This is a genomic window from Halomonas salsilacus (assembly GCF_051216275.1).
Lineage (GTDB): Bacteria > Pseudomonadota > Gammaproteobacteria > Pseudomonadales > Halomonadaceae > Halomonas.
The window spans coordinates 57,672-248,579 of sequence record NZ_JBPKAQ010000006.1; the positions used below are offsets into that span (position 1 = coordinate 57,672).

Here is a 190,908-nt window from a genome sequence, read left to right on the forward strand (position 1 = left end):
GGCGCCGAGGCGGGCAGCAAGAAGCGCTACGCGGGACTGGTGCAGGAAGCCGATGGCAGCGAGCGGCTGGTGTTCAAGGGGCTCGAGACGGTGCGCACCGACTGGACGGAGCTGGCCAAGGTGTTCCAGCAGGAGCTCTACCGGCGCGTTTTCACCGGTGAGCCCTGGCGGGACTTCGTGCGTGACTATGTGCAGGCCTTCCTTGAGCGCGCCCGGTCGGGAAAGTTCGACGAACGGCTGGTCTATCGCAAGCGCCTGCGGCGGCACCTGGACGACTACCGACGCAATGTGCCGCCCCATGTGCGCGCGGCGCGGCTGGCCGACGCGGAGAACGACCGGCTGGGCCGGCCGCGCCAGTACCAGCACGGCGGCTGGATTCGCTATGTGATGACCTTGGCTGGCCCCGAGCCTCTGGAGGCGAATCCGTCGCCCATCGATACCGACCACTACCTGACCCGTCAGCTGCAGCCGGTGGCCGACGCCATCCTGCCCTTTGTGGGCGACGACTTCGCGACCCTGATCGACCGCCAACTGGGGCTGTTTTGAGCGGGCTTGCGGTGTTAGTAGGCTGAGTGGGTCTCGGCCTCCGAGTCCGCATGGTGCCGCCCGAACTGCAGCTCGGCCAGGTGGCGGTAGAGCGGGCTGGTCGCCATCAGCTCGACGTGGGACCCAGCGGCCACCAGCCGCCCCTCGTCAAGCACCAGCAGGCGGTCGGCGGCCACCACCGTGGCCAGGCGGTGGGCGATCACCAGGCTGGTGCGCCCCACCATCAGCCGGTCCAGGGCCTGCTGCACCATTCTCTCGCTCTCGGCGTCCAGGGCGCTGGTCGCCTCGTCCAGCAGCAGCACCCGCGGATCCTTGAGCAGCGCACGGGCAATCGCCAGGCGCTGGCGCTGGCCGCCGGAGAGCTGCACGCCGCCGGGTCCCAGCGGGGTATCGAAGCCTTGGGGCAGGGCCTCGATAAAGGCCAGGGCGTTGGCATCCCGCGCGGCGTCACGCAGTGCTTCAAGGCTGGCATCGGCGTCGCCATAGCGAAGGTTGTCGGCCACGCTGCCGGTGAAGAGTACCGGCTCCTGAGCCACCAGGCCCAGCGCCGCGCGCAGCTCGCCGGGGTCCAGCTCCCGAAGATCGATGCCGTCCAGCAGCAGGGTGCCGGCGTTGGGGTCGTGGAAGCGCAGTAGCAGCGCGAGCACGGTACTCTTGCCGGCTCCGGAGGGTCCCACCAATGCGACCCGCTCCCCCGGGCGAATCGTCAGGTCGAATGCCTCCAACGCTGGGGTTTCCCGTCCCGGATAGGTGAAGCTCACCCCCTCCAGGCGGATCTCGCCGGTGAGCGGCCTGGGCAGCGGCACGGGCTCGGCCGGTGGCGCAATGCTCGGCCGAGTATCCAGCAGTTCCAGCAGACGCTCCGCGGCACCCGCCGCACGCTGCACGTCGCCGGCCACCTCGGCAAGGGTCGCGACGGCGCCGGCCGCCAGCACTGCGTAGAAGACGAAGGCCGAGAGCTCGCCGGCGGTCATGGTCCCGGCCAGCACCGCCTGGCCGCCCTGCCACAGCATGATGCCCACCGCCCCGAACACCGCCAGCATGGCGATACCGGTCAGCCAGGCGCGTTGGCGGGTGCGGTCGATGGCGCTGACGAAGGCCTCCTCGACGCGACCCGCGTAGTCGCGACGGTCGATCGCCTCGTGGGTGAATGCCTGGACGGTGCGAATGCCGGAGAGCGCCTCGTCGGCATAGCGACCGAGTTCGGCCACCCGGTCTTGACTGGTGCGCGACAGCCGTCGCACCCGCCGCCCGAACCACAGGATCGGCAGCACCGTGGCGGGAATGCCCAGCAGGACGATGGCCGAGAGCCACGGCTGGGTCACCAGCATCAGCGCCACGGCACCAATCAGCATCAGCAGGTTGCGCAGGGCCAGCGAGACCGAGGAGCCGAACAGGCTCTGCAGCACGCTCGTGTCGGCGGTGAGCCTCGAGACGATCTCGCCGGCTGCCTGACCGGGCGCCTGGGCGCTTTCGAAGAAGCCGGGCTCCAGGGTCAGCAGGTGGTCGAAGACTCGGCGGCGCAGGTCGGCGGCCAGGCGCTCGCCGATCCAGGTCACCAGGTAGTAGCGCAGCGCCGAGGCCATGGCCAGCACCGTCACCACGGCGAGCATCAGCCCCAGGGCGTGGCCCAGGGCGGCACTGTCGGCGGCCATGAAACCGCGGTCGATCACCAGGCGCAGCCCCTGGCCGAGCAGGAGCACGCTGCCCGAGGCCACCAGCAGAACCAGGGCCGCCAGGGCCAGGCGCCATCGATAGGGGGCCAGCAGGCCCAGCAGGCGCAGCAGCACGCGCGGGTCGGGGCGTGAACTCATCGCGGATCTCGGCAGACAGGAAAGTAAGGGAGCATGCGCCGACGATAGCAGCCCGGCAAGGCCGCCGCCTGGCAGGGAGGAAAGCGAAGGGGGTGGCGCGTCGCGATGTCGCTTGAAGGGCGAGTGATCAAGCGCCATATTCGGCTTCAGACAACGCTACCCTGAGAGACCCCCATGACCGACTCCCTGACCCTTGGCTGCCCACACTGTGGCGCCGTCAACCGTGTTAGTCAGGCCCGCCTGAACGACGGCCCGAAGTGCGGGAAGTGCAAACATTCGCTGTTCACCGGCGAGCCTGTGGCGCTGACGGAAGCCAGCTTTCATGCCCTGGTGGAGCGCAGCGAACTGCCAGTGGTGGTGGACTTCTGGGCCGGCTGGTGCGGCCCCTGCAAGATGATGGCGCCGATCTTCGCCGAGGCGGCCCGCGAGTTGGAGCCCCGCATGCGCTTTGCAAAGATCGATACCGAGGCGGAGCAGGCTCTGGCCGGGCGCTTCGGCATCCGCAGCATTCCCACCCTGATCGTGTTCAGGAACGGCCGGGAGGTAGCCCGACAGCCAGGGGTGCTGCAAGTGACCCAGCTGCGTCAGTGGCTGCGTCCGCATCTGGCATCGTCATGAGACAGGAGGCCCAGTCGGGCCTGCCGATCGGCGAATGGGCATCCGGCAATGGCCGGGGGGATATCACCACGCGGTTGCGACCCCGTGCCTTTCCCTCGTAGAGCGCCCGATCGGCGCGAAGCAGGGCCGGGTCGAGCCGCGACTCGCCTTCCTCGACACGGCTGACGCCCACGGTGACGGTCAGCGAAGTCGCGTCTCCGAGCATCGGCAGTGTTAGAGAACTGACCCTCTCGCGCAACCGCTCGGCGATGGTCGTCGCGGTATCCAGGTCAGCCAGCGGCAGAGCGATCACGAACTCCTCGCCCCCATAGCGACCCAGCACGTCGGACTCCCGCAGTACCGACTGGCAGCAGCCGGCCACCGTGGCGAGCACCAGGTCGCCCAGCGCATGACCGTGACGGTCATTGAGCTGCTTGAAGAGGTCCACGTCGACCATGCATAGCGCCAGGGGGGTCCCGTCTCGACGGGCGCGGCGCAGTTCCTGCTCGGCCAGCTCGAAGAAGTGTCGACGGTTGGCAATGCCGGTCAGGCCGTCGGTGCAGGCCATGTGGCGCAGCCGTGCCTCCAATTCCTCGCGTTCGTGGATCTCCTCCTTGAGTCGGCGATTCGTCGAGCGCTCCTCCAGCAGCAGGGCAAACTGCTCGCGCTTGAGGCGCTTGATCCGCGTGATGGTCATCCAGCCGAGGAGGTTGACGAAAATCAGCAGCAGCAGGCTGGTCATCACCAGCACCGGCGGCAGGTTGGAACCAATGAGTGACGCCGTCAGGAAACCCGCGATCAGGTAGGCATTGCCGGCCAGCATCCAGGGCAGGCGGTTGGGCAGGAAGAGATAGAGCGCCATGCTGGCCACCACCAGCGAAGCGACGTGGATGCCCTCATGCAGGGGGCGCAGCAGGATGGTCAGCAGCATCACGGACAGGCACAGCAGGCAGACCAGGTTGACGGGCAGTATCATCTGGGCCACCGCCGGCCGTCGCCAGACTGCCAGAGCCACGACTAGGCAGGCCACCACGGTGACCAGGCGAAAGGCAAGCAAGGTGGCAAAGCTATCGCCGAATCCGAGAAGTACATAGTCGGCCAGAACAAAGGCCAGGAAGAGCCCCGCAATCAGGCCAAGTGCCAGGCGCAGTTGGCAGGCGTGATGCGCCAGTATCGAGCGCTTGAACAGCGCCTCCATGGCCGGGTCCCTGAACTCAGCCTGCCAGTTCAGGAGCTCAGCCTCTCCAATCAGTTGCCGCATGCCAGATCCCTCGGGTACCGGGCTCATGACGAGCGCGGGACGCTTTTCGCTTGGGTATCTGATGCATCTTGGTCGGGAATCTGGCGGGGCGCCAGCCCCTTAAATGGGCTGTCCTTTATTGCCTACATTTCTTGTAAGCCAAGGCTTACGTTATTAGATAATCCTTGATAATCAGGCTGCTAGCCTGAGTTATCTCATTCTTTCTGGATCAGTTCTTTCCTTTGAGTTGTTCTTTCAACTGCTTGGGCACCTGCTTGATGATCAGCCGATCGGCGTTCTCGTCGTACTCGACGCTGGAGCCGAGCAGGTGGGAGTCGAAGCTGATCGATACCCCCCCGGCGCGGCCGGCGAAGCGTCGAAACTGGCTGAGGGCCTTTCGGTCCGGCGGGATCTCCGGCGAAAGGCCGTAGTCGGCGTTGCGGATATGCTCGAAGAAGGCTCTGGGCTGCTGATCGTCGAGCACCTCCGAGAGCTCCTCCAGGGTGATCGGCTCGCCGCGGCTTGCCTGGTCGCTGGCATAGTTGATCAGCGCGTCGGTCTTCTCGCGACTCGCTTCCTCGGGGAGATCCTCTTTCTCGACGTAATCGCTGAAGGCCCTGAGCAGGGTACGTGTCTCGCCGGTGGCATCCACCCCTTCCACGGCGCCGAGCAAGGCGGCGAAGCCTTCGGCAAGCGCCTTGCCGCCGCGGTCGCGGATCCATGAGAGGTACTGGCGGGAGTCGCCGGTACGCCACTGGGTCAGGTCGATGCGCGCGGCGAGGCTCATCTGGGCCAGGTTGAGCTGACGCGCCGGCACCACCGCGAGGTACTCGTCTACCGCGAAGCCCTCGCGATGGTGCAGCAGGGCCAGGGTGAGGAAGTGTCCGTCCCCGAAGCGGGTCTCCAGTACAATCATGTCGCCGGACACCGACAGGTGGGTGTCGAGCAGGGCGGTCAGGCGCTCGGCGATGCCGCGGGTCAGGGACGTGAAATCGCGGCCCTCGGCGAGGTAGTCGGCCAGTTCCCCGGGCAGCGGCGAGGTACGCTTGCTTCCCTCTTCGGCCCCCTCGGCGCTCTCCGTAGCGTCCGGAAAGTGGCCCCACGCCTTGCTCTTGCCGTGGTAGGCCCTGTTGAGCCCCTCCAACAGGGCGTCCAGGCTATCGGCCTGGGGAAGTGGCGCCTCGGCCGGCACCAGCCTGGCCGGGGCGTCGCCATTCTTCTCGATGCGGTGAACGATGGCGTTGAGGATCGGCATGGGGGCCTCCCGGGGTGGTGGACGAGGGCGGCGATGATACCTGCCTCGGTGCCATGCCAACAGTCATCTAGGGTCTGAGCCGGTACCCCGTGCGGAAGATCCGCTCCACCACCACCAGTGCCACGGTCAAAAACAGCAGGATCATGCCGAGGCTGACCACCGGGCTGACGTCGCTGATGCCGTAGAAGCTCCAGCGAAAGCCGCTCACCAGGTAGACCACCGGGTTGACCAGGGTTACCGCCTGCCAGAAGGGTGGCAGCATGTCGATGGAGTAGAAGGTGCCGCCGAGGAAGGTCAGCGGGGTGATCACCAGCAACGGCACCAGTTGCAGCTTCTCGAAGCCGTCGGCCCAGATGCCGATGATGAAGCCCAGCAGGCTGAAGGTCACCGCGGTGAGCAGCAGGAACAGCACCATCATCAGCGGGTGCTCGATGGAGTAGGGCACGAACAGCCGGGCGGTGACCAGCACGATCAGCCCCAGAATGATCGACTTGGTGGCCGCCGCCCCCACGTAGCCGATCACGATCTCCCAGTAGGAGATGGGCGCCGACAGGATCTCGTAGATCGAGCCCGAGAAGCGCGGGAAGAAGATGCCGAAGGAGGCGTTGGAGACGCTCTGGGTCAGCAGCATCAGCATGATCAGCCCCGGCACGATGAAGGCGCCGTAGCTGACCCCGTTCACCTCGCTGATCCGCGTGCCGATGGCCGCGCCGAACACCACGAAGTAGAGTGAGGTGGAGATCACCGGGGAGACGATGCTCTGAAGCACGGTGCGCAGGCTGCGGGCCATCTCGGCTTGATAGAGGGTCTTCACGGACTGCAGGTTCATGCCGTCTCCTTGACCAGGCTGACGAAGATCTCCTCGAGGGAGCTCTGGCGGGTGTGCAGGTCCTTGAAGCCGATGCCGGCGGCCTCCAGGTCGGCGAGCAGCTCGGCGATGCCGGCCTGGTCCTCGCCCGGTACGTTGGCGTCGTAGGTGTAGACCAGCGCGTGGCCCTCCTCGGCCAGGGCCAGCTTATGGCGGGCGAGGGAGTCCGGCACCGCCTCCAGCGGCTCGCGCAGGTGCAGGGTCAACTCCTTGCTGCCCAGCTTGCGCATCAGGGCCTGCTTCTCCTCCACCAGCACCAGCTCACCGCGGCGGATCACCCCGATGCGGTCGGCCATCTCCTCGGCCTCCTCGATGTAGTGGGTGGTGAGGATGATGGTCACGCCGCTGTTGCGCAGCTGCCGCACCACCTCCCACATGTCGCGACGCAGCTCCACGTCGACCCCCGCGGTGGGCTCGTCCAGGAACAGGATCTCCGGCTCGTGGGCCAGTGCCTTGGCGATCAGCACCCGGCGTTTCATGCCGCCGGAGAGGGTGATCAGGCGGTTGTTGCGCTTGTCCCACAGTGACAGCGAGCGCAGTACCTTCTCGATATGGGCCGGATTCTTGCCCTTGCCGAACAGCCCGCGGCTGAAGCTCACCGTATCCCACACCGTGGTGAAGGCCTCGTTGGTCAGCTCCTGGGGGACCAGGCCGATCCGCTCGCGAGCAGCGCGGAATTCGCGCACGTTGTCGTGACCGTCCACCAGCACTCGGCCGGAGGTGGCGTTGACCAGGCCACAGATCACGCTGATCAGGGTGGTCTTGCCCGCCCCGTTGGGGCCCAGCAGGGCGAAGATCTCGCCGTGGCGGATCTCCAGGCTAATCTCCTTGAGTGCCTCGAAGCCCCCTGCATAGGACTTCGAGAGCCGCTCGACGGCGATGACCGGGGCGTCACTCAAGGGTGATGTCTCCGTCGAAGTCCAGGGCCAGGCTGAGGCCATCCACCTCCACGGTGACCCGGGCCGGCAGCGTTTCGTCGCCGTTGAGATGACCCTCGGCCAAGCCCTGCTGCACCGCTTTCTCTATTTCCTGCTGGGTGGTAACGCCCACGGTCTTCAGCAGTTTGCGGATGCTCGCCTTAAAGGTCTCGTCGTTCATTTTGTCCGTCTCCCGATATGTTCGATGGTGTCTCCCATCCTAACGCGACTCGACGAATGATACAGGGGGTGTGGGATCTACCGTATATGTACAAGAAAAAAGCCGCTCAGGGGGCTACCCTGGGCGGCTTTAACCAGCGGGGCAGGCGATCAGCTGCGGCTGGTGATCTCGAGCAGGTGATAGCCGAACTGGGTCTTGACCGGGCCGTGCACCTTATTCAACTCGCCGGAGAACACCACCTCATCGAACTCAGGAACCATCTGGCCTGGGCCGAAACTGCCCAGGTCGCCGCCCTGGCGGCTGGAGGGGCAGCTGGAGTTCTCGCGGGCCACCTCGGCGAAGTCGCGGCCGCCCTCGATCTCGGCCTTGAGGGCCTCACACTTCTCCTTGCTGTCTACCAAAATATGTCGCGCGGTTGCCTTGGCCATGGAAGTCTCCTGTTAAGGTTGGCTCTCGGGTGCCGGCAAGACTGCCGGCGGGTCACGGCGAGGATAGCATGCCCCTGCCCGAGGGGCAGGGCCGGCACCACGGCTCAGCCACCCAACCCGATGCTGAGCCGCAGGGCCTGCAGGCCGTCGAGCTCCAGGCGAACCTCATCCGAGAAGACTGGATGGCCCATCACGCGGACATCCAGCGTGGCATCAACGCCGCGATAGCGGATTCTGACGGCGATATCCGCCTCCTGGCTCACCGGGGCAAGCAGTCCGTAGTCGAGGCTTTCCACCTCGACGGCGGTGAGCCCGCGGGCCTCCAGCTGCTCCTTGATGGCCTGACGTGCGGCGTGGCCGTAGTAGACATAGAGCCCGCCGTAGACCAGGCCGGCGAGTACCGCGAGAGTGACGACGAAACGACCCATGGCATTCTCCCTGTGGGCAATAATGAAAGTCCGGTGCCGGGTTATACCATACCGATCCGAGCGGCGGCGCGTGGCGCGCCTGTGCCGCCCGCCATGTCACAATGGCGGTCAGGGGGCTCACCCCGGGCTGCGAGAGTACGTTCATGCGAACCGACCGATGACCCACACCGAGCGCTTTACCCAGCTTGCCCAGCGGCTGGCCGAATGGCAGCCGCTGTGGCGCTGCCTGCCCTTCCAGCATCCGCGGCTGCCCTGGCAAAGTCGCTGGCCGGGGCTTGCCGAGGCCCTTCTGGCGCTGCCGGACGTCGAGGTGGTGCGCCTGCAGGAGGCCCCCTTCATTGACTCTCCCCTGGCCGGCTGGCTGCCGGTGGGGGAGCTGGCTCGGCTGGTGACCCTGACGTCGCTGGCGGGGCAGGGCGAGGCACTTGCCGAAGGATTTGCCGAGGGGCTGCCCGAGGCCTGGGCAGAGGGCGTTGGCGAGCGCAAGTGGTGCCAGATCCAGGCCTTTCTGCCTCGGGTCGAGGTTACGGGGGGCGAGTCCCTGGTGGAGTGGTGCGCCGGTAAGGGGCATCTGGCCCGGGCGCTGTCGCACCGCCATGCCATGGAGGTGACCGCCCTGGAGTGGCAGCCGGCGCTGTGCGAGGCGGGCCAAGCGATGGCCGAGCGGCAGGGCGCGCGGGTGTTGCTGCAGGAGCAGGACGTGATGGCCAAGGGCGCCGGGCGCTGGCTCGACGCACGCACCCGGGTGGTGGCGCTGCACGCCTGCGGCGACCTGCACCGTCGGCTGCTGGAACTCGTCGTGGAGGCGGGCAGCGCCGTGACCCTGGCGCCCTGCTGCTACCAGCGCACCACGGAGGACATCTACCGGCCGTTCTCCGGGCTTGGTCGCAGCCTGGCCGAGGCCCACGGCCTGGCGCTCGAGCGCGATGACCTGGCGCTGGCCGTGCAGGAGACGGTCACCGCCCCCCGAGCGGTGCAGCGCCACCGCCAACGGGCCGGGGCCTGGCGGCTGGGCTTCGACCGGCTGCAGCGCGACGTGCGTGGCGTCGACGCCTATCTGCCGGTGCCGAGCCTCGCCTACGGGCAGATGCCGGAGACCTTCGAGGGGTTCTGCCGCTGGGCGGCGCAGCAGAAGGGGATCGTGCTGCCGGCGGGGATCGACTGGAGCGGCCTCGAGGCGGCAGGCTGGGAGCGCCAGGCCGAGGTGGCGCGGCTTGAACTGGTGCGCCACCTGTTCCGCCGTCCCCTGGAGATATGGCTGGCGCTGGATCGTCTGGTCTTTCTCGAGGAGGCCGGTTTCACGGCGGAGCTCGGCACCTTCTGCGCCCGAGCGCTGACGCCGCGCAATCTGCTGTTGCGGGCCAGGCCGGCCTGAGTCTGAGCCACGCCGGGCCGATTCTCAGGGCGTTTCGAGTCGGTCTTGGTCCTCCCGGACTGTCCTTCTAGCCGCCGGCTCCCGTTCCTCCAGCCAGGCCGAGAAGTAGTCGTCCAACCGTGACCGAGTGCGAGCGTACCAGTCCTCGTCCTTGACGATGGCGCCTGCGGCATTCAGCGGATGGGTGGGGATGTGCAGGCGCATGTCCAGGTCGCTGTCCGGGTGGGTGGTGACCTGGAGGGTGGCCGAACGGCGCGCCGGGCCATAGGGAATGCGCCGGGCCAGTTCGACGAGGCGCTCGGTGGAGGTGGCGAAGCGGAGGAAGGCCCGGGCCGCCTCCGGGTGGCGGGCGTGGCGAGGAATGGCCCAGGTCTCGTGCTCCTGGACCTGAGCGTCCCAGAGGATCTCGATGCGCTCCCCCTGGTTGACCATGGCATCGAAGAAGCGGCCGTTGTAGCCCGAGGCCATCACCACCTTGCCTTCGGTGAGCAGGCGCGGCGACTCGTCGCCGGCCTCCCACCAGTGCGTCTCCTCGAGTTCACCCAGTCGCTCCAGAGCCAGCCGCAGCCCGCGCGGGGTGCTGAGCAGTCGGTAGAGCTCCTCGCGTGGCACCCCGTAGGAGAGCAACGCCCACTCCAGATTGACCGCCGGGGTGCGCTGCAGGGCACGGGGCCCAGGAAAACGCTGCTGGTCGAAGAGGTCGGCAATGCGCGTGGGGCGCCGCCCCGGGAAGGCGTCGGGGCGATAGGCCACCACGGTGGCGAAGAGCGAGTGGGTGAGCGCGCAGTCGCCGATGGCGCCGGGCAGGAAGTCCCGTTCGGCAGGGGTGCCGTCGGGCGCCGGGGCGGGCAGGTCAAGAGGCAGAGGCTGCAGCAGCCCCTCCTGGCAGGCGGCCATGGCCTCACTGCGGGTCATGTCGATGACATCCCAGGGGGCTTCGCCGGCGGCCTCGGCACGACGCAGTTCCTCGAGGCCGCCATCGTATTGGTGGACGTCTACCGCGAGGCCGGTCTGCTCCGTGAAGGGGGCGAACAGCGCCTCCTGCTGGGCGCCCTCGTAGGCACCACCCCAGCTGAGCACTCGTAGCGGTTCGGCGAATGCGTTCGTTCCCCAGGCGGTCAACCCCAGGAGCAGGGCGATGATCAGGCGCCTAGCCATGGCCGTGCTCCTCGCGACGCAGGGCGTCGCTCTGGTGGAGGTAGGCATGGGCGATATGTACCTCGTAGACCACGCCCCGGAAGACGCCTTCATCCACCACGGCCAGGGCCTCACCGGTCACCTCCTCGAGTAGCGCCATGGCCTCCCAGAGGGTGGAGCCGAGGCGCAGGGTAGGGCGCTCCGGATCCACGCAGCCACGGGTCCGCCGGTGCAATCCCGCCTCCTGCCTGGCCGCTTCCAGCTCGGCCAGCGACACACAGCCGTGATAGCGGCCCCGTTCATCCACCAGATAAGCCTCGCTGTGGCGTTCCCGGGCCAGGGTGGTGATGGCTTCGTCGAGGGTGGCGTCGGGGGAGAGGGTGACGCAGTCCTGGGTCATGAAGTCGATCACCGGCGTGTCCATCAACAGGGCCCGGTCGCGACCCGAGGAGAGGTCCAGGCCACGACCGTGCAGCTGGATGTCGAACAGTGAGCGGCCGAACAGCTGGGCGGCGATGGGGCTGGCCAGTGTCACGCTGGCCAGGGCGGCGGTGGTCAGCGCGTAGTTGCCGGTCAGCTCGAAGACGATCAGCAGGCTGGTCAGCGGGGCGCCGATCACCGGGGCGGTGACGGCGACCATGCCGCAGACCGCATAGAAGATGAAGGTCTCCTGGGACGCGCCGCTGATACTGGCGACCAGGGTGCCGCAGAGCGCCCCGAACAGCGTGCCGATCACCAGGGCGGGACTCAACACGCCACCGCTGAAGCCCATGCCCAGGCACAGGGCAGTGGCCGCCAGCTTGAGGATCAGTACCAGCAGTAGTTCGCCGCCGCCGAAAGCGCCGGGGATGGTGGCGAAGCGCAGGGTCTCCTGGCCCATGCCCAGGATGTCAGGCACCCAGAGTGCCAGGGTGCCGAGCATGGCGCCTGCCAGGGCCGGGCGCAGCTCTGCGCGCAGGGGCAGGCGGCTGGCCAGGCGGCCGACACCGAGGATGGCGTGCATGTAGGCGCCGGCAACCAGGGCGCCGAGCCCGCCAATGGCGACGAAGAGGCCGAATTCCCAGGCCCTTGGCACCGCGGTGTCGGCGACGTGGAAGAGCGCACCCTGGGCCAGTGCCTGGGTGGCGATCACATGGCCGACGATGGCGGCGGCGGCGATGGGCGCGAAGGCACGCAGCGCATAATGGCGCAGCACGACCTCATGGGCGAAGATGATGCCCGCCAGCGGGGCATTGAAGGCGGTGGCAATGGCCGCAGCAACGCCGCAGGCGATGGTGATGTTGTCCTCGGAACGCCCCAGGTGCAGCAATCGGGCCCCCAGCGAGCCCAGGGTCGCGCCCAGGTGGACCAGGGGGCCGTATTGGCCCACCGAAGCGCCGGCGCCCAAGGATATCAAGGCGCTCAGCGCGGTGATGCCCCCGGCGCGGGCCGGCAGTCGACCGCGGCGTGTCTGCACCGCGGCGATGGCATCGGCGGGGGTATGGGGGCGGCGTTCGGGAATGCGGCTGTGAAGGTGGCCGACGATCAGCCCGCCCAGGGATGGTACGGCGATCGTGGCCAGCACCAGAAGCCCCGGGTAGGGGAGCATCACCCGGCTGCGCGGGGATATCAGCAGCAGCTCGTTGAGCCACAGCACGCTGCGCACGAAGCCGGCCGCAAACAGCGCGGCCACCCCGCCGATCACCGCGCCCAGCAGCACCAGCCCCAGGAAGCGAAGCACCGGCAGGGGGCCGCAGCCGGGGAGAGTCGGATCGGGAGTCATGTCCCAAGGTGTAGGCCTCTGTGGCGATCGGGTCCACTGTTGCTGGCCGTCCCACCGGCTGGGTAGCGTTGAAATCCGCCATCCGTCGTGTCTGTCCTTTCGCGCCCCGGCTCGGTCACTGTAGGAGGCCTGAAGCCTTGTCGGGAGCAGGGATGACACCATGAGAGGCGTGGGACTGGGCATCAGTGCTCTACTGCTGGTCGCGGCAGTGACCGTGGCGCTGTGGCCATCGGGTGACAAGCCGGGGTGGCAGAGGCCCGGGAGCGAGTCGCCGCGCCCGGAGGTCGAACTCGACCGGGAGGCCTTGGCCCGGCGCAGCGGGGCGCTGCTCGACGAGATTGTCTTCCTGCGCGAGACCGACCTGGGTCGGGTCACCGGCCTGATCGAGTCGGGCAGCCACCAGCTCTTCAGCCAGGGGATCTCCAGTCCCACGGTGGTCAACCGGCTGCGCGACTCCGTCTGGGCCGACGTTGATCTGGCCTACGGCACCGCAAGCGAGTTGACCCTCAACCCGGCCGGGCCGGAACTCGACGACGGCAGCCTCAACCCCTTCGCCCTGCCGGAGATCCGCGAGGCGCTCAACTGGCTGATCGACCGGCGCCACGTGGCCGAGGAGTTCTATGGCGGCCTTGCCGTGCCGAGAGTGCTACCTCTGTCCACCGCCTTTCCCGACTATGCGCGCCTGGCTGAGGTGGCCCGGGAGTTGGAGCTGCGCTATGCCCACGACCCGGAGCGCGCCCGCGTGGCGATCGATGCCGGCATGCACGAGCTTGGCGCGCGGCGTGAGGGCGGGCGCTGGACCTGGCGTGGCGAGCCGGTGCGCCTGCGCCTGCTGATCCGCTCCGAGGACGAGCGCCGCCGGGTGGGGGACTACCTGGCCAACCTGCTGCAGGAGCTCGGCTTCGAGGTGGAGCGGCGCTACCGCACCGCCGAAGAGGCCTCGCGACTGTGGATCGCCACGGACCCCGCGGCGGGTCACTGGCATCTCTACACCGGCGCCTGGATCTCACTTGCGATCCAGCGCGACCAGGCCGACAACTTCAGCTTCTACTACACGCCTCGTGGGCGCGCCGAGCCACTGTGGCAGGCCTACCGGCCAACGCCTGAGTTCGATGCGCTCGCCGAGCGGCTGTCGCGGCGCGACTACCGGGACTGGGCGGAGCGCCAGGCGATGATGGCCGAGGCCCTCTCGCTGGCCATGGAGGACGCCTCCCGGGTGTGGCTGGTGGACCAGCTCAACGCCTCGGCGCGGGCCGCCAACGTCGAGGTGGCCGTGGACCTCGCCGGCGGGGTCTCCGGCTCGGCGCTGTGGCCCTACACCCTGCGCTACACCGACCGTCTCGGCGGGCGCATGGTGGTGGGGCTGCCGGGCCTGCTGGGCGAGCCCTGGAACCTCGTGGCCGGCAGCAACTGGGCCTTCGACCGCATGATCTCCCGTGCCACCCAGGACCCGATGGTGCTGCCCGACCCCTATACCGGGCTCTACCACCCCCAGCGCATCGCCCGCGCCGAGGTGGCGGTGGAGGAGGGCGTGCCGGTGGAGCGCACCCTCGACTGGCTGGAGGTGACCCGCGAGGCGCGAATTGCGGTGCCCGAGGCGGCGTGGGTCGACTGGGACCCCCTCCATGGACGCTTCATCACCGCAGGGGAGGCCCACCCCGATGGGCTTGCGGCGCGCACCCGGGTGCGGGTCCACTACGACGCCGATCTGTTCGACCGCCGCTGGCATGATAACGCCTGGCTGACGCCGGCGGACTTCGTGCTGCCCTGGATACTCGACTTCGAGCGCGCCAGCGAGACGAGTCCGCTCTTCGACCCCGCCCACCTGGCCACCTTCGAGGCCTTTCGGCGCCACTTTCGCGGCTGGAGGATCGTCTCCACCGAGCCTCTGGTGATCGAGGTCTACAGCGACCAGATCTTCCCCGATGCCGAGAGCATCGTCGCCGCCCGGGCGCCAAGCCCGCTGCCGTGGCACGTGCTGATGCTGGGGATCCTTGGCGAGCGCCGCGGCGAGCTGGCCTTTTCCTCCAACAAGGCCGACCGCCATCGAGTCGACTGGCTGAGCCTGGTGGCCGGCCCCAGCCTGCCGGCGCTGGCGCGGCTGCTGGAGCAGGCCAGGGAGGCCGCGGAGCTGCCTTACGAGGTGGCCCTGGGCGAGTGGCTGGCGCCAGGGGAGCGCGAGCGGCGCTTCGAAGCTCTCACCGCCTGGCATGAGGCCTTCGGCCACTTCTGGGTGGGCAGCGGCCCCTACCGGCTCCACTCGGTGCACCCTGTGGCGGGCAGCGTGGTGCTGCGCCGCTTCGAGGGCTACCGCGACCCGGCGGATCGCTGGCTCGGCCTGAGCAAAGCGCCCATCCCGGAGCTGGTGCTGGATGGCCCCCTGGTGGTGGCGGCGGGCGATCCTCCCGGATCCAACGCCGTGGCCGCGGGCGGCGCCGAGGGGCGCGAGGCCGCGGCGTTTCGCCTTAGTGTCACCGTGGAGGGCGCCCCCTATCCCGAGGAGGCGATTCAGGAGGTGCGCTATCTGCTCTTCGATGGCCGGGGGACGCTGGCACAGCGCGGCGAGGCCAGGTCGCTGGGCGACGGCGAGTGGCGGGTGCTGCTGGATGCCGAGGCGCTTGCATCGCTCGGCAGCGGCGCCAACAGCCTGGAACTGGCGGTAACCAGTTACCGGGTGGCGCTGCCGGCCTTCGCCTCCCATGTGTTCGCCACCGTGCCACCCGGCGAGGAGGTGCTGCGATGAAGCCCGATGCCTCGGCCGAACCGCGGCCGCCCTCCCTGCGCCGCGCCCGCCTGCGCGACCTGAGCCATCTGCTGCTCTTCGCCATCAAGCGCCTGGCGGCGCTGCTGGTCACGGTGCTGGTGGGGGTCTACCTGACCATCCTGGTGGCCAACATGGGCGGCCAGGTGGACGAGCTGCGCCTGGTGCAGATCAGAAGCGAGGTGGTCGAGTCGGTGCGAGCCGATCCGGCCTTCTTCGACATGCCCGGCGAGGAGCGCAACGCCCTGGTGGCCCGCCAGGTGGCCTTGGAGGTGGAGCGGTTGCGACTCGACCAGCCCTTCGTGGTGCGCAGCCTGGACTACCTGCAGCGCGCCATGAGCCTGGACCTGGGTCGCGCCGAGCAGATGCACAGCGATCGCGGCTCCCGGGAGGTGCGCGACATCATCACCGAGCGCCTGCCGGCGACCCTGCTGCTCTTCGGCACCGCCAATCTGCTGGTCTTCTTCACCGCGGTGTTCGCCTCCCTGCGGTTGTCGCGGCATTACGGCAGCGCCCTGGACCGGACGGTGATCGCCCTTGCGCCGAGCTCCGCCGCGCCGGGCTGGTTCTACGGTATCTTCCTGATCCTGCTGCTGGCCTTCCTGTTCCCGCTGTTGCCCGCCGGTGGCATGGTTACGGCACCGCCCCCCGAGAGCCGGCTCGAATACGCCGCCAGCCTGGTGCGGCACATGCTGCTGCCGGTGGCGGCCATGTTCCTCTCCTCGATCTTCGTCTCCATCTACGCCTGGCGGACCTTCTTCCTGATCCATTCGAGTGAAGACTACGTGGAGATGGCGCGCGCCAAAGGGCTGTCGTCCCGTCGCATCGAGCGGCGCTACATCCTGCGCCCGGCCCTGGCGCCGATCATCACCAGCTTCCTGCTGATGCTGATCGGCCTGTGGAGCGGGGCGATCATCCTCGAACAAGTGTTCAACTGGCCCGGGCTCGGCTCGCTGCTGTTCCAGGCCATCGGCCACCGCGACACCCCGGTGATCATCGGCGGGGTGGTGATCTTCGCCTACCTGCTGGCGGGCACGGTGTTCCTGCTTGATATCCTCTATGCGCTGCTCGACCCGCGGGTTCGGATCCAGGGAGGTCGCCGATGAGCATCGTGATGGAGCGCAGGGCCTGGCGGGAGCTGGCGCGCTACCCCTCGGCCCTGGTGGGAATGATGATCATCCTGCTGCTCAGCGGCGTGGCCCTCACCACTCTGGTGGTGATTCCCTACGGCGAGGCCCTGGAGCGCTGGCGGGGCGGCGAGATGTGGCAGCGCCACCCGGTCAACGCCTCACCCGCCTGGGTCGACCGCCTGCGCGGCGGCAACGCCGCCCGTACCCTGGTGGTGGCCAGCCGCGATGCCGAGGTGGAGGAGGCGCCCTTCCCGGGCGGGCGGCGGCTGCAGATTCCGCTGGAGTTCGACTATGCCTATGGCGGCTTCCCCAGCGAAATCAACCTCTTCCTCACTGCCGAGGGCCATGCCCGTACGCCCTTCGTCAGGCTGCTGTGGCAGGCGCCGGACGGCCGCGAGATCGCCCTGGGGGGGTATCGAATCGGCCACCAGGAGCGCATCTCGCTTTCCCAGGACCGCAGCCTGGAGCGTCGCCTGGGCGGTCTGGCGCCGCATATCGGCCTGCTGGCCGACCCCGGCGATCAGGCAAGCACGCCGGCCGAGCCCGAGGTGCGCCAAGGACGCTATCGGCTGCTGCTCGACGCCGTGGTGTTCGACGAGCAGGCCGGGATCGAGGCCGAACTGGTGCTCTATGGGCGGGTTCATGGGATCGCCGGCACTGACCATCAGCGCCGCGATCTCAGCCTGGCGCTGCTGTGGGGTACGCCGGTGGCGCTGGCTTTCGGGCTGATCGCCGCGGTGGGTACCACCCTCACCACCCTGGTGATCGCCGCCGTCGGGGTCTGGTACCGCGGCTGGGTGGACGCGGCGATCCAGCGCCTCACCGAGGTCAACATGATCCTGCCGGTGCTGCCGATTCTGGTGATGGTGGGTACCCTCTACTCCACCAGCATCTGGCTGATGCTCGGGGTCGTGGTGCTGCTGGGCATCTTCAGCGCCGGCATCAAGACCTACCGCGCCATGCTGCTGCCAATCCGCGAGGCATCCTACATCGAGGCGGCGCTGGCCTACGGCGCCTCGGATCTGCGCATCGTATGGCGCTACATGCTGCCGCGCATCCTGCCGGTACTGATTCCCACCTTCGTGACCCTCATCCCCACCTTCGTATTTCTGGAGGCGTCGCTCGCGGTGCTGGGCCTGGGCGATCCCGAGCTGCCCACCTGGGGCAAGGTACTCAACGATGCCCAGTCCCAGAGCGCGCTCTACAACGGCTACGTCTACTGGGTGGTGGCCCCGGCGATCCTGCTGATGCTCACCGGCCTGGGTTTCGCCATGCTCGGTTTCGCACTGGATCGGGTCTTCAATCCACGCCTGAGGAGCCTGTGATGGCGGACACCCTGCTCAAAGTCGAGGATCTGGCCCTACACTACCGCACCCGCGGGGGCGCGGTGCGTGCCGTGGATGGAGTGAGCTTCGACGTGCAGCGTGGCGAGGCGCTGGTGATCCTCGGCGAGTCGGGTTGCGGCAAGAGCTCGCTGGCCCGGGCGCTGATGCGCCTGCTGCCGCGCAACCTGGCCCACCACGGCGGCCGAGTCAGCCTGGGCGATACCCCGATCAGCGAGCTTTCCGACGAGCGCTTTCGTCGCGAGGTGCAGTGGTCGCGCATGGCCCTGGTGATGCAGGCCTCCATGAACGCCCTTAACCCGGTGGTGAAGGTGGGCGAGCAGGTGGCCGAGCCGCTGCGCGAACTGAAGCGCTGGCCCAGGCGCCGGGCGCTCGAGCGTGCCGCCGAGGTGTTCCAGCGGGTGGGGCTGCCGCTGGACTTCATGGCCCGCTACCCCTTCGAGCTTTCCGGCGGCATGCGCCAGCGGGCGGTACTGGCCATGGCGCTGGTGGCGGAGCCGGAGCTGGTGATCCTCGACGAGCCCACCTCGGCGCTGGACGTGCTGACCCAGGCGGCGATCATGAACGTCCTGAAAGCGCTGAAACGTGACCTTGGAACCAGCTTTATCCTGATCACCCACGACGTGGCCACCTCCAGCGAGCTGGCTAACCGGGTGGCGCTGATGTATGCCGGCGAGCTGGTGGAGGCCTGCAGCGCGGCGCGCTTCTTCGGCGAGCCGGCCCACCCCTATTCGCGGCTGCTGATGAAGAGCGTGCCGCGGCTTCATGAACGCGAGCGACCGCGGGCCATTCCCGGGCAGCCGCCGAGCCTGCTCGACCCGCCGAGCGGCTGCCGGTTTGCTGCGCGCTGCCCCGAACGGTTCGTCCGCTGCGCCGAGCCGCCCCCGGCGTTTGATCCGGGAGGGGGCGCCCTCGATGGGGTGGGTGAAGGGGCAACCGAGAGCCGTCATCGGGTGCGCTGCTGGCTGCATGCGCCGAGCGGGGGAGGTGGACATGGCTGATACGCCGCTGGTGGAGGCACGTGGCCTGCACACCTGGTTCGAGCTGCGCCAGTGGGGCTTCCTGCGGGTGGGAGCGGTGCGCGCCGTGGACGACGTGAGCTTTACCCTGGCCCGGGGCGAGGCGGTGGCCTTCGTCGGCGAGAGCGGCTGCGGCAAGAGCTCCCTGGTGCGCACCCTGCTGGGCCTGCATCGCCCGACTCTGGGCGAGGTGCGCTTCGAGGGGATGTCTCTTGCCGGCCTGACGGGTGGCGCGCTCAAGGCGTACCGGGCCCGGGTGGGCTACGTGCAGCAGGACCCCTTCGGCGCGCTGCCGCCCTTCCTGGACGTGCGGGACATCCTGGCCGAGCCGCTCAAGGTGCACGGCGTCAAGAATCGCGCCGAGCGCGAACGGCGCATCCGTGCGGCCCTCGCGGAGGTGCGGCTGACGCCGGTGGAGGAGGTCCTGGGCAAGTTTCCTCACATGCTCAGCGGCGGCCAGCAGCAGCGGGTGGTGATCGCCCGGGCGCTGATCCTCGAACCGGTGCTGGTGATCGCCGACGAGCCGGTGTCGATGCTCGACGCCTCGGTGCGGGTGGAGATCCTGGAGCTGCTGCGGGGCATTCAGCGCGAGCGGGGGCTGACCCTGGCCTTCGTCACCCACGACCTGGCCACGGTGCGCCACTACGCCGAGCGCATCTTCGTGCTCTACGCCGGCAAGGTGGTGGAGCGCGCCCCGGTGGACGAACTGCTCGACGCGCCCCGGCACCCCTATACCCGGGCACTACTGGCCGCACTCTCCGACCCGGACGCCGCCAACGCCACCCGCCTGCGCGAAGTGCCCGGCGGCGAGCCGCCGAGCCTGATCGACCCGCCGGCCGGCTGCCGTTTTCACCCGCGCTGCGACTGGGCCATGGAGGGGCTATGCGATCGGGAGATGCCCCCGGACTTCACGCCGCGCCCGGGCCACAGCGCCGCCTGCTGGCTGGTCGACCCGAGCCGCCAGGGCGGATAACCGATTCGTTGACGTCTCGAAGCGCCTGCCCCCGGAGACGCAAGAAGCTCGTGCTGTCTCTAGGCTTGGCCGAAGCGCTGGTGCAGCCAGGCGTTGATGGCGTCGGATTCGTAGAGCCACTCCTCGCGGCCGTCGTCCTGGGTGATCTTCAGGCAAGGAACCTTGACGCGCCCACCGCCCTCGGCCAGGGCCTTGCGATGCTCGGGGTCGAGCTGGGCGTCGCGCACCTCGATCGGCAGGCCCAGGCGGGCGATCTCCTTGCGCACCTTGACGCAGAAGGGACAGGTGCGGAACTGGTACAGGGCGAGGTTCTCGCAGGCGCGGTCGACCTCGGCCTGCTGCTCGGGAGTGCGTGCGATGGACGTCGGGGTGGAGAGCTTCTCGGCGATCAGCACGACCGGTGCCAGCACCAGGCGCAGGCCGCGAAAGAAGGTGCGGATAATGATTCGCATCGGGTGATTGACCTCGGGAACGTTGCAGGAAACGGCGCCCATGATGCCTGCCTGGGGCGCGACTGGCCATCCCCGGCGTCCCTCACTGGTGGTTGGCCTCTGTCTGACCTAGTCAGTGAACTCCACCCGGAGCGGATTCTCGTCCGTCGGCCAGGTGCCGGCGTCGCGGGTCTCGCCGTCCTCGCCCAGCACCAGGTGGCTGCGCTGGCCGTGGTGGCGCAAGCGGGTGGCGAGCATCGCCAACGCCTCGGAGTCGTCGCCGCTGAGCAGGCCGATGGGGTCATCGGGGTGCATCCAGACCCTTGCCCGGCCGGCCCGCTCCAGTCCTTCCTGCGGCGGGGCGGTGAGGCCCTGGCTCTGGCGCCACTCGATGATCTCGTCGCTGGTGCCGACCACCAGCAGCGGCGCAGCAGCGTCCCGCCCGGTACCCAGTGCCACATCGTCGGACAGTGCCTCGAGCCGGAAGCCCAGGGCGCGCCGGGCCAGCCCTTCCAGCTCCGCTGCCCGGCCCGGCGTCAGGGCCAGGAGCCGCGTCTGGGGGTCGAGCAGCAGCCGGCGCAGCACGCTGGGCCGCGCTACGGGATGGCGCAGCAGATGGGCGTCCGGGTCCACCTCAACGGACAGTGGCCTGGCCGAGAGAAAGACCGCGAAGGGCTGGCGCTCGATGTCCATGCGCTGGATCAGTGTGACCGTCTCCTCGCCCGTCTCCACCACCAGGGGCACGTCCAGCGGCCAGGGGGCATGCGCGCCGCGCTGGACCAGCACGCCGTGCAGCCAGCCGCCGCGGGGGCTGGGCTCGAACCGCACCACTTCCAGGGCGAGCTCGGGGCGGCCGGGGCGGTCGCGCCAAGCGGCGAAGAAGGGGGCGAGGTCCTCGCTGGCCGCCTCGCTGAAGGTGGCCTCCAGCGTTTGCCAGCCCGCGGACCGGTGCATCCAGCGCTCGGCGAAGGTGCCCAGGGCGGCGTCGAAGGTGGTATCTCCCAGCCGCTGGCGCAGCCCATGGAAGAGCAGGGCGCCGTGCTGGTAGCCGATCAGGCGGCCGGCGGGGTCGGGGCCGCCGCGGAAGTCGCGCAGTGCCGCGTCACGGCTGGCGGGCAGTGACGCCAGGTCGAGCAGCCAGCCCCGGCGCAGCGCGGCATCCTCGCCGCTGGCCTCGGCCACGGCGTGGTCGGCCAGGTAGGTGGTCAGCCCCTCGGCCCAGTTCCCGCTCGCTACGTCGACCTGCACCCCGGCGCCCCACCAGGCGTGCATGATCTCGTGGGGCAGGGAGGTGTCGGGGACGAAGGGCAGCGGAATCACGCGCTCTCCCAGAAGGGTGAAGCCGGGAAAGGCGACCCCCACCGGCGCCGGCGAGGCGGCAATGCTGAAGCTGTCGAAGGGAAAGCGCCCCAGCCGGGCCTGGAAGGCAGCCAGGTGGTACGCCGCCCGTTCCAGGTAGGTCTCGCCGAGGGCGGCGTCCAGCGCCTCGGGAAAGAGCACGCGCAGGGTCACGCCGTTCACGTCGCGGTCGCGCAGCGCCCAGGGGCCGGTGGCGACCTCCACCTCCCGGGTGCGGGGATGGTGGAAGCGGGCGAGCCTGCCGTCCGCCGTCGCCTGTTCTTCCACCAGCGAGCCGCTGGCCACCGCCCGCTGGCCCGGCGGGGTGTGAATCTCCAGCCTCAGTGGACCGGCGTCATCCACCAGATGGGGATACCACTCGCCGCGGGTGGGCAGGAAGGTGCCAGCCTCGCCGACGGCATGACGTTGCTCCCGACTCGGCCTCTCGAGCCTGCCCTGCCAGCTCAGGGTGATCGTCGGCGCCGAACAGGCCGGGACCACCCAGCGGCCGTCTGTGTCCCGTGCCAGCTCAAGCGGCTGCTCGCCACAGCGGGCCGCGCTGACCGACAGGCCATCGAGCAGCGCGAAGCGCCCACCTGCGGGCAGCGGTTGGACCAGTTCGCCGGCCAGTAAGCGTTCGGCGGGGTCGAGGTGCAGCGTCATCTGGCGCGCCGAGCCGGGCACCGCCGCCCAGGCGGGAGCGGCCAGCACCGCGGCGAGCAATACCCAGGCCAGGGCCGAACGACGGCGAGGCAGGCGCAGCGTCGCCATGGTGATCAGCGGACCCCGTCGCGCAGTGGGAAGCGGGCCAGCAGCTCCTCGGTAACCCCGTTGCGGGTCACGGTGAGGGGTAGCAGGGTGCCCGGGGTCTGGCGGTGCACCAGGTCGGTCAGTTCGACGGGGCGGCGCACGGGCCGGCCGGCGGCCTCGACGATCAGGTCCCCCTCGACGAGGCCTAGCGCCTCGGCCAGGCTCTGTTCGCCCACCCCGACCACCCGCACGCCGTCCTCGTGGGCGGCAATCAGTATTCCCAGACGCTGGGGTTCGGGGGGCTCGAAGGCGGTTTCGTCGCCAAGGGTAAAGAGGGCGTCGGCGACTCCCTCCGGCGGAGTGCAGTCGTCGTCCCGCTGCCAGGGCAGCAGGCTGACGGCAGCGTCGATCCCCAGATCGGCGAGTTGATGAGGCACGCCGTGGCCGTAGCTGACATGACCCTGGCCCATCAGCCCCACCACCAGCGCCGCCTCCTCCGTGGCCTCGGCCAGGCCCTGGGCCATGGCGCGGTCCCACACCAGCTGGGCGTCGATGAAGCGCTCGAGGCCCGCCTCGTACTCGCCTTCGCTGGGGTGGTTGGCATAGATCGCGGCCAGCGCCTCGCGATAGCCCGCCGAGGCCGCCGCCGGCGGCGTGATGCCGTGGCGCTCCGCCACCGGGACCGCCTCCCAGCCCTCGGCGGTGAGCCGCTGACGCAGCGCCGGGGTGACGTTGAGGGCCAGCAGCGGGATGCGCTGCATCCGTGCGAAGTGCAGGATCGGCAGATAGAACTCGGGGTCGTAGCCCCAGGCGCCCAGCCAGTCGCTCTCGGCCAGGAAGGCGGCCTCGTCGAGCTCGCCGGCGACCCAGGCGTCCAGCGCCGGCTGGGCCTTGCGGGGCAGCATCTCCAGGCCGACGGCCATCCCGGGCTCTCGGGCGTGCAGCCCGGCCAGGGTGTGCAGCTGCCAGCGATGGTGGGCCAGGCGTTCGTGCTGCTCGCCGAGCAGCACCACGCGGTGCTCGGCCAGCTCGGCCATCAGCGTGGCGGTGTCGACGACATTGCCTTCACGCTGCCACTGGCCGGGGGCGGGGCAGTCGCTGGCCAGGGCGGCGGCGGACAGGTCGGCGAGGGTCAGGGCCAGCAGGGGCGCGGCGATGGAAGAGTAATGGGGAAGGGGGCGGGAACGGGGACGGCGATGTGACATGGGAGCTCCTGACGGGCGAGTCGGCGGGCCTCAGGCCGCTACCATAGCGCAGTCGGGTCGCCAGCATGATAAGGCCGCGATCAACGCGGATCGCGGCCCGGCAGGAGGCGCTGGGTGCGCCTGGGTCAGTAGTGGCGGCTGAAGCGCCCGTGGTGGCTGTCGTGCATCAGGCGGTCGAACTCCCGCCCGCTCATGTGAACCAGGGTTTCATGGTCGCCGGCATCGAAGTAGACGTCCGGCTGGTGCCTGAGCATGTCGTCCACATAGACCTGCAGCCCCCAGGCCTGGCCGACCGGGGAGGTGGCACCGGGGTCGCAGTCGCGGAAGTGCTCCATGATCTGATGCTCCGAGGCCAGCGTGACCTTCTCGTGCAACAGATGAGAGAGCTGCTCGAGGTCGGCGTCGCTGCTGCTGGGTACAACCGCGAGGCGATACCCGGAGTCACTGTGGAGCATCACCGCCTTGGCCATGCGCTCGCGGGCCACCTTCGATAGCTCGGCGATTCGGCTGGCGGTGCTCTCGCGGGGATGAGGAAGTTCCTCGTAGTCGATGTCACAGGCCACGAGATACTCCTTGAGGGTCATGGGCATGGTCATGGCGCACTCTCCTTCGGCCGCACGGGCCGGGAGCCATCGATGGTTGCCGCCATTCCTGGCATTGCGGGTATCCTCTCTACAAAATAGTGCTTCACTGTCCCGCTGCAGCATGATCCTTTTCATCCCGCGAGATGGAGTGGCGTCCCACCGATGGAGTTGCCGATACACTTTTTACGGGTCATGTTGTCTGGCATGCGATGAGTCTGATGGCCCCACAGGAGGCGTTATGGCGAATCGGAAAAAAGGCTGCATCCTGCTGATGGCGCTTGCGCTTGCGCTTGCGCTTGCGGGCTGTGGCGGCGATCCGCGCTCCAGCGAGGTGACGCTGGCGGTGCTGGCCGGCAACGCCGAGGCCCATGACGGTAGCCGCGTGGTCACCGAAGGCGTGGTGCGCCATTTCGAGGAGCCGCTGCACTACTGGATCGAGGACGAGGACCTCAATCGGGTCGAGCTCTTCCCACACGACGCCATCGCGCCGTACCTGGGCGAAAGGGTGCGGGTGGAAGGCCAGTTCGCCTTCTCCCGGGAAGAGGGGCGCCGCCTCACCCTAGACAGCGTCGAAACGCTGGACGCCGGGGACTAGCCCCGCGGGTCGCACCGAGGAGGCGGAGAGATGCAAGGGAAGGCAATTTGCCAACGGCTCGCCGAGCGCGCGCAGCTGCCGCGGGCCGAGGGGCGCATCGAGGCCATCGACCTGGCCCGCGGCATCGCCATCGCGCTGATGATCGTGAGCCATGCGGTGAGCGGGCTCTATGGCATTCGTCAGCTGCCCGACTGGGGCCTGGTGCCGATCCACTTGCTCACCAAGTTCTCTTCCTCGCTGTTCATCGTGGTGTTCGGCATCGCGCTCGCCGTGGCCTTCCTGCCCCGGGTCGGCGACGCGGACTGGCCGCGGCGGCGCCTCAAGCTGATGCTGCGTGGCCTCGAGGTGCTGTTCTGGTACAAGGTGCTGACGGTGGTGGAGATGCTGCCGCTCCACGCGTCTGAGGACATCCTCGACGCCCTGCTTTACCAGCGCTTCCCGATCTGGGTCGAGATCCTCGGCTTCTACGCCATTGCCCTGCTGTGGCTGCCCTGGGTGCTGTCGCTGTGGCGGCGCCTGCCGCTCTGGACGCGGCTGCTGTTGCCCGTGGTCATCGCCCTGGTTGCCAGCTGGCTGGAGCGCCACGTCACCTTCTGGGGTATCGAACCGCTCAAGGCGATCCTGGTGGAGGACGCCGAGCACTACACCTGGGGCCAGCTCTCGCGGCTGCCGCTGGTGATGGTTGGCCTGCTGATCGGCGAGGCGCTGCTGCGCGGTTACTGGACGCCGCAGCGCCGCCGACTGGTGCTCGCCATCGCCGGCGCCGGTGGCCTGCTGCTGCTGGCCTTCTTCGTGTTGGCCCTGGTCGCGGCGGAGGGCACTACTCATGACGCCCTAGTGGCGGTGGCGCGCAACGTCGGCAAGCACCCGCCGGAGCTCGCCTTCATGCTGTTCAGCCTGGGCGGTGCCCTGGTGATCCTGGCGCTCTGCCTGCAGGGCGGCTCGGCGGCGGCGCGCTGGCTCAAGCCGTTGACCCTGATCGGCGGCGACGCCCTCAAGGCCTTCGTGTTCCATATCGTGGTGATCTTCGGTGTCTTCCGTTACCTGCTGGAGGCCTGGCAAGTCTACCCCTACCCGCAGGTGCTGGGCATCGGGGTGGCGCTGGTGCTGGCTACTGCCGGGTGGATCGCCCTGACCCGTTGGTTCAAGGAGCAGCGCACATGAGTCGCCGGATGATGGCCATGCTGGTCGGCCTGCTGCTGGCCCTGCCAAACGCTGCCCTGCCGGGCACTTCTCCGTCGGGCACTGCCGCGCCTACCTGGGGCCCGGTGCTGGCGGCGCGTCTGGCCGCACTGGAGGCCGAAGGGAACGACGAGCTGGGCCTGCACCTGAAAGTGCTGGGGGAGGGCGGCGAGCGCTTCAGCTGGCGCGATGACGAGATCTGGTACCTGGCCTCGCTGATCAAGGTGCCGGTGGCCGTGGAGCTGCTGGCGCGGGTCGAGGCGGGCGAGCTCTCGCTGGACGAAACGCTGGTGCTGCGCGAGCGTGACTATGTCGACGGCGCCGGCCCCACCAACTGGGCGGAGCCCGGCACGGCCCTGACCCTGCGCGAGCTGCTCGAGCCGATGCTCACGGTGAGCGACAACACCGCCAGCGACCTGCTGATCGCCCGCCTTGGCCTGGCCGCGGTGAATGACCGGGCCCAGGCCCTGTCGGGGGGCGGCCTCGGCCCCATCACGCCGCTGATCGAGGTGCGCCGCGAAGCCTACGGCCAGTTGCATCCGGCCGCGCGCATCCTGACCGGCATGGACTTTATCCGGCTGCGCCGGGTTGAGGAGGACGCGGCGCGCCTCGATGCCTTGGCCCAGCGGCTCAGAGTGCCGCATGCGGCCCTGGCCTTGCCGAGCCTCGATGACGCCTTCGAGGCCTACTATTCCAGTGGGGCGTCCAGTGGGGGGTCCAGTGGCGCGAGCGTCGGGGCCACTGGACTGAACGCGGGGCGCCTGGACGCCTTCGGCGAGCTGCTGGCGGCCATTGGCGAGGGCCGGGCGCTGGGCGCCGCGGCTACCGCCGATCTGCTGGCCATCATGGAGCAGACCATCAGCGGCGAGGCGCGCCTCAGGGCCGGCCTAGGCCCCGAGATACGATTCGCCCACAAGACCGGCACCCAGCACCGCCGAACCTGCGACGCCGGTATCGCCTCCCGTGGCGAGGGAGCCGCCGAGCGTCGGTTGGTGGTGGTCGCCTGCACCCGGGGCGAACGCGATAGCAAACGCTCCGAGCGGGTGCTGCGCAAGGTCGGCCGGGCGATCCTCGCGTCGGGCGTATTCAGGCTGAAGGAATGACCCGGTTCACGGCCCGAATCCTGCAGGCAGCCTCTACCAAGGTCTGGTTTCCTGGGGCCGCTTTTGCATTGACAGCTTAAGGGTGGGGACCTAGTCTATTTCCGTTAGTTACCGGTAACAGTTACCGGTAACTAATTCCCGGATATCACGACTACACGAGCGAATGCCGCCATGCTCTCCAATCTTGTTCTCGGTGCCGTGCTGATTGCTTTCTCGCTGGTCTTCTCGCTCCAGGTGACGGATCTGCCCAGCCGTTCGGCGATGTTTCCCCAGTTCGTGCTCTGGGGCCTGGGCATCACCGGTGCGCTGATGATCGTCGAGGCCCTGGTCAAGCGCCTGCGCACCCAGCCAGCCGGGGAGGGCGCCGCCGAGGCCGAGCAGGAGGCCCGCAGGCGCTTCATCGACACGCTGCTGTTCCAGATCCTGGTGCCCGGTGGTTTGATGCTGGCCGCCTTTGGCCTGCTCACGGTGGTGGGCTTCTATCCCGCCTCCGCCTTCCTGGTGTTCGTGATCTATTGCTACCACGACTACCGGGTCGACCCCTCCAGCCTCACGCGCCGGGTCTTCGTCAAGGCCGGGGTGTTTGCCCTGGTCATCACCTTGCTGATGTACCTGATCTTCACCCTGTTGCTGGGGCTGCCGGCTCCCTCCGGGGTCTTCTTCTGATCGGATGTCGATCGGAATGCCGTAGGCATCATCCATCGCGCGTGGAGATGATGTGGAATGACACGCCAACCGAGGTAATGACAATGAAAAGCAAGCTTACCCTAATGCTGAGTGCTCCCTTCCTGCTGGCCGGTGCCGTCCAGGCCCAGGATTATCCCACCAAGAACATCCAGATCATCGTGCCCTACAGTGCCGGCGGTGGCGGTGACACCGTGGCGCGAATCGTCGCCGACCGGCTCAGCGATGAGTTGGGACGCCAGATCAACGTGGTCAATCGCGAGGGCGCCGGCGGCGAGATCGGTATCGCCGAGATCGCGCGCAGCGACGCCGATGGCTACACCTTGGGGGTGTTCGGCTACCCGGACAACTTCGTCCTGGAGCACACCCGCGACACCAGCTTCAGCTTCGATAGCCTGGAGTACCTGGCCAGCTTCGACGACATGCCAATGGGCATCTTCGCCTCGCCGAGCAGCCCCCACGATTCCCTGGAATCACTGGTCGAATACGGCCAGGCTAACCCCGGCGCGCTGGTGATCGGCGAGTCCGGCGCCCTGGGCATGCTGCATGCTCTGGCCTTCAGCGAGCAGGCGGGGATGACCACCACGCCGATTCGCTATTCCGGCGGCGGCGAGCTGATGAACGCCCTGCTGGGTAACCATATCGATCTGGCCTCCACCTCCTCCATGAGCCATGACCCGATCACCGATTCCGGCGGGACGCCGATCGGCTTCGCTGCCGAGGAGCGCATGGCGATGTTCCCGGATGTGGCCACCTTCAAGGAGCAGGGACTGGACCTGGTGATGGGTGTTTCCCGGGTGCTGGTGGCCCCGGCCGGCCTGCCCGATGACGTCCGCGATGCCCTGACCGCAGCGCTGGACGCCATCAGCGGCGACGAGGCGATGATGGCGAACTTCGAGAACGCCGCCATTCCCTACCGCTACCTGGATCACGATGCGGTCAACGAGCAGCTCGAGCAATCCAACGCCGTGCTGGCGCCGGTGATCGAGGCCAACCTCGACCAGTTCACCAACTGAACCTGCCCCTCGGCCGGGGACCCGGTCCCCGGCCTCCCTTCACGATGCCCTGGTAGCCCCATGGATATAACCTCGATCCTGCTCAATCTCCTTACCCCCAGCGTCTTCCTGGTGGTCTTTGCCGGTGTGCTGATCGGCATCGTGGTGGGGGCCATACCCGGGCTTAACGGGGCCATCGGCATCTCACTGCTACTGCCCCTGACCTTCGCCATGGAACCCCAGATCGGCTTGCTGCTGCTCGGCGGCATCTACATGGGCGGCATGTACGGCGGCTCGATCACCGCCATCCTGATCAACGTACCGGGGGATGTTGTGGCCGCGCCCGTGGCCATGGAGGGTTATCCCATGACCCAGCAGGGCCGCGCCAAGGAGGCCCTCTACTATTCGATCTTCTCCAGTATGTTCGGCGGCTTCATCGGCGTGCTGATCCTGATCCTCTTCACCCCGCCACTGGCCCGCTTCGCTCTGCAGTTCGGTCCGGCGGAAATGTTCTTCGTCTCCCTCAGCGGCCTGATCATCGTCGGCGCGCTCAGCGGCAGCTTCCTCAAGGCGGCCTTCGCCGTCCTCTTCGGCCTGTTCATCAGCACCATCGGGGTGGACATGATCGCCGGGGCGGAACGCTTCACCTTCGGCAGCTCGGAGCTGCGCTCCGGCATCTCGGTAGTGCCGGTGGTGCTGGGCCTGTTCTGCTTCGCCGAGATGTTTCTCAACATCGGCAAGAAGCCCAGCGAACAGGTGCCGTACCGCGACCAGCAGATCTCTCGCATGACGGTGGTGAAGGATATCCTCCGCCAGCGCTTCCTGGTCTGGAAATCCGGCATCATCGGCACCGTGGTGGGTCTCCTGCCCGGGGTGGGGACGACGCTGGCGGTGTTCATGTCCTATGGCGACGCCAAGCGGGTCTCGAAGCGGGGGATTCCCTTCGAGACGGGCAACCCGGACGGCATCATCGCCGCCGAGAGCGCCAACAACGCCACCGTGGGCAGTTCCATGGTGCCGCTGCTGGCACTGGGTGTGCCGGGCAGCCCCACCAGCGCCATCATCGCCGGGGCCCTGGTCATCCACGGCATCGTCCTCGGCCCCAGCCTGTTCGTGAACCGCCCGGACGTGGCCTTCACCTTCCTCTACGGCATGCTGCTGACGGTGGTGGCCATGACCCTCATCGGCGCCGTGGGCATCAAGTACTTCTCCTACATCCTCAAGATCAAGATGGAGTACATCGTGCCCACTGTGCTGGTGTTCGCGCTGTTCGGCGCCTACAGCCTGCGCAACAGCCTCTTCGATGTCTTCATCGCCATTGCGCTGGGCATCGTCGGCGCCATCTTCAAGAAGATCCAGGTGCCACTGGCCCCGGTGATCATCGGGGTGGTGCTGGGGCCGTTGATCGAGACCAACCTGGCGCGCTCCCTGCGCATCGCCGGTGCCCGGGACATGCCGCTGGTCCAGTACCTGCTCGCCACGCCCCTGTCCATGGGCCTGCTGGCCATGGTGATCGTGCTGCTGCTGGTGGTGATCCGCATGCGTCGCAAGGAACAAGCGGCCAGCAAGGAGACCAACAATGCCTGAGTGGATGACACCGCCCAAGGTGGTGGTCATGGGGGTCTCCGGCTGCGGCAAGAGCCTGATCGGCGCCCGGCTGGCCAGGGAACTCGGCATCGCCTTCTTCGACGCCGATGACTTTCACAGTGCGGCCAATGTGCAGAAGATGGCCGAAGGCATCCCGCTCACCGATGCCGATCGCGCCGACTGGCTGGAGGCACTGGCCGGGCTGCTGGCCCGGGAGCCGGCCCTGGTGCTGGCCTGCTCGGCCCTCAAGCGTCGCTACCGGGAGCAGCTTCGCCAGGCAGTACCGGCGCTGCGCTTCCTCTACCTGGAGGGGGATTTCGCCACTATCCGCGGGCGTCTCGCCGGTCGTCATGACCACTACTTCAAGGGCGATGACATGCTGCGCAGCCAGTTTGCCCAGCTCGAGCCGCCCGGCGTGGACGAGGCCGTTGCCGTGTCCATCGACCAGCCGCCGGTCCGTGTGCTGCAGCGTTGCGTGGATGCCCTGAGCGCCCCGGGCGTCTATGATGGGCACCGCCAATGACCGGGCGGGGTGTCACGGCGCCTTGCCCATGCCTTTGCTAGAGCGCTACCCTCGTGAAGAAGAAACGCCCCACGCTGCAGGACATCGCCGACCGGGTCGGCGCCACCAAGATGACCGTCAGCCGCTGCCTGCGGGAACCCACGTCGGTGTCCAAGGCGCTGCGGGAGCGTATCTTCGAGGTGGCGGAGCAGCTCGGCTATATTCCCAACCGCGCCCCCGACCTGCTCTCGCGCTCCACCAGCCACTCCATCGGGGTGCTGGTGCCCTCGCTCACCAACCAGGTATTCGCCGACGTGCTGGTCGGCATCGAGTCGGTCACCGAGCCTGGCGGCTATCACCTGATGCTCTCTCATTACGGCTACAGCCAGGAGCTCGAGGAGCGCAGCCTGGCGTCACTGCTCTCCTACAACGTCGACGGGGTGATCCTTTCCGACAGCCATCACAGTGCACGCAGCCTGAAGATGCTGGAGACTGCCGGTATTCCCACCGTGGAGATCATGGACAGCCGCACGCTGCCGCTGCAACAGGCGGTAGGCTATGACAACGTGGCCGCGGCCCGTGAGATGATCGAGACGATGATCCGCGGTGGACGGCGCCGGATCCTCTACCTGGCGGTGCGCCTCGACGAGCGGACCCGGCAGCGCGAGCAGGGCTATCGCCAGGCCATGGAGGGTCATGGCCTGGCGCCTCTGACCCTGCAGCGTACCCAGCGCTCCTCCTACAGCGTGGGGGCCGCGCTGATGGCGGAGATCCTCACCGAGCACCCCGAGTGTGATGGGATCTTCTGCACCAACGACGACGTCGCCCTGGGCGCCTACTTCGAGTGCCTGCGTCGCGGGGTGGTCGTGCCGGAGTGTGTCGCCATCGCCGGTTTCCATGGCCACGATGTCGGCCAGGTGATGACCCCGAGACTCGCCAGCGTAATCACCCCGAGGGAGGCGATCGGCCAGCGCGCCGCGGCCGAACTGCTGGCGCGCATCCGCGGCGAGGCGATTGGCGAGCGCGTGATCGACCTCGGCTACCGCATCGAGGCCGGCGGGACGCTCTGACTCCCCCCTATGGGCCAGGTAGGCGCAGCCAATTAGCAAAGGGGGCTCGACGCGGTACCCTAGGGGTAATGTCCATGGGCAGGTTATTCTTCGCCAAGGTTCTGCCCCGCCGGGGTGTCCGCACAAGGAGTCCGAATGTCGTTGCTGCGTCTAGTTGCCTCACTGGCAGCGCTGCTGCCCATCCTGCTGATGTCCCCGGCGCTGGCCGAAGAGGGCCGTCGCCTGCAGCTGGTGGCCACCACCGGCATGGTCGCCGACGTGCTGCGCGAGGTGGGCGGGGATCGGGTGGAGGTACGCGGCCTGATGGGCCCCGGGGTCGACCCTCACCTCTACCGCCAGACCCGCAGCGATATCACGGCCATGACCCGGGCCGATGCGGTGTTCTGGAACGGCCTCTACCTGGAGGCGCAGCTCGAGTCCTTCCTCGAGCGCCTGGGGGAGCGCCAGCCGGTGATTCCGGTGGGGGAGGCGGTGCCCCGTGAGGCGCGCCTGGCCGATGAGGAGTACCCCGACCAGCACGACCCCCACGTCTGGATGGACCCGGGCCGCTGGCGTTTTGCCGTGGAGGCGATCCGCGATGCGCTGACCGAGATGGCCCCCGCCCACGCCGAGGCCTTCGCCGAGCGCGCCGATGCCTATCTCGAGGAGATCGACGCCCTCGACGCCTACGCCCGCGAGGTGCTGGCGAGCGTGCCCGAGGAGGCGCGGGTGCTGGTCACCGCCCATGACGCCTTCGGCTACTTCGGCGACGCCTACGGCTTCGAGGTGCTCGGAATCCAGGGCTTCTCCACCGAGAGCGAGGCGGGCCTGGCGCGCATCGAATCGCTGGTGAACCGGCTGGTGGAGCGCGAGATCGGCGCGCTGTTCGTGGAGACTTCGGTGTCGGATCGCAACGTGCGGGCCCTGGTGGAAGGGGCGGCCGCCCGCGGCCACGAGGTGCGCATCGGCGGCGAGCTCTATTCCGACGCCATGGGGCCCGAGGGCAGCTACGAGGGTACCTGGCTCGGCATGCTCGACCACAACGTCAGCCAGATCGCCATCGCCCTGGGCGGCGAGGTGCCCGAAGGTGGTCGCCTGGGCCGGCTCAGTCATCTCGAGGAGCGTCCCTGATGCCCGATGCCCGGTTCGACAAGGCGATCCTCGCCAGCCCGCTGGCGATCCACGGCCTGACCGTGAGCTACGACCACCGTCCGGTGGTCCATTCGGTGGATTTCGTCACTCCGCCGGGCAGCATGAGCGCCATCATCGGGCCCAATGGGGCCGGCAAGTCGAGCCTGCTCAAGGCCGCACTGGGCATCACCCGACGCCTCACCGGCGACGTGCGGGTCTTCGGCCGCCCCTATGCCCAGATGACCCGTCACGTCGCCTACGTGCCCCAGCGCAACAGCGTCGACTGGGACTTCCCCGCCCGGGTGATCGATGTAGTGGTCATGGGACTGTTCCGCGACCTGCGCTGGTGGCAGTTCGGCGGTCGCGAGCAGCGCCGCCGGGCGATGCAGGCCCTGACCCGGGTGGGCATGGAGGCCTTCGCCGAGCGCCAGATCGGCCAGCTCTCCGGCGGCCAGCAGCAGCGGGTCTTCCTGGCCCGGGCGCTGGTTCAGGAGGCTGACCTGACCATCCTTGACGAGCCCTTCGCCGGGGTCGATGCGGCCACCGAGACGGCCATCGTCGAGGTGCTCAAGTCGCTTCGCGACGAGGGGCGCACCCTGCTCTGCGTTCACCATGACCTGGCCACGGTGCGCGACTACTTCGACCACGTGCTGCTGCTCAATGTCCGGCGCATCGCCGCCGGCCCGGTGGACGAGGCGTTCACCGAGGCCAACCTGCAGGCCACTTACGGCGGGCGTCTCAGCTCGGTGCAGCTGGCGCGGCTGCTGGAACCGGCCCTGGCGGCCAGGGAGCGGTGATGGAGACCTGGTGGCGCGCACTCACCTTCACCCTCGGCTACAACACCGGCGTGGTGACCCTGGGGGCCATGCTGCTGGCGGCGGGCGCCGGCATGGTCGGCACCTTCGTGCTGCTGCGCAAGCGCGCCCTGGTCAGCGACGCGATCAGCCACGCGACCCTGCCAGGCCTGGCGCTGGCCTTCATCCTTGTCGGACTGACCACCGGCGACGGACGCTACCTGCCTGCGCTGCTGCTCGGCGCCGCCGCCAGTGCCGCGGTGGGGCTCTGGGCGGTACAGGCGATCAGTGATCACACCCGACTGGGGGAGGACGCCGCCATCGGCGCCGTGCTCTCCACCTTCTTTGCCTTTGGGGTGGTGCTGATCACCGTGATTCAATCCATGACGGTGGTCGGGCAGTCGGGCCTGACCGGCTATCTGGTAGGTGCCACCGCGGGCATGCTCGCCTCGGAGGCCAAGCTGATTGCCGCCTGCGCCCTGGGGTTGCTGGTGGCGGTTCTGGTGCTTCGCCGCCAGCTGTTGCTGGTCTGCTTCGACGCCGACTTCGCCCGCACCCAGGGACTCGACACCGGTCGTCTGGACCTCGTGCTGCTGATGCTGCTGATGGCGGTGGTGGTGATAGGCCTCAAGGTGACCGGGCTGATCCTGATTGTTGCCCTCACCATCATCCCGCCGGTGGCGGCGCGCTTCTGGACCGATCAGCCAATGCGCATGGTGGCCCTGGCCGCTCTGCTCGGGGCCCTGGCCGGCTATCTGGGCGTGACCCTCTCCAGCGTGCGCGAGGGGCTGCCCACCGGCCCCCTGATCGTGCTCAGCGCCTTCGGACTGTTCATGCTTTCCTTCCTGTTTTCGCCGCGGCGTGGCGTGCTGGCCTCGCTGCTGGCCTACCGTCGGCTGCGCCGCCGGGTCCACCTGCGTCAGGGGCTGCTGGCGCTCGCCCGTGACGAGCCGATCTTCGACGACCTCACCCTGACCCTGCTGCGCCGGCGAGGCCATATCCGCCGCGATGGCGTGGCGACCCCGGCCGGGCTCGCCGCCGCTCGGGACGCCGACCACGAGGAGCGGCTCTGGGCGCTCTACCGGGCGCGCTACCCGGACGATGCCCTGCACCGCGAGCACGCCGGGCTGGTGCCCATCCATGAGGTGCTCTCGGGGGATGCGATCATGGCACTGGAAACCCAGCTGATGGGCCGCGGAGGTGCCGCACGATGAACGAGTTCATGATGTTCAGCCTGGTGCCGCTAACCGTGGCGGTGATCATCTCCATGACCTGTGCGCTGCTCGGCAACTTCCTGGTGCTGCGCCGGCAGAGCCTGATCGGCGACGCCATCAGCCACGTGGCGCTGCCTGGCATCGTGGTCAGCTTCCTGCTCACCGGCGTGCTCTCCTCCTCGGCGATGATGCTCGGCGCCGGGGTCTCGGCGTTGGTCACGGTGGGGATGATCGAGCTGATTCGCCGGCTGGGGCGGGTGGAGGCGAGCGCCGCCATGGGGGTGGTGTTCACCAGCCTGTTCGCGCTGGGGGTGCTCTTGCTGGAGTGGCACGGCGCCAGCGGCGTGCACCTGGACGTGGAGCATGCCCTCTACGGCAACCTGGAGAGCCTGATCTGGTTTGAGGGCACTGGCCCCGCGGCACTGGTCGATCCCGTGGCCCTGGCCGACCTGCCGCCCCAGCTGGGCCGCGCCGCCTGGGTGGGTCTGGTGGTGGTCGCCATTCTGGTCGTGCTGCGTCGCCAACTGGTGCTGGGCAGTTTCGACCCGGAGTTCGCCGCCAGCGTTTCCGCTCGCCCGGCGCTGGTCGACCTGCTGCTGGTCACCCTGGTGGCCATCGCCGCCATCGCCGCCTTCGAGGCGGTGGGCTCGATCATCGTCATCGCCATGTTCATCTGTCCTGCGGCGGCGGCGCGGCTGATGACCAACCGGCTCGGCCGCCAGGTCGCCTGGAGCCAGCTCTTCGCGGTGGTCTCCGCGGTGCTCGGCTATCTGCTGGCCGGCCACGGTCCCGGTTGGCTGGGCTTCGAGGCCTCGGTCAGCGCCGCCGGCATGATCGCCACCGTGGCGGGACTGATCCTGCTGGCGGCCTGCCTGTTCGGCCCTCGCCGCAGGCGCACCGGGGCCGCGGTGGCCTGACATTCTCTCTAGAGAAGAGCGGCCCCTACCAGCGCCAGACTCGTGCCCGCGAGCACGAAGGTGATAAGCGCCAGCAGCCCATCACGTGCCATCAGCGCCAGCTCCAGGATATCCTCGAAGCGGACCCTCCCCGACGGGGCCTCGAGCGCCTCGATGGCCGCCAGCAGCTCCTCGAGGTTCCTCGGGGCACTCGCTTCGTCGTGGGAGCGCTGTCGTGGGGTGTGGCTGACATCCAGGCTCCAGGCAGGGTCGTGAGTTCCGAGGCGTTGCAACTCACCATGAAGTGTACTTGTATAAGTCATGTCGTCCAGAGCGACGGCATGCCGGGGACCCCTCTTCCGCCCACAGGGTCCGCAACGCTGGCTCCTTTCGAGGCTGGTCAGAGATATGAAAACACTCACCGCATGGATCCTGCTGGCGTTGGCCATGACGCTATCTTTGCCGAGCATGGCTCAGGAGGACAAGGAGGAGGAGAGGCTATGGTATTCCGTGGATGCGCTGAATACCGGCCTGGAGGAAGCCCCCGAGGAGGTCAGGCGGGTGACACCGCGAGAAGCGGTGCGGAACTTCATGCAGCTGACCGAGGAGGGGGAGTTCGCGTCGGCGGCGCATTTCCTCAACCTGTCAGATCTGGCGCCCGAGGAGCAGTCAGCCCAGGGGAGTGAACTCGCCAGGCAGTTGGCCGAGGTGCTCCGTCGCGGCGAGTGGCTCAATGTCTCCGACCTTCCGGCACAGCGGGATGCCCTTGTCGAGGATGCCTCGGGCCAGCACCCCCGGGCGGGTCAGCCGCGTCGTGACCTTCCCCTGGTGACACTGGATGCCAAGGGCCAGTCCTATGACGTCCGGCTGGGTCGCTATCGGGCGGGTGAAGACGATGCGGTCTGGCTGTTTACCCCGGAATCCCTCTCGGCGGTGGCCCCACTCTACGAGGCTTACGGTCCTTCCTCGCTGGAGAAGCACATCCCGGCGCGTTACAACAAGTCCTACGGCATGCTCAAGCTCTGGGAGTGGGTCGCCATCCCGATCTTCCTGGTGGTGATCGGGCTGCTGGGTTGGGGCGTCATCGCCCTGGTGGGTTTCGCGGCACACCTGGTACCTGCCGGGGTGGCCCGGGTCTTCATCGGCCAGGTCCGGGTGCCGCTGGCCTTCATCGCCATGTCGCTGATGGCTCGGTTCCTGCTCACTTATGTCGTCTCCTTCTCGGGCGCGGCCACGGCCAGTTTCCGAGTGCTGCTGACGATTATCTTGGCCTGGGGCGTTGGGCTAGTGGCCCTTCGCCTGCTGGATACCTTCCTGCAGAGGATGACGCGGCGAATGGTGGGGGAGATCGACGATACCAAGTACCGCGACGAGCGAATCCTGCTCACCTCGCTGTATGCGCTGCGACGAGGCATCATCCTGGTCACGGTAGTCGCCGTGACGTTGTATATCCTGGCGCAGATCGACCTCTTTGGTACCCTGGGAATGTCGCTGTTGGCGTCGGCCAGTGTCCTGACGGTACTGGTGGGGATCGCGGGCCAGGCGGTGCTGGGGAATATCCTTTCGTCCTTTCAGGTGTCGCTGGCAAAGCCCGTACGGATCGGCGATCTCGTGGTGTTCGAGGACGAGTGGTGCTACGTGGAGAGCATCTTCTACACCTTCATCCGCCTGCGCACCTGGGACGAGCGACGCTTGATCGTACCGGTCAGGTATTTTCTCTCCAAGCCCTTCCAGAATCTCTCGGCCAAGGAGGCGAAGCAGTACCGGAGGCTCGTGCTCAATCTGCACCTGAATGCCGACATCGCCGACCTGAGAGAGCAGTTTCAGACGTTTGCCAAGGCGGAAGACAAGGTCATTGAACACGACAAGTTGACGTGTTTCGTGACGGGCCAGAGTGAGACCTCCATGGAGGTCTCCTTCTACCTCATGGGGTCGGAACCCGTCTGCGCCTGGGAGGCAGAAGCCCATGTCCGGGAGAAGCTGATCGCCTATATTCGCGATTACCATCCAGAGTGGTGGCCCCGCGATGTGGTGGTCCTCAGCCACCGTGACGTGGCCGGAGGTGTTCGACCCGCCACCCGCAATGTGACTCGCCCGGCCACCGTGGAAGACGTGACCAACAGGGAGCCATGAGCATGGCATCGTGGCACCGTCGAGGTGAGTTCAATCCGTGAGCTGCCGCCCCGGGACCCGACGGCCGAGTCTGCCCCGTCCCGGTCCCCCATCGGCGGAGAGCCCCATGCCCTACGACGGCAAGCGACTGATCTTCGGCGGCTTCGAGGTGGTGGTGGACGCATAGGAGGCGCGGCGTCCCTTGCCATGGGCCGATTGGCCGGGGGCAGCCGGCATGGTATTGATAGTGGCTGATTTCATCACCACAAGGACCCCGTGATGACCCATGCCTCCCACACTCCGCAGGCCAACCCAAAACCGGGCCGCCCATGACGGCGATCCGTCCCGCCGCGACCCTCGCCCTGGTGCGCGACGGCGACCGAGGGCTCGAGGTCCTGCTGCTGCAGCGCACCTGGCAGGCGGCCTTCCTGCCCGGCTACTTCGTTTTTCCCGGCGGCGCCGTGGACCCCTGCGACCCGGACGTGCGGGCTTGCGCCTCGGGCTGCGGTGACGCCGCCATCAGCCAGACCCTGAGCCTCGACGAGGGCGGGGCCGACTACATGATCGCCGCCCTGCGCGAGTGCCTGGAAGAAGCGGGCCTGCTGCTGGCCGTGGATGGCCAGGGGCGCCAGCTGCCTGGGGATCATCCGATATTGACCGAGGGCCGCGAGGCGCTGCATCGCGAGGAGAGTGGCTTTCGTGAACTGTGCGAGCGCCATGGCCTTACGCTGCCGCTGGACCGGCTGGCCTACGTGGGCCACTGGGTCACGCCGCCGGGGGCGCCGCGACGATTCGACACGCGCTTCTTCGTGGCCCTGGCGCCGCCGGGCCAGCAGGCGAGCCACGACGGCAGCGAGACCATTACCCATGCCTGGCTGACCCCAGCCGACGCCCTGGACGCGCATCGTCACGGCCGGCTGGCGCTGGGCTATCCCACGCTGCGCACCCTGCGCTTGCTTGCCGATTTCACCACCAGCGAGGCGCTCCTGCGCCATGCCCATGCCAACCCGCCGACGCCGCGCCCCAGCCGCCCCTGGCCGGCTCGCAAGGGCGGCGCCGAGTGGCAGGTGGAGCCGGATGCACCGGCCTATGTGGAGGTCTCCCGCCTGGACCCGCATCGCCAGGGCACGGCCAGCGCCGAGATCGTGCCGGGCAGGGCGGTCGCGCTGGCGCCGGGGGTGACCCGGGTGACCGCGCCCAACCCTGGCGTGATGACCGGCCCCGGCACCAACAGCTACCTGCTGGGCGACGGTCGGGATCACCAGGTGATCGATCCGGGCCCCGAGGACCCCGCCCACCTGGAGAGGCTGCTGGCGCTCGCCGGTGGGCGGATCTCCCGGGTGCTGGTCACCCACACCCATATCGACCACTCCCCGGGGGCGGCCTGGCTCAAGGCGCGCACCGGTGCCCGGCTGGTGGGTCTGCCTTCCCCGGCTGGGGCCAGCCAGGATGCCACCTTCACGCCGGACCATCGGCCGGGCCACGGCGAGCGCCTCGACACGCCCGCCGGCCCGCTGAAGGTACTGCACACCCCGGGGCACGCCTCCAACCACCTCTGCTACCTGCTGGAGCCGGCGCGGCTGCTGTTTTCCGGCGACCAGGTGATGCAAGGCTCCACGGTGGTGATCAACCCCCCGGACGGCGACATGGCGGCCTACCTCGCCGCCCTGCATGCCCTGGGTCAGGAGTCCTTCGACACCATCGCCCCGGGCCACGGCTTCCTGATCGGGCAGGGCCACGCGGCCATCGACTTCCTGATCACCCATCGCCTGGCTCGGGAGCACAAGGTGCGCCGGGCCCTGTCGCGCCATGGGCCGGCCAGCCTCGAGGCGCTGACGCGCCACGCCTACGACGACGTGCCGGAAGTGCGGCTGGGCGTGGCGGAACGCTCGGCCCTGGCCCACCTGCTCAAGCTGGAGGCGGAGGGGCGCGCCGAGCAGCGGGCGGGGCAGTGGGTCTCGCGGGCGGGGCAGTGGGACTCGCGGCAGGGCTGAGGATCGCTGGCTGGCCCGCGGATGGCGAGCCGCGCCACCACCAGGGAGAGGCCCGACATGGCCGCATCGATGGTGGAGAAGACGCCGTCGAAGAGGATCGATCGGGAGCCGGCGAGCAGGCCGAAGGTGCCCCCCAGGCTGGAAACCAACAGGGTAACGGCGATGGAGACCTTGAGGGCGCGCTGTTCAAGGGTGGCCTGCATGATGGTTCTCTGATTCGAAAAGCCTGCCATTCTAGCCCAGCCGTTGAGGCGATCACGATTGCCAAGGTCGCCGGAGCTACTCCAGACTGGGTCTATCACCTCACTTTTGCCAGGAGCCCGTCATGAAACAACCCATCATCGCCGACAACCCACCTAAGCCGGAGCCGCAGGGGTGAGCCCTTTCGCAATGAGGCCGCCGGGTGAGGCCATCGTGACACCCAGGAGCGCGGCCGAGGACGAGGTGCGCCTCGAACGCCTGACCCCCGCCTCCCCCCACGTGCTGAGTCTTGCCCGCTGGGAGTTCCAGCAGTGGAGTTATCTGGACCCGGAGCGGCGGCTGGATGAGGCCCTCTTTGCCTTTCGCGAGCAGTGTGGCCCCGGCGGCGTCCCCTCGGTGTTCGTCGCCCTGTGCGGCGATCTCCCCGTGGGTATGGCCAGCCTGATCGCCGATGACATGCACGACCGCCCGGACCTTACGCCCTGGCTGGCCTCGGTCTATATGCTGCCAGCCTGGCGCGGCCGGGGCATCGCATCGCGTCTGGTGCAGCGCGTGGAGGAGGAGGCCCGGGCCCACGGCATCGAGCATTTCCATCTCTTCACCTCGGACCGGCAGTCGCTCTACCGGCGGCTGGGCTGGGACGAACAGGAGCGCTGCGTCTACCGCGGCGAGGCGGTGACGCTCATGAGCCGAAGGCTGCCGCCCGCCGCCGATGGCCCGGAACCGGCATAGGCCTCAGGGCCGGCAGACGAAGTAGTCGTTCTGGATGTCGTGCTCGAGCTGGCTCACCTCGATATCCCGGAAGCCCGCCTCCTCCAGGTAGGCCAGCGCCCGTTCCCTGCCCCACATGGTGCCCAGCCCCTCACCGCCCTGGGCCAGCGACACCGTCATGCAGTGGCTCACCGACACGGCGTAGAGCAGCGACCCCAACGGGTGCTCGCGGTCAAGATGGTGGTGGCTCGAGGCGTGGATGTCCTGCACCAGGTAGAGGCCATCCGGGGTCAGGCTGCGGTGGATCCCCGCCAGCAGCCGGCGCGGCTGGCCCTGGTCGTGGATGCCGTCGAAGGTGGTGACCAGCTCGAAGGCGCCGGGCTCGGCGGTGGCATCGAAATCGCTCAGATCGCGGATCTCCAAGGTGAGGTTATCCAGCCCCGCGGCGGCGGCCTGCTCCTGCCCCCAGTCGATCGCCTCCGCCGAGAGGTCATAGCCGACGAAGCGGCTGGCCGGATAACGCTCGGCCATGGCCAACAGCGCCCGGCCTCGCCCGCAGGCGCAGTCCATCACGCGGATGCCGGCCTCGAGCCGCTCGGGGAGCCCCGGCGCCAGGGGCAGGATGGCGTCGAACAGCGCCGGCAGCACGGTCTGGCCACTGTCACTGGCCATCACCTCCTGGAAGCGCGGGTAGCGGGAGTAGGGCACGCCGCCCCCCTCGCGAAAGCAGCGCACCACGTCGTCCTCCACGCCGCCGAGCATGGCGATGAACTGGGCATAGACGGCGAGGTTGGCGGGGCCGGCATCGGTGAGCAGCTCGGCGTGTTCGGCCGGCAGCCAGTAGGTGCGGTTCGACGGGGCGGTGTCGACGACGCGGCCGGCCACCATGCCGCCCAGCCACTCGCGCACGTAGCGCTCCTGGAGTCCGGTTTGCTCGGCCAGCGCCTCGGGCGTAACCGGTCCGGCCTCGGCCAGGGCCTCCAACAGGCCGGTCCGGTGGCCGAGGGAGGTCAGCAGCATCAGGCCGCTTTCGTTGAGTGCCGTGACGAGGCGCGCCTCGAAGCCGTCGGTGCTAGCCTTGTGGTCATGAGTCAGGGCGATGTCGCACATGATCGGGTCCTTTTGTTGTTGAAGAGAGGGACGGACTCAGCATATGGCGGCGACATGGCCAATACGCAGGCGCATCGCGCCGCAACCGGGGGTTTCCTGCCATGCGCGAACCCACCGCTACCATCGCACTCCTGGCGGTGCCCGAAACCACCGCCTCCACCCTCTACGGCATGTTCGACCTGTTCGGCGCCGCCGGCCGCGACTGGGAACTGCTGGTGCACGGCCGCAGCGGCCTCTCGCTGCTGCATCCGCGCATCGTCTCCCGGGACGGACGGGGCTTTCGCACCGCCAACGGTGCCTGGATCCAGCCAGACGATACCCTTGAAGATATTCGTGAACCCGTGGCCATCTGCATCCCCGACCTGCTGGTGGCGCCCGAGGAGCCCCTGACCGGGCGCTACGCGGCCGAGATCGCCTGGCTGCGGGCGGCCCACTCCCGGGATATCCTGCTGGCCGCCGCCTGCACCGGCGCGCTGCTGCTGGCAGAAGCCGGGCTGCTCGAAGGGCAGCACGCCACCACCCATTGGGCCTACTGCGATGTGCTGGCCAGGCGTTATCCCGGCGTTCAGGTGCATGCCCACCGCGCGCTGGTGGTGAGCGGCGAGGGGGAGCGCCTGATCATGGCCGGCGGCGGCACCACCTGGATGGACCTAGCGCTGTTCCTGGTGGCGCGGCTGGTGGGCATCGACGAGGCGATGCACCTGGCGCGTATCTATCTGATCGACTGGCACGGGGAGGGGCAGCAGCCCTACGCCGCCCTGACCAGCGCGCGCCAGGCGGAAGACGCCGACATCGCCCGCTGCCAGGTGTGGGTAGCCCGGCACTACGACACTCACTCGCCGGTGGCTGGCATGGTCGAGCAGAGCGGCCTGACCGAGCGCTCCTTCAAGCGCCGCTTCAAGCAGGCCACCGGCATGACGCCGATGGTCTACGTGCACACCCTGCGCCTGGAGGAGGCCAAGCAGATGCTGGAGAGCGGTGATGCGCCCATCGACGAGGTGGCCGAGGAGGTCGGCTACGCCGACCCCAGCTTCTTCCGCGCCCTGTTCCGCCGCCGCGTCGGCCTCACCCCCAGCCACTACCGCAAGCGCTTTCGCAACATGCGGCTGCGATTGGAGTAGCGACGGAGGCAGGAGTCGCGGTGGCCGGTAAGGCGGAGCCGGCCGATTACGCTGAAGGGATGCGAAGAAAGGAAGACGCGAGAGGGAGACAGAGACAAGCCGACAGGCAGGGCCACGGTGCCCATCGGATTGAGGCCGTGGCAAGGAGGTACCCATGAGCGAAAAACCGGATGTTGACTATCAGGCCGTGACCGCGCGGCAGCAGGCGGTGTGGGCCACCGGTGATTTCCACGAGATCGCACGGCAGAACGTGGTCATGGCCGAGGCGCTGTGCGCCGCGGTGGATCCTCACGGCGGCGAGCGCGTGCTGGACATCGCTTGCGGCAGCGGCACCGCCGCCCTGGTCGCCGCGCGGCGCTACTGCGAGATGACGGGCATCGACTATGTTCCGGCGCTGATCGAGCGCGCCAGGCAACGCGCCGCCGCCGAGGGGTTCGACGTGGACTTCCGGGTGGCGGACGCCCAGGCGCTGCCGTTCCAAGATGCCAGTTTCGATGCCGTGCTCTCGGTGTACGGGGTGCAGTTCGCCCCGGACCAGGCCCGCGCCGCCGAAGAGATGCTGCGCGTCTGCCGCCCGGGGGGGCGGATCGGCCTGGCCACGCCGATCCCGAAGGGTTGGAGCGGCGACTTCTTCGCCACCCACGCCAGGTATATGCCGCCTGCGTCCGGCCTTCAGCCGCCGCTGCGCTGGGGGACCGAGGCCGGTCTCATCGAGCTGCTCGGCACCGGCACCAGCGCCATCCACAGCGAGGAGCGCACGGCGCTGCAGTACTACCGATCTATCGACCACGCGGTCGAGGTATTTCTCAACTATTTCGGCCCCGTGATTCGGGCCTTCGATGCGGCAGGAGATGAGTCCCGCGAAGGCTATCGAAGCGACCTTGAGGCGGTGTTCCGCCGCTACAACCGCGCCACGGATGGCACGGCGGTGATCGAGAACGGCTACCTGCTGACCGTCGCCACACGGGCGTAGACGATGACCACGAGCCTCGGCTTGATCGTGATGGTGTCCCTGTCGGCGGTTGTCGGAGTGGCCCTGCTGCGCGGTCACGGGAAGAAGCGTCCAGCCAGTTGGCAGCGCCTGGTGGCGTCTGTGTTGGCCGGAATCGTGATTCTCTTTCTGGTATGGATGGCCATCATGGTGCTGGTGGTGGGCCCCGGCATGCGAACGACCTGACGGGGCCTCACCGCCAGGTGACGTTCGTCGAGTCCTGGCGGTCAGGAGCTATCTTTCTCCATCTTTACCCCTCTCCATCTGTTGCCCCCTCCATCGTTTTTCTGGGCTATATCTTGCCCATTAAAAACAGGATGATCAGGATGATCAACACCAGCCCGAGCCCCCCGCTGGGCCCGTATCCCCATCCCCGGCTGTGGGGCCAGGCAGGTATCACGCCGATCAGAAGCAGAATTACAATTATCAGTAGAATGGTTCCTAGTGACATGTCATTTCTCCCGGAAATGAGGGGCGGGACAGCGTCCAAGCACAAGCTCGCCGTGCAGCGTCCGTTGCGAACAGGAACGATGACCATGCGTTCCAGCACTTGTGGCCATGTCCTTCATTGACACTAGACGACTGGAAGCCAACCGTCCCTACGCGCTACTGCAAGAGGACTATGGTTCCTATCTAATTGAGATAAATGGTCCTCTCAAGGCTGATTCCCTCTGATACGCTACGCATTAGCTGCATGATGTTTTCAGGAAATACGATGGTCGTTACAACCGAGTACAGGAGAGCGATTCCTCAGGAAAGGGTGCCTCGGATCAGCATGAGCCTCCCCGATACGTCTGACTAAGAAGGCATCCCGACAGCCACGCACTATTATTCAATGGCACAAGCCAGCGCCTGCCCCGGGCTGGGCAGTAGACGTTCTGGCGGTTAGCACACGGACGGGGGAAGGGGATATGCGGCATACCGAAAGCCATAGAACCCAGCGGATTGGCTGGCTTCGCGCGGCCGTTCTTGGTGCCAATGACGGTATCGTGTCTACGGCTAGCCTGGTCTTGGGGGTCGCTGCCGCGGGGGCTGATGTTCGGGGCATCCTCGTGGCAGGCACGGCGGGCCTGGTGGCCGGCGCCATGTCAATGGCCGCTGGCGAGTACGTCTCGGTCAGCTCGCAGTCCGATACCGAGCGGGCCGATCTGGTCCGGGAGCGCGATGAGCTGGCCGCCAGTCCCGTCCAGGAGCAGGCAGAACTCACGGCGATCTACGTCAAGCGCGGGCTGAATCCGGACCTGGCGGAAGCCGTGGCGAGGCAATTGATGCATCATGATGCGCTCGGCGCACATGCGCGTGATGAGTTGGGTATTTCCGATACTCTGGCGGCTCGGCCCGTGCAGGCCGCGCTGGCATCCGCCGGCACCTTTTCGGTGGGCGCGGTATTGCCGCTGCTGGTCGTGTTGCTGTTTCCGGCTTCCGCGATGATGTGGGCCGTCTCGGTCAGTTCGCTGCTGTTCCTCACTCTGTTGGGGGTCGTGTCGGCGAGGGCCGGCGGCGCTCCGGTGATCGTTGCCGCTTCGCGTGTCACCTTCTGGGGGGCCCTGGCCATGGCGCTGACCGCCGGGGTGGGGGCTCTCTTCGGAGTGGCGGCATGATGAAGTGGGGAATGGTGAAGGTATACCTACTTCCCGCTTCTTTTTTTACCGATGCGGTTTTATCAGGGTTCGGCAGCGTTTCCCTGATACGGAGGAAAGATCATGAGACTTGCAGGCTCATGCCACTGTGGCGCGGTTGGTTTCTACGTTGAATCAAGGCCCCCCTATCCCTACCAGCGCTGCTACTGCTCGATCTGCCGCAAGACCGCCGGTGGGGGTGGCTACGCCATCAACCTGAGCGGGCGGGCCGAAACCCTCATTGTCGAGGGTGCCGAGAACAAGGCTGTCTACCATGCCGTCATCGACGGTGAGGCGAGCGCCGGCGAGCGCCCTTAATATTGCGATGCCGTATCCTGATTTCGAACAGGCTCCATCGATGGAGGTGGTGATGAATAAAGCCAGAAATCCCATGCTGATTGTAGTTGGAGCGTCCGCGGGTGGCATGGCTGCATTAAAGGTGCTAGTAGCTCAATTTTCTAAGGATTTTCCGGCTCCCATATTTGTTGTCAACCATATGGGCCCGCACACCACCGGCGAAGCGCTTGTCAAGATTTTGAATGAAAGCGGAAGTCTTTCCTGTGTACATGCCCAGCATAATGAAAAATTTAAACGCGGTTATATTTATCTCGCGCCGTCAGATCAACATATGCTGATTGTTAAAGACAAGATTCTCATTACCAAAGGTGCCAGGGAAAACCGTTCAAGGCCAGCTATCGATCCCTTGTTCCGTTCCGCAGCAGTGGCCTATGGAAACCAAGTTATTGGAATCATTCTGACAGGATACCTTGATGATGGCACCAGCGGCATGATGGCCATAAAGAGATGCGGTGGAATCTGTATTGCACAAGATCCTGATGACGCATCTTATCCAGATATGCCGCAGTCAGTTATATCGAATGTTGGTGCCGATTATTGCTTGCCGGTAGCCGAGATGGGGGCATTGCTATCCGATCTTCTAAGCAGAGATCTACCGGAGAGTCAGCCAGTTCCGGAAGACATTGTGATCGAGGCAAAGATCGCTCAGCGGGTTTTGAGTGATTTGCCTTCCGTTGAGGCGCTCGGCGACCAGGTGCCGTACAATTGTCCGGACTGTGGTGGGGTGTTATGGGAAATAGAGGAAGAGAAGCTGCTCAGGTATCGTTGTCATACTGGCCACGCGTTCACCTCATCGGCGCTGCTGGCTCAACAAACTGACAAGATTGAAGAAACCCTTTGGGTCGCGTTGAGGATGTTTGAGGAACGCCAGAATCTGCTCGTAAAAATGAGTAATAATGAAGGAAATCGTTCTTTATCATCGATTTCGCAGCGCGCTCAAGACTCTCAGGTTCACATTGAACGCATTCGGACCATGTTGAAGGCTACTGACAAAGATCTTCACGGATAACGAACTTGGTTACGAAGGCAGCGTCGAAGATGCAGTAATGCCAAAGTGCCATTGAATAATAAGGAATAAGTGCTGTGATTGTTGTGATATTCGAAGTCTGGCCGAAGCCAGATCATCAGCAGGATTATTTCGATATAGCCGCCTATTTGAAGACAATACTGGAAACCATTGATGGCTTCATCTCTGTCGAGCGTTTCGAAAGCGTATCTGAAAAGGGAAAATTTTTGTCGCTGTCATTCTGGCGTGACGAAGAGGCGGTGCACGCCTGGCGTAATGTGGTAGAGCATCGACGTTCCCAGGCCAAAGGGCGGGCAACCATCTTCGACAATTACCGCATACGAATTGGCGATATCATCCGTGATTACGGCATGAACGATCGTGCACAAGCGCCCAGGGACAGTCGTGAAACTCTTGGATAGGACCAATGGTCAACTCAATTCTGGACGCGAACTTATGGCTGCTCGTACAGGCACCTGTTCAGACAATGAGCGAACTAAAACCTATCTAGCCACGCCACCTCCAGCCGAAACGCCCCGGCGGTCTTGTCGGCGATCATCACCCCCAGCTGCTTGATTCCCGCGGGGTCAATAGGCGGAGCATTCTTGAGCAGCCGGCCGCGGAATACGGGCTCGAATTCGTGCCAGGGCAGCTCGACCCGCTGCCATGTATTGTCGGCGGTCTGGAAGGTCGCCCGGTAAGCCGCTCCCTCCGGCAGCTGTTCGGTGTAGAGGCGAAACTGGTAGGAGCGGCCATCGCTGCGCACGTAGAGTGCAACGCCCGGGTGGGCGCTCAGGTCGAAGGCCTCCGGGTCGCGGCGCACCGAGGCGAAGCCACCGTTGTTTTCAAGCGACGTCTCGCCGCTGAACACGCCGACGCCGCCCTCCACCGTTATTCCGCCCCGGGAAATGCCGCCCATCACGTTGTCGTTGATGGCGCACCAGCGGTTCGGCTCGTCGGGGTCATGGAAGTCGATGAGACGTGTCGTCATTGGGGCCTCCAGGGTTGCGTTGCGCTTGGTGACCAGCATGCCTGCTTGGGCGGGCGCTGTCTCCGGTACCTTTTTGACACCCCAGCATGACGCCCGGCGGGAAAAGCTGGATAATGGCGGGTTTTCTGCCCCCGCTTAGCCCAACTCGTCCGGTGCCCCATGGAAATCAAGGTCAACTATCTCGACAACCTCCGCCTGGAGGCCAAGTTCGACGACTTCACGGTCATCTCCGACCAGCCCATCCGTTACAAGGGCGACGGCTCGGCGCCGGGGCCGTTCGACTACTTCCTGGCCTCCTCGGCCATGTGCGCGGCCTACTTCGTGAAGGTTTACTGCAACGCGCGGGACATCCCCACCGAGAACATCCGCCTGTCGCAGAACAACATCGTCGACCCGGAGAACCGCTACCAGCAGATCTTCAAGATCCAGGTGGAGCTGCCCGAGGATATCTCCGAGAAGGACCGTCAGGGCATCCTGCGCTCCATCGACCGCTGCACGGTGAAGAAGGTGGTGCAGGCCGGCCCCGAGTTCCAGATCGAGGTGGTCGAGAACATCGACGAGGACGCCCAGGCCCTATTGATGGGCAAGTCGATGGGCAAGTCGATGGGCAAGTCGATGGGCAAGGCGAGTGGCGAGAACGGCACCTGGATCGAGGGCAAGGACCTGCCGCTGGAGCAGACCATCGCCAACCTCTCCGCCCACCTGGCGGAGCTCGGCATGAAGATCGAGATCGCCTCCTGGCGCAATATCGTGCCCCACGTCTGGTCGCTGCATATCCGCGACGCCGCCTCGCCGATGTGCTTTACCAACGGCAAGGGTTCCACCAAGGAGAGCGCGCTCTGCTCGGCGCTGGGCGAGTTCATCGAGCGGCTGAGCTGCAACTTCTTCTACAACGACCAGTTCTTCGGCGAGGCGATCGCGGCGAGCGACTTCGTCCACTATCCTAACGAGAAGTGGTTCCAACCGGGCCCGAATGACGCGCTGCCGGCGGATATCCTCGATGAGCATTGCCGCGAGATCTATGACCCGGAAGACGAGCTTCGCGGCTCGCACCTGATCGACACCAACTCGGGCCGGGCCGATCGCGGTATCGTCTCGCTGCCCTTCGTGCGCCACTCCGACGGCGAGACGGTCTACTTCCCCTCGAACCTGATCGAGAACCTCTACCTCAGCAACGGCATGAGCGCCGGCAACACCCTGGCCGAGGCCCAGGTGCAGTGCCTGTCGGAGATCTTCGAGCGGGCGGTGAAGAAGCAGATCATCGAGGAGGAGCTGGCGCTGCCCGACGTGCCGAAGGAGGTGCTCGCACGCTACCCCGAGATCGTCGAGGGCATCGAGGCGCTGGAGGCCCAGGGCTTCCCGGTGCTGGTCAAGGATGCCTCGCTGGGCGGCCAGTTCCCGGTGCTGTGCGTGACTCTGATGAACCCCAGGACCGGCGGCGTGTTCGCCTCCTTCGGCGCCCACCCCAGCTTCCACGTGGCGCTGGAACGCAGCCTCACCGAGCTGCTGCAGGGGCGCAGCTTCGAGGGCCTGAACGACTTCCCGCCCCCCACCTTCAACTCCCTGGAGGTCTCGGAGCCCAACAACTTCGTCGAGCACTTCATCGATTCGTCCGGGGTGATCTCCTGGCGCTTCTTCAGCGCCCGCTCGGACCTCGCCTTCAGCGACTGGGACTTCTCCGGCAGCGGCTCTCGCAGCGGTTCCAGCAGTACCGAGGAGGAGGCGGCAACCCTGTTCGGCCTGCTCGAGGAGCTGGGCCTCGAGGCCTACATGGCCGTGCATGAGGACCTGGGGGCGCCGGTGTGCCGCATCCTGGTGCCCGGGTTCTCCGAGGTCTACCCGGTGGACGACCTGGTGTGGGACAACACCAACGTGGCGCTGCAATACCGCGAGGAGATCCTCAGCCTCCACCGCCTGGGTGACGGCCAGCTGGCCGACCTGCTCGAGCGCCTGGAGGAGAGCCAGCTCGACGAGCACATGGACATCATCACCCTGATCGGCATCGAGTTCGACGAGAACACCGCCTGGGGCCAGCTGACCATCCTCGAGCTGAAGCTGCTGATCAACCTGGCGCTGGAGCAGCACGAGGAGGCCCTGGAGCGGGTCGGCATGTTCCTGCAGTTCAACGACAACACCGTCGAGCGCAATCTCTTCTACCGCGCTGTGCAGGCGGTGCTGGAGATCGTGCTGGATGAGGAACTCGAGCTCGACGACTTCCACGTCAATCTCGGGCGCATGTTCGGCGCGGCGACCCTCGAGGCGGTGGTGGGCTCGGTGGAGGGCAGCGTGCGCTTCCATGGCCTCACGCCGACCAGCATGGCGCTGGAGGGCCTGGAGAGGCACCAGCGCCTGATCGACAGCTACCGGAAACTGCACGCCGCGCGGGCCGCCAGAGCGGGGCTGCGCGTGCCGAGGGCCTGAGCTCTCGACGCACCGACTCACAGACGCATCGGCCCCGGGCCATTGTCGCGAGCGGCATCCTCATGAAACCCCGAGCTGGTTTTCCGTCGTCTCGGGGCTTTTCGTTGGCGGTAACGACTCCTACCATGAGCGAACCGCGGGCTTACCCATGTCACAAGGAGGCCACATGGCAAGATTCAGCACCCTGTTCGTGATGCTGGCGGCCCTCTTCTGGGGGCTCTCCGGCGGGATTGCCGGCATGCTCATGGCCGAGGGCTGGGCGCCGCTGGTGGTGTCGTTCTACCGGGGCGCGATCGGGCTGGGGGTCGTGGTCATCTGGTTGTTGCTGCGCCCGCAGGGCAACGGTCTTGCCAATCGCACGCTGTGGGGCTGGTCGGCGCTCGCCGGGCTCGGGGTGGCCGGTAATTTCTCCTTCTATTTCGTGAGCATCTCCGAGGGCAGTGTCGCGGTGGCGGCGACGCTGATGTACTGCGCCCCGGTGTTCGTCTATCTGGTCTCCTTCGCCCTGCGGTTGGAGCGCCCCACGCCGCTCAAGTGGGCGGCCATCGCCATGGTCATGGTGGGGATCGTGCTGTTGACGCGTATCTACGAGGTGGGGGCGGGCGGTGTCACTCCCCTCGGTGTCGCCGCCGGGCTGCTGTCGGGGCTCTCCTATGCGGTGTTCATCTTCGGCTTCAAGTATGCCGCCCCCCACGGCAGCCCCCAGGCGATCCTGGTCATCGCCCTGGCGGTGTTCTCCGTGGTCCTGTTCGCCGTGGGAGATACCGGGCAGATCCTGGCGGTGGTGGGCACGTCGAGCTGGCCGCTGTTCGCCGTGATCGGGATCCTGGGCGCCGGCCTCTCGTTCATCCTCTATATCATCGGGCTGAACTACACCGCGCCGGCCGTGGCCTCCATCGTGGCCATGGTCGAGCCGGTCACGGCATCGCTGTTCGGGGTCGTGGTGCTAAATGAAAGCCTGGTCGCGATCCAGCTGCTCGGCATGGCCTTGATCCTGGTCACGGTGACGGTGCTGAGCGTCTCGTCCAGCGCTTGATAAGTGATTTGATCTTGTTCGGCGGCAAGAACACTTCCGCAATTTCAATTTCAACCGATCCTATCACCCACGAATGGATTTAACGATATGGAAGCCTTGGCGTTCCTGGGGCCGGCGGCGCTCTACATGATCTCCATGACCATCACCCCGGGCCCCAACAACGTGATGCTCACCGCCTCCGGGGCCAACTTCGGCTTCCTGCGGACCCTGCCGCACATGCTGGGCATCCTGGGGGGCTGCTTCCTGCTGTTTGCCGGCATCGCCCTGGGGCTGGGCCTGCTCTTCGAGCGCTACCCGCTGGTGCAGACGATCCTGCGGGTGGTGGGCAGCGGCTACCTGCTCTACCTGGCCTGGCGCATCGCCACGGCGCCGCCGCCGGACCAGCGCCGGCGCGGCGAGGGGCGCCCGCTAGGCTTCTGGCAGGCGGCGGCCTTCCAGTTCGCCAACCCCAAGGCCTGGGTGATGGGGCTGGCGCTGATGGCGGGCTTTCTGCCCGGCGATGGCAATACCCTGGTCAACGCCCTGCTGCTGGCCGGCTTCGCCGAGCTGGTGGCGCTGCCCTGTATCGCACTGTGGGCGGGTTTTGGAGTGGCCATCGGCCGCTGGCTCGACACGCCGCGCGCCTGGCGGATCCTCAACGGCGTGATGGGGGCGCTCACCGCCGCCTGCGTGATCTTTATCCTGGGGTGAGAGGAGGGGAGATGAAGACGATAGGGCTGATCGGCGGCATGAGCTGGGAATCGAGCCAGACCTACTACCGGCACCTGATCCAGGGGGAGGATACGGACGTTCCCCTCTTCGACAGCACCGCCATCCACGCCAAACAGGCGGTGGAGGCCGCCCTTGTGACCCTGGAGTCGTAGCGCATGCCGGCGAAGCCCCGTTGGATCGGCCTCCTTTGAAAACCTGTAATCATGATGGAGGCGCCTATGACGACGATTGCCAAGAACACGATTTGCCTCTGGTACGAACGCGATGCCGAGGAGGCGGCGAGGTTCTACGCCAGGACCTTTCCTGATTCCTCCGTGGGCGCGGTCCATCGCGCGCCGGGAGACTACCCGGCGGGCAAGCAGGGTGACGTCTTGACCGTCGAGTTCACCGTGATGGGCATACCCTGCCTGGGGCTGAACGGTGGGCCAGGCATCCAGCACAACGAGGCCTTCTCGTTCCAGGTGGCCACCGAGGACCAGGCCGAGACCTACACCAGCCCCGACCGTGCAGCCGCCAAGCGGGCGTTCGATGCCATGATGACGATGAAGAAGATCGACATCGCCGTGATCGAAGCGGCGGTTCGTGGCGAGAAGCCTTCGGCCTAACAACGGCATGCGGTTCACTGCGCTGCGTGTCACCGCCGCCGCTGATGCTGAGCGTTGACCCCCAAGCAAGGCCCCCAAGTCATTCACCTGGCTCGGGGGCCTTGCCACCACTGCGACCAATCGGGTGTGGCATCCATCGTCTTTGTTGAATACGCTGGTTTGTTAAGGTCGCTTAGACGATCAGGCGATATGCCACTACACGCAGCGCAGGGATGGCAGTAGCTCAGTCAGCAACCGGTCGGGGCCATAGTGTGTCAAAATATCAACTTTGTGACCGACACGTTCATTATAAATACCTGTTAGCCTGCAATGACTGAGAGGATATGCCGCCCAAAGCGGATAGACCTATGAATTACACCAAATCCAAACAGCGCGTAGCCGATCACGGGGAAGTGTTTACCCCAGCGTGGATGGTGGTAGCCATGCTCGACCTTGTGAAGGGGGAGACGGAACGCATTGATTCCCGCTTCCTGGAGCCAGCCTGTGGAAGCGGCAATTTCCTCGTGCAGATTCTCCAGCGCAAGCTCGCCGTGGTGGAGCTCAAGTACGGTAAGTCTGACTTTGAAAGACGTCACTACGCGCTGCTCGCGCTGATGTGCCTTTACGGCATCGAGTTGCTGCCGGACAACATCGCTGAGTGTCGCGCGAACCTGTTGGAGATTTTCGCGGAGTACCTTGGCGTGGACGCCACGGATGATTTCTATCTTGCGGCGTCCTATGTTCTATCCCAGAACCTTATCCACGGTGATGCACTGAAAATGCGCACCCACTATGATCGACCGATCACCTTTGCCGAATGGGGTTATCTGGGTAAGGGAAAGTTCCAGCGTCGTGACTTTCATCTCGACGTGCTCGCTACGTCGTCACTATTTAGTGCGCAGGATTCGCTCTTCGCCCACCTCGGCAAGCAAGAGATCTTCCAGCCTATCAAGACCTGGCCAACCATGACGGTGAGCGCACTAGCAGCCACAGGGATCGCCGATGAAAACAAGGGGGCACCGGTATGAGCGGACAGGCAGTATTCACGCTGCGCGGCCGAAATCCAGATGTACTGACGTGCATTGCCAACCTCTCGAACGATGAGGTTTTCACGCCACCGGATTTTGCTAACCGGATGCTGGATACGCTGGCTGAGGCTTGGGCGGCCGATCACGGCGGCGCAGACCTGTGGGCAGACGGGACAGTAAAGTTTCTCGATCCGTGTACCAAGTCGGGTGTGTTTCTGCGCGAGATCACCAGTCGCCTCACCAAGGGGCTGGCGGACGAGATTCCGGATCTCGAAGCCCGCGTCGATCATATCTTAACCAAGCAAGTGTTCGGCATCGGTATCACGCAGCTCACGAGCCTGCTGGCGCGCCGCAGCGTGTATTGTTCGAAGCATGCCAACGGCCACCATTCCATCGGCAGGAGCTTTACGAGCGATGCTGGCAACATCTGGTTTGAACGGATGGAACATACCTGGGAGGGCGAGCGGTGCCGATTCTGTGGCGCCAGCAAAATGATACTCGACCGCGGCGAAGGGCTGGAGTCCCATGCCTACTCTTTCATCCACACCAACGACATCAAGGCTCGAATTGCCGAGCTTTTTGGGGGCGACATGCAATTCGATGTGGTTATTGGAAACCCACCATATCAGTTGAGTGATGGCGGATACGGGACAAGTGCGGCACCTATCTACCATATGTTTGTAGAGAAGGCTTTTGATCTTGATCCACGGTATGCAGTCTTCGTTACGCCATCGCGTTGGATGGGTGGCGGCAAAGGCTTGGATAAGTTCAGAGAACACATGCTCTCCGACAAGCGGATGCGACGCATCGTAGACTACCCGAAGCTCTACGAGGGCTTTCCAGGAGTGAAGATTCGCGGAGGGATTTCCTACTTCCTGTGGGATCGAGAGCACAGTGGCCCGTGTGAGGTACAGACGATCTGGGACGGCCAGCCAACTGGGCCGGCGGTGGCTCGCCATCTCGATGCTTACGATATTCTGGTGCGGCGCAATGAAGCCGTGCCGATCCTGGAAAAGGTCAGAGTCAAGGGCGAACCAACCCTCAATACTCGCGTGTCCAGTCGTAAGCCTTTCGGCCTAGCCACGAATTTCAAGGGAAAGTCATCCAAGTCGGGTTTGAAAAGTCCGGTGAAGCTGTTTGAGAACCAGAAGATTGGTTGGGTCGAACGTAACAGCATTCCGACAAATTCTGCATGGATTGATGAGTGGAAAGTTTTGATGACTGCCGTGCAGGGAACTAGCGCCGCTATTGAGACCAAGTTTCTCAGTAAGCCGATTATTGCCGAGCCGGGTAGTGCTTGCACAGAAACCTACCTTGTGGCTGGGTGCTTCAGTGACAAGGATGAGGCGACAAACTTTGCGCTGTACCTTCGCACGCGTTTCGTTCGCTTCCTCGTATCACTTCGTAAGGCTACACAGCACGCTACTCGTGACGTTTATGCCTTTGTGCCTGACTTGCCGCTAAGTCAGGAGTGGACGGACGAAAAGCTCTACAAGCGCTACGGACTGACCACGGACGAGATCGCCTTTATCGAGTCACAGGTTGCGGAACACGACAGAAAACTGTTCGACTAGACATCTACCAAGGAGGGAGATGATGAGTAAAACCATCGAGGAAATCTTCTCGCCCAAGCCGGTAGCTCGACCCCGTATCTACGCCTACTCGATCGATGACGAGGCGCACAGGGGGCTTCTCAAGGTGGGCCAGACTACGAGAGAGGTGAAGCGTCGCGTCGCTGAGCAGCTTAAGACCGCCGCCATCCAAAACTATCGAATCGAGCTCGACGAAGCCGCCGAGCGAGAGGATGGCAGCAGCATATCTGACTTCGAAGTCCGTGCAGTACTCGTGCGCAAGGGTTTCGAGAAGGCGAACCTGGAATGGATGCGCTGTACGTTAGCGGATGTGCAGACGGTGTTGGCCGAGCTACGCTCCGGTCAGCGATTCACCGGCACGCACCACCAGTCCTTCACCATGCGCAACGAGCAGGTAGAGGCGGTCAACAAGGCTTACGATTATTATCAATCCGTCTGGAATGAGCAGAAGCAGACCGTCCCGCGCTTTCTCTGGAACGCGAAGATGCGTTTTGGAAAGACCTTCGCCACCTACCAGCTCGCGAAGAAGTTAGGTGCGAAGCGTTTGCTCATTGTGACGTTTAAGCCTGCTGTCGAGGATGCCTGGCAGACGGATCTCGAAAGCCACGTGGACTTCGACGGTTGGCAGTATATGTCGCGCAACTCGGGCGGCGATCCAACGGAACTCCCTGCCGATCAACCGCTCGTCTATTTCGGCTCCTTCCAGGACCTACTCGGTCGTGACACGGTGGGGAACATCAAGGCCAGAAACGAATGGATTCACACCATCAACTGGGACCTTGTTGTCTTCGATGAATACCACTTTGGCGCCTGGCGTGACAACGCCAAAGAGCTTTTTGAAGGCGAGGAGGAAGTCAGTAAGGAAATAAAAGCCGAGTACGGTACGACCCTATCTGGCCGCTCCGTAAAGAGTGCCAGTATTGAAGATTTCGAGCGAGAGTTTGAGGAGCTCGCAGAGGCCGAGAACGAATTCTTGCCGATCACCACTGAAGCTTATCTCTACTTATCCGGCACGCCGTTTCGGGCACTGGCCTCGGGTGAGTTCATCGAGGAGCAGATTTTCAACTTGACCTACACCGACGAGCAGCGGGCTAAAGAAGCGTATGCTGCGAACCATCCGGACGAGTGGAATCCGTATGGCGCCTTGCCAGAGATGCGGCTGTTGACCTATCAGATGCCCGATGAACTGCTTGGGATCGCTAGCGCCGGGGAGTTCGACGAGTTCGACCTCAATGCGTTCTTCGAGGCGTCCGGCATCGGCAAGGAGGCACGTTTCAAGCACCAGAACGACGTGCAGAAGTGGCTTGACATCATCCGTGGCCAGTACCTGCCAAGGGCGACCGAGTATCTGAAGACCGGCACGCGTCCGCCCTTTCCGTATTCGGATGTGCGTTTGTTACCCTATCTCCAACATTCGTTCTGGTTCTTGCCAAACGTGGCGGCCTGCCACGCGATGGCTAATCTACTGGCCGAAAAGCACAATGTTTTCTGGCACGGCTATAATGTTGTGGTTGCCGCCGGCTCAGCAGCCGGTATCGGTCTCGATGCGCTGCCGCCGGTGCGCAAGGCAATCGGCAGCGGCTTTGACACCAGTACCATCACACTCTCCTGTGGCAAGCTCACCACCGGCGTTACCGTGCCGCAGTGGTCGTCCATCCTAATGCTACGCAACTTGAAGTCGCCTGAGTCCTACTTCCAGGCCGCGTTCCGCGTGCAATCGCCGTGGTTCATCAAGAACCCCGACGGCGACGACCCGAACAAGGAGGAGATCCTCAAGCCGGCTTGCTTCGTTTTCGACTTCGCACCTACGCGTGCGCTACGCCAACTCTCCGAGTACGCGATCGGTCTTTCGCCCAATGAGCCTAACCCGGAAAACGCGGTTAAGGATCTGGTGTCGTTTCTTCCGGTGCTGGCCTATGACGGTGCGAACATGACGCAGATCGATGCCGGCGGCATTCTCGACATCGCCATGGCGGGCACCTCGGCCACGCTGCTCGCTCGCAAGTGGGAGAGTGCGCTGCTAGTGAACGTAGATAACGACACACTGCGTCGTATTATGGATAATACCGAAGCTATGGCTGCCGTGGAGCGTATCGAGGGTTGGCGTGCATTGGGTGACAACATCATCGAGACCATTATCAACAAGAGTGAGAAGGTAAAGAAGCTCAAGAAGAAGGCCAAAGCGGAGGATTTGTCGCCAAAGGAGAACAGAGAACTTACTGAAGAGGAGCGGGAGTACAAGTCCAAGCGCAAGCTAGTGCAGGAGAAACTGATCAAGTTTGCGACGCGGATTCCCGCGTTCATGTACCTGACCGATTTCCGTGAAAATACGCTCCAGGATGTCATCACCAGGCTCGAACCTGACCTCTTCCTCGCGGTTACCGGCCTGACGGTGCAGGACTTTCACCTGCTCGTGCGGCTTAGGGTTTTCAACACTGAGCAAATGAACCAGGCCGTGTTCGCCTTCCGGCGCTATGAAGATGCCTCGCTTCACTACACCGGCATAGAGAGCCACTCGGGCCTGACACATTATGGGCTGTACGACACCGTGGTGGCACGGGAAGAAGAAGCACCATACGAGATCACGGGCTAACAACAGTGTGCAGCGGACGGCGCTTTGCACTACTGCTGATGCTGGGCGCCATCATCCGTAAGCAAAGCCCCGAGTCAGTCACCTGGCTCGGGGCTTTTGCTTGTTGGCGATGCGATTACCTGGCAGCCAGCGCCACCCCCACCCTGGAGCGGTTGGGCCGCCCGATGGTCTGGGTGATCCAGGTGCCGGTGTCGGCCAGCACATCCAGGTCCACGCCGCTCTCGATGCCCAGCCCGTTGAGCAGGTAGACCACGTCTTCGCTGGCGACGTTGCCCGAGGCGCCCTTGGCGTAGGGGCAGCCGCCGAGGCCGGCGACGGAGCTGTCCACCACACTGATGCCTTCCTCCAGCACCGCGTAGAGGTTGGCGAGCGCCTGGCCGTAGGTGTCGTGGAAGTGGGCGGCGAGATGGGCCATGGGCACCTCGTCGCTGACGGCCTCGAGCATCCGCTTGGCCTTGAGCGGGGTGCCGACGCCGATGGTGTCACCCAGCGACACCTCGTAGCAGCCCATCTCGAACAGCGCCTTCGCGACTTCGGCCACCTTGGCGGGGGCGATCTCGCCCTCGTAGGGGCAGCCCAGCACGCAGGAGACATAGCCGCGCACTCGCACACCGGCCTCGCGGGCACGCTCCAGCACCGGGATGAAGCGCTCCAGGGACTCGGCCACGGAGCAGTTGATGTTCTTCTGCGAGAAGGCCTCGGAAGCGGCGCCGAACACGGCGACCTCCTCGACGCCGCACTCCAGCGCCGCCTCCAGCCCCTTGAGGTTGGGGGTCAGCGCCGCGTAAGTGACGCCGTCCAGCCGGGCGAGGTTCTGCATCACCTGGCGGTGGTCGGCCATCTGCGGCACCCACTTGGGCGAGACGAAGCTGGCCGCCTCGATGTAGGAGAGGCCGGCCGCGCCCAGACGGTCGATCAGCTCCAGCTTGGTGTTGGTGGCGATCGGTTCGGGCTCGTTCTGCAGCCCGTCGCGGGGGCCGACCTCGACCAGGCGCACGTGTTGGGGAAATGCCATGGGGTCTCTCCTTACTCGTCCGGGGCGAACTCGAGCAGCACATCGCCCTGGCCCACGGTGTCGCCGGCCTGGAAGTGGAAGCTTGCCACGTGGCCATCGGCGGGGGCGGACATGGTGTGCTCCATCTTCATGGCCTCCATGACCATCAGCGGCATGCCTTTCTCTACCTTCTGGCCTTCTTCCACCAACAGCGCTACCACGGTGCCGTGCATGGGGGCGGTGAGGGTGGATTCCGTCTCGTGCTGGCCGTGGTCGATGGCATCGATGCGGCGCCAGAACAGGCGGGTCTCGCCGCGCGGGTCGACCATCACCACCACGTTGCCGTCGCGGCGTGCCTGCAGGCGGCGGCGGTGGCCGTTGAGGGTGACCGCCACGGCATCGCCTTCCAGGTGCTGGAGCGAGGCGGTGAGGGTCTCGTCGCCGATGGTCAGCTGCCAGAGGGCATCGCCGCGCTCGCGGGTGCCGTCGACCACCACCACGGCGTCGGAGCTGTCGTCGTCCTTGGCGTGGGCCGGGTCGCACAGGGCGATGCGGATGGTGTGCGGGGCGTTGAGGCGGAAGCCGTCATGGCGATCCCAGGGGGAGTCGCTTTCGCACTCGCGGGCCAGCTGGTTGAGGCCCACCAGGGCGGCGCCGGCATACTCCTTGATGCTGTAACGACGGGGCGCGAACAGCGTCTCTTCGTTGCGCTCGATGAAACGGGTATCGAGATCACACGCCTTGAAGGCGGGGTGGGTGGCCAGCCGCTGCAGGAAGGCGCGGTTGGTGACCACGCCCTGCACGTCCAGGGCGGCCAGCGCCCGGTTGAGGGTGGCCAGCGCCTGGTCGCGGTCGTCGCCGTGGACGATCAGCTTGGCGAGCATCGGGTCGTAGTGCATGGAGACTTCGTCGCCGGTCTCCACGCCGCTGTCCAGGCGCACCTTGGCCGGGTCGAGGCCGGCGCCTTCCAGGTCCAGGGCGAAGCGGGTGAGCACCCCGGTGGCGGGCAAGAAGTCCTGCTCCGGGTCCTCGGCATAGAGGCGCGCCTCGAAGCTGTGGCCGGTGATGGTCAATTCATCCTGCGCGAGAGGGAGTCTCTCACCCATGGCCACGCGCAGCTGCCACTCGACCAGGTCCTGGCCGGTGATCATCTCGGTGACCGGGTGCTCCACCTGCAGGCGAGTGTTCATCTCCATGAAGAAGAAGGAGCCGTCGGCATCCAGCAGGAACTCCACGGTGCCGGCGCCCACGTAGCCGATCTCCTTGGCGGCGCGCACGGCGGCCTCGCCCATCTCGCGGCGCAGCGCCGCGCTCATGCCCGGGGCCGGGGCCTCTTCCAACACCTTCTGGTGGCGGCGCTGCACGGAGCAGTCGCGTTCGAACAGGTAGACGCCGTTGCCGTGGCTGTCGCAGAACACCTGGACCTCCACGTGGCGCGGCTGGGTCAGGTACTTCTCGATCAGCATGCGCTGGTCGCCGAAGGCTGACTGGGACTCGCGGCGGCAGCCCTCCAGGGCGGCCTGGAAGCCCTCGGGGGACTCCACCACGCGCATGCCCTTGCCGCCGCCGCCGGCGCTGGCCTTGAGCAGTACCGGGTAGCCGATCTTGTCGGCCTCGGTCTTGAGCAGGGCGTCGTCCTGGTCGTCGCCGTGGTAGCCCGGCACCAGCGGCACGCCGGCGTGGGACATGCGCTCCTTGGCGGCGGACTTGTCGCCCATGGCGGCGATGGCCGAGGCGGGCGGGCCGACGAAGGTGATGCCGGCCTGCTGCAGGGCCTCCACGAAGGCGCCGTTCTCGGAGAGAAAGCCGTAGCCGGGGTGGATGGCGCCGGCGCCGGTGCGCCGTGCCGCCTCGATCACTGCCTCGACCTTGAGGTAGCTCTCCCGGGCCGCGGCGGGGCCGAGGCGGATGGCCTCGTCGGCCTCGCGCACGTGGCGGGCGTTGGCGTCGGCGTCGGAGTAGACGGCCACGGTGCGCAGGCCCATGGCGCGCGCGGTGCGCATCACCCGGCAGGCGATCTCGCCGCGGTTGGCGACCAGCAGGGTATCGAACTTCTTCACTTCAGAGGTCATGAGCGGGGCTCCGCGGCACGGTTGTTGTGACTGACGTCGGCCGGTTGGTGATGATCGGCGGGTGAGTTCCAGTCGGGGCGGCGCTTCTCGAAGAAGCTGGCCAGGCCCTCCTGACCCTCGGCGCTGACGCGCAGTTCGGAGATCACCCGGCAGGTGTGCTCGCGGGTCGCCTGGCTGTCGGGGGCGCGGGCCACCTCGGCGAGCAGCGCCTTGGTGGCGCGCTGGGCCTGGGGCGAGCCGGCCAGCACCACCTCGAGCATGGCCTGCACGGCGGCGTCGAGGGCGTCATGCTCCACCACCTGGTGGGCCAGCCCCAGCGCCAGGGCGGTGGGGGCGTCCATCACCTCGGCGGTCAGCGCGTAGCGGCGCATCTGACGCGAGCCGATGGCGCGCTGCACGTAGGGGCTGATCACTGCCGGCGAGAGGCCGATCTTCACCTCGGAGAGGCAGAACTTCGCCTTCTCGGAGGCGACGACCAGGTCGCAGCAGGCGGCCAGGCCCACGGCGCCGCCGAAGGCGGCACCCTGCACGCGGCAGACGGTGGGGCAGGGCAGGGTATCGAGGCCGTGCATCAGGGCGGCGAGCTTGCGCGAGTCGGCGAGGTTGCCGTCGAAGTCGTATTCGACCATGCGCTTCATCCAGCCGAGGTCGGCCCCGGCGGAGAAGCTCTTGCCCTCGGAGCCCAGCACCACCGCGCGCACCTCGCCGTGGTGGGCGGCCTCATGCAGCCGCTCCAGGTGGGCGTTGAGCTCACTGATCAGGCTGTCGTCGAAGGCGTTGTGGACCTCGGGGCGCTCCAGCGTGAGCCAGGCGATGCCGCGGTCATCCAGTTCCAGCCGTGAGAAGGTCTGTTGTGTTGCCATGGGGAGATCCTTCCTTACATCCGGAATACGCCGAACTTGGTCTCTTCGACCTCGGCATTCATGGCGGCGGCCAGCGACAGGCCGAGCACGTCGCGGGTCTGGGCCGGGTCGATCACGCCGTCGTCCCACAGCCGCGCACTGGCGTAGTAGGGGTGGCCCTGGTGCTCGTACTGCTCGCGGGTGGGCTGCTTGAAGGCCTCTTCCTCCTCCTTGGTCCACTCGCGGCCCTCGCGCTCGATCTGCTCGCGTTTGACCTGGGCCAGTACGCCTGCTGCCTGTTCGCCGCCCATGACGGAAATTCGGGCATTCGGCCACATGAACAGCAGGTTGGGATCGTAGGCGCGGCCGCACATGCCGTAGTTGCCGGCGCCGAAGCTGCCGCCGATCAGCACGGTGAACTTGGGCACCCGGGCGCAGGCCACCGCGGTGACCAGCTTGGCACCGTGCTTGGCGATGCCCTCGTGTTCGTACTTGGAGCCCACCATGAAACCGGTGATGTTCTGCAGGAAGATCAGCGGCACTTTCCTCTGCGCACAAAGCTCGATGAAGTGCGCGCCCTTGACCGCGGATTCCGAGAACAGCACGCCGTTGTTGGCGACGATACCCACCGGGTAGCCGTGGATATGGGCGAAGCCGGTGACCAGGGTGTCGCCGTAGTAGCGCTTGAACTCGTCGAAGTCGGAGTCGTCGACGATGCGCGCGATCACCTCGCGCACGTCGTAGGGCTTCTTGAGGTCGGTGCCGACGATGCCGTAGATCTCGGCCGGGTCGAGCTTGGGCGGCTTGGGCGCCTGCATCTTGAGCTGGCCGCGCTTCTGCCAGTTCAGGCGCGAGATGCAGGCGCGGCAGAGCTGCAGGGCGTGAGCGTCGTTCTCGGCATAGTGGTCGGCCACGCCGCTCTTCTTGGCGTGGACGTCGGCGCCGCCCAGGTCCTCGGCGCTGATGCTCTCGCCGGTGGCGGCCTTCACCAGGGGCGGGCCGCCCAGGAAGATGGTGCCCTGCTCGCGGACGATGATCGACTCGTCGGCCATGGCCGGCACGTAGGCGCCGCCGGCAGTGCAGGAGCCCATCACCACGGCGATCTGCGGGATGCCCTCGGCGGAGAGCGTCGCCTGGTTGTAGAAGATGCGGCCGAAGTGGTCGCGATCCGGGAAGACCTCGTCCTGGCGGGGCAGGAAGGCGCCGCCGGAGTCGACCAGGTAGATGCACGGCAGGCGGTGCTTGCGGGCGATCTCCTGGGCGCGGATGTGCTTGCGCACGGTGAGCGGGAAGTAGGTGCCGCCCTTGACGGTGGCGTCGTTGGCGACGATCACGCACTCGACGCCCGAGACGCGGCCGATGCCGGTGACCACGCCGGCGGCGGGAATCGAGGAGTCGTAGACCTCATGGGCGGCCAGCGCCGAGAACTCGAGGAAGGGCGAGCCCTCGTCGATCAGGTGGTCGATACGGTCGCGCACGAACAGCTTGCCGCGGGACTCGTGGCGGAGGCGGGCCTTCTCGCCGCCGCCCTGGGCGATGGCGGCGGTCAGCTCGCGCAGCTTCAGCACCTCGGCGCGCATCGTTGCCTCGTTGGTCTGGAAGCCGTCGCTGCGCGGATTGATCTGGGTCTGCAGAATTGCCATGGGCCTACCCTTACTTGGATTCGTTGAAGAGTTCGCGGCCGATCAGCATCCGGCGGATCTCGCTGGTGCCGGCGCCGATCTCGTAGAGCTTGGCGTCGCGCAGCAGGCGGCCGGTGGGGTACTCGTTGATGTAGCCGTTGCCGCCGAGCAGCTGGATGGCGTCCAGCGCCACCTGGGTGGCCTTCTCCGCGCAGTAGAGGATGACGCCGGCGGCGTCCTTGCGGGAGGTCTGGCCGCGGTCGCAGCCGGCGGCCACGGCGTAGAGGTAGGCGCGGCAGGCGTTCAGGGTGGTGTACATGTCGGCCACCTTGCCCTGCACCAGCTGGAACTCGCCGATGGACTGGCCGAACTGCTGACGCTCGTGAATGTAGGGCACCACGATGTCCATGGCGGCCTGCATGATGCCGATGGGGCCGGCGGCCAGCACGGTGCGCTCGTAGTCGAGGCCGCTCATCAGCACGCGCACGCCACGGTTCAGCTCACCGAGGATATTCTCTTCCGGCACTTCGCAGTCCTGGAACACCAGCTCACAGGTGTTGGAACCGCGCATGCCGAGCTTGTCGAGCTTCTGTGCGGTGGTAAAGCCTGGCATGCCCTTCTCGATGATGAAGGCGGTGATGCCCTTGGAACCGGCATCGGGGTCGGTCTTGGCGTAGACCACCAGCACGTGGGCGTCGGGGCCGTTGGTGATCCACATCTTGTTGCCGTTGAGGATGTACTTGTCGCCATCCTTCCGGGCGCGCAGCTTCATGGAGACCACGTCGGAGCCGGCGCCCGGCTCGGACATGGCCAGCGCGCCAATGTGTTCGCCGCTCATCAGCTTGGGCAGGTACTTGGCCTTCTGCTCGGCGGTGGCGTTGATCTTGAACTGGTTCACGCAGAGGTTGGAGTGGGCGCCGTAGGAGAGGCCCACGGAGGCGCTGGCCCGGGAGATCTCCTCCAGGGCGATGCAGTGCGCCAGGTAGCCCATGCCGGTGCCGCCATCTTCCTCGGAGACGGTGATGCCGAGCAGGCCCATGTCGCCGAACTTTTGCCACAGATCGTTGGGGAACTCGTTCTTCTCGTCGATCTCGGCGGCGCGCGGGGCGATCTCGTCGCGGGCGAAGGCGTTGACCTGGTCGCGCAGCATGTTCAGTTCGTCGTCGAGGCCGAAGTCGAGGGGCTTGAAGGGCGTGTGCATGGGCGAGGCTCCGGTTCTTGTCGGGTGGTGAAATTCGATGCTGGCACAAGACTAGGCGAGGTTGACGTTAACGTAAAGTGCAGCCGTTGGCGGCTTAGACGAATGTCTCAAACCCAGGGGCAGGCGGCAAGCGAGAAACAGCGAGCCCGAACCAGGAACGCGTAGAAAGGGACGCCAACCAGGAAGGCCAACCAGGAACGCCGACAAGAGGGGCAGCCGGGAAGGCTGCCCCTGGTTGCCTTACCCGGCCAGCCAGGTGATCAGCTGGTGGTAGAGCGGGATGCCCAGGATCACGTTGAGGGGGAAGGTGAACCCCAGGGCGGCGAGCATGGCAAGACCAATGTTGGCCTGGGGAATGGCGGTGCGCATGGCGGCCGGGGCGGCGATGTAGGAGGCGCTGGCGGCAAGCGCGGTGAGGATCAGCAGCGAGCCGGTGGGCAGGCCCAGCGCCAGGCCCACGGCCAGGCCGGCCAGGGCCAGCAGCGGCGGGGCGGCCAGGGCGAAGGTCAGCAGCCGCCAGTGGTACCAGGGGATGGGGCGCAGGGTCTCGGCGGCGGTCAGGCCCATCTGCAGCAGGAAGAGGGCGAGCACGGCGTGGAAGGCGCCGGTGAGCAGGTCGGTAACGTTGGCACCCTCCATGGGGCCGTACATGGCGCCGATTACCGCGCCGCCGGCCAGCAGGATCACCCCCCGGTTGGTCAGCGTCTCGTGCCAGATGCCCTGCATCGCCTCGCCCCGTTCGGCACCCTTGTAGCGACGATAGAGGGCGATGGCCACCATGATCGCCGGCAGCTCCATCATCACGAGATACAGGGTGACCTCGGCGCCGATCGGCAGGCCGCGCCCCTCGGCGAAGGCCAGCGCCACGGCGAAGGTGCCGGCGCTCACCGAGCCGTAGTGGGCGGCCAGGCTGGCACTGTCGGCGGGAGAGAGCCGAACCCACCGGCGCAGCACCGGCATCAGGGCCAGCGGGATCACCGCGCCGAGCGCCGCCACGGCGAGCAGCTCTGGCAGCAGCGACCAGCCCAGGTTGCCGTAGAGCGCCATGCCGCCCTTGAGGCCGATGGTCAGCATCAGCAGCAGGCTCAGGGTGTCATAGGCGGCCTTGGGAATGGCCAGGTCGGACTTCACCACGCCGGCCAGAAGGCCGAGCAGGAAGAACATCACCACGATATCGGGCATCTGGAGACTCTCGCATTGCGGTTGGAGGAACGCCGCGCATTGTGAGAAAGCCGTGCTATTGATACCAATAAAGTCTTTGGTAACTCATCATTGATGATCATCTATGAAGGCGTGGAGACGACCATGAATATTCGCCACCTTACCTTCCGGCTACTGCAGGTCCATGTGGCGGTGATCGGGGCCGGTTCAATCAGCGAGGCGGCGCGCCGCCTGCACCTGACCCAGCCCACCGTCTCCCAGCAGCTCAAGCGGCTGGCCGAGGCGGTAGGCGAGCCCCTGCTCGAGAGCCACCAGGGACGGCTGGTACCTACCGAGGCGGGGGACGAGCTCTACCGGGCCAGCCGCGAGGTGCTGGGGCGCTTCGCCGACTTCGCCGACTACCTGGCCGCGCTGCGCGGTGGCGAGCGGGGGCGCTTCTCCATCGCCCTGGTCAACACCGCCCAGTATGTGCTGCCTCGCCTGCTCGGCCCCTACAGCCAGGCGTTCCCCGATGTCGACGTCACCGTGCATATCGGCAACCGCCGTCAGATGCTGACCCGCTTCGAGCGCCAGGAGGATGACCTCTACGTTTTCAGCCATCCGCCGTCTCTGGCCCACGCCCTTGCCGGGCGTTTCCTGCGCAACCCGCTGGTCGCGGTGGCGCCCCGGGGGCACCGGCTGGCCGAACGCGAGCGCATCGCCATGGGCGAACTGCTGGAGGAGCGCTTCCTGCTGCGCGAGCCCGGCTCGGCTACGCGCATGCTGTTCGAGAGCTGGCTGCAGGAGCAAGGGCTATCGCTGGGGCCGACTCTGCAGATGGCCAGCAACGAGGCGATCCGCGTCGGCGTGGCGGCCGGGATGGGCCTCGCCGTGCTCTCCGAGCACGTGCTGCCGCCGGAGCACTCCGACATCGCCATCCTGCCGGTGGCGGGACTGCCCATCGAGAGCCACTGGCAGTTCATCGTGCGCCGCGACCGCCGCCTCTCCCACGCGGCGCACGGCTTCCTGCGCTTCGCCGAAGGGAACCTGGCGGAGTGCGTGGAGGCCCGCTTCCTGGGCAACGAACTGGCGAGTCTGCTGGGGCGGCTGGATCAATCGGCACCGGGGTGAATATGACGAGAATCGGTCCGGGGGACGACCACAGTCTTGCTGCCTCCTCTATTCAATATGTATTCACTATACGTATTCACTATGCCGTTCAGAGTAATTCCCCCTTCGCTCTCCGCCATGTTTCGAGCCTTGGCCTGCCGCAGTGGAGGCTGTGGCAGGCGGCAGGTATCTCACCTCGTCAGGCAGGCCGGGCTCGACCCTTGCCCTGACCTGAAGGCAACAGCGCTTGGGCTATGCTTGTCTGGCACGATAGACGAGACATCCCAATGCTTTGTGGTAATGTAAAAAACGCCTTGTATTCTGGATAACGGACTTAAGTTTATTGAGCAAGATCATGGTGCCAGTCGAGAGTGAATGGCCGGCCGCTACGGTGTTGATGTTGTGGTAATAAATTGTGGGGTAATGAAAGGCTGGCGATTATGTCATGGTATAAGTCGATATGATTTCCTAAAAGAAAGAATGCTATCCCGTATTTTAGGCAAAGTTTTGGCAAAAAAATGGACCTGGGAAAGAGGGCCGGCCACGGTCAATAATCATATGTACATCGGTGTTCTTATATGGCCAAAATCATTTCGACGACTTCCGGAATCATAGAGGCAGAAGCCTATCAGGAAAAGATCCTGCCCGGGGTGTCGCGCAGCTTCGCCCTCACCATTCCACAGCTTCCGGCCGACCTGAGAAAGGTGGTGACCAACGCTTATTGTCTTTGCAGAATTGTGGATACTCTAGAAGACGAACCATCGCTTTCTTTCTTGCAGAAGGCAATCTTCCATGAACGGTTTCTAGGTGTGCTACGAGGAGAGGAAAAGGCACTTGATTTCGCCAGGCAGGTTACGCCGCTGCTCTCAGACGCCACGTCGTCGCATGAGCGAGAGTTGATGGCCAACACGCCATTGATCGTTCGTTGTACCCGTAGCCTGACGCCATCTCAGCAACAGGTGCTGATCAAGTGTGTGAGCATCATGTGTCGTGGCATGGGCTGCTATCAGGAAAAATCGAGTCTGGAAGGCTTGGCTGACCTGGGCGAAGTGGATCGTTATTGCTATCACGTGGCGGGTGTCGTAGGAGAAATGCTCACCGAGCTGTTTTGCGAATATTCAGGCGAAATACATGAGAAGCGTGCCGAGATGCTGGCGCTGGCGCCCTCCTTTGGAGAAGGTCTTCAGCTCACCAATATACTCAAGGATCTTTGGGACGATTGGCAACGTGGCGTCTGTTGGCTGCCGCGCAAGGAATTCAGGGAGTTTGGTGTGGAATTGTCTGGCATGGCCCCGGGAGGCAGTGCCCCGGCATTTGCAGCGGCACTGCGCTATATGATCGGTATTGCCCATGCCCATTTAGGCAACGCCCTTCGCTACACCTTGATGATTCCTCAGAGTGAACCTGGTATCAGGCGCTTCTGCCTATGGGCGATCGGCCTTGCCGTACTCACACTCAGGCGAATACATGCTCGGCCGACTTATCGCAGCGGCAAGCAGGTCAAGGTGTCACGTCGCATTGTGAAAGCCACCATCGTCAGTACTGGCCTTACGGCACGCCATAACGGAATGCTAAAACTACTGTTCGCTGGCGTGACCACGGGGTTGCCGCTAAGCCCAATTTCGGGCCCAGACTCTGAACTGAGTGCCTGGGCCTTCGAGCCGTCTGCTGGTGGTAGTTTTCCGATGGAACGTGGTGGTCAGCTGCTACGCAACGGCGGACAGTAGGCAGATGGGCTGAGGTGTCTGAATAATTTCTGTACCGTTGGTGTCTGGCACAAAAACAATTTCCTGTGGACAGGCAATCATCGCCTGCTGGAATCAGGCGACGACGACTAGATCATGGAGGTAGCTATTGATTGAAACAGGCGAAAGCGAACGCGACGAGATCGTGTCTTACGAGGATGAAGCGCTAATCCTGGTCGATGACCAGGACAGGGAGCTGGGTCATTTGAGCAAGCTAAAGTGTCACGAAGGCGACGGTGTTTTGCATCGTGCCTTTTCACTTTTTGTGTTCAATGGCCGCGGGGAGCTCCTGCTTCAACAGCGTGCGGCAGGCAAACGCTTGTGGCCACTCTTCTGGTCTAACAGCTGTTGTAGTCATCCGCGTCGAGGCGAGCGTATGACAGAGGCGGTTCACCGGCGGCTTTGGCAAGAGCTCGGCATCGAGGCAGAGCTCGATTACCTTTACAAGTTTCGCTACCAGGCTCGCTACGATGCGAGCGGAGCCGAACACGAGCTGTGCTCTGTATATCTCGGGGTCAGTGACGAGGCGCCGCGCCCCAACCGCCAGGAAATCGCAGACTGGCGCTGGATACCACCCGCAAAGCTTGATGCCGAGCTGGTCTCGCGGGCGGAACACTACACGCCTTGGTTCAAGATGGAGTGGAGGCGACTACGTAGCGAATTTGCAGATGAGATAAAGACATATACCCGATAGGGTAGACGGTGGGTAATCTCTTCTTGGTATTTTGCTTCTCCATCATTTCCACCCCACTCGGAATCCGTCGGTGCGCTGGGCATCGCCGCTGTCGGGGCGCGCGTTGGGAAAGAAGAGCGGCTCGCCATTAACCTTGAACCCAGCGATGGCCTGCTGGCCTTCGGCGGATAGCAGCCACTCGTGCCACTGGTCGGCCAGGTCGTGTTTCAGGTGGGGATAGCGCTCGGGGTCGATCCGCAGGCTGCCGTACTGGTTGAACAGCGCCTCGTCGCCCGCGAAGAGCAGAACCAGGTCCTGTGGGTTCTCGAAGGCGACCCAGGTGGCGCGGTCGCTCATCACGTAGGCGTCCATGGCGGCGGCGGTGTTCAGGGTCGGTCCCATGCCGCTGCCCAGTTCCCGATACCAGGCCCCGCCGGGATCGACGCCGGCGGCCTCCCACAGGCGCTGCTCGGCCCGATTCGTGCCGCTGTCGTCGCCGCGGGAGGCGAAGGGGGACTGGGTCTCGGCAATCAGCGCCAGGGCCTCGGACACCGTTTCGGCGCCGGCGATGCCGGCCGGGTCATTGGCGGGGCCGATGATCACGAAGTCGTTGACCATCACGTTGGCTCGCTCGGTGGCGTAGCCGTCGGCGACGAATCGCTCCTCGCCTTGGGTATCGTGGACCAGCAGGCTGTCGGCATCGCCGCGGCGGGCGATCTCGAATGCCTGGCCGGTGCCGACGGCCACTACCCGCACCTGGATGCCGGTGGCTTCTGCGAAGGCCGGCAGCAGGTGGCCAAAGAGCCCGGACTGCTCGGTGGAGGTGGTGGAGGCCAGGACGATATAGCCGTCGCTGGCCTGGGCCGCTGAGATGCCGGCCAGACCGACGAGGCCGGCCAGCGCCAGAGGGACGAAGGGTAAAGGGACGGGAGAAAGGAAGCGCTTCGTCATCTTGATGTCCACTCCAGGGGGCTACCAGACCAGCTCGCCGCGCAGGAATGCGCGGCCTTCCGGGGTTTGCGGCGCTTCGAAGAAGCGGTCGGCCGGGGTGTGCTCGATGAGCCGGCCACCGTAAAGCAGCACGACGTCGTCGGCGAGGCGGCGCGCCTGGTTCAGGTCATGGGTGGTCATGACGATTCGCGTGCCGCGTCGGTGGAAGTCGACCACGGCGTCTTCCACGGCACGGATCGCGGCCGGGTCCAGCGCCGAGGTGGGCTCGTCCAGGAACAGCACCTCGGGGCGGGTGAGCCAGGCCCGGGCCAGAGCGAGTCGCTGCTGTTCGCCGCCGGAGAGCACCCGGGCCGGGCGCTTTTCCAGCGCGGCCAGGCCGAAGCGCGTCAGCGCCTCGCGCGCCAGTTCGCGGCGTTCGCCGCGGGGCGTGCCGGTGACGGCCAGGGCGTAGGTGAGGTTGTCCAGGGCGGTGCGTCGCAGAAGCACAGGCCGTTGGAAGACCATGGCCTGGCGGGGTGTTGCCCCGTCCCAATGCACCCCCCCGGCGCTGGGCGCGAGCAGGCCGTGGGCCAGGCGCAGCAGCAGGCTCTTGCCGGCACCGTTGGGACCCATCACCAGGGTGCGGCGACAGCCCGACAGGCGCAGGGTCAGCGGGTGCAGGAGCACCTGATTGCGATGGTTAACGCTCCCGCCTTCGAAGACCAGGGGCGCGATCCCGGTCGAGGTGGCAGCGCGTAGCATGTCGTTCATCCCAGCCTCCGGCGTGCGGTCTCGCCGACCAGGTGGGCGGCGGCGTTGACCAGCAGCACCAGCCCCAGCAGCACCAGGCCGAGGCCCAGGGCCAGGGGCAGGTTGCCCTTGCTGGTCTCCAGCACAATGGCGGTGGTCATCACCCGAGTGACGCCGTCGATGTTGCCGCCGACGATCATCACCGCGCCCACCTCGGCGCTGGCGCGGCCGAAGCCGGCCAGTAATACCGTGAGCAGCGAGAAGCGGGCGTCCCACAGCAGGGTGGGCATCATGCGGGGCCGGGAGACCCCCAGCGAGCGGAGCTGGTCGCGGTACTCGCCGTGGAGCTCCTCGATCTGCTGGCGGGTCAGGGCCGCGATGATCGGCAGGATCAGGATCACCTGGGCGATCACCATGGCGGTGGGGGTGAAGAGCAGGCCGAGCGGGCCCAGGGGACCGGCTCGGGAGAGCAGCAGGTAGACGGTGAGACCCGCCACCACCGGCGGCAGGCCCATCAGGGCATTGAGCGCCACCACGATGGCGCTGCGGCCGGGAAAGCGCCACAGGGCCAGGGCCGCGCCCAGTGGCAGCCCGATGAGGGCGGCGATCAGCACCGCGGTCAGCGAGACCTGCAGTGACAGCGCCACGATGCCGAGCAGCACCGGGTCCATGCCCAGGATCAGGGCCAGGGCGGTCTGAAAGGCATTGGCATCACTGGGCATCGCGACCTCCTGTTGTGTCTGGTTGCATGATGGACGTTTGCCGGGTGAATCGCATCCAACGGTGAAAGTCATGCCGTCACGGGCATCCTAAAGCGACTGGCCACGTCGAGGCGCCGATTCAGGGGCTGATGGCCTTACCCGTGAGCCGCGCGTCAGTGAGCGAACCGAGACACTGGGGGGCTACGACGTCAGTGGGCTGGGCGAGGTGGTCTTCAATGCGTGATGGGTCGGAACGAAGCCGGGGGTTCCGCCGTGGCCTTGGAGTCGCTGGCGGATCCGCAAGGATGGGTTCCTGTCACCGGTTCCTGCCGTCAGTCTCTCCCAGCCGGAGCATATGATAAATCGCCCGCCACAGCGTCCAGGCGTCTCGCCAGTGCGACGAGACCTCCACATGCCCGAGCCCGCCGGCCGCAAAGAGTCGCGCCTGGCGGGAGGGGAGGGCATCCCGAAGGCGTCGCGAGTGGCTGATCGGAATCACCCGGTCGTCGGGGCCGTGAACCAGCACCAGCCGCGCCGTCAGGGCATCGAGATCCCGCGAGGCGAGATTCAGGGCGTCGAACTGGAGGAGCAGTGAGGGGGGCAGGGCCTCGAGCAGCGGCGTCACCCGTGCCGGGTCGGTGTTGGTCACCAGCGCGTAGAGCGCCTTTCCCTCGGGACCCAGGCCGGCCACGCCGGAGTCGGGCGCCTCGAAGCTCTCCTCGCTGTTCCCGAGGCGACGCCGCGCGATGATGTCCAGGCGCTGCCGATCCTCGGCATCCGCCAGGTGGTGGAGCTGGCTGCGCAGCAGGGCCCAGCGCAGGTCACTCTGGGGGGGCGGCGCCCGGCGACCGGCGCCACCGCGATCCTCCCCGGTGGTGGCATAGCGCAGCAGGTCGGTCAGGTCGTAATAGCCACCCACGGCGATCACGAAGCGTACCCGGTGGGCGGTGTCCGGCTGCATGGCGGCAAGCAGCGCCGGCCCGGTGGCGAAGCTGATGGCGGCGAGCGCCGGGCCTTCCTCGCCCATGGGTAACTCGGCGGCGGCGTGGCGAATGGCATCGGCGATGCCTTGAGCTTCGCGAGTACCGACCGAGAAGTCACGCAGGCCGTCCAACTCCGGCACCAGCACCGTGAAACCGGCTCGTGCCAGGGTGCGGGCGAAGGCCATCAGGCGCGGGTCCCGTCGGCCCTCGTCGGTGAGGCCATGCACCAGGACCAGGCTTCCCCGGCGTGATATCGCCGGGTGGTAGAGATCCGCCACATAGTCGCGCCCCTCCACGGCGTAGGCGAGTCGCTCACGGTCGGGAGTTTGGGTACGCTGCTTTAGCCGGCTCGGCGCGTCACCGGCTGCCAGGTCGCCGAGCACCAGCAGGGCCTCGTGCTGGCGTTCCAGTGCGCTGCAGCCGGTCAGCAGCAGGCCGAGAAGCAGGCCCGGAATCAGCCGAAGGAGGCCACGCCGGCGGCGTTCATCGTTCTCTCGCAAGCATCTTCCCCTGTCAGGCGCCGCGCTCCATCGACGCCTCGCTGATCCATCGGAGCAGGGCGGCGGTTACCCCGTCAGGGCCGGCCGGCCTTCACGCTACAGCGTAGCTGCCCTGACGGTCATGGATTCAAAATGACCCCACCAGGGTGCCCAGGGTGATCAGGAACACCAGCGAGATGACCGGGATCAGCACGGCCACCACCGCGATATCGAGGTAGGCCTGGCGGTGCGTCAGCCCGCAGATGGAGAGCAGCGTGATTACCGCGCCGTTATGCGGCAAGGCATCCAGCCCGCCGGTGGCCACCGCCGTGACCCGGTGCATCAGTTCCGGGGCGATGCCGGTGGCCTGGCCCATGGCCAGGTAGGTATCGCCCAGCGTGGAGAGGGCGATGCTCATGCCGCCGGAGGCCGAGCCGGTCATGCCGGCCAGCAGGTTGACCGCAATGGCCAGCGAGATCAGCGGATTGTCGCCACCCACCGAGGTGACCCAGAGGCTGATCGTCTCGAAGGCCGCCAGGGACGCAATCACCGAACCGAAGCCGACCAGGCTGGCCGTGTTGAAGATCGGCAGCAGCGAGGCATTGGCGCCGCTGTCCAGGGTGGTGGTGAGGTCCCCCAGGCGCTTCAGATTGGTGGCGATGAGGACCCCGATGGCGATCACCAGGGCGGCGATCACCGACCAGACGCCGCGCACCGACTCGATACTGGTGGCGCCAAAGGTGGGCTCGGCGAGATACCCGGTGTCCATGGCCGGGATCACCACCGCCGTGAACAGCAGGTTCAGGGCGATGACCAGCACGATAGGCAGCAGCGCCAGGGTCATGGGGGGCAGGTCGCTGGCCGGCTCCCGGGCAGTGACCTCGGCCAGATCGAAGCCTTCGCCGGACGCGTGTTCGCGCAGGTGAGTGGCCGGCGGGCCCTCACCCTGGTGGTCGCCGTAGCCCTCGCCGGCCACACGCGCCTGGCTCGCCCGACGGCTCAGCCATACCTGCCCCAGCCCCAGCATGACCAGGCCGGTGAGGATGCCGAGCCCCGGGGCGGCAAACGGCGAGGTGCCGAAGTAGGGCATGGGAATGGCATTCTGGATGGCCGGCGTGCCCGGCAGGGCCGTCATGGTGAAGGTGAAGGCCCCGAGGGCGATGGTGCCGGGAATCAGCCGCTTGGGCAGGTTGGCCTTGCGGAACAGCGCCGCGGCGATCGGGTAGACCGCGAAGGCCACCACGAACAGCGAGACGCCCCCGTAGGTCATCACCGCACAGGAGAGCACCACCGCCAGGATGGCGCGGGTGTCGCCCAGGCGCTCGACGATGGCGCTGGCCAGCACCTCCGCGCTGCCCGAATCTTCCATCAGCTTGCCGAACACCGCCCCCAGCAGGAACAGCGGGAAATAGCGGAAGATGAAATCACTGGCGGCACCCATGAAGACCTGGGTGTAGCTGGCGAGCAAGGGGGTGTCGACCGAGACCAGGGCCACCAGCACGGCCAGCACCGGGGCCAGGATCAACAGGCTGATTCCACGATAGGCCAGATACATCAACAGCAGCAGCGCGATGGCGATCGCCGAGATACCGATCATCGGGCGTTCCCTTCGTCAGTGGCTGGATCGTTCCGTCTGGTGTTGTTCGTTGCCATACCCGCTCCTGGTCATCCGTGAATGCTGCGGTGCAGTGTAGGCGTCCAGGTGGCAGTTGTCTCCTTCACGGCGCCGATCAATGGCAACCGTTTGTGGTGCCGGTCGGTGGTGCCGGTCGGTGGTGACGGTCGGTGGTGACGGTCAATATGGCGTGGCGGGTCGTCGGGGCCGTTCAGCACAGACGGCTGCCAAGCAGCAGCTGCGCGGCGTCAAGGCTCTGCCAGCCCCACCACGTCAGTGCCAGGGCGCTGGCGGTAAGCATAGCGGCGGCGAACGACAGCAGGCTGGAGCGGCTCATGCCTCGACCCCCGTGGGGGCGGGGCGGCTGACCGGCCGCTCGTTGATGAACCAGTGCAGGGCGGCGGCCGCCACCGAGAGCAGGATGGCGATATTCCACACCACGGTGTAGTCGCCGTGGAGGTCGTACAAATAGCCCCCCAGCCAGACGCCCATGAAGGAGCCGAGCTGGTGGAAGAGGAAGACGATACCGCCCAGCATGGAGAGGTGCTGCACGCCGAATACCGAGGCGACGATGCCGTTGGTCAGCGGCACCGTGGAGAGCCACAGCAGCCCCATGGCAATGCCGAACAGGTAGGCGCTGGCAGGGCTAAGCGGGGTGACCAGGAAGAGGGTGATGACCACGCCGCGGATCAGGTAGAGCCAGGTGAGCAGCCGTGGCTTGGAGTAGCGCCCCCCCAGCCAGCCGGCGGCATAGGTGCCGACGATGTTGAACAGGCCGACCAGGGCCAGCACGGTGCTGCCCACTTGCACGGCGATGCCGCTGTCAAACAGGTAGCCGGGCAGGTGAACGCCGATGAACACCACCTGGAAGCCGCAGACGAAGAAGCCCAGGCAGAGCAGCCAGAAGCCGCGATGGTTGGCGGCTTCGTTTAGCGCGGCGCTCAGGCTGATATCGCTGGCCGCCTTGGCCGAGGGACGATCGCGGAGCATGGCCCCCAGGGGCAGCATCAGGGCGGCGATGGCCCCCATGGCCAGCAGCGCCGCCGACCAGCCCAGCCACCCCATCAGGCCCAGGGTGCCGGGCAGCATGGCGAACTGGCCAAAGGAGCCGGCGGCGCTGACGATGCCCATGGCCATGCTGCGCTTCTCCGGGGCCACGGCGCGGCCCACGGCGCCGAGGATGACCGAGAAGGTAGTACCGGATAGGCCCAGGCCGATCAGCACGCCGGCGGAGAGGGTCATGCCCAGCGCCGACTCCGAGATACCCATGAACAGCAGGCCCAGGGCATAGAGGGCGCCGCCCACCACCACCACCCGGGCGGCGCCGTAACGGTCGGCGATTGCCCCGGCGAAGGGCTGGGAGAGTCCCCACAGCAGGTTCTGCAGAGCCAGGGCGAAGGCAAAGACGCCGCGGCCCCAGCCCAGCTCCGAGCTCATGGGCTCGAGGAACAGCCCGAAGCCGTGGCGCAGGCCCATGGCAAGGGTGACCACCAGGCCGCCAAGTATGATAATCAGCAGGGAATGGCGCCGCATGGCATCCATGTCAATCTCTCTATTTGCAGGCTAATGGATATCACTATGGCGCGTCTTGTTTCGATTGGCTAGCGCTTGAGCGCCGCTTCGAGAGTTGCCAGCCGGCCCGGCACCAGGGCGTCTTCCATCGCGGTGATGCGCAGCACATGGCCGAGTGCCGGGTCGGCGGGACGGGCGATCAGCTTGCCCTCGTCGAGCAGTGCCTGGTGCACACGCCCGGCCTGCTCGGCGCTGGCCAGGCGAAGGCCGACGAAATTGGTGCTGCTCGGCAGCACGTCGGCGCCCAGGGCGCGGAAATGCGCCGCCAGCCGCTCCCGTCGCTCGCGCACCGCGGCCACGTGGGCGTCGACCTCGTCGGAGTGGTCGAGCACCACCTCAGCGGCGGCCTGGGTCAGGGTCGACACCGCATAGTGGATCCTCACCTTCATCATCACCGCCAGCGTCTCAGGCTCGGCGATGGCATAGCCGACCCGCAGGCCGGCCAGGCCATGGGCCTTGGAGAGGGTACGCAGGCGTATCACCCCGGGCAGCACCCGCCGGCCGAACTCGCCGTCGGCATCCTCGCGGAAGTCGTGGTAGGCCTCGTCCAGCAGCAGCCAGCAGTCGTCGGGCAGCGCCTCGCGCAGGGCCTGCACGTCGGCGTCGCGGTGCAGGTGGCCGCCGGGGTTGTCCGGGTTGGCCAGGTAGACCAGCTGCGCGCCCTGCTCGCGGGCGGCAGCGGCCAGGGCATCGAGATCCGGCGCCAGACGCCCGGGCCCCTCGTCGTAGGGCACCTCCACCAGCCGGCAGCCCTGGCCCCGGGCGAAGTAGCCGAAGGTGGGGTAGGTGCCGGTGGTGCTCACCACCGGCACGCCGGGTTCGGCCACGGCGCGCAAGGTCAGCGCGATCAGACTGTCGGCGCCGGCGTCCACCAGCATCGCCTCCAGGGGAATGCCCTTCTGCTCGGCCAGGCGCCGCCGGATGCCCAGCGCCTCGGCGTCGCCGTAGCTGTAGACGTGGGCCGCCATGGCGTCGCCGAAGTGCGCGCGCAGGGCGCGGTGGGGCATGTCGAGCCCCTCGTTGGAGCCGAGCTGGTGGGGGATCTCGCGGCCCAGGCGGCGTTCCAGCACACGCACGCCGGGGAAGGGGTTGTGGGGGCCGTCACCGGTCAGGTGGTGGGGAAAGCGGGGCATGCAGAACTCCCGGTCAGTCGTCGTGTAAGGGTGTCAGGTATTGAGCTGGTAGGTCAGCCAATCGGTGCGGGTGGCGTGGCGGTCATAGACGCCGCGGGCCCGGTAATTGTCCTCGCGGGTGATCCAGCGCACGAAGGGCCACCCCTGGCGGCGCGCTTCCTCGCCCAGGGCGGCCAGCATTTCGTCCACGGCGCCGCTGCCGCGATGGGCGGGCTCCAGGAAGAGGTCGTCCAGGAAGCCGATGGTGGTGCCGCGCAGCGGCGATGGCATCGCGCGAAAGTGCATCAGGCCGATGGCCTCGCCGTCTTCGGTGCGGGCCAGCAGGCTCTGCAGCGGGGCGTCCGTGGACTGTATCCATCCCCATACGGTATCAAGGATCGTGTCGTCCATGGGCAAGCCGTAGTACTCGGCATAGCCGCGATAAAGACGCTCCCAGTCGGCGCGATCGGCGCCCTGCGGCACGGTGAGTGTAATGGTCATGGAGTTGTCCTCTTTTGTAGCATCACGATCGCCACGGCGGCCAGCGTCAGCAGCAGGGCGAGGAACACCTTGGCGCTCAACGGCTCACCCAGCAGCAGGATGGCACTGGATACGCCAACGGTCGGGATGATCAGGGTGCTGATGGTGGCCTGGGCGATGGTCAGCCGGTTGACGTTCATGAACCACAGCATCTGGGCCAGGGTGATCGAGAACAGCAGGTGATAGCCCAGGGCCAGCCAGGTGCTTGCCTGCCAGGACGCCGGAGGGGACGGTGACTCCCACGCTACCATCATCACGATCATCGGCACCGCGCAGATCACGAACTGCCAGCCGGTGATCACCACCGCGTGGCTCTGCCAGACGCCGCGCTTCTTGATCAGCACCGTCCCCGCTGCCCAGGAAAGCGCCGCACCCAGCATGATCAAGGGCCCCGTCAGCCCCTGGGGGCCGCCGGCCAGCGCGGCGGGGCCCAGGAGCACCAGCAGGCCCGCCTGGCCGCACGCCAGGCCCAGCCATTGGCGGTGGGTGATGCGCTGGCCCAGCAGCCACCAGCCCAGCAGCAGGGCCCAGCAGGGCATGGTGAAGGCGATGATGGCGGCCTGGGAGGTGGGCATCCTGAGCTGAGCGAAGGCCGTGGCCAGGTTGAAGCCGAGGATGGTGAAGAGCCCAGTGGCGATGAGCCAGGGCCACTCGTCGGCCGGCACGCGCAGTGGCAGGCGCCGCCAGCGGGCCCAGCTCAGCAGCAGCAGCGCCCCCGTCGAGAAGCCGATCGCCCGCAGGGTGAAGGGCGGTACGTCCATCAGGATGAAGCGCACCGCCGGCCAGTTGCCACCCCAGAACAGCCCGATGGTGGCAATCAGCAGCAGCGCCGACAGTCGTCGGCTTTGTCGCAGTCGGACAAGGTGGTCGCGGGCAAGGGTCAGGTTCATGGACTGGCGTCCGGCAGGACCTTGTGACGGTTCAGCAGTCCCTTCGGATCCAGCGCCTCCTCCAGCGCCCGGGAGAACTGGGCCGCGTGGGCCTCCGGGTCGGTACCCAGGGACTCCAGGATCACGTAAAAGGGGGCGTCGGTCTTAAGCGGCGGCGAGTGTCGGCCGCTCTGTTCGGTGAGCAGGCGGTAGTGGCTCTGCCACATGGCCTTGAAGGCCGCCAGGCTGCCGCCCAGTGCACGGCCCATGTGGCCCAACAGCCCGGTCAGCGCCGAGAAGCTCGGGCAGGCGACCAGCGCCATTTGCACATCCGGGGTGGGAGGCTGAAGGCGCAGCAACGCGCGGGTGACGATGTCCAGGGTGCCTTCGCTGCCGATGAAGAGCTGCTTGAGGTCGAAGCCGGCGTTGTTATTGAGCATAGGGTTCATGGAACTCACCACGGTGCCGTCGGCGAGCACGGCCTCGAGCCCCAGCACCTGCTGGCGCATCATGCCGTAGCGAATCACGCGGATTCCACCGGCGTTAGTGGCGATGTTGCCGCCGATGGTGCAGCTGCCCCGTGCGCCCAGGTCGAGGGGAAACTGGAGCCCGGCTTCCTCGGCGGCCTCCTGGACGCGCTGCAGCGGGGCGCCGGCCTGGGCGGTCAGGGTAACGCCCACCGGGTCGACCGCCTCGATGGCGGTCATCCGCTCCAGTGAGATCACCAGCTCCTCCGGGGCGGCCACTGCGCCGTGCACCAGCCCGGTCAGGCCGCCATGGGTTACCACCGGCTGGTTGGACGCATGGCAGGCGCGCATCACCGCGGCCAGCTCCTCGGTGGAGCCGGGGCGCAGGATGGCGCTGGCGCGACAGGGCGTCCCGGTGAGCCAGTCGACCCGGCGTGCCGCCACGTCATCACCGACCAGCACATTGGCCAGGCCGATTCGCTCGGCGATCTCCTTCAGCAGGGCGTCCATTCGTTCCCTCGTCTTTTTGTCGGGCCTCTTGTCGAGCCCCCTGTCAGGCATCGGCGAGCTCGTGCTCGCGACCGGGGATGGCGTCGAGCAGCTGGCGGGTATAGGCCTCTTGCGGGGCCAGGAAGACATCCCGTGCCGGTCCCTGCTCGACGATGCGGCCATGCTGCATGACGATGATGCGGTCGCAGATCTGGGCGGCGACCCGCAGGTCATGGGTGATGAAGAGAAGCGACAGCGACAGCTTCTGCTTGAGGTCCTCGAGCAGCTCGAGGATCTCATCGAGGCCATGGCGGCGTTTCAGCCCGAAGCCCTGGTGATCTCGCTGGGCCTGGACGCCCATCGCCAAGATCCGCTCGCCGGACTGGCGCTGGAAACCGAGGACTTCGAACTGTTAGGGCGGCGTCTGTCGAAGCTTGCCCTACCGACGGTTATCGTTCAGGAAGGTGGCTACCCGACTGACTATCTCGGCAATAACCTGGCAGCCTTCCTATCCGGGTATGGTGTTGGGTGAGAGCGGCTCACTCATCGTCGTCGCGAAGCACCGTGAAGGGCGACCACTGTTGGCACAGCGGGGCGACCTCGAGCCGGGTGATGTTGACGTGGGGCGGTAGCTCGGCGATGTGCAGGGCCTGCTCGGCCACGTCGCGGGGCTGCAGCGCTCGGGTGCCGCGGTAGTAGTCGCCGACCACCGAGGCATCGCCCTTCATGCGCACCAGGGTGAACTCGCTCTCGGTCATGCCCGGGGCCAGGTCGGTGACGCGCACCCCTTCGGCGCTGACGTCGCAGCGCAGGTTGTAGCTGAACTGCTCGACGAAGGCCTTGGTGGCGCCATAGACGTGGCCGCCGGGGTAGGGGGTGTGGCCGGCGATGGAGCCGATGTTGATCACCGTGGCCCCGGGGCCGGCCTCGATCAGGCGCGGCAGCAGCAGGCGGGTCACGTTGATCAGCCCGGTGATGTTGGTATCGATCATGCGGTGCCAGTCGGCGAGGTCGGCCGCCTGGGCCGGCCCCTTGCCCAGGGCCAGGCCGGCGCTGTTGATCAGCACCTTCACGGCGGCGAAGGGGGCCGGCAGGGCGTCGATGGTGCGGGCCACGGCGTCATGGTCGGTGACATCGAGCGCGGCGACATGCACCGGCACCCGCTGGCCGAGGGTCTGCCGAAGGGCATCGAGCCGCTCATGGCGGCGGCCGGTCAGGACCAGCGACCAGCCTGCCTCGGCGAAGCAATGGGCACAGGCCTCGCCGATGCCCGAGGTGGCGCCGGTGATGAAGGCGACGGAACTGGCTTCGTGCATGGTGAAATCTCCAGGCGTTAGACGGGTGACGGTGGGGGTGATTCGAATGAGAGACCCGCACCGGTGAAGGGGCATATCCTCCTTTGGTCGCATCCCTTAAGGCCCTGGCCGACACGCCGCGTCACATCACGCTATCGTTTGACATCGTCACTGACGAAGCCTGCCTTCTCCAACCTCGATTTGAGCAATCTCGGGGCTTGCCCCAGGATCAGGCTTGCGGAGCCGCCGGTCGCGCGGTAGCAACCCATAACGATAATTACTCCGGGAGAACGTCATATGCGCAAGATGCTACTTGCCACTTTCGCCAGCCTGGGTCTGGCCGCGGCCGCCCCCTTTGCGTTGGCCAGCACCATCGAGATCCAGGTCAATAACACCATGAGCGAGGGTGGCTCCGAGAGTGCCGCCGTGGAGCGCTTCGCCGAGTACCTCGAGGAGCAGGCTCCCGGGCGCTTCAACGTCCGGCCCTTCCTGGCCGGCTCTCTGGGCGGGGAGAACGCAGTGCTCGAGCTGCTCAATCTGGGCCAGACCCAGCTCTCTATCACCGGCGGCAACTGGCGCCAGCAGTACGCGCCGGAGTATGACGCCATCACCGTGCCCTTCGTCTTCTCAACCTGGGATGAAGTGGATGCCTACATGGAGAGCCCCTCCGGCCAGAGGCTGGTCGAGATCGCGGAGGAGAAGGGGGGGATCAAGTACTTCGGTACCCAGCACCGTGGCCCCCGCCACATGACCGCCAACAAGGCCATCCATTCGCCCGAGGACCTGCAGGGCTTCCGCCTGCGCCTGCCGTCTCTGCCCGTGTGGCTCCAGGTGTGGGAGGAGATCGGCGCCACGGTGGTGAACGTGCCGGCGCCGGAGATCTACCTGGCCATGCAGACCCGGCAGGTGGACGGCCACGAGAACTCCCTCTCGTCTCCCTACACCCGGCGCCTATGGGAGGTGCAGGACCACATCATCCTTACCAGCCACGTGCAGTTCCCCTGGAACTGGGTGGCCAGCAAGCGCTGGTGGGAAGGTCTCGAGGCCGAGGACCAGGCGCTGATTGCCGAGGCGATCGAGGTGGCTCGCCAGCATGGCACCGAGCGCGAGCGCGAACTCGACGAGTTCTACCTCGAGGAGTTGCAGAAGGAGGGCATGACCATCATCGAGCCTGATGTTGCGGCCTTCCGCGAAGCAGCCATGCCGGCCATCGAACGCATCATGTCCGAGATGGCCGACGGCGTGATGGATGATGCGTTGGGCACCGACGACTGAGTGCATTCGCACAGGTGATATGACGATACCGGCGGCGCCCCCTGGGGCGCCGCCGTGCTGTCCCCGGGAATTGTCGAGGAGTCATTCGTGCTAGAAGAAACCGGGATACCGCAGGGCCTTGTGGACCGCCTGGCCTACTGGCTGCTGCGCGGGCTGACTCTGGTCTGTGATGCGGTGGGCGTGCTGCTGCTGGCCGGCATCCTGCTGCTCATCGTGGCGGCCGTGATCGCCCGTGACTTCATCGGACTCGGGATGCCCTGGACCGAAGAGGTGGCCTCCCTGCTGGCCATCTACGCTGTTGGCATCGGATCGCTCTCGGCCTTGGTGCGCGGCGAGCATTTGCTGGTGGATCTGTTCAGTCATCGCATGTCACGGCTGGCACTGGACATTCAGTATCGCCTCAATGCGCTGCTTTCCTGCGGGTTCTTCGCGCTGGCGGCCTGGGGTGCCTGGGTCATGTCCGAGATGAGCGCCAACAACCGCACAGTGTCGCTGGGCATCAGCTTCAGCTATCTCTACTACGGCATCTTCATCGGCTTTGCCGGGATGACCTTGATCGCCGCCTGGCAGACCTTGCGTGGTCGTGTGGCCTGGGTGCCGGGCGGCAGCCGCGACGATGAGGAGTCTCGCTGATGGTGGAACTGGCAATCTTCGTGGGTGGCCTGCTGGCGCTGATGATCATCGGGCTCCCGGTGGTAGTAGCGATCGGTATCACCTCCTTCATCGCCCTGGCCGTGACCGGCAGCGGCGGCCTGCCGGTGGAGCTGATGTCGCTGCGCATGGTGCAGACCCTCAACAACTTCACCTTGCTGGCGATCCCGCTCTTCATCTTGGCCGCCAACATCATGAACACCGGCTCCACCACCACGCGGATCTTCGACTTCGCGACGGCCCTGGTGGGCTTCACCCGGGGGGGGCTTGGGCATGCCAACGTGGTGGCGAGCTCCATTTTCGCCACCATGTCGGGCACGGCGGTGGCCGATGCGGCCGGGCTCGGTAGCCTCGAGATCAAGGCGATGAAGGAGCGTGGCTATGATCTGGGCTATTCCACTGGGGTAACCGCGGCATCGAGCGTGATCGGCCCGATCCTGCCGCCCTCCATCGCCCTGGTGGTCTATGGCTGGCTGGCCAACGTCAGCATCGGGGCGCTGTTCATGGCCGGGGTCTTGCCGGGTCTGCTGATGGCGCTGTTGCTGATGGGCATGACAGTGTTCCTCGGCGCTAGTCGTCGCGTGGTGATGCCCGAGCCGACGCCCTTCGATGTCGGTGAGGTGCTGCGCACCGGGCGGCGCGCCATCCTGCCGCTGATGATGCCGCTGATCATCGTCGGCGGCATCTGGGGCGGCTTCTTTACGCCCACCGAGGCCGGCGCCGTGGCCTCCTTCTATGCGGTGATCCTGGGTGCGGTGGTCTACCGCGACCTGACCCTGAAGGCGCTCTACTTCTCCTTTCGCCGCACCCTGATGTTCAGCGTGGCGATCCTGCTGATCATCGCGGTGTCGAGCTTCTACGGCTGGATCCTGGTACGCATCGGTATCCCCCAGGCCCTGGCGGGTCAGGTGGCCAGTATCGACATGCCCACCGTCTTTCTGCTGCTGGCCTTCGCGCTCTTCTTCCTGCTGATCGGCTGCTTCATGTCGGTGGTGGAGAGCATCCTGATCTTCACGCCCATCGTGGTGCCGGCGGCCATGGCCGCCGGCCTGGATCCGATCCACTTCGGTATCGTCATGGTGATCACCCTGTCGGTGGGTGTCATCACGCCACCCTTCGGCAACGTGCTGTTCCTGATGGTGGGCATCACCCGGCTGCGCTACGGGCAGGTGGTGGCGGCGGTGCTGCCGTTCCTAATCCCCATCATCCTCTCCATCCTGATCCTGATCGCCGTGCCGCCGGTGGCGACCTGGCTCCCGGACCTGCTGGGTTACTGACGCCTGGGCGTCTTGTCTTGGACGGAGGATGGACCCATGGTAGAACCTCATGGTCACCGTCACGACACTCCGCCCATGCCCCATCTCGACCTGCGAGCCACCACCCTCGACCACGAACACGTGGACCATGCCCACGATTTCGACCAGCTGATCCTGGCCACCTGCGGGGTCACCGAGCTGGCCGTGGAGGGAGCGGGCGAGCGGATCACCGCCAGCCGGGGCTGCCTCATCCCCACCTCCAACCGCCATGAATACCTGGGCGATGGTCGCAACCGGACCCTGGTCCTCGATATTCCCCGCGGAAGCCTGGTCGCGCTGCGCGATGCCGAGCGCATCGAGCGCCTCTTCGAACGGCCGCGGTTCTTCAGCGTACCCCCGCCGCTCCATCAGCTGGCGGGCAGCCTGATGCAGCAGCTCGAGCAGTGCCCGGCCCTGCACAGCGAGATCGCCGCGCTGCTTCTGCGCGCCATCCATCTTCATCTGGTGAGCGAGCCGCTGGCCGGGGATGGGGGCTTTCCCCTGGCCCGGCGACCCTGCGAGCGTCTCGACCTGGCACGTCTGGAGGCCTGGGTGGATCGCCACCTGGCCGACGAGATCCGCGTCGAACAGCTGGCTGCCCTCTGTGCGCTGAGCGTGGGGCACTTCCACAGCCGCTTCCGCGAGATGACCGGTGCCACTCCCCAGGCCTACGTACAGCAGCGCCGGCTGCGCCACGCCCGGACCCTGGTCTGCCACAGCGATCTGAGCCTGGGCCATGTGGCTTCCCTGGTGGGCTTTCGCGACCAGGGAAGCTTCTCGCGGGCTTATCGGTGCCATTTCGGCACCACGCCCTCGGCCGATCGCCGCTCCTGCTGAACCTGTGCCGTAGTCTGGGCCAAAGGCTCCGCAGCCGCGGGCAAGCAGCCTCGCCTCGTTCGTCCTAGGCTTAGCGTCAGGGCGGTGCTTTTGGCATCGCTACTTCGCGAGCCATGCAACGAACAAATCAAAAGAGGCAGGCATCATGCGCAAGAGATCCCTTACCGGGCTGTTCGCCCTGGCGTCACTCCCCCTGGCCATGGCGGCTGCCCAGGCCCAGGCCAACGAGATGGCCATCGCCACCATCCTTCCCGAGAACATGAGCAACAACGAGGTCTATCCGGCGCTGGTGCACTTCAAGAACCTGGTGGAGACGCGCACCGACGGCGAGGTGACGGTATCGATCTTCGGCAACAGTCAGCTGGGCTCCGAGGTGGAGACGGCGCGAGAAGTTCAGGGTGGCCGCACCCTGCAATCCACCATCATCACCACCGGCGCCATGTCCTCCTACTACCCCGACTACCAGATGATGACGGCCCCCTTCATCTTCGATAACTGGCGCCAGGCCTGGGCCTTCTTCGACGGCGAGTGGTTCGCCGATTTCATGTCCGGCACCATCGAACAGACCGACATGCGCTACCTGGGCACCTTCGACGATGGCGGCGGTTTCGTGGCCTTCACCAACAACGAGCGGCTGATCCAGACCGTGGAGGACCTCGAGGGGCTCAATATCCGCACGGAGGAGAACCCGGGCCACGTCTCCATCATGCGCGCGCTGGGCGCTTCCGCCACGCCGCTGCCCTGGGGCGAGGTGATCACCGCCCTGGAGACCGGCCTGGCCGACGGCCAGTTCAACGCGCCGGTGCTCAACACTACTTTCAACTTCCACGAGGTGACCGACTACACCACCCTCACCGGCCACGTGTACAACAGCGCCGCCTGGCTGGTCAGCGAGGAGTGGTTTCAGAGCCTGACCGAGTCGCAGCAGGAGACGGTCGTCACCTCGGCCCGTGAGGCCATCGCCATCGGCCATGGCATGTCCGGTGCGCTGGCTACCGCCAGCTGGGAGGAGTCCTGCGCGACCTTCCAGGAGTGCTACATCATGCCCGCCGAGGAGCGCGCGCGGATGTCCGAGATTGCCACGCCCGCCTGGCGTGACTGGATCGTCAACGACTTCGGCCTCGACGGCGACCGCGTGGATGCCTTCCTCGAGGAGGTCGAGCGCGTTCGCGTCGAGGTGGCCGACTCCGACGTCGCCACCTACGGGCGTTGAACCGGAGGCTTTCATCGTCCTGCGCCCGGCCGGATTCCTGCCGGGCGCTTGCCTGAGGTGACGCCATGACCTTCCTTCACCCCCTGCGCCGCCTGAGCGATATCGTCAATCAGGTGGCGATTATCGTTTGCGTGGCCTGCGTGCTGACCATGCTGGGGATCTCGTTCACGGCCTTCGTCTACAAGCTGGCCACCGGCAGCACGCTGAGTTGGACCTACTCCCTGGCGCGGCTCTTCCTGCCCTGGATCGGCTTCCTGTCGATGACCATCTCCCTGCGCTACGGCGAGCACGTGGCCATGACGCTGCTGGTGCGCAGCCTGCCTCGCGTGCTGACCGTCATTGCCGCCACCCTCTGCATGATGGTCATCGGCCTGTTCGGGGCGCTGCTGCTCTGGTATGGCTGGGACTACTTCCAGGGTACCCGGCAGGTCTACATGGTCTCCGACCAGATTCGGATTCACGGCAAGTTCACTGCCATCGTGGTGCCGATCAGCGGCGCCATCATCCTGCTCCACCTGGTGCAGGGCTTCGACCTGCTGGAACATTTCATCGACGAGCGCGAGATGATCGACGAACTCATCGAGTCCACCGACGGGGAGAACCGCCCATGACGCCCGCGATTGTCGCCTTTATCGTCCTGCTGTTGATCGGTGCCCCGGTGGCAGTGGTGATGGCCCTCTCCGGCCTGGCTGGCGGCTATGCCATGGGCGGTGAGCGCATGCTCGGCATCATCGCCGATCGCATGTTTTCCGGCGTCTCCGGTTTTCTGCTCATCGCCGTGCCCTATTTCATCTTCACCGCCGAGCTGATGAATCAGGGCGGATTGACCCAGAAGCTGATCGCCTTCAACAATGCTCTGTTCGGCCGGATGCGCGGGGCGCTCTCCCACGTCAATATCTCCGTGTCGGTGTTCTTCGCCGGCCTGACCGGGGCGGCGATCACCGATACCGTGGCGATCGGCAAGATCATGATCCCGGAGATGAAGCGCCAGGGCTACGACGCCGAGTATGCCGCGGCCATCACCGCTTGCTCGTCGATCATCGGCCCGATCATCCCCCCCAGCGTGGTGATGGTGGTCTACGCGACCCTTCTGCGCGACATCTCGGTGATCGACCTGTTTGCCGGCGGCATCATCCCCGGCCTGCTGATGGCCCTGGCGCTGCTCGGGGTGAGCTTCTTCCTGGCCTGGAAACGGGGCTACCCCAAGCAGGCGCCCACCCCGCTGAAGATGGCGGCGCTCTCTTTCCTGATGGCGTTGCCGGCGATGATCGTGCCGCTGATCATCCTCGGTGGCATCCTCTCGGGGCTGACCACCATTACCGAGGCGTCGGGCTTCGCCGCCATCTACACGATCTTCATCGGCGTGGTCTTCTACCGCAACCTGACCTGGCGGAAGATCTGGAATGCTCTGGTGATCACGGTGCGCTTCTCAGGGGTGGTGTTCTTCCTGCTGGCCACCTCGGCGGTACTGGGCTGGTTCGTGACCCGTTCCGGCATCGCCCGCGACGCCGCCGGCCTGATCACCACCTTCAGCGACTCGACCTTCCTGCAACTGCTGCTGGTCTGCGTCCTGCTGATCGTGATCGGCACGGTGATGGACGTGCTGCCGGCCCTGGTAGTGGTGGCCCCGGTGCTGGTGCCGGCGATGATCCAACTGGGCGTTGACCCGCTGCACTTCGCCATCCTGATGATCGTGGTGCTCAACATCTCCAACGTCACGCCACCGGTGGGCATGACCTTGATGACGGCGGCGCGCATCGCCAACGTGCCCTTCGAACGGGCGATCATCGCATCGCTGCCGTTCTATGTGGCCTTCATCGTGGTCATCCTGCTGCTGGTCACCTTCCCGTCGCTCTCCACCTGGATTCCCTCGCTGCTGAAATGAAGGCCTGTTGTTATGAGGACTCATTATAAGGACTAGGACACGCTGATGAAGCTCTTCTATCACCCCGACCAGGAGCGCCATGCACCGGCCACCTTCCTGTTGCGAGGGCGGCTGGTGGACTCCCCCGAGGGGCCGGTGCGCGCCGAGCTGCTTTCCCGGGGACTGGCCGACATCGGACTGTCGCTGACGGCCCCCACCGAGCCCGACAGCCCGCGGCTGCGCGAGCGCCTGGCGCGGATCCATTCGCCCCGCTACCTGGCTTTCCTCGAGACCATCCACGCGCGCTGGCAGGCACTGCCCGATGCCGCCGAGGTGGTGGCGCCCAACGTGCATCCCTGCGGCGGTGGCCACCACTATCCACGCCATCCCGTGGGGCAGGTAGGCTGGCACATGCATGACATGGCCTGTCCAATGACCGCCGACAGCTTCGCCGGCATCCTGGCCAGCGCGGCCACCGCGGAGGCGGCGGCCGAGGCGTTGCTGGCGGGCGAGCGCCAGGCCTATGCGCTTTGTCGCCCTCCGGGCCACCATGCCGGGCCGGAGCGTGCGGGGGGCTTCTGCTTCCTCAACAACTCGGGCCTGGCCGCCACGGTGCTGCGCGAACAGCATGCCCGGGTGGCGATCCTCGACGTGGACCTGCACCACGGCAACGGTACCCAGGACCTCTTCTACGACCGCGGCGATGTCTGGACGGGGTCGCTGCACGTCGACCCGTCGGACTTCTATCCCTTCTTCTGGGGCGGCGCCGACGAGCGGGGCGAGGGCGAGGGGCTCGGTGCCAACGTCAACCTGCCGCTGCCGCTGGGCAGTGACGGGGTGGCCTTTCTCGAGACCCTGGAGCGCCTCATCGGGCGGCTGGAGGCCTTCCGGCCCGCTGCCCTGGTGGTGGCTCTGGGCCTGGATGCCCACCGCGACGACCCGCTGGCCGGCATGGCCCTGGAGACCGGTGACTTCACCGAGATCGGGCGGCGTCTGGCGGCCATCGACCTGCCCACGGTGCTGGTCCAGGAGGGGGGCTACCCCACCGAACACCTGAGCCACAACCTGGCCGCCTTCATGGGCGGCTATACCGCTGCCTGAGGGCAGTCCTTCATCGGTGCCATGCCGGCACCCCGCAAGCGAGAGAGACGCCATGACCGTCAGCTATCACGACAGCAATGCCCGCATGAGCCAGATCACCATCCACAACGGTACCGTTTACCTTGCGGGCCAGGTGCCTGGCGACGCCAGCGACATGCGTGGCCAGACCGAGCAGGTATTGGCGCGCATCGACGAACTGCTGGCCAAGGCGGGCACCTCCAAGGAGCACCTGATCGCCGCCCAGATCTGGGTCACCAGCATGGCCGAGTTCGACCAGATGAACGCCGCCTGGGACGCCTGGGTAACACCGGGTCGGCCGCCGGTGCGCGCTGCCATCGAGGCGAAGCTGGCCAAGCCGGAATGGAAGGTCGAGATCATGGTCACCGCGGCGCTTCCGGAGGCCTGACATGCGCATCATCAACGCGGAGCAAGTGGCGGCTTCGCTGCCCTGGAAGGCGCTGGTCGAGCGCCTCGCGGTTACCTTCCGCGAGGGGGTCGAGTCGCCGCCGCGCCACCACCATGCCATGCACCGACCCGACGGCGAGGCCACCATGCTGCTGATGCCGGCCTGGGAGCGAGAGGGCTACATCGGCGTGAAGATGGTCAATGTCTTCCCGCAGAACGCCGTGCATGGCCTGCCCGCCATTGCCGGCGTCTATCTGCTGAGCGAGGGCGCCCACGGGCGCCCCCTGGCCTGCATTGACGGCAGCGAGCTGACCCGCCGACGCACCGCGGCGGCCTCGGCCCTGGCGGCTCGCGAGCTGGCCCGGGAGGATGCCGAGAGCCTGCTGGTGGTGGGTACCGGCAAGCTGGCGCCCATGGTGATCGAGGCCCATGCGGCGGTGCGCCCCATCCGCCGGGTGCGCATCTGGGGGCGCAGCCGCGAGAAGGCCGAGGCACTTGCCGCTGAGTATGCCGACCGCTTCGACACTGCAGCGGTCACCGATCTGGAGGCCGCCAGCCGCGAGGCGGACCTGATCAGCTGCGTGACCCTCTCCACCGCGCCGCTGATTCGCGGTGCCTGGCTCAGCCCCGGCACCCACCTCGATCTGATCGGGGCCTTTCGTCCCTCCATGCGCGAGACTGATGCCGAGTGCCTGGTGCGCAGCGAGGTCTACGTGGACACCCATACCGGGGCCAGGGGCGAGGCGGGGGACCTGCTGCAGGCCGAGGACGAGGGGGTGTTCGCCTTCGACGAGGTCCGCGGTGAGCTCGCCGAATTGCTCAATGGCGAGGTGCCCGGGCGCTCGTCGGATGTGGCGATCACCCTGTTCAAGTCGGTGGGGGCGTCGCTGGAGGACCTGGCGGCCGCCATCGAGGTATGGGAGCAGCAGGAGCCGCATGGATGAGCGAGGCATGTCACGGCGCGGAGGGCAGCGGCTCGTCGGTGACCGGCTTCTTTTGGCATGAGCGCTGCTTCTGGCACGATCCAGGGGCCATCGGTGTCTTCTCGAGGCCGGGCGAGTTCCTGCAGCCGCAGCCGGCCTCGGAGAGCCCCGAGAGCAAGCGCCGGCTGAAGAACCTGCTGGAAGTCTCCGGGCTGATCGACGCGCTGGCGGTGCGCAAGCCCCCGCCGGCGGCCCATGAGGATCTCGAGCGCTTCCACACGGCGCGCTACCTGGCGGCCCTGGAGGCGGGCGACCGCGCCCGCGGCGGTGACGGCGGCGACTGCGCTCCCTATACGCCGGGCAGCCTGGCCGCAGCGCGCCAGTCCACCGGGCTGGCCATCGCCGCCGTGGAGGCGGTGGCCAGCGGCGAGCTGTCCCGCGCCTATGCACTGTGCCGCCCGCCGGGCCACCACGCCGAGGCCGGCCGGGGCCGCGGCTTCTGTCTGCTGGGCAATATCCCGGTGGCGGTGTTGCGAGCCCGAGCGCTCGGGCAGGTGCGGCGCGTGGCGATCCTCGACTGGGACGTGCACCACGGCAACGGCCAACAGTCGGCCTTCTATGCGGACCCGGAGGTGTTCACGGTGTCGCTCCACCAGGCGGGCAACTTTCCGCTGGAGACCGGGGACTTCCAGGAGCAGGGGGAGGGCGAGGGTCTCGGCGCCAACCTCAACCTGCCGCTGCCGCCCGGCTGCGGTCTCGGCGCCTACGACCACGCCATGACCGAGCTGGTGCTGCCGGCCCTGGAGGCCTTCGGCCCCGAGCTGATCGTGGTGGCCTGTGGCTATGACGCCTGCGCCAAGGACCCCCTGGGCAAGATGCTGCTCAACAGCAGCGCCTTCGCCCGCATGACGGCGCAGGTCATGGCGCTGGCCGAACGCATCTGCGGGGGGCGCCTGGTGATGGTTCATGAGGGCGGCTACTCGGAGGGCTATGTGCCGCTGTGCGGGCACGCGGTGATCCAGACCCTCGCCGGCAGCGAAATCCGGGTGCCTGACCCCCAGAACGATGAGATCGCCGCCTGGGCCTACCAGGCCCTGCAGCCCCACCAGCGTGAGCTGATCGACGGCTGGCGCGAGATCTGGGCCGCCGCCGGCCGGCTCTCTCCGACAGGAAACTCCCCTACAAGGAACCCCCGAGCATGACACCTCTCGATGATCGCGACGGCTGGATCTGGATGGACGGCGAGTGGCTGCCGTGGCGCGAGGCCCGGGTCCACGTGCTGACCCACACCCTGCACTATGGCATGGGCTGTTTCGAGGGGGTGCGCGCCTACGCGGGGCCCCACGGTAGCCACCTCTTCCGGGTGGCCGAGCACACCCGGCGGCTGGCCGACAGCGCCTACGCCCTGGACATGCCGCTGCCCTTCGACGAGACGGCACTGATCGACGCTCAGGGCGAGTGCCTGGCCAGGAACGCCCTGACCAATGCCTACCTAAAGCCCACGGTATTCTTCGGCTCGGAGGGGCTGGGGTTACGGGCCAGGGGGCTCTCCGTGCACGTGATGATTGCCGCCTGGGACCTGGGCGACTATATCTCGGCGGAGGCGGCGTCGATCGGCCTGCGCGCGCTGACCGCCTCCTGGGCGCGCCACCATGTGAACATCAGCCTGTGCCGGGCCAAGACCAACGGCCACTACGTCAACGCCATGCTGGCGCTCAACGCGGCGGTGAAGGCGGGCTTTGACGAGACGATCATGCTCGACCCGGAGGGCTATGTGGCCGAGGCCTCGGCGGCCAATGTCTTCCTGCTGCGCGACGGCGTGCTGCATACCCCCGAGGTGACCTCCTGCCTGCAGGGCATCACCCGCGACAGCGTGATCCGTCTGGCCCGCGAGGTGCTCGGCGTAGAGGTGCGCGAGCGGCGCATCACCCGCGACGAGCTCTACACCGCCGACGAGGCCTTCGTGACCGGCACCGCGGCGGAGATCCTGCCGCTGCGCGAGCTGGACGGTCGGCACATCGGTGGCCGGGCCGGCGCACCGCCGCCCGGATGGCCCATCGAAGCGGATTCTCTCACCGCCCGGCTGCAGCGACTCTATCGCCGAGTGGCTCGCGGCGAGCTCGACGGGGAGCTCGAGGCGTTTCGCGGCTGGTTGACGCCCGCCGGGGATTGATGCTGCGTTGAAGGCCTGTCTCACTGGCCGTGCTAGCCTGCGGCGATTCGGCCGGGAAGGGACGCCATGATCGATTCGCTGCTCGCGGGCACGCTGCTGACGTCGCTCCTGCTGGGCACTCTTTGGGGCGGGTTGGCCCTCGGCCACCAGTTGCCGGTCGCACGCGGCGTGCGATGGCTGGCCGTTCTGGTCTGGTTGGGGTCGGGGGGGCTCTGGTGCTTGCTGGTCTGGCAGGGCGCGCGGCTGGCGCCCCTGGCCGGCATGACGATACAGATGGTAACGCTGCTGGCCTGGTGGCGGCAGCTGCAACCCGCCATGGACCTCGACTGGGCCGATGACGTGGCGCACCTGGCCACCGGCGAGGTGGCGGGCCACCGCCTGATCCTCCACCATGTGCGGGACTTCGACTGGCAGACCCCGGACCGGGCGCGGATCGCCTGGGAGCAACGGGATTATGATCTGCGCGCCCTCGACAGCGTGGATCTGTTCGTTTCCGGCTGGGGGCGCCCCGGCATCGCCCATGTGCTGATCTCCTTCGGCTTCCTCGATCCCGGTACCGGTCGGCTTGACTTCTTGGCCTTCTCGGTGGAGGTCCGGCGCGAGCGCAACGAGGCGTTCTCGGAGATCGGCGGCTTCTTCAAGCAGTACGAACTGGCAATCATCGCCGCCGACGAGCGCGATGCCGTACGCCTGCGCAGCAACGTGCGTGGTGAGAGGGTGACCCTCTACCGGGTGTTGCTCAATGCGGCCGACCGGCGCGACCTGCTGCTGGCGCTGGTGGAGGAGGCCAATCGCCTAGAGTCGGCCCCGCGCTTCTATCACACCATCACTGCCAACTGCACCACCCTGGTGTTCGCCATGATGCGCCGGATCATCGAGAGACTACCGATGGACCATCGCCTGCTGCTCACCGGGTTGCTGCCGGGCTACGTGCATGACCACGGTGGCCTGGTCGAAGGTGTCTCACTGAGCGAGCTGAAGCGGCACGGGGACATCACCGAGCGGGCCCGCGTGGCCCACGATGCCGCTGATTTCTCGCGGTGCATTCGCCAGGGCGTGCCGGGCTGGGAGTGACGGCGGTGTGTGACAGGCTGGGAGAGAAAGAGCGCCAGCCACCCACAAGAACGCCACGACAGTTGCCGTGGCGTTCTTCCATGCCTCCGTGGGCACCGTCCCGGTGCCTGACCGGCCCAAAGGCCGGCCCTCCTGCGGTGCCTCCTGCACTCGCGCGTCCCTGGCGGGGCTGGGCAGTATCCCTTGCCGTGGCCGAATCGATCTGGCCACACGCCATCCTCACCGCACTTGATGACGGCATGATCACCGTTGCATGACATCGGCGTGCCGGATCGGGCCGCGGCGGGGTATCAGGCCTCTGGCGGCTGACGTTCCAGCGCGGCGAGCAGGCCGCGCAGCAGCGACAGCTCCTTGCGGCTCGGCTGGGCACGGGCGAACAGCATCTGCAGTTGCGTTTCGGTGTGGGCATGGGGTTGAGTGAGAAAACCACTGGCGGCCATGACCCGCCCCAGGTGGTCATGGAAGTGGCCGAGGTGCTCGCGGGTGGGTTGGCGCTGCTCGGTGGGCAGCGCCCGCCGGTAGCCGCTGTCGGGGCGCCGGCGCCACGCCTTGAATACCTCGTAGGCCAGCACCTGCACCGCCTGGGAGAGGTTGAGGATGCCGTAAGCCGGGTTGGCGGGGATGCTCACCTGGTGGCTGCACAGGCGGATCTCGTCGTTGGTCAGCCCGAAACGCTCGCGACCGAACACCAGGGCCACCGGATCCGTGGCGGCCTGTTCAATCAGCTCGCGGGCCATGGTGTCGGGCTCGTCGAAGTGGGGCAGCGGCAGGCTTCTCAGCCGGGCGCTGGCGCCGATCACCTGCACACAGTCGGCCACTGCCTCGGCCAGCGAGCCCACCACCCGGGCGCTTTCCACCAGGTCCTCGGCCCCGGCGGCCAGTCGCGTGGCTTCGGGGTCGGGGAAGCGACGCGGGTTGACCAGCACCAGGTCGCTGAGCCCCATGGTCTTCATGGCCCGCGCCGAGGCGCCGATATTGCCGGGGTGGTAGGTCTGTACGAGGACGATGCGGATGTTCGAGAGCATGATCAGGTGGTCGGCGGAAGGGGGGAGAACGAGTATCTTACCGAACCCGGCGCCCGTCGCCGAGCCGGTAACAAAAAACCCCGCCGGCTTCCCGGCGGGGTCTGTCTCAGGCAAGGCCTGGGGTAGGGGGGGCTGATTACATCATGCCGCCCATTCCCCCCATGCCACCCATGCCACCCATGTCGCCGCCACCGGCTTCCTTTTCTTCCGGATCGTCGGCGATCATGCACTCGGTGGTGATCATCAAGCCTGCCACGGAGCCGGCAGACTGCAGCGCGCTGCGGGTCACCTTGGCCGGGTCCAGCACGCCCATCTCGAACAGGTCACCGAACTCGCCGGTCTGAGCGTTGTAGCCGTAGTTGCCTTCGCTAGCCTTCACCTGGTTCAGGATGACGGAGGCTTCCTGGCCGGCGTTGGTGACGATCTGGCGCAGCGGGGACTCCATGGCGCGCAGGGCGATGGCGATGCCGTGAGTCTGGTCCTCGTTGTCGCCCTTGAGGTCCTTGATCTTGGTCAGCACGCGCACCAGGGCGGTACCGCCGCCGGGCACGACGCCTTCCTCGACCGCGGCACGGGTGGAGTGCAGTGCGTCCTCGACGCGGGCCTTCTTCTCCTTCATTTCCATCTCGGTAGCTGCACCGACACGGATGACGGCCACGCCGCCCGCCAGCTTGGCGACCCGCTCCTGGAGTTTTTCGCGATCGTAGTCGGAGGAAGTGTCCTCGATCTGGGCGCGGATCTGGCCGACGCGTGCCTCGATGTCGCCCTCGTTACCGGCGCCGTCGATGATGGTGGTGTTCTCCTTGGACATGGTCACGCGCTTGGCGGTGCCCAGGTGGTCCAGGGTGGCTTGCTCGAGGGTCAGACCCACTTCCTCGGAGATCACGGTGCCGTTGGTGAGGATGGCGATATCCTGCAGCATGGACTTGCGACGGTCACCGAAGCCCGGTGCCTTGGCGGCCGCGACCTTGACGATACCGCGCATGGTGTTGACTACCAGGGTGGCCAGCGCCTCGCCCTCGATGTCCTCGGCGATGATCGCCAGCGGCTTGCCCGCCTTGGCGACGGCTTCCAGCACCGGCAGCAGCTCGCGTATGTTGGAGATCTTCTTGTCGACCAGCAGGATGTACGGGTCTTCCAGCTCGACCTGCATGGTGTCCTGGTTGGTCACGAAGTAGGGAGAGAGGTACCCGCGATCGAACTGCATGCCTTCCACGACTTCCAGCTCGTCCTCGAAGCCGCGGCCTTCGTCGACAGTGATGACGCCTTCCTTGCCGACCTTCTCCATCGCCTCGGCGATGATCTCACCAATGCGCTTGTCGCCGTTGGCGGAGATAGTGCCGACCTGGGCGATGGCCTTGGTGTCGGTGCAGGGCACGGACAGGGCCTCGATCTCCTTGACCGCGGCGATCACGGCCTGGTCGATGCCGCGCTTGAGGTCCATCGGGTTCATGCCCGCGATGACGCCCTTGAGCCCCTCGTTGACGATGGACTGGGCCAGCACGGTAGCGGTGGTGGTGCCGTCACCGGCGACGTCGGAGGTCTTGGATGCGACTTCCTTGACCATCTGGGCGCCCATGTTCTCGAAGCGGTCCTTCAGCTCGATCTCCTTGGCCACGGAGACGCCGTCCTTGGTGACGGTCGGGGCGCCGAATGACTTCTCGATCACCACGTTGCGGCCCTTGGGGCCCAGAGTGGCCTTCACGGCGTTGGCCAGGACGTCGACGCCACGGGCCATGCGCTTGCGGGCATCATCGGAGAACTTGACTTGTTTCGCTGCCATTTTCGAAATCTTCCTGTTGTTGCTGGAACGTCAGATGCTTGAACGTCAGACGTGATCGTCAGATGTTGCGCTGGTCGCTTGGGCCTCAGCCCTCGACCACGGCCAGGATGTCGGACTCGCTCATGATCAGGACCTCTTCACCGTCGATTTTCTGCTTCTCGACGCCGAAACCATCCTTGAAAATCACGGTATCGCCGACCTTCACGTCCAGGGGACGGACCTCGCCGTTCTCGAGAATCCGGCCGTTACCGACGGCAAGGACTTCACCGCGAGTCGGTTTTTCCTGGGCGCTGCCCGGAAGCACGATGCCGCCAGCGGTTTTCTGTTCTTCTTCAACGCGACGGATGATGACGCGATCGTGCAAGGGACGGATGTTCATTGCTCACGTTCTCCTGAGGGTTCAGATGGCCGGGAAGCCCGGCAGTTTAGGTCATCGCCTCGCAGACGGTGCCGGCGAGGTGGAGGCGCTGGACGCCTTCCGTGTCAATGGCGCGGCAACCGCGCCGAAGCCTGCTGCTGTCCGTTAAGTGGGGCTCAGCAGAGGGCTTTCAAGGCCCGCGCAGAAATTTTTTTGATTCAGCCCCGCCTGTCATCGCGGGAGATGAAATCGCCCTCGAGCGCACCGTCCCGATCGTCGCCGTGGGACGCCGAGGCGTCCCGGGCGTTACCCGTCCCACGACCCTGCGAGGCCTGCTGCCAGTCGGCGTCGGGCCCGGGTCGGGGGCCACCGCCGGGGCGCCCGCCCACGTGGATACCCTGGGCGCGGACGCCAAGCCGGGCGAGCAGCCTCCCCAGCAGGCGGCGGGCATCGGGAATCAGGCACATGAAGCCCAGGGCATCGGAGACGAAGCCGGGTGCCATCAGCAGGGCGCCGCCGAAGATCAGTGCGGCACCGGTGAGCAGCTCGCCCGAGGGGACCTCGCCCCGCTCCAGACGCTCTCGGGCGCGCGCGAAAGTGGCGGCCCCCTCGCGTCGGATCAGGTGCAGGCCGATGAAGCCGGTGGCCAGCACCATCAGCAGGGTGGTAAGCAGGCCGATCTGGCTGCCAACCGAGAAGAGGATGACGAAGTCGAGCAGGGCGAAGAGGGTAAAGGCAAGCAGAAAGGGCATGGGGACTCCGCGGGTATCGGTTCCTTAGGACGTGGGGGCGGCCACGCCGAAATCAACCGTTGACTGTCAGCGCTAGGCGCGATGGCGTGAGGCACAGGAAATTATCATATGAATAGCATTATGGTGCACTGCACAAACTCTGCTACCATATATGTACTTTGAAATCGCGATGTCCAGGATTGAGCCGAATCGCCGGCCCTGGGTCGCTCCATTTCCCAGGAGGTTTGACGATGAAACTTGATAAGTCCGTGATTGCGATCACCGGTGGCGCCCGTGGTTTGGGTCTGGCTATGGCTCAGCTGCTCGGTAGCCGAGGCGCCCGCCTGGCGTTGCTCGATACCGATGGCGCCACCCTGGACGATGCCGTTACTCGGTTGCATCAGGCGGGTATCGAGGCCCGAGGCTTCGTGGCCAACGTGGCCGACGAGGCGTCGGTCAAGCAGGCCTTCGGTGATATCGCCGCCTCATTGGGCCCGGTGAACGGTCTGGTCAACAACGCCGGCATCCTGCGTGATGCTCTGCTGGTGAAGGCGAAGGAGGGCAAGGTCGAGAAGGTGATGTCCCTGGAGAACTGGCAGGCGGTGGTCGATGTCAATCTGACCGGCGTCTTTCTGTGTGGCCGTGAGGCGGCCAGCCAGATGATCGAGGCGGGCAATGAGGGGGTAATCGTCAATATCTCCAGCATCTCCCGGGCCGGCAACATGGGCCAGAGCAACTATGCGGCCTGCAAGGCCGGGGTCGTGGCGCTGACCACCACCTGGGCGAAGGAGCTGGCGCGCTACGGCATTCGCACCGGCTGCGTGGCTCCGGGCTTCATCGAGACGGACATGACCGCCTCCATGCGTCAGGACATGCTCGACAAGCTGACCTCAGGCGTGCCACTGCGTCGTCTGGGCCAGCCGGAGGACATCGCCCAGAGCGTGGCCTTCATCATGGAGAACGCCTACTTCACCGGGCGAGTCATCGAGTGCGACGGCGGCCTGCGGCTCTAAGCCTTCAAGCGAGTCACCACTCGATGAAACAGGGCGGCCGTCGGGGGAACTCCCCGGCGGCCGCCCTGCGTTCGGTCCGGCTCAGAAGCTGACCTGGTCTTCCAGGTTGGCCACAGTGCCGTCACCGATGCCGCTGACCCGCGTCAGATCCTCGGTGCTCTCGAAGGGGCCGTTGGCCTCGCGATCCTCGACGATGGCTGCCGCCTTGGTCGGTCCGATGCCCGGCAGCTCGGCGAGCAGCTCCGTATCAGCGGTATTGACGTTGATCGGCGCCACTTCCTGTGCCACGGCGCCCAGCGGCGCCAGCCCTAGCAGTAGGGCGAGTAGCGCGCCGGCTAGTGCGTTACGTGTCATTCCCTGCATGATCGTCTCCTCTTGTTGTTGCGCTTGTCGTGAAAGCGTGTCCCGGGGGACACCCTTCAAGTTAGCGGTTGTCGGTGAGCCACAGTGTGGGCCGGGGACGCCAGTCGCCGTAGGTGAGGACAGACAGGCGAGCGTGTCAAAACGCCTAGCCTGCTGTCTCACGAGCAGCGCGTGCCGGGGGTATCTCCTACGCGAGTTGGCGGCTCGGGCTGATATAATGTTGCCCATCCGTCCCTTGCCTGGAGCCCGGCCCGTGTCTACCGATTCGCCTCTGATCATTGCCCTCGACTACGCCTCCCTGGATGCCGCCCTGTGCATGGCCGATAGCCTGGATCCCGCGCGCTGCCGCCTGAAGGTGGGCAAGGAGCTGTTCACCCGCAGCGGCCCGGACGTGGTGGAGGCGCTGCACGGCCGCGGCTTCGAGGTGTTCCTGGACCTCAAGTTTCACGACATTCCCAACACCGTGGCCGGCGCCGTGCAGGCGGCGGCGGAGCAGGGCGTGTGGATGGTCAACGTCCACGCCGGCGGCGGACGCCGCATGATGGAGGCGGCGAAAGAGCGGCTGCAGCGCCACGGCCTGTCGACACACCTGATTGCGGTGACGGTGCTGACCAGCATGGAGGCAGAGGATCTGGCGGAGGTGGGCGTCAGCGTCTCGCCGGCGAAGCAGGTCGAGCGCCTGGCCCTGCTGGCCAGGCAGAGCGGGATGGATGGGGTGGTCTGCTCCGCACAGGAGACGGCGCGGCTGCGTGAGCTGTGCGGGGTGGACTTCTTGAAGGTGACCCCGGGCATTCGGCCGAGCTTCGCTCAGGCCGGCGACCAGCGTCGGGTGATGACTCCGCACGATGCCATGGCGGCGGGCAGCACCCATCTGGTGGTGGGGCGCCCGGTGACCCAGGCCGAGGACCCCATGGCGGCGCTGGCCGCCATCGAGGCGGAGCTGGCGGGGTCCTGAGCGGCTATTCCCCTTCGATGCCGGTGATCGGCTTGGTGGTGCCCCAGCTGCGGCAGCGCGGGCACTGCCAATGGAGTTGTTCGCCGGCGAAGCCGCAGCGCCTGCAGCGGTGCCGCGGGAGGGCCTTCAGCAGGGTGCCGGTGTGGCGCTGTAGCAGCTGGAGTTGCGCCAGGGGTTCGCCGACGCTGTGCTGACGGTAAAGGTCGATCAGATAGTCCAGCGCCCCCAGGCTGGATTCGCGGTTGAGCTGTTCGCTGACCAGGTCGATGGCGGCCTGTAGGCCGTCGCGATGGCGAACCGTCTCGGCCAGCAGGATGATCACGCTGGTGTAGGGCGTGCGCGCCACCAACTGCTGCAGGTGGCGGATCAGCCCGTCTTCGTCATCGAGCAGGCGGTAGGCGGTGGCCAGGGGGGCCAGCAGGGTGGAGGTGAAGGCAGCGTCCTGTTCGGGAAGGCGATCGAGCAGGCGGATCTCCTGGCGATAGTGGCCGGTGTCGTGCTCCAGGGCGGCCAGCAGCAGGTTGGCGCGAACGCAGCGAGGGTCGATGGCCAGCGCCTGTCGCAGGTGCTTGCGGGCGAGTCCCGGGCTTGCCTCGAAGCGTTCCTGCTCGGCCAACTGGCAAAGCCAGTGGGCCGCGGCGCGGCGGACCTCGTCGTTCTGGCGAATCAGTTGAGGCTGGGCTACTTCTAGGGCGGCCTGCCACTCGCCTTCGCGCTCCAGCAGATCTACCAGCAGGCGCTTGGCGGCCAGGCGCCTTTCGTCGTCCTGAGAGTCGCGTACCAGGGCCTGCAGCAGACGTTCGGCACGGTCGAGCAGCCCCAGGGCCAGGAAGTCCCGGGCCAGTTCCAGCTGCACGCGTTCTCCCTGGCCGGCGGAGAGCGTGGGGCGGGCCAGCAGGTTCTGGTGGATCTTCACTGCGCGATCCGCCTCGCCACGGCCCCGGAACAGGTTGCCCAGGGTGATATGGGTGTCGATGGTGTCGCTGTTGACCTCCAGGGCCGCCACGAAGGTCTCGATGGCTCGATCCTGCTGGTCGTTGAGCAGGTAGTCGAGCCCCACGAAATAATCCCGCGGCAGCCCAGATGACGGCGCGTGATCGGAGGGTTTGCTGCGTTCGCGGCGGCCGAGCCACCAGCCGATGGCGACCGCTGCCAACAACAGCGTCAGCAGCAGGACATCGGGCATTCTAGGGAAGTTCCTTCAGCTCCTGGACGCGCAGGCGATCGAGTTCCTTGCGCTGCTGCTGATTGTGGCGCTGGGCGCGGGTCAGCAGGGTACGCAGGCGAAGGTAGACGCCGCTCATGGCCAGCATGCCGAGCAGCACGCCGACGGTCAGGGAGGCCAGCAGCCAGACGGATAGCGAGGCTGCGGGCAGCTCGATCCAGACAAGGTTGAGAGGAAGGGCCTGCTGGTTGTTGACGGCGAAGAGAATGCCGACCAGCAGGACGACCAGCAGGATGATGGCCAGGATCAGGCCTTTTAGCCAACGCATGGGCTTGTGTCCCCTGTAATGGAAGTGCCGGTAGTCAAAGTGTCAGTGGCCGAAGCCGGTCAATAGCCAAGGGCGCGGCTGGCGTCCACCTGTTCGCGCAGCTCCTTGCCGGGCTTGAAGTGTGGCACGAATTTGCCGTCCAGCGCGACAGGTTCACCGGTCTTCGGGTTGCGTCCGACGCGGGGCTCGCGATAGTGAAGCGAGAAGCTGCCGAAGCCACGGATTTCGACGCGCCCCCCCTCTGCCAGGGTGTCGGTGATGTCATCGAGGATCAGGCGAACGGCGGCCTCGACTTCCTTGATCGACAGCTCGGGCTGTCGTGCGGCGATCTGCTCGATCAATTCGGACTTGGTCATCGACGGTCTCCCTAAGCGGTGGGCGCAGGCATTGGCCCGCCCGGCGCTGTTGTTTTTCCAAAGCATACTCGGCAAATTCTGATAAAACAACGCACTACGACCTTTGTAAGATAGCAGTGCCGGCGGCTGCCGTTGCCGGGGGGCTCGGGTATACTGTGGACACTCATCCCACTTGACAGGCGAGGTCGACGTTGAACGAGCAATCCCCCCAGGATGTGGTACTGCGCAAGCGGCTCCACTGGCACTCCCGTCGCGGCATGTGGGAGCTGGACCTGCTGCTTGTCCCCTTCCTCGAGCAGCGCTATGACCACCTCGATGAGGCGGATCAGGCGGCCTTCCGCAAGTTGATCGACGAGGAGGATCAGGATCTCTTCATGTGGCTGATGCGCCGCGAGTTACCGGAGGACCCGCACCGACGCCGCATCGTGCAGCTGATCATCGAACATGCCGAAAGTGCCGACAGCATTGGGCATCGTCCCGTCTAGGCTCTCCCTCCTCCTGCATGCCTTGCTGGCCGCCGCGGTGGTCGGCGTGGCGTTGCTGCATGGCCCGGCCTGGCTGGGCGCTCTGGTCGCTGCCGTCATGTTGGGCGCCTTTCTCTACTCTGCCCGTCGGCGCCCCCGCGGTGACCTGCGCAGCATGACCCTGGCCGATGGCAACCTCCGCTGGGAGTGGCGCGACAGCGTCGAGGTATCCTGGTGCCCGGTCTCCCTTCACTGCGACTATCTCGGCCCCTGGCTGATCGGCCTGCGCGTCAACGGGCGTCGGCTATGGCTCTGGCCGGACAGCAGCGATGCCGCCTCGCTCTGGCGGCTGCGACGCCTGCTGCTGCAGCATCGGTAGGCGGGACTGTCGCATCGCTCTCGTGAAGGTCTCGTGTAGGTCTCACGACGTTCTTGTCAGTCGAGGTCGGCGAGATGAATCCGCGAGGGCCGCGGCACGCCCTGAGCGTGGCCTGGGCAGTCCGGGTTGAAGTGCAGGCCGCGTGACTCGCGGCGGGCGAGGGCACTGGCCACGGTGAGCCGGGCCAGGCGAAGCGCCTGCCACAGGCCGGCCAGCTCCGCGCTGACGGTGCAGGCTGTCAGCAGGGGGGCCAGCTCGCGCTGCAGCGCGTCCAGTTCCTCGGTGGCCTCGGCCAGGCCTGCGTCGCGTCGTACGATGGCCACCCGGGCGCTCATCACGCGGCGCATCCCCTCGCGGATGCCGGCCAGAGCCTGTGGGTCGGCCAGCCGGCTGCCGACGGCTTGGGAAGAGATCAACGGCGCCTGCGCGGCCGCGTCCTCTGGACCGTCCTGACGGTTCAGTGCCGTGGCACAGCTGCGCGCGAACACCAGGCACTCCAGCAGCGAGTTGCTGGCCATGCGGTTGGCGCCGTGCAGGCCGGTGCAGGCCACCTCGCCGATGGCGTAGAGGTGCGGCACCGTGGTCGCGCCGGCCAGGTCGGTGGCCAGGCCCCCGCAGCTGTAGTGGGCGGCGGGCACCACCGGGATCGGCTCCCGGGTGATGTCCAGGCCGCGGCCTGCGCAGTGGGCCTGGATGGTGGGAAAGTGGTGGTGGATCGCCGCCTCGCCCAGGTGGCGGATATCGAGCAGCACATGGTCGCTGCCGGTACGCTGCATCTCGGCGTCGATGGCGCGGGCGACGATATCCCGAGGAGCCAGCTCGGCGCGCGGGTCCAGGGCGGGCATGAAGCGCTCACCATGGACGTTGAGCAGCCGGCCGCCCTCGCCGCGCACCGCCTCGCTGATCAGGAAGGGGCTGCCCTGGGGGTCATAGAGGCAGGTGGGGTGGAACTGCTGGAACTCCAGATTCCTGAGCTCCGCTCCCAGCTCTGCGCCCATCAGCATGCCCTCGCCGCTGGCCGGGTGGGGGCTGGTGGTGTGGCGGTAGAGCCCGCTGGCGCCGCCAGTGGCCAGTGCCGTGTCGCGGGCCAGCAGTTCGTGCAGCTGGCCCCGGCCGTCCAGGCAGCGGGCACCGCGGCAGTCGCCGGCGGTGTCGCCGATCAAGCCGATGGCGGTAAGGTCGTCCAGCACCTGGATGGCCGAATGAGCGGCCACGTGGGCTTGAAGGGTCTCCATCACCGCAAGGCCAGTGGCATCGGCGGCATGGATGATGCGCCGAGCGCCGTGGCCGCCCTCACGGGTCAGGTGGTAGGGGTAGCCGGCATCGGGGCTGGGGTCCGGGGTGAAGGGAACCCCGAGGGAGAGCAGCCACTCGATGGCGGACGGCCCATGTTCGACGGTAAAGCGCACCGCCGCCTCGTCACACAGGCCGTCGCCGGCCACCAGGGTGTCAGCGATGTGGGCGTCGAAGTCATCGCCGGGGGAGAGCACTGCGGCGATGCCGCCCTGGGCCCAGCGGCTAGCGCCCTGGTCGTCGCTGGCCGGACTCAGCAGGGTGACCCGACGCCAGTCGGCGAGCTCCAGCGCCAGCACCAGGCCGGCTACGCCGCCGCCGATGATCAGCACATCATGATTGCCGTGGCTCATCTCGCGCTCCTTTGTCGATCGTGGCGGTGTCGCGTCGTGCCCACTTGCGCCCGGAGGCGCGATGCAGCCGGCGGCTGGGCAGTCGGGTCAGGCCGCCGAGGCGATCGACCAGGTCGCCGGTCAGCCGTGCCAGTTCGCGATTAAGCCAGAGGTAACCGCTGGGGCTGAACAGTGCGCGCCCCTCGTCACTGCGTGCGCTGGTGGCCAGGATGGCATGGCGCTCCAGGTCGAACTGGCTCACCGTGACCGAGATGGGCTGGCCGGTACGCACCTGGAAGGCGAGGGTGCCGAGCTCCCGGGCGAGGCGGTGTTGCTCCTCGCGCAGGCCCGCCATGGCCTCGATGCGGTCATGGCCCGCCCGGGTGGTCCAGTGGGTCTCCAGCAGCAGCTCGATGGTGGAGAGCATGCGCCGCTGCAGGGAGATGATGTCATCGAGTTCGTCGCGATCCAGCCGTCGCTCGCGATGGATGGCGTCGACCAAGCCGCGCTGCTTGACCAGTGCAGAGCTGGTGGCCTTGAGCAGGGCGCGGCTGTCAACGTCCAGGGCGGCCGCGGCGGTGGTGTGAGCGTGGAACAGGCGCGCCATGCGGTCGAGGTTTTCGGCCAGCATGAAGCGCATCATGTCGGTGGCCTTCTGGGGCAGCACCAGCATGGTCACGGTGATGCCCACCAGGGTGCCCAGCAGCACATCGAAGGCGCGCCAAAGGCCGATGTCCAGGGCATGGCTGCCGTCGCCGATGACCAGCAGCAGGCTGATGGCGAACATCAGGCCGCTGTAGCCGTGGCGGTTGCCGAAGGTGAACCAGGTGGCGATGCCGATGGCGGCGAGGCTGCCGGCGGGGATCAGCAGGTGCAGGGCGGGTGGAAACAGGATCAGACCCAGGCCGGTGGCGGCGCCGAGCACGGTGCCGAGTAGCCGCTGTCGACCCTTGTCGAGCACGCCGCCGATATGCGGCAGGTTGCCCATTACCATGACGGTGCTGACGAGCGCCCAGCTGGAGTGGGGAATCTCGAACACGCGAATGATGCCGAAGGTCATCAGCAGGGCGAGCAGCACGCGCAGTACATGCAGGCGGCGGCGATAGCGATAGGTGAAGAAGGGGTCGCGCAAGGGCGGCAGATTCATGAGGCAGGGCCCCGCAGGTGTGCCGCTTTGGTGTCGGCCCAGGCGACGGACGGGGTGACTGGTGCCCGGAGCCGGGGTCGAACCGGCACGGTGTCGCCACCGAGGGATTTTAAGTCCCTTGCGTCTACCAATTTCGCCATCCGGGCGGCACGGTGTCGAGCAGAATAACCAGGGGAAATGGAGGCTGGAGTCGGAATCGAACCGGCGTACACGGAGTTGCAGTCCGCTGCATAACCACTCTGCCATCCAGCCTCATCGAGTCGTGTAGACATCCCCCGAGGGGAGATGGAGCGGGAAACGAGATTCGAACTCGCGACCCCAACCTTGGCAAGGTTGTGCTCTACCACTGAGCTATTCCCGCCTGACTCGAGAGCGAATTATACGGATAAGTCGGTGACTGTCAAACGCTTTTGCAGCCGCCCCTACGTCGAGTTCCGAGCGCTGCCTCACATGGAGTCGCTGAGGTGCGGCCAGGCGGCGCGCAGGTAAAGAATCATCGACCAGAGCGTCAGCACGGCGGCTACGTAGAGGGTGATCACGGCCAGCAGGGCGAGGGGGGAGCCGGGGTCGAAGGCCAGCAGCATGAAGATAGCGACCATCTGTAGGGTGGTCTTGACCTTGCCGACCCAGGAGACCGCCACCTTGCCGCGCTTGCCCATCTCCGCCATCCATTCGCGCAGCGCGGAGATGACGATCTCGCGGCCGATGATCACCAGCGCCGGCAGCGTCAGCCACACCGCCTCGTAGCGTTCGATCATCAGCGCCAGGGCCACGACCACCATCAGCTTGTCTGCCACCGGGTCGAGGAAGGCGCCGAAGGGCGTCGCCTGGTTCCAGCGCCTAGCCAGGTAGCCGTCCAGCCAGTCGGTGATCGAGGCCAGGGCGAACAGGCCGGCGGCCAGCGGCATGCTCCACGAGAAGGGCAGGTAGAAGAGCACCACTAGCAGGGGGATGAAGCCGATGCGGGCCAGGGTGAGGATATTCGGGATGTTCATTGGGTGACGCTGTCCTTGCCGGTGGGGTGGTGCCGAGCGCCCGGCCATTCTATCCCCCTTGGCGGCCTTCATCCATGCAGGGCGCGATGAATCGCCTCGGCCAGGGTGGCACTGATGCCGGGTGCCCGCGAGAGCTCCTCGCGGCTGGCTTGCTTGACCCCCTGCAGCCCGCCGAAGAAGCGCAGCAGTTCGCGCCTGCGCTTGGGTCCCACACCGGGGATGCCCTCCAGGGTGGAGGTCCGGCGCGCCTTGTCGCGGCGATTGCGGTGGCCGGTGATGGCGAAGCGGTGGGCCTCGTCGCGCACGTGCTGGATCAAGTGCAGGGCGGGGGAGGCGGGGTCGAGGTCCAGGGCGCGGTCAACGGTCTCGAGGAACAGGGTCTCCAGACCCGCCTTGCGGGTAGTGCCCTTGGCGACGCCCACCAGTGCGACTCCGTCCACGCCGAACTCGGCGAATACTTCCCGGGCGAGATTGAGCTGCCCCTTGCCGCCGTCCACCAGCAGCACATCAGGGCGCTCCCCTTCGCCGTCGGCCAGGCGGCGGAAGCGGCGCGATAGAGCCTGGCGCATGGCGGCATAGTCGTCGCCGGCGGCCACTCCCTCGATGTTGAAGCGGCGATAGTCGGACTTGCGCGGGCCGTTCTCGTCGAACACCACGCAGGAGGCCACCGTGGCCTCGCCGTGGCTGTGGCTGATGTCGAAGCACTCGAGACGCCTGGGCGTTTCGGCCAGGCCGAGCGCCTCTCGCAGCGCCGTGAAGCGGCGCGTGAGCTGGGCCTGGCTGGCCAGCTGGCCAGCCAGCTGCTGCTCGGCGTTGGTGACGGCCAGCGATTGCCATTGGGCGCGGTGGCCGCGGACCCGGTCGGCCAGGCGCACCCGCTTGCCGGCGCGTTCGCCGAGTGCCGCCTCGATCAGCTCGCGATCCGCCAGGGCGTGGCTGGCAATCACCTCTCGCGGGATCTCCCGATCCTGCCCCAGGTAGTACTGGCTGACGAACTCTCCAAGCAGCTCGTCCGCCGGCAGGTCGAGCCCGTTGACGGGCGCGTGGTGGCGGGCACCCAGCAGTCGGCCGTGGCGTACGCTGAGCACCGAGATGCACAGCGCCCCGGGGCGGGTGGCCAGGGCAAAGATATCGGCATCGCCGTCGCCGGTGTCGACGAACTGGCGCTGCTGGAGCTGGCGCAGCTGCTGGACCTGGTCGCGCAGCCGGGCGGCCTCCTCGAAGGCGAGTTCGCGGCTGGCCGCCTCCATGGCCGATGTCAGTTCCTGGGTCACCTGCTCACTCTTGCCCTCCAGGCACTGCACGGCATGCTCCAGGTCGCGCCGATAGTCCGCCTCGCTGATGTAGCCGACGCAGGGGGCGCTGCAGCGCTCGATCTGGAACTGCAGGCAGGGCCGGGTGCGGTGGGCGAAGACAGTGTCCTCGCAGTTGCGGATGCGAAAGATCTTCTGCATCAGCGACAGGCTCTCGCGAACCGCCAGGCTGCTGGGGTAGGGGCCGAAGTAGCGGCCGTCATCGCGGCGTGCCCGGGCGCGCTTGTACTCCAGCCCCGGGAAGGGATGGCGGTCGGTGACGAAGACGAACGGGTAGGACTTGTCGTCGCGCAGCAGGATGTTATAGGGCGGGCGCAGCTCCTTGATCAGGGTCTGCTCCAGCAACAGCGCCTCGGTCTCGCTGTTGGTTACCGTGATATGGATATCGGCGATGCGCCCCACGAGCGCCTGGGTCTTGGCATTCAGCGCCCCACGAAAATAGCTCGCCAGGCGCGCCTTGAGGCGCCGTGCCTTGCCCACATAGAGGGTCTCGCCCTGGGCGTCGAGCATGCGGTAGATGCCCGGGGATTCGCTGACGGTGACGAGGAAGTGGCGATGATCGAAGCTCATGGAGGCGGTGCGGTCGCGGATGGGAGTGCCATCCTAGCAGATCATACCGGGCGGCAGGCCCGGCGGGCGTTCACTCCACGCTGGCGTAGCCCTCCACCAGGCCGTGGCGCAGCCCCAGGTGCGTCAGTTCCACGTCGGTCTGCACGCCCAGCTTGTCGAAGATACGGTAGCGGTAGGTGTTCACCGTCTTGGGGCTGAGGAAGAGCCGGTCGGAGATGTCGGCCACCTTCTGGCAGTTGACGATCATCATCGCCACCTGCATCTCGCGCTGAGAGAGCTGGTCGAAGGGATTCTCCGACGCATCGATACGCGATAGCACGAGCCGCTGGGCGACCTCGGGGCTGACATAGCGATGGCCGTGGAAGGCGCCGCGAATGGCCGAGACCATCTCGTCGTGCTGGCAGTCTTTGCTGAGGAAGCCGAAGGCCCCGGCGTCGAGCAGGCGCAGGGCGAAGGACTCCTCGAACCAGGCGGTCAACACCAGTACACGGGTGTCGGGCTGGGTGCGGTGGATCTTGCGAGTGGCTTCCAGGCCGCCGATCCCCGGCATGCGAATATCCATCAGCACCACATCGGGGGAGAGGCGGCGGGTCTCGGCGATGGCGGTCTCGCCGTCGGAGGCCTCGCCGACCACGCTGAGATCCTCTTCGGCGTTCAGCAGGTGAGCGATACTGGTCCTCACCAGGTGATGGTCGTCGGCAATCAGTACCCGGATCAAGGCAGCGACTCCTGAGCGTCATGGCTGATAGGGGGTAGGCATCGGGAGGTGAGAGCTCCCATGGCGAAGAGTGGCACAATTTCGGTGAAGGTGGAAAGTATCCTTGGGATTTACCTTTGGGGGGTTGACGCTCTCTGCGGGGCTGCGTAGTATCTGCGTCGTTCTCGCGAGGCGAGACGGCGTGGGGCCTTAGCTCAGCTGGGAGAGCGCAACACTGGCAGTGTTGAGGTCAGCGGTTCGATCCCGCTAGGCTCCACCAACAAGATTAGACAAATCAGCCGCTTGGCGCACCGCGCCAGGCGGCTTTTTCGTCTGCTGCTGACGTTGCAGATGCCAATCCGTCCCGGAATGGGCTTGGACCGAGTACAGCCCCGCCGCGGTCGAATATAGCCCCACAGCGGTAATGCCGGGGAGGCTGAGATCTCTCCCCGTCGCGTCTATTTCTTGTCGCTTCTATGCCTTGGGCGTATTCCGCGACATCAGAGCCGCGTCGCTTTCAGGCGCAGTCGGCGGCGCCTTCACCGAACATGTCGAACAGCAGTTCACGGCCCAACGAGGTGAGGACCAGCCGGTTGTGTTCGTTCCATGAGGCCGCCTCGCTGTTGATCAGGACCCTTTCGCAGGTCTGCCATTCACTGGAGGCGCTTGAGAGCTTCGCCACATCATGGCGTTCGAGGCCCCGATGGGGGATGGAGACGGTCTCCAGCACGTAACCATGGTGATAGAGCAGGGCCGCCATTTTGGAGAGGCACTGGCGTAGGCTGCGCTGCATGCTGGCGAGAGGGGAAGCGTCGATCATCATATGCCGCATTTCCTTTCACGCTGAGGGTGTGCTGCGGCGCAGTATACTACCAAGGTCGGTATTATACAAAGGTCGAATGCCAAGAGCCCCATGTGAAGGTCTGGTGTGAACGGCCTGGCGTGAACGGCCTGACATTGAAGGCCGGACGAGTCCCTGTGCTGGAGCCGCACAGGGACTCGTGGCGATCAGTCCTCGTCGCGACCCAGCAGAAGGAACTCGATCAGTGCCTTCTGGGCGTGAAGGCGGTTGCCCGCTTCCTGCCACACCACGGCCCGTGGGTCGTCGAGCAGGGTCTCGCTGATCTCCTCGCCGCGGTGGGCGGGCAGGCAGTGCAGGAAGAGCGCGTCGAGCTTGGCCCGGTCGAGTAGCGCCTCGGTCACCTGGAAGCCGGCAAAGTCTGCCTCGCGCCTGGCCTGCTCCTCCTCCTGACCCATGGAGGCCCACACATCGGTGGTGATCAGGTCGACATCGACTACCGCCTCGGCGGGGTTATGCAGGAGGGTGACACGGTCACCGGCGGCGGCGAGGATATCCTGGCGGGGCTCGTAGCCCTCGGGACAGCATACGCGCAGCTGGAAGTCGAACTGGCGGGCGGCATTGATCCAGGAGTGGCACATGTTGTTGCCGTCGCCGATCCACACCGCGGTGCGCCCGACGACGCTGCCGCGAAGCTCGGTCCAGGTCATCACGTCGGCCAGCAGCTGGCAGGGGTGGTAGTCGTCGGTCAGCGCATTGATCACCGGCACCGAGCTTGAGGCGGCATATTCCTCCAGACCGGGATGAGAGAAGGTGCGGATCATCACCGCGTCGACCATTTCCGAGAGCACCCGGGCGGTGTCGCCGATGGGTTCGCCGCGGCCGAGCTGGGTGTCGCGGGGCGACAGAAATAGCGCATGGCCCCCGAAGTGTGCCATGGCAGTCTCGAAGGAGACCCGGGTGCGGGTCGAGGACTTCTCGAAGATCATCGCCAGGGTGCGGTTGCGCAAGGGCGTATAGACCGGGCCCTTAGCCTTCAGCTCGTTCTTGATGGTGATGGCGCGCTGAATGAGATAGCGCAACTCGTCCTGGCTCAGGTCCAGCAGGGTCAGGAAGTGGCGGGTGGCCATTGGGCGTGCTCCACGGGAAAAAACGTCCATCCTAGCCAGGCGCCGGGGGATGCGCAACGCGCGCGGGATCAGTAGAATGGACGACCAAGACCTAGCGGCGGGCTCAGGTATTGGCCCGCACCGGCATTCGCGACGAGAACAGGGAGACGCCATGAGCACCACCCTCGAGAACATCCAGCGCCAGATCGGCGAGAACCCCATCCTGATCTACATGAAGGGCACTCCGCAGCTGCCCCAGTGTGGCTTCTCCGCCCAGACCGTCCAGGCGCTGATGGCCTGCGGCGAGCGCTTCGCCTTCGTCAATATCCTGGACAATCCGGACATCCGCACCGAGCTGCCCAAGTTCGCCAATTGGCCCACCTTTCCCCAGCTGTGGGTCGAGGGTGAGCTGGTCGGCGGCTGCGACATCGTGGTGGAGATGCACCAGAGCGGCGAACTCGAGAAGCTGATCAAGGAAACGGCCGCCAAGCATCAGGAGGATCAGCCCGAGGGCTGACCGGGCTTTGCCCCTGGCGGCGAGTCAAGGTTTTCAAGCGGCAAGAAGGGAAACCGCCAAGAAGACAAGCCACTAACAGAAACGCCCATCCGATCTACTGGATGGGCGTTTCTGCGTTTGTCGTCTTCCAGCAGGATCCTGGCCTAGGGCAGTTCGTCCATCCCTTGCTCGCGCTGGGCCTGGGACCAGCCGCCGAGGTCCTTGTAGCGGTTGATCATGGCACAGAACAGCTCGGCGGTGCGTTCGGTATCGTAGCGAGCCGAGTGGGCTTCGCCGTTGTCGAAGGGAATGCCGGCGGCGCCGCAGGCCCTGGCCAGCACCGTCTGGCCGTACATCAGGCCCGCCAGTGACGCGGTATCGAAGCTGGAAAAGGGGTGGAAGGGGTTGCGCTTGATGCCGCAGCGGCTGACGGCGGCGTTCAGGAAACCGTGGTCGAAGGCGGCGTTGTGGCCGACCAGCACGGCGCGGGTGCAGCCATGGGCCTTGATCGCCTTGCGCACCGGCCGGAAGATCTCGCCGAGCGCCTGGGCCTCGGAGAGCGCGACCTGCTGGCGCAGCGGGTCGTCGAGCTTGATGCCGGTGAAGTCCAGCGCCGACTGTTCGACCTCGGCGCCCTCGAAGGGCTTCACATGGAAGGCATAAGTGGATTCGGGCAGCAGGTTGCCCTGGGCATCCATGGTCAGGGTTACCGCGGCAATCTCCAGGATCGCGTTGCGTTCGGCGTTGAAGCCGCCGGTTTCCACGTCTACCACGACCGGCAGGAAGCTGCGGAATCGCTGTGCCAGCAGGTCGCGGGCGATCGCCTCGCTCATTCACCCTCTCCTTGCGTCTTTCGGTCTCGGTCTCCCCGTCCCGAAGGCCCCGGGGCGAATCCGCGCAAGTCTATCAGGTTGGCCTGCGGGCGTCCCGGGGCCGGTATTCGCCGTGCCCGTGGCGCGTTATAATGCATCCCCTGATGCCTACCCCCTAGCTTTCTTCGAGGAGCCCCGAATGTCCGATGTCAAGAAGGTCGTGCTCGCCTACTCCGGTGGCCTGGACACCTCCGTTATCGTCAAGTGGTTGCAGGAGACCTACAACTGCGAGGTGGTGACCTTCACCGCCGACATCGGCCAGGGCGAGGAAGTCGAGCCGGCGCGCGCCAAGGCCGAGGCCCTGGGCGTCAAGGAGATCCACATCGAGGATCTGCGCGAGGAGTTCGTGCGCGACTACGTCTACCCGATGTTCCGTGCCAACACCATTTATGAGGGCGAGTACCTGCTCGGTACTTCCATCGCGCGCCCGCTGATCGCCCGACGCCTGATCGAGATTGCCAACCAGACCGGCGCCGATGCCATCTCCCACGGCGCCACCGGCAAGGGCAACGACCAGGTGCGCTTCGAGATGGGCGCCTATGCCCTCAAGCCCGGCGTCAAGGTGATCGCTCCCTGGCGCGAGTGGGACCTGACCTCCCGCGAGAAGCTGATGGCCTACTGCGACGAGCACAGCATCCCGGTGGACTTCTCTTCCAAGAAGAAGAAGTCGCCCTATTCCATGGACGCCAACCTGCTGCACATTTCCTACGAGGGCGGCATCCTCGAGGATCCCTGGGCCGAGGCCGAGGAGGACATGTGGCGTTGGAGCGTCTCCCCGGAGACCGCCCCGGACCTGCCCACCTACGTGGAACTGACCTATGAGAAGGGCGATATCGTCGCCCTCGACGGCACGCCGATGCGCCCCCACGAGGTGCTCGAGACCCTCAACACACTGGGCGGCGACAACGGTATCGGGCGCCTGGATATCGTCGAAAACCGCTACGTGGGTATGAAGTCTCGCGGCTGCTACGAGACCCCTGGCGGCACCATCATGCTCAAGGCACACCGCGCCATCGAGTCTATCACCTTGGATCGCGAGGAGGCTCATCTCAAGGATGAGCTGATGCCCAGATACGCCAAGGTGATCTACAACGGCTACTGGTGGAGCCCGGAGCGCCGCATGCTGCAGGCCGCCATCGACGAGACCCAGCATAACGTCTCCGGCGTGGTGCGCATGAAGCTCTACAAGGGCAACGCCATCGTGGTGGGACGCAAGTCCGAGCAGTCGCTGTTCGACGAGTCCATCGCCACCTTCGAGGATGACGCCGGCGCCTACGATCAGAAGGATGCCGAGGGCTTCATTAAGCTCAACGCCCTGCGCCTGCGCATCGCCGCCGGCAAGGGCCGCAAGCAGGACTGAGTCCCGCCTGCGTGACCTGCATGTGACGCCGGCGGATGCCGGCGTTGCTGGTTTCGGTCAAGGGGTTTCTCGCCAAGGAGAAGAGACGATGTTGAAGAAACTGCTTTCGGGCCTGCTGGGCGGCGGCGACAGGCCCGCCGCCAATGCGCCGGCCGCCGATTCGGTGGAGTACCGGGGGTATCAGATCATCTCCGAACCCGCCGACCAGGGCGGCCAGTATCGTGTCAGCGGCTGGATTCGCAAGCCGGGTGCGGTCGGCGAGTACCAGGAGCACCGCTTCGAGCGCTCCGACAGGGTGCCCGCACGCGAGGCCTGCGACCAGTTGATGGTGAGCAAGGCGCAACGCTTTATCGACGAGGTGGGCGAGGAGATGTTCAGTCCCCGCTGAGCGGGTCGTGAAACCTGCGTCACCAGGGTGGCTGCCATGCCCCTTTCGCCCAAGTGTGTCCGGGTGGGCGCGCGGCTACACTGGGGCGGTTTCCGTTGTCCGGAGCTGCCATGCGCCTGCTTCACCGTGCCTCCTCGTGGCGTTCGCTGTTCGCCGATGGCGAGCTTTTCGACCCTGGGCGGCTGCCGCCACTGCTTGCCCCGCTTCGCGACGCCCTGGCCGACCTGGGGCCGGCGCCAACCCTCCCCGATGCCCATGCCTGGCAGCCTCGCCTGGTGGAGGCGCTCACACGCCTCGACCTCCCCGCCTGGCGGATCAGCCAGCTGATCAGTGACCACAATGACTGGCTCTATCGCCGCGCCATCCAGCTGGCCCAGAGCGAGATGCAGGGCCAGGGCTGGGGGTCGCCCCCGGTCGCCTTCTGCGTGCTGATCATGGGGTCGGGGGCCCGTCAGGAGAGCCTGCTGGCGCCCGATCAGGACAACGGCATGATCATCGCCGACTACCCGGACAGTCGGCACACCGAGATCGATGGCTACTTCCAAGCGCTGGGCGAGCGCTTCACCGACCGGCTTGACCAGGCCGGCATCCCGCTGTGCAGCGGCCACGTGATGGCACGCTGGCCCATGTGGCGCAAGCGGCTCTCCGAGTGGGGCGAGCAGCTGACGATCTGGACCGCCGAGCGCCGCACCAAGCGCGTGCAGCAGGCCAACATCCTCCTCGATTTCCGGCCGATTTATGGTGAAGGGGCCCTGGCCGAGGCCCTGGCCGACCGCGTGGCCCGCTTGATGCCCCGAGCCGCGCTGTTTCTGGACGAGATGGGGGTGCTGCTCGACGAGCTGCCGATGGCCCTGGACCGCTTCGGGAGGCTGTCGGGCTCGCTAGAGGGGGCGCCCCACGAGCATGCGATCGACCTCAAGCGACAGGGACTGCTGCCGCTGGTGGCCGCCGCCCGGCTGCTCTCACTGCGACATGGGGTGCGCGAGATCGACACTCGGGAGCGGCTGGCGGCCCTGGTGGTGAAGGAAGTGCTGCCTGCCGAGCGCTGCCGCGCCCTGACCGCCGCCCTGGAGCGGCTCCAGGGGCTGCAGCTGGAAGAGCAGTGCCGCGGGCTCAGGACGGGGCGTGGCGCCGACGGCTGGGTGGATGTCTCGCGTCTAGGCGAGGATCAGCGCTTGCTGCTGCGCCATGACCTGCTGCAGATCCGACGGCTCAAGCGGCGAGCGAAGCGGGGGTAGACAGGGTCAGGCCCGATCACCGCCGCCTGGCGAGGCGTCAGCTCTCATCGCCCTGTGCCGGCGCATTGGGCAGCTCCATGGTCAGGCAGGCCCCGCCCAGCACGGGGCCGTCCTCCACCCAGAGTCGCCCACCCAGGTGAGCGACGATGCCGCGGCTGATGGGCAGCCCCAGTCCGCTGCCCCGAGGGCGTCCGCGACTCTTTTCCGGGGTTTCCCCGGGGCGCTGGATCTGGTGGAACTTCTCGAACACCCGCTCGCGCTCCTCCTCGATGATGCCTGGGCCGTTGTCTTCCACCGACAGGCGGTAATGGTTCTTGTAGCGGCCCAGCCGCAGCAGCACCTTCGGGTTGACCTCGTCGGCGAACTTGCCGGCGTTGTCGAGCAGGTTGATGATCACCTGCTCCAGACGGTCCGGGTCGCCCACCACCGGGGCCTGATCGACCTCGATCTGCACCTCCAGCGCCACGCCGCGATTCTCCTGCATGTGGTGGACGGCATCGACGCTGTGGCGGGTCAGCTCCACCAGGTCCAGGCGCTGGGGATTGAGGGTGAGTCGACCGCTCTCCAGGCGGGCCAGGTCGAGGATCTCCTCGATCAGCCGGGAGAGCCGCTGGCTCTCCTTGACCACCACGTTGAGAAAGTGCACCCGCTTCTCCTCGGGAAGATCGCCGCTGTCACGCAGGATCTCGGCGAAGGCGCGGATCGAGGTGAGCGGCGTTCTCAACTCGTGGCTGACCATGGCCACGAACTCGTCCTTGAGGCGGTCGAGCTCGCGCAGGCGCTCGTTGGCGGCGCGAAGGTCCTCGCTGGCCCGGGCCAGTTCCTCGGACTTCTGCTCCAGGCGGCGGTTGACCTCCAGAGTCTCCGAGGTGGTGTCGAGGATACTGAGGATCGACTCCAGGTCCAGCGCCTCGCCGCGCACCACGGAGTTGATCAGCACCCTCGCCGAGGCACTCCCCAGCGCCCCGGAGAGCGCCTGCTCGGCGCGGGCGATCAGCTCCGGCGGGGCGGGCTGGTCATTGCCGGGCCCGTTGTCCGGCTGGCCGATGGCCTGTCCGGCGAAGACGCGGGCGGTGGCCCCCGTGCCCAGATAGCGGTCGAGCAGGGTGCGCAGTTCACCCCGGGTGGTCTGGCCGTGCCACAGGGAGGTCTCCATCAGCCCGGGGTGCATGGCCTCGGTGAACAGCGCCGCCTGGGTCTGCTCGAGCGGGCTCTGGCGGGTGAACAGCGAGACGCCCACCAACAGGCCGACATTGGCGGTCAGGCTCCACAGCAGCGAGTGGGAATAGATGTCCCACTCCTCCAGGCCGAACAAGGCATAGGGTCTGAGCCACTCCAGGCCGAAGGGACCTAGCGTCAGGAAGGTGTCATCCACCCAGCCGGACTGGGCGAAGCCCGGGATCAGCAGGGTCCAGGCCCAGATCAGGGTGCCGGCGATGAGCCCGAGCGCAGCGCCGCGGCGGGTCGCGCCACGCCAGTACATGCCGATCAGCAGGGCGGGGGCAAACTGGCTGGCGGCGGCGAAGGAGACCAGGCCGATGGTCACCAGACTGTAGGAGTCGCCGATCAGCGCGTGGTAGAGGTAGCCCAGCAGCAGGATGAGCACGATGGCCACGCGGCGAATGCCCAGCAGCCAGCCGGCGAGCTCACCGCGGCTGCCCAGGTGCAGGCGCCGGGAGCGCAGCAGCAGCGGCATGATCAGCTGGTTGCTGACCATGGTCGAAAGCGCGATGGTCTCGACGATCACCATGCTGGTGGCCGCCGAGAGCCCGCCGATGAACACCAGCAGCGGCAGCCCCTCGAGCCCCGCCGAGAGCGGCAAGGTCAGCACGAAGCTGTCGGGATCACCGGCCGAGAGCAGCATGCCTGCCATGGCGATGGGGATCACGAACAGGTTGATGGCCAGCAGGTAGAGCGGGAAGAGCCAACTGGCCCGCTTGAGATGGCGCTCGTCGACGTTCTCCACCACCAGCACCTGGAACTGGCGGGGCAGGGTAATGAAGGCCAGGAAGGCCAACACCAGCATGCCGATCCAGCCGCTGGCGCCACCCGGGACGGCGTCCAGCCCCATGGCGCCCACCAGCTCGGGGCTGGCCGCCACCTGGGCGAAGAGATCCCGGGGGCCGTGAAACAGCACGAAGACCACGAAGATCCCCACCGAGAGGAAGGCCACCAGCTTGACCAGCGATTCGAAGGCGATGGCAGCCACCATGCCCTCGTGGCGCTCGCTGGCGTCCAGGTGGCGGGTACCGAAGAGGATGATGAACACTGCCAGCACCAGCGCCACCCAGAACGACTTGTCGACCCAGAAAGCCTCCTCGACCAGGCTCAGCTCCGGGGCCTGGGGGTAGTTGACCAGCACCGCATGGCTCACCGTGATCGCCTTGAGCTGCAGGGTGATGTAGGGGGTGATGCCGATCAGGGCGATCAGCGCCACCAGGGCGCCGAGACTCGAGCTCTTGCCGTAGCGGGCGCTGATGAAGTCGGCGATGGAGGTGATGCGCTGGGCGCTGGCGATACGCACCATCTTGCGGATCAGGAAGGGCGACAGCAGCATGGCCAGGGTCGGCCCCAGGTAGATCAGCAGGAAGCTGGGGCCGTGCTCGGCGGCGCGCCCCACGCTGCCGTAGAAGGTCCAAGCGGTGCAGTAGACGGCGATGGAGAGGGCATAGACGGTGGGCGAGCCGATCAGCGACCGCCCCTGTTCGGCGCGACGATCCCCCCAGGCCGCGATCACGAAAAGCAGCGCCAGGTAGCCGAAGGCGACGCTCAGGACGACCGCATCGGTTCTCATCGCTTCGCGAGCTCCATGGTCACTCCCCCGAGCGCTGCTCGAGCAGCCAGGCGGCGAGGGCGATCACCACTCCCCACACGCCGAACAGGTAGAGTGGCAGCCAGGAAGGGCCGCCGGCCGGGCGGTCGAAGACCAGGACCAGAGGCGGGGTGAACAGCAGCGTGGCCAGCAGCACCAAGGCCACCAGCCGCTCGCCGAGGCGCGGGGTGTTCATGCCGCCTCCCGCCGGAACCTGAGGTGTGGGTTCATGAGGCGCAGGCGTCCTCCTTGTCCAGGGCGCTGGTCTGCAGGGCCAGCGCCTTCTCCAGGGTGTCGATGCCACGGGCCTCCAGGCGCGGCAGCAGGGCCAGCCACAGCTCGGCAGTGACCCGGGCATCGCCCAGGGCGGTATGCCGCGTGCCCGGCGGGAAGTTGAGGCCGTAGCGCTCGGCCAGGCTGTCCAGGTCGTGGCCGTCCAGACTGGCATCCAGGGCCCGTGATATCAGCAGGGTGTCGAGCACCGGCATGTCCAGGGTCACCCCGGCGCCGGGCGGCTGCAGGGCCAGCAGGTCGAAGGCGGCATTGTGGGCGAGGATCACCGCCTCGCCCACGTAATCGCGAAAGCGCGGCAGCACCACCGGCAGCGGCGGGGCGCCTTTGACGTCGGCGTCGGTGATGCCATGAATGGCGGTACTGGCCGGGGGGATCGGCTTGCCGGGATCGACGCGCACGTCGAACACTTCGCTGGCCAGTAGACGGGCATTGACCACTCGGCAGGCGCCGATGCTGATCACGGTGTCGCCGCGGCGCAGTTCGAGGCCGGTGGTCTCGGTATCGAAGGCCACCACTTCCAAGGCGCGCAGCGAACGGGCGGCCAGTGCGGCGTCGGGTGGGGGCAGGTCGGCGATGCCGAAGTCGTGGAACTCGGGGCGCGGCGGAGTGGCCGGCCGCGGTGCGCCGACCCGTTCGGTGGCGGGCAGCGGCAGGCGCAGGCGGGCGTGTACGTCGTCGTCATCGGCCAGGCTCCAGGCGTCGCTGGCGTGCTGGCGCAGCACGTCGGCCACCCGCGGCGAGAGCGGCAGGGCGTCCAGGCGCTGCTGCTGCCACTCGGTGAGCTGGCCTTCGTTGAGCGGCGCACCGCGCCAGATCAGGTCCAGGTAGACCCGCTTGTTGCCGAGGCAGACCTCCCCCTCGAGCTCTTCCGGGGCCCGATGCTCCTGAAGCCCCTCGATCAGCGAGCCGAGCAGCACCAGCAGCGCCGTGGCGTCGCCCTTGAACCACGCGGGCATGCCGACCGGCACCACCCTGACCTGACTGCCCCGGCGCTCGTTGAGGGCCTCCCACAGGTCGTTGGACCACAGCGGCACCAGTCGCTCTCCCTCGTGCTGCATCTGTTCCACCAGGGCGGCGAGCTGCTCTATGTCCTGGCCCAGGGACTGACTCTCCTCGTCGATCACTCGTTCGAGGCGCTGGCGCATCTCTCCCGAGGCGCTGCCCAGGGAAGTCAGGGCATCGGCCGCACTGGTCAGGCTGGCGCTGTGGCGGCGCAGGCGCGGCAGGCTGTCGAGCAGATCGGCTCGGGCGCCCATTTCGCTGGTCCAGGCGGCGGTGGTGTCGCTCAGGGTGAGCAGGGTCTCCCCGTGGCTGCCCGGCACCCGGCGCATCACGGCCCGCAGCCAGCGCTCGTCACAGGGCACCAGCACCTCCCGCGGGGAGCCATCACGAGGCAGCTGGCCCAGGGCGTCCTGCAGGCTGACGGCGGGCAGCAGGCTCTCGAGCCGCTTGCCCAGCCCCAGTCCATGATGGTCCTCGAAGAGGCGTTCGGCCGCCTGGTTGAAGAGCAGCACCCGGCGGTGCTGGTCGCAGAGCAGCAGCGGGGTGTCGAGCACCTGGAGCAGGGTCTCGAGCTCCTGGCGAATGCGGGCGGCGCTGCGCGCGCCCTCTGCGTGGGCGGTGGCCAGGCGACCCCGGTCGGTGCGCCAGGCATCGCGCACCCGCACCAGGTCAGGGCCGAGTGCCCGCAGCCAGCCCTCGGGGGGATAGTCCTCGCGGGCATCGGGATTGGCCACCAGGCGGGCAAGCTGCACCTGCAGGTGGCGCAGCGGGGTGAACAGCTGTCGTTCCAGCAGCAGGCCCACCAGGAAGATGGTGCCGCCCCCGGAGAAGCAGCCCAGCCACAGGACCAGGCGTGCCACTCCCGTTGGCTGGAAGAGGGTGTCGAGCCACAGGGCGAAGGTGGCGCCGCCGAAGATGCTGACGCCGCTGAGCAGCAGCCAGAGACCGATCAGACGCTGACGGCGGGGCAATCCGGAGAGACGTCGCGCCATCAGGAGACCTCGGCGAGCAGCGCCTTGACCTTGTCGACCAGCGCCTGGGTGGAAAAGGGTTTGGTGATGTAATCGTCGGCACCCAGTGCCAGCCCCTTCTCCCGCTCCACTTCACGGCCGTGGGCGGTGAGCATGATGATCGGCAGGCGGGCATGGTCGGGATCGGCACGAAGGCGTTCGAGCACATCGAAGCCGCTGATGCCCGGTAGGCTGATGTCGAGCAGCACCAGATTCGGGGTGCCTTCGGCGACCCGCGCCAGGGCACTCTCGCCATCCTCGGCGGTGACCACCTCGAAACCGGCCTGCTGCATCAGGAACTCCAGCGACAGGACGATGTTGGGTTCATCGTCCACCACCAGGACCTTGGCCATGGCGTTCTCCATCTCGGTTGGGTTGTCGTCATTGTTGTCTTGATGACTCGTTGAAGGTCAGTCTAGTGCCGGACCGGGACCCAGCAAAGGCGACCTTGGCAGGACACCGGGGGTAATCGGCGTTAGGGTGCGTCAAGGATTCGACGCGAGGAAACACCATGATCGAGGTGCATCACTTGGAGAACTCCCGCTCCCAGCGGGTGGTCTGGCTGCTGGAGGAACTGGGGCTCGAGTACGAGTTGGTCACCCACCGGCGTGATCTGGCGACCCTACAGGCACCGGACTCGCTGCGCGCGGTGCACCCGTTGGGCAAGGCGCCGGTGATTCGCGACCTGGCCGACAATGGGCGGGTGGTCGCCGAGTCGGGGGCCATCATCGACTACCTGATCGAGCAACATGACGCCGAGGGGCGACTGGCCCCGCCGAGGGGCAGCGATGCTCGGGAACGCTACCGCTTCTGGCTGCACCATGCCGAGGGCTCGGGGATGGGGCCGCTGGTGATGCGCCTGGTGTTCTCGCGGCTCGGCCAGCCGCCGGTACCCGCACTGGCGCGTCCGCTGGGGCGGCTGTTCGCCCGCGGGGTGGAGCAGCAGTACCTGGGGCCGGAGATTCGGCGGTTGCGGGATTTCTGGGAGAGCGAACTGGCCGCCGGGCCCTGGTTTGCCGGCGAGACGTTCAGCGCCGCCGACATCCAGATGAGCTTCCCGGTGCTGGCGTTGGCCGGGGGCGGAGGCCTTGCGGGCTGTCCGCGCCTACAGGGATTTCTCGCTGCCTGCCGCGAGCGTGAGGCCCATGTGCGCACGGTTGCCCACATCGGCGAGTTTCGCCTGGCGGCTGGATGAGCCTCAGCGGTTAGGGTCGTCCTGCCTGGCGCCCCGGGCGGCCGGGCCGAAGGGGCCGAGCCACAACCACACCTGCAGGACGACCAGCAGCGGCAGCAGCCACAGCGGTGCGCCGGTGGTGACCACCAGCACCCGGTAGATCACGAAACCGAGCGTGCCAGCGATCAGACCAACCAGCGGGAAGAGCAGCGGGCGCTGGTAGCCGGGGCGGCGGGAGAGGCGGTAGAGGGTGCCGACGATGGCGCCGAAGGCACCGGTCATGGCCAGGGGAAGCAGCAGGTCCTGCATGGCGGTCTCGCTTTGCGTCGTGGTCGTTGAGGCGTGAAACATTGAGGCGTGAATCGTTGAGGCGTGAGAGGGTCATACCATCTCCAGTGATCAATCACCAATGCCCCCTTCGACGAGTTGTCGTCGCCTGGCAGAGCTGCGGCGACGACCGGTAGCCGGCCCGTAACGAGCCACCCCGCGGCCAGGGGCCGCGGGGTGGGTGTTCACGACGTCGAGGGCGGCCTGGCCTCGCTCCCCTCGCCTGCTGCTGCTGCTGAGGCTTATTCCAGTCCCAGTTCGTGGGTCGCTTCCTCACGCATCTTGAACTTCTGGATCTTGCCGGTGACGGTCATCGGGAACTCGTCGACGAACTTCACGTAGCGGGGCACCTTGTAGTGGGCGATCTTGCCCTTGCAGAAGGCCTTGAGCTCGTCGGCGGTCAGCGCTTGGCCCTCGGCGAGCTTGACCCAGGCCATCACCTCCTCGCCGTACTTCTCGTCGGGCACGCCGATCACCTGCACGTCGGAGATGGCAGGATGGGTGTAGAGGAAATCCTCGATCTCGCGCGGATAGATGTTCTCGCCGCCGCGGATGATCATGTCCTTGATGCGCCCGACGATCGCCACATAGCCCTCGTCGTCCATGGTGGCCAGGTCGCCGGTGTGCATCCAGCCGGCGCTGTCGATGGCCTTGGTGGTGGCCTCGTCGTTTTTCCAGTAGCCCAGCATCACGCTGTAGCCGCGGGTGCACAGCTCGCCGGTCTCGCCGCGCGCCACCACGGCGCCGGTCTCGGGGCTCACCAGCTTCACCTCCAGGTGGGGGTGGATGGTGCCGACGGTGGTGACGCGCTTCTCCAGCGGGGCATCGGTCTGGGTCTGGAAGCTGACCGGGCTGGTTTCGGTCATGCCGTAGCAGATGGTGACGTCCTTCATGTTCATGCGCTCGATCACCTTGCGCATCACCTCGATGGGGCAGATGGAGCCCGCCATGATGCCGGTGCGCAGGGAGGAGAGGTCGAAGCGCTCGAACTCCGGGTGCTCCAGCTCAGCGATGAACATGGTGGGCACGCCGTAGAGGGTGGTGGCCTTCTCCTCGGAGACGGCGCGCAGGGTCGCCTCCGGGTCGAAGCCGTCGCCCGGGTAGATCATGGTGGCGCCATGGGTCACGCAGCCGAGGTTGCCCATCACCATGCCGAAGCAGTGGTAGAGCGGCACAGGAATCACCATGCGGTCCTCCTCGGTGAGCGCCATGGTGCGTGCCACGAAGAAGCCGTTGTTGAGGATATTGTGATGCGACAGGGTCGCGCCCTTGGGAGCCCCGGTGGTGCCCGAGGTGTACTGGATATTGATCGGGTCGTCGAACTGCAGCGTGGCCTGTACCTCGGCCAGGTGCTCGGGGGAGACTTCATCTGCATGGGCCAGCATCGACGGCCAGCTTAACATGCCGGTCAGCGCGCGGTCGGCGTCCAGGCAGATCACGCGCTCGAGTTCCGGCAGCTTGGTGCTCTTGAAGGTGCCGGGACCACCCTCGCGCAGTTCCGGTGCCAGCTCGGCCAGGGTCGCCACGTAGTCCGAGCCCTTGAACTTGCCCTGCAGGACCAGCGTGGAGGCGGCGGACTGTTTCAGCGCGTATTCCAGCTCGTGGGTGCGGTAGCTGGGATTGATATTGACCAGAATGGCACCGATCTTGGCCGTGGCGAACTGGGTGATGGTCCACTCGGCGCAGTTGGGCGACCAGATGCCGACGCGGTCACTCTTCCTGACGCCCAGGGCGAGCAGGGCGCGGGCGGCCTGGTCGACGGCGGCCTGGAGTTCCTGCCAGGTGTAGCGCAGGTCCTGGTGGAGGCTGATCAGGGCATCGCGATCCGGGAAGCGGGCCACGGTCTCATCGAAGCAGTCGCCGATGGTCTGCCCCTTGAGGGGGGTGTCGCTGATACCGCTGACGTAGCTGATTGGAGTATGTTGGCGTGTCATCGTCTACCGTCTCTTTGTTGTTGCTGGGTGTGCAGTGGGCAACACGGTCATGACCCTGGTCGTGGGGGCTCAGTGCTTCGGGGGTTCGGCGCCCAGACCCGAAAGCACCTCACGAGCGCGGCTCTCCACGTCGTCGAGCTCCTTGTGCATCAGCCGGATATCCTCCAGCTGGCGCTCCAGGTTGGCGCGCTTGTCGGCCAGGATCTCCAGAAGACGCTGCAGCTGGCGGGCGTTACCGTCGGGCATGGCGTCATACATCATCACCACCTCGCGAATCTCTGCCAGCGAGAAGCCGAGGCGCTTGCCGCGCAGGGTCAGCTTGAGGCGCACCCGGTCCTTCTCGCGATAGACGCGCGTCTGGCCGCGTCGCTCGGGGGCCAGCAGCCCCTCCTGCTCGTAGAAGCGGATGGTGCGAGGCGTCACCTCGAACATCTTGGCCAGCTCCCCGATGCTGAAGGTGCGTCGTTGGCGGGGCAGGCCGCCGGGCGGTGCCGCGTCGCTCGCTGTGCGCTGGGTCATGAGCGTCTTCCTTTATTGTGTGGCGGGGCGCACGCCGCCCGCCTGACGGCAACACTAGCCGAGGTTTACGTTAACGTAAAGTGCTTGTTCGACCATGGGTTGATGTGGGATAAACCTAGCAAGTGCTAGGTTGGTGCCATGGCCGTGCGCCAGATGAGCGTCGAGAGAACTCGGCACGCGCCAACTTCTGAATCCAGGCAATGCAGCCAACAACAACGCAACCGATACGCGAGACGAGGATACCACCATGGACTTCTCCCTGAGCGACGACCAGAAGGCGCTGGTCCAGGCCGCCGCCGACTTCTCGAAGGCCGAGCTGGCCGACCACGCCGCCGAGTGGGACGCCACCTCCCACTTTCCGCTGGACGTCATCCGCCGCGCCGGGGAGACCGGCTTTCTTGGCATCTACACCCCGGAGGAGCACGGAGGGCTCGGACTCTCGCGCCTCGACGCCTCGCTGATCTTCGAACAGCTCGCCCAGGGTTGCGTGGCCACCACCGCCTACCTCACCATCCACAACATGGTGACCTGGATGATCGCCAGTTGGGGCGATGACGCCCTGCGCGAGACCTGGGTGCCCGCCATGGTGGCCGGCGAGGCGCTGGGCTCCTACTGCCTCACCGAACCCGGTTCCGGCTCCGACGCCGCCAACCTGCGCACCAAGGCGGTCAGGGAAGGCGATGAGTACGTCATCTCGGGTTCCAAGATGTTCATCTCCGGCGCTGGCGCCACCGAGGTACTGGTGGTGATGGCGCGCACGGGTGAGCCCGATAGCGGCGCAGGTGGGGTCTCGGCCATCGTCATACCGGCCGATGCCGCCGGCGTCGAGTACGGCAAGAACGAGGAGAAGATGGGCTGGAAGAGCCAGCCGACCCGGCTGGTCAGCTTCGACTCCGTGCGCGTGCCGGTCGGCAATCGACTGGGCGCGGAGGGCGAGGGCTTCAGGTTCGCCATGAAGGGCCTCGACGGAGGCCGCCTCAATATCGCCAGCTGCTCCCTGGGGGCCGCTCAGCATGCCCTGACCCTGTCTCGGGACTACATGGCCGAGCGCAAGCAGTTCGGGCGTGAGCTCAACCAGTTCCAGGCGCTGCAGTTCAAGATCGCCGACATGGCCACCGAGCTCACCGCCGCCCGATTGATGGTGCGCCAGGCCGCCTGGCGCCTGGATCAGAACGACCCCGAGGCCACCGCGCATTGCGCCATGGCCAAGCGCTTCGCCACCGATGTGGGTTTCTCCGTCTGCAACGAGGCCCTGCAGCTTCACGGCGGCTATGGTTACATCCGCGAATACCCCCTGGAGCGGCTGGTGCGCGATACCCGGGTCCATCAGATCCTCGAGGGGACCAACGAGATCATGCGGTTGATCGTGGCCCGCCGGCTGATGGCGGATGGCGTGATCGAGTCGATGCAATAAGGAGAGCACAATAGATGTCGGATCTTCCCGTACGCTTCGACGAGCTGCCCACCGGTGACGGTGGGCGGATTGGCGTGGCGACCCTCAATGCCCCGAAATCTCTCAACGCCCTCTCCCTGGAGATGGTGCACCAGATCGAGGCCAAGCTCGATGCCTGGGCGGTGGATCGCAGCGTCGTCGCCGTGTGGCTCGAGGGCAGCGGCGACAAGGCCTTCTGTGCCGGCGGTGACGTGGTGGCCCTCTACCGCTCCCTCACCGAGGAGGGCGAGAATCGCGGCGCCGGCCGTGACAGCCTGCTGGCCGAGACCTACTTCACCGCCGAATACCACCTCGACCATCGCATTCACACCTACCCCAAGCCGCTGATGGTGTGGGGCGACGGCATCGTCATGGGGGGCGGCCTGGGGCTGATGGCCGGCGGCTTCCAGCGCATCGTCACCGAGACCACCCGCATCGCCATGCCGGAGATCACCATCGGCCTCTACCCGGACATCGGCGCCAGCTGGTTCCTCAACCGCATGCCGCCCGGGGTAGGCGCCTATCTGGGCCTGACCGGCGCCCACCTCAACGCCCGCGATGCCCTGGACCTGGGCATGGCGGACCGCTTCATTCCCCGCGAGCGCCGCGCCCGGGTGCTATCCGCGCTGACCGAGGCGGACTACGGCGATCGCAGCGGCCCCGCCCTGCGCGGTGCCGTGCAGCAGGCGCTGGACCTCCACGAGGCCCGCGAGGGCGCACCGGCCGGCCAGGTATGGCCGAACCTCGATCATCTCCAGGCTCTGGTGGGCGCCGTGGATGCCGCGACCGCGGTGAAGCGAATCCTGTCTGATACCCGCGACGACGCCTGGCTGGCCACCAACCGAGCGCGGCTCGCCGACGGCTGCCCGCTGAGCGCCCAGCTGGTCTGGCGAATGCTGGCCCGCCACGCCCACACCAGCCTGGCCGATGCCTTTCGCGACGAGCTGGTGCTGTCGGTGCAGTGTTGCCGCCAGGGCGACTTCGTCGAGGGTGTGCGGGCACTGCTGATCGACAAGGACAAGCGCCCGCGCTGGAGCCACCCGGATGCGGACAGCGTGCCGGAAGAGACGATCCAGGCGCTGTTCGTCTCGCCCTGGGACAGCGAGGACCACCCCCTGCGCGACCTCGGCCTCGGCCACCGCGTCGGCTGACGGCATCAATGCCCCAACAACAACGTCAAAATCTCAAGGAGCCAATCATGAATATCGCTTTTATCGGCCTCGGCAACATGGGTGCGCCCATGGCCAGCAATCTGATCAAGGCCGGCCACAGCGTTACCGTATTCGACCTGGTGGAGAGTGCCATCCAGGCCCTCGAGAGCGAGGGGGCCAAGCGCGGTGAGAGCGCCGAGGCGGCGGCCCGCGGTGCCGAGGTCATCATCTCCATGCTCCCCGCCGGTGCCCACGTCAAGGGGCTCTACCTGGGCCGCAACGGCGAGCCAGGCCTGCTTGATGCGCTGGATGGCAAGCCGCTGGTGATCGATGCTTCCACCATCTCCCCGGACGACGCCCGCGCCGTGGCCGCCGCCGCCGCCGAGCGCGGCATCACCTGGCTGGATGCCCCGGTCTCCGGCGGCGTGGGCGGCGCCAAGGCCGGCACCCTGACGTTTATCGTCGGCGGTGATTCGGCCGCCTTCGACACGGCCAGGCCGGTGCTCGAGGCCATGGGCAAGAACATCTTCCATGCCGGTGAAAACGGCGCGGGGCAGGTGGCCAAGATCTGCAACAACATGCTGCTCGGCATCCTGATGAGCGGCACCGCCGAGGCCCTGGCGCTGGGGGTCAAGAACGGCATGGACCCAACGGTGCTCTCCGAGATCATGAAGCAGAGCAGCGGCGGCAACTGGGCGCTGAACGTCTACAACCCCTGGCCCGGCGTGATGGAGGGCTCCGCCGCCTCCCGCGACTACCAGGGTGGCTTCCTTACCGACCTGATGGCCAAGGATCTGGGCCTCGCCTGGGAGCTGGCGCTGGGCTCGAAGTCCTCGGTGCCCATGGGCTCCCAGGCCCGCAACCTGTTCGCCCTGCACAGCGCCCAGGGCAACGGCGCCCTCGACTTCTCCAGCATCCAGAACCTCTACCGCGCCGGCGAATAACGCCTCGGTGCTGCCCGGGGGGAGCTCCTGCAGGGGGGCTCCCCCTGCTGCGTCTGCTCCCTGGCTCCGACAGGCCCAGCTCCACGCTCCTTGCTGTCGGTGTGGCACAATGTCCGCCCGGTATCGCAACGAAGGGTTCGCCCGATGGCATATGTTCTGGTAATGGGCGGTCTGGCGCTGTCGGTGAGCTTCACCCTGGGGTGGGTGCTGTGGCGCTCAGGACGCTGGGTCTGGGGGCTGGTGGCCGGGCCTCCTGCGCGGCGTCGGGTACAACCCAAACCACGCACTCGCAAGGCTCCGGCACCGGGCAAGGCGGCCGCCAAACCTGCTCGCCAACCCGCCGCGCAACCGACCCCGCGACAGCCCTGGGCCCTGACCCGCTGGCTGTCGCGTCGGCACTCCGCTCTGCCCCTGGCGAGTCTCGCCCTCATTCTCTACGGCCTCACCCGGGTGGTGGAGTTCGGCATGACCCAGCGTCCACTGTCTCCTCCCCCCGGCTATCACAGCCTGGTGGATGTCCTGGGCTGGGCAGCGGCTGCACTGCTGACCCTGGCGCTGCTGAACCTCCTGGCGCGCTGGCGCTGCCGGGAGGGTTGAGGCAAGGACAATAACGAACGAACGCCAGGCCGTGTCACGGGTCATACCCCGAAACAGACACGAGGAGAGTTGCCGTGCTCACAGGCATTCAGCGTTTCTTCCAGCAGGTACTGGCCGACCCCGAGGCGCAGGACGATGAGGGGCCGACCCTGGAACTCGCCGCGGCGGCGCTCTTGTGCGAGGTGATGCGCGCCGATTATCAGGAGGATCCTGCCCAACTGGTGGCGCTGCGTGAGATGCTGCGTGAAAGCCTCGAGCTGGAGGACGAGGCGGTGGATGAGCTAGTGGCCCTGGCACGGGAGGAGGTGGAGAGCTCGGTGGACCATTACCAGTTCGTCAGCCTCATCAAGCAGCACTATGACACCCGCAGGCGCTGTGCGCTGGTGCGCATGATGTGGGACCTGGCGCTGGCCGACGGCGAGCATCACCATCTGGAGGAACACCGCATCCGCCAGCTCGCCGACCTGCTGCACGTGGGGCACGGCGACTTCATTCGCGCCAAGCTGGCGGCCCAGGCGGCGCGCGCTTGAAGGCTTCGTCTCTCGGTGGGGATGAAATTGGAAAGATATCCTGGCTTTGAATATCCAGTCAGAGAAAATATCTTAATTTATCGCGGATTGCCGATGTATTGCAGATGCCTGCTAGACTTCATCCCATGAATGCCCTGCCGAGAGGCGGGGCTTTTTCCTTGGCGGATCAGGGAGACTTCCATGTCCCGCAACATCATCGTTCTCGGCGCAGGAATTGTCGGCGTCTCGGTTGCCTGGCACCTGGCGCGTCGTGGCCACGCCGTCACGTTGGTGGATCGCCGCGAGCCGGGCCGCGAGACCTCCTTCGGCAACGCTGGCATCATCCAGCGTGAGGCGGTGCGCCCCTACGCCTTCCCGCGCGACCTCGGTACCCTGCTGCGCGTGTTGCCCAACCGTGAGGTGGACATTCGCTACCGTCCGACCGGCATGGTCGGCGCGGCGGGGCCCCTGCTGCAGTACTGGATCAACTCGGGCGGTGCGCGCTACGAGCGCATCGTCAACGAGTGGGCCTCGCTGATCGTGCGCTGCCAGGACGCCCACGCAACGATGATCGAGGCCGCAGGCGCCGAGGCGCTGATTCGCCAGGGCGGCTGGCTGGAGCTCTACCGGACCCGCAAGGCTCTGGACGAGCGCCTGGCCCAGGCCCGCGAGAATCACGAGCGTTTCGGGGTGGAGCATGAGCTGCTCGACGCCGAGGCGCTTTATGCCAAGGAGCCGCACCTGGCCAAGGGGCTGGTGGGGGCAATTCACTGGACCCAGCCGTGGATGGTGGCGGACCCCGGCGCCCTGGTGCAGGCCTATGCGAAGAGCTTCGAGGCACTGGGTGGCCACCTGGTGCAGGCCAGCGTCGAGGACGTCAGTCAGGTGGGCACCGGGTGGCGCGTGATGACCAGCGAAGGGGCCCTCGAGGCAGAGCAGGTGGTGGTAGCCATGGGCCCCTGGACCGGAGAATTGCTGTCCCGCCTGGGCCTGGAGGCCCCGTTGTTCGTGAAGCGTGGCTATCACATGCATTACTCGGCAGAACAGGGCGCGAAGCTCAATCACTGGGTGATGGACGCCGAGAGGGGCTTCCTGCTCGAGCCGATGCGGGCTGGTATTCGCCTGACTACCGGGGCCGAGCTGGCCGACCTGGACGCGCCGCCCCAGTACAGGCAATTGGCGGCCGCCGAGAAGGCGGCGCGCAGGCTCTTCCCGCTGGGCAAGCGACGCGATGCCCAGCCGTGGAAGGGCGCACGACCCTGCATGCCGGACATGAAGCCGGTGATCGGTCCCGCGCCCGGCAAGCCTGGGCTGTGGTTGGCCTTCGGTCACGGCCACCAGGGCTTCACCCTGGGGCCGGCCACCGGTGAGCTGCTGGCGCAGATGATGGACGGGGAGACCCCGGCAGTCGACATGACCCCGTTCCGTCTCGATCGCTTCTGATCCAGCTGCCTGCACGCGATGCCAGAACGAGAACGGGCGCCTGGTAACCAGGCGCCCGTTCTCGTTTTCGGGGCTCGTTTCCGGAGCTCTTTATCGGGGCTCGTCAGGAGCCCGCACCGCTCTTGCTGCCGTGGCTCCGGTGGCGCCGCGTCAGGTGCATGGCGAGCTTGATCAACACCGTGACCACGAAGACCAGCCAGCCGGCGGTGGCGAAGACGTTGAACAGCAGCATCTTCTGCTCCCCATTGAGCGGCGCCAGCAGGTTCTCGATGACGATGCCAAAAAGGAAAGCCAGCATCAGCGGTAGCGCCAGGATATGCATCCACATCTCGGTACGCCGCTTGCGCACGTGGTAGCGGCGCAGCAGGACGCGGGTGGGGCGATGCACGAAGCTGACCAGTATCAGGGTCCCCAGCATCAGCAGCGCGGCGAGGGTGGGTTCGATGCTGCCCATCTGCGCCGTGAGGCTGACCGACCAGAACACCACCAGCCACGACAGCCCTGACAGGACGGTGACCAGGTCGGCATAGTGGCGCACCTTCGGCATGTTCACTTCCCTTGTTGGATCTGCGGGCATGATACGGGAATTCAGCGCCGGGTGAAGAGTCGGCGTACCCAGTACCAGCGATTGATCAGCAGCGCGGCGAAGATCAGCGCGCAGCCGGCCAGCTGCAGTGGCGTCATGGTCTCACGGTACCAGGCGGCGGCCAGCAGCGCGGTCCAGACCGCCTCGAGCATCAGGATCACCGCGGCATGGCTGGGCGTGGTGAGCCCCTGGGCGTGCACCTGCAGAAAGAAACGCAGGGTGCTGGCGAGCAGCACGCTGGCGGCCAGCCAGCCGAGGGTTGCTCCACCGATACGCGTCGGCCAGGGTTCCGTGGCCAGGGAGGCGAGCCCCAGCACGATGCCCACCGTGATCAGCTGCAGCACCGTCAGGGGGAGGGCCGGCAGCCGGTGCACCACCCGTGAATTGGTGTTGATCAGCAGCGAGAAGAGCACGGCGGAGCAGGCCATCAGCCACTGCCCCGGCTCGATCCGAAAGCCGGCGTTGAGCGACAGCAGGCCGAAGCCGGCCAGTGCCACGGGGAGGGCGATCCAGGTGGTGCGGGGCGGACGGTCGCCAAACAGCAGGCGGGCCATCACCGGTACCAGCAGGATGCCCAGGCTGTTGATGAAGGCGCTCTCGCCCAGGTGGCGGGAGTGGTACAGGCCCATGATCCACAGCGTGAGCGCTGCGCTGAACAGCACGCCGACGCCGGCCCCGGTCAGGATGTCGTTCCGTGAGAGCCGCCGCAGGGCAGGGCCAGCGAAGGCGGCGAGAATCACCCCGGCCAGCAGGAAGCGGGTGCCGATGAAGAGCAGCGGCGGCAGGCCGTTCAGCGCTTCTTTGGAGAAGATCCATCCCGAGGCGGCCAGCAGCGTCACCAGCAGCAGGAGCAGGTCGGCGCGCAGCGGGGCGCGGACGATGGAATCGGGCATGGGGCACCGGTTGAAGGGGCGTGAAGGGAGGATGTTAGCAGGCAAAGAGCCGGTCGTCTGCGTCGTCCGTCAGCCCCCACGGCAGTCTTACGATAGTCTCGATGGGCAGTCCTTACGATAGCCTCGGCGGGCAGTCTAGATCTGGGGCTTCCGGTATACTGGGCCACTTCTGTGAACGTTCCAGCCGAGACAGGACCCGCCGTGACCTCACTGACCCTGACCCGACCCGATGACTGGCACCTGCACCTGCGCGACGACGAAGCCCTGGCCGCCGTGGTCGGCGCCTCGGCCCGCCAGATGGGGCGCGCCATCATCATGCCCAACCTGCGGCCGCCGCTGACCACCACCGACCAGGCGTTGGCCTACCGCGAGCGCATCCTGGCCGTGCTGCCCGAGGGCAGCCACTTCGAGCCGCTGATGACCCTCTACCTCACGGACAACACGCCGGCCGAGGAGATCGAGCGCGCCCATGCCAGTGGAAGGGTGCACGCGGTGAAGCTCTATCCGGCCGGGGCCACCACCAACTCTGATTCCGGGGTGACCGATCCGGCGCATTGCGATGTGGCGATCGGCGCCATGGCGCGCCTGGGTATCCCGTTGCTGGTGCATGGTGAGGTGACCAGTGCCGACATCGATATCTTCGATCGCGAGGCGGTGTTCATCGAGCGTGTCATGAAGCCGCTGCTCGAGCGTCACCCGGATCTCAGGGTGGTGTTCGAGCACATCACCACGGCCGATGCCGCCGAGTTCGTGGCCGCGGCGCCCGCCAACGTGGCCGCGACCATCACCGTCCACCACCTGCTGTTCAATCGCAACCACATGCTGGTCGGTGGCATTCGCCCTCATTACTACTGCCTGCCAATCCTCAAGCGCGAGCGTCACCGTCAGGCCCTGTTGGCGGCGGCCACCTCCGGCAGCCCGACGTTCTTTCTGGGTACCGACAGCGCGCCCCACGCCCAGGGGGACAAGGAGAGCGCCTGCGGTTGCGCCGGGGCTTATACCGCCCCGGCCGCCATCGAGCTCTACGCCACGGCGTTCGAACAGGCCGGCGCCCTGGACCGCCTGGAAGGTTTCGCCAGTCACTTCGGCCCCGACTTCTATGGCCTGCCTCGCAATGTCGATACCGTCACCCTGGTGCGCGAACCCTGGCAGTTGCCCGAGTCGCTGCCCTATGCCTCCGGCCAACGCATCGTGCCCCTGTGCGCCGGTGAGACGCTGGCCTGGAGGCTTAAGAACTAGCGTCGCGCTAACGCCAAGCGCTACAGGCCGTTCACCTGCCGGTCCAGGAAGTCGAGACCAGCGTCGATGGCGCGGCCGCGGGTCAGGAAACTGAGGAAGTGGCCGCGGCCGTGCTGCAGGAAGAGCTCGTTTTCCACTCCTCTGGCATCGAGCTCGTCGCGAAGGTCGGTGGCATGGTCGAGGGGGACCAGGCGGTCCCAGGTGCCGTGGAACAGGAAGAAGGGCGGGGCATCCGGCCGGACCTGGCGAGCCGGTGATGCGAGCGCGTACTGCTCGGGCACCTCGGCGCGGGTACCGCCGAGGAATTCCACTACCAGACGACCGTCGGGAAACTTGAACAGGTCGCTGGGGATGCCGCCGGCCAGGACTGCGGCGAGCCTGGCGTGCTCGCCACCATGGGGCTCGGCCAGTGATCCTTCCGCGCCGGCCAGGGCCAGCAGGCTCACCAGATGGGCACCCGACGAGAAGCCCACCCCGACGATGCGATCGGTGTCCACCCGCCACACCTCGGCGTTGGCGTGGATCCAGGCCATGGCCTGCTGGAGGTCGTGAAGCTGCGCGGGGAAGCGATGCTCCGGAGCGAAGCGGTGCGCGATGTTGACGGTGACATAGCCGCGGGCGGCCAGCTGCTCGGCGATGCCGGTCATGTCCTCCGGGCCGCGGTTCTGCCAGCCGCCGCCGTGGACCAGCAGGGCGGCGGGTCTCAGTGCGTCGTTCGGTGACTGGGGCAGCAGTACCTCGGCGCTGAGTGACTCTGGCCAGTCGGGAGGCGAGTAAGTGAGGTCGGGGAGCACGTCGAAGGCCAGCGCCGGGGCGTCGGGGGCGGCCGTCACCCCCGGGGCAAGCCGGTCGCTGAGGTGCGTGGTACCGCACCCTGCCAGAAGCGTGCCGACCAGCAGCAGCGCCGGCACCCACCGGCGCGGCGGCCGATGAGTCAGGCGCGGCTCAGGCCTGCTCGGCCAGCGCATCGCTGGTCTGCTCCGCGGGCAGGCTGGCCAGGCGCTTCACCATCGCCTCCACCATGCGGGCGGAATGGGTCGCGGCCTTCACCAGGAACGCCTCGAAGGAGAGGTGGTTGTCGCCGCCGCCGGCGATATCGGAGAGGGCGCGGATGACCACGAAAGGGCAGTCATAGAGCAGACAGGTCTGAGCGATGGCGGCGGCCTCCATCTCGGCGGCGAGCATGGTGGGAAAGCGCCGTCGGGTCTGCTCCACCAGGTTGGGACAGGCCATGAAGACGTCGCCGGTGGCGATCAGGCCCTCCACCACATTGACCTCGCCCAAGGACTCCACGCACTCCCGGGCGATGGCCACCAGGCGCGGGTCGGGCAGGTAGGCGGCCGGCATCTGCGGCACCTGGCCGTGCTCGTAGCCGAACACCACGGCGTCCACGTCGTGATGGCGCACCTCGCTGGAGATCACCACGTCACCGATCGCGAGGCCCTTGCCGAAGCCACCGGCGGAGCCGGTGTTGATCACCGCGTCGGGCCGGTAGATATCCAGCAGCAGGGTAGTGCCCACCGCGGCGTTCACCTTGCCGATGCCGGACTGCAGGATCACCACCTCGACCCCATGCAGCAGGCCGCTGTGGAAGGTGGAGCCTACATGGGTTCGGGATTTTCGCCCCTCAAGCAGCGAAGCCAGGTGCGCCACCTCCTGGGCCATGGCGCCGATGATGCCGATGCGATTCATGCGAATACCTGAGTCCACTCGTTGCGCTTGGCCAGGAATCCCTTGGCGATCTCCTTGGCGCCTTCCAGGCTGTGGCTGGCCGCCCAGCCGCACTGCATCTCGTTGCAGGCCGGCACTTCCTCGGCCACCATTACGTCTTCTAGGGTCTTTTCGAGCAGCGTCAACACGCCATCAAAATCGCCGTGGTTGATCATCGCCACGTAGAATCCGGTCTGGCAGCCCATGGGGCTGATGTCGACCACCTTGTCGGAGTGGTTGCGCGACAGCTCCGCCATCAGGTGCTCCAGGGAGTGCAGCGCCGGCATCTCCATGTGCGCCTGGTTGGGCTGGCAGATGCGCATGTCATACTTGTGGATGGTGTCGCCGTTCTCGCCGGTCTTGATGTCGGCGAGGCGAACATAGGGAGCCTTCACCTTGGTGTGGTCAAGGTTGAAGCTCTCGACGTTCATCTTCTTGTCGCTCATGGCAGAGTCCTTCTGTCAGTTCTTCGTTTCAGTTTTGAAGCCGGCGTCGTGCATGTCGGCGGCCTGCAGGGTGTTCTCCAGCAGGGTGGCGACGGTCATGGGGCCCACGCCCCCCGGTACCGGGGTGATCCAGCTGGCACGCTCGGCGGCGGCAGCGAAATCGACATCGCCCACCAGGCGGCCGTCTTCCAGGCGATTGATCCCGACGTCGATGACGATGGCGCCCTCCTTGACCCACTCACCCTTGACCAGCCCCGGCTTGCCGACGGCCACCACCAGCAGGTCGGCGCGGCGCACGTGCGCTTCAAGGTTGCGGGTGAAGCGGTGGCAGACGGTGGTGGTGCAGCCGGCCAGCATCAGCTCCAGCGCCATGGGACGACCGACGATGTTGGAGGCGCCGACCACGGTGGCGTCCAGGCCCCGCACCCTGATGTCGCACTGCTCAAGCAGGGTCATTACGCCCTTGGGCGTGCAGGGGCGCAGCGTGGGCATGCGCTGGGCCAGGCGACCGAGGTTGTAGGGGTGAAAGCCGTCCACGTCCTTGTCGGGGCGGATGCGCTCGAGAATCGGCCGGGCATCGAGGTGGGCGGGCAGCGGCAGCTGGACGAGGATCCCATCCACGGCCGGATCGGCATTGAGGACATCCACCAGGGTTTCGAGCTCAAGCTGGGTGGTCTCGGCGGGCAGCGTATGACTGAAGGATTCGATGCCGGCCTCGACGCAGGCATGGTGCTTGTTGCGCACGTAGACCGCTGAGGCGGCGTCCTCGGCCACCAGCACCACGGCGAGCCCGGGCACTCGGGCCCCAGCGTCGCGGCGTGCCTGAACCTGGCGTGCGACCTGCTGGCGGACTCGGGCGGCTATGGACTTGCCATCGATCAGTTGAGCGGACATCGCGCTTCCTCGGGTGGCTGGATGGAGAGGGCGGGCTCATGGCCGGCCCGCAGCGAAGGAGGCGTGATTTTCGCATGCCGCGCCGGTGAAACAAAGCACGGTCCCCCAATGAGGATGTTCCAGGTGCTTGACCGCAGGGGAAAGTCACGTAGAATACGCAGCGCTCGACGATGCCCCTGCGGTGGCGTCAGGTGAGTTTGATCGCGGCGGAGTGTAGCGCAGTCTGGTAGCGCGCCTGCTTTGGGAGCAGGATGTCGGGGGTTCGAATCCCTCCACTCCGACCACAACCTCTTGAATGATCTGCAAAAACTTGGATCTGCGGGTTGCGGTTGATCAGCCTGAAGAGTAGAATGCGCCCATAGCTCAACCGGATAGAGCAACGGCCTTCTAAGCCGTAGGTTGCAGGTTCGAGTCCTGCTGGGCGCGCCAGCTTCGGCGCGGTGGCGGGATACAGTTAGAACAGTTGTCGATATGGTGGATGTAGCTCAGTGGTAGAGCCCCGGATTGTGGCTCCGGTGGTCGTGGGTTCGATCCCCATCATCCACCCCATTTCGACAGACGTTGCTTTCGACAGTCGACAGTTGTTTCAAGGCAGTGGTGGATGTAGCTCAGTGGTAGAGCCCCGGATTGTGGCTCCGGTGGTCGTGGGTTCGATCCCCATCATCCACCCCACTCCTTGACGCCTCCCCGATCAATCTTGCTCAGTTTATTGCAATCGACTCTGACGCGGGCTCCCCGAGCCGGCGATTTTGTCGTTTCCGTTCCATGGCGCCCGGTGTTGGATGCCCTGGCCGAATGGCTCTTGCAAAAGCGCGTGACGTCCCCATCTATTGGGCATGGCGCTTGCCAGTGCCGGGCGGGATTCATAAAATCCCTCTTTGATCTTTTCACTCTTCAATACAACGCCCCCAGTCGGTAGAGGACATTTCATGCAAGTTTCCGTCGATACGACCTCCCAGATCGAACGCCGCATCACCCTTCAGGTGCCGGCCGCCGAGATCGACGAGGCCGTCAATGCCCGTCTCAAGGATGCCGCCAAGACTGTTCGCATCGACGGCTTCCGCAAGGGCAAGGTGCCGATGTCGGTGATCCGGCAGCGCTACGGCCACGACGTGCGCAACGAGGTGGTGGGCGAGGTGATGCGGGAGCGCTATGTGCGCGCCCTCACCGAGAACGAACTGAACCCGGCGGGCTTCCCGCAGATCGAGCCCACCGTCAATGAGGCGGGCAAGGACCTCGAGTTCGTGGCGACCCTGGAGGTCTATCCGGAGTTTGAACTGGCTTCCATCGAGGGCACCGAGGTCGAGCGCCCGGTGGTCGAGGTGGTCGAGTCCGACGTCGACGAGATGATCGAGACCCTTCGCAAGCAGAACGCCGGCTGGGAAGAGGTCGAGCGCGCCGCCGAAGAGGGCGACCAGGTGACCCTCGACTTCCAGGGCTTCCTGGGCGACGAGCCCTTCGAGGGCGGCAGCGCCGAGGGTCACAGCCTGGTGCTGGGCTCCGGCAGCTTCATTCCGGGCTTCGAGGAGCAACTGGTGGGTGCCGCGGCCGGCGAGGAGAAGGAGATCAAGGCCACCTTCCCCGAGGACTACCAGGCCGAGCATCTGGCCGGTCAGGAGGCCACCTTCAAGGTCAAGGTCCACGCCGTGAAGGGCCAGGCCCTGCCCGAGGTGGATGCCGAGTTCGTCAAGAACTTCGGTGTCGATGACGGTGATCTCGACAAGTTCCGCGCTGAGGTCAAGAAGAACATGACCCGCGAGGCAGAGCAGGCCGTCGACAACCGCGTCAAGCAGCAGGTGCTGACCGCGCTGCAGAAGGCCAACGAGATCCCGGTGCCGCAGTCGCTGATTCAGCAGGAGACCGATGGCCTCAAGCGTCAGGCGGCACAGCAGTTCGGCCTGGGCGAGGACTTCGACGTCTCCCAGCTGCCCAACGAGCTGTTCGCCGAGCAGGCCAGGAGCCGCGTGCAGGTCGGCCTGCTGCTGGCCGAGGTGATCAAGTCCGGTGAGCTCGATGCCACCGACGACGAGATCCGTGCCAAGGTCGAGGAGCTCGCCGAGCAGTACCAGGAGCCGTCCCAGGTGGTCGAGTACTACATGGGCAACGACCAGATGAAGACTCAGGTCAAGTCTGCCATCCTCGAAGAGAAGGCCGTCGACAAGCTGCTCGAGCAGGCCAGCGTCAAGGATGTCACCATGACCTACCAGGAGGTCCTGGCCGCTGCCCAGCAGCAGGCCGAGGCCGACGCGGAGGAGGATAGCGATGAAGAGGGTCAGGAAGAGAGCAAGGCCTGATCTCCCTCACCTCCGTTTCGGCGGGCGAGCCGGCGATCGGCACGCCCGCCCAGCCGCTTCCATTCTCCGGATGCAAGGACATCACACTGATGAGCAACGAGTTCGAGATCCACAACGCCGGTGGCCTGGTGCCGATGGTGGTCGAGCAGAGCGCACGCGGCGAGCGCGCCTATGACATCTATTCACGCCTGCTCAAGGAGCGTGTGATTTTCCTGGTGGGTCCGGTGGAAGACTACATGGCCAACCTGATCGTCGCCCAGCTGCTGTTCCTGGAATCCGAGAATCCGGACAAGGACATCCACCTCTACATCAACTCGCCTGGAGGGGGTGTCACGGCAGGCATGTCGATCTACGACACCATGCAGTTCATCAAGCCCGACGTCTCCACGGTGTGTATCGGTCAGGCGGCGAGCATGGGGGCCTTCCTGCTGGCAGGCGGCGCCGCGGGCAAGCGCTTTTGCCTGCCCAACTCGCGGATGATGATCCATCAGCCGTTGGGGGGCTACCAGGGCCAGGCCTCGGATATCGAGATCCACACCCGTGAGATCCTCGGCATCCGCGACAAGCTCAACCACATCCTGGCCCACCACACCGGCCAGGACATCGACACCATCGCTCGGGACACCGACCGCGACAACTTCATGAATGGCGTGCAGGCGGCCGAGTATGGCCTGATCGATGCGGTGCTGGATAAGCGGCCCACATCCTGATAGCGTGATTTTCATCACGCCCTGACACCGTTCTCCGGCAGCCTGTGCTGCCGATGTGAGCCCGGCCGGGCGCCACGGGCGCAGGGCCAACTGAGAAGAGGTAAGCGAATGGCCGACGGCAAAGGCAAGGACGAAGGCGGCAAGCTGCTCTACTGCTCGTTCTGCGGCAAGAATCAGAACGAGGTGCGCAAGCTGATTGCCGGCCCGTCCGTCTATATCTGCGATGAGTGTGTCGACCTCTGCAATGACATCATTCGCGAGGAGGTGCTCGATGCCGATGCCGAGACCGACGAGGAGCGTCTGCCGACTCCCCGCGAGATACGTCACACCCTCGACGACTATGTGATCGGCCAGGACCGCGCCAAGATGGTGCTGTCGGTGGCGGTCTACAACCACTACAAGCGCCTGCGCTCCGAGGTCAAGAAGGATGATGTGGAACTCGGCAAGTCCAACATCCTGCTGATCGGCCCCACCGGCAGCGGCAAGACCCTGCTGGCCGAGACCCTGGCGCGGCTGCTCAATGTACCCTTCACCATCGCTGACGCGACCACCCTCACTGAGGCGGGCTACGTGGGTGAGGATGTCGAGAACATCATCCAGAAGCTGCTGCAGAAGTGCGACTACGACGTCGAGAAGGCCGAGCGCGGCATCGTCTACATCGACGAGATCGACAAGATTTCGCGCAAGTCGGATAACCCCTCCATCACACGGGACGTGTCGGGGGAGGGCGTGCAGCAGGCGCTGCTCAAGCTGATCGAGGGCACCACTGCCTCGGTGCCGCCACAGGGGGGCCGCAAGCACCCGCAGCAGGAGTTCCTGCAGGTCAATACCGGCAACATCCTGTTCATCGTCGGCGGCGCCTTCGCCGGCCTGGACCGGGTGATCCGCGACCGCGCCGAGAAGGGGGGCATCGGCTTCAGCGCCGAGGTCAAGAGCAAGGACGAAGCGCGCGGTGTGGGTGAGCTGCTCGCCGACGTCGAGCCCGAGGACCTGGTCAAGTTCGGCCTGATCCCCGAGTTCGTGGGGCGCCTGCCGGTGATCGCGACGCTGACCGAGCTTACCGAGGATGCACTGATCCAGATCCTCACCGAGCCCAAGAACTCTCTGATCAAGCAGTACGCCAAACTGTTCGAGATGGAAGGTGTGGAGCTCGAGTTCCGCGAGGACGCCCTGAGCGCGGTGGCGACCAAGGCCATGGCACGCAAGACCGGCGCCCGCGGCCTGCGCTCCATTCTCGAGTCGGTTCTGCTCGACACCATGTACGAGATCCCCTCCCTGGAAGGGGTCAGCAAGGTGGTGATCGATGCCTCGGTGATTGCCGGTGAAAGCGAGCCGCTGTTGATCTACTCCCAGCAGCAGGAAGTGGCCGCCGACGGTACTGACGGCTAAGTCGTCCGGGCCCGCACCACCTCCCCGGGCCCCGACGCGGGAGCGAGCCTCGCCACTGCCGGTGACTGCCGGTTCGGCGATGTCGCTCCCGCGTCTTTTTGTGGGCGCCGCTCCTTGTGTCGGCCATCGTCGCGCCACCCATCGTCAGGCCTTCCCTTGCAAAGAGGCCGGCATGCCCCCACTCCTGTGACATTCACCCGCTTTGTTCGAGGTACGTCTGCGATGCAGCAGAACGCTGATCAGATCTTGAGTCTGCCCCTATTGCCGCTGCGGGACGTGGTTGTCTACCCGCAGATGGTCATTCCCCTGTTCGTCGGTCGCGAGAAGTCGATCCAGGCCCTCGAGGCGGCCATGGACGCCGACAAGCGGGTACTGCTGGTGGCCCAGCGCGAGGCCAGCAAGGATGATCCGGATCGCGATGACCTGTTTGCCATCGGCACCGTGGCCGAGATCATGCAGCTGCTCAAGCTCCCTGATGGTACCGTCAAGGTGCTGATCGAGGGCGTCTCCCGGGCCGACGTGGGCGAACTCCACGCCGCCGAGGCCTATACCTCCGCCGAGGCGGTGCTGCGCGAGAGCGAGCCGCTCACCGAGCGCGAGCAGGAGGCCCTGGTGCGCGTGCTGCTCAACCAGTTCGAGCAGTACGTGAAGATGTCGAAGAAGGTGCCCAACGAGGTGCTCAATTCGCTCTCCGGCATCGAGGATCCGAGCCGCCTGGTCGACACCATCTGCGCCCACCTGTCGCTGAAGATCGACGACAAGCAACGGCTGCTGGAGATGGACCGGGTTCGCGATCGCATCGAGCACCTGATGGCCCTCATCGAGTCCGAGATCGACCTGCTGCAGGTCGAAAAGCGCATCCGCTCGCGGGTCAAGGACCAGATGGAGAAGTCCCAGCGCGAGTATTACCTCAACGAGCAGATGAAGGCTATCCAGAAGGAGATGGGCGAGCTCGAGAACGTGCCCAACGAGGCCGAGAAGTACGAGCAGGCCATCGAGGAATCCGGGATGCCCAGGGAGGCCCGCGACAAGGCCACCCAGGAACTCGGCAAGCTGAAGATGATGTCGCCCAACTCTGCCGAGGCCACGGTGGTGCGCTCCTACCTCGACTGGCTGGTCTCGGTGCCCTGGAAGAAGCGCACCCGGGTCAAGCACGACCTGGTCCATGCCCAGCAGGTGCTGGACGAGGACCACTACGGTCTCGACGAGGTCAAGGCGCGCATCCTTGAGTACCTGGCCGTGCACAAGCGGGTCAAGAAGCTCAAGGGGCCCGTGCTCTGTCTGGTGGGCCCGCCCGGGGTCGGCAAGACCTCGCTCGGCAAGTCGATCGCCCGGGCCACCAACCGCAAGTACGTGCGACTGGCGCTGGGCGGCGTGCGGGACGAGTCCGAGGTCCGCGGCCACCGTCGCACCTACATCGGCTCGCTGCCCGGCAAGATCATCCAGCGCATGTCCCGGGCCGGGGTCAAGAACCCGCTGTTCCTGCTCGACGAGGTCGACAAGCTCGGTATGGACCACCGTGGTGACCCCGCCTCGGCGCTGCTCGAGGTGCTGGACCCTGAGCAGAACGACACCTTCAGCGATCACTACCTGGAGCTGGATTACGACCTCTCCGAGACGCTGTTTATCTGCACCGCCAACTCCATGAACATTCCCGGGCCGCTGCTCGACCGCATGGAGGTGATCCGCCTGCCGGGTTACACCGAGGACGAGAAGCTGGCCATCGCCAAGCGCTACCTGGCCCCCAAGCAGCTCATCGCCAACGGCTTCAAGGCGGGCGAGTTGGCCTTCTCCGACGAGGCGGTCCTGGAGCTGATCCGCTACTACAGCCGCGAGGCGGGCGTGCGTGAACTTGAACGCCAGATCGCCAAGGTGTGCCGCAAGGTGCTGCGCGAGCGGCTCGAGCAGGAGGCCAAGGAGGGGGCGCTGGCCCCCGTGATGCTGGCCGCCGCGGATATCGAGGCCTATGCCGGTGTGCGCCGCTACAGCTACGGTCTGGCCGACCAGGACGACCAGGTGGGCCGCGTGACCGGCCTGGCCTGGACCTCGGTGGGCGGCGAACTGCTCTACATCGAGTCGGTGGTGACCCCGGGCAAGGGACGCATCAACAAGACCGGCTCGCTGGGCGACGTCATGAAGGAGTCAGTGAGTGCGGCCCAGACCGTGGTGCGTGCGCGAGCCCTGAGCCTGGGCATCGACCCAGAGCGTTTCGAGAAGGAGGACCTGCACATCCACGTGCCCGAGGGTGCCACGCCCAAGGATGGTCCCAGCGCCGGCGTCGCTATGGTCACGGCCATGGTCTCCGCCTATACCGGACGCCCGGTGCGCTGTGATGTGGCGATGACCGGCGAGGTCAACCTGCGCGGCGAGGTGATGCCCATCGGCGGCCTGAAGGAGAAATTGCTGGCCGCCCGGCGCGGTGGTATAAAGACCGTGCTGGTGCCCGAGGAGAATCGCCGTGACCTCAAGGAGGTTCCGGATAATATCAAGGAAGCTCTCGACATCAGGCCGGTTCGCTGGATCGACGAGGTGCTTGAGGTGGCGTTGGCCAAAAGGCCCGAGGCTTCCGCAGAAGATTCTCGATCCGAGGATGCCGCCACATCCCCGTCGATGATCAGCACGCATTGACAATATTTTCTCCATCATATCCTGGCTAAAAGCCTGATATGGTGGGGCCCGTCGCGGTAGTATGCTTGACAGCCCTTTCATCGCATTGCTATAAAATGCGCCATGCTGTGATCGTGACTTCCGGTTGAGTTGCTGCGCCGTTTAGAGCCAAATTCCGAAAAATCAAGGGGTGAAGTGTGAACAAGTCCGAGCTGATCGAAGCCATCGCCGCGTCTGCCGACATTCCCAAGGCAGCCGCTGCCCGGGCCCTGGACGCCATGGTCGATACCGTGACCGAAAGTCTCAAGAAGGGCGACAGCGTCTCCCTGGTGGGCTTCGGTACCTTCCAGGTCAAGGAGCGTGCCGCGCGCACCGGTCGCAACCCCCAGACCGGACAGCCGATCGAGATCAGCGCCGCGAAGGTGCCGAGCTTCAAGGCCGGCAAGGCGCTCAAGGATTCCGTCAACTGAGGCGTGAGCTTTGCCGCGCTGCTGATGGTTGACTCTCCTACAGGCGCATCGCCCACGGCGGTGCGCCTGTCTTGGTTTAAAGACCGTACTTTCCACACAATACGTTGCCGAGGCCTGCATGCTGCAAAGTATTCGTGACCGCTCCCGAAGCTGGGGCGCCAAGATCATTGTCGGGGCCGTGGTCGTGACCATGGCGCTGTTCGGCGTCGAGTCCCTGGTGGGCCTGTTCGGCGGCGGGGGCGATGAGATCGCCAAGGTCAACGGTGAACCGATCACCCGCCAGCAGCTGGAGCTCGAGGTTCAACGGGCGATTCGCAGTGGGCAGGTGCCACCGGAGCAGGAACGCGCCCTGCGCGCCCAAATGCTCGACCAGCTGATCACCGACCGCCTGCTGACCCAGTACGCCGCCGAGGGTGGCCTGCACCTCTCCGAGGAGCAGCTCGACCAGATCATCGTGGCGCTGCCGGAGTTCCAGGACCAGGAGGGTCGCTTCGACAGCGAGCTGTTCCGCAATCGCCTGGCCAGCGCCGGTTACACCCCGGTGGCCTTCCGCGATGAGCTGCGCGTTGACATGAAGCGCCAGCAGCTGCAGCAGGGGCTGGCCTTCAGCGACTTCACCCTGCCCAGCGAACAGGAACGTCTGGCGACCCTGCAGCGCCAGACCCGCAGCCTCCGCTATGCCTCGCTGTCCGCCGAGCAGGTGGAAGACGAGGTGGAGGTGACCCAGGCGGCCCTGGAGGCGTATTACGCCGAGAACGCGGACAACTACCGCCGGCCCGAGCAGGTCCGCCTGGAGTATGTGCTCATCGATCGCCAGGAGTTGGCCGAGGCGGTGGAGGTCGATGAGGCCGAGCTTCGCGACGCCTGGCAGGAGCGCACCGCCGATGCCGATCGCCGCATTTCACATATCATGCTGACCGTCGGCGCCGAGCGCAGCCGCGCCGAGGCCGAGGCGGAACTCGAGACGGTGCGAAAGCGCCTGGCACGGGGAGAGTCCTTTGCCGATCTGGCCGCCGAGATGTCGGACGACACCGTGTCTGCGGAGCAGGGCGGCGATCTGGGCGTGATCAGTCGGGGCTTCTTTGGTGACAGCTTCGATGAGGCGGCCTTCAGTATGGAGGAGGGCGAGGTCTCCGGCATCGTCGAGACCGACAACGGCCTGCACCTGCTCACCGTCACCGGACTTCAACGCGAGCCCTTCGAGGCGGTGCGCGACGAGCTGCGCCGTGAGCTGGCGCTGTCCGACGTCTCCGGTGAGTTCAACCAGCGGGTCCAGCGCCTGATCGACGAGAGCTTCGCCGCCGACGACCTGCAGAGCGTGGCCGACGATATCGGCCTGGAGCTGCAGACCAGCGACTGGGTCTCCCGTGATGGCGCCCAGGGCGTGCTCTCAGAGCCCGGCGTGATGAGCGAGGCGTTCAGCACCGACGTGCTGGAAGAGCGCTTCAACAGCGAGGTTATCGAGCTCGACAATGATCGCCGTCTGGTGCTGCGCGTCGCCGAGCATCGCGAGGCCACCACCCTGCCGCTCGAGGAGGTTCGCGACCAGGTCGAGGCCAGCGTGGCCGCCAATCTTCGCCGTGAGGAGCTGATGGAGTTGGGTCAGCAGCGCCTTCAGGCGCTGCGCGCCGGAGATGAGCAGGGCCTCGACTGGCAGCGGGTCGAGGGTGTGGGTCGCCAGGAGAGCCAGGGCCTCTCCCGCTCGGTGGTCGATGCGGTGTTCCGCCTGCCGGCCCCCGAGGGCGATGCCCCCGTCTATGGCCGCGCCGCCGACGGCGACCGGGTGGTGCTGATCGCCCTAGAGCGGGTCGAGGAGGGTGAGCTCGACGCCCAGGTCGAGCGGTTTGTGGCCAGCATGGCCGAACGCCTGCGTGCCCAGGCCGCCATCCAGGGCCTGTTGGACGACCTGCGCGACAAGGCGGACATTCGGCGGTGATTGGGCTGATGCCCGAGCCCCTGGCCAATGTCCCCGTTCACCTGATCACCGGCTTCCTGGGTAGCGGCAAGAGCACCCTGATCCATCGGCTGATCGACCAGAAACCCGCGGGTGAGCGCTGGGCGGTGCTGGTTAACGAGTTCGGCCAGGTGGGCATCGATCAGGCGATGTTCGAGGCGCGGGACGACGTGATCGTCAAGGGGCTGTCGGGGTGGCGTTGACCATGGTCGACCTGGCAAGCCGCGAGCAGTTGGCGGTGGCGAAGACGTGGCTCGCCGAGCTTTGGCCCGCCAAGCGCTGGATCCTGGAGGCCCCCCATGGTGAGCTGCCGCTGTCGCGTCTGATGGGACAGGGCGAGACGGCGTCGGTGGGCGTGGTGGGCGACAGCGACGCCCATCGGCGGCTGCGTGAGGCAGCCAGCGGCGCCCTCGAGGTGATCGGCGAGGCGGGTAGCCTGCCCGACGCCGAGGCGCTGGAAGAAAGCCTCGACGCCTGCCGGCTGTTGTCGCCTTCAACCGACTATTCATCGCCTTCAATTGACTAGAGGAAACTTCCGCAGCTGTGGCTCGCCATCCCCCCCAATGACGATCTCCCACCCTCGGTCCGGCTGCCAGTCGCCCAGTACGAACCGCTTCGCAGGCTCGCCGCCCACCGCGATCTCGTGCACGGCGGGGCGGTGGGTATGGCCGTGGATCAGGGTGGTCACGCCGTGCTCGGCCATCGCTTTGACCACCTCGTCCGGCGTGACGTCCATGATGTCCTCGGCCTTGTTGGAGTTGGCATCAAAGGACTGGGCGCGCAACTGGGCGGCCAGGGCGATGCGTTCGTCGATCGGCATCGAGAGTACCTGAGCCTGCCACTGCGGATGGCGAGCCTGGGTGCGGAAGGCCTGGTAGGCCGTGTCCAGCGTGCAGAGGCTGTCGCCGTGCATCAGCAACACCCGCCTGCCACCGAGCTCGACCAGGCTGGGGTCGGGGAGCAGGGTGATGCCGGCCTCATCGGCGAAGCGTTCACCGAGCAGGAAGTCACGGTTGCCATGAATCAGGTAGAGCTTGGTGCCGTTGTCGGCCAGGCGCTTGAGCGCTACGGCGATGTCTGCCGCTAGATCGGCGTTGCCTGTAGGATCCACCCCTGCCAGGTCGAGCAGGTCGTCGCCGATCCACGCCTCGAAGATGTCACCCAGCAGATAGAGCGCATCAGAGCCCCGTGCGCGTTCCTCCAGCCAGTGCAGGAACCCTTTGGTGATCTCGGGGGCGCCGGGGTGCAGGTGCAGATCGGAAATCAGCCGAATCGTCATCACTCCCCCTTGACGAAGGCCTTCTGGATCAACACATCCTCGGCGGGCACGTCGGCATGCATGCCGCGACGGGTGGTGGCCACGTTCTTGATCTTCTCGACCACGTCCATGCCGTCGACCACGCGGCCGAACACGCAGTAGCCCCAGCCCTGGATGGACTTGCCGCTGTGGTTCAGGAAGGCGTTGTCGGCGACGTTAATGAAGAACTGGGCGGTGGCAGAGTGCGGGTCCTGGGTGCGTGCCATGGCGAGGGTGCCGGCCTCGTTCAGCATGCCGTTGTCGGCCTCGTTCTCGATGGGGTCGCGGGTGGGCTTCTGGTTGAAGTCGGTGTCGAAGCCGCCGCCCTGGACCATGAAGCCGTCGATCACGCGGTGGAACAGGGTGCCGTCGTAGAAGCCGTCGCGTACATACTGCTCGAAGTTGGCCGCGGTCTTGGGGGCCTTCTCATGGTCCAGCTCGACGCTGATGTCGCCATAGTTGGTCTGCAGAACGATCATCGATAAGTTCCTGTACGGTAAAGGGGCCACGCCTTGGCGTTGCCCGTGGGCGTGGCGCTATAATAGCGGTTTTGCTTCGATGGGCGAAGAGACCCCCGCCCGCACCTTCAAACAGAGGTTGTTTCTCCAACCATGACCACCGATACCTCCAGCGCGCCGAATTTCATCCGCAACCAGATCCGCGACGAGATCGAGGCCGGCCGCACCGGCAAGATCGTGACCCGCTTCCCGCCGGAGCCCAACGGCTACCTGCATATCGGGCACGCCAAGTCGATCTGCCTCAACTTCGGCCTGGCCGAGCAGTTCGGTGGTGACTGTCACCTGCGCTTCGACGATACCAACCCGGCCAAGGAGGAGCAGGCCTATATCGATGCCATCCAGGAAGACGTCAGCTGGCTGGGCTTCGAATGGGCCGGCCAGGTTCGCTTCGCCTCCGACTACTTCGACCAGCTCTATGCCTGGGCCCAGCACCTGATTCGCGAAGGCAAGGCCTACGTCGACGACCTCTCGCCCGACGAGATCCGCGAGTATCGCGGCACCCTCACCGAGCCCGGTCGGCCGAGCCCCTATCGCGAGCGCGCAGCCGACGAGAACCTCGACCTGCTGGAGCGCATGCGCACCGGCGAGTTCGCCGAGGGCGAGAAGGTGCTGCGGGCGACGATCGACATGGCGTCGCCCAACATCAACCTGCGCGACCCGATCCTCTACCGCATCCGCCACGCCCGCCACCATCAGACCGGCGACAAGTGGAAGATCTATCCCTCCTATGACTTCACCCACGGCCAGTCCGATGCCATCGAAGGGGTCTCACACTCCATCTGCACCCTGGAGTTCGAGGACCATCGGCCGCTCTACGAGTGGTTCCTGGACAACCTGCCGGTGCCGGCCAGACCGCGCCAGATCGAGTTCTCTCGACTCAATCTCAACTACACCCTGACGTCCAAGCGTAAGTTGAAGCTGCTGGTGGACGAGAATATCGTCGATGGCTGGGACGATCCGCGCCTGCCGACCATCTCCGGCCTGCGCCGTCGCGGCTACACGCCGGGGTCGATTCGCAAGTTCAGCGACATGATCGGCGTGACCCGTGCCGATGGTGGCCTGGTGGACATCGCCATGCTCTATCACGCCATCCGCGCCGACCTCGAGGACAACGCGCCGCGGGCCATGGCCGTGCTGAAGCCGTTGAAGGTGGTGCTGACCAACGTCCCGGAAGACCATGAAGAGGTTTACGAAGTCCCGGGCCACCCCGCCCGCGAGGACATGGCGGTGCGCAAGGTGCCCTTTGCGCGCGAAATTTTCATCGATCACGACGACTTCATGGAGGAGCCGCCCAAGAAGTTCTTCCGCCTGGCGCCGGGCAAGGAGGTGCGCCTTCGCAACAGCTATGTGATTCGCTGCGATGAGGTGGTCAAGGACGCCGCCGGCGAGATCGAGGCGCTTCACTGCTCCGTGGACTTCGACACCCTGGGCAAGAACCCGGAGGGTCGCAAGGTCAAGGGCGTGATCCACTGGGTCAGCGCCGCCCACGGCGTGCCCATGGAGGTGCGGCTCTACGATAACCTCTTCCTCGAGGAGCAGCCCGATCGCGACAAGGACGCCGACTTCCTCGACCACCTCAACCCCGAGTCGTTGGTGGTGTGCCAGGCGATCGGCGAGCCGAGCCTCGCGGATGCCGTCCCCGAGAGCCGCTTCCAGTTCGAGCGGGTGGGCTACTTCTGCGCCGACCGTCACGCCTGCCGCGATGGCAGGCTGGTGTTCAATCGCACCGTGGGCCTCAAGGACAGCTGGGCCAAGGTCCAGAAGCAGGACGCCCAGCAGAAAGACGAACAGAAGAAGGGGTGACCGTGAGCAACGCGCTGCAGATCTACAACACGCTGACCCGTCGCAAGGAAATCTTCACCCCCATCGTGCCGGGCCGCGTGCGCATGTACGTGTGCGGAATGACCGTCTACGACTACTGCCACCTGGGCCATGCCCGGGTGATGGTGGCCTTCGACGTCATCACTCGTTACCTGCGCTATCGGGGCTATGACGTCACCTATGTGCGCAACGTCACCGATATCGATGACAAGATCCTCCGACGCGCCGAGGAGAACGGCGAGAGCATCGCCTCGCTCACCGAGCGCATGATCGAGGCGATGCATGAGGACGAGGCGCGCCTCTCCGTGCTGCCCCCGGACCGCGAGCCCCGCGCGACTCGCCATATCGACGATATCCTCTCGATGATCGAGACGCTGATCGCCAAGGGCTATGCCTACGCGGCGGACAACGGCGACGTCTACTACCGGGTGCGCCGGTTCGAGGGCTATGGCAAGCTCAACAACCGGGATCTCGACGAGATGCGCTCCGGCGCCCGTGTCGAGGTGGACGAGCACAAGGAGGACCCGCTGGACTTCGTGCTCTGGAAGGCGGCCAAGCCCGGCGAGGCCAGCTGGCCTTCGCCCTGGGGCGAGGGGCGTCCCGGCTGGCATATCGAGTGCTCGGCCATGTCGAAGTGCTGCCTCGGCGATACCTTCGATATCCACGGCGGCGGGCCGGACCTGACCTTCCCCCACCATGAGAACGAGATCGCCCAATCCGAGGCGGCCAACGGCAAGCCCTTCGTCAACGCCTGGATGCACGCCGGGGCGGTGCGGGTGAACCACGAGAAGATGTCCAAGTCCCTGGGCAACTTCTTCACCATCCGCGAGGTGCTCGAGCACCACGACCCCGAGGTGGTGCGCTACCTGCTGCTGGCCAGCCACTACCGCAGCGCGATCAACTATGCGCCGGAGTCGCTGCTCGAGGCGCGCAAATCGCTGGAGCGGTTTTACAATTCTCTGGAGAGGCTGGCTCTAGAAGAAGGGACGATAGACGACCGCTTCGAGTCGCGCTTCGTCGCCGCCATGGACGACGACTTCAATACCCCCGAGGCGCTGTCGGTGCTCTTCGACCTGGCCCGGGAGTTGAACCGCGCCAGGAAGGAATCCCCCGAGCAGGCGCCGGCCCTGGCCGCCGAACTCCGGCGCTTGGGTGGTATTCTCGGGCTGCTGCAGCAGGACCCGGCCAGCTTCCTCAAGGCCGGCGCCAGTGAGCTGCCACTCTCTGAAGAGGAGATCCAGGCGAAGATCGACGCGCGCGCCGCCGCCAAGAAGGCCAGGGACTTCGCCGCCGCCGATGGCCTCCGCGACGAACTGGCCGCCCTGGGCATCATCCTCAAGGACGCCCGCGAGGGCACCACCTGGGTGTTCGAGAAGCCCGAGGGGTAGAACCCCCGCCGGCAAGCCGTCAGTTGACTGACGCCCGGCCCGCCGCAAGGTGAGCCGGGCGTCTTGCCGTCAGGGCGCCACGTAGTTTGAGTGCTATTCTGCTCACTAATTCTGACTTTTTGATTTTCTGTGCGCTAAACTGCTCATACGCTATGTCATGTTGGCATTTTTGAGCAATATACTGCGCAGTGGGTGCCATGGAACTGACGCTGCAGATCCACTTCGACCAGGCTGGGCACGATGCGGTCTTGCTGATGCTGCCGAATCCCGATCATGGGGTGCGGGGGAATCACGGCTACGCTATGCGACCGCTCCCCCTCTCTCTGGCTGCCACGCTTTGACATGCAGTATCTCGACGGAACCTCTGGGTGCGATACGGGCTGGAATCGGTCTATTCGCTGATCGGGGCGGCGCCGGGAAGCTTCCTGTGCCACGGCGATACACTAAGGCGGCTGGTGGCCCTGCTTGAAGCGCAGTACCGAGTAAGGCTGCAGACGCTGGGTCTCAATCTGGAGGGGCTGGACGAAAGGCTGGCCGCGCGCAACGTGCCTTCGCGTATTCTCGAGATGCCAGCCGTAGGGCTCCGTTCGCTAAACGACCGGCTAGGCCGCTGGGGGCTCCTGTGAAGCCACGCAATACGTCCGACCGTGAAGCGGCGCTGCTGGCTCTGCTTCAGCAGCTCTATGTCGACGAGATGACCGAGGGGCAACTGCTGCGGGCGCTGCGGCGCGACGTGCTCGGCCTCTCCCAGACGCGCTATTCTGATCTGGTTGGCATCAGTCGCCGCACACTTTCCGATCTCGAGGGCGACAAGGGTAACGTCACGCTGGAGGTAATGAACCGTGTATTCAAGCCGCTTGGCCTCCAGGTGGGGCTGCTGCCACGCAAGAGACGCCTGCTCGAGCAGGCGCTTAAGAGGTCGGAATAAGCAAAAAATCGCCGGCGCTGCGGCATGTCAGCCCCATGGTGGTGGAAGCGGAATCTGTCGCGGCCAGTCGTCGGCGACCACGAACACCCGCCGCCAGCCCGTGTCGGCCTGCCACAGGGTGATCTGCAGAGGTGAGGCGGGTACATGGAAGTGCTGGGCCAGCTGTGCCTCGAGATCGCGCAGGGGCAACAGGTTTTCTCGGCGGGGCAGGGCGAGCCAGTGGGGCTTGTACAGCCGGGCGCCGTGCGTGCCAGTTGGCAGGCCATCCCGGTAGTCGCGCCACTGCCGCCAGTGAAGCCAGGTTCCGTGCAGGTGCGCCGGGTTCGCTTCCCGGGGTGGCGGCAATGGCTGCTGCCAGTGATAGCGCTGCCAGGGGTAGAAGAGTACCCCCGGCATGGCCAGGCGGCGTTGGATCTCCAGAGGGCGGTCGGCCCCCACGGCATCGCTGGCAAGCGCTTCGCGCAGGGCTTGCCGGGTTTCGGGCAGTTCGGTGAGGCGAATCTGGTGCCGATGGAGGTGCTCGCGCTTGCTGGCCAGGCTGTCGGCGCCGCCAGGGCCGATCCAGCGCGCCTGGTCATGTGGCTCCCCCGGGCCCTCAATCAGGCCCAGGTAGTACTTGATGGCGACCTCGAGATGGACCAGACCCGTCTCGCCGCGTCGGCGATAGAGCAGGTCGAGCTCGCCCAGGGTCTGCTTGCCGCGGAGGATGCGCAGGTTGTGGGCCACCAGCTCGGTGCCGGGGGCCGACGCCAGCAGGAACTGCCAGAGCCGCTCGTGGTACAGCCCCATGCGGCCGGTGAGCGTTCCGCCGATACAGCGCTCAAGCGCTTCCGGCCAGGCATCGAGATCCTCCAGCCAGCCGACGAGACGCGCGTCGTCCCCGAGCCCCAACGCCTCGCGGTCGGGCCGGCCCGGCCAGGGCGTGTGGATCAGGTCCGGTGCCAGCAGCAGCCACGCCAGGTCGCGGACCAGCGGATGATGGCAGCGGTCGAGCAGTGGTGGGGGAGCGGGCGGCATGCGCGGCGTCCTGTGCGTTGGCGGCGGGGTCTGCAACGACTCCTTAGACTCCTTATACTCAGGGTACATTCATGACCCCTCGGGGGGTAATCCGCCATGCGCATCCCGTTCTCTCGTCTGACCCTGCTCACCGCCGCCTGTGCGCTGAGCCTCTCCGCGGCTCAGGCCGATGACCCGGTGGTGGTCTCCTCGAAGATCGACACCGAGGGCTCGGTGCTGGGCCAGCTGATCCTTCAGCGCCTCGAGGCCGGCGGCATCGCGGTCCAGGACCGGCTGCAGCTGGGCGGCACCAGCATCGTGCGCGAGGCTCTGCTGACCGGCGAGATCGACCTCTATCCGGAGTACACCGGCAATGGCGCCTTCTTCTTCGACATGACCGACAGCGACGTCTGGCACGATGCCGAGGGGGCCTATGAGACGGTCCGCGACCGGGACGCCGAGAACGGCCTGGCGTGGTTGGCGCCGGCGTCGGCCAACAACACCTGGGCGATGAGCGTGCGCGGCGATCTGGCCCGAGAACATGGCCTCTCCACCCTGGAGGACCTGGCGGCTTACCTGGAGCAGGGCGGTGAGTTCAAGTTTGCCGCCAGCGCCGAATTCGTGGAGTCCGAGCAGGCGCTGCCGGCCTTCCAGGACGCCTATGGCTTCGAACTCGGCGAGGAGCAGCTGCTGGTGCTCTCCGGCGGCAATACCGCCTCCACCATGCGCGCCGCCGCCCAGCAGACCAGCGGGGTCAATGCGGCCATGACCTACGGCACCGACGGGGGACTCACTGCCCTGGACCTGGTGGTGTTGGAGGACACCCAGGGCGTGCAGCCGGTCTATCAGCCGGCGCCGGTGGTGCGGGCCGAGGTGCTCGAGGCCTATCCGGAGATCGAGTCCCTGCTGGGCCCGCTGTTCCAGGCGCTGGATCTCGAAACCCTGCAGCGGCTGAACGGCGACGTGGCGGTCAACGGCCTGGATCCGCGCCGGGTCGCCGCGGATTTCCTCGATGGCCTGGACGACTGAGGGCGGCGTGCCCAGTGAGGTGTCGACCCCCAATCGTGTGCTGCTGGCGCTGACGCTGGCCGCCGTGGTGGCCTGGCTGGTGCTGCCACTGGCCAGCATTGCCCCCAACCGCATCGTGCCCGGGTCACCGCTGCAAGCCCACGAGGCCTTCGGCTGGGCGGGAGTCCTGGGCGCCGTACTGGCCCTGCTCGGGCCGGCGGCGCTGACCTGTCGCCCCTCGCCGCGCCGGCTGTGGCTGGCACTGGCCCTAGTCATGCTGCTGCTCATGGCGCTGCCGGTGTGCCTGGCCGTGGCGGCGGCCCTGGCGATCGATCCCAGCCAGCCCCAGGCGCGCCTGGGACTGGGGGCGGCCTTCTGGCTGCTGCTCTTCTGTCTCTCGCTGATGGTGATCGAGCTGCGCACCCGCCTCGCCCTGGGAACCGTGGCGGGCTGGCTGTTGGTGGCGGCGGTGCTGGCCGCCTGGTGGCTGGCGGCCCCCTGGCTGGAGCCACTGGCGCTCTCGCGGGAGTATCAGGGCCGCAGCGATCAGTTTGCCGGGGCGGTGGTCGACCACCTGATGCTGGTCGGCGGTGCGGTTGGCGCCAGCCTGTTGCTGGGCACCGGCATCGCCCTGGCCATGCGCCGACACACCGGCGTGGAGAGGGTCGGCTTCGGGGTGCTCAACTTCCTGCAGACCATTCCCAGCCTGGCACTGTTCGGCCTGCTGCTGGCGCCGCTGGCGTGGCTCGCGGCTAACGTGGGCTGGGTGCATGCGCTGGGCGTGCGCGGCATCGGCTGGGCGCCCGCCTTCCTGGCCCTGCTTGGCTACAGCCTGCTGCCCATGGTGCGCAACACCTTCGTGGCCCTCTCCGGGGTGGATGCCGGTGTGCTGGAGTCGGCGCGGGGCATGGGCATGAGCCGTGGCCAGGTGTTCCTGCAGGTACGCCTGCCTCTGGCCCTGCCGGTGGTGCTCGAGGGCGTGCGCATCACCACGGTGCAGGCGATCGGCTTGACCGCAGTAGCCGCGCTGATCGGGGCCGGTGGCCTGGGAACCTTCATCTTCCAGGGGCTGGGTCAGGCCGCCATGGACCTGGTGCTGCTCGGTGCGCTGCCGATCCTGGCCATGGCGCTGGCGGTTGATTCCCTGCTGGGCGCCCTGACGCGCCGCCTGGACCCCCGACGCCCGGACGGAGCCAGCCCATGATCGAACTGATCGGCGTCACCAAGCGTTTCGGCAGCGAGACCGCCGTGGACGCCATTTCCCTGCGCGTCGAGCGCGGCGAGCTGTGCGCCCTGGTAGGTACCTCCGGCTGCGGCAAGTCTACGACCCTGCGCATGATCAACCGGCTGATCGAGCACAGCGAGGGCGAGATCCACCTGGAAGGGCGCCAGGTGCGGGAGTTCGACGAGCAGGTCCTGCGACGGCGCATCGGCTACGTGATCCAGAGCACCGGGCTCTTTCCCCACTGGACGGTGGCGCGCAACATCGGCCTGGTGCCACGCCTGCTCAAGTGGCCCAGGGCCAAGGTCGAAGCGCGGGTCGAGGAGCTGATGGCCCTGCTGGGCTTGCCGCCTGAGCAGTTCGCCGGCAAGTATCCCCACCAGCTCTCCGGCGGCCAGGCCCAGCGGGTCGGCGTGGCCCGGGCGCTGGCAGCGGACCCCGACATCCTGCTGATGGACGAACCCTTCGGCGCCCTGGACCCCATCACTCGCGAGTCGCTGCAGATAGAGCTGCGAGAGCTGCAGTCGCGCCTGCACAAGACCATCGTCTTCGTGACCCACGACATGGACGAGGCGCTGGCCCTGGCCGATCGGCTGGTGGTGATGCGCGCCGGGCGCATCGTGCAGCAGGGTACGCCGCTCGAGCTGCTGCGCGAACCCGCCGACGATTTCGTGGCCTCGCTGCTGGGCGGCAACGACCGTGGCCTCAAGGAGACCACCCTTCTTCGCGTCGCAGAGCGGATGCAGCCCCTGTCGCCGCGGCTGCTGCCCCGGGCCCGCGTCCATCGCGACGCTACCCTGCGCCAGGCGCTGGCGGTGATGTTCCGTGAACACGCCGACCGGCTCGCCGTGGTGGACGACGACGACATGGCGGTGGGGGAGCTCTCCCTGCGCCGCCTTGTCGGGGCCCGGCGCGATGATTGAGCCGAGATCGCAGCGGGCGTCGATCTCGGCCGCCTGGCGCACCTGGCGGGGGCCGCTGATCTGGTGCGTCCTGCTGCTGGCCCTCACGCTCGGCATGGCCTGGCTCGAACCGCTGTTCCGCCGGATCGAACCCGGCACCCGCCAGGTGATCTACCCCCACGCCGATTTCCTGCTGCTGCTGGGTCGCCACCTGCTGGTGGTGGCCGTGGCCTCACTGCTGGCCATCCTGCTGGGGGTGGCCGCGGCAGTGGCGGTGACGCGGGAGGCGGGGCGGGACTTCCTGCCGCTGGTGGCCCAGTTTGCCTCCATGGGGCAGACCTTCCCGCCGGTGGCGGTGCTGGCCCTGGCGGTGCCGGTGCTGGGGTTCGGCACCTGGCCGATCATCGTGGCGCTGCTGCTCTACGGCCTGCTGCCCATTGTGCGCAACACCCTGGCGGGGCTCTCCGGGATCGCGCCCGGCGTCATGGAGTCTGCCCGCGGCATGGGCATGAGCGACTCCCAGCGGCTATGGCAGGTGGAGCTGCCGCTGGCCATGCCGGTGATCCTGGCCGGCATCCGCACCTCGGTCACCGTCAACATCGCCACTGCGGCGTTGGGGGCCACGGTCGGGGCCAGCAACCTCGGCGCGCCGATCATTTCCGGCATCGTCAACGGCAATACCGCCTATCTGCTGCAGGGCGCACTGTTGATCGGCCTGCTGGCGCTGGCCGTGGACAGCGCCTTCGAACGCCTCCAGCGCCGCTGGATACCGGCCGCTTCCGGGTAATGGCAGAAAGAACTACTGGCTCGGTGGATTCTGGCAGCAAGATGCGTGCACCGTTTCGCATTTTACGTTAACGTCAGCTTGGGTTGCGTTGACCCGCCAGGGGCAATCCTTCTGGCGTAGGTCGAGGCGAGCAACAACACTGCCCTCAAAAGGGGTGGAGGACACCGAGATGACAACGACAACAGATAGCCATACGCCCGATTTCCTTCGCGGCGACGAGTTTTCGATTCCCACCTTTCGCCTGCTCCGGCAGGACGGCACCCTCCATGAGGGGGGCGAGGCACCCGAGCTCGAGCGCGAGCAGGCGCTCAGGATCTATCGCACCATGGTGGCGACCCGGGTGCTGGATGAGCGCATGATGGCGGCCCAGCGCCAGGGGCGGCTCTCCTTCTACATGCAGTGCACCGGCGAGGAGGCCGCGGTGATCGGCGCGGCGGCGGCGCTCGACGACGCTGACATGATCATGTCCCAGTACCGCGAGCAGGGGGCGCTGGTCTATCGCGGCTTCAGCTATGACGAGTTCATGAACCAGCTGTTCGGCAACGAGCTCGACTACGGCAAGGGCCGCCAGATGCCGATCCACTATGGCTCGCGCAAGCTGCACTACATGACCATCTCCTCGCCCCTGGCGACCCAGATCCCCCAGGCCGCCGGCTATGCCTATGGCCAGAAACTGGCGGGAGAGGGACACTGCACCCTGGTCTTCTTCGGCGAGGGAGCGGCCTCCGAGGGCGACTTCCACGCCGCTCTCAACATGGCGGCGGTGCACGAGGTGCCGGTGATCTTCTTCTGCCGCAACAACGGCTATGCGATCTCCACCCCCTCCATCGAGCAGTTCGCCGCCGATGGCGTGGCACCGCGGGCCTTCGGCTACCGCATGCACGTGATCAGGGTGGACGGCAATGACATCCTCGCGGTTCTGGCGGCCACCCGCAGGGCGCGCCGCATTGCCGTGGAGGAGAACCAGCCGGTGCTGATCGAGGCGATGACCTACCGCCTGGCGGCCCACTCCTCCTCGGATGATCCCTCCGGCTACCGCTCCAAGAAGGAGGAGGAGGCCTGGCGCGACAAGGACCCCCTCCTGCGCATGCAGAACTGGCTGCTGGCCCGTGAGTGGTGGAGCGACGATGAGGAGAAGGCCCTTCAGGAGTCGCTGCGCCGCGAGGTGCTGGAGACCATGAAGCGCGCCGAGAAGCGCCCCCCGCCCCCGCTCGACAGCCTGGTTACTGACGTCTATGCAGATGTGACCCCGGCGCTGCAGCGCCAGCTCGATGGCCTCAAGACCCATATCCGCAAGTACCCGGACGCCTATCCGAAGGGGGCTCGCTCCCTGGACCCGGACGTGAGTGCCAGCCTCGATGCCAAGGGAGGGGCGTGACATGCCGACCATGAACATGCTGCAGGCCATCAACAACGCCCTCGACATCGCCATGGCCGAGGACGAGAAGGTTATCTGCTTCGGTGAGGACGTGGGCTTCTTCGGTGGGGTCTTCCGCGCCACCAGCCACCTCCAGGAGAAGTACGGCCGCGCCCGCTGCTTCAACACGCCGCTGGTGGAGCAGGGCATCATCGGCTTCGCCAATGGCCTGGCGGCCCAGGGCTCGGTGCCGGTGGCGGAGATCCAGTTCGCCGATTACATCTTTCCGGCGTTCGACCAGATCGTCAACGAGACGGCCAAGTACCGCTACCGTTCCGGCGACCTGTTCAACGTCGGCGGCCTGACCATCCGCGCCCCCTACGGCGGTGGCATCGCCGGCGGCCACTATCACTCCCAGTCGCCGGAAGCCTACTTCGCCCATACGCCGGGCCTCAAGGTCGTAGTGCCGCGAAATCCCTACCAGGCCAAGGGCTTGCTGCTGGCGGCGATCCGCGACCCGGACCCGGTGCTGTTTTTCGAGCCCAAGCGCCTCTATCGCGCCTCCACCGGCGAGGTGCCCGAGGCGGACTACCAACTGCCCATCGGCGAGGCCGAGGTGACCCGCGAGGGCAGCGACATCACCGTGCTCGGCTGGGGCGCCCAGATGGAGGTGATCGAGCGCGCCGTGGAGCTGGCCGAGAAGGAGGGGATCTCCTGTGAGGTGATCGACCTGCGCTCCATCCTGCCCTGGGACGAGGACAGCGTGGTGGAGTCGGTGCTCAAGACCGGGCGCCTGCTGATCACCCACGAGGCGCCACTCACCGGCGGCTTCGCCGGAGAGATCGCCGCCACCCTCCAGGAGCGCTGCTTCCTGTATCTGGAATCGCCCATCGCCCGGGTGACCGGCCTGGATACCCCCTTCCCGCTGACCCTGGAGAAGGAGTATCTGCCGGATCACCTGAAGATCTTCGAAGCGATCAAGGCCTCCGTGGCCTTCTGATTCCCGATAGTCGGCTCGAGCGAGCCTGGACTGGAGCGAGACAATGAGCGATTTCATGCTGCCCGATATCGGCGAAGGTATCGTGGAGTGCGAGGTGGTGGAGTGGCATGTGGCCGAGGGCGACGTGATCGAGGAGGACCAGCCGGTGGTCGAGGTGATGACCGACAAGGCGCTGGTGGAGATCACCGCCCCGGAGGCGGGACGAGTGACCCGGCTCTACGTGAAGAAGGGCGAGATCGCCAAGGTTCATGCGCCGCTGTTCGGCTATGTGGCCGAAGGCGAGGCCGAGTCGGTGGATGCGCTGGCCTCGACGCCTGACGAGCCGGCAACGTCCGATGAGAGGGGCGCGCCCCGGCCCTCCGAGGGTGACGCCCCCCAGGCCGCGGCCCATAGGGGCGCGGCGCCCGAGAACATGGAAAGCGCGGGAGACGAGCCGGGGCGCGGCCCCTATGGACGGATCCCGGCCGCCCCGGCGGTGCGTCGCCTGCTGCGCGAGCACGACCTCCCCCTTGAGGCGGTGCCGGGTTCCGGTCGCCAGGGGCGGGTGCTCAAGGAGGACGTGCTGGGCTATCTCGAGTCGGAAGACTCCCGGCAGGAAAGAGATGAGGATCGCGGTGCCGGCGAGGCGGTCGCCGCCGGCCGGCCGCCCGCCGAACCCGCCAGCGGCGAGGTGCGCATCGAGCCCCTGCGCGGCGTGCGCGCCGTCATGGCGAAGCGCATGGTCGAGGCAGCGAGCACCGTCCCGCACTTCCAGTACGGCGAGGAGATCGACGTGACCGAGCTGCTGGCGCTGCGCGAGCGGTTGAAGCCGCTGGCGGCGGCCGAGGAGACCCGGCTCACGCTGATGCCCTTCTTCATGAAGGCGATGGCGCTGGCGGTACGCGAGGCGCCGGTGGTCAATGCCCGGCTCAATGACGATGCCAGCGAGATCCACTATCTGCCGTCGGTGAATGTGGGCATGGCGGTGGACAGCCGCGCCGGCCTGCTGGTGCCCAACGTCAAGGGCGTCGAGCGGCGCAGCCTGCTGTCAGTGGCTGCCGAGGTGGCGCGCCTCACCGAGGCGGCCCGAGCCGGCAGGGTGAGCCAGGAAGATCTCAAGGGCGGCACCATCAGCATCTCTAACATCGGGGCGCTGGGTGGAACCTACGCGGCGCCGATCATCAACGTCCCGGAGGTGGCGATCGTGGCCATCGGCAAGACCCAGTGGCTGCCGCGGTTCGACGCCCAGGAGTGCGTGGTGAAGCGGGCGATCATGACGGTCACCTGGGCCGGCGATCACCGCATCATCGATGGCGGCACCATCGCGCGCTTCTGCAACGCCTGGAAGGGCTACCTGGAGGCGCCCGAGACGATGCTACTTCACCTGAGCTGATGGCCCTCATCGGGACAGTGCAATGACCCAGGCGCCCCTGCAGCAGTTCTATATCCCGGAAGAGCAGTCGATCTACCTGCTCAGCCACGACGACGCCCGCAAGCTCAAGGCGTGGGTGGCGCTGTGCCAGGCCCAGCTCGAGCAGCTGGGCTACCGGGGGATTGCGCTGATTGGCAAGGGCGCCTACGGGTTCGTCTTCGCGGGCGTAACCGCCTTGGGTGACCAGTACGTCTTCAAGTTCACCCGGATCAACTTGCCCCAGCACCTGCAGGACCGCCTCGAGGAGGAGGCCTTCATGCTGGAGCAGGTGGATCACCCTCGGGTGCCCAGGCTGATCGCCTACCAGCGGGTGCGCAACCAGTCGATCCTGGTGATGCAGCGTGCCCCCGGCCTCAACCTCGAGGAGGTGTCGCTGCGCGAGGGGCGCCTGTCGCCGCGCCTGGTGGTGCATATCGCTGGCCAACTGGCCGATATCCTGGGCGCGTTGCGCCGGGAATCCGGTCCGGCGGGACGGCCCATCGTCCACGGCGACATCAAGCCCTCCAACCTGGTGTTCGACGGTGAGACCGAGGCCATCGCCCTGATCGACTGGGGTTCCTCGGTCTTCGCCCAGCTCGACGCCAACCAGCAGTTTGTGGCGGCCAACGTCATGGAGCTGATGTCCGACAACCTCCAGCAGACCAACGCTCGCCTGGGCGACGTTTATTTTATCGGCGAGGAGCAGCTCAATGGCGCGCTCTCCTCGCCGCGCTTCGACGAGCAGGGGGCCGCCGGAACCCTCTATGCGCTGGCCTCGGCGCAGTCCTGTCGTTTCGGCCACCGGGCGATTCCCGCCATTTCCCTGGGTCTGCCGGTGGAGTTCGCGCGCATGCTCGACGGCATGCTGGACCCCGACCCGCGCCTGCGCATGAAAGCCGGCGACCACTTCCTCCGCGAAATGCCGCGCCTCGCCCGGCTGGTGATGCTCGACCTGCCCGAGCCGTCGCCCCAGGCGCTGGTGCCGGTGTGGGTGCGTCCGGCCGAGCGCGAGATCGATACCGTGGTCTACAGTTCGCGCAAGGCCTTCCTGCGCGAGGAGGGGGCGCCCGAGACCCTCAGCGACGTCAATGACGTCCAACTCGATCGCTACTACAAGAACTTCATGCAGGGCATGGGCGAGACCGAGAAGGCCTTCCTGGCGGCGGTAAGCCGACTGGGGCGCTATCCGGTGGTGGGCGGCCTGGCGGTGCGCTGGGAGGCCGACGGCGTCTATATCGATACCTCGCTCAACCTGCACGACGCCGAGCGACGCCCGGCCTTCATCGCCGCGGTTAACAACATGGTCCACCTGGCCCGGGCGATCTACCGCCAGGGCATCTTCAAGAGCTGCCTGTTCAACGCCCGCGACACCCTGCACCTGGATCGCGAGGAGCCGGAGCAGTCCTTCCAGGTCGACCCCGGCATGCGCCTGGCCTACGAGGTCAGCGCGATGCCGGAGCTGGAAGACCGCAGCCGGCTGCACAGCTACTTCGAGGATGGCCCCGACCCGGAGGAGTTCCTGGTGCTGCCGGAGGCGATCATCACCTCGCTGGAGGCGCTCAACGAGATCCACCACACGGGGATGATCATCTTCGAGGCGCTCCCCCAGCACCTCAAGATCCACAGCTACTATCGCCTGCTGGACCCCTCCCGGGAGGGGGACTTCCGCTGCCGCCTGGAGGAGATCCTCGACGCCGTCGGCCAGATCGAGGGGCTCGGCGTCTCCGGGTTCATGAAGATGCCCTACAAGGACACCCGCTTCTTCCCCCACGTGGAGCGTCAGCCGGAGCGGTTCTACCCCCGCGACCCGCGTGCTGTCCTGCATGCATCTGGGCGAGAGTCTGGAAGAGAGTCCGAGGGGGAATCGGGGCATGGGGCGGCCAGCAAATGACACCCACGCGAATGCCCCCGTTTCAGCGATTCATGGCCTCGGGCAGGTAGAGGGCGATCTCCGGGAACAGGTGCATCAGGGCGATGGCCAGCAGCATCAGCAGGAAGAAGGGCAGGGTGGCCCGGGTGATGGTCAGGATGTCCTTGCCCGTCAGTCCCTGGATCACGAACAGGTTGAAGCCCACCGGCGGGGTGATCTGGGACATCTCCACCACGATCACCAGGTAGATACCGAACCAGATCAGGTCGAAGCCGGCGGCGCTGATCACCGGCATGATGATCGCCGTAACCAGCAGGATCAAGGAGATCCCGTCCAGGAAGCAGCCCATGATCAGCAGCAGCAGGGTCAGCGCCACCAGCAGCAGGGTGGGTGAGAGCCCCATCTCGCCGATGGCCCGGGCGAGCTGCATGGGCACCTGGGTGAAGCCCATCGCGGAGGTGAGGAATGATGCGCCGGCAATGATGAAGGCGATCATGCAGGCGGTGCGGATGGCGGCGAACAGCGAGTCCAGGAAGATGGCCTTCCCGAAGTGCCCGTTCATGCGAGCGATCAGCATCGACAGCACCACGCCCACGGCCGCCGCCTCGGTGGGTGAAGCCAATCCGCCATAGATGCTGAAGATGATCCCACCGATCAGCGCAAGGATGGGCAGCAGCGACCAGGTCTGACGCAGCTTCTGGGCCAGCGGCAACGAGGATTCGTCCTCACCGGTCAGCCCCTGGCGGTTGCCCTTGAGTAGTGCCCAGAGGATCAGGTAGCTCATGAAGAGCCCGAGGATCATCAGCCCAGGGCCGACGCCGGCCATGAACAGCCGGGAGATGGACTGCTCGGTGACCACCCCGTAGACGATCAGCACGATCGAGGGGGGGATCAGGAGCCCCAGGGTGGAGGCGCTGGCCAGGGTGCCGATGGCCATCTGCGGGTCGTAGCCGCGTCGCTCCAGCTCCGGCAGCGTCATCTTGCCGACCGTGGCGCAGGTCGCCGCCGACGAGCCGCAGACGGCGGCGAACATGCCGCTGCCGATGATGTTGGTGTGCAGCAGCCGGCCGGGCAGGCGGTTCAGCCAGGGCGACAGGCCGCGGAACATGTTGTCGGCCAGCCCCGAGCGGAACAGAATCTCGCCCATCCAGATGAACATCGGCAGGGCGGTCAGATCCCAACCGTAGCTGGCCCCCCAGAAGTCCGAGGCCAGGATGGGGCCGGGGGCGAAGGGGGTGAAGAAGGCCAGGGCGACCCAGGCGGTGCCGATCAGGGCGAAGGCGATCCAGACGCCGCTGCCGAGGAGAATCGCCAGGGTGACAATGCTGGCCAGGCTGAGGATCAGCACGGTGGTGACTCCGGTTGGGCTGGGTTCACGGCAGGTCGCTGTCGTCGCCGGCGGTGAACTCGCGGAAGCTGTCGGGGTCCCGGGCCGCGATGCGCAGCGTGATCACCAAGGCCTCGGCCAATGCCAGGCAGAGCAGCCCGACACCGGTTGCCAGCACGGTCTGGGGAATCCACAGTGGAATCGACAGGAACCCCGAGGAGACGTCCCCGTACTGCAGGCTCTCGCGGGCCAGTTCGATGAGGCCGTATCCCAGCAGCAGGCTGATGGCCAGTGCCACGATCAGGCAGGCTACCTCGAACCAGACCCGGATCCGGGAGGGTAGTCGAGAGATGAGCAGGGTCACCCGGATATGGGCGTGATGGACGAAGGTGTAGGCGAGCCCCAGGAAGGTCGCCCCCACCAGCAGGTAGGCGGCGATTTCCGAGACGCCGGTGATACCGAGGCCGAGCCGGCGCGATCCGACCAGGATCAGCAGGGCATCCAGCAACCGGAAGGTCACCTGCAGGGCCACCAGGGTGCAGATCGTCACCATGCAGGCGGCAGCCCCCCAGGCGCCCAGGCGATAGAGCAGCGCAAACTTGAAGGTCATGGCAGGCTCCTGTCGGGCCGCCGCGGCGAAGCGTCGCCGAGACGGCCGGGGCTCACGTCGCTCTTGCTCGTGACGGCTTCATCGCGGGCGCATTGCTCACTCCTCCAACTCGGCGCGGTAGACCTCGAGCAGTTCCAGCGCCTCCTCGCTGGCGCGTTCCTGCCAGTCGGTGAAGAGCCGGTCGCCGGCCGCCTGCAGGGCCTCGGCGACCGCTTCGTTGGGTGCCACTACCGAGACGCCGTTGTCCTGCAGGGCCGCAAGGCTGGTCTCGTTGTTGTCACGGCTCATCTGCCAGCCTCTCTCCTCAGCGCGTCCCGCCGCCTCCAGCAGGGCCTCCTGTGTGGCCTCACCCAGGCGGTCGAAGGCGCGCTGGTTGATGAAGACGATGTTCTTGGGCAGCCACAGATTGGCGTCGGTGTAGAAGGAGAGGTAGTCCCAGGCGGTCATGGCGTTGCCGGTGGCGCTGGAGGTAATCATGGCGTCCACCCGGCCGGTGCTGAAGGCGGTGGGGATGTCCGACTCCTCGGTCTCAGTGGGGCTGCCACCCAGATTCTGCACGAAGCGCTGGGTGTTGATGTTGGGCGCCCGCACGCGTAGGCCCTCGAACTGCTCGGGGTCGGCGATCTCCGTGCGGGTGTACAGGCCTTGGGCCGGCCAGGCCACCGCATAGAGGGGCATCAGGCCCTCCGCCGCGAACAGCTCGCCGATCATCGGCCGCGTGGTCTCCCACAGCGCCATGGCCTCCTCGTAGCTGCCGGCCACGCCGGGCAGGGTATCGATCTCGAAGATCGGATCTTCGTTGGATAGGATCGACAGGAAGATCTCGCCCCCCTCGATGGTGCCGCGGCGCACCGACGGTTTGATCTCGCCGTGGGCCACCAGCGAGCCCCCGCTGTGGACGTTGATACGCAGTTCTCCGTCGGTGGCCTCGGCTACGTCCTCGGCAAACTGCTTGACGTTCTGGGTGTGGAAGCTGGCGTCCCCGTAGGGCGTGGCCATATTCCATTCGGCGGCCTGGGCGGTAGCAGCAATGGCCAGCACGGAGAGGGGGATCAGCAGCGGCTTGAAGCGACATGGACTCATCACGAGGACCTCTTGTGGAATGCCTGTGGCGGGTGTCGGAACACTCCGAAGCCTAGCAGCTGCCCGGCCGGCCGGCCGGCCGGCGTTTCGACAATCTCTAAACGGTGCCCGTCGTTCGGCACCGGATGTGATACGTTTCTCCTATCAATGCGACGGTATCCGTGATCGATATGCCCTGCCGGTGAAGCTCGCCGTCACCGTGATTTCGCGGGTCGAGGAGGAGTCCGATGAACATCAGGACGCTGGAAACCTTCGTGTGGATCGCCCGGCTGGGCAGCTTCCGGGCCACCGCCAAGCGGCTCTATGCCTCCCAGCCCACCATCTCCGCCAGGATTTGCAGCCTGGAAGATGAGCTGCGCACCGAACTGTTCGATCGCACGGGCAGGAAGGCGGTCCTGACGGCCAAGGGCCGCCAGCTGCTGGTCTATGCGGAGAAGATCCTCCAGTTGCACTCCGAGCTCCTGGAAACTGTCGCGAGGCCCGATGCCATCCACGGCACCATCCGCCTGGGCGTCTCGGAGACCATCGCCTACACCTGGCTGCCGCGACTGATCGAGAAGATCAGCGAGGCATACCCGGCCATCAACCTCGAGCTGGATGTGGACATCTCCGTCAACCTGGCCGATAAGCTTACCAGCCGGGAGATCGATATCGCCTTCCTGATCGGTGAGGTCAACCAGCCCGATTTCGTCAGCCGTCCCTTCTGCCGGTACTCCCTGGTCTGGGTGACCAGCCCGATGATCGCCCTGCCGGCGGAGCCGATCAGCCTGGCGAACCTGTCCAGGATCCCGATCATCACCTATCCGCGGCGCAGCGAGCCCTATGCCAATATCCGCTCCCTCGTGACCCCCACGAACCACCCCACGCAGATCCACTCGAGCTCGTCGCTCTCGACCATCATCAGGATGACGGTGGATGGCCTCGGCATCAGTGCCCTGCCGCGCGAGATACTCACCCGGGAGCTCGCCACCGGGGTGCTTCGGGAGTTCCAGGTCGAGGCCGCTCTCCCGGACCTGGTGTTCAGCACGGCCTACAGCGCCTCACCCGGCGCCGGCGTGGTCCGCGCAGTGGCCGAGCTGGCGCTTGCCACGGTGGCGGAAGGGGACGGGACCCACGGTTGGCAGCAGGCTGATCAGCTTTGTTGATCAAAAGTGATCTTAATTATCGATTTGATGTGATCAATTGTTCTGCCCTATCTTGTCATGACCGCATGGAGAGGCATAACAATGACCCCAACAACACTCCCCCATGGCGATGACGGTCCGCGAGCCGTCCGTCTCGCCGCCCGCCACGGCACCCTCGTCGGGCCGACCGCCGGGCTCGCCAAGGGATACGTCCAGGTCAATCTGGTGATCCTTCCCGAGCCCCAGGCCAACGGGTTCCTTCGCTTCTGCCAGTCCAATCCCAAGCCTTGCCCCTTGCTGGCCGTCAGCGAACCAGGCGAGCGCGGCTGTCACGTCCTGGGGGAGGATCTGGATATCGCCCGTGACGTTCCCGCCTACTGTATCTATCGCGACGGTCGCCTCGACGAAACGGTGCATGACGTCTCGGACATCTGGCGTGATGATCTGGTGACCTTTGCGCTGGGCTGTTCCTTCACCTTCGAGCATGCGCTGGCGCTGGATGGTCTTCCGGTGCGTCACATCGATGAGGGACGCAATGTTCCGATGTACAACACCTCCGTGCCGCTGACGTCGGCAGGGGGCTTCGGCGGTCGGCTGGTGGTCTCCATGCGCCCCTACCGGGCGGCCGATGCCATCCGGTCCATCCAGATCACCACCCGCTATCCCCAGGCGCACGGTGCGCCGGTGCACCTGGGCGATCCTGCACTGATCGGGATCAAGGACCTCCGCATACCCGACTACGGCGAGGCGGTGACGGTTGGCGAGGACGAGATTCCGGTGTTCTGGGCCTGCGGGGTGACGCCCCAGCAGGTCCTGATCGAGTCCGGCATCACGTTCGCCATCACCCACAGTCCGGGTCATATGCTGATCACGGATATTCCCGACAGCCGCCTGGCACTGCTGTAACCCCTGGAAAACCAACAACTCCAACAGAGGTACCTCCCATGATGACAACCAAACGCCTTGTGACTGCTGTGGCTGCCGGCATGCTGGTGGCCGCTTCCCAGGCCCCGGCACAGGAGCTGGACGAGACCAGTATCGCCTACGTTGGCAGCTGGAGTAGCCTGTCGCTCTACCAAAACTTCGAGCGTCCCTTCTGGGAGCGTCACCTGCCCGAGGCCTCGGGGGGGCGGATCACGACCAGTGTTACCACCTTCGATCAGATGGGCTTGGGGGGCGGTGAGGTATACCGCCTGATGAGTCGCGATGTGATCGAGGTGGCCTCTACGGTTATCAACTATGCCGTGCAGGATGCGCCGGAGCTGGAGGGCCTGGACATGCCGATGATCGCGCCGGACGTCGAGACGGCGCGAGAGGTAGCCGATGCCTACCGTCCGGTACTGGCCGATGCCTTCGCCAAGCGCTATCGCGATGCGCACCTGCTTGCCGTGGTTCCCTATCCGTCGCAGATGGTCTTCTGCAACGTCGCCATCGATGGACTCGGCGACCTGGCCGGCAAGAAGGTGCGCGCCAGCGGCAGGACCACCGCCGAGTTCCTCGAGGCGCTGGGCGCCGAGGGGATCACGCTGAACTTCAGCGAGGTGCCCGGTGCGCTTCAGCGTGGGGTCATCGACTGCGCCGTAACGGGGTCGCTTTCAGGTTACAGCTCCGGCTGGTATGAGGTATCCACCCATCTCTATCCGCTGCCCGTGGGCGGCTGGGACCATGTGGTCACGGCCATGAACGGCAACAAGTGGGACTCCCTGTCCGCCGAGACCCAGGAGTGGCTGACCGCCGAGATTCGCGACAACTACGAGAATCCGGTGTGGGAATCCGCCGTGGAGGAGACCCGCGAGGGCATCGCCTGCCTGACCGGTGAAGGGGAGTGCACCCGAGGCGACCCCGGCAGCATGGTGCTGGTCGAGGCAACGGATGAGGACTACACCGAGGCGACGCGTCATCTCGAGGAAACCCTGCTGCCCAACTGGGCCAACCGCGTAGACCAGGAGTGGGTGGATCGCTGGAACGAGACCATCGGTGCCGTAACGGGCCTGACCGCGAACAAGTAAGCAGCCACGGACACGCCCTGCTCGACCGGACCGTGTTCGCCCAACCATTGGCGACCGGGCTGCCTGGCGGCCCGGCCTCGCCCTGGAGAGTGACATGTTGCAAACCATCAATACCACTCTCGACCGGGTGCTCGACGGCGTACAGGTGGGCTCGTTATGGATGGCGCGGGCAGGGGGCGTGTTGATCCTCATGACCGTGGTGCTGGTCACCATCGAGGTGTTCTCGCGCCAGCTGGTGGGACGCTCTGCGGTCCATGCCACCGAACTGACCGGCTATGTCATGGCGATCAGTACCAGCTGGGCATTTGCCTACACCCTGATGCGCAAGGCACACATCCGGATCGATGCGCTCTATCTCAACCTCCCCATTCGTGTCCGCGGCGTGCTGGACCTGCTCGCCCTGCTGGCCATGGCGTGGTTCTGCATTCTCGTGGCGGGGGCCGCCTTCGAGGTCGCCAAGGATTCCTACCTCGCGGGTGCCACCGCCAACACGCCGCTGGGGACGCCGATATGGATCCCGCAGTTCCTGTGGGTGATCGGCCTTGGCTGGTTCAGCCTGGCCGTTGGCCTGATGGTGCTGCGTGTCCTGCTGGGGCTCGTGGCGGGGGATGTGGAAGGCGTTCAGCAGCTTGCCGGCAGTCCGACGCTCGATGAGCAGATCAGCGATGAAAACCACGAGGCTACCTCATGATCCTTACGACCTTGCTGATCCTGCTCGTGCTGCTGGTGTTGAGCATTCCGGTGGCGGCCACCCTGATCGTGCTTGGCCTGTTCCTCGATGAAGTCTACTCGCCCTTTCCCCTTTCCCGCGCCATGGGGGATGTCATCTGGTCGGCGTCAGACAGCTTCCTGCTGATCGCCATTCCCCTGTTCATCCTGCTGGGTGAAATCCTGGTGCGCACCGGGATCGCCAAGGGCACCTATCGAGCGCTGGAAAGCTGGCTCTCCTGGCTGCCGGGTGGTCTGCTGCATGCCAATATCGGCACGGCGACGCTGTTCTCGGCGACGTCCGGTTCCAGCGTTGCCACCGCGGCGACCATCGGCACCGTGGCGCTCCCTCAGGGCAAGGCGATGAACTACGATCCCAAGCTGTTCACCGGATCGATCGCGGCCGGGGGCACCCTGGGCATCATGATTCCTCCCTCCATCAACCTGATCGTCTACGGTTTCCTGACCGAGACTTCGATCCCCAAGCTCTTCGCCGCCGGGCTGGTGCCGGGTCTGCTGCTGGCCCTGCTGTTCATGGTGGGCACCGCGTTGCTCTGCATGTGGCGTCCGAGCCTCGGTGGCCCCAGCAGTTCGCACACCTGGTCGGAACGTATTTCAGGCCTCAGGCATCTCGTACCGGTGCTGATCCTGTTCGGCGTGGTGGTCGGGTCGATCTACGCCGGGCTGGCGACCCCGACCGAGGCGGCCTCCCTCGGAGTGATCGGGGCGCTGCTGATTGCGGCGTTCATGCGCAAGCTGTCGCTGTCGATCATCGTCCAGGCGCTCGATGGCACAATGCGCACCACGGGCATGATCATGCTGATCATCATCGCCTCCTACTTCCTCAACTTCGTGCTCGCCTCCACCGGGGTGACCCGTGAGCTGACCGGATTCCTGGAGGCGGCGGGCCTCGGGCCCTATGCCACGCTGATGCTGGTGATCGCGCTCTACATCGTGCTCGGCTTCTTCATCGAGACGTTGTCGCTGATGGTGATCACCATCCCGATCGTTGCCCCTATCATCATCGGCATGGGGTTCGATCCGGTGTGGTTCGGCATCCTGCTGATTCTGCTGATCGAGATGGCGCTGATCACCCCGCCGGTGGGGCTCAACCTCTATGTGGTGCAGGGGGTGAGACAGGGCGGTTCCTTCAACGATGTGATGCTCGGCGCCATGCCCTATGTTGGCTTCATGTTCGTGATGGCCATCTTGCTGATTCTCTTCCCGGCGCTGGCCATGTACCTGCCGAACCTGCTGGGGTGATCGGGACGCGAGGAGCGTTGCACTCTTCCGGGCTGTCTCGACAGGAGACCCTCCGACAGGCGGCTCGGCACATCACAACACACCGAGAGACAGGAGCCACCCCATGACGACATTTCAACTGGCGGACAGCGGCGAGACCCTGGAGGTCGAGACCCGAGAGCTGATCATCGCCGGCTGGGCCGGCCGCGAGCAGGCCGCCATCGACGAGCATATCGAGGAGCTTCGGGAGATCGGGGTCACCCCGCCCTCCAGCACGCCGCTCTTCTACCGCGTCTCCGCCGACCAGCTGACCACCGCCGACACCATCCAAGTGCTGGGCGATGCGAGCAGCGGTGAGGTGGAAGTGGTGCTGATCGGCTCACCCCAGGGCACTCTGGTGGGCATCGGCTCCGACCATACCGACCGGGAGGCGGAGGCCTGGTCGGTGGCGCACTCCAAGCAGGTCTGCGCCAAGCCGGTGGGTCGGCAGGTGTGGCCCCTCGAGGAGGTGATCGACCACTGGGACGAGCTGACGATGTCCTCCTGGGCCACCATCGATGGGCAGGAGGTGCTCTATCAGCAGGGCAGGGTGACCGGGCTGCTGCCGCCAGCCGAGCTGCTGCGGCGATTCGGGCTCGAGCAGACGCGACTGGACCCCGGCCAGGTCATGCTCTGTGGCACCCTGCCGGTGATCGGGGGCGTGCGCGCCGCCGAGGCCTTCTGCATGGTACTCGAGGATCCTCTCCGTGGCCGCACCCTGGCCCATGGTTACCGGGTACAGACGCTGCCGGTGATCGCGTGATAGTCCGGTGCTGATCGTCCTGTTCGCCAAGCTGGTCGCGACGGCGGCCGTGGTGATCGGGGTCTCCCTGGCGGTCGGCAGGCTGGGGCCGCGGCTGGGCGGCATCATCGCCGGGACCCCCATCATCCTGGGGCCCGGCTACTTCTTCATGCTTCAGGAGCATTCGACGGCATTCATCCAGACCGCGGCCCTCTCGACCCTGCACGCCCTGGTCGCCACCCTGCTGTTCAGCATCAGCTTCGTGGTGACGGCCGGGCGCCTGAGTGCCCTGGCCAGCCTGGGCATCGCCACGCTCTTCTGGGTACCCGCGGCGCTGCTGTTCTCGCGGGTGCCAGGGGGCGTCGGGGTCGCGGTGCTGATGTATCTGGGCATGCTGCTGGTGGCCGAGGGGGTCAGGCGGGCGCTGCGGCTGCGTCAGCCGGTCATCGTGGCCCGCTCCGGCTGGTTCGACCTGGTGCTGAGGGGGCTGCTGGCCGGCGTGCTGGTGAGCGTGGCGACCACCCTGGCGGTCAAGTCGGGGCCGCTGCTCTCCGGCATGCTGGTAGGGTTCCCGGTGGGGCTCTTCACCATCGGCTGGACCCTGCATGGGCGCTACGGGCCCGATGTGGCCCGTGCCACCGTTAGCATTGCCCAGAAAGGCATGCTGAGCCTGGTCGCCTTCGGCGTGGTGACCGCCACCCTGGTTGGCCACCTGCCCCCGATGGCGGTCTTCCTGCTTTCGCTGCTGGCCTCCATGAGCGTCAGCGCGACGCTCTTCATGATCAGCCAGCGGCGATTCCGGCGTGCCTATGCCAGCCGTTACGGCGCGGTCGATCGCTGACACGGAATCCGACAACAAGGAGTCATGCCAATGACCGATCACGCCTCGACCCCGACAGAGCCCGGCGCCGTCATCGACTCGCGCTCCGGCGGGGAAGACGAGCGTCGGATACTGCGCCGCGACCCCGACCCCCATCTCTTCCGCCCCGTGCAGTTCCGCTCGGTCAAGGCGCGCAACCGGATCATGCTCTCCCCCATGTGCCAGTACTCGGGAGATGATGGGTTCTCCAACGACTGGCACTTCATGCACCTCGGCGCCAGGGCGGCCGGCGGCGCCGGTTGGGTATTCACCGAGGCGGTGCATATCGAGCCCAGGGGGAGAATCACCCCGCACTGCCTAGGGCTCTGGAACGATGAGCAGCGCGATCGCCTGGCACGCATCGCCACCTTCGTAGAGGCCCAGGGCGCCGTGCCGGGAATTCAGCTGGGCCACGCCGGGCGCAAGGCGTCGGTGGGGCGCCCCTGGGAGGGGGCTCGCCCCCTGACGCCCGCCGAGGGGGGATGGGCAGATCTGGTGTCGGCCTCGCCACTCCCCTATGCCCGGGGATGGGCGACACCCGAGGCGATGTCGCTGGACCGGATCGGCGAGTCTCTCGCTGATCTCGGGGCCAGCGTGCGCCGCGCCCGGGAGGCCGGCTTTAAGGCCCTGGAACTGCACGGTGCCCATGGCTATCTGATCCACCAGTTCCTGTCGCCGCTGAGCAATCGGCGCGATGATGCCTATGGCGGCAGCTTCGAGGGGCGCATCCGCTTCCTGCTCGAATCGATCGAGGCGACCCGGGCGGAGTGGCCGGAGGAGCTGCCGCTGTTCCTGCGTATCTCCTGTACCGACTGGGTCGAGGGGGGCTGGGATCTGGTGCAGACGGTTAGACTGGCCTCGCTGCTCAAGGAGCGTGGCCAGGTCGATCTGATCGACTGCTCCTCGGGCGGTAACGACCCCCGCCAGGCCATCCCCATCCACCCCGGCTACCAGGTGCCCTTGGCCCAGGCGGTGCGCGCCAGATCCGGGATCGCCACCGGCGCCGTGTGCCTGATCCATAGCCCCGACCTCGCCGAATCGGTGCTGGCCAATGGCCAGGCCGATCTGGTGATCCTCGGGCGCGCCCTGCTGGCCGATCCGGTCTGGCCCCTGCGGGCCGCCGAGGCGCTGAAGGCCCGCAACGTGGCGTGGCCGAGGCAGTACGAGCGGTCGAACATCTTCTAGGCTGTCGGGTAGCGATTCGACCGGCCCCGTTTCCCAATCCTGTTCTGCAAGGAGGTCATTCATGACAGCTATTCTGCTCAACGCCGACATGGGGGAGAGCTTCGGCCCCTGGGTGATGGGAATGGATCACGAGGTGATGCCCCACGTCCATCTCGCCAATGTCGCCTGCGGCTTTCACGCCTCCGACCCCGACGTCATCCGCATGACGGTGCGCCTGGCGCGCAAGCACGGGGTGCGGGTGGGCGCCCACCCCGCCTACCCCGACCTGGTCGGCTTCGGGCGTCGCTACCTGGCCTGCACCGCGGAGGAGATCGAGAACCTGGTGCTCTACCAGCTGGGCGCCCTGGCCGGCATCTGTCGGGCGGAGGGGGTCGAGGTCAGCTATGTGAAGCCCCATGGCGCGCTCTACAACGACATGGCCCGCGACCCGGAGATCATGATGGCGGTGATGCGGGCCATCCTGGCCTTCGACCCGTCGCTGCCGCTGATGACCATGGCCACCCGGGATACCGCGGTGGTGAGCCGGCTTGCGGCCGAGCAGGGCGTCACCCTGTGGTTCGAGGCCTTCGCCGACCGCGCCTATGACGGCGAGGGTCGACTGGTCTCACGCCGCGAGGTGGGCGCCGTCCATCACGACCCGGAGGTGATCGTCGACCAGGCGACGCGCATCGCCCGGGGGATTCCCCTGACCGCCAGCGACGGCAGCGAGCTCGTGCTGGCCGCCGACACCCTCTGCGTCCACGGCGACAACCCCGAGTCCATCGCTGCGGTGAGGGCGATTCGAGAGGCCCTGGACGCGCTCGGGGCGGCGACATGAGCGGGGAGGGCGCGCGCCTGCCAAGGCTCGAGTCGGCCGGGCTGGATGGCTGGATGGTGCGTCTGTTCGAACGCATCGAAGAGACCAACCTGGCCTGGATCACCCCCCTGACTCGGCGCTGCGAGGCGGCCTTCGGCGAGGCCCTGGTGGATCTGGTGCCCTCCTATACCACCCTGCTGGTGGTCTTCGATCCGCTCAAGCTCTCCCCCGGGGAGGCGCGCCGCCGGCTGCTTGAACTGCTGGGCGATCTCGCTCCCGATAAGCAGACCGATGACGGCGAGGTGCGTGAGCTGGCCACCTGGTACGACCAGAGCGTAGGGCCCGACCTGGCGCGGGTCGCCGAGCACACGGGGCTCTCGGTGGGGGCGGTGATCGACTGCCATGCGGGCACGCTCTACCGCGTCTTCGCCCTGGGCTTCGCCCCCGGCTTCGCCTTCATGGGGCTGCTGGACGAGCGCCTGGAGGTGCCGCGTCTCGCGACACCGCGACAGCGGGTGCCGGTGAACAGCGTGGCCATCGCCGGGCGGCAGACGGCGGCCTATCCGGCGGTGACGCCGGGCGGCTGGAACCTGCTGGGGCGCACCTCGGCGAGGCTGTTCGATCGCGACCGCGAGGGCTTCAGCCTGCTTTCCGTGGGCGACCGGGTGCGCTTCGTGCCGGTGGATAGGCAGATCTTCGAGGCCCAGGGAGGCGACACCACGCCCATGGAGGCGGGGCGATGAAATGGGCGATTAGGAAAAGAGAGACCGCTATCGGGGTTCGCGTCGAACGCGCCGGCCCCCTGGCGCTGCTGCAAGATGCCGGGCGCTTCGGCGTGAGGCGTCTGGGCGTGACCCAGGGCGGACCGGCCGATCTCCACGGCTGGGCCTGGGCCAACCGCCTGGCGGGCAACCCCTGGGGAACCGCCGCGCTGGAGGTCACCTTCGGTGGGCTGACCCTGGTCGCCGAGCGGGACCTGACGCTTGCCGTGGCCGGCGCCGACCTGGGCGCCACCCTCGAGGGCAAGGCGCTGCCGCTCTGGGAACGCGTCCAATGCCGAGAAGGCCAGCGGCTGGTCTTTGCCGCCCCCGCCAATGGCCTGCGCGCCTACCTGGCGGTGGCCGGCGGCTTCGTCGCCGAGCCGGTGCTAGGCAGCGTGGCCTGCGTGGTGCGTGAGGGGCTGGGCGGCTTCGATGGGCGCGGCAGCAAGTTGGCCGAGGGGGACCGCCTGGGGGTAGGGAAACCGTCGACCGCTGGCGCCTCACCCATTGCCCCTCCCGACGAGGCGCGCCTCGACTACCGAGCCACGGCCAGGCTCTCCCTGCTGCCCGGCGCCCAGGTCGGCGACTTTACCGGCCAGAGCCTGTTCCAGGCCTTCAACGCGGCCTGGCAGGTGGACGACCGCGCCGATCGCATGGGCATACGGCTCATCGGGCCGCGGCTGCAGTGCCGGATCGGCTCGCTGGTCTCGGAGGGGATCGGGCTGGGGGCGGTGCAGGTGCCGCCGGACGGCCAGCCCATCGCGCTGCTCAATGACCGCCAGACCATTGGCGGCTACCCCCGCCTGGGCGCGCTGACGCCGCTGGCCGCCGCGCGACTGGCCCAGTGCCTGCCGGGCCAGGAGGTGCACCTGGTGGCCGTTTCCGGCGAGCGGGCGCTGATGGAGCATCGGCGCTTCTGCGCGTCCTTCGCTAGCTGAGAGGGTAGCTTGACGGCGGGCCGGGCCTGTGGGGTCAAGCGATCGGGTAACGCTATCGAGTCACGCGATCGGCTCAGGCGCCCAGGCCGCTTTCCCGAAGCACCTGGTCGATGCTGCGCTCGGCCAGCGGGGCGCCGCCGCGCTCGACCAGCAGTTGGTGCTCGAGGGCTTGTACACCGACCTCCACACAGCGGGTGATCAGCTCCGTCTTGCCAAGGCCCGTGGCCTCGGCGAGGACATCGAAGCGGGCTTCCAGGTCGCGGGAAAATCTCAGCAGGTGGGGCATCTCGTCTTCTCCAGCATGCCCATCCTCGGGCGGGTGTCTGTCAAGGGTAAATCGATTGTTACATTCTGTCACCTGCCAGTCTGTCAGCGGTTGGTGACGCCCGCGTGACAGCCTGGGCTGGCTTGAAAAGCCCGCCCGAGGTGCTAGCATGCGCGGCTCGAGTTTCGTGGCCGGGACGACCCGGTGCGCGCCTGGCGTTGCGGGGACGGCCCCGACCCGTTTGGAATCTTTGATATGGCGTGGGTGCTGGTGTTGGTGGCCGGTCTTCTCGAGGTGGCCTGGGCATTGGGACTGAAGGCCTCGGCGGGCTTCACCCGTCCCGTGCCGAGCGTATTGACCGTGCTGGCGATGGTGGCCAGCTTCTTCCTGCTGGCTCAGGCGATGAAGGTGCTGCCGGTGGGCACGGCCTATGCCGTTTGGGTGGGCATCGGCGCGGTGGGCACGGTGCTGCTCGGTATCCTGATCTACGGCGACAGCGCCTCGCCGCTGCGCCTGCTCAGCCTGGTGCTGATCCTTGCCGGCCTGGTGGGTCTCAAGCTGGCCGGATGATGCTCATTCCATGAGTTCAGGCCAGCCCCTGGCGCTGCATGGCCTCGATGATGATCGGCACCGGGGTCATCAGGTGCTCGCGCATCATCTCGGCGGCGCGCTCGACGTCGCGGGCCAGGATCACTTCCACCAGGGCGGTATGCTCCTCACGCTTGCGCGCCAGGGCCCGCTCCGAGAACACCGTCGCGCGCAGCCACAGGTGCCGATAGCGTTCCACCTGATCGAACAGGCCCTCGCGCACCTGCAGCAGGTGAGGTGAGCGACAGCCACTGGCGATGGCGGTATGGAAGGCCTTGTGGCGAGCGTCCCAGACGTCGAGCAGCTCGTCGGGGCTGTTCACCTCCATCACCTTGGCGAGAGTGTGGGCCCGGGCCAGGACGCCGGCCTCCCAGGCGTCGTCGCCGCGCTCGATGGCCAGCCTCAGCACCAGCCCCTCGAGCTCGGCGCGGGCGTCATATAGGTCGGCCAGTTCGGCCAGCGACATGGGCGCGACCCGATAGCCGCGCTGGCTGATCGCCACCACCAGGCGTTCGGCCACCAGCTGCGAGAGCGCCTCGCGCAGCGGGCCTACGCCCAGGTCGTAGCGCTCCTTGAGCCGGCTCATCAGCAACTTCTCGCCGGGCTGGAAGGCCCCGCGGATGATGTCCTGCTTGAGCCAGCGGTAGGCGCTGATGCCGAGGTTCTGCCGAGGGGAAGTCGTATCCATGCCGCCTGCGTTCCTTGTCATGTGCCGACATCATAGCCGAACATCGTTGATCTGAATAATCGACGGCATCACGCCGGAATGACGCCATTTGGCCGCCCGGCGTCAGCGCCCCTGAAGCACCTCCTCGCTCCACTCGGCGATCGCTCGGGTCAGGTCGTCGGCGGCGCGGCCGAAGGCCTCCACCACCTGCGTCACTTCGGTTCCCTCGCTGGGTTCGCGCATCTCGAAGCGTCGCTCGGCAAGCAGTCGGCGATCGCTCTCGTCCACCAGGCTGGCGTCCAGGCGAATCACCGCCACCGGCAAGCCCTGTCCCTGCCCCTGTGGATAGACGCTGTGGAAGGCGCGCAGGTCGCTGACCAGGGCGACATCGGCCCCCAGCGGGCTGTTGTCGTCCTGGGCGCTTAGGCGTGCCCGGTCGCGCAGCCCCTCCACCAGGCGGTCACGCAGGAGCAGTGGGGTGCGATCGCTCCAGCGGGCGCCGGTATAGGCCTGCAGGCGGTTGGGCTCCGGCATCACCAGGATCCGCGCCCCGGAGAGCAGCGCCGAGGCCTGGGGCGTCTCGACCCGCAAGCGAACCTCCAGGGGTGGCCCTTCTGAGCGCGCCAGCGAGGCTGCGGGCAGCAGGTGAAGGCTGGCAGGCTCGCTCTCCGGCAGCAGGGTGCAGGCGGCGAGCGTGCCCGCCAGGAGCAGCAGGGCCAGGCGTCTCATGGTGAAAACTCCTCGATCGGTTCGCGACCCAGCAGGAAGTCGGCCGGGTTCTCCTCCAGGCGGCGGGTGATTCGCCCCAGGGCGTCCAGGGTGTTGCGCAGCTCTCGGACGATCGGCCCCAGGTCGCCCAGCCCCTGCATGCCGCGGCCCAGGGCCTCCTCGTTGTTGCCGAGTAGCGTCTCCAGGCGGCGGGTCATGCCCTGCAGGCTGCCCATGGCCTGGCCGGCGCTGTCCAGGGCCTGGCGCCCTTCGGCGTCGACCAGAGTCTCGGCGCTCTGGCTGAGGCTGGCCAGCGCCCGGAGCAGGTCGCTGGCTTCCTCGCCCAGGCGGTCGGCGATGTCGACCACGGCACCGAGTTCGCTGCTGCGGGCGGCCAGCTCGTCGCTGAGCTGCTCGAGGTTGGCCAGTATCCGCTCGACCCGGTCGGTGTTGTCCTCGGCGAGCAGGCGGTTGGCGTTGATCAGCAGCTGGTTGAGGCCGGTGACCAGGGTCTCGCCGTCGGACAGCAGCGAGCTCAGCGGCGAGGGCTCGGCCAGGATCAGCGGCGGGTCCTCGAAGCTGCCCCGCAGGCGGGGTCGCTCCGGGCTGCCACCCTGGAGCTGGATGTTCATGCTGCCGGTGATATTGGCCAGCGCCAGGCCGGCGCTGGTGTCCTCGCGGATGGGGATGTCGGCGTCGATGCGGATCAGCGCGCGGACCAGGCGCGGGTCGTCCGGGTGGAGGCGCAGGTCGGCCACGTCGCCGACGCGGATGCCGCTGAACAGCACGGCGTTTCCGACATCCAGTCCGCCCACTGGGCGGTCGAAACTGACCTCGTAGTAGGTCATTTCACGATCCGTCGCGGCCTTGCCGAGCCACAGGGCGAACCCCAGCGCGGCGACGACGGCGATGACGGTGAACAGGCCGATCACCAGGTGGTGGGCGCGGGTTTCCATCAGGTGTTCTCCCGGGGAGTGGTCGGCGCGGGGTGCGCGGTGGCCTCTGCGGCGCCGGCGGCCGCGCGGCCGCGCGGGCCGTGGAAGTATTCGCGGATCCAGGCGTCATCGCTGGCCTCGACCACGGCCAGGCGGTCGGCGATCAGCACGCGGCGCTGTGAGAGCACGGCGACCCGGTCGCAGGCGGTGTAGAGGGTGTCCAGGTCGTGGGTGACCAGGAAGACGCTGAGCCCCAGGGCGTCACGCAGGGTCATGATCAGCTGGTCGAAGTCCGCTGCACCGATGGGGTCGAGGCCGGCGGTGGGCTCATCCAGGAACAGCACCTCCGGGTCCAGCGCGAGGGCCCGGGCCAGCGCGGCTCGCTTGATCATGCCGCCGGAGAGCTCCGAGGGCATCATCAGCGCCGCGTTGGGCGGCAGCCCGGTCAGGGCCAGCTTCATGCGCGCCAGGTCCTGGGCGTCACGCCGGGTGAGGCCCGCGTGCTCCATCAGCGGCAGGGCGACGTTCTCCTGCAGGTCCAGAGACGAGAACAGCGCGCCGCGCTGAAAGAGCACGCCGAAGCGACGCTCCAGTTCGGAGCGCCGCCGGGCCGTCAGGGCGGTGAGGTCCTCGCCGAACATCTCGACGCTGCCGGCGTCGGGGCGTTTCAGTCCCACGATGCTCCTCAGCAACACCGACTTGCCGGTGCCGGACCCCCCCACCACGCCGAGGATCTCGCCGCGAAGGATGTCCAGGTCCAGGTCCTTGTGGACCACGACGCTGCCGAAGCGGTTGGACAGCCCGCGCACCCTGATGACGACCTCTGCGTCTTTGGCCACCTCGGTTCCTGTCGTGACGCCTGCGTCTGCCATCACCACCCCATCTCCATGAAGAACAGCGCAGCCACGGCGTCGAGCAGGATCACCATGAAGATCGACTGCACCACGCTGGAGGTGGTGTGCTCGCCCACCGACTGGGCGCTGCCGCTGACCTTGAAGCCCTCCAGGCAGCCGATCACAGCGATCAGGAAGGCAAATATCGGCGCCTTTCCCAGACCGACCAGGAAGTGGTTGAGGGGGATGTCGCGCTGCAGGATGCTGAGGAACTGGGTGGCCGAGATATCCAGCATGAAGATGCACACCATGGCGCCGCCGAGGATCCCGCACAGCATGCCGATGAAGGTCAGGATCGGCAGGATCACCATCATTGCCAGCAGCCTCGGCAGCACCAGCAGCTCCATGGGGTCGAGGCCGATGGCGCGGATGGCGTCGATCTCCTCGTTGGCCTTCATGGCGCCGATCTGAGCGGTGAAGGCGCTGGCGGTGCGGCCGGCCAGCAGGATGGCGGCCAGCAGCACCCCGAACTCGCGCAGGAAGGCGAAGGCCACCAGGTTGACGGTAAAGATGGTGGCGCCGAAGTCGCGCAGCACCGTGGCGCCCAGAAAGGCCACCACGGCGCCCACCAGGAAGGTGAGCAGGGCGACGATAGGCACCGCGTTGAGGCCGGTCTGGTGCACATGAGCCACCAGCGCGGTGACCCGCCACCGCCACGGACGCAGCACGGTGGTAAGCAGGGCGGTGAGGGTCAGGCCGATGAAACCCAGCAGCAGTCGCTGCTGGTGCCACAGGCCGCCGACCCGCTCGCCGACATCGACCAGCCAGTCGGTCAGCGGTGCCCGGCGAGGCGGCTCCGGTTCCAGCGGTTCGCGCAGCACCCGGGCCACGGTCTCGAGCAGCGCCTGGCGCGCCTTGGGCAGCTCCGGCGCCCAGCGGGCCACGTCCTCCATTCGCTCGGCGCCGAGCAGCGCCACCAGCAGGCGGGCGCCGGCGGTGTCCAGGCCGGTCAGGCCGGAGAGATCCACCGCCTGGTCGTCCGAGGACTCGCCAGCGCCGCAGCGTTGGGCGGCGACCTGCTCCTTGAGCACGCCATGGTGGGCGAGCACCCAGTCACCGCTGATGTGCAGTCGACCGGCCTTTACGTGGAATCGGCCGGGCGAGGCGTCGGTCGAAGCCATGGTGCGACGTGTCCTTCTCGAAGGAGGGGGCCTTGCGTTTATCTGTATTGGGGTGGTTCCAGCACGCTGATGATATCGCGGGCTATGGCCTTGAGCCTCGGCCCCAGGCTCTCCACTAGCTTGTCATGGGTCAATCTCAGGCTGGAGCCGCCGCAGTTGAGTGCCATGACTTCAGCGCCGCCTTCCAGTACGAGGGGCAGAGCCACGGCGCTGACCTCCGGTTGCCATTCTCCCTCGGAGAGGCAGAACCCATAGTCACGGTATTCGGTCAGGCTCTCTTCAATACCGGCTTCGATCCTGGCCCAGTCACCCTGGTGGATCTCCTTGAGTTGCTCCATGACCTGCTGACGTCGCTCGACGGTAAGGCCACAGAGCCAGGCCCGACCGATCGCCGATGTTGCCATGGGCAGCCGCGATCCCACCTCGAGTCGCATGATCAGGGGGCCGTTGCCATGGCAGGTCTCCAGGTACATCATCGAGGTGCGGTCGGCGGTGCCCAGGCTGACGCTGCAGTCGGTCGCATCGGCGAGGCGTTGCAGATGCGGGCGGGCAATGTCGCGTATGCCCATATTGGCCAGGTAGCGATAGCCCAGGGCGAGCACCCCGGCACCGAGGCGATACTTTTCGATGTCGGAATTGCGCTGCAGATAGCCGAGCTGGGTCAGGGTATAGGTGAGCCGCGAAACTGTCGGGCGCGGAATGCCGGTGCGACTGGAGAGGTCTGCGTTACCGAGGTATTCCTCACCGGCACCGAAGGCGCGCAGTAGCTCCAGACCACGAGCTAGAGCCGTCACGAAGTTGCGATCCTTGCCGGCCTGTTCCGGCTCGTCTTCCTGAAGAATCGTCTGTGTCATTGGCAGCTATCCTGGGCAGGGCCGTGCATTTTGAAATCTATTGTCGCATAACAAACATCGTCTGCCTGCACGATATGCCCTTCGAGCAGGGTAACAACGGTCAGTAACCGAGGAGTACGCAGGTGCACGAGCGACGAGGCGGGCAGGACCCGCCTCGAGGTTCAGCCCTCCATTCGCTCGATCACGCAGGCGATGCCCTGACCCACGCCAATGCACATGGTGACCAGGGCGTAGCGGCCGCCTGTCGCTTCCAGCTGGCGCAGCGCAGTGATCGCGAGTCGTGCGCCGGAGGCGCCCAGGGGGTGGCCGATGGCGATGGCGCCGCCATTGGCGTTGAGCCGCGAGTCGTCGGCGGAGAGTCCGAGGCCCTCCAGACAGCCCAGCACCTGGACGGCAAACGCCTCATTGATCTCGATCACGTCCATCTGTTCCAGGCTCAGCCTGGCCCGCGCGAGGGCCTTTTGAGAGGCGGGCACCGGTCCCAGGCCCATGACACGGGGAGCGACGCCGGCCACGGCTCCGGCCAGGATGCGCGCGCGGGGGCGCGCGCCGGCCCGCTCGCCGGCGGTTCGGCCGCCGACGATCAGGGCGGCGGCACCGTCGTTGAGGCCCGAGGCGTTGCCGGCGGTCACCACCCCCTCCTCGAACAGCGGCTTGAGGCGGCCCAAGGCCTCGACGTCGCTCTGCGGGCGCGGGTGCTCATCGAGACTGACCGGTCGCGGGGGCTGCTTGCGGCCTTGGGGCACCTCGATGGGCAGCAGCTCCTCCGCGTAGAAGCCGCGGGCCAGGGCGGCGGCGTAGCGCGCCTGGGAAGCGGCCGCGAAGTTGTCACACGCCTCGCGATCGATGCCCAGGTCGTGGGCGATGTTATCGGCCGTCTCCGGCATGCTGTGACTGCCGAATTCGCGGGCAATACGCGGATTGGGGAAGCGCGAGCCGATCACGGTGTCGAACATCGGCTGATTGCGGGCGAAGGGTGTCTCGGCCTTGCCCAGCACATAGGGGGCGCGTGACATGGATTCCACGCCACCGGCCAGGAACAGCTCGCCTTCACCGCTGCGGACCGCGCGGGCTGCGTCCATCACCGCGGCCAGGCCGCTGCCGCACAGGCGATTGACCGTCTGGCCGGCTACTTCGATGGGCAGGCCGGCCAGCAGCGCGGCGTGGCGGGCCACGTTGCGCGAATCTTCTCCGGCTTGGTTGGTGCAGCCCGCCAGCACTTCCTCGTAATCCTCTGCGGAAAAGTCATTGCGATTGACCAGAGTGGCCAGTACCTGGCCCAGCAGGTCATCGGGGCGGACCGCCGCCAGGTCACCGCCATGGCGGCCGAAAGGGGTGCGAATGCCATCGTAGAGATAGACGTCTTGCATGGGGATTTCCTCTCAGAAGGGGTCGGGGGTCGTCAGCGGCAGACCCAGGCGGGCGCGACGGCGCAGCCAGGGGCTGGGGCGGTAGCGGGGGTCCCCGGTTGCGGCCAGCAGCGTTTCAAGAATGGTCAGGATGCGCCGGCTGCCATAATGGTCGCCCATCGCCAGGGGGCCTCGGGGATAGCCGAGGCCCAGTTCCACGGCTCGGTCGATGGTGGCCGGGTCGGCCACACGCTGCTGGGCGATCTCGGCGCCCACGTTGACGATGCAGGCGATCACGCGCTGCAGCACGAAGCCGTGGCTGTCGTTGAGTACGCTCACTTCGGTGCCGTCCTGACTCAGCAGGGCCCAGGCCGCGTTGCGGAACTCCTCGACGGTGGCCGGGTTCGCCATCAGGCAACGATGCTTGTCGAGGCCGCTCAGGGTTTCCACCGCCACGCAGCGGGTGGGGTCCAGGCCCTGGCGCAGGGCACAGTCGGTGGTGTCCTCGCCGAGGGGCGTCAGTAGGCAGAGCGATTCCTGGGTGGGGCGATCGCCCTGGTCAAGGGGCCAGCCAGCAGCGCTGACCAGTGCCGCCAGGGCTGCCCTGGTCTCGCCATTTTCAGGACTGATCCACACCGGCAAGGGAGCGCTGGTGGGCGGCGTCTGCAAGGCGGGGCGCTGCGCCTGGCCCTCGACATAGGCGTAGAAGCCACGGCCGCTCTTGCGACCCAGCAGGCCGGCCGTGAGGCGCTGGCCGGTGATCGGCGACGGCCGAAAGCGCGGTTCCTGATAGTACTGGTGGTAAATCGACTCCATCACCGCGTGGGAGACATCGAGCCCGGTGAGGTCGAGCAGGGCGAAGGGCCCCATGCGAAAGCCGCCCAGGTCTTCCAGGATGCGATCGATGGTGGCGATATCGGCGATGCCTTCGCCGAGCAGGCGCAACGCCTCGGTGCCGAAGGCCCGGCCGGCATGATTGACCAGGAAGCCCGGGGTATCGGTTGCCCTGGCAGTGAAGTGCCCCATGGACTGGCCCAAGGCCTCGACCGCCTCGACAACCTCGGGGGCAGTGCGGACGCCGGGAATCACCTCGGCGATCTTCATCAGCGGGACGGGGTTGAAGAAGTGGAAGCCGATCACCCGTTCGGGGTTCCGGCACGTGGACGCGATGGCGGTCACCGACAGGGAGGAGGTGTTGGTAGCAAGCACTGCTTTTTCGTCCAGCCGCTCTTCCAGTTCGGAGAACAGGGTCTGCTTGGCCTCCAGCTTCTCGACAATGGCCTCTACCACGATATCGCAGTCGGCCAGTGCATCGAGGGTGGCTGCCTCATGAAGGCGCCCGCGATACTTGGTGTGCTGGTCGGCGTCTATCCGGCCCTTGGCGACGTTGCGTGTCCAGAGGTTATCGATGAAGGCCTGGGCCTTGGCGACTGCCCCGGAGCTAGCATCGTATAGACGGACCTCGAGACCTGCCTGGGCGGCCAGCTGAGCAATGCCGCGGCCCATGGCACCGGTGCCGACGATGCCCAGTGTGCGGAAGGGATGAGAGGGGGCAGTTGACATGGGATGCATACCTTTCTTGTTTTGCTTGGCGAAATTTGATTCCAAATATTGACTACCATCCTAGGCTATGCAAAAGTGCCTGACAAGCTAGTTTGCGAACATGAATGTTAATTGGCGGAACAGGGTGCCGGTCTGGGCATGCTGCCGTCGCTGCTGCGAGGACTTTTGCATGATTCGTGACCCGGAACTCCTGGATCAGCTGATCGATACTCTCTCTCGTTTCGTTCGGGAACGCCTGATTCCCAATGAAGCACGTCTGGCCGAAGAGGATGCCGTGCCCGCCGAGATTCTCCAGGAGATGAAGGAAATGGGCCTGTTTGGCCTGTCGATCCCGGAGGAATATGGCGGCCTTGGTCTGACCATGGAGGAAGAGGCGCTGGTGGCCATGGAGATCGGCAAGACGTCTCCGGCTTTCCGCTCGGTCTTCGGCACCAACAACGGCATCGGCGCCCAGGGCATTCTCATCGACGGCACGCCGGAGCAGAAAACACGATACGTTCCGCGGCTGGCGACCGGGGAGCTCCTCAGCTCGTTCTGCCTGACCGAGCCCGACGTCGGTTCCGATGCCGCCAGTCTGCGCACCACGGCGGTGCGCGACGGTGATCACTACATCCTCAACGGCACCAAGCGCTACATTACCAATGGTCCCGAAGCGGATCTGTTTACCGTGATGGCACGAACGGATCCCGAGAAGAAAGGGGCCGGTGGCATTTCGGCCTTCATCGTCGAGGGCGACACCCCCGGACTCGAGCGCGGGCCGGCTGACAACAAGATGGGTCAGAAGGGCGCCCATACCTGCGACATCATCTTTACCGACTGCCGGGTACCGGCCGAGAACATCATCGGGGGCCGCGAAGGGCAGGGCTTCAAGACAGCGATGAAGGTACTCGATCGCGGCCGCCTGCATATCTCCGCCGTCTGTGTCGGTGTCGCCGATCGGCTGGTCGAGGAGTCGCTCAGCTACGCCATGGAACGTCAACAGTTCGGGGTGCCGCTCTCCAATCATCAGCTGATCCAGGCGATGCTCGCCGACAGCAAGACCGAAGCCTATGCCGGGCGCACCATGGTCCTCGACGCCGCACGCCGAAAGGACACCGGCGAAGATGTCTCGACCCTGGCCTCCTGCGCCAAGCTGTTCTGTGCCGAGATGGTCGGCCGTGTCGCCGATCGTGCGGTTCAGATCCATGGTGGAGCGGGCTACATGTCGGAGTACGCCGTCGAGCGCTTCTACCGCGACGTGCGGCTGTTCCGCATCTACGAGGGCACCACCCAGATCCAGCAACTGGTGATTGCCCGCAACATGGTGCGGGAGGCGTCCTGATGGCCCTTTCCGTGACGCACCGGGCACCGGACGAGCGCATCTTCGGCCGCCTGGCCAGTGAGCTGGTGGCGGAGCTGCCCGATCGACTGAGTACCCGGGTACTCGACAATGCCCGGCGCATTCCCGACCAGCCGGCTCTGGTCGATGGCGAGGTCCGCTGGAGCTATGCCGACCTGGGCCGCGAGATTCACGAGGCTCGACAATGGCTGGCCTCGCTGGGGATTCGCCCTGGCGACCGCCTGATGACCGTCGGCGAGAACAGCCGTGCCCTGGTGGTGCTGCTGCTGGCGGCCAGCGAACTCGATGCCTGGGTGTCCATCGTCAACTCGCGCCTGTCCCCCAAGGAAGTCGACCTGATCCGCGACAATTGTCTGCCCCGGTGCGTCTTCTATACCAGTGAGGCATCACCCGATGCGGATGCGCACGGTCGTCGGCACGGCGCCGAGCTCCTGGTACATCCCAGTCTGGGCGCGCTCAGGGTCGGGTCTCAGGCCGACAGCGATCTGGAACCGGTAGCGGCCAGTGGCGCCGATCAGGTCGCGGCGATGATCTACACCTCCGGAACTACCGGCACGCCCAAGGGGGTCATGCTCACTCACCGTGCCATCCTCTATATCGCCTCGATCTCCGGTGGCATGCGTCATCTCGGTGAGGGGCAGCGCGTCTATGGGGTATTGCCCATGTCCCATGTCTTCGGGCTCTCTTCCGTTTGCATGGGATCGCTCTATAACGGTGCCTGTCTTTACACGGTGCCGCGCTTCGATGCGGCGATGATGCTCGATGCGCTGAAGCAGGAACGCATCACCGTCCTCCAGGGGGTGCCGGCCATGTACGCGAGAACCCTGGAATTTCTTCGCCAGCGAGGCCAGGCCCTGGAGGCGCCAACGCTGATCTATATTTCCGCGGGTGGCTCGCCCCTGGATGCCGACATCAAGGGGAGGGTCGAGGCGGTATTCGGCCAGACATTGCACAACGGCTATGGGCTGACCGAGGCCAGCCCGACCATCAGCCAGACCCGTATCGATGATCGCCACGTCAGCAATACCGTGGGGCGCGTCCTGCCGCTGCTGGAGTATCGCCTCGAGCCATTGGACGCGAGCGGCGATGTCTCCGACGACGTTGACGAGGTAGGCGAGCTGTGGGTGCGCGGTCCCAACGTGATGAAGGGCTACTTCCGCCAGCCCGAGGCGACGCGTGCCTGCCTCACCGACGATGGCTGGCTTAATACCGGCGACATCGCACGCTTCGATGCGGATGACCAGCTCTATATCGTCGGGCGCAGCAAGGAGCTGATTATTCGCTCCGGGTTCAACATCTACCCACCCGATGTGGAGGCGGTGATCAACGAACATCCCGATGTGACGCTGTCGGCGGTGGTGGGGCGTCAGGTCTTGGGCAACGAGGAGGTGGTGGCCTTCGTTCAGTGTGAGCCTGGCGCGGCCCTGGATGAGACGGCACTGCGGGCGTTCATTGCCGAGCGGCTGGCGCCCTACAAGCGGCCCACGCAAATCGTCCTGATGGAATCGCTACCGGCGACGGCCAGCGGCAAGATCCTCAAGGGAAAGCTCCGCGACCTGGCACAAGGGAAGGAACCGTCATGAGTGATGCGTTGCCGTTGTCATGGCGGATGGTGGGATTTCAGGACTTCCTGGGAGTTCGCGTCGTCCACTGGGAGCCGGATCGGGTGACGCTCGAGCTGGGGGTCGAGCCTCATCATCTCAATCGCAGCGGGATCGTGCATGGTGGCGTGCTCTGCACCTTGTTGGATGTGGCCATGAGTTTTTCGGGCCTGCACTGCGCGGCCCCGGATGGGCTACGCAAGGCGATGACGCTGTCGCTCACCACCACCTTCGTTGCCCCTGCCAAGGGAGAGGCGTTATGCGCTATCGGGCGGTTGGAAGGAGGAGGGCGCAGTACCTTCATGGCCAGCGGCAAGGTACTCGACAGCGAAGGCAACCTCGTGGCGATGGGGGAAGGGGTTTTTCGTCGGCGTCGTGGAAGCGAGGCCGAGGAGGGAGAGGGCCAGTGAGTCGGGATCGCCTGAGGGCTTCCCTGCTGCTGGTCGTGATTCTGGCGACCCTGGCAGATCTAGTGTTCATCAGTCCAGTAGCTCAGTGGTTGGCGATTGTCGCCCTGGGGGGGTATCTGCTCACCCTGCGTGGGTTGTCGACCATGGCCCGCATCCTGTTGGGTGCTGCAGTCATGCTTAGTCTTGCAGTGCTTTGGAAACACACCGCTCCACTGGAATTACTGCGCGAGGCCGCGGGACGCTTCGCCTTCTTCGCCACCTTTCTGATGGTGTTGGGGTTGCTTCGGCTCCCTGCCTACCGCTCTAGGCTGGTGAAGCGCTGTGGCAACGCCATGCTGCTTCAGCCTCCCAGCCGGCGTTACCCGATCCTGTCACTGGGCTCGGCGCTGTTCGGCATCATCCTCAATATCGGCGTGCTCAACCTCTTTGCCGCCATGATAGAGAAGAGCAATACCCTGGCGGCAGCCCAGGGGCGTCTGTGGGTCCAGCAGACGCGACAGCGTCGCATGATGTTGGCGCTGCTGCGTGGCTTTGCACTGGCGCCACTGGTGTCGCCCATGGGTATCGGCATGGCGGTGGTGCTCTCCAGCATGGAGGGACTGCGCTGGATCGAGCTGGCTCCCTACGCCCTGGGTGCGGCGCTGGTGCTGTTCCTGGTCGGCTGGGGAGTCGACCGGGTGACCGGCCCGCAACTGCAGCAGATCAGGCAAGATGATGTTCCCTCGCTGCGGCCTCTGGCTCGTTTCTCGCTGGTGTTGCTCTCGCTCGTGGCATTGATCTTCTTGCTCGCCTGGGGGCTCGACCTGCACTTGCCCACCGCAGTTCTGCTGGGGGCACCCCTGGGGGCTTTTCTGTGGCTCTGCTGGCAGTTTCGTCGCCATGGTATGGCGGGCATTCCGACGGCCGCCGTTGCCCTGCATCGCGGGTTGCCGAGGCTGGTTTCGCCGGCGTCCAACGAGATTGTGGTGCTGGGGGCGGCAGGCTATATAGGGCATCTCTGCGTGGGATTGGTAGATGGGACAGCTTTAGCTGATAGCGTCGGTTTTCTGTCATCGCTTGGGGCGGGCACCGCGGTGGTCGCCATGCTGCTGGTGGCACTGTTGGCTCAGGTTGGCATCAACCCCATCGTCAGCGTCACCCTGCTCGCCGGCATTTTGCCCACCCTGGGCATCGAAGGCCTGACACCGCCCGTGCTGGCGGTTTCCCTGCTGGTGGGCTGGACGCTGGCGCTCATGTCATCACCCATGACCGTCTCGATGCTGATTCTGTCCAGGTTCACTGGCGTTTCGTCGCTGCGTATCGGGTATCGCTGGAACGGCCTTTTTCTCTGTCTTGCCACGCCGCTATTGGCGGCGTGGTTTTTGGTAGCACGCTTTTAAGCAGGGCAACTGCCGCTTGACTGTGTCGCAGGCGTTCAGCATCATGAAATAAATGAAACAAGATTCTGCATGGCAAAATAAAAAGGGCTTGTCATGACAGGCCAACACGTCAAGTACAGGAGATTTCGACATGTCCCATCACCCCGCTTTCCACTGGCAAGACCCGCTGCTGCTCGACCAGCAGCTCACCGACGAAGAGCGCATGGTGCAGCAGAGCGCCGCCCAGTTCGCCGCCGACAAGCTCGCCCCTCGCGTGCTGGAGGCCTTCCGCCATGAGCAGACCGACCCGACCATCTTCCGCGAGATGGGCGACACCGGCCTGCTCGGCGCCACCATCCCCGAGCAGTATGGCGGCAGCGGCCTCAACTACGTCTGCTACGGCCTGATCGCCCGGGAGGTCGAGCGCGTCGACTCTGGCTACCGCTCGATGATGAGCGTGCAGTCCTCCCTGGTGATGGTGCCGATCAATGAATTCGGCAGCGAGGCGACCAAGCAGAAGTACCTGCCCAAGCTCGCCAGTGGCGAGTGGATCGGCTGCTTCGGCCTGACCGAGCCCAACCACGGCTCCGACCCCGGCGGCATGGTGACCCGCGCCCGCAAGGTCGAGGGTGGCTACCGGCTCACCGGCAGCAAGATGTGGATCACCAACAGCCCCATCGCCGACGTCTTCGTGGTGTGGGCCAAGGACGACGAGGGCGACATCCGCGGCTTCGTGCTCGAGAAGGGCTGGGAGGGCCTCTCCGCCCCGACGATCCACGGCAAGGTGGGGCTGCGCGCCTCGATCACCGGCGAGATCGTCATGGACAGCGTCTTCGTACCCGAGGAGAACCTGTTCCCCGAGGTGCGCGGCCTCAAGGGTCCCTTCACCTGCCTCAACTCGGCCCGCTATGGCATCAGCTGGGGGGCGCTGGGCGCCGCCGAGGACTGCTGGCACACCGCCCGCCAGTACACCCTGGACCGCCAGCAGTTCGGCCGGCCGCTGGCCGCCAACCAGCTGATCCAGAAGAAGCTGGCCGACATGCAGACCGATATCTGCCTGGCCCTGCAGGGCTGCCTGCGCCTGGGCCGCATGAAGGACGAGGGCACCGCCGCGGTGGAGATTACCTCGATCATGAAGCGCAACAGCTGCGGCAAGGCGCTGGATATCGCCCGCCTGGCCCGCGACATGCTGGGCGGCAACGGCATCAGCGACGAGTTCGGGGTGGCCCGCCACCTGGTCAACCTCGAGGTGGTGAACACCTACGAGGGCACCCATGACGTCCACGCCCTGATCCTTGGCCGCGCCCAGACCGGCATCCAGGCCTTCTGTTAATAGGAGATACGCCATGAAAGTCCTCGTCGCGGTGAAGCGCGTCACCGACTACAACGTCAAGATCCGGGTCAAGCCGGATCACTCCGACGTTGACCTCACCAACGTCAAGATGGCCATGAACCCCTTCTGCGAGATCGCCGTGGA

The 190,908-nt window shown here is 66.5% G+C and carries 187 protein-coding genes, 8 tRNA genes and 5 pseudogenes (1 of these 200 cut by a window edge); 115 read left to right on the forward strand and 85 right to left on the reverse strand.

Annotation, left to right across the window (positions count from 1 at the left end; translation table 11 throughout):
• Nucleotides 1-546: the 3' portion of a DNA polymerase II gene (locus tag ACR80S_RS10155; RefSeq protein WP_435399165.1), read on the forward strand. The gene continues 1,860 nt to the left of window position 1, outside the view; the window shows 546 of its 2,406 coding nt (coding positions 1,861-2,406); its start codon lies off the left edge, out of view; it ends in the stop codon at nucleotides 544-546.
• A 14-nt stretch (nucleotides 547-560) separates the two neighbouring features.
• Here the strand turns inward: ACR80S_RS10155 and ACR80S_RS10160 are convergent, their stop codons facing one another.
• Complete coding sequence (locus ACR80S_RS10160) at nucleotides 561-2,360, reverse strand: ABC transporter transmembrane domain-containing protein (protein ID WP_435403120.1); 1,800 nt, start codon at nucleotides 2,358-2,360, stop codon at nucleotides 561-563.
• Nucleotides 2,361-2,534: 174 nt separating this feature from the next.
• Here ACR80S_RS10160 and trxC point away from each other — a divergent pair, with 174 nt between their 5' ends.
• Nucleotides 2,535-2,978: a thioredoxin TrxC gene (trxC, locus tag ACR80S_RS10165; RefSeq protein WP_435399163.1), complete on the forward strand. Its 444-nt coding sequence runs from the start codon at nucleotides 2,535-2,537 to the stop codon at nucleotides 2,976-2,978.
• Here the strand turns inward: trxC and ACR80S_RS10170 are convergent.
• From ACR80S_RS10170 to ACR80S_RS10200, 7 genes are all read right to left on the reverse strand, one after another.
• A complete protein-coding gene (locus tag ACR80S_RS10170; RefSeq protein WP_435399162.1) occupies nucleotides 2,887-4,218 on the reverse strand; it encodes a GGDEF domain-containing protein in 1,332 nt (443 codons plus the stop codon). The genes trxC and ACR80S_RS10170 overlap by 92 nt on opposite strands.
• Before the next feature lie 208 nt (nucleotides 4,219-4,426).
• The gene (locus ACR80S_RS10175; protein ID WP_435403121.1) at nucleotides 4,427-5,452 is read right to left on the reverse strand and encodes a nucleoid-associated protein; all 1,026 of its coding nucleotides are present in this window, start codon (nucleotides 5,450-5,452) and stop codon (nucleotides 4,427-4,429) included.
• Between the two features lie 67 nt (nucleotides 5,453-5,519).
• Nucleotides 5,520-6,281 (reverse strand): ABC transporter permease, encoded by a 762-nt coding sequence (locus ACR80S_RS10180; protein WP_290907138.1) that lies wholly within the window; start codon nucleotides 6,279-6,281, stop codon nucleotides 5,520-5,522.
• A complete protein-coding gene (locus ACR80S_RS10185) occupies nucleotides 6,278-7,219 on the reverse strand; it encodes an ABC transporter ATP-binding protein (RefSeq protein ID WP_435403122.1) in 942 nt (313 codons plus the stop codon). The genes ACR80S_RS10180 and ACR80S_RS10185 overlap by 4 nt, the downstream gene beginning before the upstream one ends.
• Nucleotides 7,212-7,418, reverse strand: a complete 207-nt coding sequence (locus ACR80S_RS10190) for a DUF6494 family protein (RefSeq protein WP_435399159.1) — start codon at nucleotides 7,416-7,418, stop codon at nucleotides 7,212-7,214. The genes ACR80S_RS10185 and ACR80S_RS10190 overlap by 8 nt, the downstream gene beginning before the upstream one ends.
• 149 nt (nucleotides 7,419-7,567) lie before the next feature.
• Nucleotides 7,568-7,846 carry a peptidylprolyl isomerase gene (locus ACR80S_RS10195; protein ID WP_435403123.1) on the reverse strand — a complete coding sequence of 93 codons (279 nt, stop codon included), beginning with the start codon at nucleotides 7,844-7,846 and terminating at the stop codon, nucleotides 7,568-7,570.
• A gap of 104 nt (nucleotides 7,847-7,950) precedes the next feature.
• Nucleotides 7,951-8,274: a hypothetical protein gene (locus ACR80S_RS10200; protein WP_435399157.1), complete on the reverse strand. Its 324-nt coding sequence runs from the start codon at nucleotides 8,272-8,274 to the stop codon at nucleotides 7,951-7,953.
• A gap of 157 nt (nucleotides 8,275-8,431) precedes the next feature.
• On the opposite strand from ACR80S_RS10200, the gene ACR80S_RS10205 reads away from it, so the two are divergent.
• Nucleotides 8,432-9,649, forward strand: a complete 1,218-nt coding sequence (locus ACR80S_RS10205; protein WP_435403124.1) for a methyltransferase — start codon at nucleotides 8,432-8,434, stop codon at nucleotides 9,647-9,649.
• Nucleotides 9,650-9,673: 24 nt separating this feature from the next.
• Here the strand turns inward: ACR80S_RS10205 and ACR80S_RS10210 are convergent, their stop codons facing one another.
• A complete protein-coding gene (locus ACR80S_RS10210; protein ID WP_435403125.1) occupies nucleotides 9,674-10,807 on the reverse strand; it encodes an extracellular solute-binding protein in 1,134 nt (377 codons plus the stop codon).
• A complete protein-coding gene (locus tag ACR80S_RS10215; RefSeq protein ID WP_435403126.1) occupies nucleotides 10,800-12,548 on the reverse strand; it encodes a chloride channel protein in 1,749 nt (582 codons plus the stop codon). The genes ACR80S_RS10210 and ACR80S_RS10215 overlap by 8 nt, the downstream gene beginning before the upstream one ends.
• Before the next feature lie 160 nt (nucleotides 12,549-12,708).
• Between ACR80S_RS10215 and ACR80S_RS10220 the strand changes: the two genes are divergently transcribed.
• From ACR80S_RS10220 to ACR80S_RS10240, 5 genes are read left to right on the forward strand one after another with little or no spacing between them, the layout of a single operon-like run.
• Nucleotides 12,709-15,291 (forward strand): ABC transporter substrate-binding protein, encoded by a 2,583-nt coding sequence (locus ACR80S_RS10220; RefSeq protein ID WP_435399153.1) that lies wholly within the window; start codon nucleotides 12,709-12,711, stop codon nucleotides 15,289-15,291.
• Entirely contained in the window at nucleotides 15,288-16,415 is a 1,128-nt protein-coding gene (locus ACR80S_RS10225) for an ABC transporter permease (protein ID WP_435399152.1), read from the forward strand. Before ACR80S_RS10220 ends, ACR80S_RS10225 begins: the two co-directional genes overlap by 4 nt.
• Nucleotides 16,412-17,764, forward strand: a complete 1,353-nt coding sequence (locus ACR80S_RS10230; RefSeq protein WP_435403127.1) for an ABC transporter permease — start codon at nucleotides 16,412-16,414, stop codon at nucleotides 17,762-17,764. Before ACR80S_RS10225 ends, ACR80S_RS10230 begins: the two co-directional genes overlap by 4 nt.
• Nucleotides 17,764-18,783 carry an ABC transporter ATP-binding protein gene (locus tag ACR80S_RS10235; RefSeq protein ID WP_435399150.1) on the forward strand — a complete coding sequence of 340 codons (1,020 nt, stop codon included), beginning with the start codon at nucleotides 17,764-17,766 and terminating at the stop codon, nucleotides 18,781-18,783. Before ACR80S_RS10230 ends, ACR80S_RS10235 begins: the two co-directional genes overlap by 1 nt.
• Nucleotides 18,776-19,774 (forward strand): ABC transporter ATP-binding protein, encoded by a 999-nt coding sequence (locus tag ACR80S_RS10240; RefSeq protein ID WP_435399149.1) that lies wholly within the window; start codon nucleotides 18,776-18,778, stop codon nucleotides 19,772-19,774. The genes ACR80S_RS10235 and ACR80S_RS10240 overlap by 8 nt, the downstream gene beginning before the upstream one ends.
• Nucleotides 19,775-19,833: 59 nt before the next feature.
• Here the strand turns inward: ACR80S_RS10240 and ACR80S_RS10245 are convergent, their stop codons facing one another.
• The 4 genes from ACR80S_RS10245 to ACR80S_RS10260 form a co-directional block, all read right to left on the reverse strand.
• Entirely contained in the window at nucleotides 19,834-20,226 is a 393-nt protein-coding gene (locus ACR80S_RS10245; protein WP_435399538.1) for a glutaredoxin family protein, read from the reverse strand.
• Nucleotides 20,227-20,334: 108 nt separating this feature from the next.
• Nucleotides 20,335-22,314, reverse strand: a complete 1,980-nt coding sequence (locus ACR80S_RS10250) for a M1 family metallopeptidase (protein WP_435399148.1) — start codon at nucleotides 22,312-22,314, stop codon at nucleotides 20,335-20,337.
• A gap of 5 nt (nucleotides 22,315-22,319) precedes the next feature.
• Nucleotides 22,320-23,498, reverse strand: coding sequence for a ChaN family lipoprotein (locus ACR80S_RS10255; RefSeq protein WP_435403128.1), 1,179 nt, complete (start codon nucleotides 23,496-23,498; stop codon nucleotides 22,320-22,322).
• A gap of 125 nt (nucleotides 23,499-23,623) precedes the next feature.
• Nucleotides 23,624-24,094 (reverse strand): aminoacyl-tRNA deacylase, encoded by a 471-nt coding sequence (locus ACR80S_RS10260; protein WP_435399146.1) that lies wholly within the window; start codon nucleotides 24,092-24,094, stop codon nucleotides 23,624-23,626.
• Nucleotides 24,095-24,320: 226 nt separating this feature from the next.
• Between ACR80S_RS10260 and ACR80S_RS10265 the strand changes: the two genes are divergently transcribed.
• The 12 genes from ACR80S_RS10265 (at nucleotide 24,321) to ACR80S_RS10320 (ending at nucleotide 35,835) form a co-directional block, all read left to right on the forward strand.
• A complete protein-coding gene (locus ACR80S_RS10265) occupies nucleotides 24,321-24,677 on the forward strand; it encodes a hypothetical protein (RefSeq protein WP_435403129.1) in 357 nt (118 codons plus the stop codon).
• A 30-nt stretch (nucleotides 24,678-24,707) separates the two neighbouring features.
• A complete protein-coding gene (locus ACR80S_RS10270) occupies nucleotides 24,708-25,841 on the forward strand; it encodes an acyltransferase family protein (protein ID WP_435403130.1) in 1,134 nt (377 codons plus the stop codon).
• Nucleotides 25,838-26,962 (forward strand): serine hydrolase, encoded by a 1,125-nt coding sequence (locus ACR80S_RS10275; protein ID WP_435403131.1) that lies wholly within the window; start codon nucleotides 25,838-25,840, stop codon nucleotides 26,960-26,962. Before ACR80S_RS10270 ends, ACR80S_RS10275 begins: the two co-directional genes overlap by 4 nt.
• Before the next feature lie 171 nt (nucleotides 26,963-27,133).
• Nucleotides 27,134-27,628, forward strand: a complete 495-nt coding sequence (locus tag ACR80S_RS10280) for a tripartite tricarboxylate transporter TctB family protein (RefSeq protein WP_435399142.1) — start codon at nucleotides 27,134-27,136, stop codon at nucleotides 27,626-27,628.
• Nucleotides 27,629-27,711: 83 nt separating this feature from the next.
• A complete protein-coding gene (locus ACR80S_RS10285) occupies nucleotides 27,712-28,662 on the forward strand; it encodes a tripartite tricarboxylate transporter substrate binding protein (RefSeq protein ID WP_435403132.1) in 951 nt (316 codons plus the stop codon).
• Between the two features lie 60 nt (nucleotides 28,663-28,722).
• On the forward strand, nucleotides 28,723-30,228 hold the full coding sequence (locus ACR80S_RS10290) for a tripartite tricarboxylate transporter permease (RefSeq protein WP_435403133.1): 1,506 nt from the start codon (nucleotides 28,723-28,725) through the stop codon (nucleotides 30,226-30,228).
• The gene (locus ACR80S_RS10295; protein WP_435403134.1) at nucleotides 30,221-30,751 is read left to right on the forward strand and encodes a gluconokinase; all 531 of its coding nucleotides are present in this window, start codon (nucleotides 30,221-30,223) and stop codon (nucleotides 30,749-30,751) included. The genes ACR80S_RS10290 and ACR80S_RS10295 overlap by 8 nt, the downstream gene beginning before the upstream one ends.
• A gap of 53 nt (nucleotides 30,752-30,804) precedes the next feature.
• Nucleotides 30,805-31,800, forward strand: a complete 996-nt coding sequence (gene gntR / locus ACR80S_RS10300; RefSeq protein ID WP_435403135.1) for a gluconate operon transcriptional repressor GntR — start codon at nucleotides 30,805-30,807, stop codon at nucleotides 31,798-31,800.
• Nucleotides 31,801-31,935: 135 nt separating this feature from the next.
• The gene (locus tag ACR80S_RS10305; protein WP_435403136.1) at nucleotides 31,936-32,910 is read left to right on the forward strand and encodes a metal ABC transporter solute-binding protein, Zn/Mn family; all 975 of its coding nucleotides are present in this window, start codon (nucleotides 31,936-31,938) and stop codon (nucleotides 32,908-32,910) included.
• A complete protein-coding gene (locus ACR80S_RS10310) occupies nucleotides 32,910-33,707 on the forward strand; it encodes a metal ABC transporter ATP-binding protein (protein ID WP_435399136.1) in 798 nt (265 codons plus the stop codon). Before ACR80S_RS10305 ends, ACR80S_RS10310 begins: the two co-directional genes overlap by 1 nt.
• Nucleotides 33,707-34,918: a metal ABC transporter permease gene (locus ACR80S_RS10315; RefSeq protein WP_435399135.1), complete on the forward strand. Its 1,212-nt coding sequence runs from the start codon at nucleotides 33,707-33,709 to the stop codon at nucleotides 34,916-34,918. The genes ACR80S_RS10310 and ACR80S_RS10315 overlap by 1 nt, the downstream gene beginning before the upstream one ends.
• Nucleotides 34,915-35,835: a metal ABC transporter permease gene (locus ACR80S_RS10320; protein ID WP_435403137.1), complete on the forward strand. Its 921-nt coding sequence runs from the start codon at nucleotides 34,915-34,917 to the stop codon at nucleotides 35,833-35,835. Before ACR80S_RS10315 ends, ACR80S_RS10320 begins: the two co-directional genes overlap by 4 nt.
• Nucleotides 35,836-35,843: 8 nt before the next feature.
• On the opposite strand, the gene ACR80S_RS10325 is transcribed toward ACR80S_RS10320, so the two are convergent.
• Nucleotides 35,844-36,137, reverse strand: a complete 294-nt coding sequence (locus ACR80S_RS10325; protein WP_435403138.1) for a hypothetical protein — start codon at nucleotides 36,135-36,137, stop codon at nucleotides 35,844-35,846.
• Between the two features lie 85 nt (nucleotides 36,138-36,222).
• Between ACR80S_RS10325 and ACR80S_RS10330 the strand changes: the two genes are divergently transcribed.
• From ACR80S_RS10330 to ACR80S_RS10340, 3 genes are all read left to right on the forward strand, one after another.
• Nucleotides 36,223-37,947, forward strand: coding sequence for a mechanosensitive ion channel family protein (locus ACR80S_RS10330; RefSeq protein WP_435403139.1), 1,725 nt, complete (start codon nucleotides 36,223-36,225; stop codon nucleotides 37,945-37,947).
• A 37-nt stretch (nucleotides 37,948-37,984) separates the two neighbouring features.
• Nucleotides 37,985-38,113, forward strand: coding sequence for a DUF1428 domain-containing protein (locus tag ACR80S_RS10335; protein WP_435399131.1), 129 nt, complete (start codon nucleotides 37,985-37,987; stop codon nucleotides 38,111-38,113).
• Nucleotides 38,114-38,255: 142 nt separating this feature from the next.
• Nucleotides 38,256-39,920: an MBL fold metallo-hydrolase gene (locus ACR80S_RS10340; RefSeq protein WP_435403140.1), complete on the forward strand. Its 1,665-nt coding sequence runs from the start codon at nucleotides 38,256-38,258 to the stop codon at nucleotides 39,918-39,920.
• 23 nt (nucleotides 39,921-39,943) lie between these two features.
• On the opposite strand, the pseudogene ACR80S_RS10345 reads toward ACR80S_RS10340, so the two are convergent.
• Nucleotides 39,944-40,153: pseudogene (locus ACR80S_RS10345) on the reverse strand (hypothetical protein); the annotation flags it as partial.
• A 181-nt stretch (nucleotides 40,154-40,334) separates the two neighbouring features.
• Here ACR80S_RS10345 and ACR80S_RS10350 point away from each other — a divergent pair.
• On the forward strand, nucleotides 40,335-40,853 hold the full coding sequence (locus ACR80S_RS10350) for a GNAT family N-acetyltransferase (protein WP_435403141.1): 519 nt from the start codon (nucleotides 40,335-40,337) through the stop codon (nucleotides 40,851-40,853).
• Between the two features lie 3 nt (nucleotides 40,854-40,856).
• Here the strand turns inward: ACR80S_RS10350 and ACR80S_RS10355 are convergent, their stop codons facing one another.
• Nucleotides 40,857-41,942: a class I SAM-dependent methyltransferase gene (locus tag ACR80S_RS10355; RefSeq protein WP_435403142.1), complete on the reverse strand. Its 1,086-nt coding sequence runs from the start codon at nucleotides 41,940-41,942 to the stop codon at nucleotides 40,857-40,859.
• 101 nt (nucleotides 41,943-42,043) lie between these two features.
• Here ACR80S_RS10355 and ACR80S_RS10360 point away from each other — a divergent pair, with 101 nt between their 5' ends.
• The 3 genes from ACR80S_RS10360 to ACR80S_RS10370 all read left to right on the forward strand — a co-directional run bounded on the left by ACR80S_RS10360 (nucleotide 42,044) and on the right by ACR80S_RS10370 (nucleotide 44,240).
• On the forward strand, nucleotides 42,044-43,063 hold the full coding sequence (locus tag ACR80S_RS10360; protein WP_435403143.1) for a GlxA family transcriptional regulator: 1,020 nt from the start codon (nucleotides 42,044-42,046) through the stop codon (nucleotides 43,061-43,063).
• Between the two features lie 154 nt (nucleotides 43,064-43,217).
• The gene (locus tag ACR80S_RS10365; protein WP_435403144.1) at nucleotides 43,218-44,036 is read left to right on the forward strand and encodes a class I SAM-dependent methyltransferase; all 819 of its coding nucleotides are present in this window, start codon (nucleotides 43,218-43,220) and stop codon (nucleotides 44,034-44,036) included.
• A gap of 3 nt (nucleotides 44,037-44,039) precedes the next feature.
• The gene (locus ACR80S_RS10370; protein WP_435399127.1) at nucleotides 44,040-44,240 is read left to right on the forward strand and encodes a DUF1129 domain-containing protein; all 201 of its coding nucleotides are present in this window, start codon (nucleotides 44,040-44,042) and stop codon (nucleotides 44,238-44,240) included.
• A 106-nt stretch (nucleotides 44,241-44,346) separates the two neighbouring features.
• Here ACR80S_RS10370 and ACR80S_RS10375 read toward each other — a convergent pair whose 3' ends face one another.
• Nucleotides 44,347-44,592 (reverse strand): DUF3309 family protein, encoded by a 246-nt coding sequence (locus ACR80S_RS10375; RefSeq protein WP_435403203.1) that lies wholly within the window; start codon nucleotides 44,590-44,592, stop codon nucleotides 44,347-44,349.
• Nucleotides 44,593-44,965: 373 nt separating this feature from the next.
• On the opposite strand from ACR80S_RS10375, the gene ACR80S_RS10380 reads away from it, so the two are divergent.
• The 4 genes and pseudogenes from ACR80S_RS10380 to ACR80S_RS10395 all read left to right on the forward strand — a co-directional run bounded on the left by ACR80S_RS10380 (nucleotide 44,966) and on the right by ACR80S_RS10395 (nucleotide 47,458).
• Nucleotides 44,966-45,655: a VIT1/CCC1 transporter family protein gene (locus ACR80S_RS10380; RefSeq protein ID WP_435399125.1), complete on the forward strand. Its 690-nt coding sequence runs from the start codon at nucleotides 44,966-44,968 to the stop codon at nucleotides 45,653-45,655.
• A gap of 102 nt (nucleotides 45,656-45,757) precedes the next feature.
• A pseudogene (locus ACR80S_RS10385) lies at nucleotides 45,758-45,985 on the forward strand (GFA family protein); the annotation flags it as partial.
• Between the two features lie 58 nt (nucleotides 45,986-46,043).
• A complete protein-coding gene (locus tag ACR80S_RS10390; RefSeq protein WP_435403145.1) occupies nucleotides 46,044-47,039 on the forward strand; it encodes a chemotaxis protein CheB in 996 nt (331 codons plus the stop codon).
• Between the two features lie 74 nt (nucleotides 47,040-47,113).
• Nucleotides 47,114-47,458, forward strand: a complete 345-nt coding sequence (locus ACR80S_RS10395) for an antibiotic biosynthesis monooxygenase family protein (protein WP_435403146.1) — start codon at nucleotides 47,114-47,116, stop codon at nucleotides 47,456-47,458.
• Between the two features lie 74 nt (nucleotides 47,459-47,532).
• On the opposite strand, the gene ACR80S_RS10400 is transcribed toward ACR80S_RS10395, so the two are convergent.
• Complete coding sequence (locus ACR80S_RS10400; protein ID WP_435399122.1) at nucleotides 47,533-48,027, reverse strand: CIA30 family protein; 495 nt, start codon at nucleotides 48,025-48,027, stop codon at nucleotides 47,533-47,535.
• Between the two features lie 159 nt (nucleotides 48,028-48,186).
• Between ACR80S_RS10400 and ACR80S_RS10405 the strand changes: the two genes are divergently transcribed.
• From ACR80S_RS10405 to ACR80S_RS10440, 8 genes are all read left to right on the forward strand, one after another.
• A complete protein-coding gene (locus ACR80S_RS10405) occupies nucleotides 48,187-50,448 on the forward strand; it encodes an OsmC domain/YcaO domain-containing protein (RefSeq protein ID WP_435403147.1) in 2,262 nt (753 codons plus the stop codon).
• 166 nt (nucleotides 50,449-50,614) lie between these two features.
• Entirely contained in the window at nucleotides 50,615-51,484 is an 870-nt protein-coding gene (locus ACR80S_RS10410) for a DMT family transporter (RefSeq protein ID WP_435403148.1), read from the forward strand.
• An 87-nt stretch (nucleotides 51,485-51,571) separates the two neighbouring features.
• The gene (locus tag ACR80S_RS10415) at nucleotides 51,572-52,174 is read left to right on the forward strand and encodes a LysE family translocator (protein ID WP_435403149.1); all 603 of its coding nucleotides are present in this window, start codon (nucleotides 51,572-51,574) and stop codon (nucleotides 52,172-52,174) included.
• 11 nt (nucleotides 52,175-52,185) lie between these two features.
• Complete coding sequence (locus ACR80S_RS10420; RefSeq protein WP_435403150.1) at nucleotides 52,186-52,347, forward strand: hypothetical protein; 162 nt, start codon at nucleotides 52,186-52,188, stop codon at nucleotides 52,345-52,347.
• Between the two features lie 66 nt (nucleotides 52,348-52,413).
• Nucleotides 52,414-52,800, forward strand: a complete 387-nt coding sequence (locus ACR80S_RS10425; RefSeq protein ID WP_435403151.1) for a VOC family protein — start codon at nucleotides 52,414-52,416, stop codon at nucleotides 52,798-52,800.
• A 347-nt stretch (nucleotides 52,801-53,147) separates the two neighbouring features.
• Entirely contained in the window at nucleotides 53,148-53,807 is a 660-nt protein-coding gene (locus ACR80S_RS10430; protein WP_435403152.1) for an N-6 DNA methylase, read from the forward strand.
• Nucleotides 53,804-55,381: an Eco57I restriction-modification methylase domain-containing protein gene (locus ACR80S_RS10435; protein WP_435403153.1), complete on the forward strand. Its 1,578-nt coding sequence runs from the start codon at nucleotides 53,804-53,806 to the stop codon at nucleotides 55,379-55,381. Before ACR80S_RS10430 ends, ACR80S_RS10435 begins: the two co-directional genes overlap by 4 nt.
• Nucleotides 55,382-55,403: 22 nt before the next feature.
• Complete coding sequence (locus tag ACR80S_RS10440) at nucleotides 55,404-57,992, forward strand: DEAD/DEAH box helicase (protein ID WP_435403154.1); 2,589 nt, start codon at nucleotides 55,404-55,406, stop codon at nucleotides 57,990-57,992.
• A gap of 115 nt (nucleotides 57,993-58,107) precedes the next feature.
• On the opposite strand, the gene ACR80S_RS10445 is transcribed toward ACR80S_RS10440, so the two are convergent.
• From ACR80S_RS10445 to ACR80S_RS10470, 6 genes are all read right to left on the reverse strand, one after another.
• Complete coding sequence (locus tag ACR80S_RS10445; RefSeq protein ID WP_435403155.1) at nucleotides 58,108-59,007, reverse strand: hydroxymethylglutaryl-CoA lyase; 900 nt, start codon at nucleotides 59,005-59,007, stop codon at nucleotides 58,108-58,110.
• Nucleotides 59,008-59,018: 11 nt separating this feature from the next.
• The gene (locus ACR80S_RS10450) at nucleotides 59,019-61,058 is read right to left on the reverse strand and encodes an acetyl/propionyl/methylcrotonyl-CoA carboxylase subunit alpha (protein ID WP_435399112.1); all 2,040 of its coding nucleotides are present in this window, start codon (nucleotides 61,056-61,058) and stop codon (nucleotides 59,019-59,021) included.
• Nucleotides 61,055-61,921: an enoyl-CoA hydratase-related protein gene (locus ACR80S_RS10455; protein ID WP_435399111.1), complete on the reverse strand. Its 867-nt coding sequence runs from the start codon at nucleotides 61,919-61,921 to the stop codon at nucleotides 61,055-61,057. The genes ACR80S_RS10450 and ACR80S_RS10455 overlap by 4 nt, the downstream gene beginning before the upstream one ends.
• Nucleotides 61,922-61,935: 14 nt before the next feature.
• Nucleotides 61,936-63,543: a carboxyl transferase domain-containing protein gene (locus ACR80S_RS10460; protein ID WP_435403156.1), complete on the reverse strand. Its 1,608-nt coding sequence runs from the start codon at nucleotides 63,541-63,543 to the stop codon at nucleotides 61,936-61,938.
• Nucleotides 63,544-63,553: 10 nt separating this feature from the next.
• Entirely contained in the window at nucleotides 63,554-64,723 is a 1,170-nt protein-coding gene (locus ACR80S_RS10465) for an isovaleryl-CoA dehydrogenase (protein WP_435399109.1), read from the reverse strand.
• 240 nt (nucleotides 64,724-64,963) lie between these two features.
• The gene (locus tag ACR80S_RS10470) at nucleotides 64,964-65,905 is read right to left on the reverse strand and encodes a sodium-dependent bicarbonate transport family permease (protein WP_435399108.1); all 942 of its coding nucleotides are present in this window, start codon (nucleotides 65,903-65,905) and stop codon (nucleotides 64,964-64,966) included.
• A 123-nt stretch (nucleotides 65,906-66,028) separates the two neighbouring features.
• Here ACR80S_RS10470 and ACR80S_RS10475 point away from each other — a divergent pair, with 123 nt between their 5' ends.
• The 3 genes from ACR80S_RS10475 (at nucleotide 66,029) to idi (ending at nucleotide 69,412) form a co-directional block, all read left to right on the forward strand.
• Nucleotides 66,029-66,994, forward strand: coding sequence for a LysR family transcriptional regulator (locus tag ACR80S_RS10475; RefSeq protein WP_435403157.1), 966 nt, complete (start codon nucleotides 66,029-66,031; stop codon nucleotides 66,992-66,994).
• 557 nt (nucleotides 66,995-67,551) lie between these two features.
• Nucleotides 67,552-68,700: a phytoene/squalene synthase family protein gene (locus tag ACR80S_RS10480; protein WP_435399105.1), complete on the forward strand. Its 1,149-nt coding sequence runs from the start codon at nucleotides 67,552-67,554 to the stop codon at nucleotides 68,698-68,700.
• Between the two features lie 127 nt (nucleotides 68,701-68,827).
• Complete coding sequence (idi, locus tag ACR80S_RS10485; protein ID WP_435399104.1) at nucleotides 68,828-69,412, forward strand: isopentenyl-diphosphate Delta-isomerase; 585 nt, start codon at nucleotides 68,828-68,830, stop codon at nucleotides 69,410-69,412.
• A gap of 42 nt (nucleotides 69,413-69,454) precedes the next feature.
• On the opposite strand, the gene ACR80S_RS10490 is transcribed toward idi, so the two are convergent.
• The 12 genes and pseudogenes from ACR80S_RS10490 to ACR80S_RS10545 form a co-directional block, all read right to left on the reverse strand.
• Nucleotides 69,455-70,342: an ABC transporter substrate-binding protein gene (locus tag ACR80S_RS10490; RefSeq protein WP_463323802.1), complete on the reverse strand. Its 888-nt coding sequence runs from the start codon at nucleotides 70,340-70,342 to the stop codon at nucleotides 69,455-69,457.
• A gap of 21 nt (nucleotides 70,343-70,363) precedes the next feature.
• Nucleotides 70,364-71,092, reverse strand: a complete 729-nt coding sequence (locus tag ACR80S_RS10495) for an ATP-binding cassette domain-containing protein (RefSeq protein ID WP_435399103.1) — start codon at nucleotides 71,090-71,092, stop codon at nucleotides 70,364-70,366.
• Nucleotides 71,089-71,793 carry an ABC transporter permease gene (locus ACR80S_RS10500; protein WP_435399102.1) on the reverse strand — a complete coding sequence of 235 codons (705 nt, stop codon included), beginning with the start codon at nucleotides 71,791-71,793 and terminating at the stop codon, nucleotides 71,089-71,091. The genes ACR80S_RS10495 and ACR80S_RS10500 overlap by 4 nt, the downstream gene beginning before the upstream one ends.
• A 295-nt stretch (nucleotides 71,794-72,088) precedes the next feature.
• Nucleotides 72,089-73,255, reverse strand: a complete 1,167-nt coding sequence (locus ACR80S_RS10505; protein WP_435403158.1) for an alpha/beta hydrolase family protein — start codon at nucleotides 73,253-73,255, stop codon at nucleotides 72,089-72,091.
• Nucleotides 73,256-73,382: 127 nt separating this feature from the next.
• Complete coding sequence (locus ACR80S_RS10510) at nucleotides 73,383-74,831, reverse strand: GntP family permease (protein WP_435403159.1); 1,449 nt, start codon at nucleotides 74,829-74,831, stop codon at nucleotides 73,383-73,385.
• Nucleotides 74,832-75,060: 229 nt separating this feature from the next.
• On the reverse strand, nucleotides 75,061-75,186 hold the full coding sequence (locus ACR80S_RS10515; protein ID WP_435399099.1) for a hypothetical protein: 126 nt from the start codon (nucleotides 75,184-75,186) through the stop codon (nucleotides 75,061-75,063).
• Complete coding sequence (locus ACR80S_RS10520; RefSeq protein WP_435399098.1) at nucleotides 75,183-76,391, reverse strand: MFS transporter; 1,209 nt, start codon at nucleotides 76,389-76,391, stop codon at nucleotides 75,183-75,185. Before ACR80S_RS10520 ends, ACR80S_RS10515 begins: the two co-directional genes overlap by 4 nt.
• A gap of 59 nt (nucleotides 76,392-76,450) precedes the next feature.
• Nucleotides 76,451-77,554: a pyridoxal phosphate-dependent aminotransferase gene (locus ACR80S_RS10525; protein ID WP_435403160.1), complete on the reverse strand. Its 1,104-nt coding sequence runs from the start codon at nucleotides 77,552-77,554 to the stop codon at nucleotides 76,451-76,453.
• 33 nt (nucleotides 77,555-77,587) lie between these two features.
• Nucleotides 77,588-78,034: a GNAT family N-acetyltransferase gene (locus ACR80S_RS10530; protein WP_435399096.1), complete on the reverse strand. Its 447-nt coding sequence runs from the start codon at nucleotides 78,032-78,034 to the stop codon at nucleotides 77,588-77,590.
• On the reverse strand, nucleotides 78,031-78,963 hold the full coding sequence (locus ACR80S_RS10535; protein WP_435403161.1) for a DMT family transporter: 933 nt from the start codon (nucleotides 78,961-78,963) through the stop codon (nucleotides 78,031-78,033). Before ACR80S_RS10535 ends, ACR80S_RS10530 begins: the two co-directional genes overlap by 4 nt.
• Nucleotides 78,964-79,010: 47 nt before the next feature.
• Nucleotides 79,011-79,919 (reverse strand): annotated as a pseudogene (locus ACR80S_RS10540) (FAD-binding oxidoreductase); the annotation flags it as partial.
• A gap of 43 nt (nucleotides 79,920-79,962) precedes the next feature.
• Nucleotides 79,963-80,196 (reverse strand): annotated as a pseudogene (locus ACR80S_RS10545) (microcin ABC transporter ATP-binding protein); the annotation flags it as partial.
• Between the two features lie 9 nt (nucleotides 80,197-80,205).
• Here ACR80S_RS10545 and ACR80S_RS10550 point away from each other — a divergent pair.
• A complete protein-coding gene (locus ACR80S_RS10550) occupies nucleotides 80,206-80,430 on the forward strand; it encodes an arginase family protein (RefSeq protein WP_435403162.1) in 225 nt (74 codons plus the stop codon).
• 7 nt (nucleotides 80,431-80,437) lie between these two features.
• Here the strand turns inward: ACR80S_RS10550 and ACR80S_RS10555 are convergent, their stop codons facing one another.
• Complete coding sequence (locus ACR80S_RS10555; protein WP_435399092.1) at nucleotides 80,438-81,214, reverse strand: SDR family NAD(P)-dependent oxidoreductase; 777 nt, start codon at nucleotides 81,212-81,214, stop codon at nucleotides 80,438-80,440.
• 276 nt (nucleotides 81,215-81,490) lie between these two features.
• Between ACR80S_RS10555 and ACR80S_RS10560 the strand changes: the two genes are divergently transcribed.
• From ACR80S_RS10560 to ACR80S_RS10620, 13 genes are all read left to right on the forward strand, one after another.
• Entirely contained in the window at nucleotides 81,491-82,468 is a 978-nt protein-coding gene (locus ACR80S_RS10560; RefSeq protein ID WP_435399091.1) for a TRAP transporter substrate-binding protein, read from the forward strand.
• 87 nt (nucleotides 82,469-82,555) lie between these two features.
• Nucleotides 82,556-83,101 (forward strand): TRAP transporter small permease, encoded by a 546-nt coding sequence (locus ACR80S_RS10565; protein ID WP_435403163.1) that lies wholly within the window; start codon nucleotides 82,556-82,558, stop codon nucleotides 83,099-83,101.
• On the forward strand, nucleotides 83,101-84,396 hold the full coding sequence (locus ACR80S_RS10570) for a TRAP transporter large permease (RefSeq protein ID WP_435403164.1): 1,296 nt from the start codon (nucleotides 83,101-83,103) through the stop codon (nucleotides 84,394-84,396). The genes ACR80S_RS10565 and ACR80S_RS10570 overlap by 1 nt, the downstream gene beginning before the upstream one ends.
• 75 nt (nucleotides 84,397-84,471) lie before the next feature.
• The gene (locus ACR80S_RS10575; RefSeq protein WP_435403205.1) at nucleotides 84,472-85,251 is read left to right on the forward strand and encodes a helix-turn-helix domain-containing protein; all 780 of its coding nucleotides are present in this window, start codon (nucleotides 84,472-84,474) and stop codon (nucleotides 85,249-85,251) included.
• A 145-nt stretch (nucleotides 85,252-85,396) separates the two neighbouring features.
• Entirely contained in the window at nucleotides 85,397-86,464 is a 1,068-nt protein-coding gene (dctP, locus tag ACR80S_RS10580; RefSeq protein WP_435403165.1) for a TRAP transporter substrate-binding protein DctP, read from the forward strand.
• 65 nt (nucleotides 86,465-86,529) lie between these two features.
• Entirely contained in the window at nucleotides 86,530-87,075 is a 546-nt protein-coding gene (locus tag ACR80S_RS10585; RefSeq protein WP_435403166.1) for a TRAP transporter small permease, read from the forward strand.
• A complete protein-coding gene (locus ACR80S_RS10590; RefSeq protein WP_435399086.1) occupies nucleotides 87,072-88,349 on the forward strand; it encodes a TRAP transporter large permease in 1,278 nt (425 codons plus the stop codon). The genes ACR80S_RS10585 and ACR80S_RS10590 overlap by 4 nt, the downstream gene beginning before the upstream one ends.
• A gap of 45 nt (nucleotides 88,350-88,394) precedes the next feature.
• On the forward strand, nucleotides 88,395-89,429 hold the full coding sequence (locus ACR80S_RS10595) for a histone deacetylase family protein (RefSeq protein ID WP_435403167.1): 1,035 nt from the start codon (nucleotides 88,395-88,397) through the stop codon (nucleotides 89,427-89,429).
• Nucleotides 89,430-89,481: 52 nt separating this feature from the next.
• On the forward strand, nucleotides 89,482-89,835 hold the full coding sequence (locus ACR80S_RS10600; RefSeq protein ID WP_435399084.1) for a RidA family protein: 354 nt from the start codon (nucleotides 89,482-89,484) through the stop codon (nucleotides 89,833-89,835).
• Between the two features lies 1 nt (nucleotide 89,836).
• Nucleotides 89,837-90,778, forward strand: coding sequence for a bifunctional Delta(1)-pyrroline-2-carboxylate/Delta(1)-piperideine-2-carboxylate reductase (gene lhpI, locus ACR80S_RS10605; protein ID WP_435403168.1), 942 nt, complete (start codon nucleotides 89,837-89,839; stop codon nucleotides 90,776-90,778).
• Nucleotides 90,775-91,959 carry a class II histone deacetylase gene (locus tag ACR80S_RS10610; protein ID WP_435403169.1) on the forward strand — a complete coding sequence of 395 codons (1,185 nt, stop codon included), beginning with the start codon at nucleotides 90,775-90,777 and terminating at the stop codon, nucleotides 91,957-91,959. The genes lhpI and ACR80S_RS10610 overlap by 4 nt, the downstream gene beginning before the upstream one ends.
• On the forward strand, nucleotides 91,956-92,930 hold the full coding sequence (locus ACR80S_RS10615; protein ID WP_435399081.1) for a branched-chain amino acid transaminase: 975 nt from the start codon (nucleotides 91,956-91,958) through the stop codon (nucleotides 92,928-92,930). The genes ACR80S_RS10610 and ACR80S_RS10615 overlap by 4 nt, the downstream gene beginning before the upstream one ends.
• Before the next feature lie 66 nt (nucleotides 92,931-92,996).
• Entirely contained in the window at nucleotides 92,997-94,004 is a 1,008-nt protein-coding gene (locus ACR80S_RS10620; RefSeq protein ID WP_435403170.1) for an Lnb N-terminal periplasmic domain-containing protein, read from the forward strand.
• Nucleotides 94,005-94,294: 290 nt separating this feature from the next.
• Here ACR80S_RS10620 and ACR80S_RS10625 read toward each other — a convergent pair whose 3' ends face one another.
• From ACR80S_RS10625 to ACR80S_RS10640, 4 genes are all read right to left on the reverse strand, one after another.
• Nucleotides 94,295-95,029: an RNA methyltransferase gene (locus tag ACR80S_RS10625; protein WP_435399079.1), complete on the reverse strand. Its 735-nt coding sequence runs from the start codon at nucleotides 95,027-95,029 to the stop codon at nucleotides 94,295-94,297.
• 136 nt (nucleotides 95,030-95,165) lie between these two features.
• Entirely contained in the window at nucleotides 95,166-96,812 is a 1,647-nt protein-coding gene (gene groL, locus ACR80S_RS10630) for a chaperonin GroEL (RefSeq protein WP_435399078.1), read from the reverse strand.
• A gap of 85 nt (nucleotides 96,813-96,897) precedes the next feature.
• Nucleotides 96,898-97,191, reverse strand: a complete 294-nt coding sequence (locus ACR80S_RS10635; protein ID WP_435399077.1) for a co-chaperone GroES — start codon at nucleotides 97,189-97,191, stop codon at nucleotides 96,898-96,900.
• 197 nt (nucleotides 97,192-97,388) lie between these two features.
• Complete coding sequence (locus tag ACR80S_RS10640) at nucleotides 97,389-97,922, reverse strand: FxsA family protein (protein WP_435403171.1); 534 nt, start codon at nucleotides 97,920-97,922, stop codon at nucleotides 97,389-97,391.
• A 230-nt stretch (nucleotides 97,923-98,152) separates the two neighbouring features.
• On the opposite strand from ACR80S_RS10640, the gene ACR80S_RS10645 reads away from it, so the two are divergent.
• The gene (locus tag ACR80S_RS10645) at nucleotides 98,153-98,914 is read left to right on the forward strand and encodes an SDR family oxidoreductase (protein WP_435399075.1); all 762 of its coding nucleotides are present in this window, start codon (nucleotides 98,153-98,155) and stop codon (nucleotides 98,912-98,914) included.
• A gap of 81 nt (nucleotides 98,915-98,995) precedes the next feature.
• Here the strand turns inward: ACR80S_RS10645 and ACR80S_RS10650 are convergent, their stop codons facing one another.
• Nucleotides 98,996-99,277, reverse strand: a complete 282-nt coding sequence (locus tag ACR80S_RS10650; RefSeq protein ID WP_435399074.1) for a ComEA family DNA-binding protein — start codon at nucleotides 99,275-99,277, stop codon at nucleotides 98,996-98,998.
• Nucleotides 99,278-99,530: 253 nt separating this feature from the next.
• Between ACR80S_RS10650 and pyrF the strand changes: the two genes are divergently transcribed.
• Entirely contained in the window at nucleotides 99,531-100,232 is a 702-nt protein-coding gene (pyrF, locus tag ACR80S_RS10655) for an orotidine-5'-phosphate decarboxylase (RefSeq protein WP_435399073.1), read from the forward strand.
• A 4-nt stretch (nucleotides 100,233-100,236) separates the two neighbouring features.
• Here pyrF and lapB read toward each other — a convergent pair whose 3' ends face one another.
• Genes lapB through ACR80S_RS10670 form a run of 3 tightly spaced genes read right to left on the reverse strand, consistent with a single transcriptional unit; the run spans nucleotide 100,237 to nucleotide 102,147 of the window.
• Nucleotides 100,237-101,418, reverse strand: coding sequence for a lipopolysaccharide assembly protein LapB (gene lapB, locus ACR80S_RS10660; RefSeq protein ID WP_435403172.1), 1,182 nt, complete (start codon nucleotides 101,416-101,418; stop codon nucleotides 100,237-100,239).
• Nucleotide 101,419: 1 nt separating this feature from the next.
• Complete coding sequence (locus ACR80S_RS10665; protein ID WP_435399071.1) at nucleotides 101,420-101,725, reverse strand: lipopolysaccharide assembly protein LapA domain-containing protein; 306 nt, start codon at nucleotides 101,723-101,725, stop codon at nucleotides 101,420-101,422.
• A gap of 59 nt (nucleotides 101,726-101,784) precedes the next feature.
• A complete protein-coding gene (locus ACR80S_RS10670) occupies nucleotides 101,785-102,147 on the reverse strand; it encodes an integration host factor subunit beta (RefSeq protein ID WP_435399535.1) in 363 nt (120 codons plus the stop codon).
• Nucleotides 102,148-102,272: 125 nt separating this feature from the next.
• On the opposite strand from ACR80S_RS10670, the gene ACR80S_RS10675 reads away from it, so the two are divergent.
• Both ACR80S_RS10675 and ACR80S_RS10680 read left to right on the forward strand, forming a co-directional pair.
• A complete protein-coding gene (locus ACR80S_RS10675; protein WP_435403173.1) occupies nucleotides 102,273-102,566 on the forward strand; it encodes an FAD assembly factor SdhE in 294 nt (97 codons plus the stop codon).
• The gene (locus tag ACR80S_RS10680) at nucleotides 102,535-102,924 is read left to right on the forward strand and encodes a hypothetical protein (protein ID WP_435403174.1); all 390 of its coding nucleotides are present in this window, start codon (nucleotides 102,535-102,537) and stop codon (nucleotides 102,922-102,924) included. The genes ACR80S_RS10675 and ACR80S_RS10680 overlap by 32 nt, the downstream gene beginning before the upstream one ends.
• Before the next feature lie 56 nt (nucleotides 102,925-102,980).
• On the opposite strand, the gene nadB is transcribed toward ACR80S_RS10680, so the two are convergent.
• The 8 genes from nadB to ACR80S_RS10720 all read right to left on the reverse strand — a co-directional run bounded on the left by nadB (nucleotide 102,981) and on the right by ACR80S_RS10720 (nucleotide 109,292).
• Nucleotides 102,981-104,570 carry an L-aspartate oxidase gene (gene nadB / locus ACR80S_RS10685; protein WP_435399069.1) on the reverse strand — a complete coding sequence of 530 codons (1,590 nt, stop codon included), beginning with the start codon at nucleotides 104,568-104,570 and terminating at the stop codon, nucleotides 102,981-102,983.
• On the reverse strand, nucleotides 104,551-105,696 hold the full coding sequence (locus ACR80S_RS10690) for an FUSC family protein (RefSeq protein WP_435399068.1): 1,146 nt from the start codon (nucleotides 105,694-105,696) through the stop codon (nucleotides 104,551-104,553). The genes nadB and ACR80S_RS10690 overlap by 20 nt, the downstream gene beginning before the upstream one ends.
• A gap of 59 nt (nucleotides 105,697-105,755) precedes the next feature.
• A tRNA-Leu gene (locus ACR80S_RS10695) sits at nucleotides 105,756-105,842 on the reverse strand.
• A gap of 32 nt (nucleotides 105,843-105,874) precedes the next feature.
• Nucleotides 105,875-105,948, reverse strand: a tRNA-Cys gene (locus ACR80S_RS10700).
• Nucleotides 105,949-105,982: 34 nt separating this feature from the next.
• Nucleotides 105,983-106,057: transfer RNA gene (locus tag ACR80S_RS10705), tRNA-Gly, on the reverse strand.
• Nucleotides 106,058-106,142: 85 nt separating this feature from the next.
• Nucleotides 106,143-106,691: a CDP-diacylglycerol--glycerol-3-phosphate 3-phosphatidyltransferase gene (pgsA, locus tag ACR80S_RS10710; RefSeq protein WP_435399067.1), complete on the reverse strand. Its 549-nt coding sequence runs from the start codon at nucleotides 106,689-106,691 to the stop codon at nucleotides 106,143-106,145.
• A gap of 68 nt (nucleotides 106,692-106,759) precedes the next feature.
• Nucleotides 106,760-108,574 (reverse strand): excinuclease ABC subunit UvrC, encoded by a 1,815-nt coding sequence (uvrC, locus tag ACR80S_RS10715; protein WP_435399066.1) that lies wholly within the window; start codon nucleotides 108,572-108,574, stop codon nucleotides 106,760-106,762.
• 70 nt (nucleotides 108,575-108,644) lie between these two features.
• Nucleotides 108,645-109,292: a response regulator gene (locus tag ACR80S_RS10720; RefSeq protein WP_435399065.1), complete on the reverse strand. Its 648-nt coding sequence runs from the start codon at nucleotides 109,290-109,292 to the stop codon at nucleotides 108,645-108,647.
• Between the two features lie 183 nt (nucleotides 109,293-109,475).
• Between ACR80S_RS10720 and ACR80S_RS10725 the strand changes: the two genes are divergently transcribed.
• Nucleotides 109,476-109,551, forward strand: a tRNA-Ala gene (locus tag ACR80S_RS10725).
• Nucleotides 109,552-109,788: 237 nt separating this feature from the next.
• Here the strand turns inward: ACR80S_RS10725 and ACR80S_RS10730 are convergent.
• Together ACR80S_RS10730 and argF are read right to left on the reverse strand one after the other, a co-directional pair.
• Nucleotides 109,789-110,091: a hypothetical protein gene (locus ACR80S_RS10730; protein WP_435403175.1), complete on the reverse strand. Its 303-nt coding sequence runs from the start codon at nucleotides 110,089-110,091 to the stop codon at nucleotides 109,789-109,791.
• 188 nt (nucleotides 110,092-110,279) lie between these two features.
• On the reverse strand, nucleotides 110,280-111,200 hold the full coding sequence (gene argF, locus ACR80S_RS10735; RefSeq protein ID WP_435403176.1) for an ornithine carbamoyltransferase: 921 nt from the start codon (nucleotides 111,198-111,200) through the stop codon (nucleotides 110,280-110,282).
• 151 nt (nucleotides 111,201-111,351) lie between these two features.
• On the opposite strand from argF, the gene ACR80S_RS10740 reads away from it, so the two are divergent.
• A complete protein-coding gene (locus ACR80S_RS10740; RefSeq protein WP_435399062.1) occupies nucleotides 111,352-111,696 on the forward strand; it encodes a Grx4 family monothiol glutaredoxin in 345 nt (114 codons plus the stop codon).
• A 143-nt stretch (nucleotides 111,697-111,839) separates the two neighbouring features.
• On the opposite strand, the gene rnt is transcribed toward ACR80S_RS10740, so the two are convergent.
• The gene (gene rnt / locus ACR80S_RS10745) at nucleotides 111,840-112,508 is read right to left on the reverse strand and encodes a ribonuclease T (RefSeq protein ID WP_435399061.1); all 669 of its coding nucleotides are present in this window, start codon (nucleotides 112,506-112,508) and stop codon (nucleotides 111,840-111,842) included.
• 178 nt (nucleotides 112,509-112,686) lie between these two features.
• Here rnt and ACR80S_RS10750 point away from each other — a divergent pair, with 178 nt between their 5' ends.
• From ACR80S_RS10750 to ACR80S_RS10760, 3 genes are all read left to right on the forward strand, one after another.
• On the forward strand, nucleotides 112,687-113,907 hold the full coding sequence (locus tag ACR80S_RS10750) for an argininosuccinate synthase (RefSeq protein WP_435399060.1): 1,221 nt from the start codon (nucleotides 112,687-112,689) through the stop codon (nucleotides 113,905-113,907).
• Nucleotides 113,908-113,995: 88 nt separating this feature from the next.
• Nucleotides 113,996-114,295, forward strand: coding sequence for an HlyU family transcriptional regulator (locus ACR80S_RS10755; protein WP_435403177.1), 300 nt, complete (start codon nucleotides 113,996-113,998; stop codon nucleotides 114,293-114,295).
• A 110-nt stretch (nucleotides 114,296-114,405) separates the two neighbouring features.
• Nucleotides 114,406-115,533, forward strand: coding sequence for a DUF294 nucleotidyltransferase-like domain-containing protein (locus ACR80S_RS10760; RefSeq protein WP_435399058.1), 1,128 nt, complete (start codon nucleotides 114,406-114,408; stop codon nucleotides 115,531-115,533).
• 37 nt (nucleotides 115,534-115,570) lie between these two features.
• On the opposite strand, the gene ACR80S_RS10765 is transcribed toward ACR80S_RS10760, so the two are convergent.
• Genes ACR80S_RS10765 through ACR80S_RS10780 form a run of 4 tightly spaced genes read right to left on the reverse strand, consistent with a single transcriptional unit; the run spans nucleotide 115,571 to nucleotide 121,004 of the window.
• A complete protein-coding gene (locus ACR80S_RS10765; protein WP_435399057.1) occupies nucleotides 115,571-118,327 on the reverse strand; it encodes an ATP-binding protein in 2,757 nt (918 codons plus the stop codon).
• Between the two features lie 19 nt (nucleotides 118,328-118,346).
• Nucleotides 118,347-118,541, reverse strand: coding sequence for a hypothetical protein (locus tag ACR80S_RS10770; protein ID WP_435399056.1), 195 nt, complete (start codon nucleotides 118,539-118,541; stop codon nucleotides 118,347-118,349).
• Between the two features lie 31 nt (nucleotides 118,542-118,572).
• Nucleotides 118,573-120,633, reverse strand: a complete 2,061-nt coding sequence (locus ACR80S_RS10775) for a 3'-5' exonuclease (protein WP_435399055.1) — start codon at nucleotides 120,631-120,633, stop codon at nucleotides 118,573-118,575.
• Nucleotides 120,633-121,004 carry a response regulator transcription factor gene (locus ACR80S_RS10780; protein ID WP_435399054.1) on the reverse strand — a complete coding sequence of 124 codons (372 nt, stop codon included), beginning with the start codon at nucleotides 121,002-121,004 and terminating at the stop codon, nucleotides 120,633-120,635. The genes ACR80S_RS10775 and ACR80S_RS10780 overlap by 1 nt, the downstream gene beginning before the upstream one ends.
• A 158-nt stretch (nucleotides 121,005-121,162) precedes the next feature.
• On the opposite strand from ACR80S_RS10780, the gene ACR80S_RS10785 reads away from it, so the two are divergent.
• The gene (locus tag ACR80S_RS10785) at nucleotides 121,163-121,846 is read left to right on the forward strand and encodes a glutathione S-transferase (protein WP_435403178.1); all 684 of its coding nucleotides are present in this window, start codon (nucleotides 121,163-121,165) and stop codon (nucleotides 121,844-121,846) included.
• Nucleotides 121,847-121,849: 3 nt separating this feature from the next.
• Here ACR80S_RS10785 and ACR80S_RS10790 read toward each other — a convergent pair whose 3' ends face one another.
• The 3 genes from ACR80S_RS10790 to ACR80S_RS10800 form a co-directional block, all read right to left on the reverse strand.
• On the reverse strand, nucleotides 121,850-122,134 hold the full coding sequence (locus ACR80S_RS10790; protein WP_435399052.1) for a hypothetical protein: 285 nt from the start codon (nucleotides 122,132-122,134) through the stop codon (nucleotides 121,850-121,852).
• A gap of 260 nt (nucleotides 122,135-122,394) precedes the next feature.
• On the reverse strand, nucleotides 122,395-124,086 hold the full coding sequence (locus tag ACR80S_RS10795; RefSeq protein ID WP_435403179.1) for an AMP-binding protein: 1,692 nt from the start codon (nucleotides 124,084-124,086) through the stop codon (nucleotides 122,395-122,397).
• Between the two features lie 69 nt (nucleotides 124,087-124,155).
• A complete protein-coding gene (locus ACR80S_RS10800; RefSeq protein ID WP_435399050.1) occupies nucleotides 124,156-124,605 on the reverse strand; it encodes a MerR family transcriptional regulator in 450 nt (149 codons plus the stop codon).
• 247 nt (nucleotides 124,606-124,852) lie between these two features.
• Between ACR80S_RS10800 and ACR80S_RS10805 the strand changes: the two genes are divergently transcribed.
• From ACR80S_RS10805 to ACR80S_RS10830, 6 genes are all read left to right on the forward strand, one after another.
• The gene (locus ACR80S_RS10805) at nucleotides 124,853-126,019 is read left to right on the forward strand and encodes an acyl-CoA dehydrogenase family protein (RefSeq protein WP_435399049.1); all 1,167 of its coding nucleotides are present in this window, start codon (nucleotides 124,853-124,855) and stop codon (nucleotides 126,017-126,019) included.
• Between the two features lie 14 nt (nucleotides 126,020-126,033).
• Nucleotides 126,034-127,188, forward strand: coding sequence for an enoyl-CoA hydratase/isomerase family protein (locus ACR80S_RS10810; protein ID WP_435399048.1), 1,155 nt, complete (start codon nucleotides 126,034-126,036; stop codon nucleotides 127,186-127,188).
• 47 nt (nucleotides 127,189-127,235) lie between these two features.
• Entirely contained in the window at nucleotides 127,236-128,132 is an 897-nt protein-coding gene (gene mmsB, locus ACR80S_RS10815) for a 3-hydroxyisobutyrate dehydrogenase (protein ID WP_435403180.1), read from the forward strand.
• Between the two features lie 144 nt (nucleotides 128,133-128,276).
• A complete protein-coding gene (locus ACR80S_RS10820) occupies nucleotides 128,277-128,729 on the forward strand; it encodes a hypothetical protein (protein ID WP_435399046.1) in 453 nt (150 codons plus the stop codon).
• Between the two features lie 74 nt (nucleotides 128,730-128,803).
• Nucleotides 128,804-129,259 (forward strand): tellurite resistance TerB family protein, encoded by a 456-nt coding sequence (locus ACR80S_RS10825; RefSeq protein ID WP_435399045.1) that lies wholly within the window; start codon nucleotides 128,804-128,806, stop codon nucleotides 129,257-129,259.
• Between the two features lie 180 nt (nucleotides 129,260-129,439).
• The gene (locus ACR80S_RS10830) at nucleotides 129,440-130,681 is read left to right on the forward strand and encodes an NAD(P)/FAD-dependent oxidoreductase (RefSeq protein ID WP_435399044.1); all 1,242 of its coding nucleotides are present in this window, start codon (nucleotides 129,440-129,442) and stop codon (nucleotides 130,679-130,681) included.
• A gap of 103 nt (nucleotides 130,682-130,784) precedes the next feature.
• Here ACR80S_RS10830 and ACR80S_RS10835 read toward each other — a convergent pair whose 3' ends face one another.
• A complete protein-coding gene (locus tag ACR80S_RS10835; protein WP_435399043.1) occupies nucleotides 130,785-131,228 on the reverse strand; it encodes a hypothetical protein in 444 nt (147 codons plus the stop codon).
• Nucleotides 131,229-131,269: 41 nt separating this feature from the next.
• Complete coding sequence (locus ACR80S_RS10840) at nucleotides 131,270-132,160, reverse strand: DMT family transporter (RefSeq protein ID WP_435399042.1); 891 nt, start codon at nucleotides 132,158-132,160, stop codon at nucleotides 131,270-131,272.
• A gap of 201 nt (nucleotides 132,161-132,361) precedes the next feature.
• Between ACR80S_RS10840 and pyrC the strand changes: the two genes are divergently transcribed.
• On the forward strand, nucleotides 132,362-133,399 hold the full coding sequence (gene pyrC, locus ACR80S_RS10845) for a dihydroorotase (RefSeq protein ID WP_435399041.1): 1,038 nt from the start codon (nucleotides 132,362-132,364) through the stop codon (nucleotides 133,397-133,399).
• A 20-nt stretch (nucleotides 133,400-133,419) separates the two neighbouring features.
• Here the strand turns inward: pyrC and ACR80S_RS10850 are convergent, their stop codons facing one another.
• The 4 genes from ACR80S_RS10850 to folD are packed head-to-tail and all read right to left on the reverse strand — an operon-like array spanning nucleotide 133,420 to nucleotide 136,449.
• Entirely contained in the window at nucleotides 133,420-134,367 is a 948-nt protein-coding gene (locus ACR80S_RS10850) for an alpha/beta hydrolase fold domain-containing protein (protein ID WP_435399040.1), read from the reverse strand.
• Nucleotides 134,345-135,091, reverse strand: coding sequence for a 5'-methylthioadenosine/S-adenosylhomocysteine nucleosidase (gene mtnN, locus ACR80S_RS10855; protein ID WP_435399039.1), 747 nt, complete (start codon nucleotides 135,089-135,091; stop codon nucleotides 134,345-134,347). Before mtnN ends, ACR80S_RS10850 begins: the two co-directional genes overlap by 23 nt.
• The gene (locus ACR80S_RS10860; protein WP_435399038.1) at nucleotides 135,088-135,555 is read right to left on the reverse strand and encodes an S-ribosylhomocysteine lyase; all 468 of its coding nucleotides are present in this window, start codon (nucleotides 135,553-135,555) and stop codon (nucleotides 135,088-135,090) included. The genes mtnN and ACR80S_RS10860 overlap by 4 nt, the downstream gene beginning before the upstream one ends.
• A 15-nt stretch (nucleotides 135,556-135,570) precedes the next feature.
• Nucleotides 135,571-136,449, reverse strand: coding sequence for a bifunctional methylenetetrahydrofolate dehydrogenase/methenyltetrahydrofolate cyclohydrolase FolD (folD, locus tag ACR80S_RS10865; protein WP_435403181.1), 879 nt, complete (start codon nucleotides 136,447-136,449; stop codon nucleotides 135,571-135,573).
• Between the two features lie 207 nt (nucleotides 136,450-136,656).
• On the opposite strand from folD, the gene ACR80S_RS10870 reads away from it, so the two are divergent.
• The 12 genes from ACR80S_RS10870 (at nucleotide 136,657) to ACR80S_RS10925 (ending at nucleotide 146,399) form a co-directional block, all read left to right on the forward strand.
• A tRNA-Pro gene (locus ACR80S_RS10870) sits at nucleotides 136,657-136,733 on the forward strand.
• 68 nt (nucleotides 136,734-136,801) lie between these two features.
• A tRNA-Arg gene (locus tag ACR80S_RS10875) sits at nucleotides 136,802-136,878 on the forward strand.
• Between the two features lie 45 nt (nucleotides 136,879-136,923).
• Nucleotides 136,924-136,998: transfer RNA gene (locus ACR80S_RS10880), tRNA-His, on the forward strand.
• A gap of 48 nt (nucleotides 136,999-137,046) precedes the next feature.
• A tRNA-His gene (locus ACR80S_RS10885) sits at nucleotides 137,047-137,121 on the forward strand.
• A gap of 257 nt (nucleotides 137,122-137,378) precedes the next feature.
• Nucleotides 137,379-138,743: a trigger factor gene (gene tig / locus ACR80S_RS10890; RefSeq protein WP_435403182.1), complete on the forward strand. Its 1,365-nt coding sequence runs from the start codon at nucleotides 137,379-137,381 to the stop codon at nucleotides 138,741-138,743.
• An 89-nt stretch (nucleotides 138,744-138,832) separates the two neighbouring features.
• Entirely contained in the window at nucleotides 138,833-139,453 is a 621-nt protein-coding gene (gene clpP, locus ACR80S_RS10895) for an ATP-dependent Clp endopeptidase proteolytic subunit ClpP (RefSeq protein WP_435399035.1), read from the forward strand.
• 108 nt (nucleotides 139,454-139,561) lie between these two features.
• Nucleotides 139,562-140,842 (forward strand): ATP-dependent Clp protease ATP-binding subunit ClpX, encoded by a 1,281-nt coding sequence (gene clpX / locus ACR80S_RS10900; RefSeq protein ID WP_435399034.1) that lies wholly within the window; start codon nucleotides 139,562-139,564, stop codon nucleotides 140,840-140,842.
• 222 nt (nucleotides 140,843-141,064) lie between these two features.
• On the forward strand, nucleotides 141,065-143,470 hold the full coding sequence (gene lon, locus ACR80S_RS10905; protein ID WP_435399033.1) for an endopeptidase La: 2,406 nt from the start codon (nucleotides 141,065-141,067) through the stop codon (nucleotides 143,468-143,470).
• A 176-nt stretch (nucleotides 143,471-143,646) separates the two neighbouring features.
• Nucleotides 143,647-143,919 carry an HU family DNA-binding protein gene (locus tag ACR80S_RS10910; protein WP_110068601.1) on the forward strand — a complete coding sequence of 91 codons (273 nt, stop codon included), beginning with the start codon at nucleotides 143,647-143,649 and terminating at the stop codon, nucleotides 143,917-143,919.
• Nucleotides 143,920-144,037: 118 nt separating this feature from the next.
• Nucleotides 144,038-145,855: a SurA N-terminal domain-containing protein gene (locus ACR80S_RS10915; protein ID WP_435403183.1), complete on the forward strand. Its 1,818-nt coding sequence runs from the start codon at nucleotides 144,038-144,040 to the stop codon at nucleotides 145,853-145,855.
• An 8-nt stretch (nucleotides 145,856-145,863) separates the two neighbouring features.
• Entirely contained in the window at nucleotides 145,864-146,076 is a 213-nt protein-coding gene (locus tag ACR80S_RS10920; protein WP_435403184.1) for a GTP-binding protein, read from the forward strand.
• 2 nt (nucleotides 146,077-146,078) lie between these two features.
• Nucleotides 146,079-146,399 (forward strand): P-loop NTPase family protein, encoded by a 321-nt coding sequence (locus tag ACR80S_RS10925; RefSeq protein ID WP_435403185.1) that lies wholly within the window; start codon nucleotides 146,079-146,081, stop codon nucleotides 146,397-146,399.
• On the opposite strand, the gene ACR80S_RS10930 is transcribed toward ACR80S_RS10925, so the two are convergent.
• Both ACR80S_RS10930 and ACR80S_RS10935 read right to left on the reverse strand, forming a co-directional pair.
• Complete coding sequence (locus ACR80S_RS10930; protein WP_435403186.1) at nucleotides 146,388-147,152, reverse strand: UDP-2,3-diacylglucosamine diphosphatase; 765 nt, start codon at nucleotides 147,150-147,152, stop codon at nucleotides 146,388-146,390. The genes ACR80S_RS10925 and ACR80S_RS10930 overlap by 12 nt on opposite strands.
• Nucleotides 147,152-147,649: a peptidylprolyl isomerase gene (locus tag ACR80S_RS10935; protein ID WP_435403187.1), complete on the reverse strand. Its 498-nt coding sequence runs from the start codon at nucleotides 147,647-147,649 to the stop codon at nucleotides 147,152-147,154. Before ACR80S_RS10935 ends, ACR80S_RS10930 begins: the two co-directional genes overlap by 1 nt.
• A gap of 132 nt (nucleotides 147,650-147,781) precedes the next feature.
• Between ACR80S_RS10935 and ACR80S_RS10940 the strand changes: the two genes are divergently transcribed.
• The 4 genes from ACR80S_RS10940 (at nucleotide 147,782) to ACR80S_RS10955 (ending at nucleotide 151,825) form a co-directional block, all read left to right on the forward strand.
• Complete coding sequence (locus ACR80S_RS10940) at nucleotides 147,782-149,491, forward strand: glutamine--tRNA ligase/YqeY domain fusion protein (RefSeq protein WP_435403188.1); 1,710 nt, start codon at nucleotides 147,782-147,784, stop codon at nucleotides 149,489-149,491.
• Nucleotides 149,492-149,505: 14 nt separating this feature from the next.
• Nucleotides 149,506-150,897 (forward strand): cysteine--tRNA ligase, encoded by a 1,392-nt coding sequence (gene cysS, locus ACR80S_RS10945; RefSeq protein WP_435403206.1) that lies wholly within the window; start codon nucleotides 149,506-149,508, stop codon nucleotides 150,895-150,897.
• A gap of 368 nt (nucleotides 150,898-151,265) precedes the next feature.
• A complete protein-coding gene (locus ACR80S_RS10950) occupies nucleotides 151,266-151,523 on the forward strand; it encodes a hypothetical protein (protein ID WP_435399026.1) in 258 nt (85 codons plus the stop codon).
• Complete coding sequence (locus ACR80S_RS10955) at nucleotides 151,520-151,825, forward strand: helix-turn-helix domain-containing protein (RefSeq protein WP_435399025.1); 306 nt, start codon at nucleotides 151,520-151,522, stop codon at nucleotides 151,823-151,825. The genes ACR80S_RS10950 and ACR80S_RS10955 overlap by 4 nt, the downstream gene beginning before the upstream one ends.
• 27 nt (nucleotides 151,826-151,852) lie before the next feature.
• Here ACR80S_RS10955 and ACR80S_RS10960 read toward each other — a convergent pair whose 3' ends face one another.
• Nucleotides 151,853-152,842 carry a DUF1853 family protein gene (locus tag ACR80S_RS10960; protein WP_435399024.1) on the reverse strand — a complete coding sequence of 330 codons (990 nt, stop codon included), beginning with the start codon at nucleotides 152,840-152,842 and terminating at the stop codon, nucleotides 151,853-151,855.
• Nucleotides 152,843-152,938: 96 nt separating this feature from the next.
• On the opposite strand from ACR80S_RS10960, the gene osmF reads away from it, so the two are divergent.
• From osmF to ACR80S_RS11000, 8 genes are all read left to right on the forward strand, one after another.
• Complete coding sequence (gene osmF / locus ACR80S_RS10965) at nucleotides 152,939-153,850, forward strand: glycine betaine ABC transporter substrate-binding protein OsmF (protein WP_435399023.1); 912 nt, start codon at nucleotides 152,939-152,941, stop codon at nucleotides 153,848-153,850.
• Nucleotides 153,834-155,033, forward strand: a complete 1,200-nt coding sequence (locus ACR80S_RS10970) for an ABC transporter permease (RefSeq protein WP_435399022.1) — start codon at nucleotides 153,834-153,836, stop codon at nucleotides 155,031-155,033. The genes osmF and ACR80S_RS10970 overlap by 17 nt, the downstream gene beginning before the upstream one ends.
• Nucleotides 155,030-155,974, forward strand: a complete 945-nt coding sequence (locus tag ACR80S_RS10975) for an ABC transporter ATP-binding protein (protein ID WP_435399021.1) — start codon at nucleotides 155,030-155,032, stop codon at nucleotides 155,972-155,974. The genes ACR80S_RS10970 and ACR80S_RS10975 overlap by 4 nt, the downstream gene beginning before the upstream one ends.
• On the forward strand, nucleotides 155,967-156,740 hold the full coding sequence (locus tag ACR80S_RS10980) for an ABC transporter permease (RefSeq protein WP_435403189.1): 774 nt from the start codon (nucleotides 155,967-155,969) through the stop codon (nucleotides 156,738-156,740). The genes ACR80S_RS10975 and ACR80S_RS10980 overlap by 8 nt, the downstream gene beginning before the upstream one ends.
• Nucleotides 156,741-156,909: 169 nt before the next feature.
• Nucleotides 156,910-158,118, forward strand: coding sequence for a thiamine pyrophosphate-dependent dehydrogenase E1 component subunit alpha (locus ACR80S_RS10985; RefSeq protein ID WP_435399019.1), 1,209 nt, complete (start codon nucleotides 156,910-156,912; stop codon nucleotides 158,116-158,118).
• Between the two features lies 1 nt (nucleotide 158,119).
• Nucleotides 158,120-159,097, forward strand: coding sequence for an alpha-ketoacid dehydrogenase subunit beta (locus ACR80S_RS10990; RefSeq protein ID WP_435399018.1), 978 nt, complete (start codon nucleotides 158,120-158,122; stop codon nucleotides 159,095-159,097).
• 43 nt (nucleotides 159,098-159,140) lie between these two features.
• Nucleotides 159,141-160,469 carry a 2-oxo acid dehydrogenase subunit E2 gene (locus tag ACR80S_RS10995; protein ID WP_435399017.1) on the forward strand — a complete coding sequence of 443 codons (1,329 nt, stop codon included), beginning with the start codon at nucleotides 159,141-159,143 and terminating at the stop codon, nucleotides 160,467-160,469.
• 22 nt (nucleotides 160,470-160,491) lie between these two features.
• Entirely contained in the window at nucleotides 160,492-162,378 is a 1,887-nt protein-coding gene (locus tag ACR80S_RS11000; RefSeq protein WP_435399016.1) for a protein kinase domain-containing protein, read from the forward strand.
• Nucleotides 162,379-162,400: 22 nt separating this feature from the next.
• Here the strand turns inward: ACR80S_RS11000 and ACR80S_RS11005 are convergent, their stop codons facing one another.
• The 3 genes from ACR80S_RS11005 to ACR80S_RS11015 form a co-directional block, all read right to left on the reverse strand.
• A complete protein-coding gene (locus ACR80S_RS11005; RefSeq protein ID WP_435399015.1) occupies nucleotides 162,401-163,705 on the reverse strand; it encodes a TRAP transporter large permease in 1,305 nt (434 codons plus the stop codon).
• 25 nt (nucleotides 163,706-163,730) lie between these two features.
• The gene (locus ACR80S_RS11010) at nucleotides 163,731-164,294 is read right to left on the reverse strand and encodes a TRAP transporter small permease (protein WP_435399014.1); all 564 of its coding nucleotides are present in this window, start codon (nucleotides 164,292-164,294) and stop codon (nucleotides 163,731-163,733) included.
• 96 nt (nucleotides 164,295-164,390) lie between these two features.
• Nucleotides 164,391-165,377, reverse strand: coding sequence for a TRAP transporter substrate-binding protein (locus tag ACR80S_RS11015; RefSeq protein WP_435403190.1), 987 nt, complete (start codon nucleotides 165,375-165,377; stop codon nucleotides 164,391-164,393).
• Between the two features lie 227 nt (nucleotides 165,378-165,604).
• Here ACR80S_RS11015 and ACR80S_RS11020 point away from each other — a divergent pair, with 227 nt between their 5' ends.
• The 11 genes from ACR80S_RS11020 to ACR80S_RS11070 all read left to right on the forward strand — a co-directional run bounded on the left by ACR80S_RS11020 (nucleotide 165,605) and on the right by ACR80S_RS11070 (nucleotide 175,780).
• The gene (locus ACR80S_RS11020) at nucleotides 165,605-166,522 is read left to right on the forward strand and encodes a LysR family transcriptional regulator (RefSeq protein WP_435403191.1); all 918 of its coding nucleotides are present in this window, start codon (nucleotides 165,605-165,607) and stop codon (nucleotides 166,520-166,522) included.
• A gap of 81 nt (nucleotides 166,523-166,603) precedes the next feature.
• Nucleotides 166,604-167,407, forward strand: coding sequence for a putative hydro-lyase (locus ACR80S_RS11025; protein ID WP_435399011.1), 804 nt, complete (start codon nucleotides 166,604-166,606; stop codon nucleotides 167,405-167,407).
• 38 nt (nucleotides 167,408-167,445) lie between these two features.
• Entirely contained in the window at nucleotides 167,446-168,510 is a 1,065-nt protein-coding gene (locus ACR80S_RS11030; protein WP_435399010.1) for a TRAP transporter substrate-binding protein, read from the forward strand.
• 94 nt (nucleotides 168,511-168,604) lie between these two features.
• Nucleotides 168,605-169,201 carry a TRAP transporter small permease subunit gene (locus ACR80S_RS11035; protein ID WP_435399009.1) on the forward strand — a complete coding sequence of 199 codons (597 nt, stop codon included), beginning with the start codon at nucleotides 168,605-168,607 and terminating at the stop codon, nucleotides 169,199-169,201.
• Nucleotides 169,198-170,481, forward strand: coding sequence for a TRAP transporter large permease (locus ACR80S_RS11040; protein ID WP_435399008.1), 1,284 nt, complete (start codon nucleotides 169,198-169,200; stop codon nucleotides 170,479-170,481). The genes ACR80S_RS11035 and ACR80S_RS11040 overlap by 4 nt, the downstream gene beginning before the upstream one ends.
• A 103-nt stretch (nucleotides 170,482-170,584) precedes the next feature.
• Complete coding sequence (locus ACR80S_RS11045; RefSeq protein ID WP_435399007.1) at nucleotides 170,585-171,262, forward strand: DUF2848 domain-containing protein; 678 nt, start codon at nucleotides 170,585-170,587, stop codon at nucleotides 171,260-171,262.
• A 7-nt stretch (nucleotides 171,263-171,269) separates the two neighbouring features.
• Nucleotides 171,270-172,082, forward strand: a complete 813-nt coding sequence (locus ACR80S_RS11050) for a hypothetical protein (protein WP_435399006.1) — start codon at nucleotides 171,270-171,272, stop codon at nucleotides 172,080-172,082.
• Nucleotides 172,083-172,112: 30 nt separating this feature from the next.
• On the forward strand, nucleotides 172,113-173,285 hold the full coding sequence (locus ACR80S_RS11055; RefSeq protein ID WP_435403192.1) for an NADH:flavin oxidoreductase/NADH oxidase: 1,173 nt from the start codon (nucleotides 172,113-172,115) through the stop codon (nucleotides 173,283-173,285).
• A gap of 61 nt (nucleotides 173,286-173,346) precedes the next feature.
• Nucleotides 173,347-174,102: a 5-oxoprolinase subunit PxpA gene (locus ACR80S_RS11060; protein ID WP_435403193.1), complete on the forward strand. Its 756-nt coding sequence runs from the start codon at nucleotides 173,347-173,349 to the stop codon at nucleotides 174,100-174,102.
• On the forward strand, nucleotides 174,099-174,824 hold the full coding sequence (locus ACR80S_RS11065; protein ID WP_435399003.1) for a 5-oxoprolinase subunit B family protein: 726 nt from the start codon (nucleotides 174,099-174,101) through the stop codon (nucleotides 174,822-174,824). The genes ACR80S_RS11060 and ACR80S_RS11065 overlap by 4 nt, the downstream gene beginning before the upstream one ends.
• Nucleotides 174,821-175,780, forward strand: a complete 960-nt coding sequence (locus ACR80S_RS11070) for a 5-oxoprolinase subunit C family protein (protein ID WP_435403194.1) — start codon at nucleotides 174,821-174,823, stop codon at nucleotides 175,778-175,780. The genes ACR80S_RS11065 and ACR80S_RS11070 overlap by 4 nt, the downstream gene beginning before the upstream one ends.
• A gap of 73 nt (nucleotides 175,781-175,853) precedes the next feature.
• On the opposite strand, the gene ACR80S_RS11075 is transcribed toward ACR80S_RS11070, so the two are convergent.
• Nucleotides 175,854-176,066: a hypothetical protein gene (locus ACR80S_RS11075; protein WP_435399001.1), complete on the reverse strand. Its 213-nt coding sequence runs from the start codon at nucleotides 176,064-176,066 to the stop codon at nucleotides 175,854-175,856.
• A gap of 234 nt (nucleotides 176,067-176,300) precedes the next feature.
• On the opposite strand from ACR80S_RS11075, the gene sugE reads away from it, so the two are divergent.
• Entirely contained in the window at nucleotides 176,301-176,615 is a 315-nt protein-coding gene (gene sugE, locus ACR80S_RS11080; protein WP_435399000.1) for a quaternary ammonium compound efflux SMR transporter SugE, read from the forward strand.
• Between the two features lie 16 nt (nucleotides 176,616-176,631).
• Here the strand turns inward: sugE and csiR are convergent, their stop codons facing one another.
• The 8 genes from csiR to ACR80S_RS11120 form a co-directional block, all read right to left on the reverse strand.
• Nucleotides 176,632-177,321 carry a DNA-binding transcriptional regulator CsiR gene (gene csiR / locus ACR80S_RS11085; RefSeq protein WP_435398999.1) on the reverse strand — a complete coding sequence of 230 codons (690 nt, stop codon included), beginning with the start codon at nucleotides 177,319-177,321 and terminating at the stop codon, nucleotides 176,632-176,634.
• Between the two features lie 102 nt (nucleotides 177,322-177,423).
• A complete protein-coding gene (locus ACR80S_RS11090) occupies nucleotides 177,424-178,029 on the reverse strand; it encodes an ABC-type transport auxiliary lipoprotein family protein (RefSeq protein ID WP_435398998.1) in 606 nt (201 codons plus the stop codon).
• Nucleotides 178,026-178,964 (reverse strand): MlaD family protein, encoded by a 939-nt coding sequence (locus ACR80S_RS11095; RefSeq protein WP_435403195.1) that lies wholly within the window; start codon nucleotides 178,962-178,964, stop codon nucleotides 178,026-178,028. Before ACR80S_RS11095 ends, ACR80S_RS11090 begins: the two co-directional genes overlap by 4 nt.
• On the reverse strand, nucleotides 178,964-179,782 hold the full coding sequence (locus ACR80S_RS11100; RefSeq protein ID WP_435403196.1) for an ABC transporter ATP-binding protein: 819 nt from the start codon (nucleotides 179,780-179,782) through the stop codon (nucleotides 178,964-178,966). Before ACR80S_RS11100 ends, ACR80S_RS11095 begins: the two co-directional genes overlap by 1 nt.
• A 32-nt stretch (nucleotides 179,783-179,814) precedes the next feature.
• Nucleotides 179,815-180,957, reverse strand: a complete 1,143-nt coding sequence (locus tag ACR80S_RS11105) for an ABC transporter permease (protein WP_435398995.1) — start codon at nucleotides 180,955-180,957, stop codon at nucleotides 179,815-179,817.
• A 38-nt stretch (nucleotides 180,958-180,995) separates the two neighbouring features.
• Nucleotides 180,996-181,811, reverse strand: coding sequence for an IclR family transcriptional regulator (locus tag ACR80S_RS11110; protein ID WP_435398994.1), 816 nt, complete (start codon nucleotides 181,809-181,811; stop codon nucleotides 180,996-180,998).
• 161 nt (nucleotides 181,812-181,972) lie between these two features.
• Nucleotides 181,973-183,181, reverse strand: coding sequence for a 3-oxoadipyl-CoA thiolase (locus ACR80S_RS11115; protein ID WP_435403197.1), 1,209 nt, complete (start codon nucleotides 183,179-183,181; stop codon nucleotides 181,973-181,975).
• A gap of 12 nt (nucleotides 183,182-183,193) precedes the next feature.
• Nucleotides 183,194-184,723 carry a 3-hydroxyacyl-CoA dehydrogenase gene (locus ACR80S_RS11120; RefSeq protein ID WP_435403198.1) on the reverse strand — a complete coding sequence of 510 codons (1,530 nt, stop codon included), beginning with the start codon at nucleotides 184,721-184,723 and terminating at the stop codon, nucleotides 183,194-183,196.
• Between the two features lie 169 nt (nucleotides 184,724-184,892).
• Here ACR80S_RS11120 and ACR80S_RS11125 point away from each other — a divergent pair, with 169 nt between their 5' ends.
• From ACR80S_RS11125 to ACR80S_RS11150, 6 genes and pseudogenes are all read left to right on the forward strand, one after another.
• Nucleotides 184,893-186,044: an acyl-CoA dehydrogenase family protein gene (locus tag ACR80S_RS11125; RefSeq protein ID WP_435398991.1), complete on the forward strand. Its 1,152-nt coding sequence runs from the start codon at nucleotides 184,893-184,895 to the stop codon at nucleotides 186,042-186,044.
• On the forward strand, nucleotides 186,044-187,645 hold the full coding sequence (locus tag ACR80S_RS11130; protein WP_435403199.1) for a class I adenylate-forming enzyme family protein: 1,602 nt from the start codon (nucleotides 186,044-186,046) through the stop codon (nucleotides 187,643-187,645). Before ACR80S_RS11125 ends, ACR80S_RS11130 begins: the two co-directional genes overlap by 1 nt.
• Nucleotides 187,642-188,073 (forward strand): PaaI family thioesterase, encoded by a 432-nt coding sequence (locus ACR80S_RS11135; RefSeq protein ID WP_435403200.1) that lies wholly within the window; start codon nucleotides 187,642-187,644, stop codon nucleotides 188,071-188,073. The genes ACR80S_RS11130 and ACR80S_RS11135 overlap by 4 nt, the downstream gene beginning before the upstream one ends.
• 143 nt (nucleotides 188,074-188,216) lie before the next feature.
• A complete protein-coding gene (locus ACR80S_RS11140; RefSeq protein WP_435403201.1) occupies nucleotides 188,217-189,452 on the forward strand; it encodes a hypothetical protein in 1,236 nt (411 codons plus the stop codon).
• Between the two features lie 130 nt (nucleotides 189,453-189,582).
• Nucleotides 189,583-190,764 carry an acyl-CoA dehydrogenase gene (locus ACR80S_RS11145; RefSeq protein ID WP_435403202.1) on the forward strand — a complete coding sequence of 394 codons (1,182 nt, stop codon included), beginning with the start codon at nucleotides 189,583-189,585 and terminating at the stop codon, nucleotides 190,762-190,764.
• Between the two features lie 13 nt (nucleotides 190,765-190,777).
• A pseudogene (locus tag ACR80S_RS11150) lies at nucleotides 190,778-190,908 on the forward strand (electron transfer flavoprotein subunit beta/FixA family protein); the annotation flags it as partial.

Bases quoted from the DNA above. Each gene is read 5' to 3' on its own strand.
- ACR80S_RS10160 (WP_435403120.1), bottom strand. From the start codon at position 2,360: ATGAGTTCACGCCCCGACCCGCGCGTGCTGCTGCGCCTGCTGGGCCTG.
- trxC (WP_435399163.1), top strand. From the start codon at position 2,535: ATGACCGACTCCCTGACCCTTGGCTGCCCACACTGTGGCGCCGTCAAC.
- ACR80S_RS10170 (WP_435399162.1), bottom strand. From the start codon at position 4,218: ATGCGGCAACTGATTGGAGAGGCTGAGCTCCTGAACTGGCAGGCTGAG.
- ACR80S_RS10175 (WP_435403121.1), bottom strand. From the start codon at position 5,452: ATGCCGATCCTCAACGCCATCGTTCACCGCATCGAGAAGAATGGCGAC.
- ACR80S_RS10180 (WP_290907138.1), bottom strand. From the start codon at position 6,281: ATGAACCTGCAGTCCGTGAAGACCCTCTATCAAGCCGAGATGGCCCGC.
- ACR80S_RS10190 (WP_435399159.1), bottom strand. From the start codon at position 7,418: ATGAACGACGAGACCTTTAAGGCGAGCATCCGCAAACTGCTGAAGACC.
- ACR80S_RS10195 (WP_435403123.1), bottom strand. From the start codon at position 7,846: ATGGCCAAGGCAACCGCGCGACATATTTTGGTAGACAGCAAGGAGAAG.
- ACR80S_RS10200 (WP_435399157.1), bottom strand. From the start codon at position 8,274: ATGGGTCGTTTCGTCGTCACTCTCGCGGTACTCGCCGGCCTGGTCTAC.
- ACR80S_RS10205 (WP_435403124.1), top strand. From the start codon at position 8,432: ATGACCCACACCGAGCGCTTTACCCAGCTTGCCCAGCGGCTGGCCGAA.
- ACR80S_RS10210 (WP_435403125.1), bottom strand. From the start codon at position 10,807: ATGGCTAGGCGCCTGATCATCGCCCTGCTCCTGGGGTTGACCGCCTGG.
- ACR80S_RS10215 (WP_435403126.1), bottom strand. From the start codon at position 12,548: ATGACTCCCGATCCGACTCTCCCCGGCTGCGGCCCCCTGCCGGTGCTT.
- ACR80S_RS10220 (WP_435399153.1), top strand. From the start codon at position 12,709: ATGAGAGGCGTGGGACTGGGCATCAGTGCTCTACTGCTGGTCGCGGCA.
- ACR80S_RS10225 (WP_435399152.1), top strand. From the start codon at position 15,288: ATGAAGCCCGATGCCTCGGCCGAACCGCGGCCGCCCTCCCTGCGCCGC.
- ACR80S_RS10230 (WP_435403127.1), top strand. From the start codon at position 16,412: ATGAGCATCGTGATGGAGCGCAGGGCCTGGCGGGAGCTGGCGCGCTAC.
- ACR80S_RS10235 (WP_435399150.1), top strand. From the start codon at position 17,764: ATGGCGGACACCCTGCTCAAAGTCGAGGATCTGGCCCTACACTACCGC.
- ACR80S_RS10240 (WP_435399149.1), top strand. From the start codon at position 18,776: ATGGCTGATACGCCGCTGGTGGAGGCACGTGGCCTGCACACCTGGTTC.
- ACR80S_RS10245 (WP_435399538.1), bottom strand. From the start codon at position 20,226: ATGCGAATCATTATCCGCACCTTCTTTCGCGGCCTGCGCCTGGTGCTG.
- ACR80S_RS10250 (WP_435399148.1), bottom strand. From the start codon at position 22,314: ATGGCGACGCTGCGCCTGCCTCGCCGTCGTTCGGCCCTGGCCTGGGTA.
- ACR80S_RS10255 (WP_435403128.1), bottom strand. From the start codon at position 23,498: ATGTCACATCGCCGTCCCCGTTCCCGCCCCCTTCCCCATTACTCTTCC.
- ACR80S_RS10260 (WP_435399146.1), bottom strand. From the start codon at position 24,094: ATGACCATGCCCATGACCCTCAAGGAGTATCTCGTGGCCTGTGACATC.
- ACR80S_RS10265 (WP_435403129.1), top strand. From the start codon at position 24,321: ATGGCGAATCGGAAAAAAGGCTGCATCCTGCTGATGGCGCTTGCGCTT.
- ACR80S_RS10270 (WP_435403130.1), top strand. From the start codon at position 24,708: ATGCAAGGGAAGGCAATTTGCCAACGGCTCGCCGAGCGCGCGCAGCTG.
- ACR80S_RS10275 (WP_435403131.1), top strand. From the start codon at position 25,838: ATGAGTCGCCGGATGATGGCCATGCTGGTCGGCCTGCTGCTGGCCCTG.
- ACR80S_RS10280 (WP_435399142.1), top strand. From the start codon at position 27,134: ATGCTCTCCAATCTTGTTCTCGGTGCCGTGCTGATTGCTTTCTCGCTG.
- ACR80S_RS10285 (WP_435403132.1), top strand. From the start codon at position 27,712: ATGAAAAGCAAGCTTACCCTAATGCTGAGTGCTCCCTTCCTGCTGGCC.
- ACR80S_RS10290 (WP_435403133.1), top strand. From the start codon at position 28,723: ATGGATATAACCTCGATCCTGCTCAATCTCCTTACCCCCAGCGTCTTC.
- ACR80S_RS10295 (WP_435403134.1), top strand. From the start codon at position 30,221: ATGCCTGAGTGGATGACACCGCCCAAGGTGGTGGTCATGGGGGTCTCC.
- ACR80S_RS10305 (WP_435403136.1), top strand. From the start codon at position 31,936: ATGTCGTTGCTGCGTCTAGTTGCCTCACTGGCAGCGCTGCTGCCCATC.
- ACR80S_RS10310 (WP_435399136.1), top strand. From the start codon at position 32,910: ATGCCCGATGCCCGGTTCGACAAGGCGATCCTCGCCAGCCCGCTGGCG.
- ACR80S_RS10315 (WP_435399135.1), top strand. From the start codon at position 33,707: ATGGAGACCTGGTGGCGCGCACTCACCTTCACCCTCGGCTACAACACC.
- ACR80S_RS10320 (WP_435403137.1), top strand. From the start codon at position 34,915: ATGAACGAGTTCATGATGTTCAGCCTGGTGCCGCTAACCGTGGCGGTG.
- ACR80S_RS10325 (WP_435403138.1), bottom strand. From the start codon at position 36,137: ATGACTTATACAAGTACACTTCATGGTGAGTTGCAACGCCTCGGAACT.
- ACR80S_RS10330 (WP_435403139.1), top strand. From the start codon at position 36,223: ATGAAAACACTCACCGCATGGATCCTGCTGGCGTTGGCCATGACGCTA.
- ACR80S_RS10340 (WP_435403140.1), top strand. From the start codon at position 38,256: ATGACGGCGATCCGTCCCGCCGCGACCCTCGCCCTGGTGCGCGACGGC.
- ACR80S_RS10355 (WP_435403142.1), bottom strand. From the start codon at position 41,942: ATGTGCGACATCGCCCTGACTCATGACCACAAGGCTAGCACCGACGGC.
- ACR80S_RS10360 (WP_435403143.1), top strand. From the start codon at position 42,044: ATGCGCGAACCCACCGCTACCATCGCACTCCTGGCGGTGCCCGAAACC.
- ACR80S_RS10365 (WP_435403144.1), top strand. From the start codon at position 43,218: ATGAGCGAAAAACCGGATGTTGACTATCAGGCCGTGACCGCGCGGCAG.
- ACR80S_RS10370 (WP_435399127.1), top strand. From the start codon at position 44,040: ATGACCACGAGCCTCGGCTTGATCGTGATGGTGTCCCTGTCGGCGGTT.
- ACR80S_RS10375 (WP_435403203.1), bottom strand. From the start codon at position 44,592: ATGGTCATCGTTCCTGTTCGCAACGGACGCTGCACGGCGAGCTTGTGC.
- ACR80S_RS10380 (WP_435399125.1), top strand. From the start codon at position 44,966: ATGCGGCATACCGAAAGCCATAGAACCCAGCGGATTGGCTGGCTTCGC.
- ACR80S_RS10390 (WP_435403145.1), top strand. From the start codon at position 46,044: ATGAATAAAGCCAGAAATCCCATGCTGATTGTAGTTGGAGCGTCCGCG.
- ACR80S_RS10400 (WP_435399122.1), bottom strand. From the start codon at position 48,027: ATGACGACACGTCTCATCGACTTCCATGACCCCGACGAGCCGAACCGC.
- ACR80S_RS10405 (WP_435403147.1), top strand. From the start codon at position 48,187: ATGGAAATCAAGGTCAACTATCTCGACAACCTCCGCCTGGAGGCCAAG.
- ACR80S_RS10410 (WP_435403148.1), top strand. From the start codon at position 50,615: ATGGCAAGATTCAGCACCCTGTTCGTGATGCTGGCGGCCCTCTTCTGG.
- ACR80S_RS10415 (WP_435403149.1), top strand. From the start codon at position 51,572: ATGGAAGCCTTGGCGTTCCTGGGGCCGGCGGCGCTCTACATGATCTCC.
- ACR80S_RS10420 (WP_435403150.1), top strand. From the start codon at position 52,186: ATGAAGACGATAGGGCTGATCGGCGGCATGAGCTGGGAATCGAGCCAG.
- ACR80S_RS10425 (WP_435403151.1), top strand. From the start codon at position 52,414: ATGACGACGATTGCCAAGAACACGATTTGCCTCTGGTACGAACGCGAT.
- ACR80S_RS10430 (WP_435403152.1), top strand. From the start codon at position 53,148: ATGAATTACACCAAATCCAAACAGCGCGTAGCCGATCACGGGGAAGTG.
- ACR80S_RS10435 (WP_435403153.1), top strand. From the start codon at position 53,804: ATGAGCGGACAGGCAGTATTCACGCTGCGCGGCCGAAATCCAGATGTA.
- ACR80S_RS10440 (WP_435403154.1), top strand. From the start codon at position 55,404: ATGAGTAAAACCATCGAGGAAATCTTCTCGCCCAAGCCGGTAGCTCGA.
- ACR80S_RS10445 (WP_435403155.1), bottom strand. From the start codon at position 59,007: ATGGCATTTCCCCAACACGTGCGCCTGGTCGAGGTCGGCCCCCGCGAC.
- ACR80S_RS10450 (WP_435399112.1), bottom strand. From the start codon at position 61,058: ATGACCTCTGAAGTGAAGAAGTTCGATACCCTGCTGGTCGCCAACCGC.
- ACR80S_RS10455 (WP_435399111.1), bottom strand. From the start codon at position 61,921: ATGGCAACACAACAGACCTTCTCACGGCTGGAACTGGATGACCGCGGC.
- ACR80S_RS10460 (WP_435403156.1), bottom strand. From the start codon at position 63,543: ATGGCAATTCTGCAGACCCAGATCAATCCGCGCAGCGACGGCTTCCAG.
- ACR80S_RS10465 (WP_435399109.1), bottom strand. From the start codon at position 64,723: ATGCACACGCCCTTCAAGCCCCTCGACTTCGGCCTCGACGACGAACTG.
- ACR80S_RS10470 (WP_435399108.1), bottom strand. From the start codon at position 65,905: ATGCCCGATATCGTGGTGATGTTCTTCCTGCTCGGCCTTCTGGCCGGC.
- ACR80S_RS10475 (WP_435403157.1), top strand. From the start codon at position 66,029: ATGAATATTCGCCACCTTACCTTCCGGCTACTGCAGGTCCATGTGGCG.
- ACR80S_RS10480 (WP_435399105.1), top strand. From the start codon at position 67,552: ATGGCCAAAATCATTTCGACGACTTCCGGAATCATAGAGGCAGAAGCC.
- ACR80S_RS10490 (WP_463323802.1), bottom strand. From the start codon at position 70,342: ATGACGAAGCGCTTCCTTTCTCCCGTCCCTTTACCCTTCGTCCCTCTG.
- ACR80S_RS10495 (WP_435399103.1), bottom strand. From the start codon at position 71,092: ATGAACGACATGCTACGCGCTGCCACCTCGACCGGGATCGCGCCCCTG.
- ACR80S_RS10500 (WP_435399102.1), bottom strand. From the start codon at position 71,793: ATGCCCAGTGATGCCAATGCCTTTCAGACCGCCCTGGCCCTGATCCTG.
- ACR80S_RS10510 (WP_435403159.1), bottom strand. From the start codon at position 74,831: ATGATCGGTATCTCGGCGATCGCCATCGCGCTGCTGCTGTTGATGTAT.
- ACR80S_RS10515 (WP_435399099.1), bottom strand. From the start codon at position 75,186: ATGAGCCGCTCCAGCCTGCTGTCGTTCGCCGCCGCTATGCTTACCGCC.
- ACR80S_RS10520 (WP_435399098.1), bottom strand. From the start codon at position 76,391: ATGGATGCCATGCGGCGCCATTCCCTGCTGATTATCATACTTGGCGGC.
- ACR80S_RS10525 (WP_435403160.1), bottom strand. From the start codon at position 77,554: ATGCCCCGCTTTCCCCACCACCTGACCGGTGACGGCCCCCACAACCCC.
- ACR80S_RS10530 (WP_435399096.1), bottom strand. From the start codon at position 78,034: ATGACCATTACACTCACCGTGCCGCAGGGCGCCGATCGCGCCGACTGG.
- ACR80S_RS10535 (WP_435403161.1), bottom strand. From the start codon at position 78,963: ATGAACCTGACCCTTGCCCGCGACCACCTTGTCCGACTGCGACAAAGC.
- ACR80S_RS10550 (WP_435403162.1), top strand. From the start codon at position 80,206: ATGGCGGCGTTTCAGCCCGAAGCCCTGGTGATCTCGCTGGGCCTGGAC.
- ACR80S_RS10555 (WP_435399092.1), bottom strand. From the start codon at position 81,214: ATGCACGAAGCCAGTTCCGTCGCCTTCATCACCGGCGCCACCTCGGGC.
- ACR80S_RS10560 (WP_435399091.1), top strand. From the start codon at position 81,491: ATGCGCAAGATGCTACTTGCCACTTTCGCCAGCCTGGGTCTGGCCGCG.
- ACR80S_RS10570 (WP_435403164.1), top strand. From the start codon at position 83,101: ATGGTGGAACTGGCAATCTTCGTGGGTGGCCTGCTGGCGCTGATGATC.
- ACR80S_RS10575 (WP_435403205.1), top strand. From the start codon at position 84,472: ATGCCCCATCTCGACCTGCGAGCCACCACCCTCGACCACGAACACGTG.
- dctP (WP_435403165.1), top strand. From the start codon at position 85,397: ATGCGCAAGAGATCCCTTACCGGGCTGTTCGCCCTGGCGTCACTCCCC.
- ACR80S_RS10585 (WP_435403166.1), top strand. From the start codon at position 86,530: ATGACCTTCCTTCACCCCCTGCGCCGCCTGAGCGATATCGTCAATCAG.
- ACR80S_RS10590 (WP_435399086.1), top strand. From the start codon at position 87,072: ATGACGCCCGCGATTGTCGCCTTTATCGTCCTGCTGTTGATCGGTGCC.
- ACR80S_RS10595 (WP_435403167.1), top strand. From the start codon at position 88,395: ATGAAGCTCTTCTATCACCCCGACCAGGAGCGCCATGCACCGGCCACC.
- ACR80S_RS10600 (WP_435399084.1), top strand. From the start codon at position 89,482: ATGACCGTCAGCTATCACGACAGCAATGCCCGCATGAGCCAGATCACC.
- lhpI (WP_435403168.1), top strand. From the start codon at position 89,837: ATGCGCATCATCAACGCGGAGCAAGTGGCGGCTTCGCTGCCCTGGAAG.
- ACR80S_RS10610 (WP_435403169.1), top strand. From the start codon at position 90,775: ATGAGCGAGGCATGTCACGGCGCGGAGGGCAGCGGCTCGTCGGTGACC.
- ACR80S_RS10615 (WP_435399081.1), top strand. From the start codon at position 91,956: ATGACACCTCTCGATGATCGCGACGGCTGGATCTGGATGGACGGCGAG.
- ACR80S_RS10620 (WP_435403170.1), top strand. From the start codon at position 92,997: ATGATCGATTCGCTGCTCGCGGGCACGCTGCTGACGTCGCTCCTGCTG.
- ACR80S_RS10625 (WP_435399079.1), bottom strand. From the start codon at position 95,029: ATGCTCTCGAACATCCGCATCGTCCTCGTACAGACCTACCACCCCGGC.
- groL (WP_435399078.1), bottom strand. From the start codon at position 96,812: ATGGCAGCGAAACAAGTCAAGTTCTCCGATGATGCCCGCAAGCGCATG.
- ACR80S_RS10635 (WP_435399077.1), bottom strand. From the start codon at position 97,191: ATGAACATCCGTCCCTTGCACGATCGCGTCATCATCCGTCGCGTTGAA.
- ACR80S_RS10640 (WP_435403171.1), bottom strand. From the start codon at position 97,922: ATGCCCTTTCTGCTTGCCTTTACCCTCTTCGCCCTGCTCGACTTCGTC.
- ACR80S_RS10645 (WP_435399075.1), top strand. From the start codon at position 98,153: ATGAAACTTGATAAGTCCGTGATTGCGATCACCGGTGGCGCCCGTGGT.
- ACR80S_RS10650 (WP_435399074.1), bottom strand. From the start codon at position 99,277: ATGCAGGGAATGACACGTAACGCACTAGCCGGCGCGCTACTCGCCCTA.
- lapB (WP_435403172.1), bottom strand. From the start codon at position 101,418: ATGCCCGATGTCCTGCTGCTGACGCTGTTGTTGGCAGCGGTCGCCATC.
- ACR80S_RS10665 (WP_435399071.1), bottom strand. From the start codon at position 101,725: ATGCGTTGGCTAAAAGGCCTGATCCTGGCCATCATCCTGCTGGTCGTC.
- ACR80S_RS10670 (WP_435399535.1), bottom strand. From the start codon at position 102,147: ATGCTTTGGAAAAACAACAGCGCCGGGCGGGCCAATGCCTGCGCCCAC.
- nadB (WP_435399069.1), bottom strand. From the start codon at position 104,570: ATGAGCCACGGCAATCATGATGTGCTGATCATCGGCGGCGGCGTAGCC.
- ACR80S_RS10690 (WP_435399068.1), bottom strand. From the start codon at position 105,696: ATGAATCTGCCGCCCTTGCGCGACCCCTTCTTCACCTATCGCTATCGC.
- pgsA (WP_435399067.1), bottom strand. From the start codon at position 106,691: ATGAACATCCCGAATATCCTCACCCTGGCCCGCATCGGCTTCATCCCC.
- uvrC (WP_435399066.1), bottom strand. From the start codon at position 108,574: ATGAGCTTCGATCATCGCCACTTCCTCGTCACCGTCAGCGAATCCCCG.
- ACR80S_RS10730 (WP_435403175.1), bottom strand. From the start codon at position 110,091: ATGATCGACGCTTCCCCTCTCGCCAGCATGCAGCGCAGCCTACGCCAG.
- argF (WP_435403176.1), bottom strand. From the start codon at position 111,200: ATGGCCACCCGCCACTTCCTGACCCTGCTGGACCTGAGCCAGGACGAG.
- ACR80S_RS10740 (WP_435399062.1), top strand. From the start codon at position 111,352: ATGAGCACCACCCTCGAGAACATCCAGCGCCAGATCGGCGAGAACCCC.
- rnt (WP_435399061.1), bottom strand. From the start codon at position 112,508: ATGAGCGAGGCGATCGCCCGCGACCTGCTGGCACAGCGATTCCGCAGC.
- ACR80S_RS10750 (WP_435399060.1), top strand. From the start codon at position 112,687: ATGTCCGATGTCAAGAAGGTCGTGCTCGCCTACTCCGGTGGCCTGGAC.
- ACR80S_RS10755 (WP_435403177.1), top strand. From the start codon at position 113,996: ATGTTGAAGAAACTGCTTTCGGGCCTGCTGGGCGGCGGCGACAGGCCC.
- ACR80S_RS10760 (WP_435399058.1), top strand. From the start codon at position 114,406: ATGCGCCTGCTTCACCGTGCCTCCTCGTGGCGTTCGCTGTTCGCCGAT.
- ACR80S_RS10765 (WP_435399057.1), bottom strand. From the start codon at position 118,327: ATGAGAACCGATGCGGTCGTCCTGAGCGTCGCCTTCGGCTACCTGGCG.
- ACR80S_RS10770 (WP_435399056.1), bottom strand. From the start codon at position 118,541: ATGAACACCCCGCGCCTCGGCGAGCGGCTGGTGGCCTTGGTGCTGCTG.
- ACR80S_RS10775 (WP_435399055.1), bottom strand. From the start codon at position 120,633: ATGGCGCGACGTCTCTCCGGATTGCCCCGCCGTCAGCGTCTGATCGGT.
- ACR80S_RS10780 (WP_435399054.1), bottom strand. From the start codon at position 121,004: ATGGCCAAGGTCCTGGTGGTGGACGATGAACCCAACATCGTCCTGTCG.
- ACR80S_RS10785 (WP_435403178.1), top strand. From the start codon at position 121,163: ATGATCGAGGTGCATCACTTGGAGAACTCCCGCTCCCAGCGGGTGGTC.
- ACR80S_RS10790 (WP_435399052.1), bottom strand. From the start codon at position 122,134: ATGCAGGACCTGCTGCTTCCCCTGGCCATGACCGGTGCCTTCGGCGCC.
- ACR80S_RS10795 (WP_435403179.1), bottom strand. From the start codon at position 124,086: ATGACACGCCAACATACTCCAATCAGCTACGTCAGCGGTATCAGCGAC.
- ACR80S_RS10800 (WP_435399050.1), bottom strand. From the start codon at position 124,605: ATGACCCAGCGCACAGCGAGCGACGCGGCACCGCCCGGCGGCCTGCCC.
- ACR80S_RS10805 (WP_435399049.1), top strand. From the start codon at position 124,853: ATGGACTTCTCCCTGAGCGACGACCAGAAGGCGCTGGTCCAGGCCGCC.
- ACR80S_RS10810 (WP_435399048.1), top strand. From the start codon at position 126,034: ATGTCGGATCTTCCCGTACGCTTCGACGAGCTGCCCACCGGTGACGGT.
- mmsB (WP_435403180.1), top strand. From the start codon at position 127,236: ATGAATATCGCTTTTATCGGCCTCGGCAACATGGGTGCGCCCATGGCC.
- ACR80S_RS10820 (WP_435399046.1), top strand. From the start codon at position 128,277: ATGGCATATGTTCTGGTAATGGGCGGTCTGGCGCTGTCGGTGAGCTTC.
- ACR80S_RS10830 (WP_435399044.1), top strand. From the start codon at position 129,440: ATGTCCCGCAACATCATCGTTCTCGGCGCAGGAATTGTCGGCGTCTCG.
- ACR80S_RS10835 (WP_435399043.1), bottom strand. From the start codon at position 131,228: ATGCCGAAGGTGCGCCACTATGCCGACCTGGTCACCGTCCTGTCAGGG.
- ACR80S_RS10840 (WP_435399042.1), bottom strand. From the start codon at position 132,160: ATGCCCGATTCCATCGTCCGCGCCCCGCTGCGCGCCGACCTGCTCCTG.
- ACR80S_RS10850 (WP_435399040.1), bottom strand. From the start codon at position 134,367: ATGCGCTGGCCGAGCAGGCCTGAGCCGCGCCTGACTCATCGGCCGCCG.
- mtnN (WP_435399039.1), bottom strand. From the start codon at position 135,091: ATGAATCGCATCGGCATCATCGGCGCCATGGCCCAGGAGGTGGCGCAC.
- ACR80S_RS10860 (WP_435399038.1), bottom strand. From the start codon at position 135,555: ATGAGCGACAAGAAGATGAACGTCGAGAGCTTCAACCTTGACCACACC.
- folD (WP_435403181.1), bottom strand. From the start codon at position 136,449: ATGTCCGCTCAACTGATCGATGGCAAGTCCATAGCCGCCCGAGTCCGC.
- tig (WP_435403182.1), top strand. From the start codon at position 137,379: ATGCAAGTTTCCGTCGATACGACCTCCCAGATCGAACGCCGCATCACC.
- clpP (WP_435399035.1), top strand. From the start codon at position 138,833: ATGAGCAACGAGTTCGAGATCCACAACGCCGGTGGCCTGGTGCCGATG.
- clpX (WP_435399034.1), top strand. From the start codon at position 139,562: ATGGCCGACGGCAAAGGCAAGGACGAAGGCGGCAAGCTGCTCTACTGC.
- lon (WP_435399033.1), top strand. From the start codon at position 141,065: ATGCAGCAGAACGCTGATCAGATCTTGAGTCTGCCCCTATTGCCGCTG.
- ACR80S_RS10915 (WP_435403183.1), top strand. From the start codon at position 144,038: ATGCTGCAAAGTATTCGTGACCGCTCCCGAAGCTGGGGCGCCAAGATC.
- ACR80S_RS10920 (WP_435403184.1), top strand. From the start codon at position 145,864: ATGCCCGAGCCCCTGGCCAATGTCCCCGTTCACCTGATCACCGGCTTC.
- ACR80S_RS10925 (WP_435403185.1), top strand. From the start codon at position 146,079: ATGGTCGACCTGGCAAGCCGCGAGCAGTTGGCGGTGGCGAAGACGTGG.
- ACR80S_RS10930 (WP_435403186.1), bottom strand. From the start codon at position 147,152: ATGACGATTCGGCTGATTTCCGATCTGCACCTGCACCCCGGCGCCCCC.
- ACR80S_RS10935 (WP_435403187.1), bottom strand. From the start codon at position 147,649: ATGATCGTTCTGCAGACCAACTATGGCGACATCAGCGTCGAGCTGGAC.
- ACR80S_RS10940 (WP_435403188.1), top strand. From the start codon at position 147,782: ATGACCACCGATACCTCCAGCGCGCCGAATTTCATCCGCAACCAGATC.
- ACR80S_RS10960 (WP_435399024.1), bottom strand. From the start codon at position 152,842: ATGCCGCCCGCTCCCCCACCACTGCTCGACCGCTGCCATCATCCGCTG.
- osmF (WP_435399023.1), top strand. From the start codon at position 152,939: ATGCGCATCCCGTTCTCTCGTCTGACCCTGCTCACCGCCGCCTGTGCG.
- ACR80S_RS10970 (WP_435399022.1), top strand. From the start codon at position 153,834: ATGGCCTGGACGACTGAGGGCGGCGTGCCCAGTGAGGTGTCGACCCCC.
- ACR80S_RS10975 (WP_435399021.1), top strand. From the start codon at position 155,030: ATGATCGAACTGATCGGCGTCACCAAGCGTTTCGGCAGCGAGACCGCC.
- ACR80S_RS10980 (WP_435403189.1), top strand. From the start codon at position 155,967: ATGATTGAGCCGAGATCGCAGCGGGCGTCGATCTCGGCCGCCTGGCGC.
- ACR80S_RS10985 (WP_435399019.1), top strand. From the start codon at position 156,910: ATGACAACGACAACAGATAGCCATACGCCCGATTTCCTTCGCGGCGAC.
- ACR80S_RS10990 (WP_435399018.1), top strand. From the start codon at position 158,120: ATGCCGACCATGAACATGCTGCAGGCCATCAACAACGCCCTCGACATC.
- ACR80S_RS10995 (WP_435399017.1), top strand. From the start codon at position 159,141: ATGAGCGATTTCATGCTGCCCGATATCGGCGAAGGTATCGTGGAGTGC.
- ACR80S_RS11000 (WP_435399016.1), top strand. From the start codon at position 160,492: ATGACCCAGGCGCCCCTGCAGCAGTTCTATATCCCGGAAGAGCAGTCG.
- ACR80S_RS11010 (WP_435399014.1), bottom strand. From the start codon at position 164,294: ATGACCTTCAAGTTTGCGCTGCTCTATCGCCTGGGCGCCTGGGGGGCT.
- ACR80S_RS11015 (WP_435403190.1), bottom strand. From the start codon at position 165,377: ATGAGTCCATGTCGCTTCAAGCCGCTGCTGATCCCCCTCTCCGTGCTG.
- ACR80S_RS11020 (WP_435403191.1), top strand. From the start codon at position 165,605: ATGAACATCAGGACGCTGGAAACCTTCGTGTGGATCGCCCGGCTGGGC.
- ACR80S_RS11025 (WP_435399011.1), top strand. From the start codon at position 166,604: ATGACCCCAACAACACTCCCCCATGGCGATGACGGTCCGCGAGCCGTC.
- ACR80S_RS11030 (WP_435399010.1), top strand. From the start codon at position 167,446: ATGATGACAACCAAACGCCTTGTGACTGCTGTGGCTGCCGGCATGCTG.
- ACR80S_RS11035 (WP_435399009.1), top strand. From the start codon at position 168,605: ATGTTGCAAACCATCAATACCACTCTCGACCGGGTGCTCGACGGCGTA.
- ACR80S_RS11040 (WP_435399008.1), top strand. From the start codon at position 169,198: ATGATCCTTACGACCTTGCTGATCCTGCTCGTGCTGCTGGTGTTGAGC.
- ACR80S_RS11045 (WP_435399007.1), top strand. From the start codon at position 170,585: ATGACGACATTTCAACTGGCGGACAGCGGCGAGACCCTGGAGGTCGAG.
- ACR80S_RS11055 (WP_435403192.1), top strand. From the start codon at position 172,113: ATGACCGATCACGCCTCGACCCCGACAGAGCCCGGCGCCGTCATCGAC.
- ACR80S_RS11060 (WP_435403193.1), top strand. From the start codon at position 173,347: ATGACAGCTATTCTGCTCAACGCCGACATGGGGGAGAGCTTCGGCCCC.
- ACR80S_RS11065 (WP_435399003.1), top strand. From the start codon at position 174,099: ATGAGCGGGGAGGGCGCGCGCCTGCCAAGGCTCGAGTCGGCCGGGCTG.
- ACR80S_RS11070 (WP_435403194.1), top strand. From the start codon at position 174,821: ATGAAATGGGCGATTAGGAAAAGAGAGACCGCTATCGGGGTTCGCGTC.
- ACR80S_RS11075 (WP_435399001.1), bottom strand. From the start codon at position 176,066: ATGCCCCACCTGCTGAGATTTTCCCGCGACCTGGAAGCCCGCTTCGAT.
- sugE (WP_435399000.1), top strand. From the start codon at position 176,301: ATGGCGTGGGTGCTGGTGTTGGTGGCCGGTCTTCTCGAGGTGGCCTGG.
- csiR (WP_435398999.1), bottom strand. From the start codon at position 177,321: ATGGATACGACTTCCCCTCGGCAGAACCTCGGCATCAGCGCCTACCGC.
- ACR80S_RS11090 (WP_435398998.1), bottom strand. From the start codon at position 178,029: ATGAGACGCCTGGCCCTGCTGCTCCTGGCGGGCACGCTCGCCGCCTGC.
- ACR80S_RS11095 (WP_435403195.1), bottom strand. From the start codon at position 178,964: ATGGAAACCCGCGCCCACCACCTGGTGATCGGCCTGTTCACCGTCATC.
- ACR80S_RS11105 (WP_435398995.1), bottom strand. From the start codon at position 180,957: ATGGCTTCGACCGACGCCTCGCCCGGCCGATTCCACGTAAAGGCCGGT.
- ACR80S_RS11110 (WP_435398994.1), bottom strand. From the start codon at position 181,811: ATGACACAGACGATTCTTCAGGAAGACGAGCCGGAACAGGCCGGCAAG.
- ACR80S_RS11115 (WP_435403197.1), bottom strand. From the start codon at position 183,181: ATGCAAGACGTCTATCTCTACGATGGCATTCGCACCCCTTTCGGCCGC.
- ACR80S_RS11120 (WP_435403198.1), bottom strand. From the start codon at position 184,723: ATGTCAACTGCCCCCTCTCATCCCTTCCGCACACTGGGCATCGTCGGC.
- ACR80S_RS11125 (WP_435398991.1), top strand. From the start codon at position 184,893: ATGATTCGTGACCCGGAACTCCTGGATCAGCTGATCGATACTCTCTCT.
- ACR80S_RS11130 (WP_435403199.1), top strand. From the start codon at position 186,044: ATGGCCCTTTCCGTGACGCACCGGGCACCGGACGAGCGCATCTTCGGC.
- ACR80S_RS11135 (WP_435403200.1), top strand. From the start codon at position 187,642: ATGAGTGATGCGTTGCCGTTGTCATGGCGGATGGTGGGATTTCAGGAC.
- ACR80S_RS11140 (WP_435403201.1), top strand. From the start codon at position 188,217: ATGGCCCGCATCCTGTTGGGTGCTGCAGTCATGCTTAGTCTTGCAGTG.
- ACR80S_RS11145 (WP_435403202.1), top strand. From the start codon at position 189,583: ATGTCCCATCACCCCGCTTTCCACTGGCAAGACCCGCTGCTGCTCGAC.